The organism is Nonomuraea sp. ATR24 (genome assembly GCF_041950485.1).
Classification (GTDB): Bacteria; Actinomycetota; Actinomycetes; order Streptosporangiales; family Streptosporangiaceae; genus Nonomuraea; species Nonomuraea ceibae.
This window is the reverse complement of record NZ_JBGNUU010000010.1, coordinates 56,405-278,450: the sequence shown is the minus strand read 5'-3', so window position 1 is coordinate 278,450 and position 222,046 is coordinate 56,405. Positions and strand designations below refer to the sequence as shown.

Here is a 222,046-nt window from a genome sequence, read left to right as displayed (position 1 = left end):
CGGTGCTGTGGGACCGCCTGACCGGCCGGATCGTGAGCAACCACTTCCCCGACATCACGATCGACCTGGGCACGCAGTTCGACGCCTGGGCCCGCGCCGGGGCCGACCTGTACCCGGTGCGCCTGCGTCCGCGCATCGACGAGCTGAACGCCTGGATCTACGCGGAGGTCAACACCGGCGCCTCCCGGGCCGCGCTGGAGCGGCTGGACGCGCTGCTGGGCGAGCACCGGTTCCTGACGGGCGACACGATCACCGAGGCCGACGTGCGGCTCTGGGTGTCGCTGGCCCGGCTGGAGGTGTTCGACCTGAGCGAGTTCGAGCACCTGTGGGGTTACGCCCGCGACCTGTACCGGCGTCCGGCGTTCGCGGAGACGATCGAGGGACTGCCCGACTCCTGGCACCAGCCGCACCGGCGGGACCGGTGAGCCGGCCGCGCCGCCGCGTGCACCTGGCCGCGCACTTCCCCGGCGTCAACAACACCACGGTCTGGTCCGATCCGCGTTCGGGCAGCCAGATCGACTTCTCCTCCTTCACCCATCTGGCGGCGACGGCCGAGCGCGGCCTGTTCGACTTCTTCTTCCTCGCGGAGGGGTTACGGCTGCGCGAGCTCAAGGGCCGCATCCATGACCTGGACGTGGTCGGCAGGCCCGAATCGCTGACCGTGCTCAGCGCGCTGGCGGCGGCCACGTCCCGGCTCGGGCTGGCGGCCACCGTCAACACCACCTTCAACGAGCCGTACGAGCTGGCCAGGCGGCTGGCCACGCTCGACCACCTGAGCGAGGGCCGGGCCGGGTGGAACGTGGTGACCACGTCCGACGCGTTCACCGGCGAGAACTTCCGCCGCGGCGGCTACCTCGACCACGCCGACCGTTACGCGCGGGCCGCGGAGTTCGTCCGGCTGGCGCGGGCGCTGTGGGACTCCTGGCAGCCGGACGCGTTCGTCGCCGACCGGGAGTCGGGGCGGTTCGTCCGGCCGGGCGGCATCGGCACGGTCATCCACCGGGGCGAGCACTTCGACGTGGCGGGCCGGTTCACGCTGCCGCGCAGCCCGCAGGGCCATCCGGTGATCATCCAGGCGGGCGATTCGGAGCAGGGCCGGGAGTTCGCCGCGGCCACGGCGGACGTGATCTTCAGCAGGCACGGCACGCTGGACGACGGCAAGGCGCTCTACGCCGACGTCAAGGGCCGCCTGGCCCGCCACGGCCGGGCGCCGCACGAGCTGAAGATCATGCCGGCGGCCACGTACGCGCTCGGCGACACCGAGGAGGACGCCGCCGAGAACGCGGCGGTGATCCGCAGCCGGCAGGTGGGCCCGCAGACCGCGATCGCGTTCCTGGAGCAGGTGTGGGGGCGCGACATGTCGGCCTACGACCCGGACGGGCCGCTGCCGGACGTGGAGCCGGACCTGACGGGGGAGGTGGCGCAGGGCCGGGTGCGGCTCGCCGACCGCGCCGCAGTGGCCGCGAAGTGGCGGGCGCTCGCCCAGGAGAAGGGGCTGACCATCCGCGAGCTGGTCATCGAGCTGACCGGCCGCCAGACGTTCGTCGGCACCCCGGCGAGCGTGGCCAGGCAGATCGACGAACACGTGCAGGCGGGCGCGGCGGACGGGTTCATCCTGGTGCCGCACCTGACGCCCGGGGGCCTGGACGACTTCGTCGACCGGGTGGTGCCGCTGCTTCAGGAGCGCGGCGTCTTCCGTACCGAGTACACCGGCGCCACGCTGCGCGAACACCTGGAGCTGTCATGACGTTGCACCTGGCCGTCGCCCTGGACGGCGCGGGCTGGCATCCGGCCGCGTGGCGGGAGCCCACCGCCAGGCCGGAGACGATCTTCTCGGCCCGTTACTGGGCGGCGCAGGTCGCCGAGGCCGAGCGCGGGCTGCTGGACTTCGTCACCATCGAGGACTCGCTGGGCCTGCAGTCGCTGCTGGCCGACGGGGACGACGACGAGACCGGGCAGGTGCGGGGCAGGTTCGACGCCGTCCTGCTGGCGGCCCGGATCGCGCCGCTGACCAGGTGGATCGGGCTCGTCCCCACGGCCACGACCACGCACACCGAGCCGTTCCACGTGGCCACCGGCATCGCCACGCTGGATCACGTCAGCGGCGGCCGGGCCGGGTGGCAGGCGCGGATCTCGGCGCGCGGCAGCGACGCGCGGCACTTCGGCCGCCGCGCGTTCCCGCCGCTCGACGGGCTGGACGCGGACTCGTCCCACGTCCGGGACCTGTTCGCCGAGGCCGCCGACGCGGTGGAGGTGGCGCGCCGGCTGTGGGACAGCTGGGAGGACGACGCGGAGATCCGCGACGTGCCGACCGGCCGGTTCGTCGACCGCGACAAACTCCACCACATCGACTTCACCGGGCGCTTCTTCACCGTGAAGGGCCCGTCGATCACGCCGCGCCCGCCGCAGGGCCAGCCCGTGGTCACCGCGCTGGCACACGCGCGGCTGCCGTACGAGTTCGCGGCGCGGGCGGCCGACGTCGTGTATGTGACGCCGCGCTCGACCGAGCAGGCGCGGGACGTCGTCCGGGAGATCAGGGGCCTGTCGGGCGAGGTCAAGGTGTTCGCCGATCTGCTCGTGTTCGTCGGCGACGACGCCGCCGCGCGCAGGGCCCGGCTGGACGAGCTGGCCGGGGCCGAGCTGACCTCCGACGCGGCGATCTTCACCGGCACCGCGGGGGAGCTGGCCGACCTGCTGCTCGACTGGCGGCGGGCCGGGATCGAGGGGTTCCGGCTGCGCCCGGGGGTGGTGCCGGACGACCTGAAGCAGATCACCCGGCGGCTGACGGCCGAGCTGCGCGCGCGGGGCGCGTTCCGGTCCGGGTACGAGGCGGGCACACTGCGCGGCCTGCTGGGGCTGGCCCGCCCGGCCAGCCGATACGCGGAGGCATCATGAAATTTCTGGCTATCACGTTGATTGCGCACCACGACGACCGCTCACCCACCGAGCGCCTCCGCGAGGTCGTCGAGAACGCGGTGCTGGCGGAGCAACTGGGCTTCGACGGGTTCGGCGTGGGCGAGCGGCACGAGCGGCCGTTCCTGTCGTCGTCGCCGCCCGTGGTGCTGGCCAACATCGCGGCCAGGACGGCCACGATCCGCCTGTTCACCGCCGTGACCACGCTCAGCCTGCTCGACCCCGTCCGCGCGTACGAGGACTACGCCACGCTCGACCACCTGTCGGACGGCAGGCTGGAGCTGATCATCGGCAAGGGCAACGGGACCGCGCAGGCGCAGCTCTTCCACGTCACCCCCGAGGACCAGTGGGAGCGCAACCGGGAGGGCTACGAGCTGTTCCGCCGCCTGTGGCGGGAGGACAAGGTCACCTGGGAGGGCCGGTTCCGGCCGCCGCTCACCGACGCCGAGGTGCTGCCCCGGCCGCTCCAGCGGCCGATCAGGGTGTGGCACGGCAGCGCCACCAGCAAGGAGTCCGTGGAGCTGGCCGCCCGTTACGGCGACCCGCTGTTCTCGGCCAACGTCACCAACCCCATCGAGCCGTACGCCGAGCTGATCGATCACTACCGCGAGCGGTGGGCGCACCACGGGCACGACCCGGCGGACGCGCTCGTCGGCGCGGGCACCGCGGGCTTCTACACGGCCCGCACCTCGCAGGAGGCGATCGCCACCTACCGGCCGATCTACGACGCGAGGATCGCCCTGCTGGCGGAGCTCGGCGTCCGGCCGGTGTTCCCGACGCTGGAGGACGCCATCGAGCGCGGCTCCATCCTGGTCGGCAGCCCGCAGCAGATCGTGGACAAGGTGCTGCGCTATCACAAGCGGTTCGGCCACGAGGTGATGCACCTGCACGCCGACGCCGACGGCCTCACCCCCCGCCGGCACCGGGACGCGCTGGAGCTGTTCCAGGCGGAGATCGCGCCCGCGCTGCGCGAGGCGGTCCCCAGCCGGCCGTTCCCCGGAAGGACGTCATGACCCTCTCCATCCTCGACCTCGCCCCCATCACGTCCGGCCACAGCGCCGCCGACGCGCTGGGCAACACGCTCGACCTGGCCCGCCGGGCCGAGGAGTTCGGCTACCGCCGCTACTGGGTGGCCGAGCACCACCTGGCCCCCGGCGTGGCCAGCTCCGCGCCTTCCGTGCTCATCGCGCTGATCGCCGCCGCCACCCGGACCATCCGGGTGGGCTCGGGGGCGGTCCAGCTCGGGCACCGCACGCCGCTGTCGGTCGTCGAGGAGTTCGGCCTCGTCGACGCCCTCCACCCGGGCCGCCTCGACCTGGGCCTCGGCCGCTCGGGCAGACCCGCCCCGGGCCAGGCCCCGGCCCGGGCGCCCGAGCCCCCGCCGGGCCCCCGGACGGTCGACGGGCTGCTGATCCCCGCGCCGTTCGACTGGTCGCGGCTCGCCGGGCATCCCCGGCTCGTCTTCCACGAGTCGCTGCTGCGCCAGCCCGGAGCCGAGACGCCGGACTTCGCCGAGCAGGTCGACGACGTGCTCGCCTTCCTCGGCGGCACCCACCAGGCTCGCGCGGTGCCCGGGGAGGGGGCCGACGTGGCCGTGTGGATCCTCGGCAGCAGCGGCGGCCAGAGCGCCAGGGTCGCCGGTGAGCGCGGCCTGCCGTTCGCCGCGAACTACCACGTCAGCCCGGCCAGCGTGCTGGAGGCCGTCCAGGCGTACCGGGAGGCGTTCAAGCCGTCGGCCACGCTGGCGGAGCCGTACGTGATCGTCTCCGCCGACGCCGTCGTGGCCCCGACCACGGAGAAGGCCCGCGAGCTGGCGGCCCCGTACGGGCTGTGGGTGCGCGGCATCAGGACCGGGGCCGGCGCGCAGCCGTACGCGACGCCGCGGGAGGCCGCCGCGTACGAGTGGAGCGAGGCCGACCGTGACCTGGTCCGCGACCGTACCGACACGCAGTTCACCGGCACGCCGGGCGAGGTCGCGGAGCGGCTGCGGGTGCTGCGGCGGGTGACCGGGGCCGACGAGCTGCTGGTCACCACCATCACCCACGACCACGCCGACCGGGTGCGCTCCTACGAGCTGCTCGCCGACGCCTGGGAGCGACAGTGAAGCGGCTGACGCCCCTGCTGCTCGCGCTGGCGCTGGCCGCCTGCGGCACACAGACGGCCCCGCAGGGCGAGCAGGCCGCCTCGCTGACGTGGGCGATCGAGACCCAGCCGATCACGCTCAACCCGCACCAGTGGTCGCAGAACAAGGCCAGGCTGCTGGTGTTCAACCAGTTCGACGCGCTCGTCTCGCGCGGGAAGGACGGCTCGTTCCAGCCGTGGCTGGCCAGGTCGTGGAAGGTGTCGGACGACGGCCTGACCTACACCTTCGAGCTGCGTGACGATGTGAAGTTCCACGACGGGACGGCGTTCGACGCGGCGGCCGTCAAGGCCAACCTGGACCAGTTCCGCGTGCCGGACTACAACCCGGCCGTGGCGTCCATCCAGCTCGGCGCGCTGGACGAGGTGGAGGCGGTGGCCTCGCACACGCTGAAGGTGAAGCTGAAGGAGCCGGACGGCCTCTTCCTGGACTTCCTCGCCTCGCCGTACGGCGGCCAGGTGTCGCCCAGGTCGCTGAAGACCGCCAAGGACCTGAAGTTCGGCGGCCCCGACCTGGTCGGGACCGGGCCGTTCATCCTGGAGCGGTACGTGCAGGGCCAGGAGATCCGCTACCGGCGCAACCCCGCCTACGCCTGGGCGCCTCCCGGAGCCGGGCACCAGGGGCCGGCGTACCTGTCGGAGGTCGTCTACCGGTTCCTGCCCGAGGCGGCGGTCCGGGTCGGCGCGCTCACCTCCGGCCAGGTGCAGGTCATCGAGGGGGTCCCGGCCACCGAGGTGAAGTTGATCAAGAGCGATCCCGGCCTGGCCCTCCAGACCGCGCTCAACTCCGGCACGTCGTTCTCCTACTACTTCAACGTCACCCACCCGCCCTTCGACGACCAGCGCGTCCGCGAGGCGTTCCGGGAGGCGGTGGACGTGGACGCCGTGCTCAAGGCCGTCTACCAGGGCACCGCCACGCGGGCGTGGAGCGTCGTCGGCGCGGCGAGCCCGTTCTACGACGCCTCGCTCGAACGCTCCTTCGGCGGCGACACGGCCAAGGCCAACGCGCTGCTCGACGCGGCGGGCTGGACGGAACGCGACGCCCAGGGCTACCGGGTCAAGGACGGGAAGCGGCTGAGCGTGCGCAGCGTGTCGTCGGCCCCGTTCGTCAGGGACCGCCGCGACGTCCTGGCGCAGGCGATCCAGGCCCAGGTCAAGCAGAGCGCCGGGATCGACTTCCAGGTGAAGATCGTCGACCAGGGCACCGCGCAGCAGGCGGTGGCGGACGGCGCGTACGAGATCTTCGAGAACTCGCGCGGCGACTCCGACGTGGGCGCGGCGCTCAACCTGATCCTGCCGCGTGACGGTGCGATCAACCGGTCCGGGTACGTCGATCCGCGCGTGGACGGCTGGCTCGACCGCGCGTCGGCCACGCTCGACCAGGCCGAGCGCAAGAAGCTCTACGCCCGGGTGCAGCGGGTCGTGGTGACGGACAAGGCCGTGGTGTTCCCGATCTACGTGCCCGCCGACCAGATCGCCTCCCGGGCGGGCGTGCGGGGGCTCGGGTTCGACCCCGGCTCGGGTACGCCGCGCAGCGCCTACGACGTGCGGATCGGCACATGATCAGGAGGCTGCTCGCCGGGGTCGCCGTGATGTGGGCGGCGGCCACGGCGGCCTATCTCGCGCTGCTGCTCGCGCCGGGAGACACCGTCGACATCCTGGTCGGCGACGGCCCCGACACGCCGGAGATCCGGGCCGGGATCATCGCCGAGTGGGGCCTGGACCGGCCGGAGGTCGTCCAGTACCTGGCGTACCTGGGCCGGCTGCTCCGAGGTGATCTGGGCCGTTCGTACCAGTCGCAGCGGGGCGTCGGCGAGATCCTGGCGGGCCAGGTGTGGCCGACCGCGCAGCTCACGCTCGCCGCCGCGGCGACGGGCGTGGCGCTGGCGGGCGTCATCGCGCTCGTCACCGCGGGCCGGGGCCGCTGGTCGCGGACCGCCGCCTCGGCCGCGGAGCTGGTGTCGGTGTCGGTGCCGCCGTTCCTCGTCGGGATCGTGCTGCTGTCGGTGTTCTCGTTCACGCTCGGCTGGTTCCCCGTGTCGGGCGCGGCCGGGCCGGAGGCGCTGGTGCTGCCGGCGCTGGCGCTCGGGCTGCCGATCGCGGGCGTGCTCGGCCAGGTGCTGCGCGACGGGCTGGAACGGGCGCTGGAGCAGCCGTTCGCGGTGACCGCGCGGGCTCGCGGGCTGACCGAGCGGGCGCTGGTCGCCCGGCACGCGCTCAGGCACGCGCTGCTCCCGGTGGTGACGCTGGCCGGCTGGTTCACCGGCACCCTGCTCGGCGGCGCGGTGATCACCGAGGTGCTGTTCGGCAGGCCGGGGCTCGGGCAGGTCGCCATGCAGGCCGTCACCGGCGGCGACCTGCCGGTGGTGATGGCCGTGGTGCTGCTGTCGGCGGTCGTGTACGTGACGATCAGCACGCTGCTCGACCTGGCCTACCGGGTCATCGATCCCAGGGTGCGGGCCTGACATGCGGGTCCTCGCGCCGCTGGCGTTCCTCGTGCTGCTCGCGGCCGCCGTGGCCGCGCCCGGCCTGTTCACCGCCGTGGACCCGCTCGCCGCCGACCCGGCCGCCGCGCTGGCCCCGCCCGGCGGCGCCCACTGGCTCGGCAGCGACCACCTCGGCCGCGACGTGCTGGCCAGGGTGGTGTACGGGGCCCGTCACTCGATCAGCATCGGCGTGGCGGCCACCGGCCTGGCGGTCACCGCCGGGGTGCTGCTCGGCCTGGCCGCCGGGCTCTCGCCCCGCTGGCTGGACGAGGCCCTGGCCCGCTCCTTCGACACGCTCTCGACGCTGCCGGAGCTGCTGCTGGCCCTGCTCGTGGTGGCGATCGCCGGACCGGGCACCGGCAGCGTGATCTTCGCGATCGCCGTGGCCCAGGTGCCCACGTACGCCCGGGTCGTCCGCGCCCAGACGTTCGTGGTGCGCCGGTCCGGCTACGTCGAGCAGGCCGTCACGTTCGGCCGCTCCCGGGCGGCCATCGTGGCCGGCCACGTGCTGCCGAACGTGCTCGGCGCGATCCCGGTGCTGGCCACCATCGGGCTCGGCACGGCGGTCATCGCCACCTCCGGGCTCAGCTTCCTCGGCATGGGGCCGCAGCCGCCCGCCGCCGAATGGGGCTCGATGCTCTCCGAGGCCCGCAACTACCTGCGGGTGGCCTGGTGGCAGGCGCTCTTCCCGGGCGCGGCCATCACGCTGACCGTGATCTGCCTGACCGTCACCGGCCGGCGCATGCAACGCCGCTTCGAAGGGAGGACGCCATGACCGTGAGCGCCGCGCCGCCGCTGCTCAGGACGCTGGTGGCGGTGGAGGACCTGCGGGTGCGCTTCGGCCGGGCCGAGGTGGTGCGCGGGGTCTCGCTGGCGGTGCGGGCGGGGGAGTGCGTGGCGGTGGTGGGCGAGTCCGGCTCGGGCAAGAGCGTGACGGCGCGGTCGCTGCTCGGCCTGGCCGGACCCGGCTCCACCGTCACGGCCGGCTCGTTCCGGATCGGCGGCCGGGACGCGCTCCGGTTCGGGCAGGCCGACTGGCGGCGGCTGCGCGGCAGGTTCGCCGGGCTGGTGCTGCAGGACGCGCTCGTCTCGCTCGACCCGCTGCGCACGGTGGCCGCCGAGATCGCCGAGGTGCTGGCCGTGCACGACGTGGTGCCGCGCGCCCGCCGCCGGGATCGGGTGCTGGAGCTGCTCGCCTCGGCCGGGGTGCCCGATCCGGAGGCCCGCGCCGGGCAGCGCCCGCACGAGCTGTCGGGCGGGCTGCGCCAGCGGGTGCTGATCGCCTCCGCCATCGCCGCCGACCCCGAGCTGATCATCGCCGACGAGCCCACCACCGCGCTCGACGTCACCGTGCAGGCCCAGATCCTGCGCCTGCTCGCCGAGCGCAAGGCCGCGGGCACCGCGCTGCTGCTGATCAGCCACGACCTGGCCGTCGTCGCCTCGATCGCCGACCGCATCCTCGTGATGAAGGACGGCCGGGTCGTCGAGGAGGGCCCGGCGGACGAGGTGCTGTCGGACCCCCGGCACCCCTACACGCGCACGCTGCTGGCCGCCGTCCCGTCCGCCGCCTCGCGCGGCACCCGCCTGTCGGCTCCCGGCACGCCGGTGCCGCCCAGGCCGGTCACGGACGTCCAGGTCCTCGCCGGCACCGGCCTGACCAGGGCGTACGGGACCCGTAAGGCCGTGGACGGCGTGTCGTTCAGCCTGCGCGAGGGCGAGACCCTGGGGGTGGTCGGCGAGTCGGGGTCCGGCAAGACCACGCTCGCCCGGCTGGCCCTCGGCCTGCTCGAACCGGACGACGGCCGGGTCACGCTGCTCGGGCGGCCGTGGAGCGGCATGCCGGAACGGGCCAGGAGGCCGCTGCGGTCACGCGTCCAGCTCGTCTCCCAGGACCCGCTCGGCTCGTTCGACCCGCGCCACACCGTGGGCCGGCTCGTCGCCGAACCGCTCGGCCTGCCCCGCCGCGAACGCCGGGACCGGGTGCTCGACCTGCTGGAACGCGTCGGCCTGCCGCCGGAGCTGGCCGCCCGCCACCCGAGGGAGCTGTCCGGCGGCCAGCGCCAGCGCGTCGCCATCGCCCGCGCCCTAGGCCCCCGCCCCGACGTGCTGATCTGCGACGAGCCGGTGTCGGCGCTCGACGTGTCGGTCCAGGCCCAGGTGCTCGACCTGCTCGCCGACCTTCAGGCCGAGTACGGCACCGCCATGCTGTTCATCTCGCACGACCTGGGCGTCGTTCACCATGTCAGCCACCGCGTCCTGGTCATGAAGGACGGCCGGGCGGTCGAGGAGGGCGAGGCCGGGCAGGTGCTCACCCGGCCCGCGCACCCGTACACGCGGGCGCTGGTGGCGGCGGTGCCGAAACTCGGCTCGGCTCAGCGGAACGCCAGCCCGTCGAAGTCGCCGGAGGAGCGCCACTCGTCGATGAACCGGAAGTAGGCCACGGCTCCCTGCGGATGGCCGACCATGAGCCGGCCGGCGCGGCCCGGGTCCACGCCCTCGTTGTTGTAGTAGCCGGGCGTGCAGTCGGGCGAGCCCAGCAGGGAGCCGGCCCCGGACAGCAGCAGCTCCACCCAGGCGTCCTCGGCCTCGGCCGTGGCCTCGACCTGGGTGTGGCCGTGGTCGAGGGCGTGCTTGACGATCGTGGCGATCGTGCGGCCGGCCTCGGTGAGGTTGTGCGGGATGTTGGAGATCAGGTTCGCGCCCTGGGTGGGCTGGACGATGAAGGCGTTGGGGAAGCCGTGCACGTGGATGCCGTGCAGGGTGCGCATGCCGTCGGCCCAGTGCTCCGACAGCCGGACGCCGTCGCGCCCGGTCAGGTCGTAGCCGGCGCGGCGGGAGAACTCGGTGCCGACCTCGAACCCGGAGGCGTAGATGACGCAGTCGACCTCGTACTCCCTGCCGTTGGCGACCACCCCGGTCTCGGTGATGCGCTCGACGCCCTTGCCGTCGGTGTCGACCAGGTGGGTGCCCGGCTCGTTGTAGGCCTGCAGGTACTCGTCGTGGAAGCACGGCCGTTTGCAGAGCTGGCGGTACCAGGCCTTCAGCCGGTCGGCGGTCTCCGGGTCGGCCACGATCGCGTCGACGCGGGCCCTGATCTCGGCCATCTTCTCGAAGTCGGAGTCCTCGAACGCCTCCAGCATTCGCTCCAGCGTGCGCTCCCCCGCGGGCAGCTCGGCGATCCTGGCGCGGACGCGGCGGGCGATGTCGGTCCAGCCGTCCATCACCAGGTCCTCCTCCGCCAGGGCGCCGGTCTGGTTGGCGGTGAAGTTCTCCAGCCAGCGCTGCTGCCAGCCGGGCGTGGCGATCGAGGCGAACCATTCGGGGTCCGTCGGCCGGTTGCCGCGCACGTCGACGGACGACGGCGTCCGCTGGAACACGTACAGCTCGCCGCACGCCCTGGCCAGGTGCGGCACGCACTGCACGGCGGTCGCGCCGGTGCCGATGATCGCCACCCGCTTGCCGGCCAGCCGGTCCATCGGCGTGCCGAGCGCGTCGCCGCCGGTGTAGGCGTAGTCCCAGCGGCTGGTGTGGAACGAGTGCCCGCGGAACGACTCGATGCCGGGGATGCCGGGCAGCTTCGGCACGTGCAGCGGCCCGACGCCCATCGCCACGAACTGGGCGGTGAACGCGTCGCCCCGGTTCGTCGAGACGATCCACCGCGTCCCGTCCCAGGTCAGGTCGGTGACCTCGGTGTGGAACAGCGCGTTGTCGTACAGCCCGTACTGCTTGCCGATGCGCCGGCAGTGCTCCAGGATCTCCGGCGCGTGCGCGTACTTCTCGGTGGGGACGTGGCCGGTCTCCTCCAGCAGCGGCATGTAGACGTAGGAGGCGGTGTCGCACTGCGCGCCGGGGTAGCGGTTCCAGTACCAGGTGCCGCCGAAGTCGCCGCCCTTCTCGACGATGCGGACGTCGTCGACGCCGGCCTCCTTCAGCCGCGCCCCGGTGACGAGCCCGGCGAACCCGCCGCCGATGAACGCGACCGTCACGTGGTCGCGCCGCGGCTCGCGCGCGGTCATCGGGGTGTACGGGTCGTCCAGGTAGTGGCTGAGCTGACCGGTGAGCCGTAGGTACTGGTCGTTGCCGTCGGGCCGGAGGCGTTTGTCGCGCTCCTCCAGATACCTACGGCGAATGGCCTCTTTGTCCATGAACGCTCCTTCGGCGGCGATTCCAGAATGGCATTCGGAAATCGCCTGGACAAGGGTCGCTCAGGCCAGCGCGTCGCGCGTCCACGAGCCGAGCACCAGGAGCGTCTTGGTGCCCGTCACGTCCCCCGCCCGGCGCAACCGGTCGATGACCTGCTGCAGATGGCCGAGGTCGCGCACCCGGACGTGGATCAGCGCGTCGGGGTCGCCCGCGATCGTGAACACCGCCTGCACCTCCGGCACGTCCGTCGCCGTGCGGACGATCTCGCTGACCGGCGTCGTCCCCGGATACCGCAGCTCGGTGAACGCCTCGATGCCCCAGCCCAGCTTGGAGTAGTCGATCTGCACGCTGAACCCGGTGATCACGCCGAGCTCCCGCAGCCGGTCCACCCGCCGCTTCACCGCGGCCACCGACAGGCCGATCCGCTCGGCCATCTCCGAGAACGTCCGCCGGCCGTCCTCCCGCAGCAGCCGCAGCACCTGGTGATCGATCTCGTCCACGACTGACATGCGCCAACCTCCTCCTGTGCGCAAAGAACATATGCATCCAGCGGCTTCCACTCCAACTATTTGCGTCTTCGGGCGGGTTTCTCCCCTGATACTTGCGCTCACCAGGGATGCGTTGCTGTGCTTGGGGTCCCCCACCGCACGACCGCCTGGAGGAACGCGTGAGTGTGTCCCTCGACGACAGATACGCCGCCGAGAGCGGCCGGGTGCTGATCTCCGGCATCCAGGCCCTGGTCCGCCTCACCCTGGAGCAGCGCCGCCTCGACACCGGACGCGGCCTCGACACCCGCGTCTTCGTCTCCGGCTACCAGGGCTCCCCGCTCGCCGGGGTCGACCTGGAGATGGCCCGCGCCCGGCGCTTCCTCGACGAGGCGGGCGTGGTGTTCCAGCCGGGCCTCAACGAGGAGCTGGCCGCCACCGCCGTCGCCGGCACCCAGCTCCTGCGCGAGCTCCCCGGCCGCCGCCACGCCGGGGTCACCGGCTTCTGGTACGGCAAGAACCCCGGCCTGGACCGGGCCGCCGACGCCATCCGGCACGGGAACGTGGCCGGCACCGCCGCGCTCGGCGGAGCCGTGGCCTGGATCGGCGACGACCCGGGCAGCAAGTCCTCCACCGTGCCCAGCTCGTGCGAGCCGATGTGCCAGAGCCTCGCCATGCCGCTGCTCGCCCCCGGCACCGTCGCCGAGATCATCGAGTTCGGCCTGCACGCCGTCGCGCTGTCGCGGGCCACCGGCCTGTGGACCGGCCTGAAGATCCTCGCCGACGTGGCCGACGCCTCCGCCACCGTGGACCTCGACAGCCTGCGCGCCGGCATCCCCGCCCCCGCACGCGCCGACGCCGGGCCGCCGCCGATCCTCGTCGGCCCCGCCTCGCTCGACGCCGAGCACGACATGCTCACCCGGCGGCTCGACCTGGCCCGCGCCTACGCCAAGGCGACCGGGCTGAACCGGGTCACCGCCTCCTCCTCGCGCGCCACGCTCGGCATCGTCGCCTCCGGCACCTCCTACCAGGTGGTGCTGCGCGCGCTGGCCGACCTCGGCGTGGGCGAGCAGGACCTCGAAGCGCTCGGCGTCCGGCTCGTCCGGCTCGGGATGCCGTACCCGCTGGAGGCCGCCGAGCTCGTCGCCATGACCGCCGACCTGGAGCGGGTGCTCGTGGTCGAGGACAAGGTGCCGTTCATCGAGGGCCAGCTCAAGCAGGCGCTGTACGGCGGCGAACGCACCCCCGTCGTCGTCGGGCGCACCGACGAGACGGGCCGCGAGCTGCTCACCGCGCGCGGCACCCTCGGCGCGGAGGCCGTCGCCTCGGCCGTCGCCGCGTGCCTCGGCCCCGACCGGCTGCCGCGGGCCACCGCGGCCCCCGCCGCCGCTCCTCCCAAGCGCCGGCCGCTGCTGCCCGTCGTCGCGGCGCGGACGCCGTACTTCTGCTCGGGCTGCCCGCACAACACCTCCACCCGCGCCTCCGACGACACGCTGGTCGGCGTCGGCATCGGCTGCCACGCGATGATCGCGCTGGACGGCAGCGGGCGCGGCCACCAGGTCGGCATCACCCAGATGGGCGGCGAGGGCGCCCAGTGGATCGGCCTGGCCCCCTTCACCGAGGACCGCCACTTCGTCCAGAACCTCGGCGACGGCACCTTCCACCACTCCGGCTCCCTCGCCATCAGGGCCGCCGTCGCCGCCGGGGTGACGATCACGTACAAACTCCTCTACAACGACGCCGTCGCCATGACCGGCGGCCAGCGCGCCGAGGGCCGCCTGGACGTGCCCGCGCTGACGCGGGCGCTCGCCGTCGAAGGGGTACGGCGCGTCGTCGTCACCACCCCCGAGCCCGAGACGTACAGGAACATCACGCTCGACCCGATCGCCACCGTCAGGCACCGCGACGACCTCCCCGACGTGGAACGGGAGCTCGCCGCGCTCGACGGGGTGACCGTGCTGATCCACGACGACCGGTGCGCGGCCGAGGAACGGCGGCTGCGCAAGCGCGGCAAACTGCCCGTCGCCGTCGAGAAGGTCGTCGTCAACGAGCGGGTCTGCGAAGGATGCGGCGACTGCGGGGAGGTGTCCACCTGCCTGTCGGTTCAGCCGGTGGAGACCGAGTTCGGGCGCAAGACGCGCATCCACCAGCCGTCCTGCAACTCCGACCTGAGCTGCCTCAAGGGCGACTGCCCGTCGTTCCTGCTGGTCAAGCCGGGAACCAAGCGCGCACGCCCGGTGCCGCAGCCACCCGCCTCGCTGCCCGAGCCCGTGATGCGGTTCGCCGGGCGGTCCGTGCTGATCAGGATGCCCGGCATCGGCGGCACCGGCGTCGTCACCGTCTCGCAGATCCTGCAGATGGCCGCCCACCTCGACGGCCTGCACGCCGCCGGGCTGGAGCAGACCGGGCTCGCGCAGAAGGGCGGGCCGGTCGTCAGCGACGTCCGCATCTCGCCGGACCCGATCACCGGCTCCGTCCGCGCCGCGAACGGCACCGCCGACGTGCTGATCGGCTTCGACCTGCTCGGCGCCGCCGCCGACGCCAACCTGGCCGTCGCCACGCCCGACCGCACCATCGCCGTGATCAACACCACCGTCGTGCCCACCGCCGCCATGGTCACCGGCCGCGACCGGCTCGGCTCCGCCGACGGCGCGCTCGCCCGCGTCGAATCCGCCACCCGGCAGGCCGACAACCTGTACGTGGACGCGCACGGCCTGTCCGAATCCCTCTTCGACGACCACATGCCCGCCAACATGGTGCTCATCGGCGCCGCCTACCAGCACGGCTGCATCCCCGTCTCGGCCGACGCCATCGAACAGGCCATCCGGCTCAACAAGGCCGCCGTCGAGCAGAACCTGGCCGCCTTCCGCTGGGGCCGCGCCACGGTCGTCGATCCCCCCACCGCCCCCGACGCCGCCGAACCGAGCCTCGACGAGGTGCTGGCCGTCCGCGTCGCCGACCTGACCGGCTACCAGAACGCCACCTACGCCCGCACGTACGCCGACGAGGTCCGCCGCCTGACCGCCCGCGCCGTCGAACGCGCCGGCGAGGAGGCCGGCGCCCGCATCGGCCTCGCCTACGCCCGCGGCCTGCACAAACTCATGGCCTACAAGGACGAGTACGAGGTCGCCCGCCTCCACCTCGACCCCGCCGAACGGGCCAGACGCGAACAGGAGTACGGCCCCGACGCCGTCGTCTCCGTGCTCCTCCACCCGCCGCTGCTGCGCGCCCTCGGCATGAAGCGCAAGATCCGCCTGACGCGCACCGCCGCCCCCGTCTTCCACGGCCTGCGCGCCGCCCGCCTGCTGCGCGGCACCGCCCTCGACGTCTTCGGCTACGCCCGCGTCCGCCGGGTCGAACGGGAGCTGGTCACCGAATACCGTGATCTCATGCGAGACGCGCTCACCCGGCTCACCCCCGCCACCGCCGACGCCGTCGCCGAACTGGCCGCGTTGCCGGAGGTCATCCGCGGGTACGAGGACATCAAGCTCGCCCGCGTCGCCGAGTTCCGCGAGCGGGCCGCCAAGGCACTCGCCCAGCTGCCCGCCCCGGCCGTCTCGTCCTCGCCGACCGCCTCCACCCGGGAGATGCCGTGACCGTTGACCGCCTGCTGCCGGACCAGGACGCCCGCGACCTCATCGACCTCACCCGCGACATCGCCGACAAGGAGCTCGCCCGCCGCGTCGACGAACACGAGCGCGCCGAGACCTACCCCGAAGGGCTGTTCGCGACCCTCGGCGAGGCCGGGCTGCTCGGCCTGCCCTACCCCGAGGAGTACGGCGGCGGCGGCCAGCCGTACGAGGTCTACCTCCAGGTCATCGAGGAGCTCGCCGCCCGCTGGGCCGCCGTCGCCGTCGCCACCAGCGTCCACACGCTGGCCTGCTTCCCCGTCTTCACCTACGGCACGCCCGAACAGCGCGAACGCTGGCTCCCCGAGATGCTCGCCGGGCGGCTCATCGGCGGCTACAGCCTGTCGGAGCCCCAGGCCGGCTCCGACGCCGGCGCCCTCACCTGCCGCGCCGACCGCGTCGAAGGCGGCTACCGCGTCACCGGCAACAAAGCCTGGATCACCCACGGCGGCATCGCCGACTTCTACGCCCTCTTCGCCCGCACCGGCGACCGGAGCATCTCCTGCTTCCTCGCCCCCGGCGCCGCGGACGGGCTCACGTTCGGCCGCCCCGAGGAGAAAATGGGCCTGCACGCCATCCCCACCACCAGCGCCCACTGGGACGGCGCCTTCCTGGAGGACGACCGCCTCCTCGGCGAGGAAGGACAGGGGCTGCAGATCGCCTTCAGCGCCCTCGACTCCGGCCGCCTCGGCATCGCCGCCTGCGCCACCGGCCTCGCCCAGGCCGCCCTCGACGAGGCCGTCGCCTACGCCAAGGAACGCCAGACCTTCGGCAAGAAGATCATCGACCACCAGGGGCTCGGCTTCCTGCTCGCCGACATGGCCGCCGGGGTCGACTGCGCCCGCGCCGCCTACCTGGACGCCGCCCGCCGCCGCGACGCCGGCCTCCCGTACAGCCGCCAGGCCTCGGTGGCCAAGCTGGTGGCCACCGACACGGCGATGAAGGTGACGACGGACGCTGTGCAGGTCTTCGGCGGGTACGGGTACACGCGTGAGTTCCGGGTCGAGCGATACATGCGCGAGGCCAAGATCATGCAAATCTTCGAGGGCACCAACCAGATCCAGCGCCTGGTGATCAGCCGGCACCTGGCCAAGTAGAGGGCTGACGTGCGAGAACTCCGCAGTCGGTCGTCGATGGCCTTGCGGGCTCGGTCGTGGGAGCCGGGCATCATGTGGGCGTAGACGCGGAGGGCCGGCGTGGCCGAGGTATTCGGCGAGTTCTCGGACTGAGACGCCGCCTGCCAGCATGACGCTGCCGTAGTAGTGGCGGAACTGATGTGGCGCCTGCGTTGTCGAGGGTCCTTGCCAGGCGGTGGGATGAAGGGCAGATTGTGCGTGCTTGGCCGGCCTCTACTTCGCGTGTACGGTCACCGCTGCTCGCGACGCGTGAAAGAGCAAGCGCAGTATGAAGGTGTCCAAGGTGAACATGTCGGTGCCGTCCCAGTCGAACTGCCCGACCTGCCCTGGTGGGACCTCAGGGTTGGCGGCAACACAGTCATGGCCCTCTTGGTCCTCGATCCATTCGACGAGGCGGACGTCTTCGAACCGGAAGACCACGACAGGCGTCTTCGACAGTTCAGGTGGAGTCCACTGCGGGTCGTAGACGAACTCCAGTTCCAGCGTCGGCGGCCTGCCGGGCCTGTAGGTCAGGCGCCTGAAGTCGGTGTCGTGAAGGTAGACATGGGCACCGTCCTCGGTCCAGAACTCGTACGGTCCCCCTCGGGACGTGATGCCATGGTCCTTGTCCTTGGACACGCCGGCGAACTCGGTCACTGACATGAGGAACATAGTCCTACGGAACGGAACGATCGCGCAGGCCCGGCAAAAGTGGTGACAGCGGCATCCCCTCACACGGACTCACTACGACCACCGTCCACCACCCGTGCGTATGGTCGCCGTCACGAGCGCCGGCCGTATGGCCATCGTGCGTTCTCCCCACCACGCGTCCGGCCGTGAGCAGGGCAGCGACACCAGGAGCACGCGACCCGAGCCGTCGACCAATTGCACGGCGAACGTCATCGGGCCCCAGCTGTTCCCCTGGCAGTACGTGGGCTTACGACGGACGCGCCAGCGGAATGGAGAGCCGTCTACGCTGATGAGCCGCGAGCCCTTCTTCGGGATCGCCATGAAGCAATCTCCTGCCCTGTTCCGTCGCTGTTCCGTGGGATGGCCAAGAACAGAGAGAAACGACGAAAGCCGGTCGCAACCGTAACTCCTGCTCAGGCCCTTGGTCGACAGGTTCCCACAGGTGGGTGGACGGAGCGTCGGAGATCACGAAACGCTCTATTGTCGGGAGTAGGGCGCGACCCCACACAGGTAGACCGACTGCTCCAGCAGTTCTGGCGTCACCTTGACCCCGGTCAGGTACTCGGCCATCGCGAAGAACGACTCACTGCTGTGGTCGTCGTCGAATCCGACGTGCCGTCCGATCTCGCTGAATTCCTCTTCCCATGTGTTGTAGGACTCGATGTCGGAGAAGCTTGGCTCCAAGGCCAGGCGCTCCTGGCCGTCTTCCATCCAGAGGAAGTCTTCCTGTCCGTTGACATTGCGGAAATGGGACACCAGCCGGGTGCCCGCTGACAATCGTGCGGCGACGCCGGGCATGACGCCCATGAAGCCGTTGGGTTCGACGATGAACGCCCAGTCGTCGACGAGTGTGACCCCGAAGAAGTGGCTATATCCGGTGCGGGGTCTACCGAGGTCAGAAAACGCTGCCTTGATCAGGCCCTTGAGCCCCACGGGCGGAAAGCGTTCGGCATCGGTCCGGGCCAGGACCTGCTCAGGTGTCAGTCCGCGGACGAGGGTGAAACAGTATGCGTCCCGGAGGTCGGTGTACGCGTCGTACATGAATCGGTTGTAGGTGAACCAGGCATAGTCAGCGGCAGTCGCGATCACGCCCACATGCTGCCAGTCGGTAATGACAGAAACGGTCACCGGTGGCTACCCGCCGTGCCGTGGAGGATCAGAAAGTGAGCTCGCCGGTGCGGAGCAGCACCAATGCTTCTTCGTGCCATTCGGAGCGGTCGCCTGCCGGCGGTAATTCGACGCCCGCGCATCCGGCAGGGGCGGCGAACTGCTGCCGGAGCTGTTCCATGAGCTGTTCCGCCAGCCTGAGCGTTTCCGGCAGGTCGTCCGGGGCGTCGACGCTGAGACCGAGGACGGTCGCTCCGTCACGGGTGAACGTGATGCTCGCCTGGTAATGGTCGCGAGCCTTGAGATAGAGCGTGGAAACGTCGTCCGCGCCGCCTTGGGTGTGAGCCCGGATGTGGGTGTGGAGCCGCTCGTCGTCATCGGTCGCTTTGACGTAGCTCTCGATGAATCGCCCGAGGACCTCGGAGCTGCACTCTGGGAGCCAGACGTAGACGTCGAGACACGGCGGCATGAGCCCAGCGTAGAGGCCGGAAATTGAGGACTTATTGTCCCAATTGCCCAATGCGGTAAGTAATGCTTGCCCCCTGTCGTGATCCACTGCAAGCTGACCAAGGCGTCACTTCCTATCGGAACTCCTCAGGCAGAAGGGGACCACCGCATGAAGTTACGGCACGTGATCATCGCCTCGACCCTCGCTCTCCCGACCGCTCTCACACTCGCCCTGGCCACGGCCCCGGCGCAGGCCGTGACGTGTGTCAAGGGCTGGGGAGCTGACCTGCACTCCGCCTGGATCGACTGTGACAACGGGAACACGACAGGAACCTTCCGGCTGAAGGTGCAGGTCTGCGCCAGCACCGGATGTGCCTGGCGCTACGGCCCGTGGAAGTACTACCAGGGCGGCGGCGCGTCGACCTACTCCGACATGGGCACGTGGGTGAACACGAGCAGCATCACCTACGAGCCCGGCCCGGCCGGCGGCTTCGCGCCCGTCGACTGACCGGCCGTGGTGATCCGACTCGGAGCCGCGTGCGGCGCGCGGGGAAGGGTCACCACGAGGCCGCGGACAGAGACTCCGACGAACCCGGCTACCTGCTCGGCAGTCATGTGGAGCGCGGGTCGGGTCAGTATGATCGCGGCAGACTGTCTCGCATACCCCCCCAGGTAGGACCTTCTGTGCGATACGTGCCGCCTCCTCCGCCTGTCATCGGGCCGCAGGACTGGTCGTTCATGTGTGGGCTGCTGGCTGTCAGGACGGCGGACGAGCTGGCGTCGCGGCCGTTCGTGCCGAGTCCGGCGCGGCTGGAGCCGGGGGAGCGGGCGCTGCTCGTGGCTCCGGCGCAGCGGCACCTATGGAAGCCGCAGAGCCCGGTCGCGTACCGGCGGAGCAACATGTTCGCCTTCGGGTCGCTGTCGTTCGTGATCGCGGCGCATGCGGTCAACGAGGCGGCCAACGCCCTGCGGAAGAGCAAGGCGGTGGCGGAGGCGCAGGGGCAGTGGGTGGTCGACGGGGCGGGGCCGTTGACCGTCACCACGCAGGGCGCTCATTTCACGCATCCCGATATGTGGGCGCATTTCGCGTGGGGGCGGGCCGAGTTCTGCGACATGGACACCGCCGACCTGTTCCAGATTCACATGGTCGACGACGTGACGGGGAACCGGATCGGGTTGCGGTTCCGGACGATCTGGGCGCCGTTGGTGTTCGTGCTCACGGCGTTGTCGTCCCAGCCCGGGCATCCGCGGCTGCATGACCGGTCGTGGGTGCCGCCGCATGTCGCGCACATCCATCCGGAGATCCCCGCGCTGGTGGCCGACGCGGCGCTCAGGCTGGCCACGGGGCAGGGGGCGTTCCTGGAGCGGAATCGGTATCGGGGGCTGCAGGGGTAGATGGGGTCGCCGAGGCGGTGAGGTGGGAGTGCAGGGAGTCGAGCATGGCGTGCCAGCCGGTGCGGTAGTCGGCCGCCGGCTCGCGGCGCACCGGGCGGTGCAGCAGCACGAGGCGGGTGCCGTCGCCGTCGGGGGAGAGCTCCCAGCGCACCCGTGACTCGGGCTCGCCTGGCCAGAGCCAGGTGTGCTCGACGAGCCGGCCGGGCTCGACCGCGAGGACCGCGCCCTCCGCCCGGCCCTCGTCGCCGAAGTCGAAGGTCACCGTGCTGCCGGGCTCCGGCCGGAGGGTCACGCCGGGAAGCCATTCGCCCTGCTGGGCGGGGTCGGTCAGGGCGGACCAGACCCGGGCCGGCGGGTGCGGCAGGCGGCGCTCGAACCGGATCTGCCACTCGCCGTCCGGCCCGAGGCCGAGGGTGCCGCGCCGGTCGTCCGGGGCGGGGGCGGTGTCGTCGTGCATGGTCAGGTGTCCTCCAGCCGGTCGAGGTGGCGTTCGAGGGAGTCGAGGCGGCCGGCCCAGTTGCTCCTGGTGCGCTCGATCCAGGCGCCCGCCTCCTCCAACGGGCCCGGGTCCAGCCGGTAGAGGCGGCGCTGCGCCTCGTTCCGGTACGTGACGAGCCCGGCCTCACGCAGCACCCGCAGGTGCTTGGACACGGCCGGGCGGCTGGTCTCGAACTCCCCGGCCAGCTCGCCGGCCGTACGCTCGCGCTCGGCCACCAGCTCCAGCAGCCTGCGCCGGACCGGGTCGGCCAGCGCCTCGAACACTCCCGTTCTCACCCGCCCTTTGTAGCCTACGGGTTACGTAACCCGCAAGTTACGCAAGCCGGTCCCAGTCGTCACGCGCGGCGGCGATGGCGTCCTTGTGGTCGCGGGACCAGTCGGCCAGCGCCGACACCATGCCCGCCAGGCTCGCGCCCATCTCGGTCAGCCGGTAGTCGGTGCGCGGCGGGATGGTCGGGTAGACGGTCCGCTCGACCAGGCCGTCACGGCACAGCCTCTTGGTGGTCACCGTCAGCATCCGCTGGGAGATGCCGGGGATGGCCCGCTCCAGCTCGCGGAAGCGGCGCGTGCCCTTGGCCAGCTCGACCAGCACCAGCACCGTCCACCGGTCGCCGAGCCGGTCGAGCACGTCGCGGATCCCGCAGTCGTCGTCGCCGCACGGGCCGCTGACCTGCGGGCTTATCGCGGTGTTCGTGGCTGACACGAAAGTGCCTCCTTATGGGCCTGCCGTCCGGTGTGGATGAATCTGCACCACATGTCAACAGCAAGGAGCAGCAGATGATTCTCGTCACCGGTGTCTCCGGCGGTCTCGGCGGCCTGATCCACCGCGGCCTCACCGGCCAGGACGGCATCGAGGTGGTCGGCGGCACCCGCGCGGGTGACGGGGTGAGCGCGCGCCGGATCGACTTCGACGACCCGGCGTCGCTCGCCGACGGGTTCCGCGGCGCGCACGTCCTCGTGTTCGTCTCGGCCGGCTACGCCGAGGACGACGTCGTGCTCGCCCGCCACGGCGCCGTGGCCGATGCGGCCGAGGCCGCGGGCGTCCGGCACGTCGTCTACACCAGCCTGGCGGCCTCCGGCGACCTGATGACGATCGCGCTGCCGCACCGCTGGACCGAGTCACGCCTGGCCGCGGCCCCGTTCGACGTGACGATCCTGCGCAACGGCCTCTACGGCGAGGTCCCCGTCGGACTGGCCGCCACCGCCGCCGCGTCCGCCGGGCAGAGCGGCGTGTTCGCCGCGCCGTTCGGGGCCGGCAAGGTGTCGGTCGTCGCCAAGGAGGACCTGGCCGACGTCGCCGTACGGGTCGCCGCCGACATCCACCGGGACCTCGCCGCGGGCCGCCCCAGCCGCCACGCGGGCAGGACGTACGAGCTGGAAGGCGTCGAGGCGATCGGCGGGCAGGACATCGCGGACGTGCTGGGCGAGGTGCTCGGCCGGCCGGTCGGCTACCGGCCGGTCCCGCTGTCGGCGATGCGGGAGCTGCTCGCCGGGAGCGGCCTGGAGCCCTACCAGGTCACGCACACGCTCTCGCTGTTCTCCAACCTCAACGCCGGCTTCCTCCAGGCCCGCCGCACCGACCTGCCCGCCCTCCTGCCTGCCGCCCCGCGCCCGATCCGCGGCCGCATCACCCGGGCCGTCCAGGAAACGCTCGCCGGCTGAGCCGGTTCAGCGCTCGCAGACCACGCCGTCGCCGTCGCGGTCCTGGTACCAGGCGTACTCGGGGTCCTGGCCCCGGTAGTACGGGCCGTAGCCGGCGCGGTTGGCGTCGCCGCAGGTGCGGAACCGCGGATCGGTGCGGGTGTCCGGCTGCGGCTTGGTCGGGGCCGGAGTCGGGGCCGGAGTCGGGGTGGGCGTGGGCGTGGGGGAGGCGCCGGTCCGGTCGCACGTGCCGGACCAGATGCGCAGCCGCTCCCGCTGGGCCTTCTTCTGCTCGGCGCGCATGACCTTGATGTAGCGGTCGTTGGGCCGGTAGAGGACCGCCCTGCCGTAGCCGTAGCGGACGAGGTTGCGGTTGACGTGTACGCCCTTGGCGTTCCACACGTAGTAGAGCCAGCGGCCGTACCGGTCCTTGGGGTCCTTGTCGGCCACGAGGTAGGCGACCTTGCCGAGGGGCAGCAGCGTGGCCGTCCTCGACGTGGCGGTCTTCGACCAGCACTGGCCGCGTTCGGGGGTGTCGACCTCCAGGAGGCGGACGCGGAGCTTGGTGGCGCCGCGCGTGACGTCGATCGTGCCCCCGTCCACGATCTTCACCACGCGTACGGACACCGCGCCCCCGGGCACCCCCTTGGGCGCGCTCCCGGCGTCCGCCGGCACGGCGACGACCGCCGGGAACACCGCCGAGGCGGCGAGAAGGGCTGCGGCTGATAAGTGGACGCGCATCATGCGTCTCCAGCAGATAGAGGGATCTAACTGCCTATAGACGCCTATGGGACGGAGGCGGTGTACGCGGCTCTAGTGGAAGGCGGGCAGGCCGGTGAGGGCCTTGCCGAGGACGAGGGTGTGGATCTCCGAGGTGCCCTCGTAGGTGAGCACCGATTCCAGGTTGACCGCGTGCCTGATGACCGGGTACTCCAGCGTGATGCCGCTCGCGCCGAGGATCGTGCGGCAGGTGCGGGCGATGTCCAGGGCCTCGCGCACGTTGTTGAGCTTGCCGGCGCTGATCTGTTCGGGGGTGATGGCGCCGGCTTCCTTGAGGCGGCCGAGGTGGAGGGCGAGGAGCAGGCCCTTGCCGAGCTCCAGGGTCATGTCGGCGAGCTTCTCCTGGGTGAGCTGGTAGGAGGCGAGCGGGCGGGCGAACACCTCGCGGGAGCCGGCGTAGTCCAGGGCGGTCTCCAGGCAGTCGAGCGCCGCGCCCATCGCGCCGAACACGATGCCGTACCGGGCCTCGTTGAGGCAGCCGAGCGGGCCGGACAGGCCGCGCGCGCCGGGCAGCATGGCGTCGGCGGGCAGGCGTACGTCGTCGAGGACGAGCTCGCTGGTGACGCTGGCGCGCAGGGACACCTTCCGCTTCAGGTCGTGGGCGGTGAAGCCGGGGGTGCCCGCCGGGACGAGGAAGCCGCGGACGCCGTCGTCGGTCCGCGCCCAGACGACGGCGACGTCGGACACGGAGCCGTTGGTGATCCACATCTTGGCGCCGTTGAGCACCCAGTCGGAGCCGTCGCGCCTGGCGGTGGTGCGCATGCCGCCGGGGTCGGAGCCGAAGTCGGGCTCGGTCAGGCCGAAGCAGCCGATGCGCTCGCCGGCGGCCATCGGGGGCAGCCATTCGCGCTTGTGCTCCTCGCTGCCGTACTTCCAGATGGCGTACATGGCGAGCGAGCCCTGCACCGAGACGAGGCTGCGCAGGCCGGAGTCGGCGGCCTCCAGCTCCAGGCAGGCGAGCCCGTACGAGACGGCGCCCAGCCCGGCGCAGCCGTAGCCGTCGAGGTGCATGCCGAGGACGCCGACCGAGCCGAGGGTGCGGGCCAGTTCGCGGGCGGGCAGCTCGCCGGTGTCGAACCATTCGGCGATGTGCGGGCGGATCTCCTTGTCGCAGACCTGGCGCACGGCTTTGCGGATGTCGCGTTCCTCGTCGGTGAGGAGGCCGTCGATGGCGAACAGCGTCGAGGGATGCACGGCGAAGCCCTTCCTGTATTTTGGATCCAAAATCCAAATATGTCACAGGAAGAGGGGCGTAGCCATGGGCGGGGCGTTGAACGGGCTGCTGATCGCCGACTTCAGCCGGGTCCTGGCCGGGCCGTACGCCACGATGCTGCTCGCCGACCTCGGCGCGGACGTGGTCAAGGTCGAGCGGCCCGGCGGCGGGGACGACACCCGCTCGTGGGGGCCGCCGCACGACGCCGACGGGGTGGCGACCTATTACCTGGCCGTCAACCGCAACAAGCGCTCGATCGCCCTCGATCTGCGCGACCCCGCCGGCCTGGAGGTGGCCACGGCGCTGGCCGCGCGCGCCGACGTACTCGTGGAGAACTTCCGGCCGGGCACGATGGACCGACTCGGCCTCGGCTACGACAGGCTGCGCGGGCTCAACCCGGGGCTGGTCTACTGCTCGGTGACCGGGTTCGGCACCGGCAAGGGCGCCGAGCTGCCGGGCTACGACCTGATCGCGCAGGCCGTGGGCGGGCTGATGAGCGTCACCGGCGAGCCTGACGGGCCGGGCACGAAGGCGGGCGTCGCGCTGGTCGACGTGATCACCGGGCTGCACGCGGCGCTCGGCGTGCTGGCCGCGCTCCGCCACCGCGACGCCACCGGGCAGGGGCAGCGGGTGACGGTGTCGCTGCTGTCGTCGCTGCTGTCCGCGCTGACCAACCACGCCTCCGCGTACGCCGCCGCCGGGGTGGTGCCGAAGGCCATGGGCAACCGGCATCCGAGCATCGTGCCGTACGAGGTGTTCCGGGCGGCCGACAGGCCGATCGTCATCGCGGCGGGCAACGACCGGCAGTTCCGGGCGCTGTGCGGGGTGCTGGAGCGGCCCGACCTGGCGGCCGACGAGCGGTTCGGCACGAACGCCGGCCGGGTGGCACACCGCGAGGAGCTGGTCGCCGAGCTGAACGCGACGCTGGCCACGCGGGGCGCCGACGACTGGTTCGCCGCGCTGACGCCCGCCGGGGTGCCGTGCGGGCCGATCAACGACCTGGCCGAGGCCTTCGCGCTCGCCGCCGAGCTGGGGCTGGAGCCGCTGGCGGACGGGCAGGTGGCCAACCCGATCGGCCTGGACGTGACGCCGCCCGCCTACCGGCTGGACCCGCCCGAGCTGGGCCGGGACGAGCAGTGGGTCCGTGGGATATTGGGCCAATGACCTCTCGCCGGCCGCCCACGGCTCAGCAGTTCGTCCTGGAGGAGCTCAGGCGGGCCATCACCACCGGCCGCCTGCGGCCGGGCGAGCCGATCCGGCAGGAGGTGCTGGCCGACGAGCTCGACGTGAGCCGCGTCCCGCTGCGCGAGGCGCTCAAGACGCTGCAGGGCGAGGGCCTGGTCGGCCATCGAGCGCACCGGGGCTACTACGTCGAGCAGCTCTCGCTCGACGACCTGCGCGAGGTCTATCTCATCCGCGACCTGCTGGAGGCCGAGGCCGTCCGGCGAGCGGTCGGGCGGCTCACCGACGCCGGGCTGGCGGCGGCCGAGGCGGCGCAGGCCGAGGTCGAGCGGGCCGCCGAGGCCGCCGACGTGCTGGCCATGGCCGAGGCCAACCGGCGCTTCCACATGGCGATCTTCGAGTGCGCGGGGCTGCCGCGCCTGGTGCGGCTGATCAGGACGCTGTGGGACTCGACCGACGCCTACCGCTCGGTCTACTACGCCGAGGAGGCCAACCGGCGGCGGGTCATCGAGGAGCACCGGGCCACGCTCGACCTGCTGCGCCGCCGCGACGCCGAGGGCGCGGTGGCGCTGCTGGCCGGGCACCGGGCCGCCGCGGTCGAGGCGATCGAGTCCGTGCTCGGGTGAGCCGGGCGTCAGCCCCGGTCGCGGGCCGCGCCGTCGACGACCTGGTCGATGTGCGCGGCCAGCTCGACGTCCTTGGCGGTCACCCCGCCCGCGCTGTGGGTCGACAGGCGGAAGCGGATGCCGGAGTCGGTGCGCTCGATCTCCGGATGGTGGTCCAGCGCCTCGGCCTCGTTCGTCACCGCCTGGCGCAGCCAGTCGAAGTTGTCAGGCGTGATCGGGATGTCCCTGGTCAGCGCCGTGCCGTCGCGGCACCAGCCCTCCAGGCCCGCCAGCGCCGTGTCGATCTCCTCGTCCGTCAGGAGCTCGGCCATGGTGTCCCCCCGTGTCGGTTGCCGTACACGTACCACGGGGAGAGCCGTTGACACCTGCGGCCGGGGGTCACCTGTAGACGGCGACGGCGGCTTCCTGCACGAGCGTGTCGACCATGCCGACCAGCTCCTTGACCAGCGGCGAGTGGCCGGTGGCGAGGGCGCGCAGCCGTTCGTTGAGCGACGGCAGGCCGAGGTAGAGCGCGGCCTCGATCTGGAGCACGGCCACCAGGCCGCACAGCGCGGCGCTGCGCGCGTCGGGGCTCTTGCGGCCCTCGGCCGCCGACCGCACCCCGGCGGAGGCCCGTACCAGCAGGGCGATGTCGGCGGGCTCGTGGCGGACGTAGGGCAGCATGCCCAGGCGGCGGCGGGTCACCGGCACCAGCAGGCCCGCGGCGGTCAGCGCGTCGCGGGTGCGGTCGTACACGTTCTCGGCCAGGCTCCTGACCCAGTACGGCGGGTCGTGGCCGATGCGGTCGGCGGCGATCACGTTCAGGAGGTCGTCGGCCACCGCGTCGCCGGTGGCGGCGCGGCCGGTGACGGCGGCCGAGCCCGCGGCGACGCTCACGTGCTCGGCGAGCACCAGGTCGATCAGCACCGCCCCGGCCAGCGCCAGTGACGTCGCCGACCGGTGGGCCAGCGGCTTGCCCGACTTGTCGTGCGCGATCAGGAACAGGTCGTGGTGGAGCGGCTGCCGGGTCACGCCGGCTCCTTGACCGAATCGCGCAGCGTGGGACGGCGCCCCATGGCGTACAGGATCGCCAGCACGACCGCGCCGACGCCGAGCCAGACGAGGCCCACCATCTGGGCGAGGATGTTGGCGTTGATCACCACGAAGACCAGGATCGCCATGCCGATGAGCGGCGCGGCCAGGTGGGCCCAGCGGTTGGCCGACTTCAGGCGGACCGTGTAGTGCACGACGACGGAGACGTGCAGGACGATGAAGGCGACCAGCGCGCCCATGTTGATCAGGCTGGTGAGCAGGTCGACGCCGCCGTCGACGGTCGACATCCACAGCCCGATGCCGACCGACAGCACCGACACGAGCAGGATGGCGTTGGCGGGCACCGAGTTGCGCACCGAGATGCGGGCCAGGAACGCCGGGAGCTGCCGGTCGCGGGCCATCGCGTACAGCAGGCGCGAGACCGCGACCTGGGCGACCAGGGTGTTGGCCACACCCCAGGAGATCGCGGTGGCGGTGGTGGTGAGATGCCGCAGCCATTCGCCCCCCGCGATGGCCGCCGCGTCGTAGAAGGCGGTGTCGGAGTTGAGCGGTTCGGGCGCGAGCAGGGCGGCCACCCACACCTGGGTGATGAACAGCACGCCCGCCAGGACGAGCGCCAGCCGCATCGCCCGGCCCACCTGCTCCGAACCGCCGGTCGACTCCTCGACCAGCATGCTGATGCCGTCGAAGCCGAGGAACGACAGCACGGCCACCGACACGGCGGCGAACACGATCGGCCAGGAGAAGGTCTCGGGGTTGAACAGCGGGGTCAGGCTGAACCCGCGGCCCGCCCCGTTGAGCAGCGCCCAGAGCCCGGCCAGCAGGAACAGGGCCAGCACGGCCAGCTCGGCGACGATCATCACCTTGGTGAGCTTGATCGTCATGCGGATGCCGCGCAGGTTGATCACCGTGTTGACCGTCACGAAGATGATCAGCCAGGCCCACACGGGCACCGCCGGGATGCTGGCGTTCATGGCGATGGACGCGATCAGGTAGAGCAGGCTCGGCGCGAGCAGGTAGTCGAGCAGGATCGCCCAGCCCGTCATGAACCCGACAGGCGCCGCGATGCCGCGCCCGGCGTAGTTGTAGACCGATCCAGAAAGCGGGAACGCCTTGACCATCTGGGCGTACGAGTTCGCGGTGAACAGCAACGCGATGATGCCGACGAGGTATACCAATACCGGCATACCACCTGAACGCTCGTAGACCAGACCGAAGATTGCGAATGGCGCGATGGGCACCATGAAGATCAGGCCATAGAACACCAGATCGGTCAGGCCGACCCCACGGCGTAACTCCTGGCGGTAGCCGAACCGGCCGATGCTCTCCTGTGAGTCCACGACGGCGCTCCAAAAACGGCGGGGGGTTGATTGGGAGATCCTTCCGCAGGTCGCCGGAGCGTCGCAAGGTGTGAGTCTTGCCGGTTCGTCCTTGTCGGCTTTCAATGATCCTCATACGGGTGATCCCCAGGAGGAGCCGATGCGAGCCCTACGGGCAGCCGCAGTTGTCCTGACCGTCGTTCTCACCACGTTCGTGACGGCCGAACCGTCCATCCCGGCGGTCGCCGGGCCCACCGACCCCGAGCCCGTCTCGCTGGTCACACTCTCCGTTCCGGACCGCGCGGCGATGGACCGGCTGGTCGCGGCCGGAGCCGACCTCACCGAGCGGGTGCGGCCCCAGGCCGACGGCAGCATCCAGGTCGACGCGGTGGTGACGCCGACCCAGCTCGCGGCGCTCCGACCGCTCGGCGCGACCCTGGCCACGGGCACGCCGGCCCCCAAGCCTGCCGCCACCGCCACCGCACGGGACCAGATCGTCATCGAGCGGGCCGTCTGGTTCAAGTCCCGCGACGGCTACTTCCTGTCGGTCGAGGCGTCCAGCAGCGCCGGCGGCGCGGCGGCGCTCACCGCCACCTGGAAGGGCAGGCGCGGCGCGACCGGCGAGGTCGCCATGGTGCCCTACCTCGACGCGGGCGCCTACCTGGGACACCAGTTCGCCACCCCGGCGCCGGTGGACACCCGGCCCGACTGGGTCACGGTCACCTCCGCGACCGGCGGCACCGCGCAGGCCCGCGTCAGCGAGTGGCCCGACGGCGAGCGCCCCGACCGCACCGGTCACCGCTACCAGAAGGACTTCATCACCCAGTACATGCCGCCCGCGCAGCTCAACGAGCGCATCAAGGCCCTGCACCGCAGCTTCCCCCGGCTCACCGACATCGTCGAGCTGCCGCACCTGACCAACGGCTACCGCCGCCACGCCCAGGCGCTGCTCGGCGCCGTCCCCGGCTCCGCCGTCGTCGTCACCTCACGCGCGTACGGGTCCGAAGGCGGCAACGACCTGGCCGTCGAGCTCGTCGACCCGGGAGCGCCCGACCGCGCGCTCGACGTGCGGGCGGACGGCAAGCGCGTCACGGTCAGCCTGGCCACCGACGGCTCCGGGACGCCCACCAGCACGGCCGCCCAGGTGGCCGCCGCGCTCGACGCCACCCCCGGGCTGCGCGCCTCCACCTACAGGGGCGACCCGGGCGCCGGGGTCATGGCGCCGGTGGCGCTCACCCAGCTCAGCGACTTCCTCAAGGCGCCCGCCGACGTCTCCCGCAAGCCCGCCAGGGTGCTCGCGCTGCGCATCGGCGTGCACCGCGACGGCTCGCGCACCGGCGTCCTCGCCTACGCCCAGGAGCACGCCAGGGAGTGGGTGACGCCGCTCGTCACCATCGAGGCCGCCGAGCGGCTGCTGCGCAACTACGCGCGCGACCCCGCCACCCGCAAGCTGCTCCAGCGCACCGACGTGTTCATCGTGCCGACCGTCAACCCCGACGGCGCCAACTACAGCTTCTACGACTTCAACTCCCAGCGTAAGAACATGACCAACCACTGCCCCGCCCAGCAGGCCGACCCGGCGCAGCGCAACACCTGGGGCGTGGACGTCAACCGCAACTACGCGGCCGGATCGCTGCACGACGGCTACTTCGGCGCCTCCGCCAACTGCCAGAGCGGCAACTACGCGGGTCCGGCCGAGCACTCCGAGCCGGAGAGCCGCAACGTCATCTGGCTCGCGCAGAAGTACCGCAACATCAAGTTCGCCATGAACGTGCACAGCTACGGCGGCTACTTCATGTGGCCGCCCGGCGCGTACAAGCTCGACGGCCGCGTCACGCTGCCCCGCCCGACCGCCCAGGAGGAGGCGTACTTCCTGCGCTCGGCCCGCACGATCGAGGAGGCCATCGCCGCCGAGCGCGGCACCGTCACCTGGCCGCAGCAGACCGGCCCGGTGACCGACGTGCTCTACTCGGCCGCCGGCAACTCGGCCGACGAGCTCTGGTACGACTTCGGCATCTACGGCTGGGACTTCGAGGTCGGCAGCGACCTGTGGAACCCGGAGACGCGGAGATGGGAGGGCGTCGGCTTCCAGCCGCCGTTCAGCGAGGGTCACCAGGAGGCGATGGAGTTCGCCTCGGGCCTGATCTCGCTGATCGGGGTGGCGGCCGATTACCGGGAGCGGTGATTGTCGGCTCGATCTGGTAGGACAGGACTCGCCAATCCCCCCAGGCGAGGACATCCTGCCATGATCGAGTACGACCCCGCGCTCGGCTACACGCTGTCCTACATGGACATGTACGCCGGGCTGCCTGTCGCCCACCCTCCGCGGGACGGCCAGTCCCCGCCGGAGGGTGAGGTGGCCTGGCGGCTCCAAGCGGTCACCTGGCCCGGCGACGAGCGGACGCGCATGTCGCAGGTCATCGACGCCTTCGTCGAGTCCGTCGACCCGGCGCGGGTCACGGCGCTGGTGATCGGGGCCTGGGAGGAGTGCTACGAGACGAGCTCGGCGTCGGTCGTGGAGCGCCTGGTCGCGCACGCGCCCCGGCTGACCGGGCTGCGCTCGCTGTTCGTCGGCGACATCGAGTCCGAGGAGGCCGAGATCTCCTGGATCCAGCAGTCCGACATGACGCCGCTGCTGGAGGCGTTCCCCAGGCTGGAGCGGTTGGAGGTGCGGGGCGGCACCGGGCTGGAGCTGTCGCCGGTGCGGCACGAGGCGCTGCGGGTGCTGCGGTTCGAGACCGGCGGGCTGCCGGCTGCCGTGGTCAGGGCGGTGGCGGCGTCCGACCTGCCCGCGCTGGAGCATCTGGAGCTGTGGCTGGGCGTGGAGGAGTACGGCGGCGACGCCACGGTGGCCGACCTGGCGCCGATCCTGTCGGGGGAGCGGCTGCCCGCGCTGCGGCACCTGGGGTTGCAGGACAGCGAGATCCAGGACGAGATCGCCGCCGCGATCGCGTCCGCGCCCGTCGTGGCCCGGCTGGAGTCGCTGGCCCTGTCGCTGGGCGTGCTGCGCGACGAGGGCGCCGAAGCGCTGCTCAGCGGGCAGCCGCTCACCCACCTGCGCAAGCTTGACCTGCACCACCACTACCTGACCGAGCCCATGATGAAGCGGATCACCGCCGCCCTGCCCGGCGTCGAGGTGGACCTGACCGGCATGGAGCAGTCCGACCGAGGCTGGACCTTCGTCGCGGTCAGCGAGTGAGCGTGGAGTTCGCGGTCGTCGGGACCCCCGGCGACCGGCGGGTGACGATGTTCGGGGCCGCGGTGACCGCCCACGGCCTGGCCGAGCCGTACGTGATCCCGTGGCGTGACGTGCTCGCCGGGCGGGAGCTGCGCGCGCCCGCGAAGGCGCTGCTGCGGATCGACTCGCCGGGCGAGGACGCCGAGGCCGACGCGCTGCTGCGCGGGCCCGGCGACCCGGCGCGGGTGGGCGGCGGCGCGGCCTGGTACGAGGCCTTCACCGCCGGGCTGGCGCGCGTCGCGGCAGTCCCCGGGGTCCGGCTGCTGGGCGACGTGGCGGAGATCGGCGTGCTGTTCGACAAGCGGCGCTGCCACGCGGTGCTGGAGGCGGCCGGGGTGCCGGTGCCGCCCGGCTTCACCGCCTCGTCGTACGGGGAACTGCGCGAGCTCATGGCCGTACGCGGCTGGAAGAGGGTGTTCGTCAAGCCCGCCCACGGCTCGTCGTCGTCGGGCGTGATCGCGTTCCAGGCGCATGCCGGGCGGGTCAAGGCCGTCACGTCGGCCGCCCGGACCGGCGGCGCGTACCTGAACTCGCTGCGGGTGCGCACCTACGAGGACGAGGCGGACGTGCGGCGGCTCGTCGACTTCCTGGCCCCCGACGGGCTGCACGTCGAGCGGTGGTTCCCCAAGGCGTCAGTGGGCGGGAGGGCGTTCGACCTGCGGGTGGTCACGGTGGCGGGGAAGCCGACGCACGCGGTGGTGCGGTTCGGGCGCTGGCCGATGACCAACCTGCACCTCGGCGGCGAGCGCGGCGACCTGGAGCCGCTGCGGGCGCGCACCGCGCTGTGGGAGCGGGTGCTCGACACGTGCGCGCGGGCGGCGGCCTGCTTCCCCGGCACCCTCAGCACCGGGGTCGACCTGATGGTGGGCGCCGACTGGCGGACGGTCGCGGTGGCGGAGGTCAACGCGTTCGGCGACCTGCTGCCGGGGCTGGGCGACCTGGCGGGACACGGCCGCGACACCTACGCCGAGCAGGTCAGGGCGGTGCTCGATGGACATGCGTGAGATCGTCGGCAGCCACGACATCCTGCTGATCACGCTCGACACGCTGCGCTACGACGTGGCCGACGAGCTGGCCAGGGCCGGGCGGCTGCGCAACCTGCTGCCCGGCGGCGCCCGGTGGGAGCGGCGGCACAGCCCCGGCAGCTTCACCTACGCCTCGCACGCCGCCTTCTTCGCCGGGTTCCTGCCGACGCCCGTGACGCCGGGGCCGCATCCCCGGCTGTTCGCGGCCACGTTCCCGGGCAGCGAGACCACGGGCGACGGTACGTGGGTGTTCGACGCGCCCGACCTGCCCGCCGGGCTGGCGGCGGCCGGCTACCACACGGTGTGCGTCGGGGGCGTGGGCTTCTTCAACAAGCGGACGCCGCTCGGGTCGGCGCTGCCGGGGCTGTTCGCGGAGAGCCACTGGGAGCCGGAGTTCGGGGTGACGGATCCGCGGTCGCTGGAGCACCAGATCGACCGCGTGGGCGACATTCTGCGAAATATCAGGACCCGGGTGTTCCTGTTCCTCAACGTGTCGGCCCTCCACCAGCCCAACCACTTCTACCTGCCCGGCGCCACCGCCGACTCGCGCGACACCCACGCCGCCGCGCTCGCGTACGTGGACCGCCACATCGGCAGGCTCTACGACCTCATGCCCCGCCCCACGCTGGTGATCGTCTGCTCCGACCACGGCACGGCGTACGGCGAGGACGGCCACGTCGGCCACCGGATCGGCCACGAAGTCGTGTGGACCGTCCCGTACACGCAGTTCATCCTGGAGCCCCATGCGCCCGTATGAGGGATACGTCTACGCGTACCCGCACAAGACCGCCTACCGCCCCCTCGACCCCCGCCCCGCGCTGGCCGACGTGTGGGCCGGCGAACGGCCCGGCGCCCTGTACGTGCACATCCCGTTCTGCGAGATGCGGTGCGGCTTCTGCAACCTGTTCACCCGGACCGGCGCCCCCGAGAACCTGGTCACCGCCTACCTCGACGCCCTCGAACGCCAGGCCGTCCAGACCGCCGACGCCCTGGAGACCAGCGCGTTCACCACGGCCGCGTTCGGCGGCGGCACCCCCACCTACCTCAGCGCCCGCGAGCTGACCAGGCTCTTCGACCTGACCGAACGGGCCATGTCCGTCGACCTGGGCGCGATCCCGCTGTCCGTCGAGACCTCGCCCGCCACCGCCACCCCCGACCGCCTCGCCGTCCTCGCCGAACGCGGCGCCACCCGCGTCTCCATCGGCGTGCAGAGCTTCGTCGACGCCGAGGCCCGCGCCGCCGTCCGGCCGCAGAAACGCGCCGAGGTCGACGCGGCGCTCGACGCCATCCGCGCCAGCGCCGTCCCCGTCCTCAACCTCGACCTCATCTACGGCATCGACGGCCAGACCCCCGCCTCCTGGCTCCACTCCCTGGACACCGCCCTCACCTGGAAGCCCGAGGAGATCTACCTCTACCCGCTGTACGTCCGGCCGCTCACCGGGCTCGGCAAGCAGGGCCGCGCCTGGGACGACCAGCGGCTGGAGCTCTACCGACTCGGCCGCGACCGGCTCGCCGACGCCGGCTACGAGCAGGTGTCGATGCGGATGTTCCGGCTGCCCGGCACCGCCAACGCCACCGAATACTGCTGCCAGACCGACGGCATGGTGGGCCTGGGCTGCGGCGCCCGCTCCTACACCGGCGACCTGCACTACTCCTTCGAGTACGCGGTCGGCGCCCGCCAGGTGCGCGCGATCATCGACGACTACGTGAGCCGCGACGACTTCGGCCACGCCAACGTCGGCTTCACGCTCACCCCCGGCGAACGCAGGCGGCGGCACCTCATCCAGTCGCTGCTGCAGGCCGGCGGCCTGGACCGCGACCTCTACCGGGAGCGGTTCGGCGCCGATGCGCTCGACGACTTCCCGCTGGCGGAGTTCCGGCAGTGGCTCGTGATCGAGCCCGACGTGATCAAGCTGACGGCCGAGGGCCTGGCCTGGTCCGACGCGATCGGGCCCGCCCTGTTCTCGCCGCAGGTCAGAGCCCTCATGGACGGCTACGACGCATGCTGACCATCCTGTACCGAGGTCCGCTGGCGAGCTGCGACTACGACTGCGCCTACTGCCCCTTCGCCAAGCGGCGCGACACGCCCGAACAGTTGCGCGCCGACCGCGCCGCGCTCGAACGCTTCGCCGCCTGGGTGGCCCGGCAGGACTTCGACGTGGCCATCCTGTTCACGCCCTGGGGCGAAGGGCTCGTCAGGTCCTGGTACCGGAAGGCGCTCGTCGAGCTGTCATGGCTGCCGAACGTCCGCCGCGTCGCCATCCAGACCAACCTGAGCTGCCGCACCGGCTGGCTCGCCGACGCCTCCGACCGGGCCGCCCTCTGGGTCACCTACCACCCCACCCAGGTGCCCTACGACCGGTTCCTCGCCAAGCTCCGATCACTGACCGTGCGGCACAGCGTCGGCATCGTCGGCGACCCGGCGCACCTCGCCGACGCCCGGCGGCTGCGCGCCGACCTGCCTCCCGAGACGTACCTGTGGGTCAACGCCGAGGAAGGCCGCCTCTACACCGACGCCGAAGCCGCCGACTGGACCGCCCTCGACCCGCTCTTCCACCACAGCCGCTTCCCGCACCCCAGCCGCGGGCTGCCCTGCCGCACCGGCGACAGCGTCGTGTCCGTCAACGGCGACGGCGACGTGCGGCGCTGCCACTTCGTCGCCGAACCGCTCGGCAACCTCTACGACGGCAGCTACGCGCCCCAGCTGCGGCCGCGCGCCTGCCCGGCCGCCGCCTGCGACTGCCACATCGGCTACGTGCACCTGGAACCGCTCGGGCTCTACGAGGTGTTCGGCGACGGGGTGCTGGAACGCATCCCGGCCGCCTGGCCTCAGGTCTCGCGCTCCGGCCGGTAGCTCTCCTCGCTCACGCCGAACGTCCAGGCCACCCCCTCACGCGCCCGCCGCACCCACGGCGGCACCCGCAGGAAGTACGTACGCCGGGTGCCGTCGGGCTCGGGCGTGGAGTTGACCACCTCCACCATCGCGACCGGCTCGTCACCCGGCAGCTCGATCCGCCACAGGACGCCCGTCTCGTCCGAATGCTCCGGCCGCGCCCCCGACTCGGCCAGATAGCGGTCGACGCCGAAGTGCTCCAGCATGACGCGGCGCAGCTCGGCGTTGGACTCCTCACGGATGCGCGCCGGGGTCAGGTCCGTCATCGTGAACCCCGCGGGCACCGGCATGCCGTGCCAGGCATGTAGGGCGAACCCGTCGGACCACACCAACGCCGGGCCGTCCGCCGCGTGCAGGCGGCCCAGCTCGTCGAGGTGCAGCTCGGCGGGGCGGGCGCTGACGATCGCCACCCGCTCGTACGGCCACCACCAGCTCGCGCACCGGGCGACCCGCTCCAGCCCGTCCAGCCCGCCGAGCCCCTCGAAGGCCGACAGCCAGGGGGCGTCATGCTGCCCGAGCACCGCATCGAGCGTCACCCGCCGCAACTCCTCCCCGACCTGCTGGCTGCCGTCCGCGGCGGCGGTGTCGCTTCCGGCGGTGATCTCGGTGGTGGCGGTGGCGTCACTGCCGGCGGTGGCCTCGGAGGAGGCGGCGGCTTCGGTGATGGCGCGGCGGACGTCGGCGACCAGGCGGCTCACCTGCGGCCACAGCCTGCCGCCGGTCTCCTCCCACCGGGCCGCCCACCCCGCCGGACCCAGCTCGGCCGAGAGCGCGGCCCTGGCCCGTTCCCACGGCAGGGTCCGCACCTCATGCCGCACCGACCGCCCCGCCACCACCCCGACCGGCAACCCCGCAAGCACACCCGCCCCCTCCGAGGACTCCGCCCTGGCCGGGGTTTCCGGCCCACCCACAGCCTGGCCTTCGGGGGTTTCTGACGCGGGCCGGGGGCGGGTGGCGGGGTCGGCGGTGAGCCAGGCGGCGGCGCGGGCGCCGGCGAGCGGCGAGGCCACCACGATCACGTGGTCCGGCTCCGGCAGGCCCGCTTCCCTGTAGGCCTGCCGGACAGCCGCGTCGGCGTCGCCGCCCGGCCCGGTGGCGAAGGCCATGCGCTCCCACGCCACCCGTTCATCGGTGTGCACGGCCATCAGTCGGCCACCACCCGGAAGGAGCCCGGCACGTACTCGCGCTGGCGGACCACCCGGTACCAGCCCTTGGGCAGCGAGATCGGGTCATGCTCCTCGTGCACCAGGCGACCGCCCTCCGGCAGGTGCAGGAACCCGCCCGACAGCGTGCCGGGCCCCGGGATCGCGTGGCAGTGGCCGGTGGCCTCGCCGTGCGCCAGCACGAGCCGCCCGCGGGCGTCACGCGGCTCGGGCCGGACGGTGCGCGGCGCGTCCTCCTCGGACACCGGCACGATCAGGATGTCGCCCTGTCGGTACATCGACCAACCTCCATCGTCAGGGGGATGATCGGAAAGTACCGTCCGGCACCGACAAACCGGCGGGCCCAGGCCGGAGGAGGGGGCTCCCCGGCCTGGGCCCGGTTCGAACGGGTCAGGACATCAGACGCGCTGCCACAGGGCGGGCACGACCGGGGGCTCCCAGCCTGCCTGCGCGGTGTGGCCCTGGAGGCACCGGTAGGTGGCGCCGCCGTACGTCACCGTGGCGCCGGCCGCGTAGGTGGTGCCGGCCGCCCAGGTGCCGCCGGGCGACTGCGTCGGCGTGTTGCTGCCGGTCGGGGTCGGGCTGTTGCCGCCCTGGGTGACCAGCGTGAGGCCGTACGCCTGCAGGATCTCGTTGACCGGCTGGAAGTACGTCGTGCCGCCCGAGCTGCAGTTGCCCGAGCCGCCCGAGGTCACGCCCTGGGCCTGGTCGCCGGAGTAGAACGAGCCGCCGGAGTCGCCGGGCTCGGCGCAGACGCTCGTCCTGGTCACCTGCGAGACCGTGCCCTGCGGGTAGGTGACGCTGGTGTTGAGCTGGCTGACCTGACCGCAGTGGGTCTGGGTGGTCGAGCCGGAGCGGCAGATCGAGGCGCCCACCTGGGCGACCTGGGAGCCGCGGATCGGCTGGATGCCCCGGCCGTAGGCGTTGACCACGCCGGTCGGGGTCCACTGCGAGTTGACCTCGACCCAGGCGTAGTCGTTGCCCGGGAAGGAGGAGCCGCGGAAGACGCCCTGGTTGACACGGTTGTGGCCGGTCGTGGTCGCGCCGGTGCTGCCGCAGTGGCCGGCGGTGACGAAGCCGCCCTGCGAGCCCGCCTTGCTCACCGAGAAGCCGACCGAGCAGCGGGAGCCGCTGCCGATGTAGTACGCGTCGCCGCCGCGTACGTCGTAGTAGGCCTGCGGCTGCTCGTTGGAGCGGACGACCCTGACGGCCGAGGCGTCGGCGCCGCTGGCCCGTACCCAGGCCTGCGCCTTGGCGGGCGTGGAGGACAGGACGACCACGTCGTTGTTCACGACGTCGACGTACCAGACCGGCGCGGTCTTCGGCGCCTTCGCGGCCGCCCGGTCGAGGGTGGCCTTGATCGCGTCGAGCTGCTGGAGGGAGCGGCCGACCACGCGGGCCTCGACACCGGTCTCCCGGATGGCGGCGACCTGCGCCTGGTCGGTGGTGGCGACGGTCATCGCAGCGGTGGGGCCGCTGAGCCAGACGCCGCCGTAGGCCGCGCCGAGCTGGGCGCGCAGGCCGGGCTCGACGGTCGCCGCGGCTGCCTCGTTGACGAGCCGGGTCTCGGCCTGCTGCTGGCTGATGCCGAGGTCGTCGCTGAGCGCGTTGATCAGGCCGGGCGGTGGTTCGTTGACAGAAGCCTGCGCCTGCGCCGCGGCGTAGGGGCTGAGGTCGTCCGCGGTGGCGCTGTGCGCGGTCCAGGCTACAGCGGGGACGACCACGAGGGTCAGTCCGAGCGCGAGGCCCGCTGTCAGGGTCTTTCTGGGGAGCATGTGACTCTCCTCGTATTACGGGGGGTGTCGCCACCGTACGAGGACGGATACGAGGAATGGTCGTCCCAAATGACCCCCTATCGCGGTGTTATGGGGCGCCCAGGGCCTCCAGCGCGCGGTCCACGTCCGCGGTCGTCGTGTAGGCGTGGAAGCTTGCGCGGACCTTCCCGGCCCGCACCGCCGCCCGGATGCCGGCCGCCTCCAGCCGTTCGCCAGGCGCGTCGACGGAGACGATCGCGCTGTCCGACGGTTCGAGGCCGAGTCCGGCCCGGAAGCGGTTGGCGAGCGCCACGTCGTGGTCGCGGACGCGCTCGACGCCGATCTCGTTGAGCAGTTCGAGCGCGGGCGCGGCCCCCACGTAGCAGAACCAGGCGGGCGACAGGTCGAAGGCCCGCGCGTCGCCCGCGAGCCGCAGCGGCGGGCCGTAGAAGGAGCCGCCCTCGTCGGCCCCGGCGTACCAGTTGGCGGCCAGCGGGCGCATGCGCTCGCGCAGGCGCGGCGACAGGTAGCCGAACGCCGCGCCGCGCGGGGCCATCAGCCACTTGTACGCGGCGCAGGCCAGCGCGTCGACGCCGTCGACGTTCACCGGGAGCCAGCCGCACGCCTGGGAGCCGTCGGCGATGACGAGCGCGTCGTGGTCGCGGGCGGCGGCGACGATGTCGGCCAGCGGCGCCACCTCGCCGGTCGCCGACTGCACCAGGCTGAACGCCACCGCGCTGGTCGAGGCGGTGATCGCGTCGGCCAGCCGGTCGGCGGGAACGGTCCGGACGCGGGCGGCCACCGCCCACGGGAACAGGTTGCTGGTGAACTCGATCTCCGGCACGACCACCTCGGCGCCCGGCGGGAGCGCGGTGGCCACGGTGGACATGATCTGCGAGACGGTCGAGCCGACGGACACGTCCTCCGCGGCGGCGCCGACCATCCGGGCGAACGCGGCGCGCGAGCGGCCCACGGAGGCGTCCCAGGGCTTCCAGTCCGAGCTGCCGTGCCGCCAGTCGGCCAGCACGGCCTGCAACTCCTCGAACGCCCGGCGGGGCGGCAGCCCGTACGAGGCGGTGTTGAGCCAGCCGGGCTCGGCGTCCCAGAGCGAGCTGTCAAGATCCATGCGCCCAGCCTAGGACGGCGCTTCCCGTACGCCTACCGTGCTGTTCGTCCGATGCCGGGCTCAGCGGCTCGCGCCGCTCAATTGGTCGCGCAGGCGGCGGCACTCGCGGGCGAAGCGGCTGCGGCTGCGGCTCGTGGCCCAGGCCGTGACCGCGGGGATCTCGTCGCGCGCGCCCGCCCAGGCCGCCACGTCGACGGCCAGCGTCACCGCCTCGGTGTGGACGGCGGCCGGCCGCTCGCCCACGGCCAGGAGGTCCGGCAGCATGGCCTTGACGATGTCCCACACCTGCGCGTGCGCGCCCTGCCTGGCCGCGTCGGCGAGCGCGCCGAACGCCGGGCGGACCTCGCGCCGGGTGCGCCGGACGAAGTGCGCGAGCTGCCGGCCGACCGCCTCGGTGGGCAGGTCGCCCCGGGCGGCCATCCGTAACAGCAACGGCGCCGCCTCGCCGTCGGGACGGGTCAGCGAACGCGCCAGGTTGATCGCGGTCGCCTCTCCGACCGGCCCGCCCGCCTGCGCCAGGGCCGCGAGCGTCGCATCGGCGGCCCCTCCGCCGAACAGCCAGGGCAGCAGGTTGACGGCGACCACCTCGCGGTGCGACGGGAGGATCGCCGGCCACCAGCCGACGGTGTCGGCGTGATCGCCCCAGCTCCACCTCCGGGGCTCGCGCAGCAGCTCGTCGATCAGCTCGTCGCCGGTCGGCCGGGCCCGCAGGACGGGCCGCACCCAGACGTCGTCGGTGTGTTCGGGCACGTGGTCGTCGTCGAACACGTGGTCCACGGCGCCCAGCCGGTAGCCCCACTCCAGCCCCGTCACCGGATCGGGCAGGCCGCCTCCGGCCAGCCAGGCGGCGGCCCGCGTGGCGCCCCGCGACCCCACCCGCGCGGCCCGTTCGGCAGCTTCCGGCCAGGCGCCGCGCGGCAGCCGCAGCAGGGCCTGCGCCAGGTCGGCGGGCAGCGGCTCGACGCCCGCCGCCGCGCACGCCTCCAGCCGGTCGACCAGCACCGCGGGGTCGAGGTGCCCAGTGGCCAGGGTGGGCGTCGCCAGCAGCACCGGCGGCAGCGTGCCTTCGCGCAGCGCCGCGTAGAGCTCGGCGAGCCGGCGCAGCACGAACAGGTGCGGCGGCGCGGCCATCCCGGGCTCCGGCAGCCGGTCGTGGTGCCGCCTCACCGGGGCGGGCGCGGTGCCGTGGAGCCGGGTGGCGATCTCCCCCAGCAGTTGCGTGAAGAACCCCCCGAACACCGCTGCCGGCTGCTGCGTCGCTTCCGGCTCGGGCATGACGCGCATGGCGGTGAAGACCGACTCCCAGGGGTCGGCGGGGCCCCCGACCGGGACGCCGGGATCGGAGCCCGGTGCGATCACCTCGTCGGCGAGGGCGCCGATCCACTGGCCGGGGCTGAGCCAGCACGGGCTCTCGTACAGGCCCGGATAGGAGTAACGGGTCGCGCGCGCCAGCGCCGCGCGCAGGGCCGCCCGGTCGCGCGCCGCCTGCTCGACGAAGGCGGCGAGCCAGCTCTCGGCCGTCTCCCAGCGCTGCACGGCCCAGCCGTCGGCGGCGAGCGTCGGCTCCGGGAACGGGCCGGGCGGGGCGAGCACGGGCAGCGGCAGCGGGGTGAACGGCTCGGCCGGCTCCTCGGGCGTCGCGTCGCCCCCGAACCGCTCGGCCACCTGACGGCCGAGGTCCGGGGGCAGCAGGGACACCGCCTCGGCCACGGCGGCGCCGCCCGTGCCGAACGTGGCGGCGTGCTTGAGCGCGAGCCGGGCCGCGCGCTCCTGCACCTGGTAGGACGGGTGCGCGAACGCGGTGGCCAGCGCCGGGGCCAGCTCGTCGGCCCGGGACGCGGCGGCCGCTTTGTCGGCCCGCGAGGTCTGGGACGTCCGGGACGCGATGCGCCGCAGTTCGTCGTCCAGCCAGCTCAGGCCGGCGAGCGCCAGCTTGGCCTCCGCGCGGAAGGTCAGCGCGCCGATCGCCTCGGCGACGTCGGCGGCGTCGTGCGGGCCGGTGCGGCGGACCTGGGCCAGGGCCAGCTCCGCGACGGTGCCAGGGGCGGCGGGCAGCAGCCGCAGGTAGTCGCGCGAGCGGGCGGCGGACTCCTCGGGCGTGGGATCGACCAGCTTGTGCAAACGTACGAAGAAGCGCAGGTCGAGGGCGTCACCGCCGCGCAGGAAGCGGCCCACGCAGCCGTCGAGGACCGCCTCGCGCGAAAGCGCGCCGGAGGCGAGCAGGGACAGCCAGGCGGTCGGCCGGGGGGTCAGCCGCTCGTCGCGCAGCGTGCGGCCGGCGCCCTGGGCGTCGAAGATCCGCGGGAGCAGCGCGGCGGCCAGCGGGTCGCCGGGCACGACGCCGGCGGCGAGCCAGGCGACCACCAGCGGGTCGTGCGCGGGAGGGTCGCCGCCGCAGCTCCGCAGCAGGGCGAGCACCAGGGGCACGGTGCGGTCGCCGGGCCTGCGGATCTTACGCGCGAGCCGGGCGGCGACGTCGGCCCGCCAGGCGGCCGGGCGGGTGACCAGCACGCGGGCCAGGTCGGGCCAGCCGGTGTGGGGCGCCCAGCGGGGGTTGAACTCGCGCCGGGTCAGCCAGGCCACCGCGCCCGCCGGGCCCGGGATCGTGCCCGCGCCCACGAGCCGCAGCGCCGCCAGGTGACTCTCCATCGCGTCGCTGACCAGCCAGCGGAGGTCCCATTCGTCGGCGTCGTCCCGATGGGGCCGGGCGAAGCCTTCGCGCAGCTCCTTGACGAACCCGGGCAGCCGGCCCGCCACGTCGGCCCGTTCGGCGTCGGTGAGCGCGATGAGGCGGTCGGCCAGAGCGCCGGTGTCGCGGCTGATGACGAGGGCGCGGACCGCCTCCCAGACGGCCTCCTGATGTGTCATGCGGCGGACATTAGAGATCGCTACCGACAATATTGTGGAACCCCAGGGGGGTATGTTACTGTCGCCGCCGAGATACGACTAAGGGGTACAAACAGCATGTCCGAGCACGGCGGCCACCACAACCACCACAACCATCACGATCATGCACAACATGGTCAGCACGGACATGATCAGCACGCGCAGCACGGGGAGCACGCGCATGGTGGGCCGGGGAAGGTCTCCTGGCGGATGGCGGCCTCGGCCACCCTGCACTGCCTCACCGGATGCGCCATCGGCGAGGTGCTCGGCCTGGTGATCGCCACCGCGCTCGGCTGGCACACCGTCCCGTCCATCGCGCTGGCCGTCGTGCTCGCCTTCTTCTTCGGCTACCTTCTGACCCTCATCCCGCTGCGCCGGGCCGGTCTCTCCTGGAAAGAGGCCATCAAGCTGGCCCTGGCCGCCGACACAGTGTCGATCCTGGTGATGGAGATCGTGGACAACGGCGTGATGGTCGCCATCCCGGGCGCGATGGACGCCGGGCTGGCCTCGGGGCTGTTCTGGGGCGCGCTGGCCGTGGCCCTGCTGGTGGCGTTCCTGGTGACCACGCCGATCAACAAGTGGATCATCGGCCGGGGCAAGGGCCACGCCGTGGTGCACGCCTTCCACCACTGAGGCGTCAGCCGACGATCATCTTCTCGTCCGGAAGCTGGTAGTGGCGGGTGTGCTCCTTGAGCGCCAGCGCCGAGCCGAGCGTGAGCGGCCCGGTCCTGCCGACGAACATGAGCACCACCAGCAGCAGTTGCCCCGCCACCCCGACCTGCGCGGTGATCCCCGTGGACAGCCCCGTGGTGCCGAACGCCGAGACGACCTCGAACAGCACCCGGTCCAGGCTGAACGGGGTCAGCACCAGCAGCACGTAGGTGGAGACCGCCACCAGCGCCACGCCGATGAGGCTGATCGAGACCGCCTGGCGCTGCACCGACTCCGGCAGCCGGCGGTTGCCCACGTGCACCGAGTGCTCGCCGCGCATCTCCGCCCAGATGACGAACGCCAGCAGCCCGAACGTGGTCACCTTGATCCCGCCGGCCGTGCCCGCGCTGCCGCCGCCGACGAACATCAGCAGGTCGGTGACCAGCCAGCTCGACGGGTACATGGCCGAGACGTCCAGGCTGTTGAACCCGGCGGTGCGCGGCATCACGGCGGCGAAGAACGCGGCCAGCACCTTGCCAGGATCGTCCAGCCCGCCCAGCGTGCGCGGGTTGCGCCACTCGGTGGCCAGGAACACCAGCGTGCCCCCGACCAGCAGGATCACGGTCACCCACACGGTGATCCTGGTCAGCACCGACCACCGGCCGGGATGCCGCCAATCGCGCAGCAGCTCGAACCAGACCGGGAAGCCGAGCCCGCCCACGATCACCGACACCGCGATGGTCAGGCTCACCCACGGATCGGTGACGAACCCCATCAGGTTGTCGGCCCACAGCGCGAACCCGGCATTGTTGAACGACGACACCGCGTGGAAGACGCCCAGGTAGACCGCCCTGCCGAACGGCTCGCCGTAGCCGATCAGGAAGCGGCCGGTCAGCACCACCGCCACGACCGCCTCACAGGCCAGGCTGAACAGCACCACCTTGCGCACCACCGTGCGCACGTCGGTCATCCGCAGCGTCTTCGTCTCGGCCTGCGCGAACAGCCGGGCCCGCAGCCCGAGCCGCCCGGACAGCAGCACCGTGAACAGCGTGGCCAGCGTCATGATCCCGAGCCCGCCGGCCTGGACCAGCAGCGCGATCACCACTTCGCCGAACGCCGACCAGTGCGACGCCGTGTCGACCACGGCCAGCCCGGTCACGCACGCCGCCGACGTGGCGGTGAACAGCGCCGTCACCCAGTCCGTCGACTCCCCGGACTCCGCGGCCACAGGCAGCATCAGCAGGCCCGTGCCCAGCAGCACCACCGCCGCGAACCCGGTCACGATCACCTGCGCGGGGTGCTGGAACCTTTCGAGCAGGGCCGGCGCCCTCGTTCTCACCGCTTCTCCCTCTTCCGGCCGGTTCACGGTACAGCAGCCGGAAAACGGAGCTCAGGTCGCGTCGGTCCGCTGGGCCTCCTGGTAGACGGCCATCGCCTCGTTGCCGAAGAACGGGCCGAACATGAAGTCGGGCGCGAAGTCGTACTTGAAGCTGTTGACCGAGGTCACCCAGCCGAGGCCGGTGGAGTCGTCGAAGCCCTGCAGCCACGGGCCGCCGCTCGAACCGCCGGTCATGCGGCAGCGCAGCCCGAGGTCCCGCGTCATGACGCTGTCGTCGAACGCGCGGCCGCTGCAGAAGATCAGCGACGAGCCGTCGAACGGCTCAGCCGCCGGGAACCCGTAGGAGAACATCTGCTGCCGTCTGGCCTGGTTGAACGCCACGCCCTGGCCGCCCACCACGTCGGTCAGCGTCCGGCCCTGCAACGGCGCGACCACGGCGGCGGCCACGTCGAAGTTGATGTCCTCGCGGGCGTTCCACTGCTGGGTGGTCAGCAGGCGGCTCGCCACCCAGGCGCCGAACGGCGCGCGGCCGTTGGCGAAGCCGGGGACGAACACCCAGTTGCGGTGGAAGGCGCCGTTCAGCTTGACGCAGTGCCCGGCGGTCATCACCACGCTCTCGTTCGCGCTGGTCACGGCGGTGCCGGAGCAGGAGGAGTTCTGGCCTTCCGCAGTGGTGAAGAAGACGCGCCCGGTGGTGCGGACGATGGCGCCGCCGTCGGTCCACCGCAGGCCGGGGCTGTTGGCCAGCTCGGCGGCCGACCGGGTGAACGAGGTGCCGCGCGTCGCCCACGGGTTGCCGCGCGTCGGCCGGTCGGAGCGGGCGGTGCGGCGCGGCTCGGGCGACGACAACGGCCGCGCCGCGCGCAGGCGCTGCGGCGTCCAGTACTGCAGCACGGTCCTGCGCTCCGGCCAGGAGTCCGTGGCGGACCACCGGACCGGGCCCGGGTCGTGCGCGGCCGTGGTTCGCGCAGTCGTGACCTGCGCGGTCGTGGCCTGCGCGGCGGCCGGGGCGGCCGTCAGGGTGAGCGTGAGGGCGGCGAGCAGGGCGACTCTGCGGGGCATGACGTACCTCCAGATAACCGGGATCTGCCGTCTGGAGGTACGCAACGGGAGGCGCGAAACGCTCAAAGTATGCGCATACGGGTATGGCTACCGCCGTAGCGCCGCCGCGGTCTTCGCCGGGTCGTAGTCCGGCCCGACCCCCTCCACCAGGAGCGCCGCGCCGTCGATGTGATCGGTGCGCAGGTGCAGGATGTCCTGGTAAGCGGGCGAGTCGTACCAGCCCCTGGCGGCGTCCAAGTCAGGGAAGCCGATGATCACGATCGTCCCCGGCCAGTCGCCCTCGCGCACCTCCACCTGCGCCCCGTGCACCAGGAACCGCCCGCCGAACGGGTCGAGCGTCGCCTGGATGCGCTCCAAGTACTCCAGCACGTCGGGGTGGGGGTTCGGCGTCTTCAGATGCGCCACGGCGTAAGCGGTCATGGTGTCCTCCCGGATTCCGGTCGTCGCCCCAAGAATCCGCGACAGGAGGGAAGCGCCACAATTACGTGCCAGGTAAGCGGTCGTTTGTCCGCAGGTCACCGGGGTAGCCGGAGCCCGTGGCCGGTATCCGGGGGATCTGCCACCCGCGCTTCACCTCGGTGCGGGACCGCTTCGCGGACAACTTCGCCGAGGGGCGGGAACTGGGCGCGTCCCTCTGCGTCTACCAGCACGGCGAGCCCGTCGTGGACCTGTGGGGCGGGCTGGCCGCCGAGGACAGGCCGTGGCGGCAGGACACGCTCGCGCTCCTGGCCTCGACCACCAAGGGGATGGCGGTCGCGGCCCTCCTGCTGCTGGTCGACCGGGGGATCCTCGACCTCGACACGCCGGTGGCCGACTACTGGCCGGAGTTCGCCGCCGAAGGCAAGGGCAGGATGCCGCTGCGCTGGATCCTGGGCCACCGCTCCGGCGTCGTGGTCATCGACCCACCGCTGACCTTGGACGACATCGAACGCGGAAGCCCGGTCGCCGACGCGCTCGCCTGCGCCAGACCCGCCTGGCGGCCGGGCAGCGCCCACGGCTACCACTGCCTCACCCTGGGCTGGCTGGTCAGCGAGGTCGTCCGCCGCGTCACCGGCCTCACCGTGGGACGGCTGTTCGCCCGGGAGATCGCCGCGCCGCTCGGCCTCGACCTGCACATCGGCATCCCCGCCCACCAGGAGGGACGGCTCGCGAGCGTCGTCGCCCCCACGGCCGGCGAGGTGCGCAACGGCCGGGCCGACCCCGAGCTCCACGAGCTCAACCGGGCGATCTGCTCGCCGGCCTCCCTGCTGCACCGCGCCACCTACGGCAGCGTGGTCCTCACCCCCGAACTGCTCGGCGGCTCACGCCTGTATCGGGCCGAGGTGCCCTCCGCCTGCGGCGTCGGCACCGCGGCCGGCCTGGCCAGACTGTACGCGGCCCTGATCGGCGAGGTGGACGGCATCCGGCTGCTGCGCCCGGAGACCGTCGCCCGCGCCCGCGCGGTCGAGGCTCGGGGGCGCGACCTGGTCCTGCGGCTGGAGACGGCCTACAGCGCCGGATTCATGCTGCCCGGCGGGCCGATGTGGCCGCCGTTCGGGGCGCCCAACGCCTTCGGGTACGCCGGCGCGACGGGCGCGTTCGCCTTCGCCGACCCGGACACCGGCCTGGCCTTCGCGTACGTGCCCAACCGCATGTCGGAGCTGATCGAGGGCAGCGACGGCCGCGTGTGGCCGCTGATGCGGGAGAGCCACCGCTGCGCGCGCGGCGGTTGACCCTGGCCGGGGTTAACCGGCCAGGTCCCTGGCGACGTTGTCGAGCCGGGTGGCCACCTCGTCGAGCTGCTCGTCGGTGACCGTGTCGCCGGGCAGCAGCCCTGCCACGTCCGCCCGCCGGGCGATCACCAGGCTGCGATGGGTGTCGTCCACCTGGGCCGCCGGCATGACCAGGCAGTCGCCCCGGACGAAGACCAGGACCGTGTCGGGGTCCGGCGCGTCCAGCAGCCGCCGTACACACTCTCGGTTGACAAGGAGCATCGTGCGGTCCTCCGCGTTCCGTTTCGTGGGGGCTTCTGAGCGCGTACCCGGATCGTCCACCCGGTCACCTGGTCAACGCGGAAAGACCACGTCAGGAGAAGCACGGGGGTGTCGGGAGAAGTACGGGCCGTCGCGGAACGCTGTCGGATGCCGTATGCGCCGCCAGCCGTCATTTGCCAGCCGTCGTTTGTCGACCGCAGTCGCCAGCCGTCATTTGCCAGCCGTCGGGCGTCAGCCTCAATCGCCAGTCGCCAGTCGCCAGTCGCCAGTCGTCAGTCGTCAGGAGAAGTACGCGTCGGCCGACGGGGTGGAGAGCAGGATGATGACGAGGACCGAGCCCAGCGTCGCCAGCCCGAAGCGCACCAGGACGAGCGGACGGAGCCAGGAGGGAAAGCCTCCGCTCGCGGCGGTGATCACGGCACGGGCGTCGATCTCCCGCACGCCGGGGTCGGCCGACTTCGCGAACGCGGCCTCGGTGTAGCGGACGGCGAACACCTGACTCGCGGTGACGAAGCCGACTGCGAGAAAGATGACCGGTTCGAGAACCCAGGACAGGACGCGGCCCGCCCCCGCGAGGTTGAGCCCGGCCAGGGCGGTCACCACGACGGCGATGCCCAGCGCGAGCGCGAGCTCCGGCGCCCGCTCCTCGAACCTGATGCCGTGCCGGGCCAGGACGCCGGGCGCGTGGCCCTGCCTGGCGACCTCGGCCTCGGCCGCGCGCTGGGCCCGGCCGCCGGTGCGCCAGGCGGCCACCGGTATGACGACGAAGGTGGCGGCCAGCAGGAGTTGCAGCGTGGCTGCAAGAGCGACGGAAACCGGCATGACGACTCACTCACTCACTCGATCGAATCATTCACTTGCTCGGGGTCGTTCATTTGCTCTGGATCGTTCACTTGCGCAGGGCCGTTCACTTGCGCAGGGCCGTTCACTTGATCGGGATCGTTCGCTTGATCGCGTCGCCGGCTCAGACGGCGACCAGGATGAGGCCGAGGATCGAGGCGCCGAACACGACGACGTGACGGACGTTCTGCAGGGTCCACGTCCAGGCGGGGAAGCCGTCCTCGGCGGCCTTGAGCAGGGCGGCGACGTCGATCCTGGCCAGCATCGGGTCACCCTTGCGCTGGAAGGCCGCGCGTACCGACTTCTCGGCCGTGAGCTGGCTGTAGAGGATGACGCAGTTGCCGACGAGGACGAGCGACTGGAAGATCCACGTCAGCGTCGGGGCCCAGGCGTGGCCGAACAGGTTGAGCCCCGCCACCACCGCCATGATCGCGGCGACCGTGGCGGGAACCGCGGTCTCGTGGCCGCCGGCGTCGAAGCGCATGCCGTTCTCGTGGAGGACGGTGGTGCGCACGCCCTGGCGCTGGAGCTCGGCCTGCGCGCGGGCCATCGCGGTGGCCCCGTAGCGGTGCCGGACCATCGGGATGCTCACGAAGGCGGCGGCGACGAGCAGCTGGCTGACGGCGATGACGGTGTTCACGGGGGCTCCTCGGGTCGGACTTGAACTAAGTGCAAGAGCACTGTAACCGGCTACTTGAACTAAGTGCAAGTCCAGTATCGTGGCCGCATGCCGCGCGACACCCTGACCAAGGAACAGATCGTCGAGACCGCGATCGAACTGCTGGACGAGGAGGGCCTCGACGGCCTCAACATGCGCAACCTCGGCAAACGCCTCGGCTCCGCCGCCACGGCCGTCTACTGGCACGTACAGAGCAAGGACAACCTGATCCTGCTCGTCGGCGACCGCGTCTGGGACGAGATCGCGCTGCCCGACGTCGACGCCGTCGGTTGGCGCGCCGCCGCCACCGAGCTCGCCACCGGCCTGCACGACATGCTCAGCCGGCACCCGTGGCTCGTCCAGGCGTTCGGGTCACACCTGTTCTACGGGGTGAGCAAGGCCCGCTACGACGAATGCAGCCTCGCCGTCTACGAGAAAGGCGGCTTCACCGGCGCGCACGCCGACCGGGCGGCCGGCGCCGTCTTCACGTTCGTCCTCGGCTGCGTGCTCGGCGTGGCCGCGCAGGCGTCCCTCACCCGCCGCCTCGCCCGCGACGGCGGCGACGCCACGGCGGCCTTCCAGGAGACATTGGACAAGGCCGCCGAGATCGCCAAACAGTTCCCCCGGCTACGCAGCCGAGTCGAAGCCCCCACCCCCACCGACTACGCGACGGCCCCGGTACAGACCTTCGAGTTCGGCCTGGAAGCCCTCCTCAACGGCCTGGAATCCCAGCGCCCCACCTGACCCCACCCCGCTCCTGAGCAGCCCGAACGGCAACACCAACCCCTCACGCCCAGCCCCGTACGGTCGCACCCAGCCGCGTACGTCGGCGTCCAGCCGCATTCGGTCGCCGTCCAACTGCGGTCGGTCGGCGTCAACCGTCCCCGAGGTGGCGCGTTCCCGCTTCGAGCGGCCTGCTGAGAGCGGCGCGAGACGGCCACTCTCACCCCCTCGTACGGTCGGCGCCCCACCCGCCCCGGGCGGTCCGTTCGACTGGCGCGAGACGGTCACTCCCGCCCCTCTCCCGTACGGTCGGCGGCCCCACCCTTCCCGGCAGCCCGTTCGAGGTGGCGTGAGAACCCTCATGCGGTCGGCACGGCCTCCCAGCCAGCGGGCACGTAACGGTCGGCTGTCATGGTCGGTCCACGTAGCCGGTGCCTTCCCCGGGCAGGTAGCCGCCGTCGTCGGCGTCGGTGCGCCCGGAGCCGGCGTCGGGGTCGTCCTCGTCCGAGGGCACCCAGTCGACCGCAGCGCCCACGTGCCCGCCGTCCGGCTCGGCGGCCGGGGTCTCGTCCTCGCCTTCGTCGATCATGCCGTGCTCGGCCTCGTCCGCCGGCCCCTGCACACGGAAGCCGGGGTCACCGCCTTCACCCTGCGGCTCCACGGCGTCGGGCGGCATCGGGTGCGGGCTCGGCCCCAGCGTCTCGACGTGGCCTTCGACCTCGTCCGTACGGCTCGCGACCGCCTTCTCGTCGGAGCCCGCCGTCACCGGCCACTCGTCGTCGCGGCCGGTCACGTACCCCATGGGCTCGGCATAGCCGCTGGAAGGCTCGGCGTCGTCGCCTGGCTTGCCCGGGTTCGCGTTCGAGCCGCGGATCGAGGCCGGGCCGATGTCGCCGCCCATGTTGTGCAGGTCGGCATCGAACGTGGTGCCCTTGTCCTGTTCGCGCCGCTTGTCGCGGTCCTTCTTGTCGGACACGTGGCCCACCTCCCTTACTCGGGCTCCACCCGCATGGCCGACTCCTCTGCCGAGTAGCCGCCGCTGTCAGGACCGACCTCCCGCGCCACCTCGTCGGACTCGATGTCACCGTGCGCCCCCTCGTCGGGCGCGACCAGCCGACCGGCCCGCCGTGGGTCGTCCCACACCTGGCCCGACGGCTCCTCCGGTTGCGCCGGCCAGCCCTCCTCGACCCCGCTGTCCGCCTCCCGGTCGGTGTCGAGATCCGAGCCGACACCCAGCCCTGACTCGTCGGTGACCCGATCGGTCCCGGCGTCGCCGCCACCATCGCGGCCCCGTGGCTCGTCCGCGCCGAACACCGGCTGGTCCTCGGGCACCTCCCGCTCCAGCCGGCTGTCCAGTGGCTCGCCCTGGATCTGCTCGTCGACCGTGGTGCCGTAGTCGTCGATCGCGATCGGCTCGTCCCCGGGCAGCGGCGCCTCCTGTGGATCGACCGCCCACTGCTGCTCGGGCGTGCCGTCCTGGAGGTCCGGGATGCCCTCGTCCTCGAAGCGGGATCGAGGGTCGTGCTCTGGCGTGTGTTCCCCCACGATGGTCCTCCCCTGTTCAGGCCTTCACCGCCCGCTGCCCAGCCGGTCCGCCGCATAACGACTCCTCGGTGCTCATGGCCGGTCCGGCCTCCCCGAATGCCGGACGCCACCCCGCGCCGACCCCATGACGCCCTCATGATGTCACAACCCCGCTTGCGTTGACGCCATCATGGCGTCATCATGGCGTCATGAACCTCACGCCCTTCGTCGACCAACTCCGCAGAGAGCTGGCGGTCGCCGCGGAGGCCGGCGGCCCCGAGGCCCGCGAGCTGGCCGAGCGACTCACCGCGCCGCTCGAATCAGCCGTCCGGCTTACCCTGCTCGACGCGCTGTCCACCGCCGCGGGCGAGATCACGCGCGACCTCGCCCCGGGTTCGGTCGACGTACGCCTGCGCGGGCGCGACGCCGACTTCGTCGTGCGACCGGCGCACACCCCACCTGCCCCCGCGTCCCCGCAGAGCACGCTGCGCTCCGCACTCGCCGGCGCGGTGGAGGTTGCGATGGGCGTACGCGCCCCGGTCCCCGACGCCGACGAGGGCGGCACGTCACGGATCTCCCTGCGCGTGCCCGAGCACCTCAAGTCGCGCATCGAGGAGGCGGCCGGCCACGACGGGCTCTCGGTCAACGCCTGGCTCGTCCGCGCCATCTCCGCAGCGCTGGAGCCCGGCGAGGCGGTCAGGTCCGACGATCCGCCGGGCGGCCGGCACTACACCGGCTGGGTGAGCTAGCCGGCCCGTCCCATCCGACCACCCCATCCGTGAGGCCACCCAGCATGCCGACTTTCGACACTCCCACCCCGATCCTGGCCACCGTCGACCTCCACATGGCCGACGTCCGCATCCACGCGACCGACCGCGCCGACACCGTCGTACGCATCCGGCCCGCCCACCACGACACCAGCGACCAGGTCGAGATCGACTACTCCCGCGGCAGGCTCCTGGTGCGCTCGCCGCCCGCCACGTTCCGCTGGTTGCTGTGGGGCGGCGAGTCGATCGACGTGGAGATCGAGCTGCCGACGGGCTCCCGCGCCGAGGTCAAGACCACTGGCGAGCTCCGGTGCGAGGGCCGCCTCGGCGACTGCCGGTTCCAGAGCGCCGACGGCGACGTCTGGCTCGACGAGACCGGCAGACTGCAGGTCCAGGCCGGAAACGGCGACATCACCGTGGCCAGGTCCGGTCCCGCCGACATCACCGCCGACAACGGTGGCATCCGCATCAACCGGATCGACGGCGCGGCCACCATCAAGACCGCACACGGCGACATCACCCTCGGCGAAGTGGCCGGCGACCTGCGGATGAAGACCGCCCACGGCGACATCACCGTGGACCGCGCCCTCTCGGACGTCGCCGCCAAGACAGCCACCGGCAACGTCCGCATCGGCGAAGTGGTGCGTGGCCAGATCAGCCTGGAAACCGCCTCGGGCGCCGTCGAAGCCGGCATCCGCGCAGGCACCGCCGCCTACCTCGACGTCCGAACCGACTACGGCAACGCACACATCGGCCTCACCCCCACCAGCGGCCCCGGACAGGCCGACGAAACCGCCGAACTCCGCGCCCGCACGGCCTACGGCGACATCCACATCCGCCGAGCCACCCCAACCCCCCACTAACCCAATGCCGCACCCCCCACGGCTCCCACCAGAGACCGCCCCACCCGCCCACCTAACCCCTCGCCCCGGCACCGCTCACCGCAGCGCCGCGACTTCGAGCCTCGCGGGGCCGAGCCTCGAAGGTTCCAAGCTCCGCGGCCTCCCAATTCGGCGACACAGGGGTGCCGGTAGGCGTCAAGCCGGGGCCGGGGGCTGTGGCGCGCCCGAAATCGCAGCTAACTGCAAGAAAGCAGACCCAGAGGTGGGCCGCGCTGACCGGAAGGAGAAGACCCATGCCCCCCGCGATCACGGCTGAAGGCCTGGTCAAGAAGTACGGCGACGTGGCCGCCCTGGACGGCCTGGACCTGGCGGTGCCCGAGGGCACGGTGCTGGGCCTGCTCGGCCCCAACGGCGCAGGCAAGACGACGACCGTGCGCATCCTCACCACGCTGCTCAAACCGGACGCCGGCCGCGCGTCGGTCGCCGGGTTCGATGTGGTGCGTGACGCCGACAAGCTGCGGTCCCACATCGGCGCGTCCGGTCAGTACGCCGCCGTCGACGACCATCTGACCGGCGCCGAGAACCTGGAGATGGTCGGCAGGCTCTACCACCTCGGCACGAAACGCAGCAAAGCCCGCGCCCGTGAGCTGCTCGAACGCTTCGACCTCACCGAGGCCGCCGACCGCCCCGTGCAGGGCTACTCGGGAGGCATGCGCCGCCGACTCGACCTCGCCGGGGCGCTGGTGGCGAGCCCGCCGGTGCTGTTCCTCGACGAGCCGACCACCGGTCTCGACCCCAGAGCCCGCGCCGGTCTCTGGGACGTCATCGCTGAGCTGGTTGCCGCCGGCACCACGCTCCTGCTCACCACCCAGTACATGGAGGAGGCCGACCGGCTCGCCCACCGCATCGCGGTCGTCGACCACGGCCGGGTGATCGCCCTCGGCACGGCCGACGAGCTCAAGGACCAGGTCGGCGGCGACCGGGTCGAGCTCACCGCGACGAGCACCGCCGACCTCGCCACCATCGCACGCGTGCTCGCCCCGCACGCCGTCACCGACGACACCGCGCTGCGGGTGACCCTCCCGGCGTTCCGCGGCGCCGCGTCGCTCAACGACGCCCTGTCCAAGCTGGCCGCCGAAGGCGTCGCCGTACGTGACGCCGGTCTGCGCCGTCCCACGCTGGACGACGTGTTCCTCACCCTCACCGGGCACGAGACGACGAAGGAACCCAGCCGATGAACTCCCCCCAGATGGCAGTCGCCGACGGCCTCACCATCACCAAGCGCAACGCACTCAAGATCCGGCGCGCCCCCGACCTGCTCGGCGGCGTCGTCATGCTGCCGATCGTGCTCGTGCTGCTGTTCGCGTACGTGATCGGCAGCATGATCGAGCTGCCCGGCATGTCCTACCGCGAATACATGATCCCCGGGATCTTCGTCCAGGCGATCGTCACCAGCACCCAGATCACCGGCTACACGCTGACGCTCGACCTGCAGAAGGGCATCTTCGACCGGTTCCGCACGCTGCCGATGTCACCCTCGGCGGTCCTCGCCGGCCAGACCCTCAGCGACGTGCTGATGAACGTGACCAGCATCGCCGTCATGGCCATGGTCGGGCTGCTGGTCGGGTGGCGGATCCACTCGGCGCCGTACGAGGCCGCGCTGGGCTTCCTGATGCTGCTGCTGTTCTCGTACGCGTTCTCGTGGGTGACGGTGGCGGTGGCACTGACGCTGCGTACGCCCGAGTCGTTCAACAACATCGCCACCATGGTGTCGCTGCCGCTGGTCTTCCTCTCCAACGCCTTCGTGGACAGCTCCCGCCTGCCCGGGCCGCTGCAGGTCGTCGCCGAGTGGAACCCGGTCTCCACCATCATCCAGGGCGCCCGCGAGCTCTTCGGCAACACGAACGCGGCCATGCCCGTGCCTGACGCCTGGCCGCTCCAGCACGCGGTGCTGGCCTCGCTGCTGTGGTCGGTGCTGATCCTGGCCATCTTCGTCCCCCTGTCCATCCGCCTGTACAAACGAGCTGTCAGCCGCTGAGCCGGGCACCGAGCTCCGCCGCTGAGCTCCGTCGCTCGGGTAGACGGGAAGTCAGCGAGGGCCGGGCCGGGCGGCGCACCGTGGGGAAGCTGGCCGTCTCAGTCGGGAGCGGCCCCGGTCAGGCGGCCTCCGGGACCGGGCGGCGCAGGGTGCCCTGGCCGGGGTGGCGCGGGCTGGGGTCGGATGGGCGCTTGGGCTGGAGAGTGGGCGCGGTTCCCGGGCTGAGGTGCCTGGCCGGATGGGATGGGGGGTCGGGCTGGGGCGGTGCGGGGTCCCGGGGACGGGCGTGGGCGGGTTCCGGGGACGGGCGTGGGCGGGGTGCGCTGCCGGGTGGGGCGTACAAGGTCCCGGGGCGGACACGGGCGGGTGCCCTGCCGGGTGGGTGGGACACCCGGCTGGTCGGGGCGAGGGCCCTGTCCGGGGAGGTGCAGGGTGCCTGCCGGGTGGGACGGGATGCCGTGGCTGCGGCGGTGCGGGTGGCCGGGTGGGGGGGCGGGGTGTTGGGGTGGGGTTAGTCGAGGTTGAGGCGGTAGCCCATGCCGGGTTCGGTGATTAGGTGTACGGGGTGGGCGGGGTCGCGTTCCAGCTTCTTGCGCAGTTGGGCCATGTACTGGCGCAGGTAGTGCGATTCCTTGACGGCGCTGCTGCCCCAGACCTCGGTGAGCAGTTGCCGCTGGCTGACAAGCTTGCCGGGGTTACGGGCCAGCAGTTCCAGCACGTGCCATTCGGTCGGGGTCAGCCGTACGCCGCCGGTGATGGTCTTGCCCGCGAGGTCCACCACGTGGTCGCCGATCCGCACCTGGGCCGGTTCCGTCCCGTGGGCGCCGGTGCGGCGGGTCACCGCGCGGATGCGGGCGAACAGCTCCTCCAGGTCGAACGGCTTGGTCACGTAGTCGTCGGCCCCGGCGTCCAGGGCTTCGATCTTGTCCAGGTTGTCGGCGCGGCCCGACAGCACCAGGATCGGCAGGCTCGTCCAGCCGCGCAGGCCGTGGATGACGTCCACGCCGTCGATGTCGGGCAGGCCCAGGTCGAGCAGCACCAGGTCGGGGTGCCAGTCGGCGGCCCGGCGCAACGCCGTGGCGCCGTCCGGGGCGGTGGCCACCTCGTAGTCGCGGGCGTGCAGGTTGATGCGCAGGGCCCGCAGGATCTGCGGTTCGTCATCGACGACCAGGACCTTCACGCCTGCTCCTCAGGGTGTACGTGCATCGTCACGGCCTCCTGACCGCGGGGTGGGACGGGGGTGGCGGGAGTGGCCTGTCCGGTCATGCGGGGTGCACTTGCTGCTGTCCTGGGCTCCGGTGTCACTCCCTCATGTTCGCCGACGGCCCGAATTTCCGGGGGAGGTGGGGGTGGGGCTGGTCCGGTGAGGGCGACCGAGTGAGGAGGGCTGGTCCAGTGGGAGTGGCTGGTCCAGCGTGGAAGGGCTGATCCCCGTGAGGGGGGTTGGGTCCCGGGTGTGAGGCCGGCTCCCGTGAGGAGGGTCACGTCCGTGAGGGGGGTCGGGGTTCCGTGAGGGGAGTGGGGTCCCGTAAGGAGGTCCCGTGAGGGGCTGGTCAAGTGAGGGTTGGCCGAGCGAGCGGCTGGTCCAGCGAGCGGCAGGGTCCAGCGAGGAGCAGGGTCCAGCGAGGAGCAGGGTCCAGCGAGGAGCAGGGTCCAGCGAGGAGCGGGCTGGTCCCGTGAGAGGGCTGTCCAGGTCCAGCGGTGGGTGGGCTGGCCGTAGCGGGCGGGATGGCGAGGAGAGGGTGAGGCAAGGGAGCGCAGGGGCTACGGCTTGTGAGGTGGGGGGTTGAGCCAGTGGGTGCGCCAGGTGGGGAGTTCGGCGGCGTCGCGGGTGGGGAAGCGGGCGAAGAGGTCGGCGGCTTCGCGCCAGGCGCGTTCGGCGCGGGTGTGGTCGCCGAGCAGGGCGTGGGCGGCGCCGACGTCGCGCAGGGTGCGGCCCCGCCAGAGCAGGTGGCGTAGTTCGTCCCAGGTTTCGAGGGCGCGGCCGAGCCAGGAGAGGGCTTCGTGGGGCCGGCGGGCGGCGAGGTTGAGTTCGCCGAGGGTGCGCAGGCCGAGGCCGGTGCCGACGCGGTCGTGGAAGCGGGCGGTGGAGGCGACGACGGCGCGGAGCGGCGGTTCGGCCTCGGCGAGGCGGTTCTGGCGGATCCAGACCTTGGCCAGCGCCTGGGAGGTGTAGTTGGTGAGGACTTCGTCGCCGGTGTCGAGGATGATCCGGTGGGCCTGGGAGCAGAGGTGTTCGGCGTCGTCGAGTTCGCCGCGGGCCCGGTGGACGAGGCCGATGCCGCGCAGGGCGAGGGCTTCGCCGCGGCGGTGGCCGAGGGCGCGGTAGCGGGTGAGGGCGTCGCGGAGGCTGGTGACGGCCTGGGAGTCGTGGCCGAGTTCGCGGTTGGAGAAGCCGATGCCGTAGAGGGCGTGGGCGAGGCCCTCCTCGTCGCCGAGCGCGGTGAGGGCGGCGAGTGCCTGCTGCATGAGGGGGAGGGCGGTGTGGTGTTCGCCGACCTCGCGGTGGACGGTGCCGAGGCCGTTGAGCGCGACGGCGATGCCGCGTTCGTCGGCTTCGGCGCGGAAGAGGCGGAGTGCGGCGCGGAAGTGGCGTTCGGCCTCGTCGAAGTCGTCGCCGTTGTAGGCGAGCTGGCCGAGGCCGCATTCGACGACGGCTTCGGCCCGGCGGTTGCCTTTGGCGCGGGCGGCGGCGAGGGCGGCGGTGTGGGTGCGGCTCCAGCCGGCGAAGCGGTTGGAGCCGCCGAAGGAGGTGAAGATGAGCGTGTCGGCGAGGGCGCAGGCGAGGGTGTCGAGGCCGAGTTCGGCGGCGCGTTCGACGGCGACGATGAGCGCCGATTCGGCGGTGGGGAACCAGTGGGCGGCGTCGTCGCAGGGAGGGGCGGGCGCGGTGTGGCCGAGGCGGGGCAGCGCGATGGGGAGCTGCTGGGTGAGCCCTTCGCAGAGGGCGAGCATCTTCTCCAGGGCCCGGGTGACGGCGGCGTGCAGGTCGGGTTCGGGCATGGTGGCGGCGGCCCGTTCCTTGGCGTACAGGCGGACGAGGTCGTGCATCCGGTAGCGGGTGCGGCCGTCGCCGGTGGGCAGGGGCTCGACGAGGCGCGCGTCGATGAGCTCTTCGACGATCTCCTCGGTCGCCTCCGGGCCGAGGTCGAGTAAGGAGGCGGCGATGAGGAGGTCGAAGTCGGGCGGGTCGAAGTAGCCGAGGAGGCAGAAGGCGCGCAGGGCGGGGGCGCCGACCTCGGCGCAGCTCGCGCTGATGCCGGCGCGTACGCCGAGGTCACCGATGGACAGCTCGTCGAGGCGGCGGCGTTCGTCGTCCAGCCGGTGCACGAGGCGGGCCAGCGACCAGTGCGGTTTGCGTTGCAGCCGGGCGCCGACGACGCGGATGGCGAGGGGGAGCCGGTCGCACTGGGCGACGAGGGTGCGGGCGGCGTCGGGTTCGGCGGCGACGCGTTCGGGGCCGACGATGGCGCGGAGCAGGTCGAGCGATTCGGGTTCGGTCATCTCGGCGAGTTCGACGACGGTGGCGCCGGGCAGCCCGTCGGGGCGGCGGCGGCTGGTCACGAGCACGGCGCAGGTGGCGCTGCCGGGCAGGAGGGGACGGATCTGCGCGGTGTCGGCGGCGTCGTCGAGGACGACGAGGACGCGCCGGGAGGCGAGCGCCAGCCGGTAGAGCTCGATCTTGTCGTCGAGGGGCAGGCTCTCGTCGTGGCCTTCGACGCGGAGCAGGCGCAGCAGCCGGTCGAGCGCTTCGGCGGGGGTGACGGGCCTGGCCTGGGCGCCGCGCAGGGCGATGTGGAGCTGGCCGTCGGGATAGCGTTCCTGCAGCAGATGGGCGGCGCGGACGGCGAGCGTGGACTTGCCGACGCCGCTGCGCCCGGAGATGAAGACGATCGGCAGCGCGGTGCCGGGCCGCTGGGCACCTTCGGCGGCGGCCAGGACGCGGGCGAGCCCGGCGGAGGCGCCGGTGAAGTCGGTGATGTCGGGCGGGAGCTGGGAGAGGCGGCCGGGCGGCGGGCCGCCTCGGGGCGCGGTGTCCTGGCGGAGCAGGCCGGCGTGCACCTCGCGCAGCCAGGGGCTGGGGTCGACGCCGAGCTTGTCGCGGATGCGCTCGCTCGCGGCGGCGTAGGCGGCGAGGGCTTCGGCGTGCCGGCCGCTGTGGTGGAGGGCGCGCAGGTGCTGGCCGATCAGGCGTTCGGCGAGCGGGTGCTCGACGAGGAGCGGCGTCAGCGTGGCGATGACCTCGCCGCTCCTGCCCAGGCGCAGCGCGCTCTCGGCCCAGTCGGCGGCGATCGCGATCCGCTGCTGTTCGAGGTTCTGGCGGTAGCGTTCGGCCCATTCGCCGGTGATGCCGGTCAGGGCGACGCCGCGCCACAGACTCAGGGCCTCGCCGAGGAGTTCGGCCCGTTCCTCGTCGCCGGCGCGGGCGGCCCGTTCGGCGAGGGCGCGGGCGTGGCCGGCGTCGATCTGGCCGGGCGGGACGTGCAGCGTGTAGCCGCCGGGGCTGCGGACGAGTGAGACGTCCTCGATGCCGGCGAGCAGGGCGCGCAGGCGGGTCACGTACGCGTAGAGAGAGCTACGGACGGAGGTCGGCGGCGCTTCGCCCCACACCCGGTCGATGAGGGTTTCCACGGTGACGAGCCGTCCGGCGTCGGCGACGAGCGCGGCCAGCACCGTGCGCTGTTTGATCGCCCCGGCCTGGCGGGCGGCGTCGCCCGGCTCGATCGTGACGGGACCGAGGATGCGGAAAATCACCGGGTCATCTCATCCTGCGCGCCGGATGGGGGCAAATCGGCGCTGCACTTTGTCCGATAGGCCGCGAAAGTAGCGTGTTTGCCGGTAATTAGGCCCTCCCGGATCGGCATAACGCGGTTACATTCACGATATTTGCTCCCTCTTATCCCTCCACGTCGACCGAAGGGAGAGGCATGAGAGTGAGAACCGCGATCGCGGCCGTGTCTGCTGCGGCGATCCTCATGCCGGCCACCGTCGCCCAGGCCGCTGGAAGCGCTCAGGCCGCAGGAAGCACCCAGGCCGCAGGAAGCGCCCAAACTGTAGGAAGCGCCCAAACTGTAGGAAGCGCCCAAACTGTAGGAAGCGCCCAGGCGCCGCCCGATGACCAGTTCCAGAAGGTGACGCTCAACGACAGCCCCGGCGAGCCCGTCGACCTGGCGGTCTTACCGGACTCCCGGGTCCTGCACACCACCCGGACCGGCGAGGTCTGGCTGCACGACCCGAAGACCGGGCTGAACACGCTCGCTGCCCGGCTGGACGTCTACCAGCACGACGAGGAGGGGCTGCAGAGCATCGCGCTGAGCCCCGGCTTCGGCAAGGGCTCGAAGAAGGACGACTGGGTCTACCTGTACTACTCGCCGCCGCTCGACACGCCGGTGGACGACCCGGCGACGCCGGACGTGAACGAGGGCGACGCCCCGTTCACCGGGACGCCGGCGGACTTCGCGCCGTTCGAGGGGCTGATCCGGCTGTCGAGGTTCCGGTTCGGCCGCGCCAGCATCGACCTGTCCACCGAGCAGAAGATCCTGGACGTGCCGGTGGATCGGGGCATCTGCTGCCATGTCGGCGGCGACATCGTCTTCGACGCCGACGGCAACCTGTACCTGTCGACCGGCGACGACACGAACCCGTTCTTCTCCGACGGCTTCGCCCCGATCGACGAGCGGGCCGACCGCAATCCGGCGTTCGACGCCCAGCGCAGCTCCGGCAACACGAACGACCTGCGCGGCAAGGTGCTGCGGATCAAGGTCGGGGAGGACGGCTCGTACGCGATCCCGGAGGGGAACCTGTTCGCGCCGGGGACGCCGGGCACCAGGCCGGAGATCTACGCGATGGGCCTGCGCAACCCGTTCCGCATCGAGCTGGACCGGGACAGCGGGGACCTGTACGTGGCCGACTACTCGCCGGACGCGAGGGAGGCCGACCCGGCGCGCGGCCCGTCGGGGACCGGCAAGTGGGCGATCATCCGCGAGCCGGGCAACTACGGCTGGCCCTACTGCGCGACGGCGCGGCTGCCGTACGTGGACTTCGACTTCGGGACGGGCACGTCCGGGGCGGCGTTCGACTGCGCGGCGCCGGTGAACGACTCGCCGCACAACACCGGGGCACGGGCGCTGCCGCCGGTGGTCCAGCCGCAGGTGTGGTACTCCTACGGCGCGTCGCGGGAGTTCCCGGAGCTGGGCACCGGCGGCATCGGCCCGATGGCGGGACCGGCGTACGACTTCGACCCGCGTGACACGCAGGGCCGCGCGCCGGTGGCGTGGCCCGAGTACTACGACGGCGTCCCGCTCTTCTACGAGTGGACCCGCGACTACGTCAAGGCGTTCCACGGCGACGGGCGGATCGAGGACGTGCTGCCGTCGCTGGTGTTCGACAACCCGATGGACCTGGAGTTCGGCCCTGACGGCGCGCTCTACGTGCTGGAGTACGGCGACGGCTACTTCCGGGAGAACCCGGACGCCCAGCTGTCGCGCTTCGACTACATCGGCCACCGGGGCAACCACTCGCCGATCCCGGTCGCGAAGGCGTCGGCGACCGACGGGCACGCGCCGCTCACGGTCACGTTCACCAGCGAGGGCACCACGGACCCGGACGGCGACCGGCTGCGTTACGCGTGGGACTTCGACGCCGACGGCCGGGTCGACTCCCGGCGGCCCGAGGCGACGTACACCTTCACCGAGAACGGCCTCTACAACGCGACGCTGAGGGTCAGCGACGGCGGCGGGATGTCGGCGGCCACGTCGGTGCGGATCGTGATCGGCAACGCCGCTCCGGTCGTCGAGCTGGTGCGCCCGGCGGCGGGGGACTCGTTCTCGTTCGGCGACGTGGTCGAGTTCGAGGTGCGGGTGACGGACGACCAGCCGGTCGACTGCGCGAACGTGACCGTGAACTACATCCTCGGCCACGACGACCACGGCCATCCGCAGACCACGGCCCGGGGCTGCACGGGCTCCATCCAGACGACGGAGCCGGGCGGGCACGACCCGGAGACCGACGAGCTCACCGGCGTCTTCGTCGCCAGTTACACCGACCCCGGCACCGGCGGGCTGCCGCCGCTGACCGGCAGCCACCAGGTCGTCCTCCAGCCGACCAGTTAGGAGATCCCATGTGTTACGGCTACGGCCCGAGCAGGCGCGCGCTGCTCGCCGCGGGCCTCGGCGCGGGGGCTGCGGCCTTCGCGGCAGGCCCGGCCGCCGCGTCGGCGGGCTCCCGGGGGCATCGCGTCCCGCCGGGGCTGATCAGCATCCAGCTCTGGACGGTCCGCGACGACCTGTCGCGTGACTACGACGCGACGCTGGCCTACCTGGCGGAGATCGGCTATCCGAAGGTGGAGCTGGCGCTGGGCTACTTCGGCCGGACGGCCGCGCAGTTGCGTCAGTTCCTCGACGGGCTGGGCATCCGCTCCACGTCCAGCCACGACGGCATCAGCGCCGACGACGCCGCGCTGCACACCAAGATCGAGAACGCGGTGACGCTCGGCCAGTCGTACCTGGTCGTGCCGTACCTGAGCTCGTCCAGCGAGGACCAGTGGAAGGCGTGGGCCGAGCGGATGAACGTGGAGGCCGAGGTCGCCAGGTCGGCGGGCATCCGGTACGGCTACCACAACCACGCCCACGAGTTCACCACGGACCTGGGCGGCGGGCGGACGCCGTGGGACGTGCTCACCGCCGAGCTGGACCCCCGGCTGGTCCATCTGGAGCTCGACCTCTACTGGGCGGTCACCGGCGGTGTCGGGCGCGGCGTCGCCGACCCGGTGCGGTTCACGCTCGACGTGATCAGGCGGGCGCCGCAGCGGGTGCTCCAGTTCCACGTCAAGGACCGGCACCTGGACGGTGACATGGCCGACCTGGGCACCGGGACGATCGACTTCCGGCGCATCCTCGACGCGCACCGGGTGAAGGAGTACATCGTCGAGAACGACACCCCGGACGTCACGCCCCGGCAGACGGCCGAGGTCGGATACCGCTATCTGCGGGAGATCCGCTACTAGCGGCGGCGGGCCCGGTCCGAGGGGGGCCGGGCCCAACTAGTTGAATTCTCACCAAATCTTCACCTTTCGCTGAGCGTCTTCTGAGGCTCAGCGGGGAGTCTTGTCCCGTGACCGACCCCTCGCACCAGACCCTGGACTCCGCGAAGACCGCCGCACCGCCCGCCAGGACCGGCCCGGGAGCGCTCCGCCTCGCCCTGCTCGGCCTGGTCGCGATCGGCATCGGCGGCGCCGCCTTCGAGCTCGCCGCCGAACGGCACTGGGGCAGCCCGGTCCAGCTCATCCCGTGGGCGGCGCTGCTGCTGCTCGGGACCGCGCTGGCGCTGCTGGCCGGGCGCGACTCTCCGCGCGTGCTGACCGTGGTGCGCGTGCTGGCGGCGGTCGTGCTGCTCGCCTCGCTCTACGGCGTCTTCACGCACGTCTCCGTCAACCGCGGCATGGGCGCGTTCGACCCGGCCTGGGGCTCGCTCTCGCCGCTCACCCAGTGGTGGTACGCGTTCACCAAGTCCGTCGGGAACGCCCCGCCGCTCGCCCCGGGCATGCTGGCCCAGAGCGCGCTGCTGCTCCTGATCATCTCGACGATCCGGCGGCACCGGGGCTAGCCAGCCCCGGAAGGCCGTCGCGCACGGTGAACGCGGCGGCCGTCACCGCCTCGGCCCCCGGCGCGCTCACGTACGGCAGGATCTTGAAGTCGGCGGTGAGCTCGGCGGGTGTGATCCGCACCGCGAGGTAGCCGCGCCGGCGCCGGTGGAAGCGCAGGTGCGGGTTGCCGTCGAGCAGCGGGTCGCCGCCCGGTTCCGGGTCGCGGCCGTCGCCGCCGCTGGACACCGACGTGACCGCGAACTCCACGCCGACCGGCTCGGCCCCGGGGTCGTCGTAGTCGAGCACCAGGTTGCCGGCCCAGTGCGCGTGCACGTCGCCGGTGAGCACGACCGCGTTGCGGACCCCGGCGCTCACCCAGCCGCCGGTGACGCGGGTGCGCGAGGCGGTGTAGCCGTCCCAGGCGTCGCGCCGCAGCACCTCGCCGGGGCCGGGGTCGCGGTCGCGGCGGCCGAAGAACACCTGCTGGGCGACCAGGTCCCAGCGGGCTCTGGAGGTACGGAAGCCGTCCAGCAGCCAGTTCTCCTGGTCCAGCCCGATCAGCGTGTGGCCGGGCGGCAGCGGCGTGGCGCAGGCGGTGAAGCCGTGGCCGCACGGGTGCGGGTCGCGGTGCTGGCGGGTGTCCAGCAGGTGGAAGGTGGCCAGCCGCCCCCAGCGCAGCCGCCGGTAGAGCTGCATCGCGGGCCCGCCGGGCCGGGCGCTTGCGCGCAGCGGCAGGTGCTCGTAGTAGGCGCGGAACGCGGCGGCGCGGCGCTCGGGCGGGATCAGGTTCGTCCAGTTGTTGTCCACCTCGTGGTCGTCCATGATCGCCACCCAGGGCGCGGCGGCGTGGGCGGCCCGCAGGTCGGGGTCGGTCTTGTAGAGCGCGTGCCGCCGCCGGTAGCCTGCCAGCGTGGTCGGCTCCGGCCCCTCGTGGTCACGCACGTACGCGCCGGGCTCGGCCTCGTTCTCGTACAGGTAGTCGCCCAGGTGCAGGATCAGGTCCGGGCTCTCGGCGGCCATGCGGGCGTACGCGGTGAAGTGGCCGTGCTGGTAGTTGGCGCACGAGGCGACGGCCAGGCGCAGCGCCCCGGGCAGCGTGCCGGGCGCGGGCGCGGTGCGGGCGCGGCCGATGGGCGACAGGTGCTGCCCCGCCTTGAACCGGTACCAGTACGGCCGCCCGGGCCGCAGCCCGGTCACCTCCACGTGCACGCTGTGCGCCCATTCGGGGACGGCACGCTGGACGCCGCGCCGGATGACCCGGGCGCAGCGCGGATCGGCGGCCACCTCCCAGCGGACGTCGACCGGCGTGGCCGGCATGCCGCCGAGCCCGTCCTCGGCCAGCGGCTGCGGCGCCAGGCGCGTCCACAGCACGAACCCGTCGGGGGCCGGGTCCCCGCTGGCCACGCCCAGCGTGAACGGGTCGGCGGGGGCCCGGTACGGCGGCAGGACCGGCGACAGCCCCAGGGCGAGGAACGACCGTCTGTCCAACACACGACGATGATCGCGTGCGGGCGGCAATCTCTCGGTATGCCGAGAGTGCGGCCGAGGTCACTACTCCGGCGGCGGGTTAAGCTTACGTAACAGGAGATTCTGGCAAGGGGCGGAGGGCGGATGCCGGACGGGCTGGTGCAGATCGGCGAGGTCGCCGAGCGGCTCGGGCTGTCCCTGCGCACGATCCGCCACTACGAGGAGGTCGGCCTGGTGGTGCCCGAGCGCACGCCCGGCGGCTTCCGCCTCTACAGCGAGACCGACATCGGCCGGCTGGCCCTGGTCAAGCGGATGAAGCCGCTCGGGTTCAGCCTGGACGAGATGCGCGACCTGCTGGAGATCACCGACCGGCTGGCCGCCGGCGACGACGACCCCTCGCTGGTGGCGCGGCTGCAGATGTTCGAGCGCGCGGTCGCGGTCCGCGCCGACAAGCTGCGCGACCAGCTCGCCATGGCCAGGGAGTTCGGCGAGCAGCTGCGCCGCCAGCGGCTGGGCGCGTCCCGTATGACGCTTCTCACCCCGCCGCCCTGAGGGTCCAACCCTTACGTCAGGGTAGTTTGAAACGTTTGCTTACCTCTTTCCGGTTGGACGCTCCTTGCCTTCTCCCCTTCCGGCGCTGCGGCGCCTGACGCCCCGCGTGCTGCGGACCGAGCTGCTGTCCGGGCTGGTGGTGGCGCTGGCGCTGATCCCCGAGGCGATCTCGTTCTCGATCATCGCGGGCGTCGACCCGAGCATCGGGCTGTTCGCCTCGTTCACCATGGCCGTGGTGATCTCCGTCGTGGGCGGCCGGCCCGCCATGATCTCGGCCGCCACCGGGGCGATCGCGCTGGTCGTCGCGCCGCTGGCCCGCGAGCACGGGCTCGGCTACCTGGTGGCGACGGTCATCGTGGGCGGCGTCTTCCAGGTGGCGCTGGGCGCGCTCGGCGTGGCCAGGCTGATGCGGTTCGTGCCGCGCAGCGTGATGGTCGGCTTCGTCAACGCGCTGGCCATCCTGATCTTCATGGCCCAGGTGCCCGAGCTCACCGGCGTCCCGTGGGTGGTTTACCCGCTGGTCGCCGGCGGGCTGGCGCTCATGGTGCTCTTCCCGCGCATCACCAGGGCGGTGCCCGCGCCGCTGGTGTCGATCGCCATTCTGACCGCGATCACGCTGGGCGCCGGGCTGGCCGTGCCCACCGTGGGCGACAAGGGCGCGCTGCCGTCGTCGCTGCCCGTCCCCGGCCTGCCCGACGTGCCCTTCACGCTGGACACCCTGACCCTCATCGCCCCGTACGCGCTCGCGTTCGCCCTGGTCGGGCTGATGGAGTCGCTGATGACGGCCAAGCTCGTCGACGAGATCACCGACACGCGCTCCGGCAAGACCCGCGAGTCCATCGGCCAGGGCGTCGCCAACATCGTCACCGGGTTCTTCGGCGGCATGGGCGGCTGCGCGATGATCGGCCAGACGATGATCAACGTCAAGAACGGCGCCCGCACCCGGCTGTCCACCTTCTCCGCCGGCGTCTTCCTGATGGCGCTGTGCGTCGTCTTCGGGCCGTGGGTGTCGCAGATCCCGATGGCCGCCCTGGTCGCCGTCATGATCCTGGTCTCGGTCGGCACGTTCGACTGGCACTCGATCGCGCCCGGCACGCTCCGGCGCATGCCGTGGGGCGAGACCGGCGTCATGGTGATCACCGTCGCCGTCGTCGTGGCCACCCACAACCTGGCCGTCGGCGTGGTCGTCGGCAGCCTGGCCGCCCTCGTCGTCTTCGCCCGCCGCGTCGCCCGCCTGGCGGACGTCACCGCCTGCCTCGACACCGACGGCCACCAGGTCGTCTACGCGGTCACCGGCGAGCTGTTCTTCGCCTCCAGCAACGACCTCGTCCACCGCTTCGCCTACGCCACCGACCCGGACGACGTGGTCATCGACCTCACCGACGCCCACATCTGGGACGCTTCGTCGGTGGCGGCGCTGGACGCGGTGCGGGCCAAGTACGCGGCACGCGGTAAGAAGGTCACCGTCGTCGGCCTCAACGAGCCGAGCGCCGAGCTCCACGACACGCTCACCGTCAGCCACTGACCATACTCTCACGTTAAGGTAGGGACCATGCGGGATGACGTCGCCCACGAGGCCGCGCGACGCCGGACGTTCGCCGTCATCAGCCATCCGGACGCCGGTAAGTCGACCATGACCGAGGCGCTGGCGCTCCACGCGTCGGCGATCACCCAGGCCGGGTCCGTGCACGGCAAGGCGGGACGGCGCGGCGTCACCTCCGACTGGATGGAGATCGAGCGCGCCCGGGGCATCTCCATCACCTCGGCCGCGCTGCGCTTCGACTACCGGGGCCACGTCTTCAACCTGGTCGACACCCCCGGCCACGCCGACTTCTCCGAGGACACCTACCGGGTGCTGGCCGCCGTCGACTGCGCGGTCATGCTGATCGACGCGGCCAAGGGCATGGAGCCGCAGACCATGAAGCTGTTCGAGGTCTGCCGCCACCGCCGCATCCCGGTCATCACCTTCGTCAACAAGTGGGACCGGCCCGGCCGCCAGGCGCTGGAGCTGCTCGACGAGATCGAGGAGCGCACCGGGCTGCGGCCCACGCCCGTCACCTGGCCCATCGGGCTGCCCGGCAACTTCCACGGGGTGATCGACAGGCTGCGCGGCAGCGCCGTCCGCTACGAGCGCACCCCCGGCGGCGCCACCAAGGCGCTGGAGACCGAGCTCACCCCCGACCAGGCGGACGCCGAGCTGGGCGGCGACTGGCAGCAGGCGAGCGAGGAGACCGCGCTGCTCGACGCGATCGGCGCCGACCACGACCAGAAGGCGTTCGAGGCGCACGAGTCCACGCCGGTGCTGTTCGGCGCCGCGCTGCCCAACTTCGGCATCGGCCGCCTGCTGGACGTGCTGGTCGAGCTGGCCCCCGCCCCCGCGCCCCGGCCCGACGTCGACGGCGTCGCGCGGGCGATCGACCAGCCGTTCTCCGGGCTGGTGTTCAAGGTGCAGGCCAACATGGACCGCGCCCACCGCGACCGGATCGCGTTCGTCCGCGTGTGCTCGGGCCGCTTCGAGCGCGGCATGGTGCTCACCCACGCCGCCACCGGCCGCCCGTTCGCCACCAAGTACGCCCAGAGCGTCTTCGGCCAGGACCGGACCACCATGGACGAGGCCTTCCCCGGCGACGTCGTCGGCCTGGTCAACGCCACCGCGCTGCGGCCCGGCGACACCCTCTACGAGGGCGCGCCGGTGACCTTCCCGCCGATCCCCAGCTTCGCGCCCGAGCACTTCGCCGTCGTACGGGCCCGCGACTCCAGCAAAGCCAAGCAGTTCCGGCGCGGCATCGACCAGCTCGACGGCGAGGGCGTCATCCAGGTGCTCCGCTCCGACCTGCGCGGCGACCAGGCGCCGGTGCTCGCGGCGGTCGGGCCGATGCAGTTCGAGGTCGTCCAGCACCGGCTGTCCGCCGAGTTCGGCGCGGAGATCAGCCTCGACCGGCTCGACTACACGCTGGCCCGCCGCACCGACGCCGAGTCGGCCGAGCTGCTGGCCCGCCAGCGCGGCGCCGAGGTGCTGGTCCGCAGCCACGACCAGGCGCTGCTCGCGCTGTTCTCCGACCGGTGGCGGATGCGCTCGATCAAGGCCGACCACCCCGGCATCACGTTGCACGCGCTGATCGCCGACACCGCCCACGAGGCCGGATTCTGACTTGACCTGGAGTTCGCTCCAGCACGCACACTCCTGACCGGGCCCAGTTCTGGCGGCCCGGACTGGAGAGAGATCATGAAGCACCGGACGATCGGCACCGACCCCGCGACCCGCCGTGACGTGAGCGTGCTGGCGCTCGGCGCGATGATGTTCGGGTCGACGATCGACGAGAAGACCTCGTACGCGATCCTCGACCGCTACGTCGAGGCCGGCGGCACGTTCATCGACACCTCGAACAACTACGCGTTCTGGGCCGACGGCGGCCAGGGCGGGCAGAGCGAGGAGCTGCTGGGCCGCTGGCGGCGCAGCCGCGGCGTCGGCTCGGAGATCGTGATCGCCACCAAGCTCGGCGCGCGCCCGCTCGCGCCCGGCACCAGCTACGTCGGCAACGCCGAGGGCCTGTCCGCCAAGACGATCCGCGAGTCGGCGGAACGCAGCCGCGAACGGCTCGGCGTCGAGCGCATCGACCTGCTCTACGCCCACATCGAGGACCGGACGGTGCCGCTGCGGGAGACCGTCGAGGGCTTCGGCGAGCTGGTGGCCGAGGGCACGGTGGGGCTGCTCGGGGCCAGCAACCACGCGATCTGGCGGGTGGAGCGCGCCCGAGCCCTGGCCGCCTCGGCCGGGCTCGCCGGGTACGAGGTGCTGCAGTATCAGCACAGCCACCTGCGGCCCCGCTTCGACATGCCCGAGTCCATCTTCGAGGACGGCAGCCTCGGGCACGCCGGCGCCGAGCTGCTCAGCTACCTGCGCGCGGAGCCCGGCCTGACGCTCGTCGCCTACTCGCCGCTGCTCGGCGGCGCCTACACCCGGCAGGACAAGCCCGTCCCGCCGGACTACGACCACCCCGGCACCCCGGCCCGGCTCGCCGTGCTGCGCCAGGTGGCCGAGGAGACCGGGGCGAGCGTCAACCAGGTCGTGCTCGCCTGGCAGATCGGCCACCGCTTCCCGGTGATCCCGCTCGCCGGCGCCTCCTCGCTCGCCCAGCTGGAGGAGAACTTGGGCGCGGTGAATCTGGAACTGACCGCTGACCAGCGCGAGCGCCTCGATTCGGTCCGCTGATCCGCCCGGCGCGAGTGATCGGCCCCATGACGGGGCATGGATCTCCGGATCGGATCACTTGAGCGGAGGGAGATCCAGATGGACCAGCGGGGCAGCCGGGCCACGCGTGACGCGCACGAGGAAACATCTGCTCACGTTCGCTGCACGCCCCCGCCCGCCAGGCAACTCTTCGAGATCGCCGTCCTCGACACGACCGCTGAGGACGGCCGCCCGTACTGGCACACGATCGGCTGGGGCATCGACCGGGTCGAAGCCGACAACATCGCCGAGACGTACGTGAACCGCCCGTCGTGTCCCTACGACGCGGCCCGGATCCGGCACAACGGTCACCTGGTCGGGCTGCACCGCCGGCAGGCGTAAGCCAGGCTCGCCACCGGGGAGGTCCCGGCCCTCCCCGGCGGTCCCTGGACGGTCATCGCCTGGTCGCCCGCGCGTAGGACCAGGCCGTGGCCGCCAGCAGCGCCGTCACGGCGAGCATGACGACGCCGTGATACCACTGCCAGCCCACGCCGAGGCCGATGAACCCGTCCGCCGCGACGATCGCCGCCCCGGCGCCGACGCCCAGGAGCGCGCAGCCGAGCACGGCCAGCATCAGCGGCCGTGGCACCCGGCGGCCCACCCGCGTCACGGTCAGCAGGACGAGCGCCGCCGCCAGCACCCCGGTCGCGACCGCGGCCCACTGGGCGGTGGTCACGTCCATGACCTCACTGGTGTAGCGCTCGTACTCGCCCGGAGGCACCGCCGGGCCGCCGGGGAACCCGAGCCGGCCCTGCGCGGCGTAGATGGCCTTGCCCGCGGCGTAGCCGAGGAACAGCACCGCCATCACCCAGGCGGGCCAGCGCACCTGATGTCGTTCCATGACGCCCAGCATGCGCCCGGGGCGGCCTGCGGGGACTCCCGCCCGCGAGTGAACGCGCTCCCCTGCACGGGGGAGTGCGGGGAAGTCACGCCGGGACGGCCCGCCGCCCGCGCCAGGCGAAGGTGAGGCTGCCGGCCAGGAGCACCACACCCGACAGCACGCCGCTGACCAGCGGCACCCACGTCACCGCCGCCGTCGCGGCCATCACGAGGCCGGCGACGCCGAGCAGCGTCAGGGCCACCCCCGGGGCCGCGATGCTCCAGTCCTTCCAGATCGGCGCCAGCGCGACGAAGTGCACGCCGACCACGAACGCGATCCAGGCCACGTTCGTCTCCACCGGGCGCTCCAGGGCGGCCAGCACCCGCAGCCCGCCGAAGAGCAGGATCGCCTCGGCGAGCACGACGACCAGGTAGCCCCGGCCGAACATGGGGCGCTGCCCGCCGCCGTCACGGCCCTCCCTCCGCGCGGTCGCGAGCCACAGCACGAGGACGGCCGCGGCGGCCAGGCAGGCGACGACCCGCAGGACGGTCACGGCCGGCGTGCTGAGCGGGCTCTGCGCGTTGACGACGACGAAGACCGCGCCGAACACCGCGCCCACCAGTAATCCAGTCATACGCTGCATGCCGCTCATCCAACTGGACGCCGGACGCCGCGCACACGGGGCCTGGGGCGAGAACGGGGTAGGCCTGGCCCTACCTGACCGCCCCGCGCAGATAGGCCAGCACGGCGAGCACCCGCCGGTTGTCGTCCTCGGAGGCGGGCAGCTCCAGCTTGGCGAACACACTGGCCACGTGCTTGCCCACGGCCGCCTCGGTGATCGACAGCGCGCGGGCCACGGCGCTGTTGGAGCGCCCCTCGGCGATCAGCGCCAGCACCTCGCGCTCGCGCGGGGTCAGCCGGTGCGACGGCTCGGTGACCTCCCTGGCCCGGGACCACGTCCGCTCGAACAGGTCGATCAGGGTGGCGATCAGGCCCTGCTGCCTGATCGCCAGCGCGCCGGGCGAGTAGGCGACGGGCGTGATCCGGACGAACGCCACCGAACGGTCGAAGATCAGCAACTGCTGCAGCGGCTCGTCGACCACCCGGTGCAGGTCGCCGGCCGCGTGCAGCTCCCGGATGCGGGCCGCCTTGCGCGGGTCGTCCAGCACGCTCGCGTGGACGATCGTGCGCATCGTCATGCCCTGCCGCAGCGCGTCGAGCACGCTGCGCCTGCTCAGGTGCTCCTGGCGGCCCTGGCTCCCGGTGCCCACCGGGTGCATCGCCCGCAGCTCCCCGGCCGTGCGGGCGACCTGCGCGATCTGCTGCCGGACGAGCTCGCTGTCGTCGAGCCGCTCGACCTCGACGGGGATGCCGCGCAGCTCGCCCACGACCTCCTGCAGCCGATCCGCGAGCTGGGCCAGGGACACGCTCTCTTCCACACGATCCTCCGCCGCCGAGGATATCGGCCGCGGCGCAGGAGTCAGCCGGCCCGGTCGTCGCGCGGCGGCGCGGTGTTCAGCGTCCGGCTGCCCGCTGATACGACATGTGGCGATAGGGCAGGCTGTACTCTCGACCGGTGATCTGACTCGTAGGCAGGAGCTGAGCGCGGATGCCGACCCACTCCACGGCGCGACCGTGGGGCGTGTTGACCCGGTCCCGTGCTGCCCTGGACGCGCTCGAACACCTCGTCGGCGGGCTCGGCACGGCGACGCTGGCGCTGCTCGCGCTGATGGGCCTGGCGGCGACCGCGGTGCTCTGCGCCGTGGGCGTGGGGCTGCTCCTGGCGCCCGTCGCGCTGCGCGGGCTGCACGGCGCCGCCGGCCGCGAACGCGCCAGGCTCTCCCGCCTGGGGCCCGAGTTCGTCGGCCCCGGCAGCCCGCCGGCCGGGCTGCGCGCCGAGCTGGCCAGCCCGGTCACCCGCAGGGAGCTCTGCTGGCTCGCCACCCACGCCTCGCTCGGGCTGCTCCTCGGCGTGGCCGGGCTGACGCTCCCGTTCAGCGCCGTCCGCGACCTCGCCTTTCCCCTGTACGGGCACCTGCTCCCGCCCGAGGAGATGGCCGGGGCGGCGATGGGGCTGTGGATCGCCGACGACCTGCCCGGCCGCCTGGCCGTGTCGGCACTGGGCGTCGGCTGGCTGGCGCTGTGCCTGCTCCTGCTGCCCGGCATGGCGCGGCTCCAGACCTGGCCGGGACGGCGGCTGCTGGCGGCCGACGCGGACACCGACCTCGCGCTGCGCGTCGCCCAGCTCACCGCCACCCGCGCGGCGGCGCTCGACGCCCACGCCGCCGAGCTGCGGCGCATCGAGCGGTCGCTGCACGACGGCACCCAGAACCGGATCGTCGCCGTCACCGTCATGCTCGGCGTCGCGCGCCGTGCCCTGGACCGCGACCCGGCCATCGCCGGTGAGGTGATCGAGCGCGCCCAGGACGCCGCCGAGCAGGCGCTCGCCGACCTGCGCGCCGTGGTGCGCGGCATCCTGCCGCCGGTGCTGGAGGACCGCAGCCTGGCCGACGCGCTGACCGGGCTGGCCGCCGCCTGCCCGGTGCCGTGCCGGGTCGACGCCGACCTCCCGGCCAGGTGCGCGGCGTCCGTCGAGGCCACCGCGTACTTCATCGTGGCCGAGGCGCTCACCAACATCGCCAGGCACAGCGGCGCCCGCCAGGCCACCGTCACCGTCCGGCGGACGGCGGACCTGCTGCTCCTGCGGATCACCGACGACGGCCGGGGCGGCGCCGACGACCGCCACGGCACCGGGCTCGGCGGCATCCGCCGCCGGGCCGAAGCACACGACGGAACCTTCACGCTGACCAGCCCTCCGGGCGGTCCGACCACCCTGGACGTGAGCCTGCCATGCGGATTGTGATCGCCGAGGACGACCCCCTGCTGCGCGAGGGCATGGCGCTGCTGCTGCGCGCCGAGTCGCTCGACGTGGTGGCCACCGCGGAGGACCCCGCCGGGTTCCTGGCCGCCGTGGACGAGCACGGGCCGGACGTCGCCATCGTCGACGTGCGCATGCCGCCCACCCACACCGACGAGGGCATCGCCGCCGCCGTCGAGGCCCGGCGCCGCCGCCCCGGCCTGGCCGTGCTCGTGCTGTCGGCGTACGTGGAGCAGGCCTTCGCCACCGACCTGCTGGCCCAGGGCAGCGCCGGGCTCGGCTACCTGCTCAAGGAGCGGGTCGGGCGGGTGCAGGAGTTCCTGGTCGCGCTGCGCCGGGTGGCGGAGGGCGGCACCGCCATCGACCCGGAGGTCGTCGCGCAGCTCCTGTCGCGCAGCCGGCCGGACAACCGGCTCGAACGGCTCAGCCCGCGCGAGCGCGACGTGCTGGCCCTGATGGCCGAGGGGCTGGGCAACGCCGCCATCGCCGAGAAGCTCGTCGTCACCGACGGCGCCGTGCACAAGCACATCCGCAGCATCTTCGCCAAGCTCGACCTGGCCCCCACCGACCGCACCGACCGGCGCGTCGCCGCCGTCCTGCACTACCTGGAGAACGGCGAGCGGTAGGGCCTGCCGTACCCGGGGACTCCAGCGTGCGGGATCGACCACGCCCGGCCCCCGGCGGCAGGCTTGACGGTGTCACCACCACATGCCGTCAAGCAGGGAGCCCGTCCATGTTCCACCCCACCGTGCGCCGCCGGCTGGCCCTGGCGGCGGCCGCCGTCGTCGCGCTGACCGGTCTCGGCGCGGCCCCGGCGGGCGCGCAGTCCGCCGACCGCGTGCAGAAGAGCCTGGACGCGCTGACCGACGACGGGTTCCCCGGCGCGCTCGCGTCGGTGCGGGACCGCGACGGGCGCACCCGCGACTACACGGCCGGGGTGGGCGACCTGAAGACCGGCGCGGCGGTGCCCGCCGACGGCCAGGTGCGCATCGCCAGCAACACCAAGATGTTCACCGCCGTGGTCGTGCTGCAGCTCGTCGGCGAGGGCCGGATCGAGCTGGACGCGCCCATCGAGAAGTACGTGCCCAAGCTCGTCCGGGGCAGGGGCGTGGACGGGCGGAAGATCACGGTACGCGAGCTGCTCCAGCACACCAGCGGCCTGGCCGACTACGACGACCTGCTGATCAAGGACTACTTCGCGATCCAGCACACCCACTACGAGCCCCGTGACCTGCTCGACGCCGCGCTGACCGGCAAGATGGCCAAGGGCTGGAGCTACAGCAACACCAACTACGTGCTGGCCGGGCTCATCGTGCAGAAGGTCACCGGGCGGCCGATCGGCGAGGAGATCACCCGGCGCGTCATCAAGCCGCTCGGCCTGCGCAAGACGTACTGGCCCGGCGTCGGCGAGCAGCGCATCCGCGGGCCGCACCCCAAGGGCTACTTCGCCGCGAAGCCGGGCGACCCGTACGCCGACGTGAGCGTCATGGACCCGTCGATGGCCTGGGCCGCCGGGCAGCTCGTCGGCAGCCCGGGTGACCTCAACCGCTTCATGCTCGGGCTCATGGACGGCAGGCTGCTCAAGCCGGCGCAGCTCAAGGAGATGAAGAAGACGGTGGCCGCGCCCGACTTCGACACCGCCGGCGGGGCCCGTTACGGGCTCGGCCTCGCCACCTTCAAGCTGAGCTGCGGCGGCTTCGCCTGGTCGCACGGCGGTTCGGCGCCCGGATACGCGACGAGCAACGGCGTGACCGAGGACGGCAGGGCGGCCACGGTCGCCGTCACCGCGCTGCCCGCCTCGATGCCCGCGCTCAAGCGCCTCGAAGCCGCGCTCGACACCGCGCTCTGCTCGGCTCAGGCCGGGCGGACGCGGTAGAGGGCCGCGAACAGGGTGGCGAACAGGGCGGCCGGCCCGGAGAGCGTGAAGCTCCAGCCGGGACCGCCCGCTGACAGCACCGCCGCCCCGGCCGGCGCGGCGTGCTCGACGGCCATCGTGCCCAGCGCCGCCGAGGAAGCCCACGAGTTTCTATATATGTATAGAAAGTAGCATGGCGGCATGCGTACCGGACGGCCGCCGAAGATCTCCAGGGCCGACATCGTGGCCGCCGCCCACCGGGTCATCGAGGAGGACGGCGTCGAGAGCCTGACCATGCGCCGCCTGGCCCGCGAGGTAGGCAGCACCGCGATGGCCCTCTACCACCACGTGCGCGACAAGGAGGAGCTGCTCCTGCTGCTGCTCGACGACTACGCGGCGAGCCGGCCCAGGCCCGCGGAGCTGCCGGAGGAGCCGCGCGAGCGCGTGGTGGCCGTGGCGACGGCGATGCGCGAGGCGCTGTCCGGCTGCCCGTGGATCGTGGACGTGCTGCGGGCCGACGACCTGCTGTCCGTGGGCGCGCTGTGGTATCCGGAGCGGATCATCGACGCCGCCGTGGCAGCCGGGCTGACGACGGAGTCGGCCGTGGAGGCGTACCGGATCATCTGGCACTACACGGCGGGGGAGCTCGGCGGGCGGGCGGCGGCGCGCAGGCGGCGCGCCCAGGGCGGGAGCACCTACCGGGAGCGGGTGTTCGCCGAGCTGGACGCGGAGGAGTTCCCCCGGCTCGCGGAGGTGGGGCGGCGCTGGGAGGAGCTGACGGCGAAGGACACCTACGACCGGGGGCTGCGCGCGCTCGTCGGCGGGCTGCTGCCGTAGCTACGCGACGTCGCGCCGCAGCGGCGCGGCGACCGCGATGGCGATCGCGACCAGGGCGTAGCCGACCAGCACGGCGGCGCCCGCCGGCGCGGACAGCAGCGCGGTGGCGGAGCCGCCCGTCTGGTCGGCGACCGCGTCGGCCAGGTAGGTGAAGCCGGTCAGCGCGGAGGTGGCCCCGCCCGGCAGCCACGGATAGATCAGCTTGACGCCCGGGATGAGCATCAGCGTCGTCTCGATCATGTAGAAGTACGCGCCCACGACGGCCAGCGCGGCCACCTGGTTGCGCAGCAGGGCGCCCACGGCGACGCCGAGCAGCGTGTAGACGGCCATGGTCAGCGCGATGCGGCCCAGCAGGGCGAGCACCGTCGAGGCGGGCACGCCGAGCGTGACGCCCTTGAGCGCCGCCGCGCCGAACAGCGCGCCGCCCGCGACCGCCGAGGCGGCGACGCCGTAGACCAGCCCCGCGCCGGTGTAGACGGCCAGCTTGGCGGCGAGCCAGGTCCACCGCCGGGGCGCGAACAGCGTCGAGGTGGTGATCGTGCGGTGCCGGTGCTCGGCGGCCACGGCCACGGTGCCGAGCAGCGCCGGGGCGAACACGGTGAAGCCGAGCAGGCCGAGCAGCACGCGGGTGCCCTGCTCGGTGTCGAGGCCGGGCATCGGCGGGTTGAAGTTCTCCGGGCCGACCAGCGCGAGCAGGCCGACCAGCCCGCCGCTGGCCAGCGCGGCCAGCAGCCCCCACAGCCAGAGCCTGGTGGCGGCCAGGCGGGTCCATTCGGCCGACAGGAGCGCGGTCATCGGGAGCCTCCGGTGAGGTGCAGGAACGCCTGTTCGAGGGTGGGGCGTTCGGATGTGATCTCGTGCAGCGCGACGCCCAGCGCGGTCGCCGCGGCGGCCACCTCGGCGGCGTCCAGGCCGTGGACGCGCAGCGCGCCGGGCGGTCCGGGCTCCACCAGGACCCCGTCGCCCGCCAGCCCGCGCGCCAGCCGCTCGGCCTCCGGGGAGCGCACCAGCACCGTGGCCGGGCCGTACAGCTCGCCGATGGGCCCGGTGCTGACCAGCCGCCCCTGGCGGATCACCACGGCGTGGTCGGCCAGGTGCTCGACCTCGCCGAGCACGTGGCTGGAGACCAGCACGGTGCGGCCCTCGGCGGCCAGCTCGCGCAGAAACCGGCGCAGCCAGGCGGTGCCCTCGGGGTCGAGGCCGTTGCCCGGCTCGTCGAGCAGCAGCACCCGGGGGTCGCCGAGCAGCGCGGTGGCCAGGTTGAGTCGCTGGCGCATGCCGGTCGACAGGGCGCGGGTGAGGCGGCCGGCGAACGCCGACACCCCGGTCAGCTCCGCGACCCGGTCGGCCCGCGCCGTGCCGTACCGGCCCATGCGGGCGTAGACCCGCAGGTGGTCGCGGGCGGTGTGCGCCGGGTGGAAGCCGGCGCCGTCGAGCGCGGCGCCGACGGTCGCGGACGGCGCGGGCAGGTCGGCGTAGCGCCTGCCGCCGAACAGGGCGGTGCCGGCGGTCGGCGTGACCAGGCCGAGCATCATCCGCATCGTGGTGGTCTTGCCGGCGCCGTTGGGCCCGAGGAAGGCGGTGACGGCGCCGGGCGGCACGTCGAAGCTCAGGTCGCTGACGGCGGTCACCGTCCCGTACGTCTTGGTCAGGCCGCGGACCTCGATGTTCACGCCGTCACCGCCGTCAGGCGCCGCAGCAGGTCGTCGGCGTCCGGCAGGCAGAGGATCAGCTCGTCGTGGCCGGCCACCCGGCCCGTGAGGGCGATGCGCAGCCCGGGGACGTCGTGGCGGGCCGCGACCAGGCGCTTGACGCCGTCGGACGACGTCCACGTGCCGATCTTGACGAAGCCGCTGACGAGCAGGCCGAAGTGCGTGCCCCGGGCGGCCGCGAGCGGCCGGTCGAGGCGGTGCGCCCCGGCGATGGCCGCCAGCGGGACGCTGACGACGGCGGTCCTGGTGAACAGCCGTGCCCAGGGGCTGAAGCGCACGACCAGCGTGTCCTCGTGAAGGTGGGCCTGGATCATGATCTGTCCTCCTCGCTCTATCTGTTCTATTAGTTGTATATCAGATAGAGTGTGGGTGTGCACCTGATCCTCGACCTCGACAGCGAGGTCCCGATCTACCAGCAGATCCGGGACCGGATCGTGGAGGCCATCGCCGGCCGGGAAGCCAAGGAGGGCGACCCGCTGCCCTCCACGCGCCAGCTCGCCGCCGACTTCGGCATCAACTTCCACACCGTGAACAAGGCGTACGACCTGCTGCGACAGCAGGGCGTGATCCGGATCAACCGCAAGAGCGGCGCCGTCGTGCGCCGCGACCCCGACAGCGGGCCGCCCGAGGCCCCCTTCACCGACGAATGGGAGGAACGCATGCGTGTGCTGCTGGCCGAGGCCACGGTCCACGGCCTCGACCGGGAGGACGTGCTGCGCCGGTGCGCGGCATTGCTCGACGGCTTCGGAGGCGCGCCATGATCGCGCTAGCCGGGCTCGTCCTGATCACCTGCCTGACCCTGGCGCTCCCGGCGCTCCCCAGGCCCACGCTGCCGTTCGGCGTGCGGGTGCCCGTGGAGCGGGCGGGCGATCCCGTCGTCGTCACCGAGCGCCGCCGCTACACCCGCGCGGTCGTGGCGGTGTCGCTGCTCGCCGTCCCGGTCCTGTTCCTGACGGGATGGGCGGAGGCGGTCTGCACGGCGGTGGCCGTCGTCCACCTGCTGCTGTTCGGGCTGGCCCACCACCGGATCCGGGCCGCCGCGCAGGCCGGGGCGTGGGCGGCCGGGCGGCGCGCGGGCCTGACCGTGGACACCACGTTCCGCACCGACCCGGTCCGCGTGCCCTGGCTGTGGGGCCTGCCCGCCGTGGCCGTCGTGCTGCTCACCGCCGCCGTCGGCTGGATCGGCGGGGCCGCGACCTTGGAGCCGGTGCTCCACCAGCTCGCGGTCACGCTCCTCGTGCCGCTGGTGACGATCGTCGTGCTGCGGGCCCGGCCCGACCTCGACGCCGCCAGGCCCCGGGGCTCGGCCCGCCGCTACCGCGTCTACCTGCGCGGCGTCGCCACCATGACGCTGCTGTCGGCCGCCTGTCTCAACCTGACGCTGTTCGCCGGGGCGCTGCGCCTGTGGGGGTTCGTCCCCGGCACGCCCGTCTGGCAGGTGGCCACGTACCTGCCGCTCGCCGCGTTGCTGGCCGGGTGGGTGATCTGGGAGACGCGGGTCGGTCAGGCCGGGCACCGCCTGCCCGCGCTGCCCGGCGAGGAGCAGGAGGACTCCGGGCTCGGGCAGCGCGACGACAACCGCCACTGGCACCTGGCCGGCACCGTCTACGCCAACCGCCGCGACCCCGCCCTGCTCGTGCACGCCCGCGTCAGCTCGTCCTCCTGGACGCTCAACCTGGGGCACCCGGTGGCCTGGGTGCTGCTCGGCGTGCTGGCCGCCGTCCTCGTCGTGGGCGGCGTGCTCGCGCTGTCGGGCGTCATCGACCTGCCCGAGAAGCGCGGCTTCCTGTAGTGCTCAGGGCACCAGGACCAGCCTGCCGCGCAGGCCGCCGCGGTCCAGACGGGCGTGCGCGTCCCGGACCCGCGCCAGCGGGTACGTCGCGGCCACCCGCAGCCGCAGGCGGCCATCGTCGGCCAGCCTGACGAGCTCCGCCAGGCGTGCGCCGTCGGGGCGCACCTCGATCGCGCCGGTCCGGATCCCGCGCACCTCGCCGGGCTGCGCCCCGGGAATCACCCCGGTGTACGCGCCCCCGTCCCGGACGAAGGCCAGCGCGGGCGCCCCGATCACCGCGGCGTCCACCACCCCGTCGAACGACGCGGCCGGGTCGTCCGTCGCGGAGCGGGGCAGGAAGTCGTCGGCGCCGAACGAGCGCACCAGGTCTTCGTCGGCAGGGGAGGCCATCGCGGTGACCCGGTGCCCGGCGAGCCGGGCCAGCGCCACGGCGTATCCGCCCAGGCCGCCGGCCGCGCCGGTGACGAGCACGGAGGCCCCAGGTTCGAGCGCCAGCAGGTCCACGGCCTGGGCCGCGGCCAGCCCGTTGAGCGGCAGCGTCGCGGCGTGCGCGCTGTCTGCCGACCGGGGCGCGGCGGCCACCGCGTCCGCGTCCAGCACCACGTACTCGGCGTGCGAGCCGAGCGGCTTGACCGGCCCGTAGACGAGGCCCACGACCGCGTCGCCGACGGCGGGCCCGGTGACTCCCGTGCCCACCGCGTCGACCGTCCCGGCCAGGTCCCAGCCGAGCCCGACCGGCCCCGCGTCGCCGAAGGCGCCGGCGCGCACCCCGGCGTCGACCGGGTTCAGCGCGGCGGCGGCGACTTTGACGCGGACCTGGCCGGGGCCGGGCGCGGGCACCGGCACCTCGACGATCTCCACGGCTTCCGGGCCGCCGAAGGACTTCACGATTGCCGCACGCATGGGTTGCTCCCCTGTTCGCAGTAGCGGTCTGTCCGCCTGCTGCGAACGTAGAGGGTGTTACTCTCTTTTGGAAAGTACGCACCCGCAAGTGCGTACGGGACCCGGAGGTGCGCCATGGCAACCCGGACGGCCGCCGAACGCCGCGCCGACGAGCGTGTCGCGTACGACGCCTACCTCAAGGACTGCCCGACCAGCCAGCTGCTCGACCGCATCAGCGACAAGTGGGTGAGCCTGATCCTCAGCGCGCTGCGCGAGCAGGGCACGATGCGCTACAGCGACCTGGGCCGCAAGATCCCCGGCGTGAGCCAGAAGATGCTCACCCAGACGCTGCGCTCCCTGGAGCGTGACGGCCTGGTCGCGCGCACGGTGACCCCGGCGGTCCCGGTACGCGTGGACTACCGGCTCACCGAGCTCGGGGCCAGCCTGAGCGGCTTGATCGTCGCGGTGAAAGAATGGGCCGAAACCCATATCGACCAGGTCAGAGCGGCTCGCGAACAGTACGACGCGGAGGAGTAGGCCATGCGCGCTGTGGTGATGGACCGGCTGGGCGGGCCGGAGGTGCTGCGCGTCCGCGAGGTCCCCGACCCGGTGCCGGGGCCCGGCCAGGTGCTGGTGGCCGTCGCGTACGCGAGCATCACGTTCGTCGAGACGCAGGTGCGGGCGGGCACCGGGCCCGCGGCCGGGTCGGCGCCCGAGCTGCCGCGCGTCCCCGGCAACGGCGTGGGCGGGCGGGTGCTGTCCGTCGGCCCGCAGGCCGACCCCGCGCTGGCCGGCACGACCGTGGTGACCACGACGGGCGGCACCGGCGGCTACGCGGAGCTCGCCGTGGCCCGCGCCGACGACCTCACCCAGGTCCCTGCGGGCGTGTCGCTGCGTGACGCGGTGGCGCTGCTGGCCGACGGCAGGACGGCGGTGCTCGTCCACCGGCAGGCCGAGGTGCGGCCGGGCGAATGGGTGCTGGTCGAGGCGGCCGGCGGCGGCGTCGGCAGCCTGCTGGTCCAGCTTGCGGCGGCCGCCGGGGCCAAGGTGATCGGCGCGGCCCGGGGGCCGGGCAAGGCCGGGCTGGTGACCTCGCTGGGCGCGCACGCCTACGTGGACTACTCCGAGCCGGGCTGGGAGCGCGCCGTCGCCGAGCGGTCCGGCGGCGGCGTCGACGTGGTCTTCGACGGGGTCGGCGGCGAGACCGGCACGCGGGGCATGCAGGCCGTGCGGCCCGGTGGCCGGGCCTGCCTGTACGGCATGGCGTCAGGCTCCTGGACCGAGCCGGCCGCCCACGTGACCGTCGTCCCGCGCAGTGTGCCCACCCCGGCCGAGATCCGCGCTCTCGCCGAGGAGGCGCTGGCCCACGCCGCGGCCGGGCGGCTGCGCCCGGTCATCGGCCAGACCTACCCGCTGGACGGGGCCGCCGAGGCGCACCGGGCGATCGAGGCCCGCGCCACGACCGGCAAGACCCTGCTGACCGTGGCTTAGAGCCGTTAAGGAAACATAGATGCCATAGACTGAGGCGGCTCCCCTGAGGAAGGTGACGATGTCCACACCCACCACCAGCCGGCGGGAGAGGCTGCGCCAGGCCACCCTCGACGAGATCCACGAGGCCGCGCGCAAACTGCTGGTCGAGCAGGGCACGGCCGCGGTGACCATCAACGCGGTGGCCCGCGAGATCGGCATGAGCGGCCCCGCCCTCTACCACTACTACGCCAGCCACGACGAGCTGGTCGGCGCGGTGACCGCGGGCTTCTTCCGCGAGCTGGCCGCCGCGATGGAGCAGGCCCGCGACGCCCACGCGGGCGAGCCGGTCGCCGTCCGCCTGATCGCCGCCTGCCGCGCCATGCGCGCCTGGGCGGTCGGCCACCCCGCAGAGTTCGGCTGGATCTTCGCCAGCCCGATCGCCCCGCCCAACCTGCGCCGCGACTCCGTCCGCCACCAGGCCGCGACCCGCTTCGAGCAGGTCCTGCTCGACCTGACCGTCGAGCTGTGGCGGACGCGCCCGTTCCCGGTGCCCGCCGACCTGCCCGGCTCGCTGCGCGACCAGCTCACCGCCTTCTCCGAAGGCATCGGCGGCGCGCTCCCGCCGGAGGCCGTCCACGTCTTCCTGTCGTGCTGGATCAGGCTGTACGGGCTGCTGTGCATGGAAGTCCTGCACCAGCTCGACTTCGCCTACACCGACCTGGAGCCCGTCTTCGAGGAGTGCCTGCGCGACCTGGCGGGCATGCTCGCCCTCGACTACCCGGGCGGCTGAAAATTTTCCCGGCCCACCTGTCCGGAAGCGGCGCCCCCGTTCGTCACCCTGGTGAACGCACGACCGAAGGAGCGCACGATGAAGTACATGATGTTCGTCTGCAGTGACGCCGAGCCCGACACCGACCGGTCCGACTGGCCCGACATCGACGTCTGGGTGGCGGAGAACGACGCCCGCGGCAGGCGCGTACGGGGTGCGGTGCTGGCCCCGGAGAGCGCGGCGACCACCGTCCGGGTCCGCGCCGGCGAGCTCATCCTCAGCGACGGCCCGTTCGCCGAGACCAAAGAGGTGATCGTGGGCTTCGACCTGCTCGAATGCGCCGACCTGGACGAGGCGATCGAGGTCGCCCGCACGCACCCGATGGCCCGCGCCGGACGGCTGGAGCTGCGGCCGTTCGCCGAATTCGAGCAGTGACGGGCCGCCTGGATCGCCTTGAGGAGGTGGCCGCCGACGCCTACGGGCGCATCGTCGCCACGCTGATCCGCGTCACCGGCGACTGGACCCTGGCCGAGGACTGCGCCCAGGAAGCGCTGGCCCAGGCCGTGCAGCGGTGGCCACAGGAGGGCACACCCGACAATCCCGGCGGCTGGCTCATGACGGTGGCGCGCAACCGCGCGATCGACGCGCTGCGCCGCGCCACCGTCGAACGCCGCAAGCTGGCGGAGCTGGCCGCGCTCACACCGGACGGGACCGGCCCCGGCGACGGCGGGAAGGAGGAGGTCGTGGACGACCGGCTGAGGCTCGTCTTCACATGCTGCCATCCGGCCCTGGCCCTGGAGTCGCGCGTGGCGCTGACGCTGCGGACCGTCTGCGCGGTGCCGACCGCGGACCTCGCGCGGGCCTTCCTGGTCACGGAATCGGCGATGACCCGCCGCCTGACCAGGGCCAAGACGAAGATCGCCGGCGCGGGCATCCCGTACCGGGTGCCGAGCGGCCCGGCGCTGGACGAACGGCTGCCCGGCGTCCTGGCCGTGCTCTACCTGCTGTTCACGCAGGGCTACAACGCCGACGGCGACCCCGCGTTCGCCGACGAGGCGATCCGGCTCGCGCGGCTGCTGCGCCGGCTCATGCCGGGGCGGCGCGAGGTGCCGGCGCTGCTGGCGCTCTTCCTCCTGCAACACTCCCGGCGCGCCGCCCGCCGCGACGCCGAGGGCCGCCTCGTCCCCCTGGAACGGCAGGATCGGACCCGCTGGGACCGGGCCGCGATCGCCGAGGGCCTGGCCGCGCTGGCCGACGCCGACCAGGACGGCCCGTACGGGTTGCAGGCGCGCGTCGCCGCCTGCCACGCCACCGCGCCGACGGCGTCCGCCACGGACTGGGCGGAGATCGCCCGCTGCTACGACGCGCTGTCCCGGCTGCGCTCCACGCCCGTGGTCGAGCTCAACCGCGCCGTCGCGCACGGCTACGCGCACGGACCGCAGGCCGGGCTCGCGCTGCTGGCCCTCGCCCGGGAGGGCGGCGCGCTCGACGACCACCCGCTCGCGCTCGCCGCGGAGGCCGACCTCACCGCCCGGAGCGGCGACCACGCCCGCGCAGCCGACCTGTTCCGCCGGGCGGCGGCCGTCGCCCACAGCGACCCGGAACGCCGCGCCCTCCTCGACCGCGCCGCCGAACACTCCCTCTGACCGATGCCGCGACGGATCACTCACGCCGCGTGGCCGGGGCGGTGGCGCTGACGACCTTGGTCTCGGTGAGGCGGTCGAGCAGCCGCCGCCGGTCGCCCCACGCCACGGGCGCCCAATCCACCCAGGCGAATGGCCCCAGCAGCAGGCTGAGCCGCCGCACGATCGCGGTGACCGGATGGACGCGCAGCCCGGTCTCGGTCACCACCCGCAGCCGCATGAGCCGTTTGCCCGGGGTCGTGCCGGTCCACGCCTCCAGCAGCCCGAGGGCGAGGATCGACCAGGCCAGGGCCAGCGGCACGCCCACGCTGTAGAGCGCCCCCGCGTCCGCGTAGGCGTTGGAGGCGCACTGCACCGGCGCGATCGACACGCACGCGTCGCCGATTTTGACGGACACGAACGGCGGGAACGCCAGCGCGAAGCCGACCCCCTCTTGTGTCACCCGGGCGATCCCCTGCGCGAGCAGCGCGATCGTGACGCCGGCGAGCGGCAGGTTGTCGACGGCCACGGCGGCGAACCGCCTGTTCACCGGACTGGGCGGCGCGGCCCCTGACCCGGCGAACGAGGCCGCCGCCTCCTCCGGAGGGCCGAGCCGGGTCAGCGCCTCCGCCAGTTCGCCCGCCTCGGCCGCGTCGGACAGGTGGGCGTCGAGCTCCGCCTTCGCCCGGTCGCGTTCGGAGGCGGGTAACCGGCGGACGACCCGCCCGGTGTAGTCGTCGATCGTCTGCTTCGCGTCGCTCACTGATCCACCTCGCCAAGTGTGTCGAGTAGCTGCCGCATCGCGTCGACCAGGCCGCCCCACTCGGTGCGCAGCATCGCCAGGTAGGCGCGGCCGTCGGGCGTGATCACGTAGTACTTGCGCGGCCTGGCCCGCCCTTCGGCCTCCCAGGTCGCCACGATGTGGCCCGAGTCCTCCAGGCGGTGCAGCAGGGGGTAGAGGGTGCCCTCCTTGACCTCCAGGACTCCCTCGCCCGCTCGGCCCAGCACTTTCAGCAGCTCGTAGCCGTAGCGGCGGCGGACGCTGAGCACCGACAGCACGGCCAGCTCGGTCGTGCCCCGGGCCAGCTCGCGGCGCAGGCGCGCGATGGTCGCCGACCCCTGCGCCCTTTCGGTGTCTTCGGCCATACGAGCAATGTACGACCCGATGCCTTGCGCGACAAGGTATGTGGTCGAGCTGGGTGGGTCAGAGGCCGTCGAAGGGGTGGTGGAGGGGGAGTTTGCGCAGGGCGCGGGAGATCTGGAGCGCCGCGGGCCGGAGCGCGTCGAGCAGGCCGTCGGGCTCGCGCGACCGCACCTCCACGAGCACCGAGACGGCGGCCACGACGACGCTTTCCGTGCCGTACTCGAAAACAGGGAACGCGTAGGAGTCGACGCCCAATTGGCGTTCCTGGTAACAGGTGGCGTAACCGCGTTCGCGAATGCCGGTCAAATCCTCTCGCAAACGCTGCGGAGAGGTGATCGTGTGACAGGTGTAAGCGGTCAAGTTCCGGCTGAGAATTCTTTTCCGCACGTCCGCCGGTGAATAGGCGAGAATGGCTTTCCCGACGCCGGTGGCGTGCAGCGGGAGGCGTCCGCCCACGCGGCCGACCGGTTTGACGGGAAGGCTCTTGGAAAGCCTTTCCACCAGCAGCGCCTCGTCACCGGCGGGCATCGCGAGCAGCACGTGTCCCCGGGTGATGTGATAAAGGTTCTGCAGGAACGGCATGGCGACCTCGCGCATGATGGAGGCGCGCGGGCAACGGGTGCCGATCTCCCACATGAGTTTGCTCAGCGAATATCGCCCCGACGGCGACTGGACGAGCGCGCCGTGGGCCACGAGGTCCTGCAGCCAGCGGTGGGCGGTGCTCGACGTCATGTTCGTGCGGTCGCAGACTTCTCTCAGCGTCAGTTCGAGCTGGTCGCCGGTGAAGGCCCGGAAGATTGACATGGCCTTGCCCGCGGCCGACGTCCGGGGGCCCTTGCCGTTCCCCGTCATTGAGTCTCCACTCAGTCCCGATTCGCGTCCTGATCCGCATCGTCCCAGGTGGGCCAGTGCGTTTCCCGCTGGGCGGGATCGTACTTCATGTGCGGCTCGCGTATCACGCATAGTGTTCCACACGTATACGTGAAGTTGCTTTTCACCCGATCGGGCCATATGCCCTATTTGGGAATTATCTGGCGGGAGGTTCCGGATGGGGGAATGGGCGGATCCGCCTGCCAAGCCGATCCGTTACGGGTTCTTACTCCGGTTGTGGGACGCCTATCAGGGATTCCGGGACGGACGTCGCCGCATTCCGGCTATCGGTGAAGCCGAAAAGGCCGTCGTGGTCACGCCGAAAATCGAATACCTGCGCCATCTCGCCCGCGACCAGATCGACCACGAGCGCGGCGCCTGGCTCGCCCGCTCCGGCGCCCTGCGCGCGAGGCTGGCCGAGGCCCGCGAACGGCGGCAGGCGGCCGAGCACACGGCCCGCGTCGCCCGGCTGGCCTGGGTGGAGGCCCGCACCTGGGTCCCGGACCCGGACGAGCGGCGGCTCGCGGAGACCATCAGGGACGGGCGGCCCGGCTCCCTGGTACGGGCGCGGCGGCAGGCCGACCACGCCAGGCGGTGCGCCGCCGCCGAGACCGTCTGGGCGGCGGCCGAGAGCCGGCTCGCCGCGGCGGTCCGCGAGGTGGAGGCGGTCACGCAGGAGCTCGCCCGTGCGGAGGCGGGCAACCGGGCGCGGGTCCGGCGCATTCACGAGTTCACCAGCCGGCGCGTGGCGGCGTACCTGCAACAGCTCGTCCGCACGCACCCGCGCGGCCCCGAGCTGAACGCGCGCCTGGACCTGCTCGCCCCCGAACTGCCCGCCTGGGCCGAGGAGGACCGCCCCGAGCCGCAGGCGCACGACCACCCGCAGACGGACGCGCACGAGCGCCGCCCGTGGGTGAACGGACATGTACGCACACGAGGAGGAGAGGTCCCGGATGGCACGATGGCGCCCTAGGCGCGCGGGCGCGCCCGAACCCGGCCCGTTCGTCCCCCCGGACGTCGACGAGGAGGCCGCGCGCGCCGAGATCACGTTCCTGGTGGAGGGGCTGGCCCCCGGCGGGGTGGACGAGGCCACAGGGCATTCGCTCGACAACCTGGTCAACGCCATGTCGGCGCGCTGGGAGCAGGAGGTCCAGGCCGAGTACGCGGCCTACTGCGCGGAGGCGACCACCCGGCTGGGCGTGGCCGACGCGGCGGTGGCCGGGAGCCGGCCCGCCGAGGAGGACGCCCGTGAGCGGCTGGCGGACGCCCGCGCGGCCCTGGACGCGGCCCGGTCGCGGCTGTCCCCCGGCGGGGAGGCCGGTTGGGGCGCCCGGGGCCACGCGGACCCGGCGCTGATGGCGGGCCGGCCGCTGGGGCCGCTGCTGCTGCACGCGGCGGCGCTCGCGGCGGCGGTGGCGGCCGACTGGGCGGCGTTCCTGGAGGTGGTGAAGCTGCTCATGCGCGGTGAGGGCGACGTCGTCACCTCGGCGGTCGTGGTCGGATTCACCGCGATCGTGATCTATCTGGCGCATGCCGCCGGGTGCATGTTCCGCGACATCCGGGCCGGTTCGGCGGGGGTGAGCCTGCCGCTGGCCGTGCTCTGCGTCCTGGGGTGGGCCGTGTTCGGGGCCGCCGCCTTCCTGGCCCGGCTCACGATCACCGCGCGACGCCCGGCGTTCGGCGCCGAGGCCCCGCCGGACGACGGCGGCGCGCTGATGCCCGCGCTGTTCTTCCTCGCGTTCTTCGTCGGCACCGGCATCGTCGCGGCCGTCGGCGCGTATCTCACGCACAACCCGCTCCGGTCGGCGTACGGCAGGGCGGCGCGCGTACACCGGCAGGCGCTCGGGGCGGCCGCGACGGCGGCCCGCGAGCTCGCGCTGGCCGAGGCGGCCCGTTCCGCGCACGCCAACCAGCTCATGGCCGCGCGGCAGCGGCTGCTGCACGCGCTCCAGGTCCGCCTGGCCCTCGCCGAGCGGCTCAAGCAGCTGGCCCGGGTGCTGATCGCGCAGCACGCCCAGGACCCGGCCGTCACCGACGCCATCCTCGAACCCGACCTGCGGCCCTACGCCTGGCAGTAGAGCCCGTTCACGGAAGACACCGATGCCTGCATCCATCACCCGTATCGCCGCCGCCCTGCTCGCCGGCCTCACGCTCACCGCCTGCACGGACAGCCAGGGCAGCCCGGGCAGCGAGGGCAGCCCGGGGAACGCGGCGGCCTCGCTCGGCTGCGAGCTGCCCGGCGGCGGCCCGCTCGCGCTCGCCGTGGGCGCGCACGCGAACGCCCCGGAGCCCGCGATCAGGTCCGAGGTCGTCGACCTGATGCGGCGCACCGCCAAGGCGGGCCACGACATCTCCGTGATCCGCCTCGACGGCACCCCGGAGGTGGTCTTCGACACCGAGTTCGCCAGCGACGCGGGCAACGACGTCGCCCTGGAGGACGACGTCAACGCCTACCTCACCGAGGTCGAGCGGACTCTCGGCACCGGCGCCCGGGCCAAGGCCCCCGAGGTGGACGTGCTCACCGCGCTCTCGCTCGCGGCGGACGCCACCGGGCCCGGCGGCAGCGTCGTGCTCGTCGACCCGGGGCTGCAGACCGTGGCGCCTCTCGACTTCCGCGAGGTGATCGACGCCGAGCCGGCCCAGGTGGTCGCGTACCTGCGGGACAAGAAGCTCCTGCCGGACCTGACCGGGCGTACGGTGCTGCTGTCCGGGCTCGGCTACACCGCGACGCCCCAGCCCGAGCCGCACCCCGGGCTGCGCCGCAACATCGTGGCCATCTGGCGCGAGATCGCGCGGGCCGGCGGGGCCGCCTGCGTCGCCGTGGACGCCAGGCCGAACCACCACAAGGCCGCCACGGACACCCCCGCCGTCACCGTCGTCGTGCCACCCGCCGTGCCCACCACGTTCACCGCCTGCGGCGAGGCGGAGCTGAGCGAGGGCAACCATGTCGGCTTCGAGCAGGGGACGGCGACCTTCCGGGAGCCCGCCGAGGCCAGGAAGACGCTCGCCAACCTGGCCGCCACCATCGGCAAGGATCGGCTGAAGGTCCGGCTCACCGGCAGCACCTCGGCCGAGGGCGGCAAGGCCGACAACCTCCGCCTCTCGCGCGAGCGTGCGGAAGCGGTCAAGCGCGAGCTCGTCGCGCTCGGCGTCCCCGACGCGGACATCACCACCGAGGGCCGGGGCGAGCAGTTGCGGGGCCGGGCCGACGACCTCGCCCCCGACGGCACACTGCTGCCCGGCCCGGCCGCCCGCAACCGCAAGGTCGTCGTCCGCCTCGCCTGCCCGGCCACATGACGCCGATCCGATACGGCCCGCTCGCCCGCGCGACCGACTGGTACCACGGCTGGCGCGACGGCCGGGCCGAGATCCCCTCACCCGCGGCGGACGGCGAACCGGACCGCCCGGTCACCACCCCGCACCGCGACGCCCTGATCCGGCGGGCGCAGGACGCCTTCGAGCACGAACGGCTCCGCTACGAGGCCGTGCGCGCCGGGATCCTGGCCCGCCGGGCCGTGGCCGCGTCGCTCAAACCGCAGGCCGAGGAGCAGGCGGCACGGGCCGAGGAGCGGCTGGCCGCCGTCTCCGCGCCCCTGCCCGACGAGGAGCGGACCCGACGCCGCCTCGGCGAGGACGACCGCGACGAGCGCGTCGTCGTCACCCGGCGGCTGCGCGAGCAGGGCAGGCGGGTCCGCGCCGCGCGGGCCGCCGCCCGCGACGCCCGGGCGGAGCTCGCCACGCTCGACGGCCGGATCGACGCCGCCTCCCAGGAGGCCGACGGGCTCCTGCGCGCGGCCTCGGCCCGCGTCCGGCGCGTCCACGAGCACACGCAGCGCAGGCTCGCCGGTTACCGGCGGCGGCTGGCGCGCACCCACCCGTACGGGGCGTGGGTCAACGACGTGCTCAGCTCGCCCGCGCCGGAGATCCCCGGCTGGGCGGTCCTCGGCCCGCCGCCCCCGCCGCCCCCGCGCCGGACGCCGCGCCGGACCTCGGGCCCCCAGCCTGAGGAGGAGCCGCCCGCCGAGGAGCCGCCGCCGTCGATCCCGCTCGGCGACGTCACGGTGTTCGGCTCCGACCCGGCCGCCGACGTCGTCCTCGACGCGGTCTCGGCCGCCCCGCGCCACTTCACGCTGCGCCGCGAGGGGGCGCTGTTTCGGCTGACGGACCACGGGTACGGGCACGGGCCGTTCATCGCCGGGCAGCCGGTCAGGTCGGCGACGCTCGGGCCCGGCGACTGCTTCGACTTCGCCGACCACCGCTATCGCATCAGCGCCGACGGGACCGGCCTGTCGGACCGGCCGCTGGGCGGCTGCGCGCTCGTCGTCTCCGGCGTGTACGCCAAGAGCGGGGCCAAGTCACGCCTGACGAACATGTCGTTCGTGCAGCGGGACGACACCCTGCTCGCCATTCTCGGCCCGTCCGGGGCGGGCAAGAGCTCGCTGTTCGCGGCGCTGCTCGGCGAGCTGGAGACCGAACGGGGCGAGCTGTTCTTCCTCGGCCTCGACCTCAGGACCCATGCCCGGCAGATCCGCGACCAGCTCGGCTTCGTGCCGCAGGAGATCGAGCTCTACCAGACGCTCACCGTACGGCGGCTGCTGGCGTACTCCACCTGGCTGCGCAGCCCGTGGCGCCGGCCCGAGCGCGAGCGGCGCGTCATCGAGGTGTGCGCCAGGCTCGGGCTCGGCGAGCAGATCGACCAGCTCGTCTCCACGCTCTCCGGCGGGCAGCGGCGGCGCGTCTCCATCGCGCTGGAGCTGCTCACCCGGCCGAGGCTGCTCATGCTCGACGAGCCCACCTCCGGGCTCGACCTGGGGATGGACCGCGAGCTGATGACGCTGCTGCGGGACTACGCCGAGGACGGCAACACGGTCATCGTGATCACCCACGCGACCGAGCACCTGGACCGGGCCGGTCAGGTCCTCGTCGTCGTCCGCGACGGGCGGCCGGTCTACTCGGGGCCGCCTGAGCAGGTCAGGCCCGCCCTCGGAGCGGCCGGTTACGCCGACCTGATGAGGTCGCTCGCCGACGACCCGCTGCCCGCCGCCCAGCGCTACGCCACCGGCACGGCGGCCGCCGAGGCGGAAGCGGAGGCGACCCGGGCCGCCCGGGCCGAGCCCGCCGGGCGGCCGGGCGCGGGCGGGGTGCGGCCGCGGCGGCGGGCGGTGCGGACGTTCGCGCGGCAGCTCGTGGTGCTCGTGCTGCGGCAGGTCGCGTTGCTGGTCGCACGCGGCGCGTCGCGCAACCGGGGGGATGACGACCGGAAGGCGGCCGAGTGGGCGCGCCGGGCGGCGGTGGCGCTGATGCCGCTGCTGATCGCCGCCGGGTCGGCGGCCCTGGCCGGGCTCGTGGCGGGGGAGTCGGGGCTCGGCGGCGCGGCGGCGCCGACGGCGCTGAGCCTGCTGACCACGCTCTGCGTGCTCAGCGGCCAGGCGCTCACCTACAGCGAGATCGTCGCGGACTACCCGATCATCCGCAGAGAGCGCCGCACCGGGACGCCGGCCCTGGCCGTGATGCTGTCGCGCTGGCTCGTCCACGCGGTGGTCGCCGTGGCGCAGGCGGTGCTGATCACCGTGGTGTTCCTCCAGGTGCGAACCGGGCCCGCGCACTCGCTGGCGTTCGGCCCGGCGGTGGAGCTGGCCGTGAACCTGGCGGCTCTGACCGTGGCGTCGATGTCGCTGGGCCTGCTCATCTCGGTGGCGGCCCGGCGGCTGGAGCAGGCCGTCGCCCTGGTGACCGCCACCTCGATCGCGCAAATCGCGCTGAACGGCGTCACAGCCGACCTGTCCGGCAATACGCTGCTCACCACCGTGGCCGCGCTCCTGCCGGACCGCTGGGGGCTGGCGGCCGCGGCGTCCTCGCTCGGCCTGCGCGAGCTGGGCGCGCCCGGCACCCCGGCCGACGCGCTGTGGCGGCACGACCTCGACCAGTGGCTGTTCGACCTGGCCGCGCTCGGGGTCGTGACGTTCGCCTGTTTCGCCGGGGCCACGTTCTGGCTGTCCCGGCGCCTCACCAAGAGTCACTGACGGGAGACAAGCATCCATGTTGTGGACGGGCATCTGGCTGATCGTCTGCGTGGCGGCCGGAGCGCTGATCCTCGCCATCCGCCGCGCGGTCAAGCGGCGCGCCGCCTCCGGCGGGGGCGGCGGCCAGGAGTCGCCGTTCTGGACCTGGACGGAGCGGTGCGGCTGGCTCGCCGGCATCGTGTCGATGTTCGCCGCGCTGTGGCCGCTGGTGGCCTCCGCCCTGGCCACCACGGCGTCCGGCACGCCCGCGCCGTCGGCGGCGGCCACGCAGCCGGCGGTGGTCGCCGCCAGCGACGGCTACGTGCTGCGGCCGTGCTCGTGGACGATGGTGTGCAACGACGGCGACAAGGTGGACCTCGACACGGGCAAGCCCGGCCACGGCGGCTCCGACATCCTGGTGGGCCCCGCCAGGGAGGGCGGCCCGGCCGAGGTCATCCTGGAGGACGACCACGTCCACGGCTCCGACTCGACGGCCCGCTACGTGATCGCCCCGGCGACCGCCGCCTCCGCCGCCGACTGCGCGAACCTGCTCGCGCACCAGAAGTACCGGCGGCCGGAGCTCGGCCTGGAGGACCTGGGGCAGGGCGCCAAGGTCTGCGCCGAGACGACGGAGAAGCACGTGGCGCTGGTGACCGTCATGCGGGTCTCGTACGAGCCGGTCGAGCTGGAGATCGCGTTCACCACGTGGAAGCCCTGACGCCGGGGGCGTACGGATCGCGTCAATAAACCCGCGCTGGGCGTACAGAAGTCGTCAAGATCGGCCGAATCGCTCTATTTCGGGATTTTGCTGGGTCGTGAACCGCTCTTCCCGAGCGGTTGACACAGCAACCGGAGTTGAGGAGCAGGGATGGCCGACGTCGTCTTCGTCGCCCTGACGATCGCGATCTTCGTGGTCTTCGGGCTTGTCGTGCGGGCGGTGGAGCGCCTGTGAGCGCGATCAACGCCATCGGTCTCGGGGTCGTCGTGGTCCTGGTCGCCTTCATGGTCATGGCCCTGCTGTTCCCGGAGCGGTTCTGATGAGCGCGACAGCCGCGGGGGCGCTCTTCGTCGTCTCCCTCGTCGTCGCGCTGGCCCTGGTGCACCGGCCGCTCGGCGACTACATGCACCGCGTCTACACCGGCGCCAGGCACACCGCCGCCGAGCGGGTCCTCTACCGGCTGCTCGGCGTGCGCGCCGACGCCGAGCAGGGCTGGGCGGTCTACGCACGCAGCCTGCTCGCGTTCTCGCTGGTCTCCCTGCTCGTCGTGTACGGGTTGCAGCGCCTCCAGGACAGGCTGCCGCTGAGCCTGGGCATGGAGCCCGTCACCGACCACATCGCGTGGAACACCGCGGTCAGCTTCGTCACGAACACGAACTGGCAGGCGTACTCGGGCGAGTCCACGATGGGCCACCTGGTCCAGATGGCGGCCCTGGCGGTGCAGAACTTCGTGTCGGCGTCCGTCGGCATGGCGGTGGCGGTCGCGCTGGTGCGCGGGTTCGCCCGCCGCAAGGCCGAGACGATCGGCAACTTCTGGGTCGACCTGGTGCGCGGCTGTGTGCGCATCCTGCTGCCGATCGCGTTCGCCGGCGCGCTGGTGCTGGTCTCGGGCGGCCTGGTGCAGAACTTCGCCGCCCCGCACGAGGTGACGACGCTGACCGGCGGCGTGCAGCACATCACCGGCGGCCCGGTCGCCTCCCAGGAGGTCATCAAGGAGCTGGGCACGAACGGCGGCGGCTTCTACAACGCCAACTCCTCCCACCCCTTCGAGAACGCGACGAGCTGGACGAACTGGTTCGAGATCTTCCTGATCCTGCTCATCCCGTTCGCGCTGCCGCGCACGTTCGGCAGGATGGTGGGCCAGCTCCGGCAGGGCCGGGCGATCCTCGCGGTGATGGGCGTGCTCGCGCTGGCCGGCGTCGTGCTCACCAACGTGTTCGAGCTGAGCGGCGACGCGACGGTCCCGCAGGCGGCCGGGGCGGCGCTGGAGGGCAAGGAGCTGCGCTTCGGCGTCTCCGGCTCGGCGACCTTCGCCGCGGCGACGACCCTCACCAGCACCGGCGCGGTCAACTCCTTCCACGACTCCTACACGCCGCTGGGCGGGATGATGCCGCTGGTCAACATGATGCTCGGCGAGGTCGCCCCGGGCGGCGTCGGCGCGGGCCTGTACGGGATGCTCGTGCTGGCGGTGATCACCGTGTTCGTGGCCGGGCTGATGGTCGGCCGCACGCCCGAGTATCTCGGCAAGAAGATCGGCGCCCGCGAGATCAAGCTCGCCTCGCTGTACTTCCTGGTCACCCCGATGCTGGTGCTGACCGGCACCGCGCTCGCGATGGGCTCGGCCGAACAGCGCGCGGGCATGCTCAACAGCGGCCCGCACGGCCTCACCGAGGTCCTGTACGCCTTCACCAGCGCCTCCAACAACAACGGCTCGGCCTTCGCCGGACTCACGGTCAGCACGCCCTGGTACGACGTGGCGCTCGGCCTGTGCATGATTCTCGGCCGGTTCCTGCCGATCATCCTGGTGCTGGCGCTGGCCGGCTCGCTGGCCCGGCAGTCGTCCGTCCCCGAGGGCGCGGGCACGCTGCCGACGCACCGGCCGCAGTTCGTCGGCCTGGTCGTCGGCGTGACCGTCGTCCTGGTCGCCCTCACCTTCCTCCCGGCGCTCGCGCTCGGCCCGCTCGCAGAAGGACTGTCCTGACATGTCGCCACTCGCGTCGTTGCCTGACGCGCTGAAGAAGCTCAACCCCGCCACGCTGTGGCGCAACCCGGTGATGTTCATCGTGGAGATCGGCGCGGCGTTCACCACCGTGCTGGCCGTGCTCGACCCGTCGGTGTTCGCCTGGGCGATCGTGGCGTGGCTGTGGCTGACCGTGATCTTCGCGAACCTGGCCGAGGCCGTCGCCGAGGGACGCGGCAAGGCCCAGGCCGCCACGCTGCGCAAGGCCAGGACCGACACCCGGGCGCGCCGCCTGACCAGCCGCGGGTCCGGCGAGTGGACCGAGGTCGGCGCCCCCGAACTGCGCCAGGGCGACCTCGTCGTGGTCGAGGCCGGGGAGATCATCCCCGGTGACGGCGACGTGGTCGAGGGCGTCGCCTCGGTGGACGAGTCGGCCATCACCGGTGAGTCCGCGCCCGTCATCCGCGAGTCCGGCGGCGACCGGTCGGCGGTGACCGGCGGCACGAAGGTGCTGTCCGACCGGATCGTCGTCCGGATCACCCAGAAGCCCGGCGAGAGCTTCATCGACCGGATGATCGGCCTGGTCGAGGGCGCGAACCGGCAGAAGACGCCCAACGAGATCGCGCTCAACATCCTGCTCGCCGCGCTGACGATCATCTTCCTGGTCGCCACCGTGACCATGCAGCCGCTCGCCGTGTACGCCAAGCTCGTCAACCCGGGCGTGCCCGACTCGCTCGCGCTGGACGCCGACGGCGTCACCGGCATCGTGCTGGTCTCGCTGCTCGTCTGCCTGATCCCGACCACGATCGGCGCACTGCTGTCGGCCATCGGCATCGCCGGGATGGACCGCCTGGTGCAGCGCAACGTGCTGGCCATGTCCGGCCGGGCGGTCGAGGCGGCGGGCGACGTGTCCACGCTGCTGCTGGACAAGACCGGCACGATCACGCTGGGCAACCGGCAGGCCGGCGAGTTCGTCCCCGTCTCCGGGGTCACCGAGCAGCAGCTCGCGGAGGCGGCCCAGCTCTCCAGCCTGGCCGACGAGACCCCCGAGGGCCGTTCCGTCGTGGTGCACGCCAAGGAGGTGTACGGGCTGCGCGAACGCGAGGTGGCCGACGCCGAATGGGTGCGGTTCACCGCGCAGACCCGGATGTCCGGCGTCAACGTGGGCGGGCGCGAGATCCGCAAGGGCGCCGCCACGGCGGTGATGAAGTGGGTGCGCGACGCCGGCGGCCACCCCACGGAGGAGGTCGGCCACCTGGTGGACGGCATCTCCGCCTCCGGCGGCACCCCGCTCGTCGTGGCCGAGAAGGGCCGGGTGCTCGGCGTCATCCACCTCAAGGACGTGGTCAAGCCGGGCATGCGCGAGCGGTTCGACGAGATGCGCCGGATGGGCATCCGCACCGTCATGATCACCGGCGACAACCCGCTGACGGCCAGGGCCATCGCCGACGAGGCCGGGGTGGACGACTTCCTGGCCGAGGCCACCCCCGAGGACAAGCTGGCGCTGATCAAACGGGAGCAGGAGGGCGGCCGGCTCGTCGCGATGACCGGCGACGGCACCAACGACGCCCCCGCCCTGGCCCAGGCGGACGTCGGCGTCGCCATGAACACCGGCACCAGCGCGGCCAAAGAGGCCGGCAACATGGTCGACCTGGACTCCGACCCCACCAAGCTCATCGAGATCGTCGAGATCGGCAAGCAACTGCTCATCACGCGCGGCGCGCTGACCACGTTCTCGATCGCCAACGACCTCGCGAAGTACTTCGCGATCATCCCGGCGATGTTCGCGGCCGTCTACCCGGGCCTCGACACGCTCAACATCATGCGCCTGGCCAGCCCCCAGTCGGCGATCCTGTCAGCGGTGGTGTTCAACGCGCTCGTCATCGTCGCGCTGATCCCGCTGGCTCTCAGGGGCGTCCGATACCGTCCGTCCAGCGCGTCCAAGCTGCTCAGCCGCAACCTGTACGTCTACGGCCTGGGCGGCGTCGTCGCGCCGTTCGCCGGCATCAAGCTCATCGACCTGCTCGTCCAGTTCCTTCCGGGGATGTCGTAAATGGAACGTCTGCCCAGCCGGCTCCGCCGGTATGTCGCCGCGATCCGGGCGGTCGCCGTCCTGACCGTGCTGCTCGGCCTGGTCTACCCGCTGGTCACCACCGGCGTCGCCCAGGCGCTGTTCGACGACCACGCCGACGGCTCGCTCGTGCGGGCCGGGGGCAGGGAGGTGGGCAGCGCGCTCATCGGCCAGTCCTTCACCGGCCCGGACGGCGAGCCCGTCAGGAAGTACTTCCAGTCCAGGCCGTCGGCCGCCGGCTACGACCCGACCGCGACCGGCGCGAGCAACCTCGGCCCCGAGGACGTCGTCGACACGCTGCCCACGCCCGGCGAGGAGGGCCGCCAGTCGCTGCTCACCCAGGTCTGCGCCCGCTCCAAGGCCGTCGGCGAGCTCGAAGGCGTCAGCGGCGCCCGCCCGTACTGCACGCCGGACGGGGTCGGCGCGGTGCTGAAGGTCTTCCCCGGCCGCGCCGTCAGCGTCAACCAGCCCTGCCCGGCCACCCCGTTCACCGCCTCCTACCGGGGGCTGAAGGTCGAGTGCGCCACGCCCGGCGAGGACTACGCGGCAGGCCGTACCGTGCCCGTCAGGGGAGCGGCTGGCCCGCCCGCCGTGCCCGCCGACGCGGTCACCGCCGGCGGCTCCGGCCTCGACCCGCACATCTCCGTCGCCTACGCCCGCCTCCAGGCGGCGCGCGTGGCCGGGGAGCGCGGCCTCGACCGAGCCGCCGTCGAACGGCTCATCGACCAGCACACCACCGGCCGGGCGCTCGGCTTCATGGGCGAGCCGGCGGTGAACGTGCTCGAACTGAACCTGGCCCTCGACCGGTCATGAGCAGCCGAGGCCGCCTGCGCGTCTACCTCGGGGCGGCGCCCGGGGTGGGCAAGACGTACGCGATGCTCGGCGAGGGCCGCCGCGCCCTGCAGCGCGGCCGGGACGTGGTCGTGGGGCTCGTCGAGACCCACGGCCGCCCCCGCACCGCCGCCCTCCTGGAGGGCATGGAGGTGATCCCGCGCCGGACGCTGACGCACCGGGGCGCCACCTTCACCGAGCTGGACACCGAGGCCGTGATCGCCCGCGCGCCCAAGGTGGCGCTGATCGACGAGCTGGCCCACACCAACGTGCCCGGTTCCCGGAACGTCAAGCGCTGGCAGGACATCGACGAGATCCTCGACGCGGGCATCGACGTGATCTCCACGGTGAACGTCCAGCACCTGGAGTCGGTCAACGACGTGGTGCGGGAGATCACCGGCGTGCCGCAGCGCGAGACCGTCCCCGACGAGGTGGTGCGCCGCGCCGACCAGGTCGAGCTGGTCGACATGTCGCCCGAGGCGCTGCGCCGCCGCATGGCCCACGGCAACGTGTACGCGCCCGAGAAGGTCGACGCGGCGATGGCCAACTACTTCCGCGTCGGCAACCTGACCGCGCTGCGCGAGCTGGCCCTGCTGTGGGTGGCCGGGAAGGTCGACGACCAGCTCGACCGTTACCGCGCCGACCACGGCATCGCCGGCACGTGGGAGACCCGCGAGCGCGTGGTCGTCGCGCTGACCGGCGGCCCCGAGGGCGACACGCTGGTGCGCCGGGCGGCCCGCATCGCCGCCCGCAGCAAGGGCGCCGACCTGCTGGCCGTGCACGTCACCAGCGCCGACGGCCTGGCCGGGGCCGACCCCGCCAGCCTGGCGCGGCAGCGCACGCTGGTCGAGAGCCTGGGCGGCACCTACCACCAGGTGGTCGGCGACGACGTGCCGCGCGCGCTGCTCGACTTCGCCCGCGGCGTCAACGCCACGCAGCTCGTCCTCGGCGCCTCCCGGCGGGGCCGGTTCGCGCAGGTGCTCTCGCGCGGCGTCGGCGTCGAGACCACCGCCCGGTCCGGCTCCATCGACGTCCACATGATCACGCACGAGGAGGCCAAGAGGGGGCGCCGCAGGCCGGTCCGCTCGCGGACCGCGCTCACCCGCGCGCGGCAGCTGACCGGCTGGGCGCTGGCCGTGGCCGGGATGCCGCTGCTGACGTTCACGCTGTCGGCCTTCCGCGACGTGCTGTCGCTGACCAGCGAGATCCTGTTCTTCCTCTGCCTGACCGTCGGCGTCGCGCTGGCCGGCGGCATGTGGCCGGCGATCACCGCGGCGGTGGGCGGATCGCTGCTGCTCAACTGGTTCTTCACCCCGCCCACCGGTGAGTTCACCATCCACGACCCGGAGAACCTGTTCGCGCTGGCCGTGTTCGTGCTGGTGGCCGTCGCGGTGAGCACGATCGTGGACATCGCGGCCCGGCGCACCCGCCAGGCCGCCCGCGCCAGCGCCGACGCCGAGCTGCTGTCCACGCTGGCCGGGCACGTGCTGCGCGGCGAGGCGGCCGTGCCGTCGCTGCTGGAACGGATGCGCGAGGCGTTCGGCCTCACCACGGTCACCCTGCTCGAACGGCAGCCCGGCGCCGCCCGCGCGCCCGACCACCAGGACGACCCGGACGCCTGGCGCATCGTCGCCTCCACCGGCGGCGCCCCCGCCACCTGCCCCGGCCGCGCCGACACCGACGTGGTCGTCGACGACGACCTGATCGTGGCCGCCCGGGGCGGCCCGCTGGAGGCCGCCGACCGCGCGGTCCTGGAGGCCTTCGCCGCCGAGACCGCCGTCGCGCTGCGCCAGCAACGCCTCCAGGAGGCCGCCGAACGGGCCCGCCCGCTCGCCGAGGCCGACAGGATGCGCACCGCGCTGCTCGCCGCCGTCAGCCATGACCTGCGCACGCCGCTCGCCTCCGCCAAGGCCGCCGTCGAGAGCCTGGCCAACACCGAGATCGCCTGGAGCGACGCCGACCGCGCCGAACTGCTCGCCACCGCCGCCGAATCCCTCGACAGGCTCGCCCGCCTGGTGGACAACCTGCTCGACATGAGCCGCCTGCAAGCCGGCGTCCTCGGCGTGCACCAGCAGCCGACCGCCGTGCAGGAGATCCTCCCGCGAGCCGTCGACGACCTCGGCCCGCTGCGCGACCGCGTCGACGCCGACCTCCCGCCCGGCCTGCCCGACATCCTCGCCGACCCGGCCCTGCTGGAGCGCGTCCTGGCCAACCTCATGGCCAACGCCGTACGCTTCAGCCCGCCGGGAGAGCGCGTCACCGTCTCCGCCAGCGGGCACGGCGACCGGGTCGAGATCCGCGTCGTCGACCGGGGCCCCGGCATCCCGCCGGAGGCGCACGACCGGGTCTTCCAGCCGTTCCAGCGGCTCGGCGACCGCGACAACCACTCCGGCGTCGGGCTCGGCCTGGCCCTCTCGCGCGGCCTCACCGAGGCGATGGGCGGCACCCTCGTACCGGAGGAGACGCCGGGAGGCGGCCTGACCATGACCGTCACCCTGTCCATCTGCTAGCCTCCCGCGCATGGCCTCGTTCACCAAGTAACTCCAGGCGCGCCCCACCGCGGCGCGACAGGTGCCCGTTCCTTCTTTTCGGCTCTCGTCCGTGACGAGCGCCTGGCCTGGAGTTCCCTTCAACATGGCTTTCGTTCAGGAGCCTGACCGCGCCCTCGGCCGGTCCTGGCTCGTCCTTTCCCTGCTCTCCCTCCTGCAGTTCCTCATCGCCGTCGACGTCACCGTGGTCAACGTGGCGCTGCCGTCCATCGGCGGGGAGTTCGGCGCCGACGCCGCGGCCCTCGCCTGGGTCGTCAACGGATACGCGCTGGTCGGCGGCGGGCTGCTGCTGTTCGGCGGGCGGATCGCCGACCTGCTCGGCCGCCGCCGGCTGTTCCTGGCCGGCGCCGCGGTCTTCGGGGTGGCGTCGCTGGCCGCCGGGCTCGCCCCCACCCTGGAGACGCTCGTCCTCGCCCGATTCGGGCAGGGCGTGGGCGAGGCGCTGGCCTCACCCGCCGCGATGTCGCTGATCGCGCTGCTGTTCACCGAACCCGCCGAACGCGCCAAGGCGCTCGGCGTGTGGGGCGCGATCTCCGGCAGCGGGCTCGCGGTCGGCGTCCTGCTCTCCGGGGTGCTCACCGAGCTGCTGCACTGGCGGTGGATCTTCTTCGTGAACGTGCCGCTCGCGCTCGTGGTGGTGCTGGTGACGCCGCTCCTGGTGCGCGGCGACGGCCCCCGCGCGGGCGGGCGGCTGGACCTGCCGGGGGCCGCGCTCCTCACGTTCGGTCCCGTCGCCCTGGTGTACGGCATCCTGCGGGCCGCCCATCACCCGTGGACCGACCCCGGGGTCCTGGTCCCGCTCGGCGCCGGGGCGCTCGCGCTGGGCCTGTTCGTCCTGGTCGAGGCCAGGACCCGGGAGCCGCTGGTGCCGCTCGGCTTCTTCACCGACCGCACCAGGGCCGTCGCGAACGCGGCGACCGTGCTGCTCAGCGCCGCGCTGTCGACCACGTTCTTCCTGGCCACCCTCTACCTGCAGAACGTGCTCGGGCTGAGCCCGCTGCAGTCCGGGCTGGCGTTCCTGCCGTTCTGCGCCGCGCTGCTGCTGGCCGTCACGCGGGTGGCCGGGCTCATCCGGGTGCTCGGCATGAAGCACACCGCGATCGCCGGGCTGCTGTGCACGGCGGCCGGGGTGGGCTGGCTGGCCCGGCTGCCGGTCGACGGCCGGCTGTGGATCGACGTGGTGCCCGGCATGGTCGCCGTCGCGGCCGGGATGGCGATCGGGCTGATCGCGCTGCAGAACGCCGCCCTGCACGGGGTCACCGAGGCGGACGCCGGGGTCGCCTCCGGCGTGCAGCGCTCGGTGGACCAGCTCGGCGGCGCGTTCGGCCTGGCCGTCCTGGTCGGCGCCGCCGCCTCCGTCACGGCGGACGCGCCGGGCGGCCCGGAGGCGCTGGTCGCCGGCTACCGGACCGCGTTCGGCTACGCCCTGATCGGCGTCCTCACCGCCGCCGCGGGCATGGCCCTGGCGGCCCGCAACGACCGCCGCCCGTCCTGACGCCCCCGACGGGCTTCTGCTCCAGAGCGGGCTCCGCCCCATCGACGGCCCCGCCCCTGACGCGGTTCTGCCCCTGAGCGGGTCCCCGTGGGGGCGGGGTCATGACAGGCGGCAGGTGGCCATCGGGGTGTACGGGTTGGACGGTTGCTCGCCGACGGCGTTGGAGTAGGCGGGGTACTTCCACGCGCACAGCGTCGTCGGCGAGATCTCGTGGTCGCTGCCCTGGCACTTCATGCCCTGCCACCCGGCCATGTACGAGATCCCCTTGTAGCCCTGCTCCTTGCAGTAGGCCGTGGCGTCGTTCCAGCTGACCTGGCCGGTGGAGGGGGCGGGCGCCGGCGGGCGGGTGGTCTCCTGGTCCGCCGGGGTCTTGGGGGTCGTCGACTGGTGGGTGACCTTCGGGGTCGGCCTGGCCGTCTTCGGGGCGGTGGTGGGCTTGCGGCTGCTCGGCGGGTCGGGGTCGGGGTCCGCGGGCGGGGCCGTGGAGGCCCTGCGGGGCACCTTGGTCGGGGTGGCCGCGGAGCTCTTGGCGAGGTCGGAGACGTCGCCCTGCATCGCGGTGATCGACGGCAGGTGCGTCGTGGGCGGCGTCGTGGGCGGCGGCGGGCTGCCGGTGGGGGTGCCGGGCGTGCCGGTGACCGAGGACGTCGGGGCCGCCGCCTGCTGCTGGGCGGTGGCGGGCGCCAGCGCGTAGAAGCCGACCCCGGCCGCCACGCCCAGCGCGCCCGCGACCGAGGCGGCGACGACCGCGCGCCGCCGCGCCGGCTTCCTGCCGTTCTTCGCCGAGGCCGGGGCGTGCTGCCAGGCGGGCGGGGGCAGCGCGCGGAGCCGTTCGACCACCTGGGCGGCGGTGGGCCGCTTGGCGGGGTCCTTGGACAGGCACTCGCGCAGCAGCCGGGCGAAGCGCACCTCCAGCCCGTCGAGGTCGGGCTCGGAGTTGAGGACCGCGTGCAGGGTGGCGGGGATGGTGTCGCCGCCGAACGCCCGGCTGCCCGTGGCCGCGTAGTGCATGGTCGCGGCCCAGGTGAACAGGTCGGCGGGCGGCCCCACCTCGCGGCCGGCGATCTGCTCGGGCGCCATGTAGGCGGGGCTGCCGATCGGCTGGCTGGTGACGACCGACTGGCTCAGGTCCAGCGCCTTGGCGATCCCGAAGTCGATCACCACGGGACCGTCGGGGCCGAGCAGCACGTTGCCCGGCTTGAAGTCGCGGTGCACGACCCCGGCCGCGTGGATGGCGGCCAGCGCGGTCGCCGTGTTGATCGCCAGCCGTTGCAGCGCCGCCGCGCCGCGCGGCCCGCTCGCCCGGACGGACTCCTGCAGCGACGGCCCGTCCACGAACTCGCTGACGATGTACGGCCTGCTCCCGGCGAACCCGGAGTCGAGCATCTGGGCGGTGCAGAACGGCGCGACCCGCTTGGCGGTCTCCACCTCGCGCAGGAAGCGCACGCGCGCCTCTTCGTCGGCGATCAGGTACGGGTGCAGCAGCTTGACGGCGACCCGTTCGCCCTCGGGGCCGCGGGCCGCGTACACGGCGCCCTGGCCGCCCGCCCCGAGCCGTCCTTCGAGCTGGTAGGGCCCGACCGTGCGCGGGTCGTCGGGGAGGAGGTTCAGCGGCTCGGGCACCGGGCCTCCTCGCAGCCGCGCCGACCGGCGCTCAGGGCGCGGTCCCCGGGACGGTGATCGGCCGGCCGGGTGGGAGCTGGGCGACCAGTCCCTCGGCGGTCGCGGTGATCATCAGCACGAAGTAGTCCTCCGGGGTGTGTGCGGGGATGCCTGCCGCGGCCTGCCGCAGCAGGTCGGACCCGGCGATCGCGGCCATCGCCTCGTCGGCGGCCGGGGATTCGAGAAGGGCCGCCCGCTCCTGCTCGCCCACGGTGACGCCGAGCGTGATGGTGGCGATCGCCGAGCTGAGCACGGTCGCGGCGGCCGGGTCGTAGCCGCGCCTGCCCAGGGCGGCGATCTGGTGCTCCAGCAGCCGGACGCCGGAGGCGCCGCGCGGGAACAGCCGCTGGAAGTAGAGGGCGGTGCCCGGGTGTTCGAGCGTGAAGCGGCGCAGCTGTGAGGCGAAGCTGACCAGGTGGGCGGCGGCCGGCTCGGCGGGGTCGTCGACCAGCTCCAGCTTGGCCAGGATGGCCTCGCCGACCAGGCTCTCCAGGGCAGAACGGCTGGGCACGTGCCGGTAGACGGCCGCGGTCGTGACGCCGAGCGCGTCGGCGACCTTCTGCATGGTCAGCTCGACCAGGCCGATGCGCATCCCGGCTTCGACCACGTCGTCCAGCGTGAACATGGCCGTCCGCCCGCCGGTCCGCATCGCCGCCTTCCCCCCTGGTTACGGGGCCTAACTTAGAAGAACGATCACAGGGCCGCAAGCCCGGCAAATGCCTTTGCGGGGTCGCCGTCCCGGTTGTTACCTTGGAGACATGCAGTATCTGTACTTCCTCTGAGAGTGACGGCCTCAGCCCCCGCCGTGCGGGTGCGGCTGAGCCTTCCGCCGTCATCTCACCTTTTCCCGGATCGCCACCCGGCCTCTTCGGCGTGCCCGCGATCCGGTTCTCCGGAGGAAGTATGTTCACCGACACCACTGTGTCGTCCACCCGTGCGCGGGCCCACCTCAATGCCGTCGATCTGCATCTGGCCCGTGGCGGCCGTCCCGTACTCGCCGGGGTCGATCTGACCGTCTCCGCCGGAGACCGGCTGGGGGTGGTCGGCGAGAACGGGCGCGGGAAGACCACCCTGCTGCAGGTGCTCGCCGGGACCCTGGCGCCCGACAGCGGCACCGTGCACCGCGCCGGCACGATCGGCGTCGCCGACCAGGAGATGCCCGTCGACGGCGACCGCACCGTCGGCGACCTGATCGATCTGGAGCTGGCCCAGGTGCGGGCCGTGCTGCACGCGTTCGAGGCGGCGACGGCGGCGCTTGCCGAGCAGCGCCCCGGCGCCGACGAGGAGTACGCGGCGGCGCTCGCCGCGGCCGAGTCCATCGACGCGTGGGACGCCGACCGCCGCGTCGACGTCTCGCTCGCCGCCCTGGACGCGGTCGCCGACCGCGACCGGCCGCTCGCCGGCCTGTCCGTGGGGCAGCGCTACCGGATCCGGCTGGCGTGCCTGCTCGGCTCCCGCTACGACCTGCTGCTGCTGGACGAGCCGACGAACCACCTCGACGCGGCGGGGCTGGAACACCTGACGGCGCGGCTGCGCGAGCACCCGGGCGGCGTGGTGCTCGTCAGCCACGACCGGGCGCTGCTGGCCGACGTCGCCACGGCCGTGCTCGACCTCGACCCGACCCGCGACGGCCGCCCCCGCGTCTACGGCGGCGGCTACGCCGGCTACCGCGAGGGCAGCCGCGCCGAGCGGGAGCGCTGGGAGAGCGAGTACCGCGACCAGCAGGAGGAGCGCAGGAAGCTGGCCCAGGACCTGTCCGCGGCCCAGAACCGGCTGTCCACCGGGTGGCGCCCGGAGAAGGGCACGGGCAAGCACACCCGCGCCACCCGGGCGCCCGCCCTGGTGCGGGCCGTGCACCGGCGGCAGGAGGACCTGGAGGCGCACGTCCTGGACGTGCCGCAGCCGCCGCTGCGCTTCCACCCGCCGGTCCTCGGCGGCCCGGCGGGCGCGACGCTGCTGCGGGCCGACGACGTGACGGTGCCGGGCAGGCTCGACGAGCCGTGCTCGGTGCTGCTGCGCGCCGGTGACCGGCTGCTGGTCACCGGGCCCAACGGCTGCGGCAAGTCCACCCTGCTCGCCGTGCTCGCGGGCGCGCTCGGCCCGGCGACGGGCGGCGTGCAGCACAAGCGCGGCGTCCGGATCGGGCTGCTCGCCCAGGAGCCGCCGCCGCCGTCCCGCCGCCGCGCCTTCGAGGTGTACGAGACGGCCGCCGCGGCGTCGGGGGAGCGGGTCGGGCTGTCGCAGCTCGGCCTGCTGCCGCCCGCCGCCACGCACCAGCCGGTGAGCGAGCTGTCTCTCGGCCAGCGGCGGCGGCTGGACCTGGCCGTGCTGCTGGCAGCCCGGCCGCACGTCCTGCTGCTGGACGAGCCGACCAACCACCTGTCGATGACGCTGGTGGAGGAGCTGACCGAGGCCCTGGCGGCCACGGGCGCGGCCGTGGTGATGGCCACGCACGACCGGCAGCTGCTCCGTGACACGGCGGGCTGGCCCAGGCTCCAGCTCTGACCGCACCACCCGGAGGGGCGCTCGCCACGAGGCGGGCGCCCCTCCGGCGTTCCACGGGCCACTTGGCAAACCCCTAGGGGGTATGTTACGTTCCCTCGCGCAGATACCCCACAGGGGTATCCAGAGTGTCAGGAGAGCGGTTATGAATGCCGTCAACCCGCGCAGGTGGTGGGCGCTCGTCGTGCTCGCCGCCGCGCAGTTCATGGTCATCATGGACACGTCGATCATCGGGGTCGCGCTGCCCGACATGCAGCGTGACCTCGGCTTCTCCCAGGGCGACCTGCAGTGGGTGTTCAACGCCTACGTGATCGCCTTCGGCGGCCTGCTGCTTCTCGGCGGCCGCCTGTCGGACCTGCTGGGCGCCCGCAAGGTGTTCGCCGCCGGATGGGTCGTGCTGACCGCCGGATCGGTGGTCGCCGCCTTCGCCGGCAGCGCGTGGGTGGAGATCCTCGGCCGCGCCGTCCAGGGCGTCGGCGGGGCGCTCATCGCGCCGGCCGCGATGACCCTGCTCATGATGCTGTTCGGGCACAACCCGCGCGAGCTGGGCAAGGCCATGGCGCTGTACGGCGCCGCCGCGCCGGCCGGCGGCACCGCCGGGGTGTTCCTCGGCGGCGTGATCACCGAATACCTGAGCTGGCCGTGGGTGTTCATCGTGTACATCCCGATCGGCCTGCTCACGCTGGCCGCCGTCCCCGGGCTGCTGCCGGCGACGCAGGGCAGGCGCGGATCGGTCGACGTGCTCGGCGCGGTCTCCGTCACGGGCGGCATCGCCCTGGCCGTCTACACGATCGTCCGGGCTCCGGAGCAGAGCCTGACCGCCACCCTGGTCCAGGGCGCGGGCGCGGCGGTGCTGCTCGGGCTGTTCCTGCTGGTGCAGCGCTCGGTGCGGCAGCCGCTCATGCCGCTGAGCGTGTGGAAGACGCCGGGCCTGGCCGCCTCGAACCTGGCGATGGCGCTGCTCGGCGCCGCCTGGATCCCGATGTGGTACTTCCTCAACCTCTACCTGCAGCAGGTCCTCGGCTACGGCGCGTTCGCCAGCGGCGCGGCGCTGCTGCCGATGACGGTGGCGGTCATGATCTTCATGATCGGCATCACCGCCCGGCTGCTCGGCCGCTACGGCGCCAAGCCGCTCATCGTGCTCGGCCTGGCCGTCCTCGGCGCCGGGGTGCTCGGGCTGAGCCTGGTCCGCGCGGACGGGGCCTTCGCCACCGACGTGCTGCCCGCCAGCCTGATCGCGGCCGTCGGCATGTCGCTGGCCTACATCCCGGCCATGATGTCCGCGATGTCGGGCGTGCGGCCGGAGGAGAGCGGGCTGGCCTCGGGCATCGTCAACACCACCTACAACGTCGGCTCCGCCGTCGGCCTGGCCGTCATGACGGCCATCGCGACCTCGCAGGGGAGTGCCGACCTGACGGGCGGATTCCAGGCCGCGTTCATCGGCGCGGGCGTCGTCGCCCTCGCGGGCGCGGTGCTCACCGTGGTCTCGATGCGCCGCCCGGCGCGGCAGGAGGTTGCCTCGGAAATACCATAGGGGGGTATAGTGTTGAGAGGGAAGCGGACGTGGAACGGGTCGAAGAGGAGATCGAGATGAGCAGGACCGGGTGTGAGAGGGCGGGCCGCACGTGAACGCGGCCACCAAGCTGGGCGCCTACGTCCTGGGGCTGGCCGTCGTGTTCGGCGGCGCCCTGGGCGTGGGCAACATGACGGGCGTGGGGGGGGGGGGCGCCCCCCCCCCCCCCCCCCCCCCCCCCCCCCCCCCCGCCGCGACGATGCCCACGGAGAGCCACGGCGGCCACCAGGCCGAGCAGACGAAGAACGATACCCCCGGGGGGCTCCAAGTGTCCGAGAAGGGCTACACACTCAATCCGCTGACCACGCTCAAGGCAGGCAAGAAGGCCGACTTCCGGTTCACCGTGACCGACGCCGGCGGCGAGCCGGTTACCGACTACCAGGTCCAGCACGACAAGAAGATGCACTTCATCGTCGTCTCCCGCGACCTCGACACCTTCCAGCACGTGCACCCGGAGATGGCCGCCGACGGAGTCTGGTCGGTGCCGCTCACCCTTGAGTCCGCCGGCGCCTACCGCGCGTTCGCCGACTTCGCCCCGACCGGCGGCGAGGCGCTCACCCTGGGCGCCGACCTGCTCGTCGCGGGCGACCACGAGCCCAAGCCGCTCCCCGAGGAGACGCGCACCTCGACCGTCGACGGCTACGAGGTCAAGCTCGACGGCGACCTGGCCGCCGGCAGCACCGGCAAGCTCACGCTGACCGTCAGCAAGGACGGCAAGCCCGTGACGGACCTGGAACCCTACCTGGGCGCGTATGGTCATCTGGTGGCGCTGCGCGCAGGCGACCTGGCCTACCTGCACGTTCACCCCGACGGCGAGCCGGGCGACGGCAAGACCAAGCCCGGACCCGAGATCGTCTTCTACGCCGAGGCGCCCAGCGCCGGCGGCTACCGGCTCTTCCTCGACTTCCAGCACGAGGGCAAGGTCCGTACGGCCGACTTCACGCTGCGCACCGGCCCGGCGACGGGTGCTCCCACCCCCGACGCCGAGCCCACCGGGCACGGCGAGCACAGTCACTGAACGAGAGAACTGGAGGCAGGGCGATGACGTCTCGCACCGATGACCGGCAGAGCGCGGTCGAACTCTCGATCGGCGGCATGACGTGCGCGTCGTGCGCGAACCGGATCGAGCGCAAGCTCAACAAGCTCGACGGCGTGACCGCGACGGTCAACTACGCGACGGAGAAGGCGAAGGTCACCTTCCCCGACGGCGTGGACACGCAGTTGCTGATCGCCGAGGTGGAGAAGGCCGGCTACTCGGCCGCGCTGCCCCCGTCCGAGCAGGACGAGGCTGCCGGCGAGGGCGCGGCCGAGCCGCGGGACGACGAGCTGCGCACGCTGCGGCAGCGGCTGATCACCTCCGTGGTGCTGTCGGTCCCGGTGATCGCGATGGCGATGGTGCCGGCGTTGCAGTTCACCTATTGGCAGTGGTTGTCGCTGGTGCTGGCCGCTCCTGTGGTGGTGTACGCGGGCTGGCCGTTCCACAAGGCGGCGTGGACCAACCTGAGGCACGGCGCCGCCACGATGGACACGCTGATCTCGATCGGCACCATCGCGGCGCTGGGCTGGTCGCTGTGGGCGCTGTTCTTCGGCACCGCGGGCGTGCCGGGCATGACGCACCCGTTCGAGTTCACCATCGCGCGCAGCGACGGCTCGGGCAACATCTATCTTGAGGCCGCCGCGGGCGTGACCGCGTTCATCCTGGCGGGCCGCTACTTCGAGTCGCGGTCCAAGCGGCGGGCCGGCGCGGCGCTGCGCGCGCTGCTGGAGCTGGGCGCCAAGGACGTGGAGCTGGCCGACGGCCGCCGCATCCCGACCGCGCAGCTCAAGGTCGGCGACCGGTTCGTGGTCAGGCCCGGCGAGAAGATCGCCACCGACGGCGTGATCGAGGACGGCAGCTCGGCGGTCGACGCCTCCATGCTGACCGGCGAATCCGTGCCGGTCGAGGTGCGGCCGGGCGACCCGGTGACCGGGGCGACCGTCAACGCGGGCGGCCGGCTGATCGTCCGGGCCACCCGGGTCGGCGCCGACACCCAGCTCGCCCAGATGGCCAAGCTCGTCGAGGACGCGCAGACCGGCAAGGCGCAGGTGCAGCGGCTGGCCGACCGGATCTCCGGCGTGTTCGTGCCCATCGTGATCGCGCTGGCGGTCGGCACGCTGGGCTTCTGGCTCGGCACCGGAGACGGCGTCGGGGCGGCGTTCACCGCCGCGGTCGCGGTTCTGATCATCGCCTGCCCGTGCGCGCTCGGCCTGGCCACCCCCACCGCGCTGCTGGTCGGCACCGGCAGGGGCGCCCAGCTCGGCATCCTGATCAAGGGTCCGGAGGTGCTGGAGTCCACCCGGCGCATCGACACCGTGGTGCTGGACAAGACCGGCACCGTCACCGAGGGCCGGATGACCCTCACCGGCGTCCACGTGGCCGACGGCCAGGACGAGGACGAGGTGCTGCGGCTGGCCGGGGCGCTGGAGCACGCCTCCGAGCACCCGATCGCCCGCGCCATCGCCAACGCCGCCCAGGCCAAGGTGGGCGAGCTGCCCGAGGTCGACGGCTTCGCCAACGTCGAAGGGCTCGGCGTCCAGGGCGTCGTCGACGGGCACGCGGTGCTCGTCGGCCGGCCGAGGCTGCTCCAGGAGTGGTCGCAGCACCTGACGCCCGCGCTGGAGCAGGCTCTGCGCGAGGCGCAGGAGGCCGGGCGCACGGCTGTCGCGGTCGGCTGGGACGGCGAGGCCCGCGCGGTCCTGGAGGTGGCCGACGTGGTCAAGCCGACCAGCAAGGAGGCCATCGCCCAGCTGCGCGCGCTCGGGCTGACGCCGGTGCTGCTGACCGGCGACAACCAGGCGGTCGCCCGGACCGTCGCCGCCGAGGTGGGCATCGACGAGGTGATCGCCGAGGTGCTGCCCGCCGACAAGGTGGACGTGGTCAAGCGGCTCCAGGGCGAGGGCAAGGTCGTGGCGATGGTCGGCGACGGGGTCAACGACGCCGCCGCGCTGGCCCAGGCCGATCTCGGCCTGGCGATGGGCACCGGCACCGACGCCGCGATCGAGGCGTCCGACCTGACCCTGGTCCGCGGCGACCTGCGGGTGGCGGCCGACGCCATCCGGCTGTCGCGCCGGACGCTGTCCACGATCAAGGGCAACCTGTTCTGGGCCTTCGCCTACAACGTGGCCGCCCTGCCGCTGGCCGCGCTCGGCCTGCTCAACCCGATGATCGCCGGGGCCGCGATGGCGTTCTCCAGCGTCTTCGTGGTCAGCAACAGCCTGCGCCTGCGCAGCTTCAAGTGATCTCGGGGCGTGACGCGCCGCCGCCGGACGACCTCCGGCGGCGGCGCATTAGCCTGGGATCATGGACGTGACGTGGGGACCGCTCACCCCGGACGACGCGCCGGCCTGGGCGGAGTTCGCCGCCGCCGTCGCGGCGGCCGACCGCTCCGGTGACCAGGTCAGCGTCGACCTCATGACGGAACGCCTCGCCAACCCGCTGCTCGACCTGGAGCGCGGCACGCTGGCGGCCCGCGTGGGCCGGGAGATCGTCGCGGTCGGGCTGGCCCCGGTCAGGCACGCGGCGGAGCCCGTCCACCTGATGGACCTGTGGGGCGGCGGCGTGCACCCCGCCCATCGCAGGCGCGGCCACGGCAGGCGGATCATCGACTGGGTGCTCGCCACCGCGCCGGAGCTGCACGCCCGCAAGCATCCCGGCAAGCCGCTCCACCTGCAGCTGCACGTCCCCGACGACAACCACGGGCTGGCCGTGCTGGCGGAGCGCACCGGGTTCGTGCCCACCCGTGTCTTCCAGGACCGGCGGCGCGACCTGACGGTCCCGGTCCCGCCGCCCCGGCCGCCCGGCGGCGTCACGATCGTCCCCTGGGCTCCCGAGCTCGACGACCAGGCGCGCGAGGTGCGCAACGCCGCCTTCCGCGACCACTGGGGCTACACGCCGCACACCGCCGAGAGCTGGAACCGCTCCATCACCGGCACCGGGGTCTTCCGTCCCGCAGGCTCGTTCCTGGCCGTGGCCGGCGGGCACGCCGTGGGCTGCCTGCTCACCCACCACCGGCCCGCCCCGACCGGCGCGCCCGAGGCGTGGATCCAGGTCGTCGCCACGGTCGCCGAGTGGCGGGGCAGAGGCGTGGCCGGCGCGCTCGTCTCCCACGCGCTCACCGCGTTCCGGGCCCAGGGTTACGCCACGGCCGGGCTCAGCGTCGACGCCGACAACGGCACCGGCGCGGTCTCCGTCTACGAGCGCGCCGGGTTCGCCACGTTCCGGACGAGGACCTCGTACGTGCACGTCAGGCAGTGATGGCGAGCTTGAGCCGCCGTCACAGAGTGATGGCGTTCTTGGCCCGGTCGACGGACTCCTCGGCGGCGGGGCCGCCCGGGTTCTCCAGCGCGAGGGCCTGGTTGACCTCGGCGAAGGGCCGCATGCGGGCCTCGTAGCGGGCGAACGCGGTCTCGTGACCGGCCCTGCCCAGCTCCTCGGCCAGCACGTACGCGCCCACCAGCGCCAGGCTGGTGCCCTGGCCGGACATCGGGGAGGGGCAGCAGGCGGCGTCGCCCAGCAGCGTCACCCGCCCGGCCGACCAGCGGTCCATGCGGACCTGGGCCATGGCGTCGAAGTAGAAGTCCGGGTCGGCCCACATGCCCTCCAGCAGCTTGGGCGTCTCCCAGCGCAGGCCGCCGCAGTGCTCGGCGGTGATGCGCTTGTGCTGCTCGACGTCTCGGTGGTCGTAGGCGATCGGCCCGGCGTTGAAGCCCAGGTAGACCTTGATGCGGCTGTTGTCGCGGGTGGTGAAGAGGCCGTAGCCGGCGTCGCCGTCCTTCAGCCAGGTCTGCCAGTCGCGCAGGCCGAGGAAGTTGTCCATCGTGCAGATGCCGACATATTGGCCGATGGGGTGGACGAAGCGCTCCTCGGGGCCGAAGGCCAGCCGGCGCACGGCCGAGTGCAGCCCGTCCGCGCCGATCACCACGTCGTAGTCGGCCGGCTCGGCGCGGGCGAACGTGACGCGCACGCCGTGCTCGTGCTCGCGCAGCGCGGTGATCGAGTCGCCGAACCGGTAGCCGGCCGGGGCGTGCTCGTGCAGGATGCCCGCGAGGTCGTCGCGGAACAGCTCCACGTCGTCGTTGTCGAGCCGGCCTCCGCTGTAGGTGGTCTCGGTGGTGCGGAAGACCTCGTTGCCGTCGCCGTCGAGCACGGACATGCCCCGGTAGGCGGTCCTGGCGTCCCGGACCCGCTCCAGCAGGCCCATCCGGTCGACGACCTCGAGCGCCGCGCCGCGTACGTCGACCGCGTGCCCGCCGGTGCGCAGGGCGGGTGACCGTTCGACGACGGTGACGGCGAAGCCCTGGCGGCCCAGCCAGTACGCCAGCGCGGATCCGGCGGTCCCCGCGCCGGAGATGAGTGCCTTCTTCATGGTGAACCCCTCTCGTGTACGACTGAACGTACAGCGTAAATACAGAGGTTGCAAAGGGCTATCTGGTAAGTTCTGTACTAGTACAGAAGGAGAGACGCATGCCCGCGCCGTACCAGCAGATCGTCGACGACCTCCGGCGGCGGATCGACGACGGCGAGCTCGCGCCCGGCGATCGGGTGCCGTCGACCAGGCAGATCGCCATGAAATGGGGCGTCGCCCTCGCCACGGCGGCCAAGGCGCTCGCCACGCTCGGCCACGAGGGCCTGGTCGAGGCCCGCCCGCGCTCCGGCACCGTCGTCGCCGACCGCGCCCAGCGGCGCCGCCCGCCGGGGGAGCAGGGCCTGACCCGCGAGCGCGTCGTCGCGGCGGCGATGGAGATCGCCGACGCCGAGGGGCTGGCCGTGCTGTCCATGCGCGGCGTCGCGGCCCGGCTCGGCGTCTCGGCCATGTCGCCCTACCGCTACGTGGGCGGCAAGGAGGAGCTGGTGACGCTCATGGCCGACGCGGCCTACGGCGACGCCGAGTGGCCGGAGACGCTGCCGGAGGGCCGCCGGGACCGGATCGAGCTGATCGCGCGGCTGCTGTGGCGGGTGCACCGGCGGCACCCGTGGCTGGCCCACGTCACCCCGCTCAACCGGCCGCTGCCCCTGCCGAACCTGATGGTCTACGCCGAGTCCCTGCTGGCCGCGCTCGACGGCCTCGGCCTCGGCTCGGTCACCATGCTCAACCTCCAGGTCCTGGTCTTCAGCCACGTCCAGGGCCTGGCCGCCAACCTGGAGCACGAGGCCCAGGTCCAGGCGGCGACCGGGGTGTCCGACCAGGAGTGGGTCGACGCCCGGATGAGCGCCCTCGACCTGCGCCGCATGCCCACGTTCGCCAAGGTGCTCGCCGGGCTGCCGAGCGAGGGCTACGACCTGGACCTGGACGCGTTCTTCGAGTTCGGCCTGCAGCCGCTGCTCGACGGCATCGACAGGCTGATCGAACGGTCGGCGACGAGTTAGAGCCAGCCGGCCTCGGTGGCGATGCGGATCGCGTCCTGCCGGGTGCGGGCGTTCAGCTTGGTGACGGCGGAGGCCAGGTAGTTGCGCACGGTGCCGTAGCTGAGGTACAGGTCCCTGGCGATGTCGCGGGGCGCGGCCCCGGCCCCGGCGCCGGTCAGGCGCAGCACGCCGCGACGTCGCGGATCGCGGCCACCAGCTCCTGCGGCCGCGCGTCCTTGAGCATGAACCCCGACACGTGCGCGTCGACGCCGCGCCGCAGGTTGCCGGGCCGGCCCAGCGCGGTGAGGATCAGCACCCGGCAGTCCGGCAGCCGCCCGCGAGGCCGCCGCCGAGGCCAGGGCGGTCGCCGCCGCTCCCGGCGCGCCTTCGACGCCCGCCGCCCCCACCGGCCCGCCCGATGCGCCGTCGCGGCTCGCTTGGTGGGCGCTCACCGCGATGACCGTCAACGTGGCCGTCATCGCGCTCCACAACGTCGCCGACACGGGCCCGGCAGTGGTGCCGCCGATCCCGGCCGCTGGGCCGTCGCCGTCACGGCCGCGGTCCTGGCCGTCGCGTTCCAGCTCCACCACGGCGTGCCCCGGGCCAGGCCCGCCCGGCACTGGCGGCGGACGCTCCCAGCGCACATCCTCGCCGTCACCGCCGCCGCGCTGCACGTCGGCGAAGGCGCCCTGTCGCCGCTGGTCGGCCTGGCCGTGGCCAACACCCTGCTGTGGCTGCCCGCCCGCTGGTCCGTGCCCGCCGTCGCGCTCGGCGCCGGCCAGTAGTTCCGCGTGCACCGATGCGCCATGCACAATGCACGGCCCGCCCGTGAGCCCGCCGGGCCGGTTGCTGTATGAATGATCGCAGCATGGCCTGGTGAGCGGAGGCGGTCCCGATGACCAACGGTGACACGGTCTCGGGACGGGTGATCTCGCCGGTCCTGGTCGGGCGCGAGGAGGAGCTGCGCCGCCTGGCCGCGGCGGTGAGCCGGCCACCGGCCGTGGTGGTGCTCGAAGGCGAGGCCGGGATCGGCAAGAGCAGGCTGCTGGCCGAGCTGGCGGCACGGCCCGAGACCGCCGGCCGGCTGCTGCTGCGCGGGGGCGCCCGGCGCATCCGGGAGCCGTTCCCGCTCGGGCCGCTGGTGGAGGCGTTGCGCGGCGCCGAGGAGCCGCTGGCGCGGGCCGGGCTGTCGCCGGTGGCGGGCGCGCTGCGCGGCCTGCTGCCCGAGCTGGCCCCGGTGCTGCCGCCCGCGCTGGACCCGCTCGACGACCGGGCCGCCGAACGGCACCGGCTGTTCCGGGGGCTCGCGGAGGTGCTGCGCGCGCTCGGCCCGGTGGTGCTGGTCGTGGAGGACCTGCACTGGGCCGACGAGCAGACCGTCGAGTTCCTCGCCTACGCGCTGGCGGTGCCGCCGCCCGGGCTGTCGATCGTGCTCACCTACCGGGGCGAGGAAGCCGGCGCGGTCGTCAGGGAGGTGACCGGGCGTCCGGCGGACGCGGTGTTCCACGATCACATCCTGCTGAAGGCGCTGGACGTCACCCAGACCGGCGACCTGGCCGCGGCGATCCTCGGCGAGTCCGGCGTCACCGCCGACTTCGGCGCCCACCTGCACGAGCTGTCGTCAGGGCTGCCGCTGGCCGTACAGGAGCTGATGGCCCTGCTGCGCGCGCGGGGCGCGCTGATCAGGCTGCGCAGCGGGCGATGGGCGCGCAAGGCGGTGGCGGAGCTCGACGTGCCGCCCGGCGTGCGCGACTCGGTGCGCGAACGGGTCGCCCGGCTGCCCGAGGCGGCGCGTGCCGTCGCGGAGGCCGCCGCGGTCTTACAGGCCCCGGCGCGGCCGGCCGACCTGGCCCGGGTGTGCGGGCTGCCGAGGGCCGGCACCGTGGCCGGGGTGGACGAGCTGCTGGTCTCCGGGCTGCTGGCCGAGCAGGCGGGCGCGGTGGCGTTCCGGCACGTGCTGGCCGCGCAGGCCGTCTACGGCGCGATCCCGCTCGGGCGCCGCCAGGAGCTGCACGCCCGCGCGGCGGCGGTCGTACGGGAGCTGCGGCCCGTGCCGCTCGGCCAGGAAGCCCACCACCTGCGCCAGGCCGGGCGGCTGGCCGACTGGGTCGAGGCCGCGGAACGGGCGGCCGAGCAGGCGTCGCGCCTCGGCGACGACGCCGAAGCCGTGCGCATCCTGGAGGACGTGCTGCGCCACGCCCCGCTCGACCCGCGACGCCGGGGCCGCCTGGCCGCGCGCCTCGGCTGGGCCGCCGCCCAGGTGCTGCGCCCGCCCCAGATCATCGGCCTGCTGACGCAGGCGCTGGAGACGGAGCAGCCCGGCCCGCTGCGCGGCGAGCTCAACTTCCTCGTCGGCATGCTCCAGGAGAGGCTCGGCGAGGACTCGGGCGCGCAGCGCCGCACCATCGCCGCCGCCGTCGGCGACCTCGCCGACCGGCCCGACCTCACGGCCTGGGCGATGGCGTCGCTCGGCAGGCCGATGGACCCGAGCGTGCCGCTGGCCGAGCACGTCACGTGGCTGGAACGCGCCCTGGAGACGGCCCCGCGCGTCGGCGACCCGGCCGAGGAGGTCTTCGTCCTCGGCAAGGTCGCGACCTCCTTCAGCGGGTACGGCGACCCGCGCTGGCTGGAGCTGACCGAGGAGGTGCGCCGCAGGACCGGCGGCCGGCCACGGCACCGGCAGGAGGTGGGCGCCTACCGGTCCATCGCCGAGAACGCCTGCCTCGCGGGCAACTACGCCGTCGCCGCCGACCTGCTGGCCGCCGCCATGCGCGGCGCGGCCGGCGAGGAGTCGTCACGCGAGCCGCTGTCGCGCTGCCGGCTGGTCGCCCTCCTGCTCGCCTGCTGCCGTGGCCGCTGGGACGGGCTGGAGGAGGAGACCGCGCTGCTGCTCGACGAGTACGGCGGGCGGCCGTTCGACCGCCTGGGCGCCGAGATCGTCGCAGCCTGCCTGGCGCTCGCGCGTGGCGAGCTCGACACCGCCCGGCGCGAGCTGCCCGAGGTCACCGGCACCGCCCTGGTCCAGGGGGCCTACGAGCTGCTTCCGCTGTCGATGGCCGCCTTCCTGAGGCTGTCCACGGCGAGCGGCGAGGCCGGGGCCGCGCTCGCGGCCGTCGAGGCGGCGGTCGAGGTGTGGGAGGTCAAGGGGCTCTGGCCGCTGGCGGTGCGCGCGCTGCCCGCGCTGGCCGAGGCGATGGCGGCGGCGGGCCGGCGTGCCGAGGCCGCCGCGCTGGTGGAGCGGGTGTCGGCGCGGCTCGACGGGCTCGACGCGCCGATGGCTGCGGCGGCCCTGGCGCACGCCCGCGGCCACCTCGCCGCCGACGGCGCGGACGCGGCGGCGCTGTTCCGCGCGGCGGCGGCGGGCTACGACCTCCTGGGAGCCCCGTACGAGGCGGCCCAGTCCCGCGAACTCGCCGCCGCCCACCTCTTCACCACCAAACCCACCAAACCCACCGAACCCGACCCCGCCGAACCAGCCGCCCCACCCGGGAGGGCCGCCCCCTCTGGGAGGGCCGCCTCTTCGGGGGCTGCCGCCTCTTCGGGGGGTGCCGCCTCTTCCGGGGCTGTCGGCCTCTCCCGCCCTTCGGATGCTCCGGGGTTGTTGTTGGAGGCGATCGCGGGGTTTCGGGAGCTGGCCGCGCGGTGGGATCTCGACCGGGCGGCGCAGCTCGCCCGCAAGCACGGGGTGACGGTCAGGGGCCGGTATCCCGGCGGCCCGCAGGGGTACGGCGCCGACCTGTCGCCCCGGGAACGGGAGATAGCCGAAATGGCCGCCGCCGGGCTGACGAACCGGGAGATCGGCCGCCGGCTGTTCGTCTCGCCCCGGACGGTCGAGAAGCACCTGGGCGCCGCGCTCCGCAAGCTCGGCCTGCGCTCCCGCACCGCGCTCGCCGCCCACCTCGGGGACCCCCGTAGTGACCCGCCCGGTACGGGGGCCGCGAATGGGGTGGCCTACCCATAGTCCCCACCGGCGGTGCGGACGACGCTTGGGGCATGTCCGAAACCGACGCCACCGACGGCGATCCGGCTGACTCCGACCCAGCGCGGAAAGGACCGGCGGCCCCGCCGGAGCAGCCGGTCATCGAACCACTCGAAGACGCCCCCGAAGGGTTCGAGCCCGTCTGACTCTCACCCCTCAGCACCCGAAAGGGCAGTTCGGTATGTCTCCACGCACTTCACCGCATGATCCCCCATCCTTCAGACCCCGCCGCACCGGCGCGCTGATCGCGGCCTCGGCCCTGGTCCTCGGCACGCTCGCCGTTCCCGGCGCGCCCGCCCTGGCCCAGGAACCCGAGCCCGCCGCCCCGGCGACTGGGCAGGTCACCGGCCCGATCGCGCTGGCCGGGCTCGGCAAGGGCGACCGCACGGTCACCCTGATCACCGGCGACCGGGTGCGCCTCAGCGACGCGGGCGGCGGCACGTACTCCGTCCGGCCGGAGTCGAGCGTGCGCCCCGACGGCACCACCGCCCAGCTCTCCACGCTCGCCACCCCGGACGGCGTCTACGTCACCCCGAGCGACGCCGTGCCCGCCATCAACGCGGGCCGCCTGGACCGGGAGCTGTTCAACGTCACCTACCTGGCCGAGAACGGCTACACCGACGACCGGGCCAAGCAGTTACCCGTCATCGTGCAGTATCCAGGGCAGCACACGGACCGGGCGGTCGCCTCGGCGGCCGAGGCCATCCCCGCCAGCGAGCCCGTGCTCACGCTGGAGAGCGTCAACGCCGCCGCGCTGGCCGTCACCAAGGCGGAGGCGGGCGCGTTCTGGACCGCGGTGCGGGCCGAGCCGGACGCGAACGGGTTCGCCGGGCGGGCGGCGCTGCGCGGCGGGATCGCCACGGTGTGGCTGGACGGCAAGGTCAAGGCCGATCTGGCGGAGAGCGTCCCGATGATCGGCGCCCCGCAGGCGTGGGCCGGCGGGCACGACGGCGCGGGTGTGAAGGTCGCCGTCCTCGACACCGGGGTGGACGCCACGCACCCCGACCTGGCGGACCGGATCGCCGACAGCAGGTCCTTCATCCCCGGCGAGGAGGTGCGGGACGGCCACGGCCACGGCACCCACGTCGCCTCCACGATCGCCGGCTCGGGCGCGGCCGGAGGCGGCAGGCACAAGGGCGTCGCGCCGGGCGCGCGGTTGATCGTCGGCAAGGTGCTGTCCGACGCGGGATCGGGCCAGGACTCCCAGATCATCGAGGGCATGGAGTGGGCTGCCGCCTCCGGCGCCAAGGTGGTCAGCATGAGCCTGGGCGGAGGCGCCAGCGACGGCAGCGACCCGATGAGCCAGGCGGTCGACGCGCTCACCGCGTCGTCCGGCGCGCTGTTCGTGATCGCCGCGGGCAACGCCGGAGAGGGCGGCGCCGAGACGGTCGCCACCCCTGGCACCGCCGAGGCCGCGCTCACCGTGGCCGCCGTGGACAAGAACGACGCATGGGCCCCGTTCTCCAGCCAGGGACCGCGCGTCGGCGGCGGGCTCAAGCCGGACATCGCCGCCCCCGGCGTGGCCATCGCCGCGGCGCGCGCCGCGGGCACGAGCATGGGCAGCCCGATCGACGAGCACTACACGGCCGCGAACGGCACCTCGATGGCCACCCCGCACGTCGCCGGAGCCGCCGCGATCATGGCGCAGCGGCATCCGGAATGGACGGGACCGCAGCTCAAGGCCGCCCTCATGTCGACCGCCAAGGACGACGCCCTCAGCGTGTACAAGCAGGGCGCCGGCCGCGTCGACCTCGCCACCGCGTACACCCAGCAGGTCTTCGCCGTCACCGGCGGGATCGACTTCGGCGCGGTGGAGAGCGGCGCCGAGCCGGCCACCCGCGAGCTGACCTACACCAACCTGGGCGGCGCGCCCGTCACGCTGACGCTCGCCCCCACCCTGAGCGGGTCGGACGGCGGCGCGGTCGAGGGCGCGCTGAGACTGGGCGCGACGACGCTCACCGTGCCAGCAGGAGGCGCGGCCACCGCCACGGTCACCGTCGACCCCAAGGCGCTGGCAAAGCTGGACAACTACACCGGCGCCGTCACCGCGACCGCCGACGGCGTCCGGCTGCGCACCCCCGTGGGCGTCGTCCGTGAGACGCCCAAGGCCACGCTCACCATCCACACCCTGGGCCGCGACGGCAAGCCGCTGACCCCGTGGGCCCAGGACACGATCGACGTGTCCGGCGGCAAGGGCGTCATCGGCGGCGTCTCCGTGCCCGCCGAGGGCACCACGATCGTCCGCGTCCCGCACGGCGTCATCAGCGTGGCCCAGTTCGTGCAGTGGGTCGACGACGACGACCGGCTCAACCTGGCGATGCTGTCGGTGCCGGAGCTGACCGTCACGGAGGACACCGAGATCACGCTCGACGGCCGGAAGCTGAGCCAGGTGCGGTTCAGCACCCCGCAGCCGGCCGAGCCGCTGAACAACTACGTCTACCTGGCGTATCAGCGGACGGTCGGCAACGGCGACTCCTACATGGGGTTCACCTGGCCGCGCGCGCCCTACGGAGGGGCCGCCAAGCTGTGGGCGCTGCCCACCGAGAAGGTCACCAAGGGCGCCTTCCGCTTCCACACCCGCTTCACCCTCGGCCGGGCCGAGGTCGCCATGAGCGTGCGCGGGCGTGACAAGCTCACCCTGCACCCGATGACCGCGCTGCACGGCGTCAACACCGCCGGGGTGCACGAGCAGAGCGACGGCTTCCCCGGCTACGTGCCGCTCACCGGGACCCGCGACCTGGACGTCGTCGACGTCGGCGAGGGCAGGCCGGAGGACCTCGCGGGCCGCGACCTGCGCGGCAAGCTCGTCCTGCTGGAGGCGCCGCTGTCGCAGGGCGTGTTCGGCGACGCGTGCGGCGTGCAGATCGAGCGGCTCGGCCCGATCCGTGACGCCGGCGCGGCGGTGGTCGCGTACTTCCCGAAGCCCGGGTCCGGCTGCGCGATCCCGCTGGGCTTCACGCAGGTCCCGTTCACGGGGGAGGCCAAGCCCATCGGCGTCGCCACGGTGTCGCTGCCGTCGGCCGAAGGGCTCGCCCTGCGCGCCCGGCTCACCGGCGGCAAGCGGCTGACCGTACGGGTGACCGGCACCGAGGAGACGCCCTACAGCTACACCTTCGCCCCTTACGAGGAGGGCCGGGTGTCCCGTTCGCTGCACTACACCTTCGGCGAGCGTGACCTGGCCAGGGTCGATCTGGACGCCCACGTCGTCGCTCCTCACCGCTACGACGACTGGCGGTACGCGCACAAGCCCGACGACGTCATGCCGCTGTCGACGAAGCTCGCCGGGTGGGGCGGCCCCCGGCTCGGCCTCCAGGAACGCCGCGACTGGGTCGGGCCGCTCGACGGCGGGATGCTCTGGTCGCACGGCATGGAGGAGCTGCGCGGCACGCCGGCCGACGCCCGGGTCCCGCAGTGGGCGCTGGAGGTGCTCGACAAGCCGGTCCGGATCCGTCAGACCTGGATGGCCACGCCGTTCACGCCCGGCGCCGCGACCGGCTCGGACAAGGTCTACAAGCTGGCCAAGCCGGGCGCGAACCTCGGCGCCTTCTTCCGGTGCATGATGTGCGTCCAGGGCGACAAGCTGTGGGCGGAGTTCGAGCCCAGCTACGGCTCCCCGGGCGCCAGGCAGTACAGCGGCGGCTACTGGCCGACGAACGACCTGACCAAGCCGGGGTTCGAGGTCCGCCTCTACAGGGACGGCAAGGAGATCCCGCGCACCGAGGCCGGCGGCTCGACCGTCCTGCCGGTCTTCACCCTGCCGCAGCAGTCGGGCAGCTACCGGCTGACCGCCAGGAACGACCGGCACGACACCGAGTGGACCTTCACCGCCCCGGCGGCCGGGGCCGAGCGGCTGCCCGGTTCGTTCTGCTCGCTCGAAGTGCTGTACGGCACGGCGGACCCCTGCAAGCCGGCCCCGGTCGTGTTCGTCGGCTACGACCTGGGTGACACGCTGGACGCCGCCAACAGCGTGCGCGCCGGTCGTACGCACGCCTTCACCGTGTCCGCCTACCACTCGCCGTCCGCGTCGGACATGCCGGGCATCGCCGGTCTGAAGCTGTGGGCCAGCACCGACGACGGCGCCACGTACACGCCCGTCCCCGTCAAGCGCGGCAAGGACGGCACGTACACCGCCAGGACCCGCTATCCCGCGCTCGGCGCCACCAAGGGCGCCGTGACCCTCAAGGTCGAGGCGTGGGACAAGGCGGGCAACACCGTCAAGCAGACCACCGTCCGAGCCTTCGGCCTGCGCTAGTCAGCTCGTGAGCGCCCGGCGTCGCCGACGCCGGGCGCTCACGCGTCCCGGCCCGGGCGGAAGGCCGTTTCGTACAGGTCGTCGAAGGTCTTCAGGAAGTCGTTCCAGTCGCCGTTGAGGTTGACCACCAGCGTGCGGTGACCCTGGCGGTCGCCCATCGCGAACGAGGTCGAGCCCTGGATGAAGCCGCCGCCGCCCCAGAGCGTCACCCCGCACGGGAGCCGCTGCTCGTAGACGCCGAGGCCGTAGCGGGTGCCGGGCACCCAGTCCGCGCCGTCGGTCGGGACCGTGGTGAACATCTCCTCCTGCTGGGCGGGCGGCAGCAGCTCGCCGTCGAGCAGGGCGCGCAGGAACCGGTGCAGATCGGCGGTCGTCGAGACCATGCCGCCCGCGGCCCCGGCCCAGCTCAGGTCGGCGTCCGTCACGTCGTGGAGGTCGGCGGGCCCGCCGCCCTCGTCGGAGCGGGAGTAGTGCCGGGCGCGCGGCTCGCGTACCGTTTCGGCGCCCGTCGGCAGGTACGTCCCGGTCAGGCCGAGCGGGCCGGCGATGCGGCGGTCGATCTCGGCGGCCAGAGTGGAGCCGGTCGCACCCTCGACGATCATCCCGGCCAGCGTGTAGTTGAGCTTGGAGTAGATGAAGCGCGTGCCCGGCGTCTCGGGGCGCGGGGGCTCCTGGCCGATGACGGCGTCGGGCAGCCCGCTGGTGTGGTTGAGCAGCTGCCTGACGGTGATCGCGGAGCCGTCGCCGCCCAGGTGCTCCTCGACCACGCCGGGCAGCCACGTGGCCACCGTGTCGTTCAGGCTCAGCCTGCCCTCGGCGGCCAGGCGCAGGACGACCGTGCCGGCGAACGCCTTGGTGAAGCTGCCGATGCGGAAGTGCTCGCCGGGCCGCCGCTCGCGGCCGGTGGTCAGGTCGGCCACTCCCGCCGTGCCGAACCAGCGGGTCCCGTCGCGGTCGCGCAGCTCGGCGACGATGCCGGGGCCGTCGCCGTCGGCCACGGCCCGGTCGAGGGCGGCGGCGAGCTGATCGGGGCGGAACGGGGACATGGTGCCTCCAGAGGCGTCAGGGGAAGATGCAAGCAACCGTAGTTGACTATTTCGAATTTAGTCAACTGCGGTTGCTTATTCTGGAGGCTCCGGGCTATGCGGCCCCAGTGGGCTTCTTCGTGCCGCGCACCTTGGCGTAGTGGCGGGCGGCCCTGGCCCGGTTGCCGCAGCCGGCCGAGCACCACTCGCGCCGCGCGGATTCGCGCAGGAAGTAGAGCACGCATCCCGGGGCCTGGCAGGCGCGCAGCTCGTGGCGCTGCGGCCCGGCGAACAGGGTGACGGCGTCCTCGGCCAGCGCGGAGAGCGCGGCGTCGACGGCGCGCCCGGCGGTGCGCACGACGGCCTGCGGCTCCGGGCCGGTGCGCAGCTCGTGCCAGCGCGGGGCGCGGGCGGCGTGCGCGTTGAGCGTCGCGACCGAGCCGGGCTCGGGCTCCTGCCCGGCGACGGTCGCGGCGGCGAGGGCGCGTACGGCCTCCCGCAGCTCCCGCGCGTGACGCAGGTCGTCGCCGGTCACGCCCAGGAGGTCGGCGTCCGAGAGCGGGACGGCGAGCCGGTCGCGCACGTCGCGCAGCCACGCGGCCAGGTGCTCGGCGGTACGCAGGCCGTCGAGGACCTGGCCGCGCACGGCATGGGTGGTGTTGCCGAGTTCGATCGGCGGCAGCTCCCCGAGCTGGGGAGCGCCGCCACCGGTGAGGTCTGCCACATCCACACTTCTAACGCTACCGGCAGCTTGACACCGTGAGGACCGTCCGCCATATTTCTAACGGTCGTCCTTGCCTTTAGCCATGAGAAAAACCGGAGGACTCGCATGAGCGCACTGGCCCTGCGGACCGGCCACGTCGGCCTGAACGTGACCGACCTGGCCCGCTCCACCGCCTTCTACCGCCAGGTCCTGGAGCTGGAGGTCTACAACGAGCAGACCGACGGCGACCGCCGCTACGCCCTCCTCGGCCGCGACGGCGCCCTGATGGTCACGCTGTGGCAGCAGAGCGACGGCGCGTTCCCCGCCGACCGGCCCGGCCTGCACCACCTGTCGTTCCAGGCCCCCGACATCGAGGCGGTCCACCGCGCCGAGGCCGTCCTGCGCGGGCTCGGCGTGCAGCCGCTGCACGACGGCGTCGTCCCGCACGGCGAAGGCGCCTCGTCCGGCGGCGTGTTCTTCACCGACCCGGACGGCATCCGCCTGGAGATCTACGCCCCCTCCGGCGCCGACACCGCACCCGCGCCCACCAAGGGCGCGCCGACGTGCGGCTTCTTCTAGAACCCAGCGGCCAGGAAAGGAGCCGACCGTGCTCCACCACGGCGAACACGTGGTGCAACGCCGGGCCGGGCTGACCACCGACGGATGGGGATCGGCGGGTGTCGGCGCGGCCGTCCCGCCGGTCGCCGCGAACTTCCTCCGCGAGCAGCGGCTGGTCGTGATCGCGGCCGCCGACGACACCGGCGCGGCCTGGGCAGGGCTGATCACCGGCCCGCCGGGGTTCGTCACCGCCCCGGACGACCGGACCGTCGTCACCGACCGGCTGCCCGGCGCGGGCGATCCGCTCGCCGGCCTGTTCGACACCGAACGCGACCTCGGCATGCTCGTCATCGAGCCCTCCGGGCGGCGCAGGATGCGGGTCAACGGCCGGGCCCGCAGGGACGGCGACCGGCTCGTCACCAGCACCCACCAGGTGTACGCGAACTGTCCGAAGTACATCCAGACGCGTACGTACCTCGACGAGCTGCCCTCGCCGGGCCGGGCGGCGGCCGTCACCGGCGAGCTGACCGATCACCAGCGGCGGTGGATCGCCGGGGCCGACACCTTCTTCGTCGCCACCTACGCGGCAGGGCAGGGCGCCGACGCCTCGCACCGGGGCGGGAACCCCCGGTTCGTCACCGTGACCGGCGACGGGCGGCTCACCTGGCCCGACTACACGGGCAACTCCATGTTCATGACGCTGGGCAACCTCGCCGTCGAACCCCGCTGCGGGCTGCTGTTCCTCGACTGGGAGAACGGCGACACACTGCAGCTGACCGGCCGGGCCCGCGTCGACTGGGACCCCGGCCGGGCCGCGGCCGTGCCCGGCGCCCACCGGCTCGTCGACTTCGAGGTCGAGCGGGCCGTCCAGATCACCGGAGGGCTTCCGCAACGCTGGTCGTTCGGCGGCTACTCGCGGTTCAACCCGGCCCAGGCCGCCGAGAGGAGGGCGTGATGCGGGTCCGCGTCGACGACGCCCTGTGCCAGATCCACGCCCAGTGCGTGTTCGCCGCGCCGGAGGTGTTCAGCCTCGACGCCGATGACGAGCTGGTCTACGACGCGGAGCCCGGCGACGCGTACTGGCCCGCCGTCGAGGAGGCGGCGCGTGCCTGTCCCGTCCAGGCGATCACGCTCGAAGAAGACTGACCGAGGAGAGAGCTCATGACCGTTCCGCCCTTCACCGAAGAGAGCGCCCGCGCCAGGGTTCAGGCCGCCGAGGACGCTTGGAACACCCGTGACCCGCGCCGCGTGTCCCTCGCCTACACACCCGACTCGGTCTGGCGCAACCGGGACGAGTTCGTCACCGGCAGGGAGGAGATTGTCGGCTTCCTGACCCGCAAGTGGGCCAGGGAGCTGGACTACGCGCTGCGCAAGGAGCTGTGGGCCTTCACCGCCGACCGGATCGCCGTCCGTTTCCAGTATGAGTGGAGCGACGCGGCCGGGGGATGGTGGCGCAGTTACGGTAACGAGCTGTGGGAGTTCGACGCGAGCGGGCTGATGCGGCGGCGCGAGGCCAGCATCAACGACCTGCCGATCGCCGCCGGCGAGCGCCGGATCTTCGGGCCGCGCGGGGAGGATGAGCGGGGCGTGCCCCTGCCGCTCGCCTGACAAAGAGGGAAATAGCCGGTATTTCCTCCTGGTTAACTCTCGTACAGCGATGATCACGAGAGTCAGGAGACGCGATGACCTCACCGGGCGATCCGTTCAACGCGGGCGGCGACCAGGAGCTCGGCCGGCTGCTGGACCAGTTCCGGCAGGACGTGGCCGCGATCGAGCGGCTGAGCGGCCGGATGGCCGCCGTCAAGGGACGGGGGGAGGCCGCCGAGGGCCGGGTGGTGGCCGAGGTGACACAGACGGGGGCGCTGACCGGGCTCACCATCGACCCGCGCGCCATGCGGCTCGGCTCCGCGGAGCTGGCGGCGGCGGTACTCGAAGCGGCGGGCCGGGCCGCCCGCGACGCCGAGCGGGAGGCGGGCGACCTGGTGGCCCCCTTCATCGCCGAGACCGTGCTGGACGGCGCGGGCCCGAGCGGCGACCGGCCGGGCGCCGGGGGCGACCGCGGGCGGCGGCCTTGAGGATCAACCCGGGCCGCGCGAGCATCTACGGGTTCGGCGCGCTGGGCATCGCCGGGTTCGTCTTCAAGATGCTCGCCGTGGACTACCCGACCGGCGACCCGGCCAAGGCCCGCCAGGCCGCCGAGGTGTGGGCCAGGCTGGCCGAACGCGTCGAGCGGAGCCCGGACAAGACGTTCGCCGCCGCGGAGACGGTGTGGAGGCAGAACAGCGGGGCCGGGGTCGACGCCTTCAAGAAGGCGGTCACCGCCGGCCTCTATCCACAGCCGCCCACGGCCGGCTACGCCGCCAGGCTCGCCCAGCGCTGCCGGCAGAACAGCCAGGCGTGCGCCGAGTACGCGGAGGTCATCGAGACCGCGCGGCACACGTACTGGACGCTGGCGCTGGCCAACTTCGCCAGCTTCATCTTCATCACCACCTTCCCCTGGCAGGCGGGGACGGCGTACCAGATCAGCCAGTTCCTCATGCGCCGGGCGCAGGCGGGCATGCTGGCCAAGCTGCTGGAGCACAGCGTCGCCAGAATCGTGCTGGCCAAGCTGACGGAGTACACGATCGGCAGCACCTTCTTCGCCGTCGGGGACGTGGCCGTGGTCGCGGGCGTGAAGGCGCTGCGCGGGGAGGACCCCGGCTCGCTGGAGCAGAACGCCACGCAGGCGCTCAAGGAGTTCGCCGCCTCGGTCGCCTTCTACGGTGCGTTCGACGCCGCGATGCCCCTGGCCGGCAGGATCAGCCAGAATCCCGACGTCCGCTACTTCCTGAGCCGGGTGGCCGGCGGCTCCATCGGATACGGCCCCTCGTACGACGCCATGAACGGCCAGGAGGGCGCCGAGCTGATCCCGACGTGGAAGGAGACGCTGGGCCGGCTGCTCCTCTACTTCACGATGGCGCACAAACCCGCGAGCTGAGGAGGACGGCATGGACATCCACAAGCACGTGATGCGCTCGGCGGCGCACGCGTTCGACGTCGAGCGGGACGAGCTCGGACGGTTCGTCGGCGAGGCGGCCAGGGACCTGGAGGCGATCGGCGCGTTCTGGGGTGACGACGACCTGGGCGCCACGTTCCTCAAGGGGGAGGGTGGCGCGTCGGGGTACGAGGCGGTGACCGGGCAGATCCAGGAGGGGGTGGCGAACTTCCTGACCGGGCACGGGGAGATCGCCCGGCGGCTGCGCCTGATGAGGGACAACGTCGAGGTGGGGGACTGGAACCAGGTCGCCCTGATCCTGTCGAAGCTCCCGCCCGGCGATCCGGACCGGCCGATCTGGGGGGCGAGCTGATGTTTCGGTAGCCGTACGAAATTTTCATCGGGACAATTGCGCAGGTTAGCCGGGATCTCGGCATCGTGACGAGTGGGCGGCATTGACAGCTTGACAAATTCGAGCCGATACTTTCGCCAACTCGCCGATAGTTTCGAGGAGGAAGCGCGCACATGAACGAGCCCCCCGCACCCCCGAAACGCCGCGGACCCGTCAGGCGGTTCGTCGCCCGCTCCTGCGCCGTGGCGGTGGCCGTGGCCACGGCGATGCTCCCCGGCGTCGCCCACGCGGCCATCACGACCAACCAGACGGGCACCAACAACGGCTACTTCTACTCGTTCTGGACCGACAGCAACGGGACCGTCTCCATGGAGCTGGGCTCCGGCGGCAACTACAGCACCTCGTGGCGCAACACCGGCAACTTCGTCGCGGGCAAGGGCTGGAGCACCGGCGGACGCCGCACCGTCAGCTACTCGGGCAGCTTCAACCCGTCAGGCAACGCCTACCTGACCCTCTACGGCTGGACGAGGAACCCGCTCGTCGAGTACTACATCGTCGACAACTGGGGCACCTACCGGCCCACGGGCACGTACAAGGGCACGGTCACCAGCGACGGCGGCACGTACGACATCTACCAGACGACCCGCTACAACGCCCCGTCGATCGAGGGGACCAGGACGTTCAACCAGTACTGGAGCGTCCGGCAGTCGAAGAAGACCGGCGGCACCATCACCTCGGGCAACCACTTCGACGCCTGGGCCAGGCACGGCATGAACCTGGGCGGCCATGACTACATGATCATGGCGACCGAGGGCTACCAGAGCAGCGGCAACTCCAACATCACCGTGGGCGGCACCACCGGCGGCGGCGACGGGGGCAACGGGAGCGGCGGGTGCTCGGCGACGCTGTCGGCGGGCCAGCAGTGGAGCGACCGCTACAACCTGAACGTCGCGGTCAGCGGCTCCGGCAACTGGACCGTGACGATGAACGTGCCCTCCCCGGCGAAGGTCCTGTCCACCTGGAACGTCAGCGCCAGTTATCCCAGCTCCCAGGTGCTCACCGCCAGGCCGAACGGCAACGGCAACAACTGGGGCGTGACCATCCAGCACAACGGCAACTGGAACTGGCCGACGGTCTCCTGCAGCGCGGGCTGACCCCGGGGAACGCGAAGGCGCGGCGGCCGGGGCCGCCGCGCCGATGCCGGCTCAGCCGCAGGTGTTGGCGCGGATCGAGACGACGGGCCAGGGGGTGATGGAGGTGTGCGAGGTCTGCCCGACCGGCACACAGGGGCCGACGACGAGGATGGGGCCGGCGAGCGGCGAAGCGTGCTTCTGCAGGACGACGACCTGGTGCATGCCGGTGCCGGAGGAGCAGAAGCTGCTCGCCGAGCCGGCGCCGTACTGGGTGGTGCATCCCGTAGGCGCCGCGGCGGCGGGGGAGGCGAGGAGGACGGCCGGGCCGAAGGCCAGGGCTGCGGCGCCCGCCAGAATGGCGGCACGATGACGAAGGCTCATACGAGTCTCCAGGGGTGGGGGGTTTTACTTTTAGGAAAGTTTCCTAAAAGTGAGGCTAGATCGCTGTTTCCCCCACCGTCAAGACAGCCGTTTGCCCGTCAACCACGACATTTCCCATCTTGCTTCGCACGCCCTGCCGACCCGGCATGATCTAACTCGGCCGGATGACCGATGGGAGCGATGTGAAGAGAAGATTGACCCTGCTGGCGACCGCCTTCGTCACGGTCGCGGCAGTCTTACCCGTTCAGGCCGCCGGAGCGAGCCCCCAGCAGCCGCCCCAGGCGATCACCTGGACGCCGTGCGAGGAGGAGCCCGCCGCCGAGTGCGGCAAGCTGGCCGTCCCGATCGACTGGTCACAGCCCGACGGCCCCACCGTCGAGCTCGCCCTGGCCAGGCGCAAGGCCACCGACCCCGCCGCCCGCATCGGCTCACTGGTGATCAACCCCGGCGGCCCCGGCGGCTCCGGCGTCGAAGCCGCCTACGGCGCCCCCGGCTTCTTCACCCCCGAACTGCAGCGGCACTTCGACATCGTCGGGTTCGACCCGCGCGGCGTCGGCCGCAGCAACCCCGTGGTCTGCTCGGCGTCCGTCTACAACGAGATGCCGTACGCCGTCATGACCAGCCAGGCCGACTTCGACAGGTGGACCGCCTACAACGAGCGGCTGCGCGCCGACTGCCGCGCCCGCACCGGCCCCCTGTACGACCACGTCGACTCCGTCAGCGTGGCCCGCGACCTGGACGCCATCCGCGCCGCACTCGGCGAGGAGAAGCTCACCTACTACGGGATCTCGTACGGCACGCTGATCGGCCAGATGTACGCCGAGCTGTTCCCCGGCCGGATCCGCGCGCTCGCCCTCGACAGCAACATGGACCACAGCCTGCGCGTCAAGCAGTTCCTCGACAGCGAGGCCGCCGCCGTCGAGGACGCCTTCGACCAGTTCGTCGGCTGGTGCGACCAGGAGCCGAGCTGCGCCCTGCACGGCCAGGACGTCCGCGCGATCTGGAAGGACCTGCTGGCCAAGGCCCGGCGCGGCGAGCTCTACTACCCCGGGGTGCCCGACCGGCCGATGACCGAGCTGCAGGTGCTGTGGCAGGGCGTCCTCGGCACCGAAGGCCCCGCCTGGCAGCTCCTCGCCCAGATGATCAACGCGCTCAACGGCGGCACCCCGCCCGACTGGGTGCCCCCGCTGCCCGGCCGCCAGCCCGTGCAGGGCGAACTCGCCCACCTGCCGACCGTCATCCTGTGCCAGGACTACAGTCTGCGGGTGCGCAACTACCGCGAATACGCCGCACTGCTGCGCAGTTCCGCCCGCCGGGCCCCCGACATGCGCTTCAACCCGATGCCGATCGAGGACCTGCCCGTCTGCCTCAACCACCCCACCAACAACCCGCAGCACCGGCTGCGCTACAAGGGCAGCGCGCCGCTGCTGCTCGGCAACTCGCTGCACGACCCGTCCACCCCGTACGGCTGGTCGGCCAACGTCGCCAGGCAGCTCGGCCGCAAGGCGGTGCTGCTCACCTACGAAGGCTGGGGCCACCGCATCTACGGCAAGGACGAGTGCAGCACGGTGCCCATCGACAACTACCTGATCTCGCTGACCGTGCCCCCGCACGGCTACCGCTGCCCCGTCGGCGGCCGGGTCGAGAACACGCTCAAGCGGCAGGCCGAACTCTGGCCCACCGACGGCCTCCCCTGGTCGTCGCTGCCCCGCTGACCCCGTGGCCGGGCCCGGAAACCACCCCGGGCCCGGCCCTCAGTGCACTGTCCTGCGCGCCTCGTACCAGGTGGCGCCCACCGGCTCGCCCGCCAGGTTCCAGCTCCACGACACCACGGGCGTGATGCCGAGGTAGAAGCCGGGCCCCACCATGCCGACCCGTTCCACCGGCTCCCCGGCCCGGCCGTAGACGCGCACCCCCCGAGCGACGAACGGCTCCATCGACACCAGGTCGTCGACCACCACCGCCACCAGGTGGTTGCCCGCCCTGACGTTGCGGAACTTGCGCGTCTCCAGCACCGACGCGCCCGACCCGCCGACCCAGAACCGCTCGCCGTCGAACTCGAACGCGACCGGCACCACGTCCGGCTGCCCGCCCGGTCCCAGCGTCGCGATCCGCGCCAGCGGCTGCGACCGCAGGTACGCGATCTCCTCCTCGGTGAACGCCATGACGCTCCTCCTTTCTGTCACGCCCTTCCCCTTGCCGGGAAGCCGTACGTGACGCCAGACTGCGGCGTGGCCATCGAAGACCAAGACTGGTGGAAGACGCTGGAGCGCGCCCTGGAGATCGTGGAGCGCGACGTCCGCGCGGCGGACCTCACCGGCGCCCTCCGGCTGATCCCGAGGGGCTGGAGCGTTGGCGCGCAGGTGCAGTACGACGGCTGCTATCACGGTGAGGGCCTGTATCCCGAGGATGGCGGCGACCTCGTGAGCGCGATCGTGAACGTCGCCGACTCCACCCAGGAAACGATCATGGAGCTGATCTGGCAGGTCTGGCCCGTCTGCGTGCCCCATGATCGCGGCGCGCACGCCGGATGGGAGGACGGGGCCGCCGTGTGGAAGTGCGCCGCCGGCGGCTCGCACGTCCTCGCGCGGATCGGTGAGCTGCCTAGCTAGGGGCGGGGGCGCATTCCGGCGAAGAGGGCTTCGAGCACCCGGTCGACGTACTCGTGCGTCACCGGCTCCTGCGTGACCATGAGGGTGAAGAACAGCGGCCCCGTCAGGATCGACATGGCCAGGTCCAGGTCGAACTCGGGGGCGAGCTGCCCCTGCTCCCTGGCCTTGGTGAGCCGGGCGACGGTCTTGGCCTCCTGCGGCTTGGCGAAGCGCTCGTTCAGCTCGGCGGCGACGGCCGGGTTGTGCTGGGCCTCGCCGATCAGTGACTGGAAGAGCGGCCCGAACGGGGGGCGGCCGAGCAGGTCGACGGCATGGTGGATCTGTGTGCGGAGGTCGGCCATGACGTCGCCGGTGTCGGGGTAGTCGAGGTCCGGCTGTTGCGGTGACAGGACCGCGTCCAGGAACAGGGCGCCCTTGGACGGCCAGCGGCGGTAGATCGTGTGCTTGCCGACGCCGGCGCGGGCCGCGACCCCTTCGATGCTGAGCTTGGCGTAGCCGATCTCCTGGGCCAGCTCGAGCGTGGTGCGCCTGATGGCCTCGGTCCGGTCGTCGGCCCGGGTGCGTGGGGTGTCCGTCATGTGGACAGCCTAGTAGAACGGCACGTGCCGTTGGCGGGGTTGCGGGCGTTCGGGGTCAGGCCCGTGCGGTGATCCGCTCGGTGCTCCGGATCACCGCCCGGACGGGCTCCCGGTCGCCGGTCGTGGACCGGACGAGCACCCGGCCGTTGTCGATCTTCACGTCCCAGCGCGGCTCCTCGACCGTCGCGGGCCCGCGCACCACCTTGCCGTCGGCGAGCCGGAACGTGCTGCCGTGCCACGGGCACCGGATGCAGCCGTCGCCGACGATCGTGCCCTCGTCCAGCGGCCCGCCGGCGTGCGTGCAGGTGGCCGAGAGCGCGTGCAGCGTCCCGTCGTGCTGGACGAGCAGCACAGCGACCCCGTCCGCCGTGACGCGGTGCGCCCGGCCGTCGCTCACCTCGGCCACCGCCGCGACGTCGGTCCAGTCGGTGACGGGCTGCTGGAACGCGGTGTGGTTGACGCCGACGCCCTGCACGAACGACAGGCGCCCGCCCAGGTACGCGCCGATCGACGTCATGGCCAGGCCCGCGCCGCTCAGCAGCATCCCGGCCCGCCGCTGCCCGCGCCCGCGCGCGACCCAGGAGGCCGCCTGGAGCGCGGTCGCCGTCACGTTGCACAGCGCGTGCACGAGCCCGGTCCGCTGCTCGGGCCCGTAGGTCTCCGACCAGTCGGACGCCCCCGCCGCCGCGGCGGGCACCGTGGCGATCAGCCCGACGCCGACCAGGCGGCGCGCCGACTCGGCCCCGGCCTCGCCTCCGGCCACGTCCAGGAAGGAGGCCATGGTCCAGGCGCCGATGGGCAGGTCCGTAAGAACGGGGTGCAGCGAGTGGCCCAGCCAGGTGCCCGACAGCGCGTTCTTGATCGCGTCGGGGCGTGTCAGCCGTCCGACCAGGCCCGCGAGCTTGTTCGATGCGCCGTCGAGCGCACTCCAGTCCTCGACTTTTTTGCTCATGACGGCTGGCTTCCCCAGGCCGGGTGACTCATGCCTGGGGGAGCCCGACGCGCTACGGCCGCTCGGCGCGCAGCCGGTCGACGGCGGCCGTCGCGTGCACCGCGTACTCGCCGAGAAGCTCGGAGTGGGCCTGTTCGAGGCCGAGGATGACGGCGCCGAGCACGGTGGCCAGCGCGCCGACGACGCTGCTGGAGATCGCCACGAACTCGTGCAGCGGCCGGGCCGCCGCCTGCACCGCCTCGACGACCTCGGGAGCGTCGCCGATCTCGCCGCCGATCACCACCAGGTCGGGGTCGACGACCGCCGCAAGCGCGGCGCACGCCCTGGCGACGTCCAGCACGTACGCGTCGAGCACGGCCTTGGCCTCGGCCGAGCCGGCCGCGACGTCGGCCAGGATCGCCTTGACCACCTCGCCGACGGAGGCCGCGCCGGGAGCCTGCGAACGGTAGGAGTCGACCAGGCGGGAGGCCGCCAGCCGCTCCTCCATCGCGTGGCGCGAGGTCTGCTCGGCGCCGTCGGCCCACGGGAACGGCAGCCGCGACAGCTCGCCCGCCGCGCCGTGCGCGCCGCGCACCAGGCGGCCCTCGTTGATGAGCCCCGCGCCGACGCCCACGCCGAGCTGCAGGTAGGCCAGGCTCGGCACGTCGGCCCCGGCGCCGATCCGCATCTCGGCCACCGCCGAGCAGTTGACGTTGTTCTCCAGCCGCACCGGGCCGTCGAAGTGGTCGGTGAGCGCGTCGAGCAGCGTGGCGACGGCGCCCTTCTCCTGTCCGGCGGAGGCGGGCACCTGGCTGCGGCGGGCGTCGATGATCTGCGGCAGCGCGATCGTCACGGCCCGCAGCCGGTCGCGTCCGGCGCACCAGTCGGCGAGCTGCCGGGCCGCCCGTTCCATGACGTGCGGCGACGGCTCGCGGCGGCGGGCCTCGCCGGGGCGGACCGGCTCGGAGATGGACACGTGCGTGGTGCGCGCCCCGGCGAGGTCGACGGCCATCAGCTCGACGTGGGAGCTGCCCAGGTCGACGCCGAGCGCCCAGCCGACCTCGTCGGCCGCCTCGAACAGCACGGCCGGCTTGCCCGTCGCCGGGACGTGCCTGCCGTTGCGGCGCAGGTAGCCGGCCTCCTCCAGGGCGCTGACGGCGTCGTTGACGCTCGGCTTCGACAGGCCGGTGGCGGCGAGCAGCCGGGGCCGGGTGGTCGAGCCGTGGCCGAGCGTGTGACTCAGGACGTGGCGCTGGGTCGGGGGGAGTTCCGGCGAACGCATGTGGTCATCCAATCGGAGTCACGCCTGTCTTGTCAGGGCGCGTACGGCGGCGGCGGAACTCGCCCGGGAGGCGCCGAAGGTCCGGACCACGCCGGTGGCGCGCGGGTAGTCCGTCCCCGGGTAGCCCATGTCGACGACGACCAGGCGTGGCGCGTCCAGCCGGTCGAAGACCTCGGCGCTGGCGGGATGGCGGGGCAGGTCCCGTACGACGGCCACGACGACGTCGGACGGCCCGAGGCCCGGCAGGTCGGGCGGGTCGCTGATCGGCGGGGTCAGGACGTGGTCGGCGAACGCGACGCCGGCCGCGCGCAGCTCCGGCCCGATGCCCCACGGGACGGGCCCGGCCGCGATGGAGGTCCGGTCGTCGAACGTGACGACGTGCACAGTGCCACCCGTGCTGCCGGTGCCGCCCGTGCTGCCCGTGATCGACGCGTCGCCCTCGACGGTGGTCGCCCCCCAGGCCGCCGCCAGCCCGGCCGCGCGCTCGGCGGCGGTGTCGGCGGCGCCGGGCACGCCGACCGTGCCGGGGTAGGCGCGGGCCATCGCGGCGACCCGCCGGTTGGCCTCCTCCAGCCGCTCGGCGGGCAGCTCGCCGGACCGCACGGCGGCGACGATCGCGTCGACGACGGCGGTGGTCGCCTCCTCGTACTGCTCGGCCCCGAGACACAGCACGTCGACGCCGGCGCGCAGCGCGCCCACGGCGGCGGCGGGCAGCGACGAGGCGTGGTTCAGCACGCCGTGCATCTCCAGCGCGTCGGAGATGACGACGCCGTCGTAGCCGATCTCGTCCCGCAGCAGGCGGCTGATCACGGCGGGGCTGAGCGTCGTGGGCGCCGAGGGGTCGAGGCAGTCGACCACCACGTGCGCGGTCATCATGCTCGCCACGCCGGAGGCGGCCGCGCTGACGAAGGTGCGCAGGTGCTCGTCGTCGAACTCGGCCCGCCCGGCGGTCACCCGGCCGAGCGACAGGTGCGAGTCCAGCAGCGAGCCGCCGAGCCCCGGGTAGTGCTTGACGCACGCCGCCACGCCCGCCTCCTGCAGGCCCTCGATCCAGGCGGCGGCGTGCTCGGCGTTGTCACGCGGGCTGCGGCCGTAGGAGCGGGTGGTCAGCGGGCTGAGCGGGTCGGTCACGTAGTCGCCGATCGGCGCCAGGTTGTAGTTGACGCCGAGGTCGCGCAGCTCGGCGCCGATGCCGCGGCCCACCGCCCGGGTGGCGTCCAGGTCGCCGTTCTCGCTCAGCACCCGGTTGCCGGGGTAGGGGCTGCCCTCGTCGTGGTGGATGCGGGTGACGTCGCCGCCCTCCTCGTCGATCCCCACGACGGCGTCCGGCCGGGCCTCGCGGATCTGCCGGACCAGCTCCGCCACCTGCTGCGGCGACACGATGTTGCGGCCGAACAGGATGACGCCCGCCATCCCCTCGCGCAGCCGGTCGAGCAGCCACGGCGGAGCGGTGGTGCCCTCGAACGCGGGCAGCACGGTGCCGAGGGCGAGTTGCCGCAGGTCTGATGTCATGCGAATTGCTCCTCATATGCCAGGTGGGCGAGCCGGACGGCCCCGAAGACCGGCTCGGTGCCGAGGACCGACAGCGGCAGCGTGACGCCCTGCTCGACCAGCGCTTCGGCGAACGCGGACCGGAACGACGGCTGCTTGACCATGACCGCGCCCGCGCCGACGACGGCGTCCGCGCGGACCCCGAGGCGCAGCGCGGCCGCGACGTTGCCGGCGAGCCGCTGGGCGTTGCCCACGATGGCCCGCCGCGCGCTGGGGGAGCCGGCCTCCGCGCAGGCGAAGACGCTCTCGGCGAGCTCGCCCAGCTCCTCGCGCACGCCCTCCAGCGCTCCGGGGAGGCGGCGGTCCTCGATGACGTCGAACGCGCCGGCGACGAACGTGCGGAACACCCGGTCGCCCTCGCCGCGGTCCAGGCTCTCGGCGTACAGCCGCAGGGCGTCGATGACGATGCGCGGCGCGCTCCCGTGGTCGCCGAGCAGCCAGCCCCACCCGTCGGTGAGGATCGTGACGCCGTCGGGGGTCCGGCCGCCGACGACGGCCCCGGTTCCCGCGATCACCGACACGGCATGGTCGTACCCGCCTGCCAGGCCGACCAGCAGGGCGTCGTTGCAGACCCGTACGGTGACGCCGGGGCCGAACTCTGCGGCCACGGCGGCGTGCAGCTCCCTGGTCAGCGCCTCGGAGTCGCAGCCGCGGGCGCCGACGCCGACGGCGGCGAGCCGGTGGCTCGCGGGCGTCACCTGGCCGGCGGCGGAGCGGATCAGCGCGGCGCGCCCGGCCGTGGACAGGTCGTTCCAGTCGGTGTTGGGCAGGGTCTGACCGGCGAGGTGCTCGCCGGTGACGGCGTCCTCGACGTGGACGCGCAGGTACGAGCCGCCGATGTCGAGGCCCGCGACGCCGGGGCGCGGCTGGGGGGCCACGCTCACGCGGTCGTCTCCACCTTCGTGTCGAGGCGGGTGAACACCGCGTCCTCGGGGCGCCGGCCGGTGGCCGCGCAGGCCTCCTGGACGACCATCTGGCAGATGACGGTGGCCGCGATGGACAGCTCGGCGCCGCTCATCCCGGGCAGGTGGATCTGGTGCAGCGGGCCGGGGCCGTCGTAGGCGATCGGCTCGGCGCCGATGAGGTGCACGGTGGCGCCGTGGTCGGCGAGCTGGCGGGCGAGCAGCGCCTCGCTGCCGCAGTCGACGATCACGTGGACGGTGCCCGGCCGGGCGCTGTCCATGAATCCGTGCAGGTAGGAGCGGGTGTCGAAGCTGGAGGCAGGCAGTGCGACGCCTTCGCGGAACAGCAGCGAGGCGCCCTCGGCCGCCGCCAGCCCCGCTCCGGAGGAGACCACGTCGAGGTGGCCGGCGCGCACCAGGTCGGCGGCGATGCGCCCGGCTGCCGCGCGCTGCCCGTCGATCACCGCGGCCAGCCGCTCGCCGAACGAGCGCCAGCGCGGCTCGTCGACGCCGCCGGTCAGGTGCTCGGCCAGCATGGCCAGGGCGAGCGCGGTGGCCGTGTAGCCGACGGTGGACACGCGGGAGTCGGCGACGCCGCCCAGCCACAGGTGCCGGGGGGCCAGCTCGGACACCGGCGAGGGCGTCCGGTTGACGACGCTCATCCGCGACTCCTCGGGGGCCAGTGACAGCGCGCGCACGATCTCGACGCTGCGTCCCGACTGGGAGACCCCCAGGTACGTCGTCTCCGGGCGCACCTGGTCGGCGGTGAAATCGGCTCCAGTCAGCAGCTCGCACGCCACGCCGCGCGCGGTGAGCCCGGCGACCAGCACGTGCGCGGCGGCGCGGCTGGCCCCGATCGCGAAGGCGACGAGGCGGGTGACGTCGCCGTGACGGTCAAGCTGCCCCGGCAGAGCCCCGGCGAGGTCCGCCAACGACTCGGGCTGGCTGCGAAAGGCCTCGTCAAAGGAGTTCCACGGGAAAACTGTTGCTGTAGCCATGTTAGTAAGGTAGCTTACCTTACTCAGGATCGTCAAAGGAGTACGAATCCTGTGGAGGTGTACCCGAATGCATGATCGTCCGTCGCAGCCCCAGCCGACCCGCCGTTCGGTCCTGGCGTTCCTGGCGCTGTCCCCCGTCGCCGGCGCGCTCGCCGCCGGCTGTGCCACATCCGGCGGAAAGCAGGCGCCCGCCGCGTCCCCGACGGGCCGTGCCGTCGCGGGCAATCCGTTCGGGGTGGCCGCCGGCACGCCCGTCGAGGTCGTGCTCTTCGACGGCGGCTACGGCCAGGCATACATCAAGCTGCCCGTCGAGCTCTACCAGAAGAAGCATCCCAAGACCGAGGTCAAGCAGACCTCCACCCAGCAGATCCAGCAGACGCTGCAGCCCCGCTTCGTCGCCGGCAACCCGCCGGACGTCGTCAACAACTCCGGCTCCAACGCCATCGACTACGGCGCGCTCGTCGGCGACAAGGCCCTGCTGTCGCTGGCCCCGCTGCTGGACGCGCCCTCTTGGAGCGATCCAGCCGTGCCCGTGCGCGACACCCTGCGCCCCGGCGTGGTCGAGGTCGGCACGCACGACGGCCAGTTCGTCGTCCTCAACTACTCCTACGGCGCCTACGGTGCCTGGTACAGCGCCTCCCTGTTCGAGGAGAAGGGCTGGACCTACCCGCAGACCTGGGACGACTACCTCGGGCTGTGCGACAAGATGGCCACCGCCGGCATCGCCCCCTGGACCTACCCCGGCCAGTTCCCGTACTACATGTTCTGGTGGCTGGCCTCGATGATCTACAAGGTCGCGGGCAAGGAAGTCATCGACAAGATCAACAACTTCGAGAAGGACGCCTGGACCGACGAGCGGGCCGTCGCCGCGCTCAAGGCGTTCGAGGCCATCCCCGCCAACGGCTGGGTGCTCAAGGGCAGCTCGGGCCTCAACCACACCGACGCCCAGATGCAGTTCCTCCAGGGCAAGGCCGGATTCGTCCCCGGCGGCTCCTGGCTGGAGAAGGAGATGGGCGACAGCGTCCCGGCCGGCTTCGACATGTCGATCTGCCGCGTCCCGTCGATCACCGACGCCGACGACCGGCCGTTCGGCGCCCTGTGCGCCAAGGCGGGCGAGCCGTACATCGTGCCGCGTGACGCCGCCAACTCCGCCGGCGGCCTGGAGTTCCTGCGCGCGATGCTCTCGAACGAGGGCGGCTCCAACTTCATCGCCCAGGCCGGCGCGCTCTCCTCCAACCGCAACGCCACGCTGCCCGCCGATGCCAAGCACGGCCTCGTCTCCATCAACGACGCGCTCAAGGAGGCCGGCGACAACATCTTCGGCCTGACCGTCGACACCCGTAACAGCCGCCTGTGGAACGACATCGCCAAGGTGATGGGCCGGTTCATGAACGGCGACGTGAAGGCCGACCAGCTCGCCAAGGAAGCGCAGCGCCTCACCGACGCGGCCCGGAACTGAGATGCGAAACCGGCACCAGCGCCGTGTGATCGTCGGCTTCCTCGCCGCGCCGCTCATCCTCTACACGGTGTTCGTGGCCTCGCCGTACGTGCAGGCGTTCTACATCGCCATCACCGACTGGCGGGGCCTGTCGGCCGAGTTCGACGTGATCGGCCTGGCCAACTTCGCCGAGCTCTTCGGCGACCCGGTCTTCTGGAAGGCGCTCGGCAACAACCTGATCCTCCTGATCACGCTGCCGCTCGTCACGATCGGGCTGGCGCTGTTCCTGGCGTTCATGCTGAACGCCGCGGGCGGCCCCCGCAGCGGGGAGATCCGCGGTGTCCGGGGCGCCACGTTCTACCGGGTCGTGTTCTTCTTCCCGTACGTGCTGTCGATCGCGATCATCGGCGTGCTGTGGATGAACATCTACAACCCGATCAACGGCCTGCTCAACGGCGGGCTGCGCGCGATCGGGCTCGGGCACGTGCAGCCGTCGTGGCTCGGCGACGAGAGACTGGCCTTCTGGGCGGTGCTCGCCGTCCTCGTCTGGAACGGCGTCGGCTTCTACGTCGTCCTGTTCACCGCCGGCCTCAAGGCGATCCCCGCGTCGCTGCTGGAGGCCGCGGTGCTCGACGGCGCCTCCAGGAGCCAGGTCTTCTTCCGCATCACCGTGCCGCTCATCTGGGAGAACATCCGCACAGCGGCCGTCTACCTGGGGATCGCCGCACTGGACGCGTTCGCCATCGTGCAGATCATGACCGGCGGCGGGCCGAACGACTCCACCCAGGTGGGCTCGTTCTACCTCTACCAGAACGCGTTCTCCTACGGCCGGTTCGGCTACGCCTCGGCGATGGGCGTCGTGCTCTTCGTCGTCACCCTGGCCCTGTCCGCCTTCACGCTCCGCGCGACCCGCCGAGAGAGGATCGAATTCTGATGGCCGCCACCGGTGCGCGCAGGCCGCGAGGCAGATCCGCGGGCCCGACGATCGCCGTCGCCCAGGCGTTCCTCGTCCTGTGGGCCGTCGTGTCGACCGTGCCGCTGATCTGGGCCGTCGTCAGCTCGCTCAAGAGCGACCCGGAGATCGTCGCCGACCCGTGGTCGCTCCCCGAGGCCCTGCGCTGGGACAACTTCGCCCGCGCCTGGGACACCGCCTCCATCGGCACGTACTTCGGCAACACCGTGATCGTCGTCGGCGGCGGCGTCGTGCTGACGCTGCTGCTGTCGGCCATGGGCGCCTACGTGTTCGCGCGCTTCGACTTCCGCGTCAAGGGCGTGCTCTACTACTTCTTCATCGCCGGGATGACGTTCCCCGTCTTCATGGCGCTCGTCCCGCTGTTCTTCGTCGTGCAGAACCTCGGGCTCGGCAACTCGCTGCCCGGCCTCATCCTCGTGTACGCCGCGTACTCGCTGCCGTTCTCGATGTTCTTCCTGGTGGCGTTCTTCCGCACGCTGCCCGAGGAGGTCGCCGAGGCGGCCAAGCTCGACGGGTGCGGCGAGGTGGCCACGTTCTTCCGGGTGATGCTGCCGATGGCCAAGCCGGGGCTCATCAGCGTCGGCATCTTCAACTTCATCGGCCAGTGGAACCAGTATCTGATCCCGTTGGTGCTGGTCAGCGACGACAGCAAGTTCGTCCTGTCGCAGGGGCTGGCCAACCTCGCGGTCGAGCAGGGCTATGCCGGTGACCGTTCGGGCCTGTTCGCGGGCCTGACGATCGCGATGGCGCCGATCCTGATCGTCTACGTCCTCCTCCAGCGGCGCATCCAGGCCGGCATGACCGCGGGGGCGCTCAAGTAGACAGCGATCTTGACTCGAAGGGTCCGATGTATTTGCCGTAGGAGTCAAGCTGGGACCCCACCCTGTCTGCTGCATCACCCTTGCGCATGCCGCTTCGTTGGTGCGAGACTGGCGATCATCTAAATAGAAAAGATTCTTTCCTATTAGAATCCGCTCTCTTATAGATCCCATGTCTTGGAGGCAGACAGCCCAATGACTACCGATCACGTGGTCGCGGGCCATACCCGCGTGCTGTCGTCCGGCCAGGAGCGGCTCTGGTTCCTGAACCAGCTCGACCCCGGCAACGCCTCCTACAACATGTTCGTCACCGAGCGCCTGCGCGGCCCGCTCGACGCCGGCGCGCTCGAACGCGCCCTCCTCGCCGTCGCCGCCCGGCACGAGGTGCTGCGCACCCGCTACGCCGACGAGGACGGCCGGCCGGTCGCGGTCGTCGACCCGCACCCGCGCGTCACCCTGACCCGGGTCGACCTGGCCGGCCCCGACGGTGAGGAACGCGCCGCCCGGCTGGTGGCCGAGTGGACCGGACGGCCGTTCGACCTGGTGGAGGACCAGCCGCTGCGGGCCGGCCTGATCCGGCTCGGCCCCGGCGAGCACGTGTTCGTCGTCGTGCTGCACCACATCGCCGCCGACGGCTGGTCGCTCGGCATCCTGCTGCGCGAGCTCACCCGCGCCTACAACGGCGAGCCGGCCCCGGCCCCGCTGACCCTGCAGTACGCCGACCACGCCCGCGAGCAGCGCGAACGGGACGCCACGCCGCCCCAGGCGCTGGTCGACAGGCTCAGGAACGCGCCCGCGCTGGAACTGCCCGCCGACCGGCCGCGCCCGCTCGTGAAGACCACCGCCGGCGACCGTGTCGTCACCACCCTGCCCGCCGGGATCAGTGACCGCATCGGCCTGCTGGCCAGGCGGGAGCGCTGCACGCTGTTCATGACGTTGCTCGCCGCGTTCCAGGCGCAGCTCTCCCGCTACAGCGGCCAGCAGGACGTGTGCGTGGGCACCCCGGTCTCCACCCGCGACAGCGAGGAGCTGGAGCCGCTGATCGGCTTCTTCCTCAACACGCTGGTGGTGCGCACCGACCTGTCCGGCGACCCCACGTTCCGCGAGCTCATGCACCGGGTGCGCGCCACGGCGATGGAGTCGCTGATGGCCTCCGACGTGCCGTTCGACCGGCTCGTCGACGCCCTCGACCTGCGCCGCGACCTCAGCCGCACGCCGCTGTTCCAGGCCGAGTTCGTCATGGGCGCCGAGACCGCCGGGCAGCTCGCGCTCGACGGCGTGACGGCCGAGCCCTACGACCCGGGGACCGCGCAGGCCAAGTTCGACCTGGCGCTGGAGGCGGCGCCCGGGGCCGACGGGCTGCGGCTCTTCCTCGTCTACAGCACCGACCTGTTCGACCGCGCCACCGCCGAGCGCTTCTCCGGCCACTTCGCCAACGTGCTGCGCCAGGTGGCCGACGACCCCGAAGTGCGGCTGTCGGAGCTCGAACTCGCCGGGCCGGGGGAGCTCGCCCTCCTCGACGCCTGGAGCCGGGCCGAACCGGTGCCGCCCCGGGCGCGCACGCTGCACGAGATGGTGGCCGCCACCGCCGCCGCCCGCCCGTCGCACCCCGCCATCGTCCAGGCCGGCCGCACGCTCACGTACGCCGAGCTCGACGGCCGCGCCGACCGGCTCGCCGCGCTGCTGCGCGAGGCCGGGGTGGGCATCGGCGACCGGGTGGCGATCTGCCTGGAGCAGTCGCCCGAGCTCGCCGTGGCCGTGCTCGGCGTGCTCAAGGCCGGAGCCGCGTACGTGCCCGTCGACCCCGAGCAGCCGGACGAGCGGCTGGCGTACCTGCTGACCGACTCGGGCGCGGCGGCGCTGGTCGCCGACACCCCGGTGGGCGGCTTCGCCGGGCCGCTGCTCGGCGTCCCGCAGGAGAGCGGCGAGCCGGTCGGGCCGTCGGCCGGGCCGGACGACCTGGCGTACGTGATCTACACCTCCGGGTCCACCGGGCGGCCGAAGGGCGTGGCCGTCCAGCACCAGCAGGTCCTCAACTACCTGTCCGACGTGCGCGAACGCTTCGGCGTCGTGGACGGGGCCAGGTTCGGGCTGCTGCAGTCGCTCTCGTTCGACTTCGGCGTCACGGTCTTCTACCTGGCGCTCATGACCGGCGGGACGCTGGAGCTGTACCCGTCGCGGATCTCCGGGGCCGAGTTCGCCGGCCACGGCCTGGACTACCTGAAGATGACCCCGTCCCACTTCGGCGCGCTGGCCGCCGAGGTGCCGCCGGAGGAGCTGCTGCCCCGCCGTACGATGATCTTCGGCGGCGAGGGGTCGAGCTGGCAGCAGACCAGGGAGCTCGCCGCGCTGGGCCGGTGCGAGATCGTCAACCACTACGGCCCGACCGAGACCACCGTGGGCGTCACCACCTACACGGTCAGGCCCGACGACGAGATCCGCGGCCCCGTCACGCCGATCGGCCGCCCGCTCGGGCACGCCCGCGTCCACGTGCTCGACGCCGCGATGCGGCAGGTGCCGATCGGCGTGCCCGGCGAGCTGTGCGTCGGCGGTGACCGGCTGGCCCGCGAGTACCTCGGCCGGCCGGACCTGACGGCCGAGAAGTTCGTGACCGTCCGGGGCGAGCGCCTCTACCGCACCGGCGACCTGGCCCGCTGGCTGCCGAGCGGCGACCTGGAGTTCCTGGGCCGCCGCGACCTCCAGGTGAAGATCCGCGGCTACCGGGTGGAGCTGGGCGAGATCGACGAGGCGCTGCGCAAGCTGCCCGGCGTCGCGCACGCGGTGGCCGACGCCCGGGGCGAGCCCGGCGCGCTGGAGCTGGTCGCGTACCTGGTGGCCGACGGCGAGCGGATACCGGTCGGCGAGCTGCGGCGGGCGCTGGGCGCCGCGCTGCCCGAGTACATGGTGCCGACCCGCTACGTGTGGCTGGACCGGCTGCCGCTGAAGTCGCACGGCAAGGTCGACCGGGCCGCGCTGCCCGAGCCGGAGGCCGAGCGCCCCGACCAGGGCGTGGCCTACGAGCCGCCGTCGGGGCCGGTCGAGGAGGTGATCGCGGCGGCCGTGGCCGACGTGCTCGGGCTGCCCCGGGTGGGCGCGCTCGACGACTTCTTCGACCTGGGCGGCCACTCGCTGCTGGCCACCCGCGTCGTCGCCAGGCTCCGCCGCGACCTGCCCGAGGAGTGCGCGCCGGTCAGCGTGATGGACCTGTTCCAGCATCCGACCGTGCGCCGGCTGGCCGCCGTGGCGGGCGAGCCGTCGGCCCGGCGCGGGCTGCTCTACCTGCTCACGCCGCCCGGCCCGGCCACGCGCACGCTCGTCTGCGTCCCGTACGGCGGAGGCAGCGCGGTCGTCTACCAGCCGCTGGCCGACGCCCTGCCGGAGGGCACGGCGCTGTACTCGGTGGCCGTGCCGGGCCACGACCTCGGCCTCGCCGAGGAGCCCAGGCCGCTGGCGCAGGTGGCCGCCGAGTGCGCGGCCGAGATCATGGAGAAGGTCGGCGGGCCGCTGTCGCTGTACGGGCACTGCGGGGTCGGCGGCGCGCTGACCGTGGCGATCGCCCGGCTGCTGGAGGAGGCAGGCCGCGAGATCGAGACCGTCTACCTGGGCGGGATCTTCCCGTTCGCCCGGCCGACGCGCGGGCTGCTCGGCCTGTGGGCGAAGCTCACCGGCAGCGACCGGTGGCGCAGCGACCGGGGCCAGCTCGCCTGGCTGACCTCGATGGGCGCCGACCTGGGCGACCTCGACGAGGAGCAGCGGGCGTTCATCGTGCGCAACATGCGGCACGACGCGCGGCAGGCGGAGGAGTACTTCACCGGACTGCTGGACGCCGACGCCGCGCCGCTGCGGGCGCCGATCGTGTCGGTCGTGGGCGAGCAGGACCCGACGACGGAGTACTACGAGGAGCGCTACCGCGAGTGGCACTTCATGACCGGGCGCACGACGCTGGCGGTGATCAGCGAAGCCGGTCACTACTTCCTGAAATATCGGGCGGAGGAGCTGGCCGCGATCCTCTCCCGCGACCCGCTCACCCCCGGCGACAGCGGCCCCGGCTGGAGCGTCGAGGCCACCTCCACTCCCCGGGCCGCCTCCCCGGAGACCACAGCCGGACCCGAACCCAGCGTCGGACGCTTCCTGGCCGTGGCGCTCGGCCAGATGGTGACGATCACCGGCGCGACCATCACCGAGTTCGCCATCCCCATCTGGATCTACCTGAGCACCGGGCGGCTCGCGCAGATGGCGCTGATGACCGTGCTCGCCGTGATCCCCGGCGTGCTCGCCGCGCCGCTGGTCGGCGCCATCGTCGACCGGACCAGCAGGCGCAAGGTGATGCTCGCGAGCAGCCTCGCCGGCCTCGCCATCCAGGGCGCGGCGGCCGCCCTGCTGTTCACCGACGGGCTCGACACCTGGACCCTGTACCCGCTGCTCACCATGCTGTCGGTGGCGCTGGCCTTCCAGCGGGTCGCGTACTCGTCGGCCATCCCGCAGCTCGTGCCCAAGCGCTACCTCGGGCACGCCAACGGCGTCGCGCAGATGACGGCGGGCGTCGCCCAGTTCGTCGCCCCGCTGGCCGCGGTCGGGCTCATGTCCGTGATCGGGCTCGGCGGCATCCTCATCGCCGACATCATCGGCTACCTGGTCGCCGCCATCGTGCTGACCGTGGTGCGCTTCCCCGCCACGCTCGCCCACCAGCGCAGGGAATCGGTCGGCGCCGAGATCAAGGCCGGGTTCCGGCTGTCGATCGGCAACCGGGACTTCCGGGCGATGGTCGCGTTCTTCGCGCTGCTGGCCATCGTGCTGTCACCGGTCTTCATGCTCTACTCGCCGCTCGTGCTCTCCTTCTCCAGCCTGTCGCAGGTCGGCGTGATCGCGCTGTGCGGCGGCGCGGGCGCGGCGGCAGGCGGCCTGTGGATGAGCCTGTGGGGCGGCCCCCGCCGCCGGCGCATGATCGGCATGCTGCTGCTCACGCTGGTGATCGCGGTGTCCTGCGTGCTCGTCGGCCTGACCCGGTCGCTCGTGCTCATCGGCATCGGCGCGTTCGGCGTGTCGCTGGGGCTGGCGCTGGTCAACGGCGTGTACGCGACGATCATCCAGGTCAAGGTGCCCCAGCGCTACCACGGCAGGGTGTTCGCGCTCAACCAGATGGTGGCCTGGTCCACGATCCCGCTCGGCGTCGGCGTGCTGACGCCGCTCGCCGAACGGGCACTCGAACCGCTCATGCTCCCCGGCGGTGCGCTGGCCGGCACCGTCGGAGCCGTGATCGGCACCGGGCCGGGACGCGGCATCGCGCTGATCTACGTGATCTTCGGGCTGTTCATCGCGCTGCTGGTGGCAGGCGCGCTCCGGACCAGGGTGCTGTCCCGCTTCGACGACCACGTCCCCGACGCGACCCCCGACGACCTGATCGGCGTCGCCCGCCTCAAGCAGAGCGAATAGCGGCGTCCGGCTCAGCGGGCGGCGTCGAGGACCGCCCGCTGCCCGGCCGTCAGCTCCAGGTCCACCGCGCCAAGACTCTCCTCCAACTGCTCGACCGAAGAGGCCCCGACCAGCGGGATCACCGGCACGTCGCCGCCCATGAGCCAGGCGAGCACCACCTGGTTGACGCTCGCCCCCGTCTCACGCGCCACCTCCCGCAGCGCCGCCATCCGCCGCGGCGTGCCCGGATGGTCGTACGCGTCGCCCAGCGGCTTGTCGTCACGCACGTACGCGCCGCCCAGCAGCGGCGAGTACGCCACCAGCGTGAGCGCCGGCTCGGCTCGCAGATAGCTGAGCAGGTCACCGCCCACCGCGCCGAGATTGCCGTCCACCGAACGCGGCGTCGGCACGTCCAGACGCGGGCGCAGATAGGAGTGCTGATACTGCAGCACCTCATAACCGGGCAGCCCCGCCGACGCCGCCAGCCCCCGGGCCCGCTCCAGCCGCCACGACCAGTGGTTGCTCGCCCCGAGCAGCCCCACGGCGCCCTCCGCCACCAGCGCCGCGAACGCCTCCACCGTCTCCTCCAGCGGCACCCGCCAGCTCTCCAGGTACGCGTGCGCGTACAGCAGATCCAGCCTCTCCATGCCCAGCCGCTCCCGGCTGCGCTCCGAGGACTCCCGGATCACCCGGGCCGACAGACCCTCCAGATCATGGCTGAGACTCGTCGCCGGCGCGTTGGGCCGGCCGCCGAGCTTCGTCGCGACGACGACCTCGTCCGTCACCCCCCGGCTGCGCCGCCACCGGCCGAGCAGCGCCTCGCTCTCACCGCCCTGCGTGCCGTTGACCCAGTACGCGTAGTTGTTGGCGGTGTCGAGGAAGTTGCCGCCGGCCTCGACGAACCGGTCCAGAACGGCGTACGAGGTCGCCTCGTCCACCGCCGTGCCGAACAGCATCGTGCCCAGACTCAGCACGCTGACCCGGCGACGGGTCCCCGGATCACTGCCGATCACGCGGTACTTCATGAGAATCCTCTCCCGGACGTTCATCGGAGGGCAGAGCCGGAGTATCGCCGCTAGAGCCGGCTCGAGGTCAACCACCACCCGTTACGCCCGCCGTCGTACGGGCCCGTGCGCTCTGACGTGGCGCTCGTCCGTCCCTAGGGGCGATCCCCGAGGCCCACGGCGGTACGCGCCGGTCCCCGCGTACGTGCGACGGTGTAGGACGACTGCCTCCCGTGGGCCGACGTCGCCGGACCTGGATTTCGCGACTCTGGATCCAACGCGGAACGACACCGACAGGGAGCGCGAGATGAACACCACCGTCACCCCCACCCAGACCATGATCACCGGGCTGGCCGGCTGGCTGTCCCGGCACAGCATCGACATCCTGCGGGTCAGCCTCGGCCTGGTGTTCGTGGCCTTCGGCACGCTCAAGTTCTTCCCAGGGGTCAGCCCGGCGGAGGCCTTGTCCGTGGCCACGCTGGAGAAGCTGTCGTTCGGCATGCTGTCCGGCTACGCGGCGCAGTTCGTCATCGCCGCCATGGAGGTCTTCATCGGGCTCACGCTGGTCACCGGCAAGTTCCTGAAGACCGGGCTCGTGGTGATGGCCGGCGCGCTGGCCGGCTTCTTCGCCCCGTACGCGCTGTTCTTCACGAACCTGTTCCCCGGGGCCCCCACGCTCGAGGCGCAGTACATCTTCAAGGACATCGTGCTCGCGGCGGCCGCCATGGTGATCGGCGCCCGCGCACTCGGCGCCCGCCTGGTCCCCGCCCGTGCATGACCAGACCAGCCCCCCGCCTCCCGGCCCTGCCCCGGGAGGCATCTCCATGCCCCCCGGGCCCACGCCTCACACCAGGTCGGGCGGGGTCGGTCGGGCCGAGCCGGTGCGCCCGTGCCGGGTCGGCCGGGCCGGGGCGGCGCGCGGGCTGGAGCGGCCGCCCCAGCGGGTCATGCCGGGGCGATCGCCTGGAGGAGGGCGCGGGCCTCGGCCACCGGGCGGGCGGCGCCCTTGCGGGCCGCCAGCTCGGCCAGCCCGGGAATGCCGACCCGCGCTCCGGCCTGTGGGCCGGTGCGTGCCCCGGCCAGGGCGGCGGCCTTGACCGCGACCGCGAGCAGGTCGGCAAGCCCTGGACGGGCAGGCTCACCGGCCCCCGGCAGCAGGGCGGGCAGCGCGGACGCCAGCATCGTCCACGTCTCGCCGTGCGCACCCGACAGCGCGAGCTCCTCCAGCGCGGGCGCGACCCGCTTGAGCGTCACGGAGTCCAGCGCCACAAGGGTGGCCAGCGCCCAGCCGAGATCCCCGGCTGACAATTCCCCACGCAGGGCGAGGATCTTCGCCGCGTCGATCGCGTGCACCCGTACGGCAGGCTGCTTGTGCCCCATGCCCAGCACGATCGCGGCGGCCGTGGCCCGCCCCACCGGACCGTCCCCGTACGCCAGCGCGGGCAGCACGTCCACCTGGGCGTCACGGTGGCGCAGGTCCACGGCGAAACACTCCAGCACGTGCGCGGCCAGCGCTTCCCGATGGGACGGCAGCACCGAGGGCCACCACGCCATCCGGTCCGAATGGCCGGCGAAGTATTCCCTGGGCTCCAGCGTGAACAGCTCGCGGATCCGCTCCGGCAGGCCCGGCGCCGACGTCATACGGGCGTGCAGCTCGGTGACGGGGGCGTAGTTCTGGTAGCCGCCGAGGTTCCGCATCACGCTCGCCGGGCCGTACGCGATGACCGGATCGGCCGCCCCGCCCGCCCGCAGCCACGCCGCCAGCCTCCGCCCCGCCGCCGACGTCAGCCTCTCCGCCCGGCCGAGCGCCACCGGGTCGACGGCCCGGGGCAGGCGGAGCAGCGCCTGGCAGAAGTCGAGAGGCAGCGGCTCGCGGTCACCCAGGAGTTCGAGCCGGTCGACGAGCGTTGCGGCGTCGAGGCGCCCCGTGCGCGCGGTCGGGGTGGCCAGCAGCAACGGGACGCTCCCACCCGCCTCGAACAGGGCCACGACCTCCCGGTAGCGGTCCCTGATGAACCAGTCGAGCACGGTCTCATAGGGAGGATTCCTCGCCAGATAGTCGCTGATCTGGCGGGAGAGCACGGCGCTGTCCGACGGCGACACCACCGCGAGCGCGCACAGGGACAGCAGCGAGTAAGGGTGATAGCAGGTGCTCGGGTCAGCCCATAACGGGTAGCCGTGCTCGAAGCTGCCCCACCGCTCGTTCCGCCACGGCCGCAGCGCCTCGGCAGTGCCCTCGCGGTCACGGTGGACGTGCTCGACCAGCGCGGCGAGCATCAGCTCGTAGCGGATGGGGTCGTGCGGCCAGCTCATGGAGGACAGCGCGGCGGCCAGCTCCGCCGCCGAGCCGATCGGCCCCGGCATGCCCGGCAGCGCGGGCGCGGTCAACGGCGTGGTGACCGGGGTCTCGGGCGGCGCCGGCACGACCTCCCCGTAGGCGGCGGCGATCCGGGCCAGGGCCTCCGGCGGCAGGACCGCCGCCGCCTCCCGCACCGCCTCACGGGCCGCCCGGCTCGCCTGCGGCGCCAGCTTGACCGCCAACCGCACCGCCCGATCCCGCAACGACGGCACCTCCACCCCGAAAACCAGCCCCAACGCCACAACCGCCCCATCAACGCGGTTGGACGCTCCCTGGCCGCCCGCCTCATCGCCGTGACCGGACGCCCCCTCACCGGGCCGGCCCCCGACCAGGCCGGACGCCCCCTCGCCGGGCTGGCCCCCGACGCGGTCGGACGGGGCCTTCGGGCGTGGGGTGGCTGGGCGGGTGGGGGCGGACTGCGCGATCCACTGGAGCGCCGTCGTGACGTACTTCCGCTCCTGCCGGAACGCCAGCGCGCCGACCGCCTCGGCGAACAGCTCCTCGCCCAGCCCGCCCGCCTCGTCGGCGCGGCGCAGCTCGGCGGCGGCCAGCCGCACCAGCGGCGAGGCGGCGAACGGCAGCACCCGCACCAGGTCCACCACGGGAAGCTCGGCCACCTCCGGCCGCAGCTCCTCCCACAGGGACACGAACGGCTCGACCTCCCGGCCGTCACCACCGTTGAGGAACTTCGACGCGCACCCGCCGATCAGCGCCTTCCGGTCCAGCCGCCCTTCGCCCGCCAGCCCGGCCAGCGCCCCGATCACCGTGGGGTGCTGGTACGCCGAGTTCCACGCCCGGTCGTGCGCCAGCGGCCGGGCGACGCCCTCGGCCTGGAACAGCCGGGGCACCATGAAGTCCAGCAGCGGATGGTCGCGCACCAGGTCGGCGCCCGCGCCCGTCCACAGCCTGTGGTGCAGGTGCCACACCCAGCCCGCCACGAACGCGTCGTTGTCGGGCGGCTCGATCCCCGTCTCGATCACCAGCGTGGCGGCCAGGTCCCAGCCGGGCTCGCCGTCCACCCGCCCCGCGAGCCCGCGACCGCCCGGACGGAGCCCGGCGGCCAGCCGTCGGGCCAGGTCGCGCCGCCACGGCTCCGGCCGGTCGCGGACCAGCCGCGAGATCCGCTCGGCGTCGGCCTTGGGCGACGGCACCGTACGCAGCTCGCGCCGGTCGAGCCAGGCGGCGACCTGGGCGGCCCCGCCCAGGCAGGCCGCCCCCGCCAGGCGCAGGGCGGGAGCGGCGCCGGCGACCCCCCAGCGTGACTCGTCGCGCACCCGCGCGGCCAGGTAGCCGGGCAGCTCCGCGGCCACCGCCTTACGGTCGGCCGCCCCGAGCCCCAACAGGAACGCCACCAGCCCGTCCCCGCCGTCCCCGTTCTCGATCCGTTGCCGGATCTCCTCCCACGGACCCACGCCCCACCTCCACCCGGCCACGGCAAGCAACGCCCGAACGCTACCGACCCCCACCGACAACCAGGGGCCGACATCAGGAGGCCGGGGGAAGGCCCCAGCGCCCCACCGACATCCGGGAGGGCCCACCGGCGTCCGGGAGGGCGCACCGGCAGCCGACACCCGGGGGAACGCCCGGGGGGTCAGCCGAGGGCTTCGCCGACGCCTTCCACGTCGCGGATCGCGCTCATGACCTGTTCGCTCCGCCCGGTCGCCGGGTCGAAGACGGTCACGCCCAGGGGCGGCGCCTCCTGGGGCATCCCGAACACCAGCTTGGTCCCGTAGAAGGCCACCGGCAGGTTGCCGCCGGGCAGCGTGGGGACGACGGTGCCGGGCACGCCCTCCCGCATCGACAGCACCTGGGCCGAGTCACCCCAGGCCACGGCCACCCGCCCGTCGGGTGCGGCGGCGAGCGCGGAGCCGGTGCTGGAGGACCCGCAGGCTCCACACTCGACGGTGTCGAGGATCCGGGCGTGGTCGAGGACGAGCACGTTGCCGCACTGCCCCTCCGTGGCGGCGAACGTGCCGCCGGGCACGTAGGCGACGGCGTCGCCGAGCTCGCACTCGCTGCCGCCGTCGTGCTTGACGGCTTCGAGCCGCTCGGCCCGCACGTCCGCGATCATGGTCACGGCGCCGTCGTAGGGGCCGATGCCGTTGGCGAGCTGCCTGCCGCTGCCGTCGTCGCGTTCGCGTGGGGAGCCGACGAGCAGCCCGGTGCGGCCGTCGGGGAGTGGGCCGACGGCCACGGTGGCGCCGAAGCCGTCGTGCGGCTCGCTGTTGCCGGGGACGCCTTCGGTCTCCTGGGTGATGCGCCGGGGCGGCGTGGTGTCGCCGTCGGTCACGTAGACGGCGCCCGCCTGCTGGACGCCGCTGTCGTTCTCCTCCGGCGCCCCGATGGCGATGGTCCCGCCGTGGGCGGCCACGGCGGCGCCGAACCGAGCGCCCGGCTGCGGGTTCGGCGAGACGATCTTCCTGTACGGCGCGGCGTTCCCGCCGTACAGGACGTAGACGGCGCCCGCGCTGTGCCCGCCGTCGACCTTCGTGTACGGGGCTCCGACGACGACGTCGGCGCACCCGTCGGCGTTGACGCGGGCGAGGGCCACCGAGGACCCGATGGCGTCGGCGGCCAGGTCGGGGATGCGCAGGTGGACGAGCTTGCCCGCGCTGAGGATCGACACCTGCCCGCCGGTGAGCATGCGGTTGCCCACGGCGACGTCGTCGTGTCCGTCGCCGTCGAAGTCCCGCGCGCTCGCCTTGGCGCAACGGTCCGCGGGGGAGGCGGCGCCGGTGGGGCCGGCCGGGGCCGCGCCCGCGCCGGGATCGCACGCGGTGAGCGTGATGAGGAGTGCCGTGAACGCGAGCACGAGCCGCCGTGACATATCCCGATGATTGCGGATCCATCCCACCCACGGCCACTCGGCGCAGGGCCCGTGTGACACTGGCGCGGGAGGTGGGATGGCTTGCGCCCGGTCGTCGAGTACGAGGGCTAGACGATCTCCAGGTTGGCCATCATGGCCATGTCCTCGTGCTCGGCGTTGTGGCAGTGGAACAGGTAGCGCCCCCGGTAGCCGTCGAAGCGGGTGATGATCTCCACCCCTTCGCCCGGCCGCAGGGCGACGGTGTCCTTGAGCCCGGCGTCGTGGGGGAGCGGCGGCCGGCCCCGGCGCGAGAGCACCTGGAAGCCGACCAGGTGCAGGTGGACGGGGTGGTGGACGTCCGCCACGAGCCGCCAGATCTCGACGTCGCCGAGGCGGGCGGTGACGTCCGTGCGGGCGGGGTCGAACGGCAGCCCGCCGATCAGCCAGCCGTGACGGCCGTGCATCCGCCCGGCACGGAACGAGAGGTCGCGCACCCGGACCGCGTCCGACCGCCGCCATCGGGGCAGATCGGTGGAGAGCGTACGGGGGATGCGGCTGTCGTCGGCGGCCCTGCGCGCTACGCGGAAGGCCATCACGTCGCGCGTCCGGCCCGAGCCGAGCCGGTTCACCAGCCGGACCAGGCCGCCGACGGGGACGCCGGAGAAGTCGACGACCACGTCGTGGCGTTCGGCGGGGGCCATCGGCAGGACCCGGTGGGTGACCGGCGCCGCGAGAAGCCCCTGGTCGGCGCCGATCTGGACGAGGTCGAGGCGGCGCCCGTCGCCGGTGACCGCTTCGAGCTCGTAGTGGCGGGCGTTGGAGGCGTTCAGCAGGCGCAGCCTGTAGCGGGCGGCGTCGGCCTCGTGCACGGGCCAGGGCGCGCCGTTGACCAGGATCACGTCGCCGAGCACGCCGGCCAGGTACTCCTCGCGCACGCCCGGCCGTCCGCGCAGCGTGGGGTCGAGCGACGGGTAGTCGAGGCCGCCGTCGGCGGTGAAAGCCCGGTCCGCGATCATGAGCGGCAGCTCGCGCGGCCCGGCGGGCAGGCCGAGCGCGTCCTCGGCGTCGTCGCGCACGATGTGCAGCCCGGCCAGGCCGCGCCAGATCGCCGGGGCGGTGAAGTCCATCCGGTGGTCGTGGTACCAGAGCAGGGTGGGCCGCTGGTCGAGAGGGAACGTGTATTCCCTGGTCAGCTCCGACACCACCGCGCGCGGGTCGTGCATGGCGTGCCCGCCGTGGTCCCATTCGCGGGGCAGGACGAGGTCGGTCGGGTAGCCGTCGGAGTCCGCCGGGGTCCGGCCGCCGTGCAGGTGCACGACGGTGGGCACGGGCAGGTCGTTGCGGTGCGTGACGGTGACCGGCCTGCCGCGCCGCGACTCGATCGTGGGCCCGGGGAAGACGCCCTCGTACGTCCACAGCGGCGTCCTGACGCCGGGCAGGATTTCCGCGGTCACCTCGCGCTGGGTGATCGCGTAGCGGTCGACGCCGCCCGCGGTGCTGACCGGCTTGAGCACGGCGGGCAGCGGCAGCGGCACCCGGAACGGCGGCGGCAGCGGCACGGCGCTGCGCAGCTCGGCGCCGGTGACGGCCGGGCGGCGGGCCAGCGCGGCCGAGGTCGACAGCCCGGCGGCGGCCACCAGCCCGAGCGTCCCGCCGATGCCGAACAGCCGCCGCCTGGTCACCCCGTACTGCTCAGGCATCACGGACCTCCCGCCGTCCGAGAGGCCGCCAGGTGGCGATGAACTGCACGACGACCCCCGCGACGGTCGTCACCCCGAGCGGGACGTGCAGCCACAGCGCGCTCTCCATCCCGGCGAAGTACTGCACGGTCTCGGCCGCGACCACCGCCAGCGTGGCCAGGAACGGCCAGACCTGGCGCATCCGCACCCACGCCACGACGGCCACCACCAGCTGCACGTAGCCGATGGAGGTGGTCACGTCGGCGCCCACCGCGTGCCAGCGCAGGCTCCCGTAGTCACCGGTCAGATAGACCCCGGCGAAGACCGGCTGGGCGGCGATCGCCACCAGGTGCGCGCTGACGACGGCCCGCAGGGCCCATGCCGTCGGCGTCGTCATGACGGATCCTCCTGTCACGTCGTCCGTTCGTCGACGCGTCCGACACTATGACTCGACGGTTATCTTGTCGAAGATCAATATTGCTATGCTGTCATGCACCGGGAGGCATGATGGATCTGAACGCGCTGCGCCAGTTCGTGGCCGTGGCCCGGCTGGAGCACCTCAGCCGCGCCGCCGAGGAGCTGCGCGTCGCCCAGCCGTCGCTCAGCCGCACGATCGCCCGGCTGGAGAACGAGCTGGGCACGCCGCTGTTCGAGCGCAGCGGCCGTCTCCGGCTCAACGACGTGGGCCGGCTCTTCCTCGGCCACGTCGAACGCGCCCTGGGCGAGCTCGACGCGGGCGCCCGGGCCGTCGCCGACGCCGTCAGCGAGGGCGTCGGCGGCGTGCGGCTGGCGTCGGAGACGTTCCTCACGCTCACCGGGCCGCTGGCCGCCTACAAGCGCGCCCATCCCGACGTCGAGGTCGAGCTCCGCTGGATGCCCGCCGACGACATGGCCCGCGCCCTGCGCGCACAGGAGGTCGACCTGTGCGTGGCCTCCCAGCCCATCGCCGCCGAGGGCCTGACGGCGGTCCAGCTGCTCGACGACGTGGTGGGGGTGGCCACGCCGCCCGGCCACCCGCTCGCCGGCCGCGCCCGCGTGAGCGTCGACGAGCTCGCCGGGCAGCCTCTCGTCAGCGCCCGCGCGGGCCACTGGCAGCGCCGCCTGCTGGAGCGGCTGTTCGCCGCGCGCGGCCTCACCCCGAAGATCGTCTGCGAGGTGGACGAGCCCAGCGCCATCGCCGGGCTGATCAGCGCCGGGCTCGGCATCGGCCTCGTCCCCGGCTTCGCCAGGCGCGTCTCCGCCGGGTTCGCCGGGTGCTGGATTCCCGTCGACAGCCCCGACTGCCGGCGCACGGTCACCCTCTACTGGGCCACCGGCAGCCGCCTGCCGGCCGCCGCCCGCCTGATGCAATCCACGATCACCGGCTGGGACTGGGACCCTGCCTGACGTTCGAGGGGGCTGCGTCGTCGTACCGATGACACCACAGGAGAGGACGCATCATCATGCCCACACAGCGCGAGAGCGACGAGGCCGCGATCCGGCAGCACGTCGGGAAGATCGTCGAAGGGCTCCGGGCCAAGGACCTCGACGGTCTGCGGAGCCTCTACGCGGCGGACGTCGTGTCCTTCGACATAGAGCCGCCCCTGCAGCACGTCGGGGTCGAGGCGAAGATGAAGAACTGGACGAACGTGTTCGCGGTCTTCGAGACCGTCGACTACGAGGTCCGCGACCTCGCGCTCACCGTGGGCGACGAGGTGGCGTTCGGGCACTGCTTCGGCCGGTTGAGCGGCACGCTGAAGAACGGCACGGCGACGAGCGGCATGTGGGTGCGGGGCACGTTCTGCTTCCGCAAGGCCGACGGCCGCTGGCTGATCGCGCACGACCAGGTGTCCGTGCCGTTCGACCTGGCCAGCGGCCGGGGCGTCGTCGACCTCCAGCCCTGACCCGAGCGGGTCAGGGGCGCCTGAGCCGGACCGCGAGGAACGACGGCGCCCGGTGCAGCCGGTCGTAGGCGGCCTCGTCGACCTCCCGCAGCTCGGCGGTGGGCCGGGGCTCGGCCAGGTGCTCCAGCACGAACCCCGCCGCCAGCAGCTCGCCCAGGAACGTCTCCAGCGGCAGGCGCTGGTAGTGGATCGACAGCCCGCTGTCGCCGAGAGGCAGGTCCCGCCAGTCGTGGCTGAAGTACGAGCCGCCGAAGTGCTGCCAGTCGGCCGTGGGGTGGGTGGTCGACACCAGCAGCCAGCCGCCCGGCCGCAGCACGCGGCGCAGCTCGCCCAGCAGCCGCGCCCGGTCGCGGACGTGCTCGTACACGAGCGCGCAGAGCGCCCCGTCGAACGACGCGTCGGCGGCGAAGCCCAGCGGCTCCTCCAGGTCGTGCAGCAGCAGCTCGGCCCGGCCGCCGACGCGGGCCCGCGCGTGGCCCAGCAGGGTGGCGCTGCCGTCGACGCCGACCACCTGGGCGCCGCGCGCCACCAGCTCGGCCGCGTAGTGGCCCGCCCCGCAGCCGACGTCCAGGACGCGCGCCCCCGACACGTCGCCGGCCAGCGCGAGCATCGCGGGCCTGTCGGTGTAGGCGTTGTACGGGCTCGTCTCGGCATGCCCGGCGAAGTGGTCGCCGAGCGCGTCATGGTAAGCGGTGCGCATCGGGCCATCATCGCGCGAGCGCCCGCTACAGGCCGACCCAGCGCCGGTAGGGGCCGAGGTCGACGTTGCCGCCGCAGACGACGGTGACGACGTGGCGCCCGGCGAACCGGTCAGGATCCTCCAGCACGGCGGCCACGCCGAGGGCCGCCGACGGTTCGGCGACGAGCCCGGCGTGCTCCAGCAGCAGCCGCAGACCCGTGACGATCGACGACTCCTCGACCAGGACGGCGTCGTCGGCGACCGCCAGCAGGTCGGCCAGGACGGCGGGGATCGGGCGGCGGCCGGCGACGCCGTCGGCGATGGTGTCGGTGGTGTCGGTGGTGACGACCTCGCGCGCGTGCCACGAGCGGGTCATCGCGGGCGCGCCGTGCGGCTGCACGCAGATCACCTCGACCTCCGGCAGCAGCGTCTTCATGACGTGTCCCACGCCGGTGGCCATCGCCCCGCCGCCCAGGGCGATCAGGACCGTGTCGAACGCGGGCGTCCCGGCCGCCAGCTCCAGCCCGATGGTCGCCGCGCCCTCGCACGTCTCGAGGTCGAGGCTGTCCTCGACCAGCCGGACGCCCCGCTGCCGGGCGAGCTCGGCGGCCCGTTCGCGGGCCTGGTCGAAGTCGCCCGCCACCAGCTCCAGCTCGGCGCCGAGCGCGCGGATCCGGTCGAGCTTGACGGCGGGCGCCCGGCGTGCGGCCACGACGGTCACGCCCAGGCCGCGGCGGCGGCCCGACCAGGCGAGCGCCTGGCCGAGGTTGCCCGCGCTCGCGCACACCACCTCCGGCCTGCCCTGATCGGCCAGCAGGCTCGTGACCAGCTCGGTCCCCCGGGCCTTGAAGCTGCGGACCGGGTTCGCCGTCTCCAGCTTGACGCTCACCGTGCAGCCGAGCCGCTGCCCCAGCGCGTCGCACTCGTACAGCGGCGTGTCCAGGAAGCGCGGGTCGATCACCTCGCGGGCCGCGCGGATCCGGCCGAGGTCGAGGCGCGTGCCGGGCTCGGCGGGCGGCATCGGTCAGCGCTCCGGTCGGCCGCCGCCGGTCAGGACGGGGGCGGCGCGGTTGGCGCTGGACAGGTGGACGCCCGTGGCGCGTTCGGCGAGGGCGAGCGCGCCGGCGACGGGATGGCCGGGGAACTCGGGCCGCTCGCCGTCGACGTCGACGCCGAGCGCGCGCAGGTCGTCCGCGAGCCGGTCGGGGTCGGCGCCCCGCCGGAGCCGGTAGGAGAACAGGCCGAACGCGGTGATCAGCTCCCCGTCGGCGTAGTAGCCGAAGTCCGCGCCGCTGTGCGTGACCCGGACGACGGCCGCGACCGTGCCGGCCGACAGGCGGGCGATCCCGTCGTGGACGGCTCCGTCGCCGAAGCGTTCGAGCAGGACGGTCCCGCCGTCGGCTGCGTAGGCGGAGACGCCGTGCCCGTCCTGGCCGAGGGGGCCGGGGGTGACGCCGATGCGCCGCATGGCCTCCTCGGGCGTCAGGTCGCGGGCGAACCCGGCGTGCAGCCAGGGCCCGCCGGGGTCGCCGGTGAACCCGGCGCACAGCCAGGCGTGGGCCGAGCCGGTCATCGCCGGTCCTGCCTCGGCTCGAACCGGACGAACGGAATGTGCATGCCCACCTCGCGGTAATCCTCCTGGCTCCCGTCGACGGCGTAGCCCATGAGCTTGCACAGGCGGCGGGCGGCGGCGGGGTGCCGGGACGCGTATCGGGCCATGATGTCAGGCCCTTCCTCGGCGGGGACAGGGGTGGCCGTCACCTGGAGGACGCGCCCGCCGACCTGGATGGTCACCTCCGGGGCGGCCATGACGTTGCGATACCAGTCGGCCTTGACGCCGAACCCGGAGGCGGCCAGGTAGCCGCGCCCGTCGTGCGCGACGACCTCGATGACGGCCTGGCGGCGCAGCCCGGAGACCCGGCCGGTGTGGTTGAGCAGCATGACGCGGCGGCCCAGCAGCGCGCCCAGGCCCAGGCGGTAGAGGAGGATGGGCAGCCGCCACAGCCTGCGGCTCAGCCCGGTCGGCGGCACGGGCCTCTTGACGATCTCCACTGTGTCAGCCCCTTCCGGGTGTCGTGGCCGGGTCCTCGCCGGGGAGCAGGCTCTCCGCCACGGCCAGCGCCTCGTCCGTGGGCAGCTCGCCGTCGATCATCTGGTGCAGCATCAGCCCGTCGATCGCGGCGACGGCCAGCGTGGCGATCCCGATCGCCCGGGCGGCGGGCCGGCCGGGGTGGAGGGCGCGCAGCCGGTCGGCGATCCGCTGCCGGGCCTGGCGGAGCTCGTCGCGCAGCATGGCGCCGAGCGCGGGGTCGCGGGTCGCGCCGATGATCAGCTCGGCGGCCAGCCGGGGCGCGGGCTCGGCGCCGCCGGTGCGCGGCAGCAGGGCGCGGATGGCGGCCAGCGCGGTCCGCTCGTCCTCGGCGGCGAGCAGCTCGTCGACGAGCGGGTTGACGAGGAGGTCGGTGCCGCGCCGGAAGATCGCCGCGTGCAGGCCGGGCAGGCCGCCGAAGTGGTAGTGGATCAGGCCGGGGTTGGTGCCGGCGCGCTCGGCCACGGCCCGCGCGGTGACGCCGGGCCACCCGTGCTCGCCCAGGAGCGCGAGCCCGGCCTCCACCAGTTGCTCGCGCCGCCGGTCGCCGCGCGGCGAATTTGGTCGCTCGGCCAAGTTGGTCATGCGGCCAAACTAGCACGCCCGCCCGGACGGGGCTCAGCCGGGCCGGTAGGCCGCCAGGAAGACCCGCACGGCGGAGTCGGCGTAGTGGTCGAGCTCCGCCTCCGTGAATGCGACGTCGTCACCGCAGAACATGACCCTGTTGACCGGGATCGAGGTGGTGAGCCAGGTGAAGTGGTTGGCCGCGATCAGCGAGTCGTCGATCCGCAGCAGGCCCCGGCGCGCGAGCTCCTCGAAGCACGACGCCAGCGAGGCGTGCACGCGCTCGGGCCCCGCCTCGAAGTAGGCCCGGCCGAGCTTGGGGAAGCGGCCGGCCTCGGCGATGACCAGGCGGCGCACGCGTAGTTGCGACGGCTGGGTGAGAGCGCGCACGAACTCGTGCGCGACGGCCCGCAGCGTGGTCTCCACGTCGTCGGCGGTGGCCAGCTCGGTCATCGCGGCCTTGAAGATCTGGTCGATGCCGACGAGCCGGTCGAGCACGATCTCCTCGAAGAGCTGCTCCTTGCGGCCGAAGTGCTTGTAGATCGTCTGCTTCGAGGCCCCGGCGGCGGCCGCGATCTCGTCGGTCTTGGCGCCCACGTACCCGTCGCGCAGGAACACCTCCATGGCCGCGTCCATGATGCGCCGCCTGACCTGGGCGCCGGGCCGTTCCTTGGCCGTCGCGTGCGGGGCTTCGACTTGCGTCACTTCGGTTCCTCCTGCGCGTGCGGTGAACAGGCCTGTTGACACCAAGCGTACAGTACCGTACGGTTCCGATCACGCAGAACTGTACCGTACGGTACTGCTACAGCAGAGGGAGAACGCGGATGCGCAAGATCGTGAGTGGCCTCTTCATCTCGCTTGACGGCGTGGTCGAGGCGCCCGACCAGTGGCACTTCCCCTACTTCGACGACGAGATGGGCAATGCCGTCCAGGCCATGATGGACGGCACCGAGGCGATGCTCCTGGGCCGCCGCACCTACGAGGAGTTCGCCTCCTACTGGCCCACCTCGACCGACGACCTGGCCGGATACATGAACGACACCCCGAAGTACGTGGTGTCCAACACGCTGACCTCCGTCACCGAGTGGCAGAACTCCACGCTCGTCACCGGCGACCTCGTCAAGGAGATCGCCCGGCTCAAGGAGCAGCCGGGCGGGAAGATCAGCATGTCCGGCAGCGGCACGCTCGTCAGCTCACTCGTGCGCGAGGGGCTGCTGGACGAGCTGCACCTGCTGCTCCACCCGATCGTCGTCGGCTCGGGCAAGCGGCTCTTCGGCGACGGCGCGCAGGCGCCGCTCCGCCTGACCGGCTCGCAGACCTTCGCCAGCGGCGTGCTGCACCTGACCTACGCGCCCGCCGTCTGACCAGCCCGACCAGCCTGGCCAGCCCGACCGGATCATCAGACGGTCTCCAGCGTGGTGGTGATCTCCACGCTGCCGCCGATGGTCCGCGCGATCGGGCAGTGGCGGGTGTGCCGGTCGTGCGCCCGGGCCACCTCTTCCGGGTCCACGCCCTCGGCCAGGCGCACCAGGTAGCGCACGTGCACGGAGGCGATGCGCAGCACCCCGCCGTCCTTGACGATGATCCCCTCGGCCTCCGACGTCAGCGCGCCGTCGGTCGTCGGCTGGCCGAGCCGCCCGAGCATGCCGGACAGGGTGCCGGTCAGGCATCCGGCGGTCGCGCCCACCAGGTAGTCCAGGGTGGTGGCGTGCGGCTCGATGGTGTCGAGCGGCACGTTGTAGTGCTCGGCCACCCCGCCGTGCATGCCCATCGGCACCTGCCCGTCCAGCGGCACGGTGACCAGCTTCGTGCGGCCGGGCGCGGCCTCGACGCTCACCCGGGCGATCTCGGCGACGGTGCTGCTGTCGATCATGTTCACTGCTCCTTGTCGTGGCGGGGCGGTCAGCGGGTGGTGTTGGACGCCGCGGCGGTCAGCGCGCCGAAGTCGACGCGGCCGCCGTCCAGGGGGACGACGGCGGCCACGTAGCAGTCGGGGCGCACCACGTACACGACGTCCTGCTCGCCGGCGTACACGTCCCACATCTCGTCGGACAGCACGGTGAGCACCCCGGAACCGGCGGGGGTGGGGGCCAGGACGGCGCGGCGCACCCACGCGGGGGCGGGGACGGCGTCGAGCGCGGTCCGCAGCCCGGAGGTCAGGCCGCCCCGGCCGGGCACGGCCAGCAGCGTGAGCGCGCCCGCGACGGCGGCGCGCAGTGTGGTCGTCCGGCCGCCCTGGGCGCAGCGCAGGTCGGGCAGCGGCTCGCCCGGCCGCACCCGGGGGGAGGGCAGCGCGGTCGGCGCGGTCAGGACGGAGCCGGTGTAGGGGAACGGCTCGTACAGCTTGCCGCTGTCGACCCGGTTCGCCTGGTCGGGGGCGTCGGCGGCGGCGGCCAGCGCGGCGTCGCGGGCCCGGCGGCCGGCCTCGTCGTCGGGGGTCATGAACTTCATGGACGCCCCGGTGACCGCCAGGTTGTGGTCGGCGGCGGCGGCCCGCTCGGCCTCGTAGCTGTCCAGGAGCGCGGGCCCGGCCTGGCCGTTGAGCACGAAGCCGAGCTTCCAGGCCAGGTTCTCGGCGTCCTCCATGCCGCTGTTCATGCCGCGGGCGCCGAACGGCGACACGACGTGCGCGGCGTCGCCCACCAGGAACACCCGGCCGCTGCGGAAGGCCGAGGCCCGGCACTGCTGGAAGGTGTAGGTGTTGCTGCGGACCACGCGCACCGGGTGGTCGCCGATCGCGGTGGCGATGCGGGCGCGGACGCGCTCGGGGTCGGTGAGGACGTCGGCGTCGGCGTCCAGCGGAATCTGCCAGTCGAGCCGCCACAGCCGCCGGGTCACGCCGTGCATGAGCACGATGCCCTCGGGGTGGAAGGGCGGGTTGAACCAGAGCCGCCGCTCCCGCTCGAACGGCAGCTCGGCCTCGAAGTCGGCGACGAGGAAGCGGCCCTGGGTCTGCCAGCCGTCGAAGGTGATGCCCAGGTGGCGGCGGATCCGGCTGCCGATGCCGTCGGCGGCGACCAGGTAGGCGCCGGTGTGGGTCTCCTCGCCGTCGGGGCCGGTGGCGGTGACCCGTACGCCGGAGTCGTCCTGCTCGAAGGCGTCGACGGTGCGGCCGAGCCGGATGTCGGCCAGGCCGGTCGCCAGCGCCGCCTCGTGGAGCAGCTCCTCGATGCGGAACTGCGGGAAATTGACGAAAGGCGGGTAGATCTCCTCGCCCTTCGGCGGGAACCTGAGCTGGAGAATCTCCTGGTCGCCGTAGTAGGTGCGGCCCAGTGACCAGCTCACGCCGTCGTTGACGATCTCGTCGGCGAGGCCGAGCCGGTCATACAGCGCGAGGATGTCACGCTGCACGGTGACGGCTCTCGACTGGCGGCAGCTCGGCTGGTCACGCCGCTCCAGCACCACCGAGCGCACGTTCTGCCGGGCGAGGAGGAGCGCGGTGGTCAGGCCCACGGGCCCCGCTCCCACGATCACCACACGGGGAGAAGAACTTGAGCTGTCCGGCAGAACCATCGCCACCTCCGGCGTGACCGATATTCGGTCGCTACGACCGTCTATTGGTCATAGCGTGCCCTGTCTGCGGCCGGACTTCAAGAGGTACGGCCAAGGCGTACGGTGAAGTCGTGTTGGCGCGTGAGTGCGCGAAGCGCGATAATCGCTCACATGCCCCGATTTTCGAGGGGTGGTAACCCCGTCCTTCGCCTGGGAGTGAGACCGTGACCGAACCGGCCAGACCCGCTGAGATCGCGCAGACGCTCGACCGGGGGCTGCACCTGCTGGAGATCCTCGCCGAGGCGGACCCGGACCACGGGCTCTCCCCGACCGAGGCCGCCGCCAAGCTGGGCGTCCACCGTTCCATCGCCGCCCGCCTGCTGGCGACCCTGCTGCGGCGCGGGTTCGTCCGGCGCAACCGCGAGGGCCGCTACCTGCTGGGCATGGGCCTGTTCACGCTGGCCCGCCAGGTGTCGCAGAACCTCCTGGTCGTGGCGGGTCCGCTGCTCACCGAGATCGCCGAGCGCCTCGACGCCACCGCCGTCATGCACGTCGCCGACGGCGACGGCGCCGTCACCCTGGCCTCCGTCGAGCCCAAGCGGGCCAGCTTCCACATCGGCCTGCGCACCGGCTCGCGCCACCCGCTGGGCACCGCCGCCACCGGCATCGCCATCCTGGCCGGCCGCCCGGCCGAGCCGGGCGAGCGCGACAAGGTCGCCCAGGGGCGCGAGCAGGGGTACGTGGTCACGACGGGTGAGCTCGTCCCCAACTTCACCGGCATCGCCGCGCCCATCGTGGTCAACGGCTGGTGCGACGCCAGCGTCGGCGTCGTCATCCCCAAGGAGCGTCAGCACGACGAGCGGGCGCTGGCCGACGAGGTGATCACGCTGGCCAGGAGCATCGCGCTCGCCCTCACCTGACCCCTGACGTGACCTCTGCCCGCGCCGAGCGCGGGCGTGCGAGGCCCCGGAGCCCCGAGCGGGCACCGGGGCCTTTCGCATGTCCGCACGATTGACAACCCTTCACCCCCTGCGCGAGGATCGCCGATATGCGGTACCTGTAACCGATAATAGAACGCCCATGCATGCAGGGGCACGATCTCGAATGGGGTGGCCATGGTCTACTACAGGCGCCTGGGCGAAGTGCCGCGCAAGCGGCACTCCCAGTTCCGCGGCGGCGACGGCGTCCTCTACCACGAGGAGATGCAGGGCGAGGAGGGGTTCAGCTGGACCCAGTCGTTCCTGTACCACCGCCGGATCCCGACCGCCATCACCGCGGCGGAGAGCCGGCCCGACACCGGCGGCGGGCTCCGGCCGAACGACCCGCTGCTGCCACGGCACCTGCGCACCCACGCGTTCGAGCCGGGCGGCGACCCGATCCTCGACCGGCGGGTCCTCATGGGCAACTCCGACGTGACGATCTCGTACGTCGCCGCCGACGCCGACAGCCCGCTCTACCGCAACGCCGTCGGCGACGAGCTCGTCTACGTCGAGTCCGGCTCGGCCGTGCTGGAGTCGCCCTTCGGCCGGATGGAGGTCGGCGACGGCGACTACGTCGTCATCCCCACCTCCACCACCCACCGGTGGCGGCTGCTCGGCGGGGAGCTGAGACTGTTCGTGGTGACGGCGTCGGGCGGCGGGCACATCAGGCCGCCCAAGCGCTTCATGTCGCCGTTCGGGCAGTTCCTGGACGGCTCGCCGTACAACGAGCGCGACATCCGCGGCCCCGAGGAGCTGACGTCCGCCGACGGCCCCGCCGACGTCTACGTCAAGCACCGGCGCGGCCTGACCCGCTACACCTACGCCTACCACCCGTTCGACGTGGTGGGCTGGGACGGCTACAACTACCCCTACGCGCTGTCCATCCGCGACTTCACCCCCTCGACGGGCGCGCTGCACCTGCCGCCGCCCACCTACATCACGTTCGAGGGGCCGGGCTTCGTCATCTGCTCGTTCGTGCCGCGCATGTACGACTACCACCCGGACGCGGTGAAGGTCCCCTACAACCACGCCAACGTCGACTCCGACGAGGTGCTGTTCTACTGCGGCGGCGACTTCATGAGCCGGGCCGGCACGGGCATCGGCATGGGCTCGGTCTCCCTGCACCCGGCGGGCTACATCCACGGCCCGCAGCCGGGCAGCGCGGAGAAGAGCCTGACGGTGACCAGGACCGAGGAGTACGCGGTCATGGTGGACACGTTCCGGCCGCTCGACCTCGGGCCCGACCTCAGCGAGGCGGAGGACGCCGGCTACGCCTGGTCGTGGGCGCGCGGCGCCGGTGTCGACGTCGGCGGGTGAACCACCACGGCGAAGGGCCCTGCGACTCACGGTCGCAGGGCCCTTCGCCGTCAGGAGGCCGGTGTGTGCTCGGCCGGGACGGCACGGCGCGGCGTCAGCGCCTTCCGCGCCCGTGTGGCCAGCGCCGCCAGCCCCTTCGGCTCGTAGAACAGGATGACCACGATCAGGCCGCCGTAGAGGATCTGCGCCACGTAGGCGGGCCCGAAGTCGGACACCGCGCCGCCCATGCCCGGCACGGCGTCGCTGTAGCGCTGCAGGAGCAGCGGCAGCGACGACACGAACGCCGCGCCCGCGATCGCCCCGGCCACCGACGCCTGCCCGCCGATCACCACCATCGCCAGGTACTCCAGCGACAGGAACAGGTCCCAGTACTCGGGCACCACCCGCTGGAACAGCAGGGCCAGCAGCACGCCGGCCAGGCCCGCGTACACGCTCGACAGCGTGAAGGCGACCGACCGGTAGCGCGCCACCGGCACGCCCAGCGCCGCCGCGTGCACCTCGCCGTCGCGGATCGCGGCGAAGGCCCGGCCGACCCGGCTGCGCAGCACCAGCACCGCGAACACCGTGGTCAGCACCAGCACGAGCAGCGTCACGTACCAGCCGCGCTCGGCCTGGCGCAGCGGCACCCCGAACAGCGACAGCTCCGGCTCGACGCCCAGCACCTGGAACGAGCCGATCGTCAGCTCCGGCACGTTGCGCCCGTTGTAGCCGCCGGTGAGCGGCTCGGCCGCGAACAGCACGTGCTGGCCGATGAACACCAGCGCCAGCGACGCCACGCCCAGGTAGATGCCCTTCAACCGGCCCGCCAGCGGGCTGAACGCCAGCCCCGCCAGCCCCGCCATCGTCACCGCGATCACCGCGGCGAGCAGGCTGGGCAGCCCGAGCCCCCAGGAGTCCTCCGTGCCCGGCGAGCTGAGCCAGATGTAGCCGTAGGCGCCCACGGCCAGGAAGAACGAGTGTGCCAGGGAGAGCTGCCCGACCCGGCCGACCAGGATCATCAGCCCCACCGCGCCGATGGCCGCGGCGAAGGCGAACGAGCCCAGGTTGAGCCAGAACCGGTCGGCGTACAGGGGGATGGCCAGCAGTACCACGCCCGCCACCACCGCCACCGGCGCCCGCCACCGGATCCGCCCGGAGATCTTGTCAAACACGGACGGCCTCCCGTATCCCGAACAGCCCGGCGGGCCTGACCAGCAGCACCACCAGCATCAGCACGTACGGCGCGGCCTCCTCGAAGCCCTGCCCGAGGAACGCCAGGTGCTCGCCGTAGCCGCGGACCAGGACCTCGCTCAGCCCCACCATCAGCCCGCCGGCGATGGCGCCGGTCGTCGAGTCGAGCCCGCCGATGATCGCCGCCGGCAGCGCGCGCAGCGCCACCGCCTCGACCGACGTGTCCAGGCCCGGACTCGGGTAGGCGACGATGAACAGGCCGGCGCACACGGCCAGGGCGCCGGCCACCGCCCACGCCGTCGCCGACACCCGGCCGAGCCGGATGCCCATCAGCGACGCCGTCTCCGGGTCCTCGGCCGTGGCCCGCATGGCCACGCCGAAGTCGCTGCGGTGCAGCCAGAGCTGGAAGAGCACCAGCAGCAGCGCGCCGACGACCAGCGCGGCGATCCGCGCCTCCGCGACGCCGATGCCCAGGAAGCGCACCACGTCGTTGCCCCACGGGTCGTCCGTGGTGAGGATCTGCGAGCCGATCCGCCGGTCGGTCTCGGTCAGCAGCACCACGTCCAGCCCGATGGTCATGATGCTCGCCGCGACCACGGCGTTCGTCTTGCGGAACCTGCTGACCAGCAGGCGGTCGATCAGCACGGCCAGGATCGCGGCGGCGGCCACGCCCAGCGGGAGCGCCACCCAGAACGACAGCCCGTGCAGGCTGGTCGCGCTGGCCACCACGTACGTGCCGAACATCAGCAGGCTCGGCTGCGCGAAGTTGACCACGCTGGACGACTTGTAGATGACGACGATGCCCAGGGCGACGAGCGCGTAGACGGCACCGAGCGACGCGCCCTCCACCAGCATCGAGAGAAGTTGTGCCATGAAACCGGCTCCTAGGATGGCGGCTCGGACTCGGAACGTTCCTTTTCTGCGGCGCCGGCCCTGCCCAGGTAGGCGGCGATCACCGCGTCGTCCGCGATCACCTGGTCAGGCGGCCCGGTGAGCACGACCTGGCCGAAGTCGAGCACCGTGACCTGTTCCGAGATGCCCATCACCAGCCCCATGTCGTGCTCGACCAGCAGGACCGTGATCCGCTGCTCGGTGGCGATCCTGCGGATGGTGTCGCGGACGGCGAGCTTCTCGTGCGTGTGCATGCCGGCCGCGGGCTCGTCGAGCAGCAGCAGCCTCGGCTCGGTGGCCAGGGCGCGGGCGAGGTCGACCCGCTTGGCCTCGCCGTAGGGCAGCTCGGCGGCGGGCAGCGGCAGCAGGTGGTCCACGCCGAGGAACTCGGCGACCTCGCGGACCTTGGCCCTGGCCTCCCGCTCGGAGCGGCGCACGTGCGGCAGCCGCAGCCCGGCGCCGAACACCCCGCCCCTGCCCAGCCGGTGCCGCCCGAGCAGCAGGTTCTCCTCGACGGTCAGCCCGGCGAACATGGACGCGTTCTGGAACGCCCGGCCGACGCCGAGGCCCGTGACCCGGTGCGGCGCGAGCCCGACGAGCTCGGCGCCGTCCACGCGGACGCTGCCGCCGGCCGGCTTGTAGATCCCGGACAGCACGTTGAACAGGGACGACTTGCCCGCGCCGTTGGGGCCGATCACCGCGTGGATGGTGCCGGGCTCGGCGGTGAAGGTGACGCTGTCGAGCGCCGTCACCCCGGCGAACCGGACGGTGACGTCGCTGACCTCCAGCCGGGCCCCGGGGGCCGTGGTGCCGTGTGCCGTCATGGCGTCCCTCCCCGCGCGTCGCCGGGCAGCGTGGCGGCGCTCTCCTCGTCGGGCTCGCCGCCGAGATAGAGGCGGCGTACGCGGTCGTCGCCGCGCAGGCGCTCGGCCGGGCCCTCGATCGCCACCTCGCCCACGGCCAGCACGTACGCGTGGCCGGCCAGCTCCAGGGCGACCGCCGCGTTCTGCTCGACGACGAGCATGGCGGTGCTCTGCCGGTGGATCTCGCGCAGCAGGTCCACGATCCGGTCGATGATCTTCGGGGCGAGGCCCAGCGACGGCTCGTCGAGCAGCAGCAGCCGGGGCTCGGCCATGAGCGCCCGGCCGATGGCCAGCATCTGCTGCTCGCCGCCCGACAGCAGGCCGGCGGTCTGCTTCCGGCGCTCGCCGAGCACCGGGAACAGCTCGTAGACCCGCTCCAGGTCGCCGGGGCGCTTGCCCTTCGCGTTGCCGTAGCGGCCCGCGCGCAGGTTCTCCTCGACGGTCAGGTGGGCGAAGACGCGGCGGCCCTCGGGCACCTGCACGATGCCGGACTTGACCCGGCGCTCGGCGCCCAGGCCGTCGATGCGGGCGCCGGCGAACCTGATCTCGCCGCCGGTCATCCGCCCGGCCTGGCCGGTCAGCACGCCGGAGATCGCGCGCAGCAGCGTGGACTTGCCCGCGCCGTTGCTGCCGAGGACGGCCACGATGCCGCCCTGCGGGACGTCGACGCTGACGTCCCGCAGGGCGGTCACCGCGTCCCCGTAGCGCACCCCGAGGTTGCGCACGGAGAGCAGCGGGTCGCTTTCCCGTTCGGTCATCGGGCCTGGAACTTCGCGGTGTCGGGGCCGGTGTAGCCGGCCTGGACCAGCTCGAGGCCGCCTTCCGCGTCCTTGGACGGCTTCATGATGAAGGTCTGGGTGGACGGGGAGACGCCCTTCTTGGAGAAGTCCAGCGGCACGGTGGTCTGCTGGGTGTCGTAGGCGCCCTTCTGCCGGAACGCGGTGGCCAGGCCCTCACGGCTCAGGTCCTTGTTGTCGCACGCCTGGGTGATGGCCTGGTCCATCACGCTGGCCGCCGCGTACCCGAGGGTCACCCACAGGCTGGGCGTGATCGACTTGTCGCCGGACTCCGCGTACAGCTTCCTGACCTGCTCGGGGCCGGGGCCCTCGCCGGCGAACGGCGCGGCGGAGCTGACGACGAGCATGTTCTTCTCCATGGCCGATCCCGCGCCGGTGGTCAGAGACTCGGGGGAGAAGCCGGGGGAGGCGGCGACGATCGGCACGTCCAGGCCCTCCACGTCGGCCACGGCCACCGCGGAGGAGACCTGCCGGCCGGACGCGCTCAGGAACAGCGCCTTGACGCCCGCCGCGGCCATCTGCTTGACCTGGCCGGACAGGTCGCTGACGGTCGGGTCGATCTGCTGGCCGACCACGGTCATGCCGTTGGCCTCGGCGGCGAAGGTGGCCCCCGCCAGGCCGGGCTCGCCGTAGTCGCCCTTGAGGTAGATGTAGCCGATCTTGTCGCCTTCGGCCAGCTTCTTCTGCTCGATCAGGTAGTCGACGGCGTTGACCATCTCGATGTCGTAGGTGGTGCCGGGGATGATGATCGACGAGCTGTCCTTGACGCTGGGCGACCAGCCCATCGACACGGCGAGCACCCCGTCCTGCTCCAGCTTGGGCAGCACGGCGAGCGTGGTGGGCGAGCCGACCGTGATCTGCAGGGCGAGGACCTGCTGGGACAGGTCGGAGTAGAGGGACACCGCCTTCTGCGGGTCGTAGCCGTGGTCGCGGGTCATCAGGTTGACCTTGCGGCCGTCGCAGACGCCGCCCGCGGCGTTCTTGGCGTCCCAGTAGAGCTTGACGCCGAGGTTCTGCTGCTTGTCGATGGCGGCGAACGGCCCGGTGATGTCGGTGAGCAGGCCCAGGTTGATCGCGGAGCCGTCCACGCCGGGCCCCACGGGCATGCCCCCGGAGCTGCCGGCGCTGGTCTCCGCCTTGGTGGAACAGGCGGACATGGTGGTGATCGCGAGGGTCGCCGCGCCGAGCGCGGCGGCCATGCGGAGCTTGCGGGATGGCATGCGTCCCCTTTCGTGCCGATACGGGTTCGCGTTCGTCGGGAAACGCGTGGCCGCGGGCAGTAGAGATCACTCGGTGGTCGGTGGGGAGAGAGCGGCATGCAACCGATATTCGGTTATACCGTTCGACTATCGTGCTGTGGCCCGATCTGGCGTGTCAAGAGGGTGGCCAAACGGCAACAGGAATGATGTGGGGCGGCGAAACGGCCGCTTCACCGCCCCGGAGAGAGCAGGTCAGGCGCCGGCCGCCTGGATCTCGCGGACGGCACGCAGGGCGTCGGCGGGCTCCATGCGGGTGCGGTAGTTCATCGTCACGTGCCTGGCCCGCACGATCCCGGCGGAGTCCAGCACGAACGTCGCGGGCACCGGCAGGCTCCAGCGGCCGTCGGGCTGCTGGCGGGCCAGCGCGGCCGCCGTGACGTCCAGCAGGTGCGGCTTGATCTTGTCGGGCAGCTCGAACCGCACCCGGTAGGCGGTCATCACCTCCTGCTCGGCGTCGGAGAGCACGTCGTAGGCCAGCTCGTGCTTCTCCTGCATCGACAGCGCATCGTCGGGCAACTGCGCGCTGATCGCCACCAGCCGGGCCCCCGCCTCGCGGAACTCGGGCAGGGCCGCCTGGTACGCCGCCAGTTCGAGGTTGCAGTACGGGCACCAGGAGCCCCGGTAGAAGATCAGCACGACCGGCCCCTCGGCGAGCCGCTCGGACAGCCGTACCGTGGCGCCGGTCGCACCCGGCAGGGCGAAGTCGGGCGCCTTCTCCCCGATCTCCAGCCCTGGCACGAGACCGGCGGCCTCGATCTCGGCGAACGCGTCGTTGATGGCCTGCTTGGCCTCCTCGGGCCGCTGCACCGACGCCGCCTTGGCCGCCAGGATCTCGTTGAGCGATTGCACCGGACACCCACCTCCATAACCGTTATTCGGTTGTTGTGTTCGCAATTTGCGCGTTAGGCGCATCCTGGGAAGCGGAACGTGCCGCTGTCAAGACTTGGGGGGTGCTGTTAGGGTGAGTGATACCGATATATGGTGAGCGCAACCGTTAATCGAACATGCGTGAGGTGGTAAGGACATGGCTGAGCGGGAGTTGCTCACCGTCCCCATCGGGACGGCGGCCGGCGCCTCGGAGGTCTACTCCGGCGTGGCCCGGATGGCCGGAGTGCTGTGGTGCTCCCGGGTGCGCGCCCGCCCCGGACGGCGCGCCGACACCGCCGTGGTGGTGGTCCACCCCTCCTCCAACTTCCTCGGGCACTACGCCCTCGACGCCTGGGCCGAACGCGGCGTCGACGCCGTGGCCATGACCACCCGCTACCTGGGTAACGACTCGGTCCTCCTGCTGGAGAACTGCGTGCTCGACATCGCCTCCGTCGTCGGCCACCTGCGCGCCGAGGGATACGAGAAGGTCGTGCTCGTCGGCAACTCGGGCGGCGGCGGCCTCGTCGCCCTCTACCAGGAGCAGGCCCGCAACCCCACCATCACCTCCTCGCCGTACGGCGGCGGCCCCGACCTCACCGGGGCCCACCTGCCGCCGGCCGACGCGCTGGTCATGCTCATGGCCCACCCCGGCCGGGCCAACCTGCTCGTCGAATGGCTCGACCCCGCCGTGCGCGACGAGGACGACCCCTTCGATCGCGACCCCGAGCTCGACATGTTCGCCGCCCACAACGGCCCCCCGTACGGGGAGGAATGGCTGGCCCGCTACCGCGCCGCCCAGCGGGAGCGCAACGAGCGGATCACCGACGCGGTGATCGCCCGGCTCGCCGAGCTCGACGAGCGCAGCGGCGGCCGCGTCACCGACCTGCCCATCAGGATCCACGCCACCTGCGCAGACCCGCGCAACGTCGACCTGTCGATCGACCCGTCCGACCGCGCCCCCGGCACCCTGTGGGGCGAGCCGTACGAGGCCAACCTGCGGCCCACCACGCTCGGCCACCTGACGAGCCTGCGCTCGTGGCTGTCGCAGTGGTCGATCCGCACCTCCCACGGCGACGGCCCCGCCCGGCTGGCCGGCGTCGACGTCCCGGTGCACGTCATCTACGGCACCGCCGACCAGGCGTGCTTCCCCTCCCACGCCCGCCAGCTCTACGAGGCGGTGCCGCACGACACCAAGGCGCTCACCGCCGTCCAGGGCGGCCGTCACTACCTCAACGGCCAGCCCGAGCTCACCGCCGTCATGGCCGACGCCCTCATCGGCTGGATGGGAAAGGTCCTGTGAACCGTCCGACGATCGCCGACCTGAGCACGGCCTGGGTCCGCATCCCGCTCGGCGCGGGACGCGGCGGCTCCGGCGCCACCCAGGTCGACCTGCTGCACGTCACCCTCACCGACGACGAGGGCGTCACCGGCACCGGCTTCACCTACGCGCTCACCGGCGGCGCCGAAGCCCTGTACGCGCTGCTCACCGGCCTGGTCAAGGAGAAGGCCGAAGGCACCCCGCTCGACTCCTGGCCGCGCCGCTGGCACGAGATCGCCGCCGCCACCCGCCGGCTCGGCAAGGGCATCGCGCTGCCCGCGCTGTCGGCCGCCGACATCGCCGTGTGGGACCTGCGCGCCCGCCGCGCCGGCCTGCCGCTCTACCGGTTCATCGGCGCGCACACCGACACCGTCCCGGTCTACGGCAGCGGCCGATCCACCCACGCCATGTCGGTGGACGAGCTCGTCGAGGGCTCCCGCCAGTACGTCGCCGAAGGCTACGACGCGGTCAAGCTGCGCGTCGGCGCCCGCCGCGCCGAGGAGGACGTGGCCCGCGTACGAGCCGTCCGCGAGGCGCTCGGCGACGGCCTGCGCATCATGGTCGACTGCAACGAACGGCTCGACCTGCCCACCGCCGTGTGGCTCGGCCGCCGCCTCGACGACCTCGGCGTCTACTGGATGGAGGAGCCGCTGCCCGCCGACGACCTCGCCGGGCACGCCCACCTCGCCGCCCGCCAGGGCGTCCCCCTCGCCGTCGGCGAGCACCTGCACGGCCGCCACGACTTCGCCGGCTACCTGCGCGAGAACGCCGCCTCCGTGCTGCAGCCCGACGTGCCGCTGTGCGGCGGCGTCACCGAATGGCTGCGCATCAGCGCCGTCGCCGAGGTCCACGGCGCCGTGCTCACCCCCCACTTCCTGCCGGAGCTGCACGTCAACCTGGCGGCGGCCGTCCCCAACTGCACCTACGTCGAGCACTTCCCGCTGATCGACGAGGTGCTGGCCGAGACGCTGGCGATCAGCGGCGGCGTGGCCACCCCGCCCGACCGCCCCGGTCACGGGATGCTGTGGGACACCGCCGCGCTCGACCGCCTCCGGCACGCCTGACGAACGACCCGAACAGGAGCACATCGTGTCCAAGCCCTTCGCCTCCACCGCAGACACCGAAGAGAAGCCCGAGATCCTCGAAGTCCTCGCCGACGGCGTGTACGCCCTCACCACCGGAGGCGACCCCAACGTGGGCGCCATCGAGGGCGAGGACTTCCTGGTCTGCTTCGAGGCCCGCGCCACCCCCGTCATGGCCGAGCGCTGGCTCGCCCAGCTCCGGCAGCACACCGACAAGCCGGTCCGCTACCTGGTCCTGTCGCACTACCACGCCGTCCGCGTCCTCGGCGCCGCCGCCTTCGACGCGCAGGAGATCATCACGCACACCGAGACCCGGCGGCTCATCGTCGAGCGCGGCAAGGAGGACTGGGCCGTCGAGTTCGGCCGGATGCCCCGCCTGTTCGCCGGCCACGAGACCATCCCCGGCCTCACCTGGCCCACCCTCACCTTCGACGACCACCTGTCGATCGAGCTGGGCGGCGACCGCGGCACCGTCGAGCTGGCCTGGGCGGGCAACGGCCACACCTCCGGCGACATCTACGCGTACGTGCCCAAGTCCAAGGTCCTGTTCGCCGGCGACCTGGTGGAGAACGGCTCGGCCGTCTACACCGGCGACGCCTACCACCGGGACTGGATGACCAGCACGCTCGACCGGGTCAAGGCGCTCGACGTGGAGATCCTCGTCGGCGGGCGCGGCGAGATCGCCCGCGACCGCGCCGCCTCCCAGCGCGCGATCGAGCTGACCCGCGACTTCCTCAGCACGCTGATGACCGCCGTGGACACCGTCAAGCGCGGCGGCGGCACGGTCGAGCAGGCGTACGTGGCGGCCCGCGAGGCGCTGCTGCCCGTCTACGGCGGCATGCCGGTGTTCGAGCACGCCATGGTCTTCGACACCTGGCGCGCCTGGGAAGAGCTCGACGGCCGGGGACCCGGCATCTGGACCCCCGAGCGCGACCGCGAGGTCTGGGACCGCCTCACCGGCTGACCGGATCGGCCCGCCGCCCGACCAGGTGATGCCTCCAGCCCGCGCCCCTCTCCCGCCAGGCTGGAGGCATCACCGCCGCCCGCGTCAGGTGAGGATCTCCACGTGCCCGTCGGTGCCGTTGACGCGGATGCGCTGCCCGTCGCGGATCAGCCGGGTGGCCCGCTCCACGCCCACGACGGCCGGCAGCCCGTACTCGCGGGCGATCACCGCGCCGTGCGTCATGATGCCGCCCACCTCCGTCACCAGCCCCGCCACGGTGACGAACAGCGGGGTCCAGCTCGGGTCGGTGTAGGCGGTGACCAGGATGTCGCCCGCTTCGAGGTCGGCCCGCGCCATGTCGGTGACGACCCGGGCCCGGCCCTCCACGGTCCCGGCCGAGACCGCGAGGCCGGGCAGCGCGCCGGGCGGGGCGTCCGCGCGCCGGTACCGGCCGTTGAGCGCCTCGCCGTCGGAGGTGAGCACCCGGGGCGGCGTCAGCGTCTCGTACGTGCGGAACGCCTCCCGCCTGTCGCGGATCAGCCCGGCGTCCGCCTCGCCGGTGCGCACGACCTCCCGCAGCTCCTCGAACCGGAGGAAGAAGACGTCGTCCCGCGCGCCCAGCGTGCCCGCCCTGACCAGCCGGTCGGCCTCCCGCAGCAGCGCCTGCTTGTAGACGAAGTAGCGGCTGATCATGCCGTACTTGGGGTATTCGCGGTAGCCGGCGAAGGTGCGGACCCGGTCGATCATCCGCTTGGTCTCCTCGGCCTTCTCCTCCCCGCCCGGCAGGGCGCGCAGCCGCGTCAGCACCTCCCGCTCCTTGCGCCGCGCCTCCTGGAGGCCCTGCTCGAAGTGCCGCTTCCCGGCGCCGGGCGCGAAGTTCCTGACGTTGCCGAGCAGGGCGGGCAGGAGCATGGCGGGCTGCTCGCTCCAGCGGGTCCTGGTGACGTCGATCTCGCCAGCGCAGCGCATGCCGTACGTGCCGAGGAAGCCCAGGAGGGCGTCACGCGCCTCCCGCCCGCCGGGCAGCGCGGCCAGCTCGTCCAGGAAGCCGTCGCCCTCCCGGCCCTCGTCCGCGACCCGCTGGAGGAACGCCACGACCTCCGGGTGCGGCCTGACGACGTCGGCGACGTCGAGGAGCGCCAGCCCCATCTCCGCCGTGACGTTGTGGGGCACCGACTGGGTGAGCGTGTCGGCCGCGTTCTTCTCGCCCAGCCACTCCTCCAGGTGCTCGTTGAGCCAGTAGGAGGCGTCCATCCCGGCCATGATCACCTCGTAGCCGCGCGGCTCGAACAGCAGGCGCTTCAGCTCCGCGAGGTCGGCCGTGACGAAGTCGAGCAGCTCCCTCCCGGACAGCCCCTCGATGCCGCGCCGCAGCTCGGCGACCGACTCCTCGTTGAGCCGGATCATCTCGGTGACGACGGCCGGGTCGGTCTCGATCGGCGGGGTGTCGCCGGGCGGCCTGAGCGCGGCCGGCAGGGACTCCAGGTCGCCGTCGGGCAGCGGGTCGATGAAGTCGCCGCGGTCGAGGACGGTCTTCAGCGCGTCGAGCATGAGCGGATCGGACTTGCCGAGGGTGCCCAGGAGGCCCGCGCGGCCCGTGGGCGTCGCCAGCAGCGGGCCCACGTCGACGAACAGCCGCCCGGCCGCCTCCTGCATGGGCCGCGGGGTCGTCAGCTGCCACAGGGACAGGCCCAGCGGCTTCATCGCGTCGGTCATCATCTGCTGGTGGCCGACGGAGACGTAGACGTGGTTCTCCTCGTCGCCGGTGACCGGGACGGGGAACAGGGTGGTGATCGGCCGGCTCTGCACGATGTGGAAGTCGTCGCCGGCCAGGCACCACTCGATGTCCTGCGGCCGGCCGAAGTGCGCCTCGACGCGCCGGCCCAGCCGCACCAGGCGCACGACCTGCGCGTCCGTCAGCGCCGGGCGCGAGCGCAGCTCCCGCTCCACGGGCGCGTCCCGCGTGCCGCCTCCCGGCGTGGCGAGCACGTACATGGACTTGTCGGCGACCGTCGCGGAGACCACCCGGTCGTCGCGCACCGTGTAGACGTCACCGGAGACCAGCCCGGCCACGAGCGCCTCGCCGAGCCCCCACCCGGCCTCCACGGTGGCGACCTTCCGGTTCGAGGTCACCGGGTCGGCGGTGAACAGCATCCCGGACGCCTCCGGGAACACCATCCGCTGCACCACCACCGCCATCCGCACCTGCCGGTGGTCGAACCCGTTGCGGCACCGGTAGGTCACCGCCCGCTCGGTGAACAGCGACGCCCAGCACCTGCGGATGTGCCGGAGGACCTCCGCCCGGCCCACGACGTTCAGGTAGGAGTCCTGCTGGCCGGCGAAGGACGCGGTCGGCAGGTCCTCGGCCGTCGCGCTGGACCGCACCGCGTAGGCGTCCTGCTCGCCGAGCCGGGCGAGCTGCTCGCCGACCGCCGCGACCAGCTCGCCGGGCGGCTCGACGCCCTCCACGACGCCGCGGATCTCGGCGCTCAGCGTGCGGATAGCTTCGTGGTCGTCCGGTTCCACCCGCGACAGCCGGTCGAGCAGCGCGTCGATCGACGGCGCCACCGCCTGCCTGAAGGCGTCCGTCGTGACGCAGAACCCGTCCGGCACGCGGACGCCCTCGACGCGCGAGAGCTCGCCCAGGTGCGCCCCCTTGCCGCCCACTGTCGCGATCTTCGTCGAGTCGATGTGCTGGAAGCCGATCACGTAACGCAATTCCGTCGCTCCGTCGTTCGTCGGGCCGGTTCGCAACGGGCAGTATGGAGCACTTTCCGGCGCCTCATGAGGGACGCCGATCTGCTATAACCTGAAAGTGGCGAGCCGGTGGTAGGCCCGTCTCGCGTAGACCAGAGGCTCCTCGGCGCCGAGCTGATGGACCGCCTCCACCCTTCCCAGAAACAGCGTGTGGTCACCGGCCGGCACGGTCGTCGTGATCGCGCAGTCCATCGCGGCCAGCGCGCCCGGCAGGATCGCGTTGCCCGAGCAGGGGGACGGCGACCAGTCCACGTCCGCGAACTCGCTCTCGCCGACCGGGCGCTCCCCGGCGAAGTGGGCGGCGAGCGCGCTCTGCCCGGTGGCGAGCAGGTTCGCGGTGAAGCTCCGGTTGCTCATGATGAGGCCGTGCGTACGGCTGCTGCGGCTCAGCGACACCAGGATCGTCGGCGGCTCCAGCGACACGGACAGCAGGCTGTTGATCGTGACGCCGTGCGGCCCGGTGGCGGATCGCGTGGTGACGACGGCGACCCCGGTGGGCCACTGCCGCATGACGGCCCGCATCGGCTCGGTCACCACGCGGAGGCCCGGGGCGCGGCGGTCTCCAGCGCCGGGAAGTGGGGCACCACCTCCTCGCCGAGCTGGGCGAGGACCTCGCCGGCGGGCCGGCTGCCGTGCTGGACGCCGAGCGCGCAGTGGTTGATGCCGACGTCCTGCCAGCGGCCGAGCAGCTCCAGCAGGCCCTGGGTCCCGGTGCGCAGGACGAAGCCGCCGCGCAGCGGGGTGGGCGGGTGCAGCGGGTCCTCCATCAGGTCGATCCACTCGTTGGTGGCCACGGGCTTGAACGCGGCCCCGGGGATCCGGCCGCGCCAGGTCGCCGCCTTCTTGCCCAGCGCGATCGGGCCCTCGGCGGTCGTGGTGGAGCCGGGGTAGACGAGCCAGCCGTCGGCGTGCTCGGCGATCCAGTCGGGGGCCTGCTGGGAGGAGCCCGTGACCAGCAGCGGGATGTGCCCGTGCACCGGCTTGGGCAGCAGGTCGACGCCGGAGGCGGAGGGCTTCAGGAGGTCGCGGAAGGCGTGCACCGCCTCCCGGAAGCGCCGGCCCCGGCTCTCGAAGTCGACGCCGTAGGCGGGGAACTCGCTGGGCCGGTCACCGGAGGCGATGCCGAGCACCAGCCGGCCGCCGGAGAGGTGGTCGATCGAGGCCGCCTGCTTGGCCAGGTCGATGGGGTGGCGCAGGCTGAAGATCACGCTGCCGGAGGCCAGTGTGATCGTCGAGGTGTGCGCGGCCAGCCAGGTCAGCGCCGACCAGGGGTCGTACACCTGGCCGACGTCGCCGAAGCTCGCGTCCGCCAGCGGGATGTCCCTGACCCACGCGGCGGCGAACCCGGCCCGCTCGGCCTCCTGGACGAGCGCGCTCTGCCCGCGCAGCGCCGCCATGTCGCCGGTGTAGGGCCACAGCGGCAGGAACAGCCCGACCGTCAGCCTGCCGTTGGCGAACATGCGGTCGAACCCGACGTGGCCTGTGCGGTCACTCATGACAACCCCTTCTGGTTGGAACGTTCGATCCAGAGCATAGCCTGACTGGATCGAACGTTCCAACCAGGTAGGCTGAAGTCATGGACTCCCAGGACACGCGCGCCCGGATCGTACGGGCCGCCGCCGAGCTGCTGCAGCGGCAGGGCTACGAGGGCGCCTCCGTCAAGCCCATCGCCCTGGCCGCCGGCGCCTCGGTCAGCTCCGTGTACCACTTCTTCCCCGGCGGCAAGCAGGAGCTCGCGGTCGAGGCCGTGCGCCACGGCGCCGCCGAGTACGCCGACCTGCTCCGCGAGGGCCTGGCCTCCAGCCCCGACCCGGCCGAGGGCGTCGCCGCCTGCGCCCGGCTGATGGTGTCCGCGCTGAAGACCTCCGCCTGGGTCGACGGCTGCCCGGTCGCCGTCACGGCGCTGGAGACCGTGGGCCGCGTGCCCGGCATCCAGCAGGCGGCCGACGAAGCCCTCGCGCACTGGCAGCGGCTCGTCAGCACCGCGATCCAGAAGGCGGGCGTCCCCGCCGACACGGCCGACGAGCTGGCCAGCACCGTCATCAGCACGCTGGAGGGCGCCGAGCTGCTCAGCCGCGTCCGCCAGGACGACCTGCCGCTGCGCCGCGCCGCCACCCACCTGTCACAGCTCGTCCGCCTGGCGGTGAACCCGGCCTGATCAGCGCAGGCCGGGCCAGTTGTCCCGGCCGGACCGGCTGACCTGACAGGCGGCCTCGGCGTACACGCGGGAGTCCTTCGAGGCCGCACGCAGCCACTCGTCCAAAGTGACCGGCAGGGACGCGCGGGGCTCGGCCAGGCAGCGGTCACCGGCCGGCGCGAGATAACGAGGGTCGCCGCTTACCAGGACCGCCAGCCCCTCGTCGAACCACTGCGGCACCTCCTGCCCGCCGAGCCGGGCGTGCAGCTCCACGTGGGCCAGCTCGTGCGAGGCGATCACCGGGTCGACGCCGCGCGGCGACAGCATCACCGACCGGTTGAGCACGGCGATGCCGCGCTCGCGACCGCCGCCGATCCTGCGGTAGCAGTCGTCGGACAGGCACACGAGGATGTCCGGGGCGCTCTCCCGGCCGCCGAAGAAGTCGCGTACCCGCTGGTCGGCCTGTGCGACGACCTCGGCCACGTGCCTGCGCCGGTCCGGCGGCAGGCCGGGCTCGGCGTACACGCCGGGCTGCAGGCGCTCCAGGCCGTAGCAGCCGGGGCACGTGGTGGCCGCGACGGACGGGAAGGCGATCGCCGTCACCGCCACGGCGGCGGCCAGCAGGAGCGCGATGACGCCGCCCGCGATCCGGAGCCTCCTGGTCACGGACACGTGGCGCCCCGGGGCGGCAGCCGGCGCTCGGTGACGTACCTGCTGACGTGCTCGACGACGCACGGGTTCGCCATCGCGCCGAACAGGTTGTGGCCGGGGCCGTCGTGCCTGATCGTGCGGCTGCCGGGGATCCGGCTGACGACCCGGCGGGTGGATTCGTAGTCCTGCCAGGTGCCCGCGCCCAGCATGGGCGGCAGCGTGCGGGGCATCGGGGCGGGCGGGTTCGTCACCGGGGCCGGCCAGCCGGCGCAGGTGAGCGGCAGGTGCCAGGCGAGGGCGAAGGAGGCGCCGGCGCTGGGGGCGAGGGCGCGCAGCCGCCTGGTCGTCCGCGCGAGGTCGCGCTGGTCCGCCGGGCGGGGCAGGTCCAGGCACTCCTTGTAGCCGCCGCCGGGGGCGCCGGGGTAGGGCTGACGGGGAGACAGCGCGAAGCCCGACGCGTCGCCCTTCTCGGCGGCCGTGATCGCCGCCACGACGTCGCCCCAGCTCGCCGGGCCGGGCCGGAGCTTGAGGAACGCCAGCGCCCGGAGCTGCGTGCCGTCGTAGCGGGCGTCGACCCGAGGGGCGGGGATCGGCTCCCGGTCGGCCTTCGCGGTCAGGGCCCGCCAGCGCTTCTCCGTCCCGGCGGGGGCCCAGGCGAAGAAGCGGTCCAGGAACCGCTCGGTCTCACGGGCCTCGGCGTCGAGCTCGCGCTGCCAGTCGCGGACGCTGTGGTTGCGGGTGCCGTCGACGTACAGCGTGCGCACGCGGTCGGGGAACAGGCGGGCGTAGGACTGGGCGATCGTCCCGCCGTAGGAGAGCCCCAGGAAGTTCATCCTGTCGTCGCCGAGCGCCCGGCGGACGGCGTCGGCGTCGCGGGCGTCGTCGGCGGCCGACATGTGGTCGAAGAGCTCGGGATCGGTGTCACGGCACGCCTCGCCCCGGCTCCTGTTGGCCGCGGCCACCCGGTCGAAGCCGGCCTGGTCGGCGGGGAACGCCGGGGTGCGCACGAACCCCCAGTCGCACTTCAGCACCGCGCCGCTGAGCCCGGGATAGCCGCGCGGGTCCCACGTCACCACGTCCATCGACCGCCGGATCTTGTCGAAGATGCGGGTACGCGAGCCGAGCGAGGCGATCTGGAAACCCTGCGGGCCGCCGAAGTTGACCAGCACGGACCCCTCCCTGGCGCCGGTGGCGGGCAGCCGGGCGACCTTCAGGACGAGCTTACGGCCGCTGCCGGGGGACAGGGCGACGGGCAGGTCCGCGCACTGGAGCTCGGGCGCGTCCGCGACGGGGCAGGCGCTCCACGACAGCCCCGGCTGCGGCGCCGGAGCGCTGACCGGGGCGGTGAGGATGGCCACCCCGAGAAGTGTCTTGAACATGCGACGGAACGCTAGAAGTCACCCCCGACCCGGGTCTGCCCTCGAAGGTCAGCGGACACTGTTCACCAAAGTGGACTATGAGCACCCCGATACGCCCTGAGTAGGGTGAATTCCATGTCCAGGTATGCGGTCGTCGCCGCCGTCGTGGTCGCGGACACGGCGCTGTTGTGGCTGGACGGGACCCAGGGCTGGATGCTCGCCGCCTACGCGGTGGCCGTGGCGCTCACCGTGGCGGCGGCGAACCGGCTGCCGTTCGCCGCCTTCTTCGCGGCGCTGGCGCTGGCCGTGCTCACCGGCGCTTCCCTGGCGCTGCTGGCCTGCACCGGCTTCCAGGCCGGGCACCGCATCTCCGCGCGCCGGGACGTGGTGGTGACGGCCTGCGCCCTCAGCGCGTACGTGTGCGTCCTGCTGCTGGCCGTGCGGCGGTCCCCGGGCTCCGACGAGCCGTGGATCAGCTTGGCCCGCGTCGTCATCCTGACCGCGCTGCCGCTGCTCGCCGGCCGGTACGTGGCCCAGCAGCGCGAGCACATGCGCCGCGAGCGGGCCCTGATCGCCGAGCAGGAACGCCTGCGCGAGCGGCTGCGCATCGCCCAGGACATGCACGACTCGCTCGGCCACCTGCTCAGCCTGGTCTCCGTGCAGGCCGCCGCGCTCCAGGTCGGCCCGCTGCCGCCGGACCAGCGGCAGGCCGTGGGCGGCCTGGCCGACACCGCCCGAGCCGCCGCCGCAGAGCTGCACGAGGTGGTCAACGCGCTGCGCGAGCACGACGTGCCCGGCCTGGACGATGTCGGCGACCTCGTCGCCCGCTCCCGCGCCGCCGGGGCCACGGTGACGGTCGACACGTCCGGCGAGGCCGTCCCGCTCGCCGACCCGAGGGCCTCCCACGCCGCCTACCGGGTCGTCCAGGAAGGGCTGACCAACGCGGTCAAGCACGCGCCCGGCACGCCGATCACCGTGTCGCTCGACTGGCAGCCCGACGCCCTGCTGATCTCGGTGGCCAACCCGGCGCCCCGCGCTCCCGCGGCCTCCACCGGCGGCGGCAGCGGCCTGCGCGGGCTCACCGAGCGCGTCGCCTCGGCCGGCGGCCTGCTGCGCGTCCACCCCGGGACGCGCGAGTTCCGGCTCGTCGCGATGCTCCCCCTGGTGCCGGTCCTCGCGGAGGCAGCCTCATGATCAGGACCCTGGTGGCCGACGACGAACCCCTCATCACCACCGGCATCCGCACCGTCCTGGAGTCGGCGGGCGACATCGAGGTGGTGGCCACCGCCCGCGACGGCCGCGAAGCCGTGCGGGCCGCCCGAAGCCACAGCGTCGACGTCGCGCTCCTCGACCTCGCGATGCCCGTCATGGACGGCCTGGCCGCCGCCGCCGAGCTGACCGGCACGCGGGTGGTGCTCCTCACCGCCTTCGGCGACCACGACAACGTACGGCGAGCGGTACGGCAGGGCGTGTCCGGGTTCGTGCTGAAGACGTGCACCCCGGACGAGCTCATCCGCGCGGTCCGCGCCGCGCACGCCGGGCACGCGTACCTGTCGCCGGCCGTGGCCCGCCAGGTGCTCGACATGGCCGCGCCCGGCGACGACGAGCGCGGACGCGACGCCGCCCGCAGGCTGGCCACGCTCACCGCGCGCGAGGCCGACATCCTCGCCCTGGTGGCGCAGGGCCTGTCCAACGCCCAGGTGGCCCGGCGCGCCCACATGACCGAGGCCAGCGTCAAGACCTACGTCAGCCGCATCCTCGCCAAGCTCAACTGCGCCAACCGCGTGCAGGCTGCCCTGCTCCTCCGCGACGCGCCGTTCCCCGCCTGACTCCGGCGGTGAGCGTCAGTGCCCCATGTTGTGCTTGCGGCGCGGGGGCCTGCCGTAGCCGAGCGTGCCCATCATGCCCTGCTCCTGGTGGAAGAGGTTGTGGCAGTGGAACATCCACTCGCCGGGGTTGTCGGCATGCACGTCGATCTTCATGCGTTCGCGCGGCTTGATGTTGACGGTGTCCTTCCTCGGACCGCCCCGGTCGGTGGTCCGGACCTGGAAGGTGTGGCCGTGCAGGTGCATGGGGTGCCACATGTGGGTGTCGTTGTGCATGACGATCCTGATCGTCTCGCCGCGCTCGACGCGCAGGCGCAGCGGGTCGTCGGCGCCGTGGCCGTTGAGGGTCCACTCGTCGCCGCCGGGGCGTTTACGCAGGCCGAACGTGACCGTGACGGTCCGGGAGGGCTGGGGGAGCTGGTCGGCCCGCCGAGCCTCCAGGTCCTGATATTTCAGCATCTGGCGGTTGAGCTCCGGCACCGTGCCGTCCGGCGACGGCCTGCGGGCCCCCCGCGAGGTCCGCACCACCGCGAACGCCCGCCCGCTCTTGCCCTCCGCCATCGCCATCAGCGGGAACGCCCCCTCGCCCAGCGTCGTGACGAAGTCGTAGCGCTCGCCCATGCCCAGCACGAACGCGTCCACGGTCACGTGCTTGCACGGGAACCCGTCGGTATGGGTGACGGTCATGCGGTGCCCGCCGAGCGCGACCCGGAAGGCGGTGTCGGCCGCCGCGTTGATCACCCGGAACCTGACCCGGGCCCCGGGACGGCTGTGGAACGTCCTGGGCTCGTTCGCGGTGTGCCCGTTGACCAGGTAGTACGGGTAACGCATGTGCCCCGCGACGCCGCCGAGGAGAGGGCTGCTGAGGCCCTTGTCGTGCGAGGTGGCGCTCATCCGCCGCTCGGCGTCCTCGGGGGTGCCCCTGACGCCGTCCTGCCAGTCGTCGAGCACGACCGTGAACTCCTGGTCGTAGCCGAGCGGCTCGCGCGGGTCGGCCACGACGAGCGCGCCGTACAGGCCGCGGTCGCTCTGCATGCCGACGTGCGAGTGGTAGAAGTACGTGCCGGGGTCCGGGACGGTGAACACGTAGTCGAACGTGCCGCCGGGCGGGGTCGGTCGCTGCGAGAGGCCGGGGGCGCCGTCCATCTTCGGGGTGATGCGGATGCCGTGCCAGTGCACGGTGGTCGGCGCGGGCAGCTCGTTGACGAGCCTGACCCGTACGGTCCGGCCGGCGGTGGCCCGGATCAGCGGGCCGGGCAGCCGGTCGTCGTACATCCAGGTGGGCAGGGTGCGCCCGTCGAGGACGACGGTGCCGGGCCGGGCCCGCAGCACGCTGCCCCGGGGAGCCGCGGCGGCCACCGCGGGGCCGTCCATCGGGCCGGCCACGGGGGCGGCGCCCAGGGCGGCGAACACGCCGCTGACGAACAGCCTGCGGGACACGGCCCCACGCGAATCATTCACTGCGGTTCCTCTCCTTCACCCCACGCAAGGTAACGGAGAGTCACCTACAGGGCACGGCGCGACGCGCCCGGTTCGGCGTGATCGCCCGCGTGTCAGCAGCAGGCGTCGCCGCGCCACGCCTCGCGGCCCTCCTTGACCGCGACGGCGGCGATGACCAGGGCGGCGACCGGGTCCGCCCAGGACCAGCCGAACAGGCTGTTGAGCGCCAGCCCGGCCAGCAGCACGCCGGACAGATAGGTGCACAGCAGGGTCTGCTTCGAGTCGGCCACCGCGGAGGCGGAGCCGAGCTCGCGGCCGGCGCGCCGCTGCGCGTACGACAGGAACGGCATGACGACCAGCGACAGCGCGGCGATGATCAGGCCGGGGGTGGAGTGCTCGGCCTCACCGGCGCCCAGCAGGGCGCGTACGGCGTCGAAGCCGACGTAGGCGGCCAGCGCGAAGAACGAGACCGCGATGACCCGCAGCGCCGTCCGCTCCCGCTTCTCGTGGTCGGCGGCGGTGAACTGCCAGGCCACGGCGGCGGCCGAGGCGACCTCCACGACCGAGTCCAGGCCGAAGCCGATCAGGGCGGCGGAGGAGGCGGCGGCGCCGGCGGTGATGGCCACCGCCGCCTCGACGACGTTGTACGCGATGGTGGCCGCCACCAGGAGCCGGACGCGGCGCCGCAGGACCGCCCGCCGGTCCGGGGCGGGCGGGTTCAGCGTGGTCATGACGCCTGGGCGGGGCGCAGGGCCACGGCGTGGCCGGTGGCGGCCAGCAGGTGCTCGGCCGAGGCGAGCAGGTCCATCAGCTCGGGCCGGGTGAGGGAGTAGAAGGACTGGCGTCCTTCGGCCCGGTAGTCCACCAGGTCGCAGTCGCGCAGGCAGGCCAGGTGCTTGGAGACCGTGGACTGGGCCAGGCCCAGCTCACCCACCAGGTCGACCACCCGCGCCTCGCCGCGCGCGAGGCGGGCCACGATGCGCAGCCGGTTCTCGTCGGACAGGGAGTGGAACAGTGCCGCCGCCGGGGAGACGCCCGCGGCGATGTCCGCGCTCACGCAGCGCCCGGCCTCACTATCAATCGCCATACGGCGATGATATCCCAATGGCGCGATGCCTCAAGTCGTCAGGTCGTTGACCGGGCTGCGGGCGCCCTGCCCGGTCAGGACCCGTACGGCCTCCTCAGCGGCGAAGCGCCGCACGGTGGCGACGGCCTGCTCGGAGTAGTAGGCGGCGTGCGGCGTGACGATCACGCCGGGCAGCGCGAACAGGGGGTTGCGGGGCTTCCAGCCGCGCTGCTTCGCGGGCTCCTCCTCCAGGTCGTCCAGGGCCGCGCCGGCGATCCAGCCTTCGGTGAGCGCCTGGTGGAGCGCCGCGTCCTCGACGATCGGGCCGCGGGCGGTGTTGACGAGCAGGGCCGTCGGCTTCATCCTGCGGAGCGTCGTACGGTCGAAGGCGTGGTGGGTGCCTGGCGTGAGCGGCGCCTGGATCACCAGGTAGTCGGCGCCTTCCACGAGCTCGTCGAACGACACCGGCCGCACGCCGCGGGACTGGATCTCGGCCTCGTCGACGAACGGGTCGTGCGCCCACACCTCGACGCCGAACGCCTTGGCGCGTTCGGCGATGAGCTGGGCGATGAAGCCGAAGGACAGCAGCCCGAACACCCGTCCCCGCAGCCGCCAGACCGGCTCCCCGCTCTGCCAGCGCCACACGCCCTCCCGGGTCGCCCGGTCGTACGCGCAGATCTTGCGGGCGGCGGCGAGCCAGAGCGCGACGGCGTGGTCGGCGACCTCCTCGGCGCACCAGTCGTTCGGCGCGTTCGTGACCTGGATGCCGCGCCGGGTCGCGGCGTCGACGTCGACGATGTCCACACCCGTGCCGTAGCGGGCGATCACCCGGCAGCGGGTGAACGCCTCGATCGCGCGGGCCCCGATCCGGGCGTACTGGGTCAGCACGCCGTCGGCGTCCCGGCCCTTCTCGATCACCTCCTCCTCGCTCTTGCACTGGGCGGCGAGCAGCTCGAACCCGGCGCCCTCCACGATCGCGCGCTCGATGTCCACGTCGCCGAAGTCGGAGTCGGCGATCATGATGGTGCCTCTGGCGTCAGTGCGAGTCACGGGGAATCCCCTTGGTGTGGACGAGGTCCTGGTAGTCCAGGGCGAGCTCCAGGCAGCCGCCGCCGTCGAGCTGCCCGACCGTGGCGCGGTAGATCTCCTGCCACGGCGTCTGGTTGTCGAGCGGCGGCGGCGTGTGATCGGCCCACCGCTCGGCGATCTCCTCGTCGGTCAGCAGGACGTCGACGCGGGCGTTGTCCAGGTCGACGCGGATGCGGTCGCCGGTGCGCAGGATGGCGAGGTTGCCGCCCGCCGCGGCCTCGGGGCTGGCGTTGAGGATGGACGGCGCGTCGGAGGTGCCGCTCTGGCGGCCGTCGCCCAGCGTCGGCAGCGTCGTGATCCCCCGCCGGATCAGCGTGGCCGGGACCTCCATGTTCACCACCTCGGCCGAGCCCGGATAGCCGATCGGGCCGGTGTAGCGGATGACGAGGATGCAGTTCTCGTCCAGCTCCAGGGCGGGGTCGTCGATGCGGGCGTGGTAGTCCTCCGGCCCGTCGAAGACGACGGCGCGGTAGTCCGCCACCGGGCGGAGGTCGCCGGCCAGGACGGAGGTCTTCATGACCGCGGAGCCGAACAGGTTGCCCGTCATGATGAGCAGCCCGCCGCGCGGGGCGAGCGGCTGGTCGTAGGGGCGGATGACCTCCGGGTCGGCGGGCGGGGCGTCGGCCAGGTTCTCGGCCACGGTCCGGCCGGTGACGGTCACGGCGTCGCCGTGCAGGCGCCCGGCCGCCAGCAGCGACCGCATGAGGGCGGGCAGGCCGCCGGCGCGGTAGAAGTCCTCGCCGAGGAACTCCCCGGCGGGGGCGACGTTCGCCAGCACCGGGACGTCACCGCCGATGCGCTGCCAGTCCTGGATGGTCAGCGGCACCCCGACGTGCCGGGCGATGGCGTTGACGTGGATGGGCACGTTGGTGGAGGCGGCGATGGCCGAGGCGACCACGATCGCGTTCTCGAAGGCCGGCATGGTCATGATCTTGCGCGGCGTCAGGTCCTCGCGGACGAGATCCACCGCCCGGCGGCCCGTGTCGTACGCCATCTGCGCCCGCCGCCGGTACGGGGCCGGGATCGCCGCGCAGCACGGCAGCGACATGCCCAGGGCCTCGGCCAGGCAGTTCATCGACAGCGCGGTGCCCATCGTGTTGCAGTGCCCGATGCTGGGCGCGGAGGCCGCCACGCGCGCCGAGAACTCGGCGTAGTCGATCTCCCCGGTGGCCAGCAGCCGCTTCGACTGCCAGATCACCAGCCCCGAGCCCGACGCGGCCACCCGCTGACCCTGGTGATAGCCGTTGAGCATCGGCCCGCCGGACAGGACGATCGCCGGGATGTTCACGGTCGCCGCCGCGGCCAGGCAGGCGGGCGTGGTCTTGTCGCAGCCCGTCGTCAGCACGACCCCGTCGAGCGGATACCCGTACAGCACCTCGACCAGCCCCAGGTAGGCGAGGTTGCGGTCCAGCGCGGCGGTCGGGCGCTTGCCGGTCTCCTGGAGGGGATGGACCGGGAACTCCAGCGGTATGCCGCCGCCGTCGCGGATGCCGTCCCTGACCCGGTCGGCCAGGGCCAGGTGGTGGCGGTTGCAGGGGACGAGGTCGCTGCCCGTCTGGGCGATGCCGATGATGGGCCGGCCGGACTGGAGCTCGCCCGGGGTCAGCCCGAAGTTGAGGAAGCGTTCGAGGTAGAGAGCGGTCATCTCCGGATTGCCCGCGTTGTCCCACCATGCCTGGCTGCGCAGGCCGCCTGTGGCCGCCATCAGGATCCCTCCGATCGGGCGAGGTTGACGCCGCTGGCGATGACGCCGATATGGCTGAACGCCTGGGGGAAGTTGCCCATGAACGCGCCCGTCGACGGGTCGATCTGCTCCGGCAGCAGCCCCAGCGGGCTGGCCCGGGCGCACAGCGACGCGTAGAGCTCCCCGGCCCGGTCCCGCTCGCCCAGCAGGATCAGGTTGTCGACCAGCCAGAAGCTGCACAGCAGGAACGCGCCCTCGTCGCCGGGCAGGCCGTCGGGGGAGCTCTCGTGCAGGTAGCGGTAGAGCAGGCCGTCACCGGCCGACAGGCGTGCCGCGATCGCCGCCGTCGTGGCCGCCATGCGCGGGTGGGCCGCCGGGACGACCTTGCGCAGCGGGAGCGCGAGCAGGCTGGCGTCGAGGCTGCCGCCGCCGTCGAGATGCTCGCTCAGGCACTGGGCCCTCTCGTCCCAGGACTCCTCGAGGATGACCCGGCGCAGCGTCTCGGCCTCCCGGCGCCAGGACGCGATCTGGCCGGGCATGCCGAGGCGCTCGCCGATCGCCGCAGCCCGGTCGAGGGCGACCTGGCACATCCCGGCCGAGTACGTGAACACCCGGCCTTCGCTGCGCACCTCCCAGATGCCCTGGTCCGGCTGCCGCCACGTGCTCGCGGCGGCCTCGGCCAGCTCCGCCAGGCCGGACCAGAGCGCGGGCTGGAGCTCGCGGCCGGGGCGCAGCCACTGGTCGGCGCAGTCCAGCACCTCGCCGTACACGTCGTGCTGGCGCTGGTCGGCCGCGCCGTTGCCCCAGCGCACCGGGGCCGAGCGCCGGTAGCCTTCGAGCTCGGCGTCCTGCACCTCCTCGGGCACGGCGGCGCCGAGCAGCGTGTACATGATCCGCGGGCTGCGGCTCTGCTCGAAGGCGTCCAGCACCCAGCCGAGAAAGGCGTCGGCCTCCTCGCCGAAGCCCACCCGGCGCAGCGCGAACACGGCATAGGCGGCGTCCCGGATCCAGGTGTAGCGGTAGTCCCAGTTGCGCACCCCGCCGATCGGGGCGGGCAGCGACGAGGTCGGGGCCGCGACCAGCGACCCGTTCACCCAGTCGTCGCACAGCTTCAGCGTGATCACCGCGCGCCGGACCAGCGCCGCCTGCGGGCCGTCGTAGCCGCACTTGGCCATCCAGCGGCGCCACGCTCCGGCGGTGTCGCGCAGCATCGTCTCGGGGGCGAACCGGTGGTGCCGGTGGATGCGCCCCCACGACAGCACCAGGTCGAGCCGGTCGCCCTGCTCCAGGTCGTGCTCGGTGCGCAGCCCGGTCAGCGGCCGGTTGGACCGCAGGTGCAGGCGCAGATCGGGCCGCCGCAGCGCCCGCACCTCCAGGCCGCTGCCGAGCGCCCGGGCCTGCCCGCCGCCGCGCGGCTCCAGCTCCGCCCGCAGGCGCACGGTCCCGCTCACGACCACGGCCGAACGGACCAGCTCGGCCCGGCCCGCCCCCGCGTCGTCGCTGAGATCGGCCCCGGCGCGCAGGGCCAGCGCGTCCGTGATCCGTACCAGCCCGGACGGCGCGCGCAGCTCGGTCACCAGCACGGCGGTGTCGGGCTCGTAGAACTGGCGCGCCTCCAGCAGGCCGTCCGCGGTGAGCGTGAAATGCCCGCCACGGGCCTGGTCCAGCAGCCCGCACACCAGCGGTTCGCTGTCGAAGCGGGGAAGGCACAGCCACGGGATCGAACCGTCCAGGCCGACCAGCGCCGCCGTGTCGCCGTCGCCGATCAGGCCCAGGTCCTCCAGCGGCGGATAGCCGTCCGCGCGGCGGACCGGGCGGAAGGGCGGGTCGGTGTCGAGCATCGCCGAACTCTTTCGTCGGAATGGACTGCATCACCGAGTACCCCCGGCGAGGAGCGGATAACGCCGCTTCTCCGCAGGTCAGCGGCCGGGAATTAATAAATCCTTTGGCGAATGCGTAACGGATTCCGCGTTACTCCGATCGGGCCGGCGGGCGTGATGACGGCCACGGTCACCCGGGTATGGGAGGGAAGAATCCGGGGGGAAGGTGCGTGATGGTCAAATCTGTGGTGGTCGGCGTGGACGGCTCCGCGCCGTCGGACACGGCGCTGGAATGGGCGGCCGCCGACGCGCGGCGGCGGGGGCTGGGCCTGCGGCTCGTCCACGTGTGCGAGCACTCCCGGTTCGGCCGGGAGGCGACGGACTACTGCGCCGGGACCCTGGAGGCCGCCCGCGACCGGGTGGGCCGGGCGGCCGGCGGCGTCGAGGTGACCACCGAACTGCTGGCCGGGCACGTCGTGGACGCGATGGTCGGCGAGTCGGCCGCCGCCGACAGCGTGGTGCTCGGCAGCCGGGGGCTCGGCGGGTTCAAGGGGCTCCTGATCGGCTCGGTGAGCGTGGGCGTCGCCGGTCACGCCGCCTGCCCGGTGGTGATCGTACGCGGCTCCGCCGAGCCCACGCACGGCCGCGTCGTCGTCGGCGACGACGGCTCCCGGTGCGCCGAGACCGCCCTGGCCTACGCCGCCGAGCAGGCCCGGGCCAGGGACGTGCCGCTGCTGGTCACGTACGCCTGGCAGGTGCCTGTCACGCCGTCGCTCGCGGTGGGCTACAGCGCGCTGCTGGAGCGCTCCTGCGAGGCGGAGCTCCGTACGGCGGCCGAACGGCTGAGGGTGTGGCGCGAGAAGCACCGGGACATCGAGATCGTCGGCGAGCAGATCGCCGGGCATCCGGCGGAGGCGCTGATCAAGGCCGGGGAGACGGCCGATCTGGTGGTCGTGGGCACGCGCGGCCTGGGCGGTTTCGCCTCCGCCGTGCTCGGGTCCGTGAGCCGGACGGTGCTGCAACAGGCGACCTGTCCGGTGGCGATAGTCCGCCCAGGGGCGAAACAGGCATAAAGTGCGGTGATGTCGCACCCCTGGCGCGGCTGGTGCCTCCTGCGGCCCGGCCTCCTGCTGTACGGCGGCACGGTCGGCACCAACGAGCCGCACGCGCACCACGCGGTGCAGCTCATCGTCGCCGCCGAGCCCTTCACGCTGGCCGACGCCCACGGGGAGCGGCTGACCACGCGGATCGCCGTCGTCCCGCCCGACACCGGCCACACGCTGATCAGCGGAGCCCATGACGCGCTGCTCGCCCACCTGGACCCGCGCAGCACGCCCGGCCGCGCCCTGCTCGCCCGCTCCGGCGCGGGGCCGCGGGCCTCGACCTGGTCGCCGCCCGCCGCCCTCGCCGGTTCCGGCGCTCAGGACGGGCGCGGGGGAGCCAGGCCGCTCATGTTCGCCGAGCCGCCGGCCGGGCACCCGCGCTCGGCCGAGGCGGCGGGCGCGCTGCGCACGGTCGAGGCGTGCAGCGGCCACAGCGGCGCCGCCGACGCCGCCCTCCACCCGGCCGTCGAGGCGGCGATCACCGTCATCCCCGCGCTCCTGCCGGCAGGACCGGTACGGCTGCGAGCGGTGGCCGACGCCGTCCACCTGTCGCCGAGCCGGCTCGCGCACCTGTTCGGCGCGCACGTCGGCATCCCGCTGCGGCCGTACGTGCGGTGGCTGCGGCTGCGGCAGGCCATCGACCGGGTGGCCGCCGGGGAGACGCTGACGGCTGCCGCGCACAGCGCCGGGTTCACCGACGGCCCGCACTTCACCCGCGCCTTCCGGCGCACCTTCGGCAACACGCCCTCCGAGCTCGCCGCCGCGATCGACTGGTTACCCGACGTCGGCCCGTGACCGGCGCAGCTCCCGCTTGAGGATCTTGCCGGTCGCGGTCATCGGCAGGCTCTCGCAGAACTCGACGATCCGCGGATACTTGTAGGCCGCCATGTTCTCCCTGCACCAGTCCACGAGCTCCGCCTCGGTCACCGCCGACCCGGGCGACGGGATCACGTACGCCTTGACCTCCTCGCCGTGCGAGCCGTGCGGCACGCCGACCACCGCCACCAGCGAGACCGCCGGATGCGTCATCAGCACCTCCTCCAGCTCGCGCGGGTAGATGTTGAACCCGCCCCGGATGATCATGTCCTTGGTGCGGTCGACGATGGAGTAGTAGCCTTCCTCGTCGCGGGTGGCGATGTCCCCGGTGCGGAACCAGCCGTCCCGCAGCACCTCCGCCGTCTCCTCCGGCCTGCCGTGATAGCCCTTCATGATGTTGTGCCCGCGCACGGCGATCTCGCCGGGCCCCTCGCCCTCCACCGTGTTCCAGTCGTCGTCCACCAGCCGCATCTCCACCCCCCACACCGGGAAGCCGATCGTGCCCGGCCTGGTCGGGCGGCTGAGCTGGTTGAAGCAGGCCGCCGGGGACGTCTCCGACAGCCCGTACCCCTCCAGGATCGGGATGCCGAACGTGGCCTCGAAGTCCTTGAGCACCTCCACCGGGCAGGCGGCCGCCCCCGACACCGCCACTTGCAGCGACGCCGGCACCTCGGCCTCACCCGCGTGGATCTTCGCCAGCATCGCCCAGTACATGGTCGGCACCCCGGCGAACATCGTCACCCGCTCCCCGCGCATCAGCTCCAGCGCCTGACCGGGCTCGAACCGCGGCACGAGCACCAGCGTGGCGCGGCGGCGCAGGCTCACGTTCATCACCGAGGTCTGGCCGAAGGAGTGGAACAGCGGCAGCACCGCCAGCGACACGTCACCCTCGGGGTCGCGGGGGAACATCTCGTCGCTGACCATCGTGTTGAGCAGCAGATTCGCGTGCGTGAGCTCCGCGCCCTTGGGCCGCCCCGTGGTGCCCGACGTGTAGAGGATGGCCGCGACGTCCTCCGCCCCGGTGCCCACCGTCTCGAACTCCCCGGACTTGCCGTCCAACGCAGCCCAGAACGACTCCCCGTACTCCGACTCGGTCGCCAGCGGCGTCGCGGGCAGGACGAAGAAGTGCTCACACTCCTCTGTCGCGTCCGCCGCCTCCCGCCCGCGCGCCCCCGTCGGCAGCTCGGGCGTCCCCTCGAAGCAGAACAGCGCCTTCGCGCCGCTGTCGTCCAGGTGGTACGCGATCTCCCTCGGCTGCAACAGCACGTTGAGCGGCACCACGGTCGCCCCGGCCTTCAGGATGCCGAAGTACACGAAGGGGAAGTACGGCACGTTCGGGCAGAGCAGCGCCACCTTGTCGCCCCTGCCGATCCCGCGCTCCACCAGCAGATTGGCCACCTGGTTCGCGACGGAGTCCACCATGGCGTACGGCAGCCGCAGATCCCCGTAGACCAGGGCGGTGCGGTCCGGGACCGCGCGGGCACTGTCTTCCAGAATGATCGACAGGTTGAGCATCGGGGCCCCTCTCGTCGGAACGCCTCGTCCGCCCCCAGAATGCTCCGCCCCCCACCCCCAACACTTGTACGAACGTGCCGACTCCACCCAACCGGGCTACGTCCATGTACACCTGGCACCGCCGTGGCGATCGCTCCCCGTGACAGGGCGCGGCACTGCGCGCACAGGGGGACTCGCGGACGGAACGATCGGGAAAGCACAGTTGGCGGCTTGAGCGACGCCAGGCTCTCTTCAGCTCAACCGTCACCGCAGGACATGACGTCAGTGCGGTCGGGAGCGAGGTCATGCTCGCGGCTCCGGTCGTGGAGCCGGGGAGAGATCTTGAACTGGCCGCCAGGTTCGGCCTGGTGTTCAAGACGATCCCGCGATCCCTCTGATCAGGCACCTGGCGCCTGGACCGGGGAGTGCGGAACGTTATCGCGGAGGTTCTGCTGAAAGATGTAAAAGTCCTTCAGAAAAACCTCACGCGTTCCAGCTCGGACTGGTCGGCCTCTTGCACGTACACCTTCCCCCCGCTCTGGAGAATGCGTTCAATGAGGCTGTACATCTGCAGGGCCCGGTTGATGGCGTCGGTCTTCGTTTCGCCACGAAGCCCTACGACCTCTTCAAGCGCACGAGAAGAACGTTCGGTCAGATTGACGGTGACCCGCTCCAGTGGTCCGTGACCCCGACCGGTGGGCGGGCTCTTCGTAGGGCCGGCGGCTTCAGTTTCACGCACTTTCGGGGACATATTCTCTCGGGATCCTCCCGCGCGAGACATGGCTAAAACGGGCCTGGGAGTGCCATCCCGGCCCGTGCTCGTCGATGTCTTTCCTATCCTCGCAAGGCGACGCGAGGCACTGTCAGGGGTAACGGCTACCGTCAGCCGTGCAATGTCCGGTGACGGCGATGCGTGCCCTGGTGGGGGAGGCCGTGGTAACCGCCTCCTCGCCATCTGCCAGGGCTTGCGAAAATCCGGCACGATCGGCGCTGGCCCGGCAGAGGGGGAAGGTGTGGTCGGCAGCCGGTGCCTCTCCATCTTTCACCCTCTCCACTGCTTGTGACCTGCGAATATTTGTTTCTGCAGGCCCGACGGTACGACAGTGAGCTGTCTAGAGTCAAGTTCTTCGCTGAGTATCCATCAGCTAGTGTACGCGTATCGTACGCGTGCAGACCATACGTTACGTGGCTGTGAGCCATATCGAGTGATACTTTTACGCGTAGCACCGCAAACGCACGACCCCCGGCTCGTCCGGGGCCACTGGACTACCCCCCGCATCGCGCTGGGGCTCGCACAACCCCCCGCCGGGTCTCGCCTGGCGGGTTTCCTACATCAAGGCCGAGCGAGAAAGTGTTCAGCCACGTGAAGAAGCCAGTGGTCACCGACCTCACCAAAACCGAAGGCGACCCCACCCCCCGCGCCGACTTGCTGGAAGCCCGGGAGAGCGTCTCCTTCGAGGTCACCCTCTCGGGCGGTAAGCGGATCAACGCCACCGCCCCGGCTTGGTCGCCGAGCGGAATCGCCCCTGCCGTCGTCATGATCGCCCTGGTCGGCGTCATGGTCCCCGGTGCCTTCGCGGGACTGGCGATGGCCGTGGCGGCACCGGGGTGGATCACGGTGGCCGCCGCCCTCATCGCCTTCTGTGTGATCGCCGGCGGCGGAGCATGGGTCATCAGCAAGTTCGCCGACAGGCGCCAGGAGAGGTCGCGCAAGTCGTGAGGCCGCGAAGACCTCCGGGCGGGGTGAGGCTCGTCCTGACCAGCCGGTCCCTCGGGCGCGGCTGGCCAGGACGGGGTTTAGCCATGGCCGGAGACGAAGGGCCCCACCTCCGGCCAGCAGCGAAGGGCTGATGATCTCGAGGCGGGCAGGTGCCCGCCTCGAACACTGCGACAGCATGTGCCGGCGACGGATGGAGGTGATCACTGGGCGGCTCACGTATGGCCGCGTCCGGTCAAGGAGCGTGCCGTGCGGGTTTCGCGAACCGGCCGATGTCGCGCTCGGCCGTGCTCGTCGAGCCGGTGCGACAGCGGGGCGGCTACGGCCAGTACGGCTGGGCCCGCCGGGCCGCCATGGCGATCGGCTCCCCGTCCACGGTGACGAAGGTCAGCGGCACGTCGAACGCGGGCCATTCGATCACGAACTCGAACGGCTCGGGCGGTGGCAGCGGCCAGAGCCACAGGTTGCGACGGCTGGCGACGAAGCGGTCGCCGCCGCCTCCGCCGCCCTCGCCGGAGTCACGCAGAACGGGACCGTGCGGATTCTCGCCCGGGTGCCGGTCGACGGTGGTCGCCTTGGCGCCGCCCGGAAACCGTACGCCGAAGCGCAGGAGTTCGTCCGCCAGTGGCTTGCCGGGGCGCACGCGGTGCCGGTGCGGTCCGCCGAACAGCAGCTCGCGCCGGTCCCACCAGACGTCCTCGTCGCCGCCCTCAGGGTGCCGGGCCGCCAACCGGAGCCGTAACTCCACGCCCTGCGGGAAGGCGGCGGCGCTGGCGAGGGCGATGACCAGCTCCTGGTTGCGGAACAGCACCTGCTCGATCGGGACGACACCGCCGAGCACGTCGCGGGGCGGGCCGAGCCACGGGGTGGAGCAGCCGGCTGTCCATGTCCGCGCATCGGCATACGGCGGACCCCGCGCGGTCGTGGCGTCGAGGCGCACGTAGCCTCGGCATCGGAGGAGAACGGTCGCAGGGGATCGGGGTGCGAGGTGGAACCGACGGGCACGGCGCTGACGGAGGCCGACTGGGCGGCCCACCGGCCGGCGGTGTTCGGGGCCGCGTACCGGATTCTCGGCAGCGTGGCCGAGGCGGAGGACGTGGCGCAGGAGGTGTGGTTGCGGGCCGCCGCCGCCGACCTGTCCGAGGTGCGCGACGTGCGTGCCTGGCTGGTGACCGTGTCCGCCCGTACGGCCTACAACGTGCTGATGTCGGCGCGCGTGCGGCGCGAGTCGTACGTCGGGCCGTGGCTGCCCGAACCGCTGCTGACCGGGCCCGACGCCGCCGCCCGGGTGCTCGTGGACGAGTCGGTGAGCACCGCGATGCTGGTGGTCATGCGGACGCTCACCCCCGCCGAGCGCGTGGCGCTGGTGCTGCACGACGTGTTCGACCTCCCGTTCGCGCGCATCGCCGAGGTGCTGGGCGCCACGCCCGCCGCCAGCCGCAAGCTCGCCTCGCGGGCCCGTACGCGGGTCGCCGCCGTCACGGAACGGCCCCGGGCCTCCAAGGCCGAGACCAGGCGGGTGCTGGAGGCGTTCAGGGCGGCGGCCGAGGCCGGTGACCTGGCCGGGCTCGTCGCGCTGCTGGACCCCGAGGCCGTCTACGTCGCCGACGGCGGCGGCAAGGCGACGGCGGCGCGCAGGCCGGTCCGGGGCGCCGCGATCATCGCCCGGCTGGCGATCAGGCAGGTCGAGCTCAGGCGTCCGGACGCCGTCCGCGTCGTCGAGGTCAACGGGGAGCCCGCCCTGGCGACCTACTCCGGCGGCGCGCTGGTCTGGCTCGACACCGTGGAGGTCAGCGGCGGGCGGATCACGGAGTTCAGGAGGCTGGTCAATCCCGACAAGCTTCCGCGCATCGGTCACATCTGAGCCGGCTGTCTTGTCTCCCTGCCGATCCCTCCCCGTCCGTGGGGGGACAGGCTGAGAGAGGACGAGACGGTGGCACAGGTTGTGATCATCGGTGGCGGTTTCGCGGGCGTGTGGAGCGCGGCGGGCGCGGCGCTGGCGCGCGGGGAGCGGGACCTGCGTATCACGCTCATCGCGCCCGGCGAGCGGATGGTCCTGCGTCCGAGGCTGTACGAGCCCGACCCGGGCCTGGCCACGGTGGAGCTGCGCAGGATCCTCGACCCGATCGGCGTCGAGCACCTGCGCGCCACGGTCAGCGAGATCGACACCGCCCGCCGCGTGGTGGTGGCCGACGGCCAGGAGATCCCGTACGACCGCCTGGTGCTGGCGGCGGGCAGCGAGCTCGTCCGGCCACGGGACCTGCCCGGCGCCGAACGGCTCTTCGACATCGACACCCTGGCCGGGGCCCAGCGGCTCGCCGACCGGCTGCGCGGCCGGGCGGACTGTTCCGTGGTGGTCGTCGGCGCCGGGTTCACCGGTCTGGAGGCGGCGACCGAGCTGGCCGCCCGGGGCCGGGTGCTGCTGGTGGACCGGGCGGCGGTGGTCGGCGAACAGCTCGGCCCGGAGCCGCGCGAGGCGATCGAGTCGGCCCTGGACGAGCTCGGCGTCGAACGCCGCCTCGCCACCACCGTGACCGAGGTCGGCGACGGCTACGCCGCCCTGTCCGACGGCACCAAGGTCGAGGCGGACGCGGTCGTCTGGTCGGTGGGCATGCGGGCGAACCGGCTCACCCGGCACATCACCGGCTCACTCGACCACCTCGGCCGGATACCGGTGGACCGGCACCTGCGCGCCCTGCCCGAGGTGTTCGCCGCCGGCGACACGGCCGCGGCGCCCTACGACGCCGGGCACACGGTCACGCAGTCCTGCCAGCACGCCGTCCCGCTCGGCAAGGTCGCCGGGTACAACGCGGCGGCCGACCTGCTCGGCCTCCCTCCGCGCGACTTCACCCCCGGCCCGTACGTCACCTGCCTCGACCTGGGCGGCGCCGGGGGGATCTTCACCCGCGGCTGGGACCGGAAGGTGATGGCCACGGGCGCCCACGGCAAGGAGATCAAGCGGCAGATCAACCAGGCGATCCACCCGCCCGTCGACGACGCCGCGAAGATCCTCGCCGCGGCCGACGACGTCTACCTGGACCTGCCCTTCTTCCCCCGCTAGGAGCTTCCCGCGCTGGGAGCTTCCGCGTCAGGAGGACGTCCCGCTCCTCGATAACGGCCGGTCCGGAGCCTCCTCACCGCCGGGCTCCGGCCGCGCCGCCAGCGGCAGTCGCAGCACGAACCGGGCGCCGTCCGGGTGATCGGCCACGAACAGATCGCCCCCGTACGCGTGGGCGATCTCGCGGGCGATCGGTAGGCCGAACCCGGAGCCGCCGGTGTCGAGCGTGCGCGCCTGGTCGTGCCGGTAGAGCCGGTGGAAGATGCGCTCCCGGTCCTCGGGCGGGATGCCGGGCCCGTCGTCGATGATCTCCAGGACGGCGTACGGCGGCGTGGCGGCGACCACGAACTCGATCCTGGTGGTGGTGTGGCGTTCGGCGTTGGCCACCAGGTTGGACAGCAGCCGGGCCAGCCGCACCCGCGAGGCCCGTACGACCACGTCCTCCTCCAGCCGGGTGACCACGGCCGCGCTCGGCGGGTGGGCGCCCAGCTCCTCCACGACCAGGCGGGCCAGGTCGACGAGCTCGACGCCGGGCGGCGGGGCCGTGTAGAGGCGGGCCAGGGCGAGCAGGTCGCCGACGATCTCGTTGAGCCGCTCGGCGTCGCGGTGCAGGCTCCGCAGTGTCCGGCGCAGGTCCGCGCCCGGGTCGGACAGCGCGTCCTCCAGCTCGGTCAGCAGGCCCGTGATCGGGTTGCGCAGGTCGTGCGCGGCGTCGAACACGAACCGCTGCTGGTGCTCGATCGTCTCGTGCAGCATCGACACCTTCTGCTGCTCCTGCCGGTACGCCTGGTGGAGCAGCCCGTCGGCCCCGGCGTCCGGCTCCTCGGCGGCGCCGGCGACCTCCGCCTGCCCGAACACGACGATGATCCCCTTGGCGGCGCCCGACGGATCGAGCACCGGCGCGCTCGTCATCCGCCAGTGGCGCGGGTCGGGCGGCGCCCAGTCATGCCGCAGCAGCGGGACGACCTCGCCGACGCCCGAACCGGCCACCCGCTCCAGCGACGCGCGCACCTTCGCCGCCCCCGCCGCGCTCAGCCCCCTCGGGGCCACCGGCAGGGACCGGCCGACGACCTCGTCCCGCTCCTGGCCGGTCATCCGCAGGCAGGCGTCGTTCACGGCGAGCACGACCAGCTCGCGGGTGAGCAGCATGCAGGGACACGGCAGCGCCTCGAATGCCGCCTGGTAGTCGACCGTCGCTCCCATCACCGGGTCCCCCTCAGCCGCCATCTACCCTCAGAGGCCCCGCGACATGCGAAAACATCAGAGAGCGGTCAGCCCAGGCGCATAACGCGGCCCAGCGCCGGCGACCCCGCGGTCTACTCCAGGTCGGAGAGGGTGATCTCCGGGGAGGGCAAGGGGCGGTGTCCGGACGGGCGCGCAAGCGGGTGCGACCGGCGGAGGACGGGATGCGACCTGAGGTGGAGGTTTCCGGTCTGCCCGAGTCCGACTTCGGGCTGTCGTGCGTGAGAAGCGGCTTCCCTAGCGTCGGATCCCGACGAAAGGAAACCCTCACGATGAACGCGTTACGTCGGAGCCGGTGGCCGATCCCGGTGCTCATGGTGCTCTCGCCGCTGCTGGCGGAGGTGTTCAGCGGCTCCATGCCCGCCACCGATTTCTTCCAGCCGGGCATGTTCCTCCCCTTCACCGTCTTCGTCTACGGGCTGCCGATTCTGGTGCTGCGCGAGGTGGCCACGCGGACGAGGACGGGACTGCTCGGCCTGTGGTGCCTGGGCATGATCTACGGCCTGTACAACGAGGGTCTGATCTCGGAGACGCTCTTCCACCCGCTCGACCCGGCGAACGACGCGTACGGGACGTTGGGGGTGGTGGCCGGGCTGCGGATCCCCTGGGCGCTGTACATCCTGCCCTGGCACGGCCTGTTCTCGCTCCTCACCCCGGTGCTGCTGACGCACCTGCTGTTCCCCGAGCAGGCGGACCGGCCGTGGCTGCCGAAGTGGGCCACCTGGGTGCTGGGGATCGTCACCGGCGGGCTGGCGATCGCCCGGTTCGTGTTCTGGGGCGAGAACCGCGGGGTGCAGGACGGCGGGACCTTCCTCCTGCACCTGGCGGTCGTGCTCGGTGCCGCGCTGGTCGCCTGCCTGGTAGCGGCGCGGCTGCCGCGGGGGCCGCGGGTGGTGGCGGGCGTGGATCGGCCGGGGGCGCGGTGGCTGCCGTTCGCGGCGGGCGCGGGGCTGTACGCGACCTGGTTCGTCGGGACCGAGCTGCTGGTCTCCGTGGTCAAGGCCCCGTGGCCGGTCGTGGCGCTCTACACCTCGGCGGCGGTGGCGGCGGGACTCTGGGCGACGGCCCGGGTACGGGCGACGACCAGGGCCGCCGCCGCGCTGTTCGTCCTCGGCGCGGGAACGACACAGGCGGCCGTCGTCGTCCTGCTGATCGGACTGCTGGTCGGCGACGCCTTCAGGGCCCTGTCCGGAGCCGTCTTCGTCGCCGTCTACCTCACCGCCACAGCCCTCATCGCCCGGCGGCAGGGCCGAGCGGCGCAGTCGGCCGGAGAGATCAGCCGCGCAGGTAGCTGAGGACCGCCAGGACCCTGCGGTGACTGATCTCGTCGGCGGGCAGGTCCAGTTTGGTGAAGATGCTGCCGATGTGCTTGGAGACGGTCACCTCGGAGATGACGAGATCCCTGCCGATGGCGGCGTTGGACCGGCCCTCCGCCATCAGAGCCAGCACCTCGAGCTCGCGCGGGCTGAGCCGCAGCAGCGGGTCGGCCCGGTGCGTGAGCAGCCGCCGCACCACCTCCGGGTCGATCACCGTCTCGCCACCACCCACCTCCCGCATGGTCGCCACGAACTGGGCGCCGTTCGCCACCCGGTCCTTGAGCAGGTAGCCAGTGCCGGCATCACCGCTACGCAGCAGCTCGGAGAGTGCGGCGCCGTCGACGTACTGGCTGAGGACCAGCACCGGCAGCGAAGGGCGATCGCGGCGCAGCGCGATCGTCGCCCGCAGGCCGTCGTCGGTGTGGTCGGGCGGCATGCGCACGTCGGTGACGACGATGTCGGGCCGGAAGGCCGAGGTCGCGCTGCGGAGCTCACCGGCGGTAGCCACTGCGGCCACCACCTGATGCTCGAAGTACGTGAGAAGGTTGACCAGGCTCTCCCGCAGCAGGCCGGAATCCTCGGCCAGCACGACTCTCATGCCGTCACCGGGTGCGGCAGGCAGGGGATCTCGGCGCGCAGGACGGTCGGCCCGCCGCCGGGGCTGGTGAACCTCACCCGGCCGCCCACCGCGGCCACCCGGTCCGCCATGCCCTGGACGCCGCCGTCCGCCCGTACGTCGAGGCCGCCCCTGCCGTTGTCACCCACTTCCAGGATCAGCGTGTCGCGGGCGATCCAGCCGCTGACCCAGCAGTCGTCGGCCTCGGCGTGCTTGGCGACGTTAGCCAGGGCCTCGCTCACCATGAAGTACGCGGTGCTCTCCACACTGGGCACGAGCCTGCCCGGAACGTCGATCTTCACCCGGATCCTCAGGGAATGAGCCCTGGCCAGCTCGGCCACGGCTTCGGGGAGGCCGCGCTCGGCCAGCACCCGCGGATGGATGCCGCGTACGAGCTCGCGCAGCTCCTCCAGCGTCGTGATGGTCTCTAGATGGGCGCGGGACAGCAGGCTGTGCAGCTTGGGATCGGCCACGGTCATCCGCGCCATGTCCAGCATCACGCCGAGCGCGACGAGCCGCTGCTGGGTGCCGTCGTGCAGATCACGCTCGATGCGCCGCCGTTCGGCGTCGAACGCGTCGAGCAGCCGCCCGCTGGAGCCGACCGTCTCCATGTCCGGGATCTCGTACGGGGGAGGCGCGAGCAGCGCCCGGGCGATCGGAACCCGCATCTTCGCGGCCACGACGGCCAGGTAGGCCGCGGCCACCAGCCCGAGCGCTGCGAACCCTGCCACCAGGAGCGAGTCCGCCAGCGTGGGCAGGTGCGTGCCGAGGAGGTCGACCGGCCCGGACACCAGGTAGACGACTGGTGCGGCGAGGAAGACGATACAGACCAGCGGTATGGCGGCGACGGCGTAGTCGAGCAGCCACAGCCCCGTGATCAGCGCCGTGGTGTAGCCGAACGCGCGCCAGGTGGCGTTCTCGCGGAGCCTGGTGCCGATCCACGCCCTGGGCCCCGGCCGGCGCAGGGTCCGGTGCGGGCTGGGGAGCGCAGGCAGGCCGAGCAGCCGTAGCCGCCGGCGTTCGACGGCGCCGATCGGGATCCCCGCCAGCCCGGCCGCCGTCAACGGGACGAACCCGATCGCGAGAGGCGCCAGCGTCACGCCCACCAGGACGAACGTCAGCACCACCGTCATGGTCACGCCGCCGAGCAGGGCGCCGGTCGCCGCGTACGCCCAGGCGCGCCAGGGCGTGGAGGAGGTCAGGAGCCTGGTCGGGTGCATGCTCTCCACACCGCCGGAGCTTAGGACCTTTCCCGGCTCCTGCCATGACAGCCACCTATACCAAGAAATGTCGTACCTGCCGTGATTCGCCCGTCCACCGGTCACCTGTGTGCTGGAGACCTCGTCGTCTACCGCACTGGAGGGCATCTCGTGAGGCCGGTTCACTCCGCACCAAGGCGATCGGTCACCTGGCCGATGAAACCCACCGCGCGCAGGGTGTGGCTGGTGCTGCACGTGAGCCTGTCCGTGGGCTGGCTCGGCGGCAGCTACGCCATGCTCGTCATGGGCGTCGTGGCGCTGACCAGCACGGGAATGCCCCTGCGGCCCGCGGCCTACGACATGCTGCACATCAGCGACACGGCGATCATGATTCCCGGGAGCCTGGGGGCCCTGGTCACCGGACTCGTGCTGGCGCTGTACACCAAGTGGCGCGTCCTGCATCACTGGTGGGTCGTCACCAAACTGGTGCTCACCGTCTTCGCGATGATCTCCGGGTACGCGTACACCGCCCAAGGGGTGAAGGCCGCGCTCGCCATGACCCTGGTCGACCCGGGGGCCGACATCGGCTCCTTGGAGCCCGGGTTGCTGGCGGGGTCGGTCGTGATGCTGGTCGTCCTGTCCCTCGCCACGGTGCTGTCCGTCGTCAAGCCGTGGGGACGCACCCGATGTGGCCGCGGCCCCAGCAGCCGCCGACCCCGGGCCTCGGCACACTGACCGTCCCAGCCGGCGCGAGAGAAGGTGTCGGCTCACTCCTTCTGACCTGGCCGTACGATGCCCGTCTCGTACGCGTACACGACGAGCTGCACCCGGTCACGCAGGTGCAGCTTGGTGAGGATCCGGCCGACATGGGTCTTCACCGTCGCCTCCGAGACGGTCAGCGTCTCGGCGATCTCGCCGTTGGAGTGACCGCGGACCACCTCCGCCAGCACCTCGCGCTCGCGCTCGGTGAGCTGGTCCAGCCGCCCGTCGGCAGGGGAGCAGCCGGTCGCCGGGTCGGGCAGGTGCTGGGCGAAGGCGTCGATCAACCGGCGGGTCACCTGCGGCGCGACCACGGCGTCGCCGGAGGCCACGGCCCGGATGCCGGTGAGCAGATCGGGCGGCGGCACCTCCTTGAGCAGGAACCCGCTCGCGCCGGCACGCAACCCGGCGAACACGTACTCATCGAGGTTGAACGTGGTCAGCAGCAGGACGCGCGCCGGGGATCCGGACTCGACGATCCGCCGGGTGGCCTCGATGCCGTCCATCACCGGCATCCGGACGTCCATCAGCACCACGTCCGCTCTCGTGGCGCGGGTCATCGCCACGCCCTGCGCGCCGTCGCCGGCCTCCCCGACGACCTCAAGATCGGGCTGGGTCTCGAACACCATGCGGAAGCCGAGACGCAACATGGGCTGGTCGTCCACCAGCAGCAGCCGGATCTTCACGGGCTTCCGCCACCGAACCTGAGGCGGGTGCGCACCCGCCAGCCGCCATCGGGCAACGGCCCCGCCTCGACCCGGCCGCCGTAGGCCGCCGCCCGCTCGGCCATGCCGGCCAGCCCGTGACCGGCGGTCTGCGCCCCCGCCACGGCCAGGGCGGACGCGCCACGCCCGTCGTCGACGATCTCCAGCTCGGCCCCGGAGACCGTATAACTCAGCCGGATCTTCGCGGCGGCCTCCGGGCCTGCATGCTTGATCGTGTTGGTCAGCGCCTCTTGGACAATCCGGTAGATCGCCAGCCCCGGGCCCGGCCCCCAGCCGCCCGGCACGCCTTCACGGGTCAGGGTCACCTGTACGCCTGCCTCCCGCACCTGGTCGAAGAGCAGATCGAGATCGTTCACGCCGGGCGGCGGGGCCAGGCTGCCCTTCTCACCGACGCTGCCCGGCCGGGTGCCAATGTCGGGCCCGGTGCCGCTGCCCGGCCCGGTGCCGCTGTCGGGCTCGCCGTCGCGGAGCAGCCCCAGCAGCCGGCGCATGTCCGCGAGCGCCTCCCTGCCCACCGCCGACACCTTCCCCATCGTGTCGGCGGCCCGCTCCGGAGCCGTCGTCGCGGTGAACGCCGCCCCGTCGGACAGCGCCACCATCACCGCCAGGTTGTGGGTCACGATGTCGTGCACCTCCCGGGCGATCCGGCTCCGCTCGGCCGCCACCGCGAGACGAGCCTGCTGGTCACGCTCCCGTTCCAGCCGCTCGGCCCGCTCCCGCAGTCCCGCGAGATGGGCCTCCCGGGTCTGGAGCGTCACCCCGAGCAGTACGGCCACCGCCACGCCCGAGGCGAGCACCACCACGTCACCCCACCGCAGCCCCGCCACCAGCACGCCGTAGAGAAAGGCCGCGCCGAGCACCGCCACCGGCGGCAGCACCCGCGGCCACGGGCGGTGCCGGGCCACCGTGTAAGCCGCCATCCCGACCACGGCCACCGGATAGACCTCCTGCACCCCCGCCACATAGGACGCCAGGCCGAGCCCGACCGTCACATACAGCACCAGAACCGGAGCCACCCGCCGCCACACCAGCGGAAGACAGACCACGCCCAGCCAACCCCACCCGGCCACCCCGTCCAACCCAGGAACGTTGGCCAGCACCACCACCCCGGCCAGGGCGGCGTCCAGCACCCACCCGTGCTCCCGAGCGCGGGCAACGAGTCGTCCGACCACGTCAGCGACGCTACCGACGACCGCCGGCCACCGCACCCACCCCAGGTCCTATCTTCCCGATCACCCCGTACGACCCAGGTCGTAGCCGCGCTTCTCCTCCCGATAAATCCGCACCCGCCGGCCGTCGGTGCTGTCGATGACGGTCCTTCCACCGAGAGGCCGCTTCAGGGTGAAGCCGACCGGGTGCGCGTAGCCGACCAGGTTCGTGAACACGGGCTCTTCCCAGGGCCCACCCGGCCAGGGTCAACGCGGTAACCGCCAGAACGAGGAACGACTTGCCTGCAGGCATGGGAGGGCTCAAGCCGGCAGGTTCGCCAAGGCGAGCGCCCAGGGATAGTCGTCGATGCGGTCGGGTCCGGTGCTGGGCGGGTGCGGCTCGAATTGGCCGGGGCCGAGCAGGACGCGGATGCCTTCGGCGCGAAGCTCTTCCACGCTGCGCCGGAAGGGGGCGCGGGAGGCGAGGGCGGTGTTGACGAAGGGCAGGACGACGACGGGGATGCCGAGTCCGGGCGCCTCGGAGAGCAGGCCGAGTGCGTAGGTGTCGGCGATGCCCTGGGCGAACTTGTTGATGGTGTTGTACGTGGCGGGAGCGACGATGATGGCGTCCGCGCGTGGGGACTTGGGCTCCGCGGGCTTGCGGTACTGGCTGCGTACGGGCCGGCCGGTCTGCTTCTCCAGCTCTGCGACGTCGATGAAGTCCAGGGCGGGCGGGGTGGCCACGACCTGGACGGTCCAGCCGGCCTGTTGGGCCAGGGTGACGAGTCGGCCGACGTCGGGGGCGGGCCCGGCGGCGCAGACGATGACGTGGAGGAGCTTGCCGGATCGGCTCACGCGATGGACTCCCAGGGTGGCGACGTATTCACGGCAGCCTGCCACTTCCACCGAGGGCAGGGAACCGGGCGGGCTGCCCGACCGGCGTCCGCCCAGGTCAGATGGGGTGGAGCCCGGAGCTCGAACCCGGAACCTACGGATCAAGCTCGGCCGACCAAGATCCCCCGGCCGGAAGGGAGTGAAGCAGCTACTCGACCCTGATGTGGATACTCGGGCATACACATGAGTAGCGCGGTTGATCCCGGTATATCCCCGTGCCTCGTCCTATGACATCGCCTGATGCGTCCTTGAGGGCCAGATCCACTGCGCCCTCATAGACGGCAGCATTGATCCCCAGCATTGCCAGCCCGCCCTCGTACTGCGGAGTGGAGTAGGCGGGGTTGTCCAAAGGGACCACGGTGCACGGATGTCCTTCCGAGCAGACATCCAGCGTGTGAGCGCGACTGGCGGCAAACTAGACGCCGACCTTTTTCACAGACCCGATGACAAAGACGTCGCCATTCGGAGCATGAGTGAGACAGTCGACGTCCCCATAAGCCTTATACCCAAAGGGCTTACTCCTGCCCCATTTCTCGAACCCGCCCACCAGGGCTACCGAAGATCCTTGAAGGATATTGCCGACGTAAGGGACGGTAACGCCGCGTTTTCCGTTCATCTGTGTCGGGGTCGTGCCCTTCGGCCAGACAAGCCCCATAGGCGATGAGCCGGCGGTCACCAGCTCCAAGCATCGGTTCGCGGAGTTGTAGGTCAGCTCACCTTCTGCGACGACCAGGAAATTGAGGGTTGAGCTGCGTACGACGATCTTCGGGTCCTGACCAACCGCATGTACGTGGTCGATACCGTTTCCTACGGCATCGGATGGTTGGCCGGTGTCAGGCGCTGTGACCGCTACGCCACCGCCCACCGACGCGCAGGCCAGCAGAGCCAAAACGGCTGTGCCGGCGGGCCGAGGACGGCAGCGCAACAGTCTCATGGACACATTCAACCGCCTGAAGGGGCTTGGACGATCGGGCGGTTGACCACTATGGAAATCTGCGCCTGCATTTCACTCACCGAGTATCGGAAGCTGCTCCATGAACGAGACCGCTCTGCGAAGGAGCGGAATGGTGACCGACCCGCCTCCCACAAGGGCGATCTGCAGCGCCTCAAGCACCTGTTCACGAGAGACCCGCTCTTCATCACACCGTTCGAGATGATAATAGACGCACTCCTCGCAGTCCTTCATCACGGACACCACCAGGCCGAGCAGTTCTTTTACCGAGGCGGGCAGGGCGCCGGGCGCGTACGCCGCGCCGTCCAAGGCGAAGAACGATTCAAACAGCGACCCGCTGCTGCGCAGACGCTCATTCCCGTCGGCTCTGGCCTTGCGGAAAGCTTCTGGGGAAGGCGTCACGGCCAGATGTTCGCGGGCATGAATGGCGGTGTCGGCCTGAGGGCCGGTGGAGCTGGACATGTGGGCATTATGATCCGCCGATCAGCTTCACCACCAACGATAATTTCCGTTGGGGCTATCAGTGATGCTTATCGCGAGGCAATGCCCGGTCAGTCAGTCACGTGCTCGCTTCCGGGCCCGTTCGATCTCGTTGATGTTGTCCTCCGTCCACCGGCGGAGCGCCGTGATGGGCTCGGCAAGGCTGCGCCCGAGCGCGGTGAGCTCATAGTCCACCCGGGGCGGGATGGTGGGGTGGACGGTGCGCGTGACGAACCCGTCGCCTTCGAGGCTGCGCAGGGTCTGGGTGAGCATCTTCTGCGAGACGCCCTCGATGCGTCGGCTGAGGTCGGTGTAGCGCATGGTGCCGTCGAGGAGGGCATCCACGACGAGGATCGTCCATTTGCCTGCGATGTGATCCAGCACCTGGCGGGTCGGGCACTTCGCCGAGAAGGCGTCGGCCGGCAACCCGGAGGACTCCACAATGGTCTCCATGAAGGGAGAGTAACGCACTAATTAGTGCCTTCTTCCGTATGGAGAGCCGCTCTCCGATAGTGAGTGGCATGACGCCTCACACCATGTCTGTCGCCGAAGCCATCCGCACCCGCCGCACCGTCCGTCACTACCGCCCCGATGCGGTCCCCGCGGACGTGCTCGACGCACTTCTCGCCCTCGCCATCGAGGCGCCCACCAGCTGGAACCTCCAGGACCGGTCCATCGTCGCCGTCACCAGTGACGAAGGCCGTGCGGATCTGGCCTGGGCCACCGGTGGTCAGCCCCAGCCGCAGGAGGCGCCGCTCATGCTGGTCTTCGTCGCCGAGCCGCTGTCCTGGCGCGAGGACCACAGCGACGTCTACGAGCAGGCCCGTCGCAATGGAGCATGGAACGACGAGTTCGTCACGATGTTCTCCGCGGCGTCGCAAGCCTTCCAGACGGATCTTGAGGAGCGCGGCCTGCTGCGGGAGTACGCGGTCAAGGACGCGATGATCGCGGCCAGTTACGTGATGCTCGCCGCCACGGAGATGGGGCTTGCCACTTCGCCGATGAACGGCTGGGACGAGGCCAAGGTGAAGAAGGCGATCGGCATCGAAGACCGCGACGACCTGGCCATCGCCCTGCTGATGTCCCTCGGCTATCCGGCTGAGGAGCGTCGCCACCCCGGCCGCCGGGCACGGGAACGCAACGTGTTCCGCGAGTCCTACGGATCGCCCGAACAACACTCCCGATGACGACGCCCCTCACCGGAAACGATCGCCGGATCGGCATGGGTTGGGCAGGAGGGGCTCGCCCTGCGACCGGCCGCCGCCTGACGCCTCAGGCGTCGTCGCCGCCCAGGAGCCAGCGCAGCATGGCGGGCGTGGCGGCGAAATGACCGGCGTGACCTGCGTCGTCCGCCTCGATGAGCGTGGCGGACGGGATGCGGGCGGCCAGCCAGCGCCCGTGCGTCACCGGGACGACCGTGTCCAGGGACCCGTGCCAGATCCGCACCGGCACGTCGATCGTCGCCGGGTCGAACCCCCACGGCAGCCCGTACAGGGCGAACTCATCGTCGATCCACCCGTCCTTGCCGGGCCGTACGGCTTCCGCGAAAGCCGGCCGGAGCATGGCCTGGACCTCGGGCTGGGCCAGGACGGCCTGCTCGGCGGGCGGCAGCAGCGTGGCGGGGCTCGCGCTCTCCTCGTCCTCGGCGAACAGCTTGACCAGGGCGTCCCTGCTGATCAGCGCCGCCTCGGAGGAGCGGCGGTTGCTCTCCATCATGCCGGCCGTCCAGTCCAGCCCGGGCGCGTCGCACGGCGCCAGGCTCGCCAGGGCCGCGGCGCGCGTGACGCGGCCGGGGTGGCGGGCGGCGAAGGCGAGCGCGTGCGGCCCGCCTCCTGACACGCCGAACACGGGGAAGCGGTCGAGGCCGAGGGCGTCGGCGATCGTGCGGATGTCCTCGGCGGCGTCCACCACCCGGCGTCCGCCGTGCGGCGTGGAGCTCCCGTAGCCGGGCCGGTCGTAGGTGATCAGCCGGATGCCCAGCTCGGTGAAGAGCTCGGGGTGCGGGTAGCGGGCGAGGCGGCTCATGGGTGTGCCGTGGGTGTACACGACAGGGCTGCCGCCGGGCTCGCCCCACTCCTCGACGGCCAGGGTGCGGCCGTCGGCCGCCTTCACCTCACGCACGCTCGATCTCCTTCGCCGCGAATTGCTCCGCAACCTACGCTATTCAGCACCTGTTAGGAGGATGCGGCCGAAGCGTGCCATAAAGCGGACAAAAGGTGCCATTCGCGTAGGCTCACGGGTGTGATCGAGGGGACCGTGTCGACCCAGCTGGCCCGGCTACTGGCCGGCGCCGCGGGGGCGAACGCCGCGCTGGCGCCCTTCGGCGACGAGCTCCACCACGACCTGGTGCGGGTGCCGGCGTCGGTCACCGACGCGCTCTGGGAGGAGCTGGCCGGTGTCACAGCCTCGCAGCTCGTACGCGCCCTGCCCGACCAGGGCGTCGGGCTGTGGAGCCAGATGTTCGGCGGGGGCGAGAACCTGCTGGACGGCCTGCGCGACGCCGCCAGATACCTCCCGATCCTGGCCGATCCGGCGACCGAGTCGATCGAGGTGATCGACGACGGCGAGCTGACCACGGTGCGCCACAGCTCCACGACCCGCCTGGCCCCGGCGGTGGCCGCCACCCGGATCGAGTTCGGTCTCGGGGTGGTGCTCGAACAGTTGCGCCGCGCCGGCGGCAGGACGGTCACGCCCGTGCACGTGGGGTTCGGCCATGCCGCGCCCCGGCGTCACGACGGCATCGCCGAGCTGTTCGGCAGCCGGAACGTCACCTTCGGCGCCGAATCCGACAGCCTGACGTTCCTCACCGCCGACCTCACGACGCCGCTGCCGTACGCCAGGCCCGGCCTGGCCGGGGTGCTGCGGCAGCATGCTGACCTCCTGCTGAGCGCCGTACGGCCGGCGTCGACCTGGCACGACAGGTTCCGCGCGGCCGTGGCCGACGCGCTGCGCGACGGCGACTGCTCGTTGCGGGCGGTCGCCGCCCGCCTGGCCCTCAGCTCCCGCACGTTGCAGCGCCGCCTGGCCGAGCAGGGCACCACCTGGCGGGCTGAGCTGGAGACCGTACGGCAGGACAGGGCGGTGCGGCTGCTGCGGGACACAGACCTCACCGTCGACGCCGTCGCCGACCGGGTCGGCTACAGCGACGCCCGCGCCCTGCGCCGCGCCACGCAGCGCTGGCACGGCAACTCGCCACGCACCGTACGCGGAAAGCCCACGTAACCAGTCAGACGGGGTAGGGCGCCCGGGGCTCGAACCCGGAACCCAACTGAACCTGCAACTGGGGATCCTGTGATCACGGCACCCCCGGGGCTTGAGCACTGACAGGCACCCCTCCCGCCACTGCTTGCGTAGTGATCTGATCTGACTACCACGGCTTCCACTTGGGCGACTGACAACCGTGACTGACCTCTGCTGACCCCCTCAATGCCACGCTAATGGCACGGCGACCAGGTGTGTGGTCACGGGGTCCGTTCTGCCGGACCTCTGTTCTAAGGTGTGCGGTCACCGTATTTTTGGATGATCGAGCTGAGAGTGTGTGGGGTTGACGGAGTCTCCTGCCCTGGTGGATCCGGTGAAATGACGCCGGTGTGTACGGATCGCATCCATTCTTCGTCGACCACAGCCTGGCATAGCGCTTCGGCGGTGATGAGTGTGGCGAGGCCACACCTGTTCTCCCAGGTCTCCCGACCCGCTGGGCTGGCGGCGATCCACTGTTCGACACTCGCGAGATCGGGATCTGGATACCAATCCCAGTCCGTCATGTCGAACCTGACCACCAGGCCGCTTTCCGTCCGATAAGAAAGTAATGCTGGGGCTTCATCGATCCATACAACGCTCAGGCATGGGCCGTACTGCGCCAGAATGGGAAGAGCTCCCTCGGTGACGGAATCGACGCGGTAGTCCATGATGACCGTGCCCTTGCCGAGGCGCCCGATGAACATGTCGACGTCGTCAGCGTTGAAGCGCGCCGGCTGAGTGCTCTCGGGTGAGATGTCGTACGCAGCCAGGACGTCGTCAACCTTGGTGGCAGAGCACCACGTCAAGTCGACGACCAGCCCGGTTTGCAGGCGAAACCACTCGTAGTAGGTTGAGTCGATCACGGACGCTTCCTCTCGGCTGACACCGCCATGGGCCATGCGCAATGATCTTGGCGCATCCGCCTGCCGTCCGCCGCCGAACCGCGATCAGCCACGTTGCTCGCCGAGCCAGGGTGAGAAACGAACCCTGGGTCGGCGATCGCCCCCAAGCACATACGGCGTCCAACCATGCAGTGGTGATCGTAGGACTGCATCTGTGCGGCGGCGCGGCAACCCCGGTCGGTGCGTTCGGTCGGTACGGCGGGAGTGGCGTGCGGTGGGCGGGCGGGCGGAGGGCCGGAGGTACGGCGGCGCGCCGCGTCGCCGCTTGACGCGGACGAGGCCCGAGACGTCCTGGACGTGGCCCACCACCAGGGGAACGGAACCCGCTGGTCCGTGGCGCTCGCTCTCGGCCTTGGAAGTACGTGGACCTCAAGCGGGGCGTCATCCGGGTCTTCTGGCAGGCCGCAAGCACGTTTGTACCAAGGAGGGGCAGAATTTCTGCGCGCCCGACTGCACGAAACACGCCCCCTCCTGCCCCGAACGGGTAGGCGGCTGGATCTTCGGGAAGCCCAAGGGCAAGAGCAAGCGAACCGTGATGATCCCGCCACCGCTGATCCCGCTGCTCAAGCTCCACCACCAGGCCCAGCAGGCCGAGAAGGAGTCGGCGGGGGAGCGGTGGCAGGACTATGACCTCGTCTGGTGCCACCCGGACGGACGCCTCATAGACGCCGGCCGGGACTGGGACGAGTGGAAAGAACTCCTCCGCCTGGCCCCGGTCGACAAGGACGCCCGCGTTCACGACGCCAGACACACCGCCGCGACACTCCTCATCGAACAGGGCGTGGACATCAGCGTCGTCCAGGAGATCCTCGGCCACTCACAACTGACCACGACCAAGCGATACACCCACATCACGGCGACGCTCTCGGCCGAGGCAGCAGCCCGCATGGGCCGGGCACTTTGGGGCTAACCGCAACTGGAAATGCAACTGGGCGGGCTTCCGGATCATGGAGATCGGGGAGTCCGCCCAGGTCATGTGGGGTAGGGCGCCCGGGGCTCGAACCCGGAACCTACGGATTAAAAGTCCGCAGCTCTGCCAATTGAGCTAACGCCCCTCGCAACGACAAGCGTACAGAGATTACCGCCCCGCCCGCGACGCCATTCGCTCTCGTCTCGTCACCGGTAGGCGGCCAGCCCGGTCAGCGCCTCGCCGAGCACCAGCGTGTGGATCTCCTGGGTGCCCTCGTAGGTCAGCACCGACTCCAGGTTGTTCATGTGCCGGATCACAGGGTACTCCAGGGTGATCCCGTTGCCGCCGAGGATGGTGCGGGCCTCCCGGGCGATGTCCAGGGCGGCGCGGACGTTGGCGAGTTTGCCGAAGCTGATCTGCCGGGGCTCCAGGGTGCCGGCGTCCTTGAGCGCGCCGAGGTGGAGGGCGGTCAGCCCGGCTTGGGCGGCGCCGACGTACATCCAGGCGAGTTTGTCCTGGGTGAGCTGGAAGGCGCCGATTGGCTTGCCGAACTGCACGCGGGTCTTGGCGTACTCGACGGCGGCCTCCAGGCAGGCGCGGGCGGCGCCGACGACTCCCCACAGGATGCCGAAGCGCGCCTCCGACAGGCACGACAGCGGCCCCTTGAGGCCGCGTACGCCGGGGAGCACGGCGCTGCCGGGCAGGCGGACGTCGTCGAAGTAGAGGGACGAGGTGACCGATGCCCTAAGGGACAGCTTCTTGTGGATCTCAGGGGCGGAGAAGCCGGGGGTGTCGGTGGGGACGACGAAGCCGCGGATGCCGTCGTCGGTCTGCGCCCAGACGACGGCCACGTCGGCGATGGAGCCGTTGGTGATCCACATCTTGGAGCCGTTGAGGATCCAGTCGTCGCCGTCGCGCTTGGCGTAGGTGCGCATGTTGGCGGGGTCGGAGCCGTGGTCGGGCTCGGTCAGGCCGAAGCAGCCGATGGCCTCGCCGGCGGCCATGCGCGGCAGCCACTGCTCCTTCTGCTCGTCGGACCCGTACCGCCAGATGGGGAACATGGCGAGCGAGCCCTGCACCGACACGAACGAGCGCAGCCCGGAGTCGCCGGCCTCCAGCTCGCGACAGGCGACGCCGTACGAGGTCGCGTCGGTGCCGGCGCAGCCGTAGCCCTCCAGGTGCATGCCGAGCAGGCCGAGCGCGCCGAGTTCGGGGGCGAGCTCACGGGCGGGGAAGGTCGCCTCCTCGAACCAGTCGCCGACGTGCGGCAGCACGCGGTCGGTGACGAAGGTGCGCACGGTGTCGCGGATGAGTCGCTGGTCGGCGTCGAGCCGGTCGTCCAGCCGCAGCAGGTCGTCCATCGCGCGTCCTCTCCTCGCTTAGGGGGCTACCAGGGTTCTACCAGGGGCAATCCCGATGTGCGAACGCAGGGCGGCAGGGCAGTCTTGGGGCATGAGCGAATACAACACCAAGCAGCTGCGCAGGACCCGCAAGGGCAGGATCATCGCGGGCGTGTGCTCGGGCGTCGGGGAGTACGTCGGGATCGACGCGAACCTCATCCGCATCGGCCTCGCGGTCATGACGCTGTTCGGCGGGCTGGGCGTGGGCGTGTACGCGATCGGCTGGCTGCTCATGCCCGAGGAGGGCAAGGAGACGTCGATCGTCCAGGACCTGATCAACAAGCAGCAGAGCAACAGCGGCAGCGGCACCAGCCCGTGGAGCGACGAGCAGAAGCCGCAGCAGTGATCAGGTCGCGGTCTGCGTGCGCACGCGGCCGCGCGACTCGGTCCAGATCATGGCCAGCACGGCGGCCACGATGAGGCCGGTGATGCCCGACAGGGCGACCACCGGCTCGGGGCCCAGCTTCTCGGCGGCGTAGCCGCCGATGAGGATCGCGACGCCCTGCGCGGCCATGAGCCCGGACTGCACCAGCCCGAACGCCTGTCCGCGCTGGTCAGGAGGGACTCGCTGGACGAAGGCGGCGTTCGCGGCGAGCTGATAGGCGCCCCCGATCCCCGACAGGACCCACGCCCCCAGCACGACCTCCAGCGGCGGCCGCATCGCCGTCACGATCAGCGGCGCGCAGCTCAGCATGGCCAGCCAGCCCATCAGCCGCATCCGCCCGGGCGGCGTGACGAACCTGCTGAACAGGAACGCCCCCACCACCGTGCCCAGCGGCATCGCCGCCATCAGCAGGCCGGTGATCACCGGCACGGGCAGGGTGCCGGTGTAGAGCTCGACGGCGTACGGCACCGCGATGCCCTCGGGCAGCACGTAGAAGCCGCACAGCCAGGCGAACAGCACCAGCGTGCGCAGCTTGCGGTCGCCGAACACGAGGCGGGCGCCGGCCCTGGTCATCGTCCACATGGACGGTCTGCCGCCGGCGTGCTCGCTCGCGGGGCGCCGCCGTACGCCGGTGACGAGGATCAGCGCGGAGGCGAGGAACGTGGCCGCGTTGATGGCGAGCGCGCGGTAGGGGCCCAGGGCGGCGATCACGGCGCCGCCGGCGGCGAAGCCGAGCATCTGCACGGCCTGGTTCGTCATGTTCTGCAACGCCGAGCCGACGACGTAGCGGTCGCCTTCCAGCACTTCGGGCAGCAGCGCGGCGCGCGCGGCCGAGAACGGGGCGCTGAGCAGCACCACGAGGAACACCAGCCCGCACAGCACCGGGAACGGCATGAACGGCAGCGCCATCACGCCCACGAGCGCGGCGCGCAGCAGGTCGCAGGCCACCATGACGCCCCGGCGCGCGAACCGGTCGGCGAGCCCGGCCAGCAGCGGCCCGCCCAGGATCGACGGCAGGTAGGTCAGCGCGTAGACGGCGGCGGTGGCCAGGGCGGAGCGGGTGCGGTCGTAGACGAGCACGGCGAGGGCCACCTGGGCGAGCTGGTCGCCGAGCAGCGACAGCCCCTGGCCGTACCAGAGCGCTCTGAACTCCTTGACGGCGATGACCTCACCGTAAGTGGCTTGGCGCTCTGTGGCACGGCGATGCCGTCCCGGCAGCCGTCGCGTCCGCATGGCCCCCATTGGACTCCGCTGTGCCTGACTGAGAGTGTTCAGTATGTCACCTAAGGTGCCCGATCATTCGGCAAGGCGCAACCCATTGGCGTCACCCGGAGGTTAAAGGGTCACCAACCCAGCTCATGGAGACGGTCGTCGTCGATGCCGAAGTGGTGGCCGACCTCGTGAACCACCGTGATCCGTACCTCCTCGACGACCTGCTCTTCCGTGTCGCAGATCTGACAGATCGGATTGCGGTAGATCTCGATGCGGTCGGGCAGGACTGCGGAGTACCAGTCGCCGCGCTCGGTGAGGGGAATGCCGGTGTACAGGCCCAGAAGGTGGGGTTCTGGCGGATCGTCCACAACAGTGACGACAACATTGCTCATGACACGGGTCAGCTCCGGAGGGATCGTGTCCAGCGCCTCGGCCACGAGCTCTTCGAACTTCTCCGGGGAAACCTCGATCACACGTGCCATTCTGCCTCGCGGGCTGGGTAAGCAAGAAACCGTATGAAGTTCCTGGACAGGTTGAAAGCAGTCATCAGGTTGCGGGCGTCCAAAGCTGTGGCGGTGCTCGTCGTCGCCGCGGCCGGCGCCTGGCTGGGCATCTTCCTCAGCGGGACCGTGCACGCGCAGGTCGGCCCCGTCGAGACCGGCATGTCCGTCGCCCCCTCCTGGGGCGGCGAGACGATCGTCGACGCCAGCCCGCTGGGCACGCTCACGTTCCGCACCCACGACGCCCCGCTGACCCTGCGCATCGCGCTCGAGAACATCGACCAGGAACGCGCCAAATCGCTCCTCGAAGACCCCCGCCTCACCGACCGGCTGCCCAGCATCATCGAGCGCGACCTGCTCGCGGGCGTGCGCGAGCTCGCCATCCGCTCGCTGCTGTGCGCCGCCGCCGGCGCGCTGATCGCCGTCCTCATGGTGTTCAGGCGGCCCCGCGTCGCCCTGACGGGCCTCCTGGTGGCCGCTGTGGCGCTCGCCACGACCGGACTGGTCGCCGCCCGGACCTTTCACCCCGGCTCGCTCGTCGAGCCCCGCTACACGGGCCTCGTCGCCGCGGCGCCCTCCCTCGTGGGCAGCGCCGAGTCGATCGTCACCCGGTTCGAGTCCTACCGCTCGCAACTCACCAAACTCGTCACGAACGTCTCGAAGCTGTACGACGCGGTCTCAACCCTTCCGGTGTACGACGCCGACCCCCGTTCCATCCGCGTCCTGCACGTCTCCGACATCCACATCAACCCGATCGCCTGGAACGTCATCCGGTCCCTGACCGAACAGTTCACCGTCGACCTGATCGTCGACACCGGCGACATCTCCGACCACGGCAGCAAGGCCGAGAACAAGTTCGTGGAGGAGATCGGCCGCCTCGGCGTCCCGTACGTGTACGTACGCGGCAACCACGACTCCAAGACCACCGAGAAGGCCGTCGCCAAGCAGAAGAACGCCGTCGTCCTCGACGACAAGATGCGCAACGTCGCCGGACTCAGCATCTACGGCCTCGGCGACCCGCGCTTCACCCCGGACAAGTCCGTACACGTCGACACCGACCCCGCCTCGCTCGAAGCCTTCGGCCGCGCCCACAGCGAGAACGTCGAGAACGCCGACCTCGTGGCCGTCCACGACGACATCGTCGCCCGCGGCTTCTCCGGCGCCACGCCGATGGTCCTGGCCGGTCACGCCCACAAACGCTCCACCACCATGTTGCCCACCGGCACCCGCGTCCTCGTCCAGGGCTCCACCGGCGGCGCCGGCCTGCGCGCACTCGAACACGCCGAGCCCACGCCCGTCCAGGCCTCCGTCCTGTACTTCGACCGCGAGACGAAACGCCTGCAGGCCTGGGACGACATCACCCTCGGCGGACTCGGCGAGCAGTCGGTGTACATGCAGCGTCACGTGGAGCCCGACCCGGGACGTATGATTTCCCCAGCGCCGACGAACGCCCCGTCGCCAACGGGGACGCTCAGCGGCACTACGTCACCGGCCGCCGGTTCGCCACTTTGGCATCAAGGGCAATCGTCCCCTATGCTTCAGAGGTCTCCGACGGAAGGCGACAGGGAATCCTGAGCCCCCATCGTCTAGCGGCCTAGGACACCGCCCTTTCAAGGCGGCGGCACGGGTTCGAATCCCGTTGGGGGCACCGCGAGCGCCTAGCGCACCCGCGAAACGGCAGGTCGAAGGACCTCCGAAGAGCTGGTAAGCTAAGCGAGCGCAAAGAGAACGAAGCAAGTCGCAAGGTCCTGTAGAGCAGTTTGGAGTGCTCGCCACCCTGTCAAGGTGGAGGTCGCGGGTTCAAGTCCCGTCAGGACCGCTCTGGGTCAGGTAGCTCAGTTGGTACGAGCGTCCGCCTGAAAAGCGGAAGGTCGGCAGTTCGACCCTGCCCCTGACCACCAGCTTTCGAACAATCAAGATGCCCCGTAGCGATCTCGCTCCGGGGCGTTTTTGTGTGCCGACAGCACCGGCGGCTGGCAGAATCCAGGTGTGAGCCGGACGGACAACACCATGCCGTTACGCATCCAGCAGCAGGACGGCCGCCGCTTCAGGCACGACGTGGGCGGGTCCTACAAGGGCGTCGGGAAAGTCGCGAACATCGCTGAGCGGAAAGCTCGGCAGCGCGTACGGCTGACCCTGCTGAGAGGCGAGGAGCCGGCGCCGACCAGACACCGCCGATGCGAGAAGTGGCTCTACTGAGAAGCCTTTCACGGTGGGCGAAGTCGTCGGCATCGGCGCCCGACCCGGCCCAGTGTCGAGTGGGTCGGCCGGCACGGATTCGGCTACGTCGGTTACGGTCGCGTCCGGGTTCGGTCGAGGTGACGGCAGAGCGTGACATCGTGAAGGCAGTGGAAAGGTCGGCTGGTACATCGCCCAGGGCTGAGGACATAGGGCAATGGCAATTCGGCAGGTAGCGTCGCTCGCTGGAGTTCTCATTGTCGCCGGGATGTTGACGGCGTGCACCTCTACACCCGCAGCCCGCCCAACGCCTGGCGCGTCAGGCGTTGTCTCGTCGCCTGGCCCTACCGCAGTGGAGGAGACCATCGAACCTCCGGCCGCCGAGATCCTGAGAGTCCCCGGCATGGAGTCGGGCACGAAAACGCTGGCGACTGCCGGACCGACATGGGGATCCAGCGTCATCGCGGACATTCGGGCGGACAAGGGCAGTATGTGGGTGATGTTCGACTGCCGAGGCGCAGGAACAGCGGAGATTGCCTTGGAGCCGCTCGTCTCGATGCCGTTCACATGCCTCGACAGCACGATCACGCCGACTATGAACCAAATCGACCTCAAATCGAAGACGCGGCTCAGAGTTCGCGTGCAGGCCCCCGAGTCGGTCGAATGGACGTTGAGGGTGACTCAGTAGTCATCGACTACACAGGACCCACGGACGCCCCGGGCATTCCCTTCAGCCTCCGTACAGGAGGCTGTCGAGGGCGGGGCGGCTGCCGGCGAAGGTCACCGTGCCCTCCTCCAGGGCCGCGTCGAGGGCGGCGGGGGCGGTCAGCAGGGCGCTGAGGGTCTTGGGGGTCGTGCGGAGGGAGAGGTCGGCCGTGGCGGGTTCGCCGCTGTGGACCTGGATCCGGCCGGACTCCGCGCGGAGGGTCCAGGGGGTGCCGTCGAGTTCGAGGCGGCAGACGGTCGGCGGCGCCGCCGGGTCGGGGTGGACGTGGTCCCGAAGGTAGATCAGCACCGAGGTGGCGCTGAGTGAGGTGGGCTCGGGCGGGTGGGGGGCGTCGATGCCCCAGTCGCTCAGGGCCAGGATGACCGGCTCCAGCTTCCTGCCTCGTTCGGTGAGTTCGTAGACCTGGGGCCCGGTGGCGGTTTCGCGGGTGCGGCGGCGGATCACGCCGTGGTGCTGGAGCTCGGAGCGAGCACAGACCGGCAGGCGATGGAGGGCGCAGTGAGTGTTTCGATCGAAGATCGACAGCACGGGCATGCGACGGTCGTGGATCCCGACGCGCATCAGGTGCTGTTCGAGAACGAGCACGTACGGGTGATCCAGGCGCGGGCGTCGCACGGCTGGGAGAGCGCCATGCACGCGCACCGCCCGATGCTCGTGGTCAACCTGGGCACCGGGCGGCAGAAGGTGACCTGGGCGGACGGGTCCACCCAGATCGTGGATCTGAACCCGGGCGCGGTCGTCTGGCAGGACGACGCCTTCGAGCACGCCTGGGAGTTGCTGGCGGGGGAGGTGAACGTGGTGCTGGTCGAGGTCAAGTCGGCGGACGGCGGGCAGTAGCGGGCGTCGTCACGCCTGGGTCAGGAGCGTGCTGTAGGCCTCGGAGTGCTCCTGGCCGGACATGAACGAGACGAACTGCCGGACGAAGGCGCCGCGCGAATAGCTGCCGTCACCGGCCAGGTCGCGGCCGAAGGCCGTCCGGAACAGGTCGCGGTATTCCTGGGCGTCGATCTTCTGGTCGTCGTCCACGTCGGTGACGTCGAACAGCACATCGGCGATCTTGATGAGGCCGGCCCCGGGCAGCGAGGCGGCCGCGGCGGCGTACTCCTGGCGGGTGACGCGGCCGTCGTCGTCGCTGTCGAGGGCGGCCTGCAGCTCCCGCCACCAGGCGGCGTACGCCTGGAAGAGCCGCTCCTCGTCCTGCTCGCCCAGGTCGAGCCGGGTGGCGACCTCCCTCGCCATGGCGGCCAGGTCCGGCCAGCGCAGGTAGCCGTCGCCGGTCTGGTCGAGGACCTCGCTGAAGAAGCGGTCGGCCGACAGGACCACCTGCTGGTCGTCGGCGGCGGGGGCGGGGGTGATGAGGCGCAGGAGGGCCGCGGCCTGCCCGGCCTTGCGGCGTACGGTGTCCCACGGGGTGGCGGACGACGGGTCGAGCAGGCCCATGACGGAGTCGACGCGCGTCCAGCTCTCCGGGAGGTAGCGGGTGGCGAGGCCGGCGGTCAGGTAGGCGCCCTGCATGAGGGTCCGGGCCCCGGGGAGGTCGGGCAGCGCGACGCGCCGGCAGAACGGCTCCGGGAGCGAGGCGATGATGACGGCGGTGGCCAGCGGGCCCGCCACGGCCCGGCCGACCGTCCACACCAGGGGATGGCCGCGCAGCGCCGGCGGCGCGGGGACGTTGGCCAGGAGCCGGTAGAGGATGACGCCCACGGCGTCGTTGTTCTCCAGGCGGTTCTCGACGACGTGGTCGTAGTAGGGCCAGAACTCCTGCAGCGTGGCGGG

At 72.6% G+C, this 222,046-nt stretch carries 215 protein-coding genes and 4 tRNA genes (2 of these 219 cut by a window edge); 113 read left to right on the top strand and 106 right to left on the bottom strand.

What is annotated here, in order from left to right:
* The 9 genes in view from ACBI99_RS25130 to ACBI99_RS25090 are tightly spaced (at most 1 nt apart) and all read left to right on the top strand, a layout consistent with a single transcriptional unit that may run on beyond the window.
* On the top strand, positions 1 to 425 hold the 3' portion of the coding sequence (locus ACBI99_RS25130; RefSeq protein ID WP_375073625.1) for a glutathione S-transferase C-terminal domain-containing protein. 367 nt of this gene lie to the left of the window's left edge; only the last 425 of its 792 coding nucleotides appear in the window; its start codon lies beyond the left edge, outside the window; the stop codon is at positions 423 to 425.
* Positions 422 to 1,747: an NtaA/DmoA family FMN-dependent monooxygenase gene (locus ACBI99_RS25125; protein ID WP_375073624.1), complete on the top strand. Its 1,326-nt coding sequence runs from the start codon at positions 422 to 424 to the stop codon at positions 1,745 to 1,747. The genes ACBI99_RS25130 and ACBI99_RS25125 overlap by 4 nt, the downstream gene beginning before the upstream one ends.
* Positions 1,744 to 2,895, top strand: a complete 1,152-nt coding sequence (locus tag ACBI99_RS25120; protein ID WP_375073623.1) for an LLM class flavin-dependent oxidoreductase — start codon at positions 1,744 to 1,746, stop codon at positions 2,893 to 2,895. The genes ACBI99_RS25125 and ACBI99_RS25120 overlap by 4 nt, the downstream gene beginning before the upstream one ends.
* Complete coding sequence (locus tag ACBI99_RS25115) at positions 2,892 to 3,926, top strand: LLM class flavin-dependent oxidoreductase (protein ID WP_219508513.1); 1,035 nt, start codon at positions 2,892 to 2,894, stop codon at positions 3,924 to 3,926. The genes ACBI99_RS25120 and ACBI99_RS25115 overlap by 4 nt, the downstream gene beginning before the upstream one ends.
* Positions 3,923 to 5,017 carry an LLM class flavin-dependent oxidoreductase gene (locus tag ACBI99_RS25110; RefSeq protein ID WP_357583322.1) on the top strand — a complete coding sequence of 365 codons (1,095 nt, stop codon included), beginning with the start codon at positions 3,923 to 3,925 and terminating at the stop codon, positions 5,015 to 5,017. The genes ACBI99_RS25115 and ACBI99_RS25110 overlap by 4 nt, the downstream gene beginning before the upstream one ends.
* Positions 5,014 to 6,615, top strand: a complete 1,602-nt coding sequence (locus ACBI99_RS25105; protein WP_357583324.1) for an ABC transporter substrate-binding protein — start codon at positions 5,014 to 5,016, stop codon at positions 6,613 to 6,615. The genes ACBI99_RS25110 and ACBI99_RS25105 overlap by 4 nt, the downstream gene beginning before the upstream one ends.
* Complete coding sequence (locus ACBI99_RS25100; RefSeq protein WP_219508515.1) at positions 6,612 to 7,517, top strand: ABC transporter permease; 906 nt, start codon at positions 6,612 to 6,614, stop codon at positions 7,515 to 7,517. Before ACBI99_RS25105 ends, ACBI99_RS25100 begins: the two co-directional genes overlap by 4 nt.
* Before the next feature lies 1 nt (position 7,518).
* Positions 7,519 to 8,313, top strand: a complete 795-nt coding sequence (locus ACBI99_RS25095) for an ABC transporter permease (protein ID WP_364171509.1) — start codon at positions 7,519 to 7,521, stop codon at positions 8,311 to 8,313.
* Complete coding sequence (locus ACBI99_RS25090; protein WP_219508517.1) at positions 8,310 to 9,974, top strand: ABC transporter ATP-binding protein; 1,665 nt, start codon at positions 8,310 to 8,312, stop codon at positions 9,972 to 9,974. The genes ACBI99_RS25095 and ACBI99_RS25090 overlap by 4 nt, the downstream gene beginning before the upstream one ends.
* On the opposite strand, the gene ACBI99_RS25085 is transcribed toward ACBI99_RS25090, so the two are convergent.
* Both ACBI99_RS25085 and ACBI99_RS25080 read right to left on the bottom strand, forming a co-directional pair.
* Positions 9,911 to 11,683 carry an NAD(P)/FAD-dependent oxidoreductase gene (locus ACBI99_RS25085; RefSeq protein ID WP_357583332.1) on the bottom strand — a complete coding sequence of 591 codons (1,773 nt, stop codon included), beginning with the start codon at positions 11,681 to 11,683 and terminating at the stop codon, positions 9,911 to 9,913. The genes ACBI99_RS25090 and ACBI99_RS25085 overlap by 64 nt on opposite strands.
* 60 nt (positions 11,684 to 11,743) lie before the next feature.
* The gene (locus ACBI99_RS25080) at positions 11,744 to 12,190 is read right to left on the bottom strand and encodes an Lrp/AsnC family transcriptional regulator (protein ID WP_219508519.1); all 447 of its coding nucleotides are present in this window, start codon (positions 12,188 to 12,190) and stop codon (positions 11,744 to 11,746) included.
* A gap of 107 nt (positions 12,191 to 12,297) precedes the next feature.
* On the opposite strand from ACBI99_RS25080, the gene ACBI99_RS25075 reads away from it, so the two are divergent.
* Together ACBI99_RS25075 and ACBI99_RS25070 are read left to right on the top strand one after the other, a co-directional pair.
* Positions 12,298 to 15,762: an indolepyruvate ferredoxin oxidoreductase family protein gene (locus ACBI99_RS25075; protein ID WP_375073622.1), complete on the top strand. Its 3,465-nt coding sequence runs from the start codon at positions 12,298 to 12,300 to the stop codon at positions 15,760 to 15,762.
* Positions 15,759 to 16,892 carry an acyl-CoA dehydrogenase family protein gene (locus ACBI99_RS25070; protein ID WP_357583335.1) on the top strand — a complete coding sequence of 378 codons (1,134 nt, stop codon included), beginning with the start codon at positions 15,759 to 15,761 and terminating at the stop codon, positions 16,890 to 16,892. Before ACBI99_RS25075 ends, ACBI99_RS25070 begins: the two co-directional genes overlap by 4 nt.
* Before the next feature lie 252 nt (positions 16,893 to 17,144).
* Here ACBI99_RS25070 and ACBI99_RS25065 read toward each other — a convergent pair whose 3' ends face one another.
* The 3 genes from ACBI99_RS25065 to ACBI99_RS25055 all read right to left on the bottom strand — a co-directional run bounded on the left by ACBI99_RS25065 (position 17,145) and on the right by ACBI99_RS25055 (position 19,176).
* On the bottom strand, positions 17,145 to 17,573 hold the full coding sequence (locus tag ACBI99_RS25065; RefSeq protein WP_375073621.1) for a hypothetical protein: 429 nt from the start codon (positions 17,571 to 17,573) through the stop codon (positions 17,145 to 17,147).
* Between the two features lie 504 nt (positions 17,574 to 18,077).
* Complete coding sequence (locus tag ACBI99_RS25060) at positions 18,078 to 18,728, bottom strand: DUF6461 domain-containing protein (RefSeq protein WP_375073620.1); 651 nt, start codon at positions 18,726 to 18,728, stop codon at positions 18,078 to 18,080.
* Positions 18,729 to 18,756: 28 nt separating this feature from the next.
* A complete protein-coding gene (locus ACBI99_RS25055) occupies positions 18,757 to 19,176 on the bottom strand; it encodes a hypothetical protein (RefSeq protein WP_375073619.1) in 420 nt (139 codons plus the stop codon).
* Positions 19,177 to 19,323: 147 nt separating this feature from the next.
* Between ACBI99_RS25055 and ACBI99_RS25050 the strand changes: the two genes are divergently transcribed.
* Positions 19,324 to 19,662 (top strand): hypothetical protein, encoded by a 339-nt coding sequence (locus tag ACBI99_RS25050; RefSeq protein WP_375073618.1) that lies wholly within the window; start codon positions 19,324 to 19,326, stop codon positions 19,660 to 19,662.
* Positions 19,663 to 19,892: 230 nt separating this feature from the next.
* Positions 19,893 to 20,549 (top strand): hypothetical protein, encoded by a 657-nt coding sequence (locus ACBI99_RS25045; protein WP_375073617.1) that lies wholly within the window; start codon positions 19,893 to 19,895, stop codon positions 20,547 to 20,549.
* On the opposite strand, the gene ACBI99_RS25040 is transcribed toward ACBI99_RS25045, so the two are convergent.
* The 3 genes from ACBI99_RS25040 to ACBI99_RS25030 are packed head-to-tail and all read right to left on the bottom strand — an operon-like array spanning position 20,485 to position 21,750.
* The gene (locus ACBI99_RS25040; RefSeq protein ID WP_375073616.1) at positions 20,485 to 21,006 is read right to left on the bottom strand and encodes an SRPBCC domain-containing protein; all 522 of its coding nucleotides are present in this window, start codon (positions 21,004 to 21,006) and stop codon (positions 20,485 to 20,487) included. The two genes, ACBI99_RS25045 and ACBI99_RS25040, sit on opposite strands and share 65 nt — an antisense overlap.
* A gap of 2 nt (positions 21,007 to 21,008) precedes the next feature.
* Complete coding sequence (locus ACBI99_RS25035) at positions 21,009 to 21,323, bottom strand: metalloregulator ArsR/SmtB family transcription factor (RefSeq protein WP_308125917.1); 315 nt, start codon at positions 21,321 to 21,323, stop codon at positions 21,009 to 21,011.
* Positions 21,324 to 21,360: 37 nt separating this feature from the next.
* Positions 21,361 to 21,750 (bottom strand): helix-turn-helix domain-containing protein, encoded by a 390-nt coding sequence (locus tag ACBI99_RS25030; protein WP_308125918.1) that lies wholly within the window; start codon positions 21,748 to 21,750, stop codon positions 21,361 to 21,363.
* 74 nt (positions 21,751 to 21,824) lie between these two features.
* On the opposite strand from ACBI99_RS25030, the gene ACBI99_RS25025 reads away from it, so the two are divergent.
* Positions 21,825 to 22,709 (top strand): NmrA family NAD(P)-binding protein, encoded by an 885-nt coding sequence (locus ACBI99_RS25025; protein ID WP_375073615.1) that lies wholly within the window; start codon positions 21,825 to 21,827, stop codon positions 22,707 to 22,709.
* Between the two features lie 6 nt (positions 22,710 to 22,715).
* Here the strand turns inward: ACBI99_RS25025 and ACBI99_RS25020 are convergent, their stop codons facing one another.
* Together ACBI99_RS25020 and ACBI99_RS25015 are read right to left on the bottom strand one after the other, a co-directional pair.
* The gene (locus ACBI99_RS25020) at positions 22,716 to 23,432 is read right to left on the bottom strand and encodes a thermonuclease family protein (protein WP_375073614.1); all 717 of its coding nucleotides are present in this window, start codon (positions 23,430 to 23,432) and stop codon (positions 22,716 to 22,718) included.
* 69 nt (positions 23,433 to 23,501) lie between these two features.
* Complete coding sequence (locus tag ACBI99_RS25015; protein WP_375073649.1) at positions 23,502 to 24,695, bottom strand: acyl-CoA dehydrogenase family protein; 1,194 nt, start codon at positions 24,693 to 24,695, stop codon at positions 23,502 to 23,504.
* A gap of 31 nt (positions 24,696 to 24,726) precedes the next feature.
* Here ACBI99_RS25015 and ACBI99_RS25010 point away from each other — a divergent pair, with 31 nt between their 5' ends.
* The gene (locus tag ACBI99_RS25010; RefSeq protein ID WP_219508530.1) at positions 24,727 to 25,845 is read left to right on the top strand and encodes a CaiB/BaiF CoA-transferase family protein; all 1,119 of its coding nucleotides are present in this window, start codon (positions 24,727 to 24,729) and stop codon (positions 25,843 to 25,845) included.
* Complete coding sequence (locus ACBI99_RS25005) at positions 25,842 to 26,489, top strand: GntR family transcriptional regulator (RefSeq protein WP_219508531.1); 648 nt, start codon at positions 25,842 to 25,844, stop codon at positions 26,487 to 26,489. Before ACBI99_RS25010 ends, ACBI99_RS25005 begins: the two co-directional genes overlap by 4 nt.
* Before the next feature lie 8 nt (positions 26,490 to 26,497).
* Here ACBI99_RS25005 and ACBI99_RS25000 read toward each other — a convergent pair whose 3' ends face one another.
* The 3 genes from ACBI99_RS25000 to ACBI99_RS24990 all read right to left on the bottom strand — a co-directional run bounded on the left by ACBI99_RS25000 (position 26,498) and on the right by ACBI99_RS24990 (position 28,861).
* On the bottom strand, positions 26,498 to 26,800 hold the full coding sequence (locus ACBI99_RS25000; protein WP_375073613.1) for a 4a-hydroxytetrahydrobiopterin dehydratase: 303 nt from the start codon (positions 26,798 to 26,800) through the stop codon (positions 26,498 to 26,500).
* Positions 26,801 to 26,867: 67 nt separating this feature from the next.
* Complete coding sequence (locus ACBI99_RS24995; protein WP_357583348.1) at positions 26,868 to 27,500, bottom strand: GPP34 family phosphoprotein; 633 nt, start codon at positions 27,498 to 27,500, stop codon at positions 26,868 to 26,870.
* Positions 27,497 to 28,861: an APC family permease gene (locus ACBI99_RS24990; protein ID WP_219508534.1), complete on the bottom strand. Its 1,365-nt coding sequence runs from the start codon at positions 28,859 to 28,861 to the stop codon at positions 27,497 to 27,499. Before ACBI99_RS24990 ends, ACBI99_RS24995 begins: the two co-directional genes overlap by 4 nt.
* A 139-nt stretch (positions 28,862 to 29,000) precedes the next feature.
* Here ACBI99_RS24990 and ACBI99_RS24985 point away from each other — a divergent pair, with 139 nt between their 5' ends.
* The 6 genes from ACBI99_RS24985 to ACBI99_RS24960 are packed head-to-tail and all read left to right on the top strand — an operon-like array spanning position 29,001 to position 35,957.
* Entirely contained in the window at positions 29,001 to 31,025 is a 2,025-nt protein-coding gene (locus tag ACBI99_RS24985; protein WP_375073612.1) for a M14 family zinc carboxypeptidase, read from the top strand.
* 60 nt (positions 31,026 to 31,085) lie between these two features.
* Complete coding sequence (locus ACBI99_RS24980) at positions 31,086 to 32,039, top strand: STM4015 family protein (protein ID WP_375073611.1); 954 nt, start codon at positions 31,086 to 31,088, stop codon at positions 32,037 to 32,039.
* 2 nt (positions 32,040 to 32,041) lie between these two features.
* On the top strand, positions 32,042 to 33,082 hold the full coding sequence (locus ACBI99_RS24975) for an STM4014 family protein (RefSeq protein WP_375073610.1): 1,041 nt from the start codon (positions 32,042 to 32,044) through the stop codon (positions 33,080 to 33,082).
* Positions 33,075 to 33,860, top strand: a complete 786-nt coding sequence (locus ACBI99_RS24970; protein WP_219508536.1) for an STM4013/SEN3800 family hydrolase — start codon at positions 33,075 to 33,077, stop codon at positions 33,858 to 33,860. The genes ACBI99_RS24975 and ACBI99_RS24970 overlap by 8 nt, the downstream gene beginning before the upstream one ends.
* Entirely contained in the window at positions 33,847 to 35,112 is a 1,266-nt protein-coding gene (locus ACBI99_RS24965; RefSeq protein ID WP_375073609.1) for an STM4012 family radical SAM protein, read from the top strand. The genes ACBI99_RS24970 and ACBI99_RS24965 overlap by 14 nt, the downstream gene beginning before the upstream one ends.
* Entirely contained in the window at positions 35,106 to 35,957 is an 852-nt protein-coding gene (locus ACBI99_RS24960) for an STM4011 family radical SAM protein (protein WP_219508538.1), read from the top strand. The genes ACBI99_RS24965 and ACBI99_RS24960 overlap by 7 nt, the downstream gene beginning before the upstream one ends.
* On the opposite strand, the gene ACBI99_RS24955 is transcribed toward ACBI99_RS24960, so the two are convergent.
* The 5 genes from ACBI99_RS24955 to ACBI99_RS24935 all read right to left on the bottom strand — a co-directional run bounded on the left by ACBI99_RS24955 (position 35,933) and on the right by ACBI99_RS24935 (position 42,907).
* Entirely contained in the window at positions 35,933 to 37,135 is a 1,203-nt protein-coding gene (locus ACBI99_RS24955; protein WP_375073608.1) for a DUF6745 domain-containing protein, read from the bottom strand. The two genes, ACBI99_RS24960 and ACBI99_RS24955, sit on opposite strands and share 25 nt — an antisense overlap.
* Positions 37,136 to 37,140: 5 nt before the next feature.
* A complete protein-coding gene (locus ACBI99_RS24950; protein ID WP_219518042.1) occupies positions 37,141 to 37,437 on the bottom strand; it encodes a hypothetical protein in 297 nt (98 codons plus the stop codon).
* Positions 37,438 to 37,557: 120 nt separating this feature from the next.
* Positions 37,558 to 38,934: an alpha-lytic protease prodomain-containing protein gene (locus ACBI99_RS24945; RefSeq protein ID WP_219518044.1), complete on the bottom strand. Its 1,377-nt coding sequence runs from the start codon at positions 38,932 to 38,934 to the stop codon at positions 37,558 to 37,560.
* Between the two features lie 88 nt (positions 38,935 to 39,022).
* Positions 39,023 to 40,039: an aminotransferase class V-fold PLP-dependent enzyme gene (locus ACBI99_RS24940; protein ID WP_375073607.1), complete on the bottom strand. Its 1,017-nt coding sequence runs from the start codon at positions 40,037 to 40,039 to the stop codon at positions 39,023 to 39,025.
* A 60-nt stretch (positions 40,040 to 40,099) separates the two neighbouring features.
* Positions 40,100 to 42,907 carry a hypothetical protein gene (locus ACBI99_RS24935; protein ID WP_375073606.1) on the bottom strand — a complete coding sequence of 936 codons (2,808 nt, stop codon included), beginning with the start codon at positions 42,905 to 42,907 and terminating at the stop codon, positions 40,100 to 40,102.
* Between the two features lie 96 nt (positions 42,908 to 43,003).
* On the opposite strand from ACBI99_RS24935, the gene ACBI99_RS24930 reads away from it, so the two are divergent.
* Positions 43,004 to 43,558, top strand: a complete 555-nt coding sequence (locus ACBI99_RS24930) for a DUF4396 domain-containing protein (RefSeq protein ID WP_219518047.1) — start codon at positions 43,004 to 43,006, stop codon at positions 43,556 to 43,558.
* A gap of 4 nt (positions 43,559 to 43,562) precedes the next feature.
* On the opposite strand, the gene ACBI99_RS24925 is transcribed toward ACBI99_RS24930, so the two are convergent.
* From ACBI99_RS24925 to ACBI99_RS24915, 3 genes are all read right to left on the bottom strand, one after another.
* Complete coding sequence (locus tag ACBI99_RS24925) at positions 43,563 to 44,915, bottom strand: TrkH family potassium uptake protein (protein ID WP_219518048.1); 1,353 nt, start codon at positions 44,913 to 44,915, stop codon at positions 43,563 to 43,565.
* Between the two features lie 51 nt (positions 44,916 to 44,966).
* Positions 44,967 to 45,977 (bottom strand): serine protease, encoded by a 1,011-nt coding sequence (locus tag ACBI99_RS24920; RefSeq protein WP_219518049.1) that lies wholly within the window; start codon positions 45,975 to 45,977, stop codon positions 44,967 to 44,969.
* Positions 45,978 to 46,064: 87 nt separating this feature from the next.
* Positions 46,065 to 46,397: a DUF1330 domain-containing protein gene (locus ACBI99_RS24915; protein ID WP_375073605.1), complete on the bottom strand. Its 333-nt coding sequence runs from the start codon at positions 46,395 to 46,397 to the stop codon at positions 46,065 to 46,067.
* A 116-nt stretch (positions 46,398 to 46,513) separates the two neighbouring features.
* Here ACBI99_RS24915 and ACBI99_RS24910 point away from each other — a divergent pair, with 116 nt between their 5' ends.
* A complete protein-coding gene (locus ACBI99_RS24910) occupies positions 46,514 to 47,689 on the top strand; it encodes a serine hydrolase domain-containing protein (RefSeq protein WP_375073604.1) in 1,176 nt (391 codons plus the stop codon).
* Between the two features lie 12 nt (positions 47,690 to 47,701).
* On the opposite strand, the gene ACBI99_RS24905 is transcribed toward ACBI99_RS24910, so the two are convergent.
* The 3 genes from ACBI99_RS24905 to ACBI99_RS24895 all read right to left on the bottom strand — a co-directional run bounded on the left by ACBI99_RS24905 (position 47,702) and on the right by ACBI99_RS24895 (position 49,430).
* Positions 47,702 to 47,950 (bottom strand): hypothetical protein, encoded by a 249-nt coding sequence (locus ACBI99_RS24905; protein WP_219518054.1) that lies wholly within the window; start codon positions 47,948 to 47,950, stop codon positions 47,702 to 47,704.
* A gap of 279 nt (positions 47,951 to 48,229) precedes the next feature.
* A complete protein-coding gene (locus tag ACBI99_RS24900) occupies positions 48,230 to 48,772 on the bottom strand; it encodes a hypothetical protein (protein WP_375073603.1) in 543 nt (180 codons plus the stop codon).
* Between the two features lie 142 nt (positions 48,773 to 48,914).
* Positions 48,915 to 49,430 (bottom strand): hypothetical protein, encoded by a 516-nt coding sequence (locus tag ACBI99_RS24895; RefSeq protein WP_375073602.1) that lies wholly within the window; start codon positions 49,428 to 49,430, stop codon positions 48,915 to 48,917.
* A gap of 87 nt (positions 49,431 to 49,517) precedes the next feature.
* On the opposite strand from ACBI99_RS24895, the gene ACBI99_RS24890 reads away from it, so the two are divergent.
* The gene (locus tag ACBI99_RS24890; protein WP_364171620.1) at positions 49,518 to 50,192 is read left to right on the top strand and encodes a TetR/AcrR family transcriptional regulator; all 675 of its coding nucleotides are present in this window, start codon (positions 49,518 to 49,520) and stop codon (positions 50,190 to 50,192) included.
* A 388-nt stretch (positions 50,193 to 50,580) separates the two neighbouring features.
* On the opposite strand, the gene ACBI99_RS24885 is transcribed toward ACBI99_RS24890, so the two are convergent.
* Positions 50,581 to 51,147: a hypothetical protein gene (locus ACBI99_RS24885; protein WP_357583375.1), complete on the bottom strand. Its 567-nt coding sequence runs from the start codon at positions 51,145 to 51,147 to the stop codon at positions 50,581 to 50,583.
* 14 nt (positions 51,148 to 51,161) lie between these two features.
* Positions 51,162 to 51,716: a DUF5709 domain-containing protein gene (locus tag ACBI99_RS24880; RefSeq protein ID WP_219518060.1), complete on the bottom strand. Its 555-nt coding sequence runs from the start codon at positions 51,714 to 51,716 to the stop codon at positions 51,162 to 51,164.
* A gap of 188 nt (positions 51,717 to 51,904) precedes the next feature.
* Here ACBI99_RS24880 and ACBI99_RS24875 point away from each other — a divergent pair, with 188 nt between their 5' ends.
* The 4 genes from ACBI99_RS24875 to ACBI99_RS24860 all read left to right on the top strand — a co-directional run bounded on the left by ACBI99_RS24875 (position 51,905) and on the right by ACBI99_RS24860 (position 55,342).
* Positions 51,905 to 52,444 carry a toxin-antitoxin system HicB family antitoxin gene (locus ACBI99_RS24875; protein ID WP_219518061.1) on the top strand — a complete coding sequence of 180 codons (540 nt, stop codon included), beginning with the start codon at positions 51,905 to 51,907 and terminating at the stop codon, positions 52,442 to 52,444.
* 44 nt (positions 52,445 to 52,488) lie between these two features.
* Positions 52,489 to 53,325 (top strand): DUF4097 family beta strand repeat-containing protein, encoded by an 837-nt coding sequence (locus ACBI99_RS24870; protein WP_357583377.1) that lies wholly within the window; start codon positions 52,489 to 52,491, stop codon positions 53,323 to 53,325.
* A gap of 272 nt (positions 53,326 to 53,597) precedes the next feature.
* Entirely contained in the window at positions 53,598 to 54,542 is a 945-nt protein-coding gene (locus tag ACBI99_RS24865; RefSeq protein WP_375073601.1) for an ATP-binding cassette domain-containing protein, read from the top strand.
* Positions 54,539 to 55,342, top strand: coding sequence for an ABC transporter permease (locus ACBI99_RS24860; protein ID WP_375073600.1), 804 nt, complete (start codon positions 54,539 to 54,541; stop codon positions 55,340 to 55,342). The genes ACBI99_RS24865 and ACBI99_RS24860 overlap by 4 nt, the downstream gene beginning before the upstream one ends.
* A 511-nt stretch (positions 55,343 to 55,853) precedes the next feature.
* Here the strand turns inward: ACBI99_RS24860 and ACBI99_RS24855 are convergent.
* Together ACBI99_RS24855 and ACBI99_RS24850 are read right to left on the bottom strand one after the other, a co-directional pair.
* Entirely contained in the window at positions 55,854 to 56,522 is a 669-nt protein-coding gene (locus ACBI99_RS24855) for a response regulator (protein WP_219518127.1), read from the bottom strand.
* Positions 56,523 to 57,106: 584 nt separating this feature from the next.
* On the bottom strand, positions 57,107 to 60,097 hold the full coding sequence (locus ACBI99_RS24850) for a BTAD domain-containing putative transcriptional regulator (protein WP_375073599.1): 2,991 nt from the start codon (positions 60,095 to 60,097) through the stop codon (positions 57,107 to 57,109).
* A gap of 377 nt (positions 60,098 to 60,474) precedes the next feature.
* On the opposite strand from ACBI99_RS24850, the gene ACBI99_RS24845 reads away from it, so the two are divergent.
* The 3 genes from ACBI99_RS24845 (at position 60,475) to ACBI99_RS24835 (ending at position 63,946) form a co-directional block, all read left to right on the top strand.
* Complete coding sequence (locus tag ACBI99_RS24845) at positions 60,475 to 62,454, top strand: PQQ-dependent sugar dehydrogenase (protein ID WP_375073598.1); 1,980 nt, start codon at positions 60,475 to 60,477, stop codon at positions 62,452 to 62,454.
* Between the two features lie 8 nt (positions 62,455 to 62,462).
* Positions 62,463 to 63,347, top strand: a complete 885-nt coding sequence (locus ACBI99_RS24840; protein WP_219518132.1) for a sugar phosphate isomerase/epimerase — start codon at positions 62,463 to 62,465, stop codon at positions 63,345 to 63,347.
* Positions 63,348 to 63,454: 107 nt separating this feature from the next.
* Positions 63,455 to 63,946 carry a hypothetical protein gene (locus ACBI99_RS24835; RefSeq protein WP_357583386.1) on the top strand — a complete coding sequence of 164 codons (492 nt, stop codon included), beginning with the start codon at positions 63,455 to 63,457 and terminating at the stop codon, positions 63,944 to 63,946.
* Here the strand turns inward: ACBI99_RS24835 and ACBI99_RS24830 are convergent.
* Positions 63,915 to 65,417: an alkaline phosphatase D family protein gene (locus ACBI99_RS24830; RefSeq protein WP_357583387.1), complete on the bottom strand. Its 1,503-nt coding sequence runs from the start codon at positions 65,415 to 65,417 to the stop codon at positions 63,915 to 63,917. The genes ACBI99_RS24835 and ACBI99_RS24830 overlap by 32 nt on opposite strands.
* Positions 65,418 to 65,537: 120 nt before the next feature.
* Here ACBI99_RS24830 and ACBI99_RS24825 point away from each other — a divergent pair, with 120 nt between their 5' ends.
* The 5 genes from ACBI99_RS24825 to ACBI99_RS24805 all read left to right on the top strand — a co-directional run bounded on the left by ACBI99_RS24825 (position 65,538) and on the right by ACBI99_RS24805 (position 70,518).
* On the top strand, positions 65,538 to 65,945 hold the full coding sequence (locus ACBI99_RS24825) for a MerR family transcriptional regulator (protein ID WP_219518136.1): 408 nt from the start codon (positions 65,538 to 65,540) through the stop codon (positions 65,943 to 65,945).
* A 64-nt stretch (positions 65,946 to 66,009) separates the two neighbouring features.
* On the top strand, positions 66,010 to 67,470 hold the full coding sequence (locus tag ACBI99_RS24820; protein ID WP_375073597.1) for a SulP family inorganic anion transporter: 1,461 nt from the start codon (positions 66,010 to 66,012) through the stop codon (positions 67,468 to 67,470).
* A gap of 27 nt (positions 67,471 to 67,497) precedes the next feature.
* Positions 67,498 to 69,096: a peptide chain release factor 3 gene (locus tag ACBI99_RS24815; protein ID WP_219518140.1), complete on the top strand. Its 1,599-nt coding sequence runs from the start codon at positions 67,498 to 67,500 to the stop codon at positions 69,094 to 69,096.
* Between the two features lie 75 nt (positions 69,097 to 69,171).
* Positions 69,172 to 70,158 carry an aldo/keto reductase gene (locus tag ACBI99_RS24810; protein WP_375073596.1) on the top strand — a complete coding sequence of 329 codons (987 nt, stop codon included), beginning with the start codon at positions 69,172 to 69,174 and terminating at the stop codon, positions 70,156 to 70,158.
* 78 nt (positions 70,159 to 70,236) lie between these two features.
* Positions 70,237 to 70,518 (top strand): hypothetical protein, encoded by a 282-nt coding sequence (locus ACBI99_RS24805; RefSeq protein ID WP_219518144.1) that lies wholly within the window; start codon positions 70,237 to 70,239, stop codon positions 70,516 to 70,518.
* 52 nt (positions 70,519 to 70,570) lie between these two features.
* Here ACBI99_RS24805 and ACBI99_RS24800 read toward each other — a convergent pair whose 3' ends face one another.
* From ACBI99_RS24800 to ACBI99_RS24790, 3 genes are all read right to left on the bottom strand, one after another.
* Positions 70,571 to 71,017 (bottom strand): hypothetical protein, encoded by a 447-nt coding sequence (locus tag ACBI99_RS24800; protein WP_375073595.1) that lies wholly within the window; start codon positions 71,015 to 71,017, stop codon positions 70,571 to 70,573.
* An 85-nt stretch (positions 71,018 to 71,102) separates the two neighbouring features.
* Complete coding sequence (locus ACBI99_RS24795) at positions 71,103 to 71,630, bottom strand: hypothetical protein (RefSeq protein WP_219518146.1); 528 nt, start codon at positions 71,628 to 71,630, stop codon at positions 71,103 to 71,105.
* A 79-nt stretch (positions 71,631 to 71,709) separates the two neighbouring features.
* Entirely contained in the window at positions 71,710 to 72,435 is a 726-nt protein-coding gene (locus ACBI99_RS24790; protein WP_308126214.1) for a LuxR C-terminal-related transcriptional regulator, read from the bottom strand.
* A gap of 203 nt (positions 72,436 to 72,638) precedes the next feature.
* Here ACBI99_RS24790 and ACBI99_RS24785 point away from each other — a divergent pair, with 203 nt between their 5' ends.
* From ACBI99_RS24785 to ACBI99_RS24775, 3 genes are all read left to right on the top strand, one after another.
* Positions 72,639 to 73,859 carry a sensor histidine kinase gene (locus ACBI99_RS24785; protein ID WP_375073594.1) on the top strand — a complete coding sequence of 407 codons (1,221 nt, stop codon included), beginning with the start codon at positions 72,639 to 72,641 and terminating at the stop codon, positions 73,857 to 73,859.
* Positions 73,847 to 74,500 (top strand): response regulator transcription factor, encoded by a 654-nt coding sequence (locus ACBI99_RS24780; RefSeq protein WP_219518151.1) that lies wholly within the window; start codon positions 73,847 to 73,849, stop codon positions 74,498 to 74,500. Before ACBI99_RS24785 ends, ACBI99_RS24780 begins: the two co-directional genes overlap by 13 nt.
* 107 nt (positions 74,501 to 74,607) lie before the next feature.
* Positions 74,608 to 75,750: a serine hydrolase domain-containing protein gene (locus ACBI99_RS24775; RefSeq protein WP_357583393.1), complete on the top strand. Its 1,143-nt coding sequence runs from the start codon at positions 74,608 to 74,610 to the stop codon at positions 75,748 to 75,750.
* On the opposite strand, the gene ACBI99_RS24770 is transcribed toward ACBI99_RS24775, so the two are convergent.
* Positions 75,729 to 75,866, bottom strand: a complete 138-nt coding sequence (locus tag ACBI99_RS24770; protein ID WP_357583395.1) for a hypothetical protein — start codon at positions 75,864 to 75,866, stop codon at positions 75,729 to 75,731. The genes ACBI99_RS24775 and ACBI99_RS24770 overlap by 22 nt on opposite strands.
* A 64-nt stretch (positions 75,867 to 75,930) precedes the next feature.
* On the opposite strand from ACBI99_RS24770, the gene ACBI99_RS24765 reads away from it, so the two are divergent.
* A complete protein-coding gene (locus ACBI99_RS24765; protein ID WP_375073593.1) occupies positions 75,931 to 76,566 on the top strand; it encodes a TetR/AcrR family transcriptional regulator in 636 nt (211 codons plus the stop codon).
* On the opposite strand, the gene ACBI99_RS24760 is transcribed toward ACBI99_RS24765, so the two are convergent.
* The 3 genes from ACBI99_RS24760 to ACBI99_RS24750 are packed head-to-tail and all read right to left on the bottom strand — an operon-like array spanning position 76,567 to position 78,592.
* Positions 76,567 to 77,361: an ABC transporter permease gene (locus ACBI99_RS24760; protein ID WP_375073592.1), complete on the bottom strand. Its 795-nt coding sequence runs from the start codon at positions 77,359 to 77,361 to the stop codon at positions 76,567 to 76,569.
* Positions 77,358 to 78,239: an ATP-binding cassette domain-containing protein gene (locus tag ACBI99_RS24755; RefSeq protein WP_357583401.1), complete on the bottom strand. Its 882-nt coding sequence runs from the start codon at positions 78,237 to 78,239 to the stop codon at positions 77,358 to 77,360. The genes ACBI99_RS24760 and ACBI99_RS24755 overlap by 4 nt, the downstream gene beginning before the upstream one ends.
* On the bottom strand, positions 78,236 to 78,592 hold the full coding sequence (locus ACBI99_RS24750; RefSeq protein WP_357583403.1) for a hypothetical protein: 357 nt from the start codon (positions 78,590 to 78,592) through the stop codon (positions 78,236 to 78,238). Before ACBI99_RS24750 ends, ACBI99_RS24755 begins: the two co-directional genes overlap by 4 nt.
* Positions 78,593 to 78,649: 57 nt before the next feature.
* Here ACBI99_RS24750 and ACBI99_RS24745 point away from each other — a divergent pair, with 57 nt between their 5' ends.
* The gene (locus tag ACBI99_RS24745) at positions 78,650 to 79,039 is read left to right on the top strand and encodes a GntR family transcriptional regulator (RefSeq protein WP_219518402.1); all 390 of its coding nucleotides are present in this window, start codon (positions 78,650 to 78,652) and stop codon (positions 79,037 to 79,039) included.
* Positions 79,036 to 80,070: a DUF1648 domain-containing protein gene (locus tag ACBI99_RS24740; protein WP_375073591.1), complete on the top strand. Its 1,035-nt coding sequence runs from the start codon at positions 79,036 to 79,038 to the stop codon at positions 80,068 to 80,070. Before ACBI99_RS24745 ends, ACBI99_RS24740 begins: the two co-directional genes overlap by 4 nt.
* Before the next feature lie 3 nt (positions 80,071 to 80,073).
* On the opposite strand, the gene ACBI99_RS24735 is transcribed toward ACBI99_RS24740, so the two are convergent.
* Complete coding sequence (locus ACBI99_RS24735) at positions 80,074 to 80,973, bottom strand: NADP-dependent oxidoreductase (RefSeq protein WP_357583407.1); 900 nt, start codon at positions 80,971 to 80,973, stop codon at positions 80,074 to 80,076.
* 114 nt (positions 80,974 to 81,087) lie between these two features.
* Between ACBI99_RS24735 and ACBI99_RS24730 the strand changes: the two genes are divergently transcribed.
* From ACBI99_RS24730 to ACBI99_RS24710, 5 genes are all read left to right on the top strand, one after another.
* A complete protein-coding gene (locus ACBI99_RS24730; protein ID WP_219518410.1) occupies positions 81,088 to 81,489 on the top strand; it encodes a helix-turn-helix domain-containing protein in 402 nt (133 codons plus the stop codon).
* A gap of 3 nt (positions 81,490 to 81,492) precedes the next feature.
* Positions 81,493 to 82,443 (top strand): zinc-binding dehydrogenase, encoded by a 951-nt coding sequence (locus tag ACBI99_RS24725; RefSeq protein WP_219518413.1) that lies wholly within the window; start codon positions 81,493 to 81,495, stop codon positions 82,441 to 82,443.
* A gap of 58 nt (positions 82,444 to 82,501) precedes the next feature.
* Complete coding sequence (locus tag ACBI99_RS24720; RefSeq protein ID WP_219518416.1) at positions 82,502 to 83,212, top strand: TetR/AcrR family transcriptional regulator; 711 nt, start codon at positions 82,502 to 82,504, stop codon at positions 83,210 to 83,212.
* Between the two features lie 78 nt (positions 83,213 to 83,290).
* Positions 83,291 to 83,626: a YciI family protein gene (locus ACBI99_RS24715; protein ID WP_219518419.1), complete on the top strand. Its 336-nt coding sequence runs from the start codon at positions 83,291 to 83,293 to the stop codon at positions 83,624 to 83,626.
* Positions 83,623 to 84,837 carry an RNA polymerase sigma factor gene (locus ACBI99_RS24710; RefSeq protein ID WP_375073590.1) on the top strand — a complete coding sequence of 405 codons (1,215 nt, stop codon included), beginning with the start codon at positions 83,623 to 83,625 and terminating at the stop codon, positions 84,835 to 84,837. Before ACBI99_RS24715 ends, ACBI99_RS24710 begins: the two co-directional genes overlap by 4 nt.
* A gap of 16 nt (positions 84,838 to 84,853) precedes the next feature.
* On the opposite strand, the gene ACBI99_RS24705 is transcribed toward ACBI99_RS24710, so the two are convergent.
* The 3 genes from ACBI99_RS24705 to ACBI99_RS24695 are packed head-to-tail and all read right to left on the bottom strand — an operon-like array spanning position 84,854 to position 86,809.
* The gene (locus ACBI99_RS24705) at positions 84,854 to 85,576 is read right to left on the bottom strand and encodes an RDD family protein (RefSeq protein ID WP_375073589.1); all 723 of its coding nucleotides are present in this window, start codon (positions 85,574 to 85,576) and stop codon (positions 84,854 to 84,856) included.
* Entirely contained in the window at positions 85,573 to 85,959 is a 387-nt protein-coding gene (locus tag ACBI99_RS24700) for a PadR family transcriptional regulator (RefSeq protein WP_375073588.1), read from the bottom strand. Before ACBI99_RS24700 ends, ACBI99_RS24705 begins: the two co-directional genes overlap by 4 nt.
* Before the next feature lie 58 nt (positions 85,960 to 86,017).
* The gene (locus ACBI99_RS24695; protein WP_357583410.1) at positions 86,018 to 86,809 is read right to left on the bottom strand and encodes an IclR family transcriptional regulator; all 792 of its coding nucleotides are present in this window, start codon (positions 86,807 to 86,809) and stop codon (positions 86,018 to 86,020) included.
* A 328-nt stretch (positions 86,810 to 87,137) separates the two neighbouring features.
* Between ACBI99_RS24695 and ACBI99_RS24690 the strand changes: the two genes are divergently transcribed.
* The 11 genes from ACBI99_RS24690 to ACBI99_RS24640 all read left to right on the top strand — a co-directional run bounded on the left by ACBI99_RS24690 (position 87,138) and on the right by ACBI99_RS24640 (position 102,453).
* The gene (locus ACBI99_RS24690; protein ID WP_219518427.1) at positions 87,138 to 87,800 is read left to right on the top strand and encodes a hypothetical protein; all 663 of its coding nucleotides are present in this window, start codon (positions 87,138 to 87,140) and stop codon (positions 87,798 to 87,800) included.
* On the top strand, positions 87,781 to 88,905 hold the full coding sequence (locus ACBI99_RS24685) for a hypothetical protein (RefSeq protein ID WP_357583412.1): 1,125 nt from the start codon (positions 87,781 to 87,783) through the stop codon (positions 88,903 to 88,905). The genes ACBI99_RS24690 and ACBI99_RS24685 overlap by 20 nt, the downstream gene beginning before the upstream one ends.
* Before the next feature lie 22 nt (positions 88,906 to 88,927).
* Positions 88,928 to 90,124, top strand: a complete 1,197-nt coding sequence (locus ACBI99_RS24680) for an OmpA family protein (protein ID WP_375073587.1) — start codon at positions 88,928 to 88,930, stop codon at positions 90,122 to 90,124.
* Positions 90,121 to 92,850: an ATP-binding cassette domain-containing protein gene (locus ACBI99_RS24675; RefSeq protein WP_375073586.1), complete on the top strand. Its 2,730-nt coding sequence runs from the start codon at positions 90,121 to 90,123 to the stop codon at positions 92,848 to 92,850. Before ACBI99_RS24680 ends, ACBI99_RS24675 begins: the two co-directional genes overlap by 4 nt.
* A 16-nt stretch (positions 92,851 to 92,866) precedes the next feature.
* The gene (locus ACBI99_RS24670; RefSeq protein WP_364171682.1) at positions 92,867 to 93,547 is read left to right on the top strand and encodes a hypothetical protein; all 681 of its coding nucleotides are present in this window, start codon (positions 92,867 to 92,869) and stop codon (positions 93,545 to 93,547) included.
* 230 nt (positions 93,548 to 93,777) lie between these two features.
* Complete coding sequence (locus ACBI99_RS24665; protein ID WP_219517942.1) at positions 93,778 to 93,867, top strand: K(+)-transporting ATPase subunit F; 90 nt, start codon at positions 93,778 to 93,780, stop codon at positions 93,865 to 93,867.
* Positions 93,867 to 95,528, top strand: coding sequence for a potassium-transporting ATPase subunit KdpA (gene kdpA / locus ACBI99_RS24660; RefSeq protein ID WP_375073585.1), 1,662 nt, complete (start codon positions 93,867 to 93,869; stop codon positions 95,526 to 95,528). Before ACBI99_RS24665 ends, kdpA begins: the two co-directional genes overlap by 1 nt.
* A 1-nt stretch (position 95,529) precedes the next feature.
* The gene (gene kdpB / locus ACBI99_RS24655) at positions 95,530 to 97,560 is read left to right on the top strand and encodes a potassium-transporting ATPase subunit KdpB (RefSeq protein ID WP_375073584.1); all 2,031 of its coding nucleotides are present in this window, start codon (positions 95,530 to 95,532) and stop codon (positions 97,558 to 97,560) included.
* Positions 97,561 to 98,391, top strand: coding sequence for a potassium-transporting ATPase subunit C (locus tag ACBI99_RS24650; protein ID WP_375073583.1), 831 nt, complete (start codon positions 97,561 to 97,563; stop codon positions 98,389 to 98,391).
* Positions 98,388 to 100,919 (top strand): DUF4118 domain-containing protein, encoded by a 2,532-nt coding sequence (locus tag ACBI99_RS24645; RefSeq protein ID WP_375073582.1) that lies wholly within the window; start codon positions 98,388 to 98,390, stop codon positions 100,917 to 100,919. Before ACBI99_RS24650 ends, ACBI99_RS24645 begins: the two co-directional genes overlap by 4 nt.
* 124 nt (positions 100,920 to 101,043) lie before the next feature.
* A complete protein-coding gene (locus ACBI99_RS24640; protein WP_219517937.1) occupies positions 101,044 to 102,453 on the top strand; it encodes an MFS transporter in 1,410 nt (469 codons plus the stop codon).
* 99 nt (positions 102,454 to 102,552) lie between these two features.
* Here the strand turns inward: ACBI99_RS24640 and ACBI99_RS24635 are convergent, their stop codons facing one another.
* Together ACBI99_RS24635 and ACBI99_RS24630 are read right to left on the bottom strand one after the other, a co-directional pair.
* Positions 102,553 to 104,076, bottom strand: a complete 1,524-nt coding sequence (locus tag ACBI99_RS24635; RefSeq protein ID WP_375073581.1) for a serine/threonine protein kinase — start codon at positions 104,074 to 104,076, stop codon at positions 102,553 to 102,555.
* Positions 104,077 to 104,107: 31 nt separating this feature from the next.
* Positions 104,108 to 104,764: a TetR/AcrR family transcriptional regulator gene (locus ACBI99_RS24630; protein WP_219517934.1), complete on the bottom strand. Its 657-nt coding sequence runs from the start codon at positions 104,762 to 104,764 to the stop codon at positions 104,108 to 104,110.
* A gap of 254 nt (positions 104,765 to 105,018) precedes the next feature.
* On the opposite strand from ACBI99_RS24630, the gene ACBI99_RS24625 reads away from it, so the two are divergent.
* From ACBI99_RS24625 to ACBI99_RS24605, 5 genes are all read left to right on the top strand, one after another.
* Positions 105,019 to 106,620, top strand: coding sequence for an ABC-F family ATP-binding cassette domain-containing protein (locus tag ACBI99_RS24625; protein ID WP_357583426.1), 1,602 nt, complete (start codon positions 105,019 to 105,021; stop codon positions 106,618 to 106,620).
* Positions 106,621 to 106,762: 142 nt separating this feature from the next.
* The gene (locus ACBI99_RS24620) at positions 106,763 to 108,151 is read left to right on the top strand and encodes an MFS transporter (protein ID WP_219517930.1); all 1,389 of its coding nucleotides are present in this window, start codon (positions 106,763 to 106,765) and stop codon (positions 108,149 to 108,151) included.
* 307 nt (positions 108,152 to 108,458) lie between these two features.
* The gene (locus ACBI99_RS24615) at positions 108,459 to 109,208 is read left to right on the top strand and encodes a hypothetical protein (RefSeq protein ID WP_375073580.1); all 750 of its coding nucleotides are present in this window, start codon (positions 108,459 to 108,461) and stop codon (positions 109,206 to 109,208) included.
* 23 nt (positions 109,209 to 109,231) lie between these two features.
* Positions 109,232 to 111,469, top strand: coding sequence for a heavy metal translocating P-type ATPase (locus tag ACBI99_RS24610; protein ID WP_375073579.1), 2,238 nt, complete (start codon positions 109,232 to 109,234; stop codon positions 111,467 to 111,469).
* 61 nt (positions 111,470 to 111,530) lie between these two features.
* Entirely contained in the window at positions 111,531 to 112,484 is a 954-nt protein-coding gene (locus tag ACBI99_RS24605) for a GNAT family N-acetyltransferase (protein ID WP_375073578.1), read from the top strand.
* A gap of 19 nt (positions 112,485 to 112,503) precedes the next feature.
* On the opposite strand, the gene ACBI99_RS24600 is transcribed toward ACBI99_RS24605, so the two are convergent.
* Positions 112,504 to 113,595, bottom strand: coding sequence for an FAD-dependent monooxygenase (locus tag ACBI99_RS24600; protein ID WP_375073577.1), 1,092 nt, complete (start codon positions 113,593 to 113,595; stop codon positions 112,504 to 112,506).
* Between the two features lie 98 nt (positions 113,596 to 113,693).
* Here ACBI99_RS24600 and ACBI99_RS24595 point away from each other — a divergent pair, with 98 nt between their 5' ends.
* Positions 113,694 to 114,596, top strand: a complete 903-nt coding sequence (locus tag ACBI99_RS24595) for a GntR family transcriptional regulator (RefSeq protein ID WP_364171708.1) — start codon at positions 113,694 to 113,696, stop codon at positions 114,594 to 114,596.
* Here ACBI99_RS24595 and ACBI99_RS24590 read toward each other — a convergent pair.
* Both ACBI99_RS24590 and ACBI99_RS24585 read right to left on the bottom strand, forming a co-directional pair.
* Positions 114,593 to 114,763: a response regulator transcription factor gene (locus ACBI99_RS24590; RefSeq protein WP_219510310.1), complete on the bottom strand. Its 171-nt coding sequence runs from the start codon at positions 114,761 to 114,763 to the stop codon at positions 114,593 to 114,595. The two genes, ACBI99_RS24595 and ACBI99_RS24590, sit on opposite strands and share 4 nt — an antisense overlap.
* Positions 114,751 to 114,891, bottom strand: coding sequence for a hypothetical protein (locus ACBI99_RS24585; RefSeq protein ID WP_357583438.1), 141 nt, complete (start codon positions 114,889 to 114,891; stop codon positions 114,751 to 114,753). The genes ACBI99_RS24590 and ACBI99_RS24585 overlap by 13 nt, the downstream gene beginning before the upstream one ends.
* A 277-nt stretch (positions 114,892 to 115,168) precedes the next feature.
* Between ACBI99_RS24585 and ACBI99_RS24580 the strand changes: the two genes are divergently transcribed.
* The 4 genes from ACBI99_RS24580 to ACBI99_RS24565 all read left to right on the top strand — a co-directional run bounded on the left by ACBI99_RS24580 (position 115,169) and on the right by ACBI99_RS24565 (position 122,806).
* On the top strand, positions 115,169 to 115,360 hold the full coding sequence (locus ACBI99_RS24580) for a hypothetical protein (RefSeq protein ID WP_219510312.1): 192 nt from the start codon (positions 115,169 to 115,171) through the stop codon (positions 115,358 to 115,360).
* Between the two features lie 110 nt (positions 115,361 to 115,470).
* Positions 115,471 to 118,536 carry an AAA family ATPase gene (locus tag ACBI99_RS24575; protein ID WP_375073575.1) on the top strand — a complete coding sequence of 1,022 codons (3,066 nt, stop codon included), beginning with the start codon at positions 115,471 to 115,473 and terminating at the stop codon, positions 118,534 to 118,536.
* 32 nt (positions 118,537 to 118,568) lie between these two features.
* The gene (locus ACBI99_RS24570; protein ID WP_281427272.1) at positions 118,569 to 118,700 is read left to right on the top strand and encodes a hypothetical protein; all 132 of its coding nucleotides are present in this window, start codon (positions 118,569 to 118,571) and stop codon (positions 118,698 to 118,700) included.
* Positions 118,701 to 118,735: 35 nt separating this feature from the next.
* Positions 118,736 to 122,806, top strand: coding sequence for a S8 family serine peptidase (locus ACBI99_RS24565; protein ID WP_375073573.1), 4,071 nt, complete (start codon positions 118,736 to 118,738; stop codon positions 122,804 to 122,806).
* Positions 122,807 to 122,844: 38 nt separating this feature from the next.
* Here the strand turns inward: ACBI99_RS24565 and ACBI99_RS24560 are convergent, their stop codons facing one another.
* On the bottom strand, positions 122,845 to 123,852 hold the full coding sequence (locus tag ACBI99_RS24560) for a serine hydrolase domain-containing protein (protein WP_375073572.1): 1,008 nt from the start codon (positions 123,850 to 123,852) through the stop codon (positions 122,845 to 122,847).
* A gap of 94 nt (positions 123,853 to 123,946) precedes the next feature.
* On the bottom strand, positions 123,947 to 124,561 hold the full coding sequence (locus tag ACBI99_RS24555) for a CGNR zinc finger domain-containing protein (protein ID WP_375073570.1): 615 nt from the start codon (positions 124,559 to 124,561) through the stop codon (positions 123,947 to 123,949).
* A 99-nt stretch (positions 124,562 to 124,660) separates the two neighbouring features.
* On the opposite strand from ACBI99_RS24555, the gene ACBI99_RS24550 reads away from it, so the two are divergent.
* From ACBI99_RS24550 to ACBI99_RS24515, 8 genes are all read left to right on the top strand, one after another.
* Complete coding sequence (locus ACBI99_RS24550) at positions 124,661 to 125,113, top strand: VOC family protein (protein WP_357583450.1); 453 nt, start codon at positions 124,661 to 124,663, stop codon at positions 125,111 to 125,113.
* Between the two features lie 28 nt (positions 125,114 to 125,141).
* A complete protein-coding gene (locus tag ACBI99_RS24545; RefSeq protein WP_375073568.1) occupies positions 125,142 to 126,047 on the top strand; it encodes a pyridoxamine 5'-phosphate oxidase family protein in 906 nt (301 codons plus the stop codon).
* Positions 126,047 to 126,238 carry a ferredoxin gene (locus ACBI99_RS24540; RefSeq protein WP_357583454.1) on the top strand — a complete coding sequence of 64 codons (192 nt, stop codon included), beginning with the start codon at positions 126,047 to 126,049 and terminating at the stop codon, positions 126,236 to 126,238. The genes ACBI99_RS24545 and ACBI99_RS24540 overlap by 1 nt, the downstream gene beginning before the upstream one ends.
* A gap of 15 nt (positions 126,239 to 126,253) precedes the next feature.
* A complete protein-coding gene (locus ACBI99_RS24535) occupies positions 126,254 to 126,700 on the top strand; it encodes a nuclear transport factor 2 family protein (RefSeq protein ID WP_357583456.1) in 447 nt (148 codons plus the stop codon).
* 74 nt (positions 126,701 to 126,774) lie between these two features.
* Positions 126,775 to 127,167 carry a YbaB/EbfC family nucleoid-associated protein gene (locus ACBI99_RS24530; protein WP_357583458.1) on the top strand — a complete coding sequence of 131 codons (393 nt, stop codon included), beginning with the start codon at positions 126,775 to 126,777 and terminating at the stop codon, positions 127,165 to 127,167.
* Positions 127,164 to 128,069, top strand: a complete 906-nt coding sequence (locus ACBI99_RS24525; RefSeq protein WP_357583460.1) for a hypothetical protein — start codon at positions 127,164 to 127,166, stop codon at positions 128,067 to 128,069. Before ACBI99_RS24530 ends, ACBI99_RS24525 begins: the two co-directional genes overlap by 4 nt.
* A 10-nt stretch (positions 128,070 to 128,079) precedes the next feature.
* Positions 128,080 to 128,439: a hypothetical protein gene (locus ACBI99_RS24520; protein ID WP_219510326.1), complete on the top strand. Its 360-nt coding sequence runs from the start codon at positions 128,080 to 128,082 to the stop codon at positions 128,437 to 128,439.
* Positions 128,440 to 128,591: 152 nt separating this feature from the next.
* Positions 128,592 to 129,572 carry a glycoside hydrolase family 11 protein gene (locus ACBI99_RS24515; RefSeq protein WP_375073566.1) on the top strand — a complete coding sequence of 327 codons (981 nt, stop codon included), beginning with the start codon at positions 128,592 to 128,594 and terminating at the stop codon, positions 129,570 to 129,572.
* A 51-nt stretch (positions 129,573 to 129,623) separates the two neighbouring features.
* Here ACBI99_RS24515 and ACBI99_RS24510 read toward each other — a convergent pair whose 3' ends face one another.
* Entirely contained in the window at positions 129,624 to 129,932 is a 309-nt protein-coding gene (locus ACBI99_RS24510) for a hypothetical protein (protein WP_219510330.1), read from the bottom strand.
* Positions 129,933 to 130,114: 182 nt separating this feature from the next.
* On the opposite strand from ACBI99_RS24510, the gene ACBI99_RS24505 reads away from it, so the two are divergent.
* A complete protein-coding gene (locus tag ACBI99_RS24505) occupies positions 130,115 to 131,647 on the top strand; it encodes an alpha/beta hydrolase (protein ID WP_357583466.1) in 1,533 nt (510 codons plus the stop codon).
* Positions 131,648 to 131,686: 39 nt separating this feature from the next.
* Here the strand turns inward: ACBI99_RS24505 and ACBI99_RS24500 are convergent, their stop codons facing one another.
* Positions 131,687 to 132,097, bottom strand: coding sequence for a PPOX class F420-dependent oxidoreductase (locus tag ACBI99_RS24500; protein ID WP_219510334.1), 411 nt, complete (start codon positions 132,095 to 132,097; stop codon positions 131,687 to 131,689).
* Positions 132,098 to 132,163: 66 nt separating this feature from the next.
* On the opposite strand from ACBI99_RS24500, the gene ACBI99_RS24495 reads away from it, so the two are divergent.
* Positions 132,164 to 132,544, top strand: a complete 381-nt coding sequence (locus ACBI99_RS24495) for a hypothetical protein (protein WP_375073565.1) — start codon at positions 132,164 to 132,166, stop codon at positions 132,542 to 132,544.
* Here the strand turns inward: ACBI99_RS24495 and ACBI99_RS24490 are convergent.
* Genes ACBI99_RS24490 through ACBI99_RS24465 form a run of 6 tightly spaced genes read right to left on the bottom strand, consistent with a single transcriptional unit; the run spans position 132,541 to position 138,720 of the window.
* Positions 132,541 to 133,122 carry a TetR/AcrR family transcriptional regulator gene (locus ACBI99_RS24490; RefSeq protein WP_375073564.1) on the bottom strand — a complete coding sequence of 194 codons (582 nt, stop codon included), beginning with the start codon at positions 133,120 to 133,122 and terminating at the stop codon, positions 132,541 to 132,543. The two genes, ACBI99_RS24495 and ACBI99_RS24490, sit on opposite strands and share 4 nt — an antisense overlap.
* Positions 133,123 to 133,177: 55 nt before the next feature.
* Positions 133,178 to 134,074, bottom strand: coding sequence for a Rieske 2Fe-2S domain-containing protein (locus ACBI99_RS24485; protein WP_219510336.1), 897 nt, complete (start codon positions 134,072 to 134,074; stop codon positions 133,178 to 133,180).
* Positions 134,075 to 134,126: 52 nt separating this feature from the next.
* Positions 134,127 to 135,335, bottom strand: a complete 1,209-nt coding sequence (locus ACBI99_RS24480) for an ROK family transcriptional regulator (RefSeq protein WP_357583470.1) — start codon at positions 135,333 to 135,335, stop codon at positions 134,127 to 134,129.
* 18 nt (positions 135,336 to 135,353) lie between these two features.
* Positions 135,354 to 136,847 carry a glycoside hydrolase family 3 N-terminal domain-containing protein gene (locus ACBI99_RS24475; protein WP_375073563.1) on the bottom strand — a complete coding sequence of 498 codons (1,494 nt, stop codon included), beginning with the start codon at positions 136,845 to 136,847 and terminating at the stop codon, positions 135,354 to 135,356.
* On the bottom strand, positions 136,844 to 137,770 hold the full coding sequence (locus ACBI99_RS24470) for a BadF/BadG/BcrA/BcrD ATPase family protein (protein ID WP_375073562.1): 927 nt from the start codon (positions 137,768 to 137,770) through the stop codon (positions 136,844 to 136,846). Before ACBI99_RS24470 ends, ACBI99_RS24475 begins: the two co-directional genes overlap by 4 nt.
* A complete protein-coding gene (locus tag ACBI99_RS24465) occupies positions 137,767 to 138,720 on the bottom strand; it encodes a hypothetical protein (RefSeq protein ID WP_375073561.1) in 954 nt (317 codons plus the stop codon). The genes ACBI99_RS24470 and ACBI99_RS24465 overlap by 4 nt, the downstream gene beginning before the upstream one ends.
* A 133-nt stretch (positions 138,721 to 138,853) precedes the next feature.
* On the opposite strand from ACBI99_RS24465, the gene ngcE reads away from it, so the two are divergent.
* The 4 genes from ngcE to ACBI99_RS24445 all read left to right on the top strand — a co-directional run bounded on the left by ngcE (position 138,854) and on the right by ACBI99_RS24445 (position 147,448).
* Positions 138,854 to 140,245: an N-acetylglucosamine/diacetylchitobiose ABC transporter substrate-binding protein gene (ngcE, locus tag ACBI99_RS24460; RefSeq protein ID WP_357583478.1), complete on the top strand. Its 1,392-nt coding sequence runs from the start codon at positions 138,854 to 138,856 to the stop codon at positions 140,243 to 140,245.
* Between the two features lie 25 nt (positions 140,246 to 140,270).
* On the top strand, positions 140,271 to 141,158 hold the full coding sequence (locus ACBI99_RS24455) for a sugar ABC transporter permease (protein WP_308126015.1): 888 nt from the start codon (positions 140,271 to 140,273) through the stop codon (positions 141,156 to 141,158).
* Positions 141,158 to 142,018 (top strand): carbohydrate ABC transporter permease, encoded by an 861-nt coding sequence (locus ACBI99_RS24450; RefSeq protein WP_219510343.1) that lies wholly within the window; start codon positions 141,158 to 141,160, stop codon positions 142,016 to 142,018. The genes ACBI99_RS24455 and ACBI99_RS24450 overlap by 1 nt, the downstream gene beginning before the upstream one ends.
* Before the next feature lie 192 nt (positions 142,019 to 142,210).
* Positions 142,211 to 147,448, top strand: a complete 5,238-nt coding sequence (locus tag ACBI99_RS24445; RefSeq protein ID WP_375073560.1) for an amino acid adenylation domain-containing protein — start codon at positions 142,211 to 142,213, stop codon at positions 147,446 to 147,448.
* Positions 147,449 to 147,459: 11 nt separating this feature from the next.
* Here the strand turns inward: ACBI99_RS24445 and ACBI99_RS24440 are convergent, their stop codons facing one another.
* A complete protein-coding gene (locus tag ACBI99_RS24440; RefSeq protein ID WP_375073559.1) occupies positions 147,460 to 148,452 on the bottom strand; it encodes an aldo/keto reductase in 993 nt (330 codons plus the stop codon).
* A gap of 286 nt (positions 148,453 to 148,738) precedes the next feature.
* On the opposite strand from ACBI99_RS24440, the gene ACBI99_RS24435 reads away from it, so the two are divergent.
* Positions 148,739 to 149,209 carry a DoxX family membrane protein gene (locus ACBI99_RS24435; RefSeq protein WP_219510345.1) on the top strand — a complete coding sequence of 157 codons (471 nt, stop codon included), beginning with the start codon at positions 148,739 to 148,741 and terminating at the stop codon, positions 149,207 to 149,209.
* 167 nt (positions 149,210 to 149,376) lie between these two features.
* Here ACBI99_RS24435 and ACBI99_RS24430 read toward each other — a convergent pair whose 3' ends face one another.
* From ACBI99_RS24430 to ACBI99_RS24415, 4 genes are all read right to left on the bottom strand, one after another.
* The gene (locus tag ACBI99_RS24430) at positions 149,377 to 152,202 is read right to left on the bottom strand and encodes a hypothetical protein (RefSeq protein WP_375073558.1); all 2,826 of its coding nucleotides are present in this window, start codon (positions 152,200 to 152,202) and stop codon (positions 149,377 to 149,379) included.
* A gap of 179 nt (positions 152,203 to 152,381) precedes the next feature.
* Positions 152,382 to 153,617 carry an FG-GAP-like repeat-containing protein gene (locus ACBI99_RS24425; protein ID WP_357583488.1) on the bottom strand — a complete coding sequence of 412 codons (1,236 nt, stop codon included), beginning with the start codon at positions 153,615 to 153,617 and terminating at the stop codon, positions 152,382 to 152,384.
* Between the two features lie 107 nt (positions 153,618 to 153,724).
* On the bottom strand, positions 153,725 to 155,296 hold the full coding sequence (locus tag ACBI99_RS24420; protein ID WP_219510349.1) for a multicopper oxidase family protein: 1,572 nt from the start codon (positions 155,294 to 155,296) through the stop codon (positions 153,725 to 153,727).
* A complete protein-coding gene (locus ACBI99_RS24415) occupies positions 155,289 to 155,672 on the bottom strand; it encodes a hypothetical protein (RefSeq protein WP_219510350.1) in 384 nt (127 codons plus the stop codon). Before ACBI99_RS24415 ends, ACBI99_RS24420 begins: the two co-directional genes overlap by 8 nt.
* 107 nt (positions 155,673 to 155,779) lie before the next feature.
* On the opposite strand from ACBI99_RS24415, the gene ACBI99_RS24410 reads away from it, so the two are divergent.
* Both ACBI99_RS24410 and ACBI99_RS24405 read left to right on the top strand, forming a co-directional pair.
* On the top strand, positions 155,780 to 156,661 hold the full coding sequence (locus tag ACBI99_RS24410) for a LysR family transcriptional regulator (RefSeq protein ID WP_375073557.1): 882 nt from the start codon (positions 155,780 to 155,782) through the stop codon (positions 156,659 to 156,661).
* Between the two features lie 56 nt (positions 156,662 to 156,717).
* Positions 156,718 to 157,158 carry a nuclear transport factor 2 family protein gene (locus ACBI99_RS24405; protein WP_219510351.1) on the top strand — a complete coding sequence of 147 codons (441 nt, stop codon included), beginning with the start codon at positions 156,718 to 156,720 and terminating at the stop codon, positions 157,156 to 157,158.
* A 10-nt stretch (positions 157,159 to 157,168) separates the two neighbouring features.
* Here the strand turns inward: ACBI99_RS24405 and ACBI99_RS24400 are convergent, their stop codons facing one another.
* The 6 genes from ACBI99_RS24400 to ACBI99_RS24375 are packed head-to-tail and all read right to left on the bottom strand — an operon-like array spanning position 157,169 to position 161,195.
* A complete protein-coding gene (locus ACBI99_RS24400) occupies positions 157,169 to 157,858 on the bottom strand; it encodes a class I SAM-dependent methyltransferase (RefSeq protein WP_219510352.1) in 690 nt (229 codons plus the stop codon).
* A 25-nt stretch (positions 157,859 to 157,883) separates the two neighbouring features.
* On the bottom strand, positions 157,884 to 158,858 hold the full coding sequence (locus ACBI99_RS24395) for a threonine/serine dehydratase (protein WP_375073556.1): 975 nt from the start codon (positions 158,856 to 158,858) through the stop codon (positions 157,884 to 157,886).
* A 3-nt stretch (positions 158,859 to 158,861) separates the two neighbouring features.
* Entirely contained in the window at positions 158,862 to 159,410 is a 549-nt protein-coding gene (locus ACBI99_RS24390; RefSeq protein WP_375073555.1) for a DUF6461 domain-containing protein, read from the bottom strand.
* Positions 159,407 to 159,889: a nitroreductase family deazaflavin-dependent oxidoreductase gene (locus ACBI99_RS24385; protein WP_375073554.1), complete on the bottom strand. Its 483-nt coding sequence runs from the start codon at positions 159,887 to 159,889 to the stop codon at positions 159,407 to 159,409. Before ACBI99_RS24385 ends, ACBI99_RS24390 begins: the two co-directional genes overlap by 4 nt.
* Before the next feature lie 4 nt (positions 159,890 to 159,893).
* On the bottom strand, positions 159,894 to 160,511 hold the full coding sequence (locus ACBI99_RS24380; RefSeq protein WP_357583498.1) for a TetR family transcriptional regulator: 618 nt from the start codon (positions 160,509 to 160,511) through the stop codon (positions 159,894 to 159,896).
* A 33-nt stretch (positions 160,512 to 160,544) separates the two neighbouring features.
* On the bottom strand, positions 160,545 to 161,195 hold the full coding sequence (locus tag ACBI99_RS24375; RefSeq protein WP_219510358.1) for a TetR/AcrR family transcriptional regulator: 651 nt from the start codon (positions 161,193 to 161,195) through the stop codon (positions 160,545 to 160,547).
* Positions 161,196 to 161,314: 119 nt separating this feature from the next.
* Here ACBI99_RS24375 and ACBI99_RS24370 point away from each other — a divergent pair, with 119 nt between their 5' ends.
* Positions 161,315 to 161,854 (top strand): dihydrofolate reductase family protein, encoded by a 540-nt coding sequence (locus ACBI99_RS24370; RefSeq protein ID WP_219510360.1) that lies wholly within the window; start codon positions 161,315 to 161,317, stop codon positions 161,852 to 161,854.
* Positions 161,855 to 161,889: 35 nt separating this feature from the next.
* Here ACBI99_RS24370 and ACBI99_RS24365 read toward each other — a convergent pair whose 3' ends face one another.
* Together ACBI99_RS24365 and ACBI99_RS24360 are read right to left on the bottom strand one after the other, a co-directional pair.
* A complete protein-coding gene (locus ACBI99_RS24365; protein ID WP_219510361.1) occupies positions 161,890 to 162,363 on the bottom strand; it encodes an OsmC family protein in 474 nt (157 codons plus the stop codon).
* A 29-nt stretch (positions 162,364 to 162,392) separates the two neighbouring features.
* Positions 162,393 to 164,003 carry an FAD-dependent oxidoreductase gene (locus ACBI99_RS24360; protein WP_375073553.1) on the bottom strand — a complete coding sequence of 537 codons (1,611 nt, stop codon included), beginning with the start codon at positions 164,001 to 164,003 and terminating at the stop codon, positions 162,393 to 162,395.
* A gap of 203 nt (positions 164,004 to 164,206) precedes the next feature.
* Here ACBI99_RS24360 and ACBI99_RS24355 point away from each other — a divergent pair, with 203 nt between their 5' ends.
* The gene (locus tag ACBI99_RS24355; RefSeq protein WP_219510363.1) at positions 164,207 to 164,902 is read left to right on the top strand and encodes an IclR family transcriptional regulator; all 696 of its coding nucleotides are present in this window, start codon (positions 164,207 to 164,209) and stop codon (positions 164,900 to 164,902) included.
* A gap of 195 nt (positions 164,903 to 165,097) precedes the next feature.
* Complete coding sequence (locus ACBI99_RS24350) at positions 165,098 to 166,279, top strand: homogentisate 1,2-dioxygenase (RefSeq protein WP_364171788.1); 1,182 nt, start codon at positions 165,098 to 165,100, stop codon at positions 166,277 to 166,279.
* Positions 166,280 to 166,329: 50 nt separating this feature from the next.
* On the opposite strand, the gene ACBI99_RS24345 is transcribed toward ACBI99_RS24350, so the two are convergent.
* The 6 genes from ACBI99_RS24345 to ACBI99_RS24320 form a co-directional block, all read right to left on the bottom strand.
* Positions 166,330 to 167,430 carry a branched-chain amino acid ABC transporter permease gene (locus ACBI99_RS24345; RefSeq protein WP_364171790.1) on the bottom strand — a complete coding sequence of 367 codons (1,101 nt, stop codon included), beginning with the start codon at positions 167,428 to 167,430 and terminating at the stop codon, positions 166,330 to 166,332.
* On the bottom strand, positions 167,423 to 168,322 hold the full coding sequence (locus ACBI99_RS24340) for a branched-chain amino acid ABC transporter permease (RefSeq protein WP_219515232.1): 900 nt from the start codon (positions 168,320 to 168,322) through the stop codon (positions 167,423 to 167,425). The genes ACBI99_RS24345 and ACBI99_RS24340 overlap by 8 nt, the downstream gene beginning before the upstream one ends.
* A gap of 11 nt (positions 168,323 to 168,333) precedes the next feature.
* Positions 168,334 to 169,164 (bottom strand): ABC transporter ATP-binding protein, encoded by an 831-nt coding sequence (locus ACBI99_RS24335; protein ID WP_375073552.1) that lies wholly within the window; start codon positions 169,162 to 169,164, stop codon positions 168,334 to 168,336.
* On the bottom strand, positions 169,161 to 169,961 hold the full coding sequence (locus ACBI99_RS24330) for an ABC transporter ATP-binding protein (RefSeq protein WP_375073551.1): 801 nt from the start codon (positions 169,959 to 169,961) through the stop codon (positions 169,161 to 169,163). The genes ACBI99_RS24335 and ACBI99_RS24330 overlap by 4 nt, the downstream gene beginning before the upstream one ends.
* Entirely contained in the window at positions 169,958 to 171,220 is a 1,263-nt protein-coding gene (locus ACBI99_RS24325) for an ABC transporter substrate-binding protein (RefSeq protein ID WP_219515224.1), read from the bottom strand. The genes ACBI99_RS24330 and ACBI99_RS24325 overlap by 4 nt, the downstream gene beginning before the upstream one ends.
* Positions 171,221 to 171,451: 231 nt before the next feature.
* Positions 171,452 to 172,108, bottom strand: a complete 657-nt coding sequence (locus ACBI99_RS24320) for a peroxiredoxin-like family protein (RefSeq protein WP_219515221.1) — start codon at positions 172,106 to 172,108, stop codon at positions 171,452 to 171,454.
* Positions 172,109 to 172,283: 175 nt separating this feature from the next.
* Here ACBI99_RS24320 and ACBI99_RS24315 point away from each other — a divergent pair, with 175 nt between their 5' ends.
* Genes ACBI99_RS24315 through ACBI99_RS24305 form a run of 3 tightly spaced genes read left to right on the top strand, consistent with a single transcriptional unit; the run spans position 172,284 to position 175,490 of the window.
* Positions 172,284 to 173,426, top strand: coding sequence for an alpha/beta hydrolase (locus tag ACBI99_RS24315; RefSeq protein ID WP_375073550.1), 1,143 nt, complete (start codon positions 172,284 to 172,286; stop codon positions 173,424 to 173,426).
* Positions 173,423 to 174,508, top strand: a complete 1,086-nt coding sequence (locus ACBI99_RS24310) for a mandelate racemase/muconate lactonizing enzyme family protein (protein WP_375073549.1) — start codon at positions 173,423 to 173,425, stop codon at positions 174,506 to 174,508. The genes ACBI99_RS24315 and ACBI99_RS24310 overlap by 4 nt, the downstream gene beginning before the upstream one ends.
* A 22-nt stretch (positions 174,509 to 174,530) precedes the next feature.
* Positions 174,531 to 175,490 carry an MBL fold metallo-hydrolase gene (locus tag ACBI99_RS24305; RefSeq protein WP_219515273.1) on the top strand — a complete coding sequence of 320 codons (960 nt, stop codon included), beginning with the start codon at positions 174,531 to 174,533 and terminating at the stop codon, positions 175,488 to 175,490.
* A gap of 84 nt (positions 175,491 to 175,574) precedes the next feature.
* On the opposite strand, the gene rph is transcribed toward ACBI99_RS24305, so the two are convergent.
* The 3 genes from rph to ACBI99_RS24290 form a co-directional block, all read right to left on the bottom strand.
* Positions 175,575 to 178,178, bottom strand: a complete 2,604-nt coding sequence (gene rph / locus ACBI99_RS24300) for a rifamycin-inactivating phosphotransferase (protein ID WP_375073648.1) — start codon at positions 178,176 to 178,178, stop codon at positions 175,575 to 175,577.
* Positions 178,179 to 178,271: 93 nt separating this feature from the next.
* Complete coding sequence (locus ACBI99_RS24295; protein WP_364171805.1) at positions 178,272 to 178,760, bottom strand: flavin reductase family protein; 489 nt, start codon at positions 178,758 to 178,760, stop codon at positions 178,272 to 178,274.
* A complete protein-coding gene (locus ACBI99_RS24290; RefSeq protein WP_219515199.1) occupies positions 178,757 to 179,722 on the bottom strand; it encodes an LLM class oxidoreductase in 966 nt (321 codons plus the stop codon). Before ACBI99_RS24290 ends, ACBI99_RS24295 begins: the two co-directional genes overlap by 4 nt.
* 80 nt (positions 179,723 to 179,802) lie before the next feature.
* On the opposite strand from ACBI99_RS24290, the gene ACBI99_RS24285 reads away from it, so the two are divergent.
* Positions 179,803 to 180,384, top strand: a complete 582-nt coding sequence (locus tag ACBI99_RS24285) for a TetR/AcrR family transcriptional regulator (protein ID WP_364171809.1) — start codon at positions 179,803 to 179,805, stop codon at positions 180,382 to 180,384.
* Here ACBI99_RS24285 and ACBI99_RS24280 read toward each other — a convergent pair whose 3' ends face one another.
* Together ACBI99_RS24280 and ACBI99_RS24275 are read right to left on the bottom strand one after the other, a co-directional pair.
* Entirely contained in the window at positions 180,385 to 181,029 is a 645-nt protein-coding gene (locus tag ACBI99_RS24280) for a hypothetical protein (RefSeq protein ID WP_375073548.1), read from the bottom strand.
* Entirely contained in the window at positions 181,026 to 182,393 is a 1,368-nt protein-coding gene (locus ACBI99_RS24275) for an alpha/beta hydrolase (RefSeq protein ID WP_375073547.1), read from the bottom strand. Before ACBI99_RS24275 ends, ACBI99_RS24280 begins: the two co-directional genes overlap by 4 nt.
* A gap of 114 nt (positions 182,394 to 182,507) precedes the next feature.
* Between ACBI99_RS24275 and ACBI99_RS24270 the strand changes: the two genes are divergently transcribed.
* Both ACBI99_RS24270 and ACBI99_RS24265 read left to right on the top strand, forming a co-directional pair.
* Positions 182,508 to 183,566 carry a sensor histidine kinase gene (locus ACBI99_RS24270; RefSeq protein WP_219515174.1) on the top strand — a complete coding sequence of 353 codons (1,059 nt, stop codon included), beginning with the start codon at positions 182,508 to 182,510 and terminating at the stop codon, positions 183,564 to 183,566.
* Positions 183,563 to 184,201, top strand: coding sequence for a response regulator (locus tag ACBI99_RS24265; protein ID WP_375073546.1), 639 nt, complete (start codon positions 183,563 to 183,565; stop codon positions 184,199 to 184,201). The genes ACBI99_RS24270 and ACBI99_RS24265 overlap by 4 nt, the downstream gene beginning before the upstream one ends.
* Before the next feature lie 15 nt (positions 184,202 to 184,216).
* Here ACBI99_RS24265 and ACBI99_RS24260 read toward each other — a convergent pair whose 3' ends face one another.
* The 6 genes from ACBI99_RS24260 to ACBI99_RS24235 all read right to left on the bottom strand — a co-directional run bounded on the left by ACBI99_RS24260 (position 184,217) and on the right by ACBI99_RS24235 (position 191,318).
* Entirely contained in the window at positions 184,217 to 185,659 is a 1,443-nt protein-coding gene (locus ACBI99_RS24260; RefSeq protein ID WP_375073545.1) for a multicopper oxidase family protein, read from the bottom strand.
* A gap of 92 nt (positions 185,660 to 185,751) precedes the next feature.
* On the bottom strand, positions 185,752 to 186,369 hold the full coding sequence (locus tag ACBI99_RS24255; RefSeq protein ID WP_375073544.1) for a cation transporter: 618 nt from the start codon (positions 186,367 to 186,369) through the stop codon (positions 185,752 to 185,754).
* Entirely contained in the window at positions 186,366 to 186,725 is a 360-nt protein-coding gene (locus ACBI99_RS24250) for a metalloregulator ArsR/SmtB family transcription factor (protein ID WP_357583527.1), read from the bottom strand. Before ACBI99_RS24250 ends, ACBI99_RS24255 begins: the two co-directional genes overlap by 4 nt.
* 30 nt (positions 186,726 to 186,755) lie before the next feature.
* Entirely contained in the window at positions 186,756 to 187,754 is a 999-nt protein-coding gene (locus ACBI99_RS24245; protein WP_375073543.1) for a C-terminal binding protein, read from the bottom strand.
* Positions 187,741 to 189,498, bottom strand: coding sequence for an IlvD/Edd family dehydratase (locus ACBI99_RS24240; protein ID WP_375073542.1), 1,758 nt, complete (start codon positions 189,496 to 189,498; stop codon positions 187,741 to 187,743). Before ACBI99_RS24240 ends, ACBI99_RS24245 begins: the two co-directional genes overlap by 14 nt.
* On the bottom strand, positions 189,498 to 191,318 hold the full coding sequence (locus tag ACBI99_RS24235; RefSeq protein ID WP_219515156.1) for a glycoside hydrolase family 15 protein: 1,821 nt from the start codon (positions 191,316 to 191,318) through the stop codon (positions 189,498 to 189,500). The genes ACBI99_RS24240 and ACBI99_RS24235 overlap by 1 nt, the downstream gene beginning before the upstream one ends.
* 212 nt (positions 191,319 to 191,530) lie before the next feature.
* Between ACBI99_RS24235 and ACBI99_RS24230 the strand changes: the two genes are divergently transcribed.
* Together ACBI99_RS24230 and ACBI99_RS24225 are read left to right on the top strand one after the other, a co-directional pair.
* Entirely contained in the window at positions 191,531 to 192,370 is an 840-nt protein-coding gene (locus tag ACBI99_RS24230; protein ID WP_357583533.1) for a universal stress protein, read from the top strand.
* A gap of 9 nt (positions 192,371 to 192,379) precedes the next feature.
* Positions 192,380 to 193,195 (top strand): helix-turn-helix transcriptional regulator, encoded by an 816-nt coding sequence (locus tag ACBI99_RS24225; protein WP_357583535.1) that lies wholly within the window; start codon positions 192,380 to 192,382, stop codon positions 193,193 to 193,195.
* Here ACBI99_RS24225 and ACBI99_RS24220 read toward each other — a convergent pair.
* Together ACBI99_RS24220 and ACBI99_RS24215 are read right to left on the bottom strand one after the other, a co-directional pair.
* Positions 193,175 to 194,731, bottom strand: a complete 1,557-nt coding sequence (locus ACBI99_RS24220; RefSeq protein ID WP_375073541.1) for a long-chain fatty acid--CoA ligase — start codon at positions 194,729 to 194,731, stop codon at positions 193,175 to 193,177. The two genes, ACBI99_RS24225 and ACBI99_RS24220, sit on opposite strands and share 21 nt — an antisense overlap.
* 451 nt (positions 194,732 to 195,182) lie before the next feature.
* Entirely contained in the window at positions 195,183 to 195,461 is a 279-nt protein-coding gene (locus ACBI99_RS24215; RefSeq protein WP_357583539.1) for a hypothetical protein, read from the bottom strand.
* 624 nt (positions 195,462 to 196,085) lie between these two features.
* Here ACBI99_RS24215 and ACBI99_RS24210 point away from each other — a divergent pair.
* Positions 196,086 to 196,430 carry a hypothetical protein gene (locus ACBI99_RS24210; RefSeq protein WP_357583541.1) on the top strand — a complete coding sequence of 115 codons (345 nt, stop codon included), beginning with the start codon at positions 196,086 to 196,088 and terminating at the stop codon, positions 196,428 to 196,430.
* Between the two features lie 316 nt (positions 196,431 to 196,746).
* On the opposite strand, the gene ACBI99_RS24205 is transcribed toward ACBI99_RS24210, so the two are convergent.
* Positions 196,747 to 197,367, bottom strand: a complete 621-nt coding sequence (locus ACBI99_RS24205; protein ID WP_375073540.1) for a hypothetical protein — start codon at positions 197,365 to 197,367, stop codon at positions 196,747 to 196,749.
* A gap of 48 nt (positions 197,368 to 197,415) precedes the next feature.
* Between ACBI99_RS24205 and sigJ the strand changes: the two genes are divergently transcribed.
* Positions 197,416 to 198,291, top strand: a complete 876-nt coding sequence (gene sigJ, locus ACBI99_RS24200; protein ID WP_375073539.1) for an RNA polymerase sigma factor SigJ — start codon at positions 197,416 to 197,418, stop codon at positions 198,289 to 198,291.
* Between the two features lie 69 nt (positions 198,292 to 198,360).
* Entirely contained in the window at positions 198,361 to 199,488 is a 1,128-nt protein-coding gene (locus tag ACBI99_RS24195) for an NAD(P)/FAD-dependent oxidoreductase (protein WP_375073538.1), read from the top strand.
* A 27-nt stretch (positions 199,489 to 199,515) separates the two neighbouring features.
* Here the strand turns inward: ACBI99_RS24195 and ACBI99_RS24190 are convergent, their stop codons facing one another.
* Positions 199,516 to 200,712 carry an ATP-binding protein gene (locus ACBI99_RS24190; RefSeq protein ID WP_375073537.1) on the bottom strand — a complete coding sequence of 399 codons (1,197 nt, stop codon included), beginning with the start codon at positions 200,710 to 200,712 and terminating at the stop codon, positions 199,516 to 199,518.
* A 287-nt stretch (positions 200,713 to 200,999) separates the two neighbouring features.
* Here ACBI99_RS24190 and ACBI99_RS24185 point away from each other — a divergent pair, with 287 nt between their 5' ends.
* Complete coding sequence (locus ACBI99_RS24185) at positions 201,000 to 202,022, top strand: hypothetical protein (RefSeq protein WP_375073536.1); 1,023 nt, start codon at positions 201,000 to 201,002, stop codon at positions 202,020 to 202,022.
* Here the strand turns inward: ACBI99_RS24185 and ACBI99_RS24180 are convergent.
* Positions 202,003 to 202,641 carry a LuxR C-terminal-related transcriptional regulator gene (locus ACBI99_RS24180; protein ID WP_375073535.1) on the bottom strand — a complete coding sequence of 213 codons (639 nt, stop codon included), beginning with the start codon at positions 202,639 to 202,641 and terminating at the stop codon, positions 202,003 to 202,005. The genes ACBI99_RS24185 and ACBI99_RS24180 overlap by 20 nt on opposite strands.
* Positions 202,638 to 203,879 carry a sensor histidine kinase gene (locus tag ACBI99_RS24175; protein ID WP_375073647.1) on the bottom strand — a complete coding sequence of 414 codons (1,242 nt, stop codon included), beginning with the start codon at positions 203,877 to 203,879 and terminating at the stop codon, positions 202,638 to 202,640. Before ACBI99_RS24175 ends, ACBI99_RS24180 begins: the two co-directional genes overlap by 4 nt.
* Before the next feature lie 195 nt (positions 203,880 to 204,074).
* Between ACBI99_RS24175 and ACBI99_RS24170 the strand changes: the two genes are divergently transcribed.
* Complete coding sequence (locus ACBI99_RS24170) at positions 204,075 to 204,593, top strand: hypothetical protein (RefSeq protein ID WP_375073534.1); 519 nt, start codon at positions 204,075 to 204,077, stop codon at positions 204,591 to 204,593.
* 32 nt (positions 204,594 to 204,625) lie between these two features.
* On the opposite strand, the gene ACBI99_RS24165 is transcribed toward ACBI99_RS24170, so the two are convergent.
* The 7 genes from ACBI99_RS24165 to ACBI99_RS24135 all read right to left on the bottom strand — a co-directional run bounded on the left by ACBI99_RS24165 (position 204,626) and on the right by ACBI99_RS24135 (position 209,269).
* Positions 204,626 to 205,303 (bottom strand): response regulator transcription factor, encoded by a 678-nt coding sequence (locus ACBI99_RS24165; protein WP_219517909.1) that lies wholly within the window; start codon positions 205,301 to 205,303, stop codon positions 204,626 to 204,628.
* The gene (locus ACBI99_RS24160) at positions 205,300 to 206,514 is read right to left on the bottom strand and encodes a sensor histidine kinase (protein WP_375073533.1); all 1,215 of its coding nucleotides are present in this window, start codon (positions 206,512 to 206,514) and stop codon (positions 205,300 to 205,302) included. Before ACBI99_RS24160 ends, ACBI99_RS24165 begins: the two co-directional genes overlap by 4 nt.
* Before the next feature lie 60 nt (positions 206,515 to 206,574).
* Entirely contained in the window at positions 206,575 to 206,727 is a 153-nt protein-coding gene (locus ACBI99_RS24155) for a hypothetical protein (RefSeq protein WP_375073532.1), read from the bottom strand.
* A gap of 84 nt (positions 206,728 to 206,811) precedes the next feature.
* Positions 206,812 to 207,345: a flavoprotein gene (locus ACBI99_RS24150; RefSeq protein WP_375073531.1), complete on the bottom strand. Its 534-nt coding sequence runs from the start codon at positions 207,343 to 207,345 to the stop codon at positions 206,812 to 206,814.
* A gap of 454 nt (positions 207,346 to 207,799) precedes the next feature.
* On the bottom strand, positions 207,800 to 208,318 hold the full coding sequence (locus ACBI99_RS24145) for a hypothetical protein (protein WP_375073530.1): 519 nt from the start codon (positions 208,316 to 208,318) through the stop codon (positions 207,800 to 207,802).
* 72 nt (positions 208,319 to 208,390) lie between these two features.
* A complete protein-coding gene (locus ACBI99_RS24140) occupies positions 208,391 to 208,798 on the bottom strand; it encodes a carboxymuconolactone decarboxylase family protein (protein ID WP_375073529.1) in 408 nt (135 codons plus the stop codon).
* Between the two features lie 93 nt (positions 208,799 to 208,891).
* Positions 208,892 to 209,269 (bottom strand): helix-turn-helix domain-containing protein, encoded by a 378-nt coding sequence (locus ACBI99_RS24135; RefSeq protein WP_219517902.1) that lies wholly within the window; start codon positions 209,267 to 209,269, stop codon positions 208,892 to 208,894.
* 68 nt (positions 209,270 to 209,337) lie between these two features.
* Between ACBI99_RS24135 and ACBI99_RS24130 the strand changes: the two genes are divergently transcribed.
* Complete coding sequence (locus tag ACBI99_RS24130; protein WP_375073527.1) at positions 209,338 to 210,003, top strand: nitroreductase family protein; 666 nt, start codon at positions 209,338 to 209,340, stop codon at positions 210,001 to 210,003.
* Positions 210,004 to 210,088: 85 nt separating this feature from the next.
* Here ACBI99_RS24130 and ACBI99_RS24125 read toward each other — a convergent pair whose 3' ends face one another.
* A complete protein-coding gene (locus tag ACBI99_RS24125) occupies positions 210,089 to 210,937 on the bottom strand; it encodes an alpha/beta fold hydrolase (RefSeq protein WP_375073526.1) in 849 nt (282 codons plus the stop codon).
* Between the two features lie 120 nt (positions 210,938 to 211,057).
* Between ACBI99_RS24125 and ACBI99_RS24120 the strand changes: the two genes are divergently transcribed.
* Complete coding sequence (locus ACBI99_RS24120; RefSeq protein ID WP_375073525.1) at positions 211,058 to 212,038, top strand: helix-turn-helix domain-containing protein; 981 nt, start codon at positions 211,058 to 211,060, stop codon at positions 212,036 to 212,038.
* Positions 212,039 to 212,307: 269 nt separating this feature from the next.
* Here ACBI99_RS24120 and ACBI99_RS24115 read toward each other — a convergent pair whose 3' ends face one another.
* Positions 212,308 to 212,919: a hypothetical protein gene (locus ACBI99_RS24115; protein WP_375073524.1), complete on the bottom strand. Its 612-nt coding sequence runs from the start codon at positions 212,917 to 212,919 to the stop codon at positions 212,308 to 212,310.
* A 34-nt stretch (positions 212,920 to 212,953) separates the two neighbouring features.
* Here ACBI99_RS24115 and ACBI99_RS24110 point away from each other — a divergent pair, with 34 nt between their 5' ends.
* Positions 212,954 to 213,868, top strand: a complete 915-nt coding sequence (locus tag ACBI99_RS24110; protein ID WP_375073523.1) for a tyrosine-type recombinase/integrase — start codon at positions 212,954 to 212,956, stop codon at positions 213,866 to 213,868.
* A gap of 72 nt (positions 213,869 to 213,940) precedes the next feature.
* Here ACBI99_RS24110 and ACBI99_RS24105 read toward each other — a convergent pair.
* Positions 213,941 to 214,013: transfer RNA gene (locus ACBI99_RS24105), tRNA-Lys, on the bottom strand.
* A 61-nt stretch (positions 214,014 to 214,074) separates the two neighbouring features.
* On the bottom strand, positions 214,075 to 215,229 hold the full coding sequence (locus ACBI99_RS24100; RefSeq protein ID WP_375073522.1) for an acyl-CoA dehydrogenase family protein: 1,155 nt from the start codon (positions 215,227 to 215,229) through the stop codon (positions 214,075 to 214,077).
* Between the two features lie 91 nt (positions 215,230 to 215,320).
* On the opposite strand from ACBI99_RS24100, the gene ACBI99_RS24095 reads away from it, so the two are divergent.
* Positions 215,321 to 215,614: a PspC domain-containing protein gene (locus tag ACBI99_RS24095; protein WP_219506587.1), complete on the top strand. Its 294-nt coding sequence runs from the start codon at positions 215,321 to 215,323 to the stop codon at positions 215,612 to 215,614.
* Here the strand turns inward: ACBI99_RS24095 and ACBI99_RS24090 are convergent, their stop codons facing one another.
* Both ACBI99_RS24090 and ACBI99_RS24085 read right to left on the bottom strand, forming a co-directional pair.
* Positions 215,615 to 216,886: an MFS transporter gene (locus ACBI99_RS24090; protein WP_357583577.1), complete on the bottom strand. Its 1,272-nt coding sequence runs from the start codon at positions 216,884 to 216,886 to the stop codon at positions 215,615 to 215,617.
* Positions 216,887 to 216,996: 110 nt separating this feature from the next.
* The gene (locus ACBI99_RS24085; protein ID WP_219506583.1) at positions 216,997 to 217,347 is read right to left on the bottom strand and encodes a metallopeptidase family protein; all 351 of its coding nucleotides are present in this window, start codon (positions 217,345 to 217,347) and stop codon (positions 216,997 to 216,999) included.
* A gap of 93 nt (positions 217,348 to 217,440) precedes the next feature.
* Between ACBI99_RS24085 and ACBI99_RS24080 the strand changes: the two genes are divergently transcribed.
* From ACBI99_RS24080 to ACBI99_RS24055, 6 genes are all read left to right on the top strand, one after another.
* A complete protein-coding gene (locus ACBI99_RS24080) occupies positions 217,441 to 218,940 on the top strand; it encodes a metallophosphoesterase (protein ID WP_375073521.1) in 1,500 nt (499 codons plus the stop codon).
* Positions 218,941 to 219,013, top strand: a tRNA-Glu gene (locus ACBI99_RS24075).
* Between the two features lie 96 nt (positions 219,014 to 219,109).
* Positions 219,110 to 219,184 (top strand) — tRNA-Asp (locus tag ACBI99_RS24070).
* Between the two features lie 5 nt (positions 219,185 to 219,189).
* Positions 219,190 to 219,266, top strand: a tRNA-Phe gene (locus tag ACBI99_RS24065).
* A gap of 88 nt (positions 219,267 to 219,354) precedes the next feature.
* Positions 219,355 to 219,564 (top strand): hypothetical protein, encoded by a 210-nt coding sequence (locus ACBI99_RS24060; RefSeq protein ID WP_375073520.1) that lies wholly within the window; start codon positions 219,355 to 219,357, stop codon positions 219,562 to 219,564.
* Positions 219,565 to 219,895: 331 nt separating this feature from the next.
* Positions 219,896 to 220,231: a hypothetical protein gene (locus ACBI99_RS24055; protein ID WP_219506580.1), complete on the top strand. Its 336-nt coding sequence runs from the start codon at positions 219,896 to 219,898 to the stop codon at positions 220,229 to 220,231.
* Between the two features lie 42 nt (positions 220,232 to 220,273).
* On the opposite strand, the gene ACBI99_RS24050 is transcribed toward ACBI99_RS24055, so the two are convergent.
* Positions 220,274 to 220,831, bottom strand: a complete 558-nt coding sequence (locus tag ACBI99_RS24050; RefSeq protein WP_375073519.1) for a winged helix-turn-helix transcriptional regulator — start codon at positions 220,829 to 220,831, stop codon at positions 220,274 to 220,276.
* Between ACBI99_RS24050 and ACBI99_RS24045 the strand changes: the two genes are divergently transcribed.
* Positions 220,814 to 221,107, top strand: a complete 294-nt coding sequence (locus tag ACBI99_RS24045) for a hypothetical protein (RefSeq protein ID WP_375073518.1) — start codon at positions 220,814 to 220,816, stop codon at positions 221,105 to 221,107. The genes ACBI99_RS24050 and ACBI99_RS24045 overlap by 18 nt on opposite strands.
* Before the next feature lie 9 nt (positions 221,108 to 221,116).
* On the opposite strand, the gene ACBI99_RS24040 is transcribed toward ACBI99_RS24045, so the two are convergent.
* On the bottom strand, positions 221,117 to 222,046 hold the 3' portion of the coding sequence (locus ACBI99_RS24040) for an oxygenase MpaB family protein (RefSeq protein WP_357583626.1). It continues 483 nt past the right edge of the window; 930 of the gene's 1,413 nt are visible here — the last part of the coding sequence; its start codon lies off the right edge, out of view; the stop codon is at positions 221,117 to 221,119.

What these genes read in the sequence shown, in the direction of transcription:
- ACBI99_RS25120 (WP_375073623.1), top strand. Translation starts at nt 1,744, where the DNA reads ATGACGTTGCACCTGGCCGTCGCCCTGGACGGCGCGGGCTGGCATCCG.
- ACBI99_RS25115 (WP_219508513.1), top strand. Translation starts at nt 2,892, where the DNA reads ATGAAATTTCTGGCTATCACGTTGATTGCGCACCACGACGACCGCTCA.
- ACBI99_RS25110 (WP_357583322.1), top strand. Translation starts at nt 3,923, where the DNA reads ATGACCCTCTCCATCCTCGACCTCGCCCCCATCACGTCCGGCCACAGC.
- ACBI99_RS25100 (WP_219508515.1), top strand. Translation starts at nt 6,612, where the DNA reads ATGATCAGGAGGCTGCTCGCCGGGGTCGCCGTGATGTGGGCGGCGGCC.
- ACBI99_RS25095 (WP_364171509.1), top strand. Translation starts at nt 7,519, where the DNA reads ATGCGGGTCCTCGCGCCGCTGGCGTTCCTCGTGCTGCTCGCGGCCGCC.
- ACBI99_RS25090 (WP_219508517.1), top strand. Translation starts at nt 8,310, where the DNA reads ATGACCGTGAGCGCCGCGCCGCCGCTGCTCAGGACGCTGGTGGCGGTG.
- ACBI99_RS25085 (WP_357583332.1), bottom strand. Translation starts at nt 11,683, where the DNA reads ATGGACAAAGAGGCCATTCGCCGTAGGTATCTGGAGGAGCGCGACAAA.
- ACBI99_RS25080 (WP_219508519.1), bottom strand. Translation starts at nt 12,190, where the DNA reads ATGTCAGTCGTGGACGAGATCGATCACCAGGTGCTGCGGCTGCTGCGG.
- ACBI99_RS25075 (WP_375073622.1), top strand. Translation starts at nt 12,298, where the DNA reads ATGCGTTGCTGTGCTTGGGGTCCCCCACCGCACGACCGCCTGGAGGAA.
- ACBI99_RS25065 (WP_375073621.1), bottom strand. Translation starts at nt 17,573, where the DNA reads ATGTCAGTGACCGAGTTCGCCGGCGTGTCCAAGGACAAGGACCATGGC.
- ACBI99_RS25055 (WP_375073619.1), bottom strand. Translation starts at nt 19,176, where the DNA reads ATGCCGCCGTGTCTCGACGTCTACGTCTGGCTCCCAGAGTGCAGCTCC.
- ACBI99_RS25050 (WP_375073618.1), top strand. Translation starts at nt 19,324, where the DNA reads ATGAAGTTACGGCACGTGATCATCGCCTCGACCCTCGCTCTCCCGACC.
- ACBI99_RS25045 (WP_375073617.1), top strand. Translation starts at nt 19,893, where the DNA reads ATGTGTGGGCTGCTGGCTGTCAGGACGGCGGACGAGCTGGCGTCGCGG.
- ACBI99_RS25040 (WP_375073616.1), bottom strand. Translation starts at nt 21,006, where the DNA reads ATGCACGACGACACCGCCCCCGCCCCGGACGACCGGCGCGGCACCCTC.
- ACBI99_RS25025 (WP_375073615.1), top strand. Translation starts at nt 21,825, where the DNA reads ATGATTCTCGTCACCGGTGTCTCCGGCGGTCTCGGCGGCCTGATCCAC.
- ACBI99_RS25020 (WP_375073614.1), bottom strand. Translation starts at nt 23,432, where the DNA reads ATGATGCGCGTCCACTTATCAGCCGCAGCCCTTCTCGCCGCCTCGGCG.
- ACBI99_RS25010 (WP_219508530.1), top strand. Translation starts at nt 24,727, where the DNA reads ATGGGCGGGGCGTTGAACGGGCTGCTGATCGCCGACTTCAGCCGGGTC.
- ACBI99_RS25005 (WP_219508531.1), top strand. Translation starts at nt 25,842, where the DNA reads ATGACCTCTCGCCGGCCGCCCACGGCTCAGCAGTTCGTCCTGGAGGAG.
- ACBI99_RS25000 (WP_375073613.1), bottom strand. Translation starts at nt 26,800, where the DNA reads ATGGCCGAGCTCCTGACGGACGAGGAGATCGACACGGCGCTGGCGGGC.
- ACBI99_RS24985 (WP_375073612.1), top strand. Translation starts at nt 29,001, where the DNA reads ATGCGAGCCCTACGGGCAGCCGCAGTTGTCCTGACCGTCGTTCTCACC.
- ACBI99_RS24980 (WP_375073611.1), top strand. Translation starts at nt 31,086, where the DNA reads ATGATCGAGTACGACCCCGCGCTCGGCTACACGCTGTCCTACATGGAC.
- ACBI99_RS24970 (WP_219508536.1), top strand. Translation starts at nt 33,075, where the DNA reads ATGCGTGAGATCGTCGGCAGCCACGACATCCTGCTGATCACGCTCGAC.
- ACBI99_RS24965 (WP_375073609.1), top strand. Translation starts at nt 33,847, where the DNA reads ATGCGCCCGTATGAGGGATACGTCTACGCGTACCCGCACAAGACCGCC.
- ACBI99_RS24960 (WP_219508538.1), top strand. Translation starts at nt 35,106, where the DNA reads ATGCTGACCATCCTGTACCGAGGTCCGCTGGCGAGCTGCGACTACGAC.
- ACBI99_RS24950 (WP_219518042.1), bottom strand. Translation starts at nt 37,437, where the DNA reads ATGTACCGACAGGGCGACATCCTGATCGTGCCGGTGTCCGAGGAGGAC.
- ACBI99_RS24945 (WP_219518044.1), bottom strand. Translation starts at nt 38,934, where the DNA reads ATGCTCCCCAGAAAGACCCTGACAGCGGGCCTCGCGCTCGGACTGACC.
- ACBI99_RS24940 (WP_375073607.1), bottom strand. Translation starts at nt 40,039, where the DNA reads ATGGATCTTGACAGCTCGCTCTGGGACGCCGAGCCCGGCTGGCTCAAC.
- ACBI99_RS24935 (WP_375073606.1), bottom strand. Translation starts at nt 42,907, where the DNA reads ATGACACATCAGGAGGCCGTCTGGGAGGCGGTCCGCGCCCTCGTCATC.
- ACBI99_RS24930 (WP_219518047.1), top strand. Translation starts at nt 43,004, where the DNA reads ATGTCCGAGCACGGCGGCCACCACAACCACCACAACCATCACGATCAT.
- ACBI99_RS24920 (WP_219518049.1), bottom strand. Translation starts at nt 45,977, where the DNA reads ATGCCCCGCAGAGTCGCCCTGCTCGCCGCCCTCACGCTCACCCTGACG.
- ACBI99_RS24915 (WP_375073605.1), bottom strand. Translation starts at nt 46,397, where the DNA reads ATGACCGCTTACGCCGTGGCGCATCTGAAGACGCCGAACCCCCACCCC.
- ACBI99_RS24905 (WP_219518054.1), bottom strand. Translation starts at nt 47,950, where the DNA reads ATGCTCCTTGTCAACCGAGAGTGTGTACGGCGGCTGCTGGACGCGCCG.
- ACBI99_RS24900 (WP_375073603.1), bottom strand. Translation starts at nt 48,772, where the DNA reads ATGCCGGTTTCCGTCGCTCTTGCAGCCACGCTGCAACTCCTGCTGGCC.
- ACBI99_RS24890 (WP_364171620.1), top strand. Translation starts at nt 49,518, where the DNA reads ATGCCGCGCGACACCCTGACCAAGGAACAGATCGTCGAGACCGCGATC.
- ACBI99_RS24875 (WP_219518061.1), top strand. Translation starts at nt 51,905, where the DNA reads ATGAACCTCACGCCCTTCGTCGACCAACTCCGCAGAGAGCTGGCGGTC.
- ACBI99_RS24870 (WP_357583377.1), top strand. Translation starts at nt 52,489, where the DNA reads ATGCCGACTTTCGACACTCCCACCCCGATCCTGGCCACCGTCGACCTC.
- ACBI99_RS24865 (WP_375073601.1), top strand. Translation starts at nt 53,598, where the DNA reads ATGCCCCCCGCGATCACGGCTGAAGGCCTGGTCAAGAAGTACGGCGAC.
- ACBI99_RS24860 (WP_375073600.1), top strand. Translation starts at nt 54,539, where the DNA reads ATGAACTCCCCCCAGATGGCAGTCGCCGACGGCCTCACCATCACCAAG.
- ACBI99_RS24840 (WP_219518132.1), top strand. Translation starts at nt 62,463, where the DNA reads ATGTGTTACGGCTACGGCCCGAGCAGGCGCGCGCTGCTCGCCGCGGGC.
- ACBI99_RS24825 (WP_219518136.1), top strand. Translation starts at nt 65,538, where the DNA reads ATGCCGGACGGGCTGGTGCAGATCGGCGAGGTCGCCGAGCGGCTCGGG.
- ACBI99_RS24815 (WP_219518140.1), top strand. Translation starts at nt 67,498, where the DNA reads ATGCGGGATGACGTCGCCCACGAGGCCGCGCGACGCCGGACGTTCGCC.
- ACBI99_RS24810 (WP_375073596.1), top strand. Translation starts at nt 69,172, where the DNA reads ATGAAGCACCGGACGATCGGCACCGACCCCGCGACCCGCCGTGACGTG.
- ACBI99_RS24805 (WP_219518144.1), top strand. Translation starts at nt 70,237, where the DNA reads ATGGACCAGCGGGGCAGCCGGGCCACGCGTGACGCGCACGAGGAAACA.
- ACBI99_RS24800 (WP_375073595.1), bottom strand. Translation starts at nt 71,017, where the DNA reads ATGGAACGACATCAGGTGCGCTGGCCCGCCTGGGTGATGGCGGTGCTG.
- ACBI99_RS24795 (WP_219518146.1), bottom strand. Translation starts at nt 71,630, where the DNA reads ATGACTGGATTACTGGTGGGCGCGGTGTTCGGCGCGGTCTTCGTCGTC.
- ACBI99_RS24780 (WP_219518151.1), top strand. Translation starts at nt 73,847, where the DNA reads ATGCGGATTGTGATCGCCGAGGACGACCCCCTGCTGCGCGAGGGCATG.
- ACBI99_RS24775 (WP_357583393.1), top strand. Translation starts at nt 74,608, where the DNA reads ATGTTCCACCCCACCGTGCGCCGCCGGCTGGCCCTGGCGGCGGCCGCC.
- ACBI99_RS24770 (WP_357583395.1), bottom strand. Translation starts at nt 75,866, where the DNA reads ATGGCCGTCGAGCACGCCGCGCCGGCCGGGGCGGCGGTGCTGTCAGCG.
- ACBI99_RS24765 (WP_375073593.1), top strand. Translation starts at nt 75,931, where the DNA reads ATGCGTACCGGACGGCCGCCGAAGATCTCCAGGGCCGACATCGTGGCC.
- ACBI99_RS24760 (WP_375073592.1), bottom strand. Translation starts at nt 77,361, where the DNA reads ATGACCGCGCTCCTGTCGGCCGAATGGACCCGCCTGGCCGCCACCAGG.
- ACBI99_RS24750 (WP_357583403.1), bottom strand. Translation starts at nt 78,592, where the DNA reads ATGATCCAGGCCCACCTTCACGAGGACACGCTGGTCGTGCGCTTCAGC.
- ACBI99_RS24740 (WP_375073591.1), top strand. Translation starts at nt 79,036, where the DNA reads ATGATCGCGCTAGCCGGGCTCGTCCTGATCACCTGCCTGACCCTGGCG.
- ACBI99_RS24735 (WP_357583407.1), bottom strand. Translation starts at nt 80,973, where the DNA reads ATGCGTGCGGCAATCGTGAAGTCCTTCGGCGGCCCGGAAGCCGTGGAG.
- ACBI99_RS24730 (WP_219518410.1), top strand. Translation starts at nt 81,088, where the DNA reads ATGGCAACCCGGACGGCCGCCGAACGCCGCGCCGACGAGCGTGTCGCG.
- ACBI99_RS24725 (WP_219518413.1), top strand. Translation starts at nt 81,493, where the DNA reads ATGCGCGCTGTGGTGATGGACCGGCTGGGCGGGCCGGAGGTGCTGCGC.
- ACBI99_RS24720 (WP_219518416.1), top strand. Translation starts at nt 82,502, where the DNA reads ATGTCCACACCCACCACCAGCCGGCGGGAGAGGCTGCGCCAGGCCACC.
- ACBI99_RS24715 (WP_219518419.1), top strand. Translation starts at nt 83,291, where the DNA reads ATGAAGTACATGATGTTCGTCTGCAGTGACGCCGAGCCCGACACCGAC.
- ACBI99_RS24700 (WP_375073588.1), bottom strand. Translation starts at nt 85,959, where the DNA reads ATGGCCGAAGACACCGAAAGGGCGCAGGGGTCGGCGACCATCGCGCGC.
- ACBI99_RS24695 (WP_357583410.1), bottom strand. Translation starts at nt 86,809, where the DNA reads ATGACGGGGAACGGCAAGGGCCCCCGGACGTCGGCCGCGGGCAAGGCC.
- ACBI99_RS24685 (WP_357583412.1), top strand. Translation starts at nt 87,781, where the DNA reads ATGGCACGATGGCGCCCTAGGCGCGCGGGCGCGCCCGAACCCGGCCCG.
- ACBI99_RS24680 (WP_375073587.1), top strand. Translation starts at nt 88,928, where the DNA reads ATGCCTGCATCCATCACCCGTATCGCCGCCGCCCTGCTCGCCGGCCTC.
- ACBI99_RS24675 (WP_375073586.1), top strand. Translation starts at nt 90,121, where the DNA reads ATGACGCCGATCCGATACGGCCCGCTCGCCCGCGCGACCGACTGGTAC.
- ACBI99_RS24670 (WP_364171682.1), top strand. Translation starts at nt 92,867, where the DNA reads ATGTTGTGGACGGGCATCTGGCTGATCGTCTGCGTGGCGGCCGGAGCG.
- kdpA (WP_375073585.1), top strand. Translation starts at nt 93,867, where the DNA reads ATGAGCGCGACAGCCGCGGGGGCGCTCTTCGTCGTCTCCCTCGTCGTC.
- kdpB (WP_375073584.1), top strand. Translation starts at nt 95,530, where the DNA reads ATGTCGCCACTCGCGTCGTTGCCTGACGCGCTGAAGAAGCTCAACCCC.
- ACBI99_RS24650 (WP_375073583.1), top strand. Translation starts at nt 97,561, where the DNA reads ATGGAACGTCTGCCCAGCCGGCTCCGCCGGTATGTCGCCGCGATCCGG.
- ACBI99_RS24645 (WP_375073582.1), top strand. Translation starts at nt 98,388, where the DNA reads ATGAGCAGCCGAGGCCGCCTGCGCGTCTACCTCGGGGCGGCGCCCGGG.
- ACBI99_RS24640 (WP_219517937.1), top strand. Translation starts at nt 101,044, where the DNA reads ATGGCTTTCGTTCAGGAGCCTGACCGCGCCCTCGGCCGGTCCTGGCTC.
- ACBI99_RS24630 (WP_219517934.1), bottom strand. Translation starts at nt 104,764, where the DNA reads ATGCGGACCGGCGGGCGGACGGCCATGTTCACGCTGGACGACGTGGTC.
- ACBI99_RS24625 (WP_357583426.1), top strand. Translation starts at nt 105,019, where the DNA reads ATGTTCACCGACACCACTGTGTCGTCCACCCGTGCGCGGGCCCACCTC.
- ACBI99_RS24620 (WP_219517930.1), top strand. Translation starts at nt 106,763, where the DNA reads ATGAATGCCGTCAACCCGCGCAGGTGGTGGGCGCTCGTCGTGCTCGCC.
- ACBI99_RS24610 (WP_375073579.1), top strand. Translation starts at nt 109,232, where the DNA reads ATGACGTCTCGCACCGATGACCGGCAGAGCGCGGTCGAACTCTCGATC.
- ACBI99_RS24605 (WP_375073578.1), top strand. Translation starts at nt 111,531, where the DNA reads ATGGACGTGACGTGGGGACCGCTCACCCCGGACGACGCGCCGGCCTGG.
- ACBI99_RS24600 (WP_375073577.1), bottom strand. Translation starts at nt 113,595, where the DNA reads ATGAAGAAGGCACTCATCTCCGGCGCGGGGACCGCCGGATCCGCGCTG.
- ACBI99_RS24595 (WP_364171708.1), top strand. Translation starts at nt 113,694, where the DNA reads ATGCCCGCGCCGTACCAGCAGATCGTCGACGACCTCCGGCGGCGGATC.
- ACBI99_RS24575 (WP_375073575.1), top strand. Translation starts at nt 115,471, where the DNA reads ATGACCAACGGTGACACGGTCTCGGGACGGGTGATCTCGCCGGTCCTG.
- ACBI99_RS24570 (WP_281427272.1), top strand. Translation starts at nt 118,569, where the DNA reads ATGTCCGAAACCGACGCCACCGACGGCGATCCGGCTGACTCCGACCCA.
- ACBI99_RS24565 (WP_375073573.1), top strand. Translation starts at nt 118,736, where the DNA reads ATGTCTCCACGCACTTCACCGCATGATCCCCCATCCTTCAGACCCCGC.
- ACBI99_RS24560 (WP_375073572.1), bottom strand. Translation starts at nt 123,852, where the DNA reads ATGTCCCCGTTCCGCCCCGATCAGCTCGCCGCCGCCCTCGACCGGGCC.
- ACBI99_RS24550 (WP_357583450.1), top strand. Translation starts at nt 124,661, where the DNA reads ATGAGCGCACTGGCCCTGCGGACCGGCCACGTCGGCCTGAACGTGACC.
- ACBI99_RS24540 (WP_357583454.1), top strand. Translation starts at nt 126,047, where the DNA reads ATGCGGGTCCGCGTCGACGACGCCCTGTGCCAGATCCACGCCCAGTGC.
- ACBI99_RS24535 (WP_357583456.1), top strand. Translation starts at nt 126,254, where the DNA reads ATGACCGTTCCGCCCTTCACCGAAGAGAGCGCCCGCGCCAGGGTTCAG.
- ACBI99_RS24530 (WP_357583458.1), top strand. Translation starts at nt 126,775, where the DNA reads ATGACCTCACCGGGCGATCCGTTCAACGCGGGCGGCGACCAGGAGCTC.
- ACBI99_RS24520 (WP_219510326.1), top strand. Translation starts at nt 128,080, where the DNA reads ATGGACATCCACAAGCACGTGATGCGCTCGGCGGCGCACGCGTTCGAC.
- ACBI99_RS24515 (WP_375073566.1), top strand. Translation starts at nt 128,592, where the DNA reads ATGAACGAGCCCCCCGCACCCCCGAAACGCCGCGGACCCGTCAGGCGG.
- ACBI99_RS24510 (WP_219510330.1), bottom strand. Translation starts at nt 129,932, where the DNA reads ATGAGCCTTCGTCATCGTGCCGCCATTCTGGCGGGCGCCGCAGCCCTG.
- ACBI99_RS24500 (WP_219510334.1), bottom strand. Translation starts at nt 132,097, where the DNA reads ATGGCGTTCACCGAGGAGGAGATCGCGTACCTGCGGTCGCAGCCGCTG.
- ACBI99_RS24490 (WP_375073564.1), bottom strand. Translation starts at nt 133,122, where the DNA reads ATGACGGACACCCCACGCACCCGGGCCGACGACCGGACCGAGGCCATC.
- ACBI99_RS24485 (WP_219510336.1), bottom strand. Translation starts at nt 134,074, where the DNA reads ATGAGCAAAAAAGTCGAGGACTGGAGTGCGCTCGACGGCGCATCGAAC.
- ACBI99_RS24480 (WP_357583470.1), bottom strand. Translation starts at nt 135,335, where the DNA reads ATGCGTTCGCCGGAACTCCCCCCGACCCAGCGCCACGTCCTGAGTCAC.
- ACBI99_RS24475 (WP_375073563.1), bottom strand. Translation starts at nt 136,847, where the DNA reads ATGACATCAGACCTGCGGCAACTCGCCCTCGGCACCGTGCTGCCCGCG.
- ngcE (WP_357583478.1), top strand. Translation starts at nt 138,854, where the DNA reads ATGCATGATCGTCCGTCGCAGCCCCAGCCGACCCGCCGTTCGGTCCTG.
- ACBI99_RS24450 (WP_219510343.1), top strand. Translation starts at nt 141,158, where the DNA reads ATGGCCGCCACCGGTGCGCGCAGGCCGCGAGGCAGATCCGCGGGCCCG.
- ACBI99_RS24445 (WP_375073560.1), top strand. Translation starts at nt 142,211, where the DNA reads ATGACTACCGATCACGTGGTCGCGGGCCATACCCGCGTGCTGTCGTCC.
- ACBI99_RS24440 (WP_375073559.1), bottom strand. Translation starts at nt 148,452, where the DNA reads ATGAAGTACCGCGTGATCGGCAGTGATCCGGGGACCCGTCGCCGGGTC.
- ACBI99_RS24435 (WP_219510345.1), top strand. Translation starts at nt 148,739, where the DNA reads ATGAACACCACCGTCACCCCCACCCAGACCATGATCACCGGGCTGGCC.
- ACBI99_RS24425 (WP_357583488.1), bottom strand. Translation starts at nt 153,617, where the DNA reads ATGTCACGGCGGCTCGTGCTCGCGTTCACGGCACTCCTCATCACGCTC.
- ACBI99_RS24420 (WP_219510349.1), bottom strand. Translation starts at nt 155,296, where the DNA reads ATGCCTGAGCAGTACGGGGTGACCAGGCGGCGGCTGTTCGGCATCGGC.
- ACBI99_RS24415 (WP_219510350.1), bottom strand. Translation starts at nt 155,672, where the DNA reads ATGACGACGCCGACGGCATGGGCCCTGCGGGCCGTCGTCAGCGCGCAC.
- ACBI99_RS24410 (WP_375073557.1), top strand. Translation starts at nt 155,780, where the DNA reads ATGATGGATCTGAACGCGCTGCGCCAGTTCGTGGCCGTGGCCCGGCTG.
- ACBI99_RS24405 (WP_219510351.1), top strand. Translation starts at nt 156,718, where the DNA reads ATGCCCACACAGCGCGAGAGCGACGAGGCCGCGATCCGGCAGCACGTC.
- ACBI99_RS24400 (WP_219510352.1), bottom strand. Translation starts at nt 157,858, where the DNA reads ATGCGCACCGCTTACCATGACGCGCTCGGCGACCACTTCGCCGGGCAT.
- ACBI99_RS24395 (WP_375073556.1), bottom strand. Translation starts at nt 158,858, where the DNA reads ATGCCGCCCGCCGAGCCCGGCACGCGCCTCGACCTCGGCCGGATCCGC.
- ACBI99_RS24390 (WP_375073555.1), bottom strand. Translation starts at nt 159,410, where the DNA reads ATGACCGGCTCGGCCCACGCCTGGCTGTGCGCCGGGTTCACCGGCGAC.
- ACBI99_RS24380 (WP_357583498.1), bottom strand. Translation starts at nt 160,511, where the DNA reads ATGACCAACTTGGCCGAGCGACCAAATTCGCCGCGCGGCGACCGGCGG.
- ACBI99_RS24370 (WP_219510360.1), top strand. Translation starts at nt 161,315, where the DNA reads ATGCGCAAGATCGTGAGTGGCCTCTTCATCTCGCTTGACGGCGTGGTC.
- ACBI99_RS24365 (WP_219510361.1), bottom strand. Translation starts at nt 162,363, where the DNA reads ATGATCGACAGCAGCACCGTCGCCGAGATCGCCCGGGTGAGCGTCGAG.
- ACBI99_RS24360 (WP_375073553.1), bottom strand. Translation starts at nt 164,003, where the DNA reads ATGGTTCTGCCGGACAGCTCAAGTTCTTCTCCCCGTGTGGTGATCGTG.
- ACBI99_RS24350 (WP_364171788.1), top strand. Translation starts at nt 165,098, where the DNA reads ATGGTCTACTACAGGCGCCTGGGCGAAGTGCCGCGCAAGCGGCACTCC.
- ACBI99_RS24340 (WP_219515232.1), bottom strand. Translation starts at nt 168,322, where the DNA reads ATGGCACAACTTCTCTCGATGCTGGTGGAGGGCGCGTCGCTCGGTGCC.
- ACBI99_RS24335 (WP_375073552.1), bottom strand. Translation starts at nt 169,164, where the DNA reads ATGACGGCACACGGCACCACGGCCCCCGGGGCCCGGCTGGAGGTCAGC.
- ACBI99_RS24330 (WP_375073551.1), bottom strand. Translation starts at nt 169,961, where the DNA reads ATGACCGAACGGGAAAGCGACCCGCTGCTCTCCGTGCGCAACCTCGGG.
- ACBI99_RS24325 (WP_219515224.1), bottom strand. Translation starts at nt 171,220, where the DNA reads ATGCCATCCCGCAAGCTCCGCATGGCCGCCGCGCTCGGCGCGGCGACC.
- ACBI99_RS24315 (WP_375073550.1), top strand. Translation starts at nt 172,284, where the DNA reads ATGGCTGAGCGGGAGTTGCTCACCGTCCCCATCGGGACGGCGGCCGGC.
- ACBI99_RS24290 (WP_219515199.1), bottom strand. Translation starts at nt 179,722, where the DNA reads ATGAGTGACCGCACAGGCCACGTCGGGTTCGACCGCATGTTCGCCAAC.
- ACBI99_RS24285 (WP_364171809.1), top strand. Translation starts at nt 179,803, where the DNA reads ATGGACTCCCAGGACACGCGCGCCCGGATCGTACGGGCCGCCGCCGAG.
- ACBI99_RS24275 (WP_375073547.1), bottom strand. Translation starts at nt 182,393, where the DNA reads ATGTTCAAGACACTTCTCGGGGTGGCCATCCTCACCGCCCCGGTCAGC.
- ACBI99_RS24270 (WP_219515174.1), top strand. Translation starts at nt 182,508, where the DNA reads ATGTCCAGGTATGCGGTCGTCGCCGCCGTCGTGGTCGCGGACACGGCG.
- ACBI99_RS24265 (WP_375073546.1), top strand. Translation starts at nt 183,563, where the DNA reads ATGATCAGGACCCTGGTGGCCGACGACGAACCCCTCATCACCACCGGC.
- ACBI99_RS24255 (WP_375073544.1), bottom strand. Translation starts at nt 186,369, where the DNA reads ATGACCACGCTGAACCCGCCCGCCCCGGACCGGCGGGCGGTCCTGCGG.
- ACBI99_RS24250 (WP_357583527.1), bottom strand. Translation starts at nt 186,725, where the DNA reads ATGGCGATTGATAGTGAGGCCGGGCGCTGCGTGAGCGCGGACATCGCC.
- ACBI99_RS24240 (WP_375073542.1), bottom strand. Translation starts at nt 189,498, where the DNA reads ATGGCGGCCACAGGCGGCCTGCGCAGCCAGGCATGGTGGGACAACGCG.
- ACBI99_RS24235 (WP_219515156.1), bottom strand. Translation starts at nt 191,318, where the DNA reads ATGCTCGACACCGACCCGCCCTTCCGCCCGGTCCGCCGCGCGGACGGC.
- ACBI99_RS24230 (WP_357583533.1), top strand. Translation starts at nt 191,531, where the DNA reads ATGGTCAAATCTGTGGTGGTCGGCGTGGACGGCTCCGCGCCGTCGGAC.
- ACBI99_RS24225 (WP_357583535.1), top strand. Translation starts at nt 192,380, where the DNA reads ATGTCGCACCCCTGGCGCGGCTGGTGCCTCCTGCGGCCCGGCCTCCTG.
- ACBI99_RS24220 (WP_375073541.1), bottom strand. Translation starts at nt 194,731, where the DNA reads ATGCTCAACCTGTCGATCATTCTGGAAGACAGTGCCCGCGCGGTCCCG.
- ACBI99_RS24215 (WP_357583539.1), bottom strand. Translation starts at nt 195,461, where the DNA reads ATGTCCCCGAAAGTGCGTGAAACTGAAGCCGCCGGCCCTACGAAGAGC.
- ACBI99_RS24190 (WP_375073537.1), bottom strand. Translation starts at nt 200,712, where the DNA reads ATGGCGGCTGAGGGGGACCCGGTGATGGGAGCGACGGTCGACTACCAG.
- ACBI99_RS24185 (WP_375073536.1), top strand. Translation starts at nt 201,000, where the DNA reads ATGAACGCGTTACGTCGGAGCCGGTGGCCGATCCCGGTGCTCATGGTG.
- ACBI99_RS24180 (WP_375073535.1), bottom strand. Translation starts at nt 202,641, where the DNA reads ATGAGAGTCGTGCTGGCCGAGGATTCCGGCCTGCTGCGGGAGAGCCTG.
- ACBI99_RS24175 (WP_375073647.1), bottom strand. Translation starts at nt 203,879, where the DNA reads ATGCACCCGACCAGGCTCCTGACCTCCTCCACGCCCTGGCGCGCCTGG.
- ACBI99_RS24170 (WP_375073534.1), top strand. Translation starts at nt 204,075, where the DNA reads ATGAAACCCACCGCGCGCAGGGTGTGGCTGGTGCTGCACGTGAGCCTG.
- ACBI99_RS24145 (WP_375073530.1), bottom strand. Translation starts at nt 208,318, where the DNA reads ATGAGACTGTTGCGCTGCCGTCCTCGGCCCGCCGGCACAGCCGTTTTG.
- ACBI99_RS24140 (WP_375073529.1), bottom strand. Translation starts at nt 208,798, where the DNA reads ATGTCCAGCTCCACCGGCCCTCAGGCCGACACCGCCATTCATGCCCGC.
- ACBI99_RS24135 (WP_219517902.1), bottom strand. Translation starts at nt 209,269, where the DNA reads ATGGAGACCATTGTGGAGTCCTCCGGGTTGCCGGCCGACGCCTTCTCG.
- ACBI99_RS24130 (WP_375073527.1), top strand. Translation starts at nt 209,338, where the DNA reads ATGACGCCTCACACCATGTCTGTCGCCGAAGCCATCCGCACCCGCCGC.
- ACBI99_RS24110 (WP_375073523.1), top strand. Translation starts at nt 212,954, where the DNA reads ATGCGCAATGATCTTGGCGCATCCGCCTGCCGTCCGCCGCCGAACCGC.
- ACBI99_RS24100 (WP_375073522.1), bottom strand. Translation starts at nt 215,229, where the DNA reads ATGGACGACCTGCTGCGGCTGGACGACCGGCTCGACGCCGACCAGCGA.
- ACBI99_RS24095 (WP_219506587.1), top strand. Translation starts at nt 215,321, where the DNA reads ATGAGCGAATACAACACCAAGCAGCTGCGCAGGACCCGCAAGGGCAGG.
- ACBI99_RS24090 (WP_357583577.1), bottom strand. Translation starts at nt 216,886, where the DNA reads ATGCGGACGCGACGGCTGCCGGGACGGCATCGCCGTGCCACAGAGCGC.
- ACBI99_RS24085 (WP_219506583.1), bottom strand. Translation starts at nt 217,347, where the DNA reads ATGGCACGTGTGATCGAGGTTTCCCCGGAGAAGTTCGAAGAGCTCGTG.
- ACBI99_RS24050 (WP_375073519.1), bottom strand. Translation starts at nt 220,831, where the DNA reads ATGCGCGTCGGGATCCACGACCGTCGCATGCCCGTGCTGTCGATCTTC.